This window comes from Kocuria massiliensis, assembly GCF_900169715.1.
Taxonomy (GTDB): Bacteria; Actinomycetota; Actinomycetes; order Actinomycetales; family Micrococcaceae; genus Rothia; species Rothia massiliensis.
Genome location: NZ_LT835161.1, coordinates 700,875 through 931,560, shown reverse-complemented (window position 1 = coordinate 931,560; position 230,686 = coordinate 700,875). Strand labels below are relative to the sequence as shown.

Below are 230,686 nucleotides of genomic sequence, written 5' to 3'. Positions count from 1 at the left end.
ACCGCTCGGAGAGAGATTGAGGTCCGGTGCAAGAAACTTCTCGATCAGTGCGCCAAGCGCATCCGCCTTGGTGAGACGTGTCAGCTGGTTGCGGAACTCGAAGTTGTCGATGATCTCCTGCACGTTGGGCGAGAACCCATCAAGGTAAGCCTCGAAGTTCTGCCGCAGCCGCATGGAATTAGAAACATGGCGCAGGTCCTGTAGCGCAAACCCAGACGTGTTGTAGAAGTCCTGCTTCGCCGCGTCCCGAAGCGGAGCATCCTGGTCTGCGATGCCAGCGTCGTCCAGCATCTTCTTCATCGACATGACTGCGTCACGGGTTGGACCGAGCACGCTGTCTAGACGGCGAAGGACTGTGAAGGGAAGGATCACGTCGCGGTACTTCCCACGGACGTAGAGGTCGCGGAGCACATCATCGGCGATGCCCCAGATGAGCGAAGCGATCCGTGCGTGATCGATGGCCATGTTCGGCAATGCGTCCATCCTTCTTGACGTGCTGACCTCAGCGGTCGCGGCTTAGATGAGTTTCGGCCCCTACTTGGATGAGTTTCGGCCCCTACTTGCCCATCGTACCGGCGGGCAGTGACACTTAGCTCAGACCGGCCACGCACAAGTAACCAACCCGCTAGCCACGCAACCTCCAACGTCGAGACGTGTAGGTCCGAGCGAGCAAGACGTGCTCCCACACGTGCAGCAAACACCTTCTGCATAGGCGGAATCATTCTCGCGGAGCGTCGATTCGCCTGGAGTGACACCGTGAGGAACGGCTCGCTCTGACGAGGACTCGGTTCATCCCAGCCGGCGGATGCTTACGACAGGCGTGGTGGCCCGAGTCGTCGACACGTACCCCACGTCGTCGCTGACGTTGCCGACGACGAGGTACGCCGGCCGTCCCACCTGAATCGGCGGCTCGATCAGCCCCAGCAGTGGCAGCACTTCCCCGTCACGACGCATCACCGTTCTCTCGTCAGCACGAGCATTCGCCCCGTCCGCGACCAACCGGACCACCGTGCGGACATCGCCGTCAAGCCGAAACAGATACCCGGAACCCGAGCGCGTCACAACCAGCCAAGAGCCTCCGTCAGAGAGATCAAGTTGATCCCGTTGCTCCGAGAGCGCGCAAGAGTCCTGCGCTGCCGGTTCAGTTTCAGGGACCTCGCCCATGATCCGCGCGATGACGTCGCGCTGCTGCGTGCGCAGCTGCGCCTGGTCGTAGCCATCGATCGTCACCGCCCACCAGACGGTGGCGGTCATCGGGCACTTGCCACAGGTCCGCGGACCGACTACTCCCCAAGACCCTGACCGCGGAGGGAAGTCCCAGCCTGCTCGGAACGCTTCCTCAGAGGTAAGCAGTTCCTCGATGCCGCAGACTTCGCACCAGTGCATGAAGGGCTCAGGTGGCTCGTTCACGATGCACTCCATTCTGCGCGACGGGATTGGCATACGTAAGGATTCCGGACGGAACAGTGCAAGCGCGGCTATCGTCTCCGCTGACAACTAGGACAGTAGTGACTCGAGCGGTTCATGAACTGATTGCGCACGATAGGCGTGCCGCAGCGCGGGCAGGGCTGACCGACGAGCCCATAGACGTTCAGGCTCCGGGCGAAGTAGCCGCTGGCCCCGGAGACGTCAACGTAGAGAGAATCAAACGACGTGCCTCCCTGGGCGAGCGCAGCGGCCATGACCTCCCTCGCAGCATCGATCACAGCCGAGATCCTCGTCTTGGACATCGACGACGCCGCCGTTTCGCCGTCCACCTTGGCGGCCCACAGCGCTTCGTCGGCGTAGATGTTCCCGATGCCGGACACGAGTGTCTGGTCCAGCTGGACACGTTTGATCCCAGTCCGTCTGGTCTTGATTCGCGTGACCGCAGCTGCCTGGTCAAACAACGGATCGAACGGGTCTCGCGCAATGTGAGCGATCGGCGACGGCAGCGCCGCTCCCCCGCCGTCGTACATCAAGTGACCGAACGGGCGCTGGTCGTCGAAGCGCAGATCACTGCCGCCATCGGTGAAGGAGAACCGTGCCCGCTCGTGTCGAAAGATCGTCACGCCGGGCGACGTGATGAGCATCTGCCCTCTCATCCCCAGATGCGTGAGCAGCGCATTCTGATCATCCAGGACCAACCTGAGGTACTTGCCGCGACGCGCGATCCTCGTGATCGTCGCACCGACCACCCGAGAGGCAAGATCCTCACTGCCGGCCGCATGTCGCCGCACGGCCCGCGGATGATGAACTGTCGCCGAGGCGATCCTTTTGCGGCCCCAGACTCCTCTTGCAGCACGCCACCCAGTCAGCGTTTCCGTTGGCAGACAGGGCAATAGTAGCTCGACCGATTCATAAACGGCTCCCGCACGATCGCTGCCCCACATCGTTTGCACGGCAACCCAGCGCGCCCATAAACATTCAACCCGCGCTCAAAATAGCCGGATTCCCCATTCACATTCACGTACAGCGCATCGAAGCTCGTCCCGCCTTGAGCCAGAGCCTCCGTCATCACCTCGGTAGCCGCATGGATGATGTCGCGGGTTTTCTGCGCCGACAGCGACCGCGCCGGCTTCGCGTAGTGAATCCGTGCGCGCCACAGCGCTTCATCCGCGTAAATATTTCCGATGCCGGAAATCACCGACTGATCCAGGAGGACGCGTTTGATGCCGCTGGTCGTCCGGAGAATGCGCCGTCGGAATTGCTGCGCGTCGAAATAGGGGTCTAGCGGGTCGCGGCCAATATGCGCGACAGTCTGGGGAATTTCGGGAAGGTCCAGCACACTGGTGGACGCGGCCGGCACGGGTCTCCCCTGCGCGTCAGCAACCGGAACGACGTCGTCGAGAAAGAGCCCTCCGAAAATCCGTTGATCAACGAACCGGAGTTCCACCGCCTCGCCGTCGGTGGTTTCCAGCGTGAACGTGATGCGGGTGTGTCGATGCGGAGGCATGTCCGCGGTCGCCAACAGTAGTTGTCCGCTCATCCCCAGGTGCACGACGACGCCGCGAGGGTCGAGTTGCTCGCCGTCGGAAGAGAACCGCAGCCACATGTATTTTCCCCGGCGGCACACATCCCGGATGACGGCTCGGTTCAGGGCAGAAGCGAACTGTTCCGGGGTTCCAGGATGGCGCCGCAGAGAGCGGGGATCGGCAACCTCGACGCCCACGATCCGGGCACCCATGATGTGCCTGGCGAGTCCGGACCGGACTACCTCAACCTCAGGTAGTTCAGGCACGATCCTGGCTGTTGTCTCGAAGCTGGGTGACGTCGGCCGACTCCTGCGAGGTCAGGTGGCGGTATGCCGCCTCGGCCGCAGCTCGCTCGGCATGCTTCTTGGCCGTACCGGTGCCGACGCCTTGAGTCGTATTTCCGACCTCGAGCCGCGCCTCAAAGACGCGAGCGTGATCCGGTCCGCTTCCGGTCACGTGGTATTGAATGTCGCCCAAATCCATGGCGGCGGCGAGTTCTTGAATTTCCGTCTTCCAATCCCGACCAGCGCCCAGAACGAAGTCATCGTCCAGAAGCGGTGTGGTCAAGCGAAGTACGAGGTCCCGGGCGGGAGCTCCACCGCACGATATGTACGCGGCACCAAAGAGGGCTTCCATGGTGTCGGCAAGGATCGAGTCCTTGTCCTCACCATGGGTCAACATCTCGCCCCTGCCCAACCGAATATGGGGGCCCACCTCGAGGGATCGAGCGATCGCCGCAAGGGACCGCTCGGAAACGACGGCTGCCCGACGCTTGGCTAATTCACCTTCCGGAAGGTCAGGGAATCGACCGTAAAGCTCCGAGGTGACCGCCAGGCCCAGCACTGAGTCGCCAAGAAACTCGAGGCGCTCGTTGTGTGGGATACCGCCATTTTCATAGGCGTAAGAACGGTGTGTGAGCGCAAGCTGAAGCGTCTCGGCGTCGATGTCGACGCCGAGACGCTTCAACAGGTCTCCGTGTTGCACGGTAGTCATAGGGACGCCGGTCTTAGGCGTCGGCCACCTTGCGACCCTTGTACTCAAGGTACAGGGGGGTGCCGGCGGTATCGGTGACGACCTTCGCCTGGTGGGGAAGGCTGTAGGTCACCTTGCCATTTTCAACAGTCTTGACCAGCTGAGGCGCGGAGGCCTTCCACTGGGAGCGACGTGCGCGCGTATTGGCACGGGACATTTTCCGCTTGGGAACAGCCACGGCTATCTCTCTTCTCTCGTCTCGGTTGTCTCGTTTGCGGTCTCCGCACCGAACAGCCCGGAAAGGGCCGACCAGCGAGGATCCAGGTTCTCGTGGTGATGATCGGGATTCTCGTCGAGGCGCACTCCACATTCGGAGCACAGGCCCTGACAATCCTCCCGGCACACGGGCTGGAACGGCAGTTGCGTGATGACCGCATCTCGCAGCACCGGTTCAAGATCGATTGAATCGTTCTCTACGCAGTACTGCTCGTCTGCTTCGTCTTGCGACTGGCCTTGGGGTTCACGTTCAAAAACATACAGCTCTTGAATGTCAGCCGTCACTGGATAGTCGATGGGATCCAAACACCGGCTGCACTCTCCGTGAACATTCACGGAGGCAACACCATTGACAAAGATACCATCATGCACGGATTCCAGGCGGAGATCGAGTGTGATGTCGGAACCCTCGGGCGCCCCAATTTGGGGATTCCCGAAGTCCTGAGGCACAGTCACGGTCTCATCGAGGTGTTCCGTGCTCCCCGGCCGCTTGGCCAGCTCCCTCACGGAAACCGTCAGGGATGAAGAACTGTCATTACTGATGATGAACTCCTGATACGACGTGATGACCGACTGTCTAGCCTACTCAGCCAATCGTGAGTAAACAACCCTCGACCCTCTGGGGCGCAGGGCTTATGACCAACATCATATGGCGGCCGGTTGAAGCAGGCTAGGGGAAACGTCCGTTTCCGGGTCCGTCTATCCCCCGAGACGACGTCCGACCGAGCGGGGAACAAAACTCCGAATGTCGCCCCCGAATGAGGACACCTCTTTGATGAGAGATGAGGACAAATGTCCGTTCTTCGGGTCGCCCGCCAGAAATACCGTTTCGACACCGCTGATATTGCGGTTCATAGTCGCCATGGGAGCCTCGTAGACGAAGTCTTTCGCGTCTCGAAGGCCTTTGACGATCGCCGTCGCCCCTCGCGACCGAGCGTATTCGGCAAGAAGCCCCTCAGCCATCGGCTCGACGGTCACGCCGTCGAGCCAGCCGAAGACCTCGGTCACCATCTCGAGGCGCTCCTCGAGGTTAAATCTGTACTTTTTGGCGGGATTATTAGACACGGCGACAATGACGCCACTGGAAAAAATCTTCGTGGCGCGGGTGATCACTTCGACATGTCCGTTATGAATCGGGTCGAAAGAACCCGGGCAAACGGCAAGACTCATGGGTCCAAGTTACCAGGGCTCGCCTCGCCGGGGCTTGTCGTGCCGGGGAATGACTCCGCACGTCGCAACTTTCGTCACCCGTTGTGACGGCCCTTACCATGTAGGAATGCAGGATGATTCCCAGGACACCGCAAACGTCACCGCGAAGGGTTCGAAGCCCGCTCCCCCGTGGGTTGGATTGGCCGAGTCTGCCGGCCTGTTAGACGCGCAGGGTTCGCTGTCCTCCACGATTTTTGAGGAAATGAGCGCGTTGGCCAACCGGCACGATGCCATCAACCTCGGTCAGGGCTTCCCGGACACGGACGGTCCCGCCGTCCTCGCGGATGCCCTGTCTCGAGCCGTGGCCCAAGGCCGGAATCAGTACGCCACCATTGCCGGCAACCCCACTCTACGTTCGGAAATCGCCATCCATGAGGAGATCGCTGGACGACGCCGACCTGATCCGGACACCGAAATCACTGTGACGGCCGGTGCCACGGAAGCCCTCACCGCCACCATGATGGCGTACCTTCGGCCTGGCGACGAGGTCATTCTCTTCGAACCGTTTTATGACCTGTATCCGGCCATCGCTGGACTGACGGGCGCCCGAATCGTCACAGTTCCGTTGCTTCCGCCGACCTTCGCCCCAGACCTCGAACGGTTGCGGGATGCCTTTTCGGATCGCACCAGAATGGTGCTCGTCAACGATCCGCACAATCCCACCGGCGCGGTGTTCGGCCAGGAGACCATGCAGCTGATCGCCGGTCTGGCCGAGCGTCACGACTCGATCATTCTGACCGATTCGGTGTACGAGCACGTGGTGTTCGACGGAAATCCGGTGGACCTCGGTTCACTCGAGTCGGCTCGCCACCGAACCGTCCGGGTTTCCTCCGCGTCAAAGACTTTTTCGATCACCGGATGGCGCGTCGGTTGGGCCATTGCGCCTCCGGAATTGACACGCGGTTTGCGTGCCACCAAGGGATATCTCTCGCACTCCGCGGCCGCACCCCTCCAAGTTGCGGTCTCGGAAGCCATGGCTTGGGCTCGCGAACAGAGCTTCTACACCGAGCTGAACGACCAATACCTCCAACAGCGAGAGGTTCTCCTGAACGGGCTCGACGGGGGCGCCTTCCGTGCGCGCCGACCCGAAGGAACCTTTTTCGCGGTGGCCTCCACGGAGGGTGTTCCCGAACCGTGGGGGCGGGACGGCCTGGAAATCTCCCGGTCCCTCGCGGAGCGGGCGGGTGTCGCGGTGGTGCCTCTTCAGGCCTTCGCGACTGCACCCCATCGAACCCTCTATGCCTCCTGGATCCGCTTTGCGTTCTGCAAGCGTCCCGACGTGCTCCAGCAATCGGCGGAACGCTTGCAGCGGGCGGGACTCTGATGGTCCGAGTTGTCACGCGGACCCGCAGCCTGGCCGAAGGTTAGTCCTCGCCGTCCACGGACCCGAGTTCCGGTTCCGCAAACCAAAGCGTCGTCTCCCCATAGGCCTTATGACCAAACCGGGATAGACCATCACCCCACGCAGGCTCGGGGCTGCGGGTCGACCTCTCCACCACGACGACGGCGCCCTCCGTCAATCGTCCGGAGAGGGACGCCAAGATCTCGGTGAGTTCGGCGTCGGTCATGGCATACGGAGGATCGACAAACACCACGTCCCAGCGGTTATCGCCACGTCCCAGGAAGGTTTCGGCCTGGGCGTTGACCACGGAGATCTCGGCGAAGAGACCCGTCTTGGCCACGACGTCCCGATTGGCCCGGCAAGCTTCCAGGGCCGCGCGGTCTCGATCGACCAGGGTCACGTGCGAGGCTCCACGGCTCGCCGCCTCTAACCCCAGGGCCCCGGATCCCGCGAAAAGGTCCAGCACGTGAGAGTCCGTGAGCACATCGTAGGTTTCTAAACGCGAGAACAGCGCCTCTTTAACGCGGTCCGTGGTGGGGCGGGTCTTGTCGCCGCGGACCGATGCCAACCGGGCGCCGCCTGCGGCACCGGCAATGATGCGTCCCATTGAGTGTCCGTCCTTGATTCGTATCTACCAGTGGCGTGCTCGAGGGCAGCATCCCTCAACCACGGTAGAGGTACTCCGTATTTTCTTGACTATCGGCTTCCACCACGGCGTGCCGCAGAGTCGGGAACCTCTCCAATTGGGGGTCGTTCCCTACGAGCTCTCTCGCGTCGGCCCTCGCCTGCTCGATGATCTTGGCGTGGCGGACCACCGACAGATTGCGAAGCGTCGAGCGTCGGCCCGACTGACTGTCGCCCAGAATATCGCCTTCTCGCCGTTGCTCCAGGTCGAGCGTGGACAATTCGAATCCATCCCGGGTGGAAGCGACGGCGTCGAGCCGGGGCATCGAGGCTCCCTCACTATCTTGTTCCGTCACCAGGAGGCAGGTTCCGGCGTGACCGCCACGGCCGATCCGCCCCCGCAGCTGGTGCAAGGTCGACATTCCGAGCCGGTCCGCATCCATGATGATCATCAACGTGGCGTTGGGAACGTCGACCCCCACCTCGATCACCGTCGTCGCGACCAGAAGATCGATGTCCCCCTGGGCCATGCCGTTCATGGTCTCGGCTTTGGTGGCACCGTCCATTTTTCCGTGAAGGGCCTCGATCCGGCACCCGGAGAGCACCGGCAATGACCTCAAGGTCGCGGTGAGGCCTTCTACCGACTGGAGGCGTTTGCCGGAACCGCCACGGCCGGATCCCTCCTGAGCGGTGGGAGAATCGTCCGCCACGTCGGCGTCGTCGGAACCGTCCCCGATCGTGGGTACCACCACAAAGACCTGATGTCCTCGGTCGATTTCCTCCCTGGCCCTTTGCCACAAGCGGGCCTCCCACGAGGGATGATTCGCCAAGGAGACCACATGTGTGGCGACCTCTTGGCGGCCGGCGGGGAGTTCATCGAGGACCGACACGGCGAGGTCTCCGAAGACCGTCATGGCCACGGATCGAGGTATCGGCGTCGCCGTCATGACGAGCCGATGCACGGGCGAACCGTCCGTCCCCATGAGCGCGTGACGTTGCCGCACGCCAAACCGATGTTGTTCGTCGACCACCACGAGACCCAGCTCGGCAAAACTCACGTGCTCTGCCAACACGGCGTGGGTGCCGATCACGATCGACGCCGCCCCAGACGCGATGTCGGTCATGACCCGGTGCTTCGTGGCAGCGGGCATGGACGCGGTCAGCACGACGACGCCGGCCTTCTCCGCTAGCTCGCCGAGTGCGGTCCGAATAGACCGTTCGTGCTGCCCGGCAAGGACTTCCGTGGGGGCCAAGAGAACGGACTGCCCGCCGCCGTCGGCCACTTGCAACATGGCTCGCAGGGCCACGAGGGTCTTCCCTGACCCGACGTCACCTTGCAAGAGCCGATTCGTGGGACGCTCCCCTGCAATATCGCTGCCGATCTCCTCACCGACCCGCTTCTGTCCGGACGTCAAGGTGAAGGGAAGGTTCGCGTTGAAAGCTTCGAGGAGGCCGCCCGCGATGGCTGGGTACGCCTTGGTGCGTTGCGCGTCCAACACGGCGGCGCGGCGGGCCAAGATCACCTGCAGCACGAGGGCCTCCCTGTACCGGAAATACCGCAACGCCCGGTGGGGATCACCGTCCTCCCGAGGCTGATGGATCAGCCGGTAGGCCTGGGCGATGCTCGGCAATCCATGTTTGCGATGCAGGTCGCCCGGCACAGGATCGTGACAGTCTCGCAGATCCACCTTGTCCAGGAGCGTCCGCACCGCGGCCTCGATGCGATCCGTTGGGTACTTTGCGGTGGCCGGATACACCGGCAATGGCGGCAGGGGCGCGTCCGGGTCGTGCGCTTCACCGTCCAATGCGCCGGGTTCGCTCAGCACCGCATAGTGGGGGTTCGTCAGGGTCAATTGCCCCTTGAACTCCGAGACCTTGCCGGAAAACATCACGTGGTCGCCGACCGCAAGCTCTTTGGACGCGGTCCAGGCGTTGAAGAACGAGAGGGACATCGTGTTGCCCTGCGGACCCGTGGGAACCGTGACCGAGGAGCCGGCCAGCGCGTCGAGCCGTCCGGCGTCGTCAACCCCCGGCGCGAAGGATTCCTCCGGGGCCAGTTGGTCCGTGACGAGGACTTCCGCAATGGACCCTCGACGGGAGTGCAGACGACGAGTGGTCACGGAGAGGACCCGGGAAATAATCGAGACTTCTTGACCCCAGACGAGGTCGGAGAATTGGGTGAGCTCGCCCCGTGGCAGGTAACGCCGAGGAAAATATTCGAGGAGATCGCCGACCGTGTTGAGGTCGAGATGACGAGCCAGAGCATCGGCAGTCTTAGGATGCAGGACCGACCGGAGGGGACGTTCCTCGAGAGCCTCGGGTGCCATGAATCAGGTGTCCTCGGCCGAAAGCGACTCTGTGGTGATGTCCAGAGGCTTACCGAAGTGGCTCAAAACGCTCATCGCGGTGGAGGCGTCCGGTACGTGAACGTGCACGCGCCACCGAATCTTGTCGTTCGGCTCTTGGGAGACGGCGGTCATGATCACAGAGTCTCCCACCTGCGACAGTTCGTGCCGGAGTTGAGCGGCGGCGAGAGCCTCGAGCTCGATGGCACACATCAACTCGACGCCGTCTTCCCCGACGGCCGGACCAGTTCCAGAAGAACCAGCGCCCCGCGTCACGGGCAAATGTTCCTCGCGTTCCGCTTCAAGCCACGCAGCATACGGACGCGCTTCGGCCCCGGGGTAGGTTTCTCCGCGAACGGTGTGGGCGAGCACGTCGAAGATGATCAACATTCCCAGCGCTCCCGCGTCCACCCGACCGCTGTCCCGAAGCACTTCCAGTTGGGTACTGGTGCGACCGACCGACTTATGACCGACATCCACTAGATGAGTCAGCATGAGGCAAAGATTCTTATTGGAATCGTCTGGATCCGTCCACTGACCGGCAGCCCGGGAGATGTCATTGACGAAGGACAAAATGGTGCCTTCCACGGGATCGTGCAAAGCGCCAAGAACTCGGGTTCGTGCATATTCCAAGGCCCGGGCAAAGCCAAAGGCCGTCATGCGCGTCTGATCGCGAAGAGGCTCGGCGCATCCCGCCAAAATCACCGCAAAGAGGGTTCCGGAGTTTCCCTTGGCTTCCTCAAGGCAGTGCCGCCCGCAGATCTCGAAAAGTTCCCCCACCAGCGTCGTATTGACCATGTCCGCGGCCTGCGCACCGGCCCGTACCGTGACGGCCAAATTCGTTCCGGTGTCGGCGTCGGCTACGGGAAAAATATTCAGGGAGTTCAGTTCGTCCTGGTGACGGTCCAGCACGTCCGCGGCGTCCGTCAGCCATCGCCTCATGACGGCGGCGCTAGAACCGGTCCTTTGCTGCAAAATGGTCCCATCCCCTATGAATCCGGGCTTTCCCGTCCACGAGGACGCAGGCTTCCCGGCCCGTTAATTGTCCACACGAGCCTATCGCACGTACCCCCTCGGGAAGGGGTTTCGACGAGGGAATGCAAGCCAAAAGTCCGTGGTCCTCTCCTCCAGACAACACCCACTCCAGAGGGTCGAGGCCCAGTTCCGAAGCAGCTGGGCGCAAGGGCTCGACCAGGGGTTCCAGCAATTCCGAGTCCAGCTCGATGCGGACGTTCGATGCCGTGGCGAGGCGTTCGGCGTCCCGCAGGAGCCCATCGGAAACGTCGATCATCGCGGTCGCGCCGTGCTCCGCGAGGATCGGCCCCTGGACGATCGGTGGTTGGGGACGCAGCTGGGATGCCATCAGGGCGCTCAGGTCGGACCTCGGATGGGCCCAGGACTCTGGTGCCGCGGTGTCGAGGTCCGGTACCGGACCCTGGCTGGCCCTCAAAAGATCAAGGCCTGCGGCGGCCCGCCCCACCGTGCCGGCCAAAACCACGACGTCGCCCGGTTGCGCGCCTGAGCGCTTCACTACGGGAGTGCCACAGTCTCCGGAAACCGCAGTAGAGGTTTTCGCCGGTATCAAGCCAAAGGCCGCTACGGTGAGTCCGATTTCCGTTCCCGACCCCACGTCACCGCCACCGACGGTGCAGCTCGTCGCGCCCAGGGATTGGAGGGCTGCGCAGTACCCACGGGCCATGTCCCGCACCATTTCCACCGATGTGTCGGGCGGGAGGACGAGGCTAATGACCAGACCCGTGGGAATCGCGCCCATAGCTGCGACATCCGCCACATTCTGAGCCGCCGATTTCCACCCCATGTCGAAGCCTGTGGTGCGGTATCCGTTGGGCCATTCGAGCAGGTAATCCTGATCCTGGGTTTGCGAGTCAATCGTGACGACGGTTCGCCCGGCGGAAAGGTCGTAGACGGCGCAGTCGTCACCCGGACCCAGCATCAGCTCGGTACCGTTATTCTGCCGAGTCACCCAGCGTCGATGTTCCTCAAATATGGCGAGGACGGGACGCAACACCTCTTCTTCGGACGTTTCTCCGACCGTCACACCGGCAGGGGCCACGGGTCAGCGGTCGTTCTGGTCTGCGGAGCGAGATTTGGACGTACGTGAAAGCACAGCCCAGATTCCGCCCAATGCCAAGATGGTGAAGGCAAGGATCGGCCATGGCCCACGCAGCGAGCTCAGATTGCGTTGGCTCGAGACGTCCTGCTGTTCCGCCCCGGCGTTAGACCGCTCGTCGATATTGCTCACGCCCGCGTTCGTGTCGGAATTCACGGAGTCCGAGTTGTCCGACTTCTTCGAATCGAGGTAGTGGCTCACCCAGCTCGAGATGCCGTTGACTTCGCCCAAAGACGATCCTCCGGCGGGGCCCGACCCGCCCGAATTGGATTCACCGTTCACGACGGCACCGGGACTCGGCGATGCGACCGAGGTCGGAGCGGATTGCGGAGTCTGAATCGTCGAGTTGGTGTCTTGAGGACCCTGTGCAGGTTGGGGCACCGAGTTCCCTGGCGTAGTTGGCTGAGGGGCCTCGACCTGTCCGCCGTTAGGGGCGGAGTCTCCATTCGGGGCCACGGGCTGTTGGGTCGGGGCCGGCTGTTGCGTCGGGGCCGGTGCCGGAGCAGGTTGATAGGAGGGTTCCGGTGTCGGGCGGACATCGGGCGTCTTCGTCGGTTCCGGCGTCGGTTCGGGGGTAGGTTCCGTAGTCGGCGTCGGTTCAGGAACCTTGGTGGGCTCCGGGGAATGGGTGGGCTCCGGCTCCAAAGTAGGCGTCGGGTCGGGCGGCGTCGTCGGTTCGCTCGTTGGCGTGGGAACCGAGGTTTGCGACGTTTGCGGGGTGGAATCGCCGGTGCTGGGCTGGCTCGTCGTGGACCCGTTGTGGGTGGGCTCCGCGGTGCTCGTGGTCCCTGGCGTGTTGGAGGGCGACTCAGCGTTCACGGCCATGGCCGCGCTCAAGGACGTCATTCCCACGACGCCGACCGCCGCCGTACACGCAACCCCGCGCACCGTGGCTATCCGCGCTTTCCTGAGAGTACGCCCCTGACTATGGCTGATGATAATGTCCGCTCCTTCCCCTGACTGAATACACAGACGGGTGCTACCTGCCCACTGGGAGGAGCCTGGACGGCACCTCCATAAGTTCATCTGAGGTATCCTCGAGGACGTGATTTCTGTACCTCAGGGTCCCTTCAAAGTCCTTAGTTTAGGGTCCAGCCCCCGGCCGTTACAAGGCAAAAAGTTCCCGGGCCGCGCCATGATTCCTCTGGCTGCCGCGCTCACGTTGGCGTTGAGCGGTTGCTCGCAGGCTGTGACGCTCGATCCGGCGCCCGACGCCGCCAACCCAGATTGTGCCAAGGCCATGGTCGCCATGCCGGACACCCTCGCCGGACAATCGAAACGGGAGACAACCGCACAGGCAACCACGGCGTACGGAGACCCGGCGACCATCATCGTCAAGTGCGGCGCTCGCGTGAAGGAACCGGTCATGGATCCGTGTGTCCGGGTCAACGACGTCGACTGGACCATCCGCAAGGATGACGATCACGATGCGACTGCTTCTAAAAGTTCCACTGGGTCCAGCGCATCAGCTTCGGGTACCGCTCAAGGCCAGAATTTTGACGGCACCGGAACGTGGACTGCGACCTCATTCGGCCGCACCCCTGCCGTTCAGGTGACGTTCGATGCGGGCAAGGTGAATTCCTCGACCATCCTCGTTGATCTGCAATCGTCGGTGAATCGTATCCACCAGTCGAAGCAGTGTTCCTCGGTCTCCGATAACTTGGATCTTTCCGACCAGGGGTGATCACGCACGCGACGGGCGGCGGCGTGATGCCCCGCCCGTCGTCGTTCTTAATCGACCGTCCGAGGACGGCGACACAGTGATCCCTTAGCGCAGGCCCACCGGACGCTCTAGCGCCAACCGGATGAGCCGATCCACGAGCTCACCGTAACCAATTCCCGATTCGGCCCACATCATGCCGTACATCGAGATGGGGGTAAATCCGGGCATGGTGTTGACCTCGTTGATGACCACGCGGCCGTCGTCCGTGTAAAAGAAATCGCAGCGTGACAGGCCTTCGCCGTCCAAAGAGAGGAACGCCTGGATCGCCTTGGCACGAATTTCCTCACGAACCTCCTGCGGAAGGTCCGCAGGGCAGCGAAGCTCCGAGGAGGAAGATTCCAGGTACTTCGCCTCGAAGTCATAGAAGGTGTGGGTGTCCCCCACGATTTCAATCTCTCCGGGGTGCGAAGCCTTCGGAAGTTCATGATTCGCACCATCCAACACGGCACACTCGATCTCACGACCGCTGATGCCTTCCTCGATCACGAGTTTAGGATCCAGTTCATGTGCCGTAGCGATCGCAGCCTCCAACTGGTCCCACGAATCGATGCAGGTGATGCCGCACGAGGAACCGGCCCTGGCAGGTTTAACGAATACGGGAAGAGCGAGTTCACGAATCCGGCGCGTGACATTCTCACGATCGTTCGCCCAATCGCGTGCCGTCACCACACGATACGGGCCGACCTCGAGCCCCGCCGCCTCGAAGGCTACCTTCATGAAGTGCTTGTCCATGCCCACGGCCGAAGCGGTGACCCCCGCCCCAACGTATGGGAGTCGAGCCATCTCGAGGAGCCCCTGGACGGTTCCGTCCTCGCCGAATGGCCCGTGCAAGAGGGGAAAGACGACGTCGAGCCGCGGTCCTTCCTCAAAGGATCCGTCCGCGTGGCGCAGGAATATACCTCCCTGCCCCTCGCCCATGGGCAAAGAAGCCTGCGGTCCTTCGCCACGAAATTCCGGGAGCTTGGATTCCGCCGCCAAACGGGACAGTTCGTCCTCGCTACTCAAGTGCCAGGTGCCTTCACGGGTAATGCCGATGAGCACCGGTTCGTATTGGTCGTGGTCGAGCACGCCCAGCACGCCTTGAGCGGTAATCAGCGAAATGGAATGCTCCGACGAGACCCCTCCAAAGAGAATTCCGACGGTGGTGCGTCCTGCAGTGGCATTGATGGTCATGGCGTTACTTTCTGACGACGTGTGGTGCAAAATTCAAGGGCCGCGGCGCAGAGTGCGTCAATGCCCGGGGGCGCTGGTTCCCTGTGGTCCCCCATGAGGAGTCTCGGCTTTGAGGGCACGGCCGAGGAGCATCGGCTGTAGCTGGTCGACGGTGATCTGCCCGTCCAAGACGGCGGAGACGGCCTCCACAATGGGCATTTCGACGCCGTGGCGTCGGGCCAGGTCGCGAACGACCGACGCTGACTTCATGCCCTCGGCGGTCTGTGTCATGCGCTGGCCGACCTCGACCTCACTCAACCCGAGAGCCAAGAGGCGCCCGGCCGTGTGATTGCGCGACAACGGAGACGAGCAGGTGGCCACGAGATCCCCCATGCCGGCGAGCCCAGCAAGAGTTTCGGCTCGCCCGCCCAGAGCGACCGCCAAACGCGTGGTCTCCGCCAGTCCACGGGTCATGATGGACGACTTCGAGTTGTCGCCGTAGTCCCGTCCTTCGCAGATGCCTACACACAATGCGATGACGTTCTTGACGAGACCGCCCAGCTCGACGCCAACGACGTCGCCCGAGGTGTAGGGCCGAAAATACGTCGTGGCGCAAACCCGAGACACCAGGGCGGCGGAACGCTCCGAAACGGAGGCAACGACCGAGGCCGTCGGTTGTTCTTGAATGATTTCCTTGGCCAAATTAGGGCCGGAGAGCACGGCGATTTGTTCCCCAAATCCGGGGAGCGTCTGTTCGATGACCTCCGACATGCGCAACCCGGTGCCACGCTCTAACCCTTTAGCCAGGGAGACGACCACCGCGTTGGGTTCGATGATCGATGCCATCGCTTCGAGCTGGGACCGCAGTGCCTGGGCCGGAATCGCGACGACGACGACGTCGGCTCCCCGCAAAGCTTCCTCCGGGTCAGACGTAAAGGCGAGGTTTTCCGGCAACCGGGTGTTGGGGAAATATCGCTCGTTGATGCCAGAGGTGCTGATCGATGCCATCGAGTCACGATTGCGACCCCACAGCACGACCTCCCACGAATCTCCGTCTGATGCGCCCAAGCGGGCGGCATCGGCCGCGACCTTGGCGAAGGCGGTGCCCCAACTTCCGGCACCTAAAACGGCGACACGGCGAGGTGTCGGTACGGATGGTGGAACGGTGGGTGCTTGCTCCTGAGCGTTCACGATTTTCCTTCCGTTCGCGGGTGTCCCGGCGGGTTGAGGGGCGCCCTCGGGGTTGGCTACCTAGCGGTTTTCCCGGGAGTTCGAGGAACCCTGCGGTTCAACCGAGGATCCCACCGCCCCTCAGGGGCCTCCTCACCTCGCAATTGCTCGACCAGGCCGGTCAGCGCGTCCATCATGCGCTCCGTAGCCTCAGCCAGCGCATCACGGCTCACGTGATCCGTCCGATTCTCCGCACGAACATCCGACAGGTCGATGGGGTCTCCCACCAAGACGTGAGCGGTTTTGCGCGGGAAAAATTGGGGCTTGGTGGCCTTGGGAGCCAAGAATTCTTGGTCGCCCCAGTGAGCAATCGGCACGACGGGTGCCCCAGTGGCCAAAGCAAGCCGCGCGGCACCAGACCTACCAGCCATGGGCCAGAGGTCGGGATCTTTGGTCAAGGTTCCTTCCGGATAGATCAGCACCGCGCCCCCGGCGTCGATGACCGCTCGAGCACTCTCCAACGACTTCCGCGCATCCATGGAACCGCGGAAAACGGGAATCTGTGCGGTGCGGTGAAGTATGGTGCCGACCACCGGAATGCGGAACAGGGACTCTTTGGCGAGGAAACGCGGGATCGTTCCGGACATGTACACGAGGTACGCGACCGTCAACGGATCCACCTCGGTCACGTGGTTTGCGACCACGATGTACCCCTGGTCGCGCGGCAATTTTTCCACGCCTTTCCAGGAACGCCTCATGGCCAGGTCCAACGCACGTCGCACGACCGCCGCGGTCGCCCGAAACAGCAGATCCCCGCCGCGGCTCGGTGCCACGGTCTCCAAGGGCCGCTTCTTCTTCGACGGCGCGGATTTCCGCACTCCCGCTTTTCCTTCGCCCGCCATGACTGCTAGGCCGCCAGGTCTTCGATGTCGAACTTTGCTCCGAGGCCTTCCAGCTTCGCAACGAATCGCTCGTAACCGCGATTGATGAGTTCGACTCCGGTCACCTTGGAGTCACCTTCGGCGGCCAAAGCCGCGATCAGGTGGCTGAACCCGCCGCGAAGATCCGGAATATTGATGTCGGTTCCGTGCAACGGCGTCGGTCCCGAAATGACCGCCGAGTGCAGGAAGTTGCGCTGCCCGAAACGGCATGGGACCGAGCCGAGGCATTCGCGATGAAGCTGAATGGTCGCGCCCATGCGGTTGAGAGCCCCGGTAAATCCGAAACGGTTTTCATACACGGTTTCGTGGACGATCGAGACGCCGTCGGCCTGTGTCAACGCCACCACCAAGGGCTGCTGCCAGTCGGTCATGAAGCCAGGGTGCACGTTGGTCTCGACGATAAGCGGGTTCAGTTTGCCACCAGGGTGGTAGAACCGGATGCCTTCGTCCGTGATGTCGAGGCCACCGCCGATTTTCCGGAATGTATTCAAGTAGGCCATCATGTCGGCCTGATGAGCTCCACGAACAAAGATGTCGCCGCCGGTGGCCAGCGCAGCGGAACCCCAGGATGCCGCCTCGATGCGGTCTGGCAGGGCCTTGTGGTTATATCCGCTGAGGCTCGGAACACCTTCGATGTGAATCACGCGATCGGTCTGAACCGTGATGATCGCGCCCATCTTCTGCAAGATCGCGATGAGATCCATGATTTCGGGCTCAGTGGCCGCACCGCGCAATTCGGTGTTGCCCTCAGCGCGCGTGGCCGTCAGCAGGACCTGCTCGGTTGCTCCCACAGAGGGGTACGGCAGGTCGATTTTTGCCCCGCGCAAACCCTTGGGTGCGGTCATCCGAATACCCGACGGAAGTTTATCGACCTCAGCACCGAAGTTCCGCAGAACCTCTAAGTGGTAATCGATCGGGCGGTCGCCGATTTTGCATCCGCCGAGGTCCGGAATGAAGGCCTCGCCAATGGCATGCAACAACGGGCCACACAGCAGGATCGGGATGCGGGAGTCACCCGCATGCGCGTCGATATCCGCGTGTCGGGCCACCGAGACGTTAGTGGGGTCCAGCTTGAGATCCCCGTTCTCGGGATCCTTGTTAACCGTGACGCCGTGCAAGGACAGCAAGTCGGTCACGACATTGACGTCCTTAATTTCCGGGACGCTACGCAAGACGGACGGGCTTGCACCGAGTAGGGCCGCGACCATGGCCTTCGGCACGAGATTTTTCGCGCCACGGACCGAGACTTCCCCTCGGAGGGGTTCCCCACCCTGTATGTGCAATGCGCCGATCATAGAGTTCCAATCCTCGTGTGTGCGGGCGAGAAAAGCCCGACGATTCGCGCGTGTCCGCAAGTGACACGCATTCTGGGACCATTTTACGGTACCAATGCGCCCGTCGAATGCGACTCACCCTTGCCGCGCCGTCGCGAGTCCGGAACAACCTTTTTCGGGAGTGTGCACGGTGCAGACCGGCCGCTCCTCACGCCGCGGGGCGGTTCAAGAGCGGCCGGGAATCTTTCATCACACTAGAACTTCGCCGGTAGCGTACGGGGTTTGAAGGAAGGACGCTCGGCCTCGAAAGCCTCAATCGCGTCCTCATGCTGGAGGGTCAGAGAAATATCGTCTAGCCCATTCATGAGGCGCCAGCGGGTGTATTCGTCGATCTGCAACGTCACGGTCAATGAGCCGCATGTCACTGTCCGTGATTCCAGATCGACCGTCACCTGGATTCCGGGGTTCTCCTCGATGGATTTCCAGATCAGCTCGATATCTTGCTGCTCCAGCTGGGCCGCGACGAGGCCCTGCTTACCGGAATTTCCTCGGAAGATATCCGCAAATCGCGACGAGAGGACCACGCGGAACCCGTAGTCTTTCAAGGCCCACACGGCATGCTCGCGAGAAGATCCTGTACCGAAATCTGGACCGGCCACCAAGACGCTCGCATGACGGAACGGCTGTTGATTGAGGACGAATTCCGGGTCCTTCCGCCACCCCGCAAACAAGGCATCGTCGAATCCCGTTTTAGTGATTCGCTTCAGGTACACGGCCGGAATGATTTGGTCGGTATCCACATTCGAGGCCCGCAAAGGTGCGGCGACGCCGGTGTGTTGAGTAATCGGTTCCATCGGTTCCTCCTAGGCTTCCTGCAAGTCGGACGGCGAGCTCAACGTGCCTCGCACTGCTGTCGCCGCTGCGACTAGGGGCGAGACGAGGTGGGTGCGGCCGCCTTTACCTTGCCGTCCCTCGAAATTTCGGTTGGAGGTTGATGCGCAACGCTCCCCCGGGGCCAACTGGTCTGGATTCATGCCAAGACACATCGAACATCCCGCGAACCGCCAGTCGGCGCCGAATTCCTGGAACACTCGGTCAAGGCCTTCCTCTTCCGCCTGAAGACGCACGCGTGCCGATCCCGGGACAACCATCATGCGGATGTTCGGGGCTTTCGTCCTCCCTCGGAGGATCTCCGCCGCCGCGCGAAGATCCTCGATGCGGGAATTGGTGCATGACCCTAGGAACACCGTGTCTACGGCAATATCCTTCATGGGCGTGCCTGCTTTAAGGTCCATGTACTCGAGGGCCTTGACCGCCGATGCCTTGGCATTCTCGTCACCCGCATCCTCTGGATCCGGGACACATTCGGAGAGAGCCACACCCTGGCCAGGGTTGGTTCCCCACGTCACGAATGGCTCCAGCTCGTTCGCATCGATGACAACCTCGGCGTCGAACGATGCGCCCTCATCGGTACGCAATGACGACCAGTACTCGACCGCACGATCCCAGTCTTCTCCTTGGGGCGCATGCGGCCGTTGTCGCACGTAGTCGAACGTCGTCTGGTCTGGGGCAACCATGCCGGCACGCGCACCTGCCTCGATCGACATGTTGCAGATGGTCATGCGGCCTTCGATCGACAATTCTTCGATCGCGGAGCCTCGGTATTCCAGCACGTAGCCTTGCCCGCCGCCGGTCCCAATTTTCGCGATAACGGCAAGAATGATGTCTTTGGCCGTCACGCCCGGCTTGAGGTGGCCGTTGACGGTAATGGCCATCGTCTTGAAGGGTGCCAAGGAAAGGGTCTGGGTTGCCATCACATGCTCAACCTCGCTGGTACCGATGCCGAAGGCCAAGGCGCCAAAGGCACCGTGAGTCGAGGTGTGCGAGTCTCCACAGACGACCGTCATGCCGGGTTGAGTCAAACCCAGCTGGGGCCCGACGACGTGCACGATGCCCTGTTCCGCGTCTCCCAGTGAATGAATTCGCACGCCGAATTCCTCGGCATTCGCACGCAAGGTTTCGATTTGTTGTCGCGATGTCTGGTCAGCGATGCGAGAAAAAATATCTTGCGTCGGAGTGTTGTGGTCTTCCGTCGCGATCGTCAGATCCGGGCGACGAAGTTTCCGACCCGCCAGGCGAAGGCCTTCAAAGGCCTGAGGAGAGGTCACCTCGTGGACGAGATGCAGATCGATGTAGATGAGGTCGGGACGGCCATCTTCGCCCGCGACGACGCGGTGATCCGACCAAACCTTCTCGGCCAAGGTCATTGGGCGATGCGCTGAGTCAACCAAGGTGTCCTCCGATGTCCTGTGTGTGTTGCTCTCATTGTGCCCGGCGATTTTTAGGCTTTCCACAACGTGGACTTGCATTCCAACATTTGAGACCTCACCATTAGCACCATGAGCCATTCTCCAGAATCAACAGACGACACCACGGCCGAGAGCATTGCCCCGCCCACAGGAACCGCCCGAGAGGGAATCCTGGGAGGCAAAGGAACGGCCAATCCCATGTCCGTTACCATTCACCCCAGCGGCGTCGGCGTTCTGGACAAGGCAACCCATATTCTCGATTGTCTTGAGGCGGGGCCCGCGAGCCTCTCCCAGCTCGTGGAAGCGACCGGACTCGCACGTCCCACCGCACATCGACTTGCGGTGGCCCTCACCCACCATCGTCTGGTCTCCAGGGACATCCAAGGCCGTTTCGTACTCGGTCCTCGCCTCGGAGAGCTGGCCTCGGCGGCCGGTGAAGACCGTTTGATTGCCGCGGCAGGCCCGGTGCTCAATCAGTTGCGCAACCTGACCGGGGAGTCCTCGCAGGTGTACCGACGTCAGGGAGAATGGCGAATCTGCGTGGCGTCTGCGGAACGGCCGATCGGATTACGAGACACGATCCCCGTGGGAACTCAGCTGTCCATGAAGGCCGGATCGGCTGCTCAGGTGCTCATCGCGTGGGAGGATCACAACCGACTCTTGGACGGCTTGCGTCAGGCTCGCTTCTCGGCAACGGTGCTCTCCGCGGTCCGACGCCGTGGCTGGGCGCAGTCTGTCGGGGAAAGAGAACGAGGTATCGCCTCAGTCTCGGCTCCCGTCCGTAATCCTTCGGGAAAGGTCATCGCAGCCGTCTCCATCTCTGGCCCGATCGAACGGCTCACGAGGCAACCTGGCCGCCTCCACGCCGACGTCGTATGTCAGGCGGCGCGGCAACTCACCGATGCGCTCCGCGCGCATCAGTAAATGTGATGGTCTCTGGCCTGGGATAACGACGAGAGCATCCGGTTCCGACGCTCTAATACCTCGCCCATCGGCGCCAAGACTTCTCGCTCGCCGACCTGCCGACACTGCTCATGGATGCGGGCTCGCAAGCGCTTGGCGTGCCGTCTCGCGCTGAAACCACGAATCCAGGCCGCCACCCCGCTCGTCACAAGGCCTAGCGCCACGCCACCAGCAAGGAGCACGGTGGGCACCGGAATACCCGTCCCCCGTACATCGGGGGGATCCGCGAGGGGCATCCTCACGTAATCGGCCGCAAAAAGCGCGGTCAGCCAGCCGAGGCCTACCACCAAAGTAGCCAGTGCCAGCCATTGCACGACGTTGAGGGGACCCCACCACCAACGACGACGCTCCGTCTCGAAGTCCGACGCCGTGACGGCGCGCTCCAGGGCGTCGGGAATCGCGGACATCCGAGAACGACCGGCGTCTCGCACGGCATGATGCCAAGGCTCCCCCACGCCACTCGCAGACTCCTCAGCGCACCGGCGAATGGCCGCAGACACGGTAGCTCGGGCGCCGGCGTCGAACTCTGGAAGAGCTTGCCTGCTCATGCCGGCGTGATCGCCGGTAGGCCGGGTGATTCCCACTCTCCGCAAGGGGTCTTGACCCACACGACGGACCCATCGCAACGGAGGCCACGCGGTGTGCCGGGCCGAGCGTCGTAGCTGGGAACGTCGGGAAGCTTCGACCAAGTCGTCGGCGCGAAGAGCCGAGGACAACCCCACGGCGAGGTCATCAGCGGCTCGCCCTCCGATCTCGATCTGTTCGGGGCCGCCGTCATAACGGGAGAGCCGCTCCGCTACGGCGTCGAGGTCCCCGGCGAGTCGACGGTTAAGGGCATTCTTGCCTCGGACGACGTCGTTGATAGCCTCGCCCAACTCATCAATACCCCTACCGTCCCGCGCCGACACGGCAAAGGGCGGACGCGCCAGGTGGGACGCCGCGCCATCTATGTCGAGGCGTTCGGCCAAGTGATCGAGCACCGGTGGCAACTCCGTGTCGTGGAGGGTATCGGCTTGATTGAGCACGGCGAGCATCAGGCCCCCGTGCCGCGAGAGCGGGGTGATGAATTCGGCATGGATCAGATGGTCCGCGTACTTCTGCGGATCGAAGACCCACACCATGACGTCGACTCGTTCGGCAAAACGTTCGACCACCTCACGGTTGAGACGTCGAATCGAATCGAAATCGGGCAGATCCACGAGGACCACGCCACCGGACGATTCGTTCCCGCCACCGCCCGGGAAGGCCTGACGCAACTTCTCCCAGAACGACTTTTCACCAACCGCCCCTGGTCGGTGCCCCGATCCCAGGCGATGAACGGTTTCAATGCCCAGCCATTGTGTGAGCGGCCGATGATCGCCCTCGCCCCAGACGGCCGCCATAGGCTCAGTGGTTGCCGGGCGTGTAACGGCCACTGTCGCAAAATTCTTGCCCGTGACGGCGTTGAACAGGCTGGACTTTCCGGAACCCGTGGCTCCGAAGAATCCCACGACCGTATCCTCGGCACAGACGCCGGCCCGCTCCAGGACCCGCCCCACCACGTCGTCGGCCTGAGTCACGACATCGTCCGGCACTATCCCCCGGCCCGCATCGAGGGCCTCCGAAAGGGCCGCGGCTCGCTGGTCGATGCTGAACAGCTCGTCGTTTTTCATTCCCGACCGCCCTTTTTCACGTGTCGCTCGCGTGAGCGGAGCTCCCGCCCGGCAGCCGCCATCCGTTGCCTCGTTTCGGCAATTACCCGCACAGCGTCTTCCGTTTCGGGCAGACGCGCCCGAAAAGCCTCCATTGCCTCGTCCAAGAGTCCGTCAATCCGATTCACGAGGTCGGAACGCGCTTGTTCGGCCATCCGGCGCACCGCGTCTTCTCCGAAAATGGCCTCCAGGAGCTTGAGCCCGACGACGCCGGTTCCCCCGGCGATGCCCACCTCGATTCCCGTGAGGCCACCTGTAGCCGAAAACACCACGATCATCAGGACGACCGCAGCAGTGTTCAGACCCATCGAGAGGAAGCGAGCACGCTGCCTCTTGCCGGCACCTTCCGTTGACATCATGGTCATAATGCCTTGTTGCCAGGCCCGGATTTCTTCTTGGGTACGGTCCGAAAAGTCCGAAGGCAGGTGACCGAGGTCGTCCCCGTCCAAAAGACCGCGTCCGGCCGGGTCTCGGTACCAGGCACGGTGGGCGTCCTCCACAGCCGTTGCCGTCTCCTCGACGATCACACGAAATAACCCCGATTCGAGCTCCGACTCGATGCGCTCGGCACGTCGCGGGTTTCCTCGCAGATAGTTCCCGAGCTTGTCCCTCACACGACCGACGCCGTTTTCCAGCCGGCGGAACCATTCGCCCGTCCCCACGAATTCCTGCCACCGGGTGAGCACCTCGCCCCGTAGCAAGGCGCCGTCGCTCATCGAATCCACGATATTTTTGCGGGCGGCTTCTTGGGCGGCAACGACGTCGTGCTCCAACTGTTCGAGAGCTTCGTGCTGTTCTCGGACCGTCTCTTGGAGGGCCGCGAGATCGGCATCGAGGGCGTCCACTGCACCCGCCAAGGAGCTCGCCGCGATATCCGCTCGGGCCTCTGCATCTCGACCCAAAGCATCGAGCCACGACCGGAGCCCTTCAACTGCCGACTCCGGAAGCATGCCGCGTTCGTCCCGCTCCTGTTCAGAAATCGACACCGTCAAGGTGGGGTGCAATCCCTTTTCGGCCAGTAGACGCCGCAGGTCTGCGAGGATTTCAGCTCCCCCACCGGCCGGCACACGGTTCAGGACGACCGCCACGGCGATCCGGCGCTCGGCCGCTCGTTCCAGGACGGCCCAAGGAACCGCGTCCGCATATCGATTGGCTGTGGTCACAAAGAGCCAGACGTCGGCGGCCTCGAGCAGCTGCCTGGATAATCGCCTGTTGTCGTCCGACACAGAATCAAGATCCGGTGCATCGATCAGTGCGATGCCGCCCGGCGCGGCGTCGCTCACGCACACTTCGAGTTCTTGATCATCGTTGCCGGACTTGGTCGATCCGTGTTCGACGCGCGGCATGTGAGGCAGTAGCCGGTCGGGTCCCATCCATGCCGTGTCTTCGGCCCGGTGTACTAAGACAGGACGACGAGTAGTTGGGCGCACCACGCCCGAGGCGCTGACAGTGGCCCGCATGAGGGAGTTGACCAAAGTGGACTTGCCTGCTCCGGTCGAGCCACCGACAACCATGGTGAGAGGCGACTCCAGATGCCGGGCTCGAGGCAAGAAATAGTCGCGCACCTGGCCTATCAAGCGATCTCGCATCAGGCGGCCTGATGCGACGTTCCGAGTTTCCACGGGGAAATCGACGCGGTTCAGGGCATATTCAAGCCCCTCACAGGCGGTGAGAAATGATGCGTGCTCGGGTGTATCCACGGTGCCATCTTGGCATACACAGGAGCGGCTCCGAAGAAAGAACCGTCAGATACGCAAAAAGTCCGGCACAATGTGCCGGACTTTTTGTAGCCGTGACCCCAACCGGATTCGAACCGGTGTTGCCGCCGTGAGAGGGCGGAGTACTAGGCCGCTATACGATGGGGCCAAATTGATTTCCTGTGAAAGATGTATTCTTTCCTCAGGAAGACTCGACTTAGTTTACACACTTTCAAGTGTGTTTCCAAATCGAAGAATGTTACTTCCATCACTGTTGAAAGTGATGATCCGTAACCGCTGGGATACCAGGACTCGAACCTAGAACGACGGTACCAGAAACCGCTGTGTTGCCAATTACACCATATCCCACTGTGCGTCTGCGCCCTGGCCGAAAGGCCCTGCGTCATCGCCGCAACGAATAAAGACTCTACCGCCCCATCCCAGGCCGTGCAAGCTGAGAGGACGTGGGGTACGACACTCGCAATTCACCCCGAGTTCGTTTGCGCCCCACGTCCACGACCGACGCCAGCGGCATGACCTCCCGACACACGACATAGCCACATGTGTCGAGAGGCCATGGACCCGTGTCGGCTAGGAGCTGGATGCCGCCAGGTCTTGCCGCAAGGCCTTGATTCTCGCCAGCGACGACTCCCGTCCCAAGATTTCGAGCGACTCAAAGAGGGGCGGGGAAATTCGAGCCCCGGAAACCGCGATACGCACCGGGCCGAAGGCCAAGCGCGGCTTGATCTCCAAGCCATCCACGATGGCTTCACGGAGTGCTTGTTCGATCGTTGATGCCTCCCAGGATTCAAGGTTCGTCAACGCTGCTTCCGCCGCTTCCAGGACCTGAGGCGCGGATTCCTTGAGTTGCTTCCGGGCGTCGTCGGCAATCTCGATGTCGGAATCGGCGCGGAAGAGGAATCCGAGGAGTCCAGGGGCCTCCCCCAGCAACTGCATACGCTCCTGGACCAGCGGAGCGGCCTCGCGGAGAATGGCGCGCTCCCGGTCACTGAGTTCCTCACCGACGATGCCTCCCTGCCGCAAATACGGCAACAGACGCTCTTCGAAGTCGGCCGGCTCGAGCATCCGAATGTGCTGCCCGTTAATCGCTTCCGCTTTTTTGACATCAAATCGTGCGGGATTCGCCAAAACATCATGAACGTCGAAATTCTCCACGAGCTGTTCCACGGTGAAGATATCTTCGTCCGCAGAAAGCGACCATCCCAGGAGCGAAAGGTAATTGAGAAGGCCTTCCTTGATGAAGCCTGATTCCCGCAACAAGAACAGATTGGACTCGGGATCGCGCTTGGAAAGCTTTTTATTTCCCTGACCCATGACGTAGGGAAGGTGCCCAAATTCAGGAATAAATTCCGCGACGCCCACCTGGACCAGCGCCCGGTACAAGGCGATTTGCCGCGGTGTCGAGGAGAGAAGGTCCTCGCCCCGAAGCACGTGGGTAATGCCCATCAGAGCGTCATCGACGGGGTTGACCAAGGTGTACAACGGCTTGCCATTGGCGCGAACCACGACGTAGTCGGGAACAGAACCGGCTTTGAAGGTGATCTCCCCTCGGACCACGTCGTTGAACGTGATGTCCTCATCCGGCATTCGCAAACGAAGCACCGGCTCCCGGCCCTCTTCACGGAACGCGGCCTTCTGTTCCTCCGTGAGATTTCGGTCGTAATTGTCGTATCCGAGCTTGGGGTCTTCGCCCTTGGCGCGGTGACGCTCCTCAACTTCCGCAGGAGTCGAGAAGTCCTCATAGAGGAAGCCGCCCTCTTGTAGTTTGCCGATGACCTCTTGATAGATCTCACCGCGCTGGGACTGACGATAGGGCTCATGGGGACCACCAACGTCCACGCCTTCGTCCCACTCAATCCCCAACCAGCGCAGAGATTCGAGAACCTGGTGGAACGACTCCTCCGAATCGCGTTGGGCGTCCGTGTCTTCGATGCGAAACACGAGCTTTCCACCCGTGTGACGGGCATGGGCCCAGTTAAATAATGCGGTACGGACCATGCCCACGTGCGGAGTTCCCGTGGGCGACGGGCAGAATCGAACGCGGACGGGGCGGTCCTCGCTCACGGTGGGCTGAATAGCTTCGGTCGTCATGATGATGAGTTACACGTCTCTTTCGTCGTCGGTGGGGCTCGGGACAAGAACCACCCAGTTCAGCGGTCTGTGGTCTTAGGCCCGACGCATGCGGTTGGTCAGCGCTCCAATGCCTTGGATTTCGATCTCGACTTCCTGGCCGTCGTCGACGAGGCCCACGCCCGCGGGCGTTCCCGTCAAAATCACGTCACCAGGCAAGAGTGTGAAGGCTTCGGAGATGTGGGAAATCAATTCGGCGACACCGAAGGTCATGTCCTTGGTCGAGCCATCTTGTTTGAGATCTCCGTCAACCCACGAGCGAATCGAAAGGTCTTCGGTTTCCAGCTCGGTCTCGATCCACGGGCCCAAGGGGCACGCGCCGTCGAAACCTTTGGCGCGCGTCCATTGCAGATCAGAACGCTGGAGGTCCCGGGCGGTGAGGTCATTACCGCAGGTGTACCCGAAAACGACCTCGGGCACGCGCTCCGGAGGAACCGACTTACACATGCGGCCGATGACGACCGCAAGTTCGGCCTCGTACGAGACTTCCTCGCTGTTGTCCGGCAACGTGACAGGGTCTCCGGGGCCAACCACAGACGTATTCGGTTTGAGGAAAAACTGGGGAGTCGTCGGCGCTTCGTTGCCTAATTCGCTGGCGTGGTCGTTCCAGTTGCGAGCCACCGCGACTACTTTAGAACGCGGGATGATCGGCGCAACGAGCCGAACGTCCTCCATTGAATAGGTTTTGTCCACGGGGTTAATTCCCGTGTAGAAGGGGTCTCCAGCGAGCACCGTCAGGGTTTCCTGACCTTCTTCTCCGTCGACCCGTCCGTAAAACAGCTGGTCCTCTGCGGTAAATCGAGCAATGCGCATGCCCCTAGGTTAGCGTGTACCGGAGCCCCGACGCCCGTCGAGCGCGTTGGGCGAACACGCCTCCGGGCCGTCGCAGGGCCGCCGCGCTCAGATCACCTGCTGCATCCAGCCAAATCGGTCCTCGACTCGTCCGGTCTGGATGCCTGTCAGCTGAGATCGCAACCACGTGGTGACTTCGCCGTTGGTCTGAGCCGCCGCTGGAATTTCGCCGTCCTCATAGACCAAGCGCCCCATGGGGGCGATCACCGCGGCCGTTCCGCAGGCGAAGACCTCGCTGATCTCTCCAGATTCAACGCCACGACGCCACTCGTCCACGGTGATCGTGCGCTCCTCCACCGTGTGGCCTCGCTCTTGGGCGAGCTCGATGATGGACATTCGGGTAATGCCTTCGAGGATCGTCCCCGTCAATGCGGGCGTGACGAGGGTCCCATCCCGAAGGACGAAGAACACGTTCATTCCCCCGAGCTCTTCGACCGCGTGATCCCGATTCTCGTCCGTAAACATCACTTGCTTGCAGCCGTGTGCTTCACCCTCCATTTGAGGCACCAGACTCGCGGCGTAGTTGCCTCCACATTTGGCTGCCCCGGTGCCGCCAACACCCGCGCGGGCGTACTGGCGAGACCACCAAATGTCGACAGGTTCAGGGGTGCCAAAGTAGTTGGCCGCCGGCGACGCGACCACCTCAAATAGCGCTTCCCGCGAGGGACGCACCCCCAGGAATTTCTCCGTCGCAATGATGAAAGGACGCAGATAGAGCGATGTGCCTTCGCCATCGGGAATCCACCGTGAATCCTGACGGACGAGCGACGTCACCGCCTCCAGAAACAGTTCGTCCGGCAACTCAGGCAGGGCCAGACGACGTGCCGAACGTCGCAACCGCTGAGCATTCGCCTCCGGACGGAATAACCACACCGACCCGTCCATATGGCGATACGCCTTGAGGCCTTCAAAGACCTCCTGGCCGTAGTGGAATACCGAGACGGCGGGGTCAAGAACCAACGGACCGTACGGCTCAATACGTGCGTTCTTCCACTCGCCGGAGCCTGCGCCGTCACCGGACCAATCAACCTTGGCGACGTAATCGGTCGTGTACTCGCCAAAGCCAGGGGCCGCGAGGATCTCATTCAGCCGCGCGGAGGAGGCCGGGTCGGGGTTTTCAGTGAAGGCGAATGATTGCTGAGTCATGGGAGCTCCATTTCGGCGATGGTGGGGTGATGCGCCGGAGTGGGTATCGCATCATTGCGACGTCGCACCCCGTCATTGTTCGTGGTTAGGCAAGTCGGCCGAGAATCGCCGATCCAACCTCTCGAGTTGACCGACGGCTGGATCCATGGGCCTCCATATCCGCCTCGACCGCTGCTTCGATCGTACTCGCTGCCGATTCCTCCCCCAGGTGCCGCAGCAAGAGGGCCCCCGCGAGGATCGCCGCACGTGGGTCGGCAATCCCTTGGCCGGCGATATCGGGCGCCGAGCCATGTACCGGCTCGAACATCGACGGCGCGGTGCCGGCGGCATTGATATTGCCGCATGCTGCGTAGCCGATACCACCGGAGATCGCGCCGGCCTGGTCCGTCAAGATGTCGCCGAAAAGATTGTCGGTGACGATCACGTCGAATCGGGACGGCTCGGTGGTCATGTAGATCGTGGCCGCGTCCACGTGAATATAGTCCGTGCTGACCTGCGGATATTCTGCGGCAACTCTTTCGAAGGTGCGACGATACAGCCCACCAGAATGCACCAGGACATTGTGTTTGTGCACCAAGGTCACGTGCTGTCGATCCCGTGAGTCTGCGAGCTCGAAAGCGTAGCGAATCAGGCGTTCAACACCATGAGCGGTGTTGACGGATACTTCCGTCGCGATTTCCTGTGGCGTGTCCTGCCGGACCGTGCCGCCATTGCCGACGTAAGGCCCCTCGGTGCCCTCACGAACGACGACGAAGTCGATGTCTCCCGGCTCGCGCAAGGGTGACACCGCACCCGGGTACAAACGCGACGGTCGGAGGTTGATGAAGTGGTCAAAGGTGAAGCGGAGCTTGAGCAGAATTTCCCGCTCGATCAAACCAGACGGCACTTCTGCCGACCGGGGATCCGCACCCACTGCGCCGAAAAGAATGGCATCGTGACTCCGCAAAGCATCAAGCTTTTCCGAGCTCAAGGTCTCGCCTGTTCGAAGCCACGCTTCCGCGCCGAGCTCGTACGGCGTCGGGTCTACGGTGGTGCCGTGAATTCGTGCCGCCTCGGTGACGATTTTCAGGGCTTGTTCGATGACCTCGGGGCCGATCCCGTCTCCGGGAATAACGGCGAGGTCGATGGTCCGGCTCATGGTGGTCTCGCTCATAGGGATAAATTAGCGGTCTCTCCGAGCGCGGGTCCACATAGTAGAACGCCTTCTCACATTGTGGCCGAACGTGGCGTCAATCTAAACCTTGTCGATCAAGAGCAATGCAACGCCCGCCCAGGCAGCGGCCCATAGAAATGAGGCGAAGGTGCCCAAAATGAACCTTTCGACGGCGTCCGCCCTCTTGAGTTCCGTGAATCGCCCGAGCGCTTTGATGGCGGCCAAGACGGTCAATCCCGTGGGCCATCCGACCAGTATGGTCACGCCCCCCCCTACTCGCTCGAGGACTCCGATCCATACCCCGCCATGAAGCGTGGACGTCCTTTCGGGGTCATCGATGTCGCCCAGCGGACCGTCCACCGACTCCCCATCCTCCGAGGAAAGATAATGGCGGTCACTCCGCTTTGAGAGTTCCAAGACCGCTGCCGTCACGGGGGAACCCGTCAAGGCGGCGGCCACCGTGGCGACAGCGGGGACTACCGCACCGACGAGCGGCGAGAGGCCCGAACTTTCCGTCCGGATCGAGCCGATGGCCGCGAGCACCGCAGCCGCCGCCAAAAGTACGGCAAATGCGCCCGCCCAGCCTTGCCGAGCCCTCACCGAAACTCCGGGGACGCGGAAACAACTGGCCATCCCGCCCAGGGCGGCCAAGGTCATGAGGATCAGTGCACTGTAGGCCACGCTATGACCTTGCCTCTCCGGGAAGAGTCGCCCGATCCAACGCCTCTGCCCAGTGCAGGGCCCCTGCCTTCAGATCTTCCAATTCACGGTACATACCTGAAGCTAGTCGGTCGGATACGGCCTGTTGGCTAATGCCTAGGCGCTCGGCGATGTGGGCCTGGGTGCCTCCTTCGAGCGCGAGGTCGTAGGCCTCTCGAGTGGTGTGTCGCTGTTTGGACCGAAGCGCGACGACGACGCGCAAGGCGGCCTGAATGCCGGCACCCAAGGGGTCATCTGACACAAAACCCAGGTGGTGCGACCCAGATTTCTTGGCCGCTTCTACCGCCGACCTGGCATTCACGAAGGCCGATCCTCGACCTTCCCTCGCCGTGTCAGGCAAGGGCAGATCGATCTGACCTTGGCCAATGCCACAGTGCCAGGTTCCCATGATGGCAAGACCGAGAGCGCACGTCAGTGCCGCGGCGGCGTCGTCGAAAACGGCTTGGGCCTCATCTCCCGCCGTGCGATCGAAGCCCACGAGGGCCCGGTTTGCACCGTCTACCTCGTCGAGACTCGGCACCGCGTCGCTTTCACATCGGGAACCCACTTGGTCAACGGTCAGAACGAACATAGAACGATCCTCTCACCCGGGACCACATCAAACAAGCCTTAAACCCGGTATATCAAATAACCGGGTTTAAGGCTTGTTTAATGAATTACCGGGATGCTGCATGCACCCGTTCTATTCAGCGGCCTCGAAGCGCGGGAAAATCCCCTCGGGCTTCGGCAAGGGCGTTCCAGGCTCGATTCGATCGCTTAAGGCTGCGAAGACCCGGCGGTTGCCCTCCGGTTGCCCCAACTGGCCCAGAAGTTTCTCCATAGACTCGGGCATGACCGGCTGGACCAAAATTCCGACGATGCGAAGACACTCGACCGTCACGTACAAGACGGTTGCCATACGCTCGGCGTCAGTCTTCCGAAGCTTCCAGGGCTCTTGCGCGGTGAAGTACCTATTAATATCCGCGATGGCTCGCCAAATGCGCTCCAGTGCCCTGTGGTAGTCGAGTTCCTCGAAGTCCGCGCGAACCGCCGGATAGAGGTTGTCAACGGTCTCCAAGATGGACTCATCTTCCGCGGTTAAGACGCCGGGAGTGGGAACGGTCCCCTCACAATTCTTGGCGATCATGGACAACGAACGTTGTGCCAAATTGCCGAGGTCGTTGGCAAGGTCGGAATTGATACGGGAAATGATGGCTTCGGCGCTATACGAACCATCCTGACCGAAGGTCACCTCGCGCAAAAGGAAAAAGCGCAGGGGGTCGACACCGAAGCTATCGACCAATTGCGCCGGATCGAGCACGTTGCCGACCGACTTGGACATCTTGGCACCATCCACCAGGAGGAACCCATGGGCGAAGACGCGGCGCGGAACGTCGAGGCCGGCGGACCATAGGAAGGCCGGCCAATAAATGGAGTGAAAGCGTGTGATGTCTTTGCCGATGACGTGGTAGTTGGCCGGCCAATAGGAGCGGTACATGTCGCTCTCCGTATCGGGGAAACCCACGCCGGTGAGGTAATTGGTGAGGGCATCGACCCACACGTACATGATGTGTTTGTCATTGCCCGGAACCGGAACTCCCCAATCGAAGGTCGTCCGCGAAATGGAGAGGTCCCGAAGACCGGACTTCACGAACGAGGCGACCTCATTGCGCCGATACTCCGGGTACACCAAACCTTCGGTGGAATAGAGCTCCAGGAGACGATCCTGATACTTCGACAACCGGAAGAAGTATGACTCCTCTTCGGTCCATTCCACCTCGGTGTCGGTCGGAATGGCGTACCGAATGCCGTCCGCACGAACTTCGGTCTCTTCCTCGGCGTAGTAGGCCTCATCACGAACGGAATACCATCCCTCGTACTTGTCGAGATAGATATCGCCATTGGCCTCCATACGACGCCACATTTCCTGGCTCGCGGCCATGTGGTCTTCGTCGGTGGTGCGAATGAACCGGTCATAGCTGATGCCGAGGAGGTCATCCATTTTCCGGATTTTCGCCGAGTTCGCGTCGGCGAGTTCCTTCGGAGTCACGCCCTGTTTGTGAGCCGAAGTCTGCATCTTCTGGCCATGCTCATCCGTGCCCGTCATAAAGCGGACGTCGAATCCGTCGAGGCGCTTGAAACGCGCCATGACGTCCGTCGCAATGTGCTCATACGCGTGACCAATGTGGGGATCCCCATTGGGATAAACGATCGCGGTGGTGATGTAAAACGGCTCGGCAGGCGTGGAAGTCATGGCTCCTACTCTAAAGCAGACTCGAGTTCAGACTGACTCGGTCTGAGGTCTGTGGACGACAAACTGGGGCATACAGACGCCGGCCAGGTCCCGTTCGGACGAGGCCGGCGTCTGCGTCGGCTCAAGGACGCTGCCCTATTCCGCCAAGGAGACGGAGGCCGCCAAGTCGGCGTCGATCGTCGTCTTGATCGATGCCAGCAGTTCTGGCGTGGCGGCCGAATCGAGGGCGAGGACCGAGAAAGCCCGCTGTTCCTTGGACGGGTCCGAGCTACTCGAGACCTGCATGCCCGCGATGTTGATGCTCGCGGTTCCCAGCAATGTTCCCATCGCCGCGATGACACCGGGACGATCGCGATAGTCCAAGAAGAGCATGTTCTCTGTCAGGGCGACCTCGAAATCGAAACCGTTGATCCCTGTGAGCTTTTCCACGAGTTTGGGCCCGGTCACGGTTCCCGAGACGCTGACCCGCGAACCATCCGCGAGGATTGCCGAGAGTGTGGTCTCGTTGCGGAATCCCTCGACCTCGTGCGTTGTGGTCAACGACGTTTCGACGCCTCGCTGTTCCGCGATCCCCGGCGCATTGACGTAGGAGACCTTCTCAGAAATGACATCGGTGAAGACGCCCTTGAGAGCGGCGAGCTTGAGTGACGACACATCGCGATCCGCGATCTCCCCCGCGATCTTGACCTCGACGCTGGCGAGGGCGGAATCTTGGGTCAATGACGTCAGCACGCGACCGAGCTTCTCCGCCAACGGGATACCGGGACGCACTTCGGCGTCGATTGGTCCACCGGCCACGTTGACCGCGTCGGGCACGAGTTCGCCTTCCAGGGCCAACTTCACCGACTTTGCGACGGAAATTCCGGCCTTCTCCTGGGCTTCCACCGTGGAAGCACCAAGGTGAGGCGTGGTCACCACGTTATCTAGCCCCACGAAGTCAACGTCCTCGGCAGGCTCGGACACGTAGACGTCAATGGCTGCCCCGGCAATGGTCTTGTTCTTCAAGGCCTGAGCCAGATCGTCCTCGTCAATGAGGCCTCCGCGGGCCACGTTGACCACCAAGGCCGAGGGCTTCATGAGCTCAAACGCCTTGGCATCGACCATTCCGACCGTCTCGGGGGTCTTGGGCATGTGAATCGTGATGATGTCCGACTCACGGAACAACGTCTCGAGGTCCACCATGCTGGCACCGAGCGAGGCCGCGCGCGAGCCACTCACGAACGGATCGTAGGCCAGGATCTCCGTGCCGAAGCTTTGCAGACGCTCAGCCACCAGGCCGCCAATCCGGCCCAAGCCGATGATGCCGACCTTCTTCTCGAAGAGCTCCACACCGGTGTACTTCGAGCGCTTCCACTCCCCTGCCCGCATCGAGGCATCGGCGGCAGAAATATTGCGGCACAGGCCAAGAATGTGTCCGACCGTCAATTCCGCGGCAGAAATGATATTCGACGTCGGCGCGTTGACGACCATCACACCGGAAGCGGTGGCCGCCGCGATATCAACGTTATCGAGGCCGACGCCGGCTCGGGCAACGACCTTGAGATTCTTCGCCGCGGCAAAGGCCTCGGCATCCAATCGGGTCGCGGAACGAATCATGATGGCGTCGACGTCGGCGATGTCGCGAAGCAACTCGTCACGGTTGGCGCCATGGGTGGAACGAATCTCGAAACCGGCGCCGAGCGCGTCCACGGTCGCGGGAGAAAGCTCTTCGGCGAGAAGAACCACGGGGGTCTGGGTCACTGGTAGTTCCCTTCGAACTATTGAGTGGGGTGGAAGTGGTGGAAGGAGCACTCACGACGGCGGCCGGCCATCCGTGATGTCGGATGACCGGCCGCGTCGGGTGTCACCGATCGATGGCGATCAGCGAGCCGCCGAACCGTCGGTGTAGTCAGCATCGCTGGACTTCCAGGAGAAGAGCTTCCTCAATTCCTGGCCGGTCTTCTCGATCGGGTGCGAAGCCCCCTTCTCCCGCAGCTCCTTGAACTCCTTGGCGCCATTGGCCTGGTCATCCATGAAGCGCTGAGCGAAGGTGCCATCCTGAATGTCCGAGAGGACCTCCTTCATGTGGTCCTTGACATCCGGGGTGACCACGCGGGGGCCGGAGACGTAGTCACCGTATTCGGCTGTATCGGAGCAGGACCAACGCTGCTTGGTGATTCCACCTTCGTTGATGAGGTCCACGATCAGCTTCAGCTCGTGGCACACCTCAAAGTAGGCGATCTCCGGCTGGTATCCGGCCTCGGTCAGCGTCTCGAAGCCATACTGGATCAACTGCGACACACCGCCGCAGAGAACGGCCTGCTCACCGAAGAGGTCCGATTCCGTCTCCTCGGTAAAGGTGGTCTTGATGACGCCGGCACGAGTCGCTCCCAGGCCCTTGGCATAGGCCAGAGCCAACTCGAAGGCCTTACCTGAGGCGTCAACTTCCACGGCAACGAGGGCCGGAACCGCACGGCCCGCTTCGAATTCACGGCGTACGGTGTGACCGGGGCCCTTCGGGGCGACCATGGCGACGTCCACGCCATCGAGCGGCTTGATGTACCCAAAACGGATGTTGAATCCGTGAGCGAAGAACAAGGCATCGCCCGGCTGAAGATTCGGCTCAATGGATTCCTTGTAGAGCTGCGCCTGAACCTGGTCCGGGGTCAGGATCATGATGACGTCGGCTTCCTCGACGGCCTCGGCGACCGTGAGCACCCGCAATCCCTCGGCTTCGGCCTTGGCACGCGAGGATGAACCCTCCGCGAGGCCGATGCGCACGTCGACGCCCGAATCGCGGAGGTTCAGAGCGTGTGCGTGCCCCTGGGAACCGTAGCCAATGATGGCGACGGAGCGATCCTGAATTGCCGCGAGGTTTGCGTCGTCGTCGTAAAAGATGTCAGCCATGAGATTGAGAACTCCTCTGATCTTCTCCGCGGGCCGGTGCCCGCAGTATCTGGTCGTTGTGGACCGAGCCACCAGTTTTCACCCTAGTAGGCCGGTCCCCCACGCAACGGTTGGACACCGTCACGTGACGAATATGTGAACTCTTCGCGGAAATATGTTTCGCGGAGACTTAGTAACGGAGGGCCTTCTCGCTCATGGACCGCGCGCCGCGGCCCATGCCGAGAGTCCCGGCGCGCACGATCTCGCGCACACCGAAGGGCTCCAAAATTTCCAAAAACGCCCGCAATTTTTCAGACGCTCCGGTGGCCTCGATAATGACGGACTCTGTGGAGACGTCGACAATCTGGGCGCGGAATAGGTCGGCGGCCTGCGTGACCTGTATGCGTGTTGCCGCATCGGCACGAACCTTGACCATGATGTGATCTCGCTGCACCGAAGTTTCCGATGGCAGCTCCACAATTTTCAACACGTGAATCAACTTGTTGAGTTGTTTGGTGACCTGCTCGAGCAGGACCCCGTCCGCGTCGACGACCACGGTGATCCGAGAGATTCCCGGGACCTCGGTGCCACCCACGGCGAGGGAGTCAATATTGAACTGGCGGCGGGCGAAGAGGCCCGAAACGCGGGCAAGGACTCCGGGGGTGTCCTCGACCAGAACAGACAGCGTATGACGTGACATGAATTATTCCTCCGTGTTCCAGTCGGGCGAGGTGTCCTTGGCGATTTGAATCGCGTCGTTCGAGACTCCCGCAGGCACCATGGGCCACACCATCGCGTCCGGGCTCACGGTGAAGTCAATCAAGACGGGACGATCGTTGATGTCGAGCGCCTTCCGGATGGTGGCATCGACGTCGTCGTCGCCTTCACAGCGGAATGCCGCGCATCCATAAGCCTCCGCGAGCTTGACAAAGTCGGGGATTCTGACGGTGTCGTGCCCGGTGTTCAAATGGGTGTTGGAATACCGACCGTCGTAGAACAAGGTCTGCCACTGCCGCACCATACCGAGCGAGGAATTGTTGATGACCGCGATTTTGATCGGGATGTTGTTGAGCACGCAGGTTGCGAGTTCCTGGTTCGTCATCTGGAAACAGCCGTCTCCGTCGATGGCCCACACCACTCGGTCCGGATTACCCACCTTGGCTCCCATAGCGGCCGGGATCGAATAGCCCATGGTGCCCAAGCCGGCAGAGTTCAGCCACTGATGCGGACGTTCATACTGAATGAACTGCGCCGACCACATCTGGTGTTGGCCGACGCCGGAAACATACACGGCCTCCGGTCCGGTGATCTGTCCGATTCGCTCGATCACGTACTGCGGCGAGCCCAGTCCGTCGTCGGTGGGCACGTACCCCAACGGGTACTCTTCCTTGATGCGGTTGAGCACCGCCCACCAGCCACCCAGATCGGGAGCACCTGCACTCTCAAAGACCTCGCCAATCGCTTCGGTCAATTCAGGGAGGACCACCTTGAGATCGCCAACGATCGGCACATCGGCGGCCCGGATCTTGGAGATTTCCGCAGGGTCAACGTCCACGTGCACCACCTTCGCCTTTTGGGCAAAGGAGTCCACGACGCCGGTCACGCGGTCATCGAAGCGCGCCCCTAGAGCCACGAGCACGTCGGCTTCCTGCATGGCCGAGACCGCCGGAACGGAACCATGCATCCCCGGCATGCCCAAATGATGAGGGTCGGAATCGGGGAACACGCCGCGGGCCGTCAAGGTCGTCACGACGGGTGCGTCTGTCAGCCGAACCAATTCGGCCAATTCTTCTGAGGCGTGGGCACGCATGGCGCCCCCACCGACATACAGAACGGGACGTTCCGCGGCCGCCATGAGCTTAGCGGCCTCGCGAACCTGTTTGTGGTGACCTCGGACGACGGGTCGGTACCCCCGCAATTGCATCTCCACGGGCCAGGTGAAATCCATGAGGCCTTGTTGCGCGTCCTTGGTGATATCGACCAGCACCGGCCCCGGTCGACCCGTCGACGCTAGGTGAAAGGCCTCGGTCAGCAAGCGCGGAATGTCCTGCGCGCTGGATGCCATGAAGGAATGCTTGGTAATGGGCATGGTCATGCCCACGATGTCCGCTTCTTGGAAGGCATCGGTGCCCAGAACCTTGGAGCCAACCTGGCCGGTGATCGCGACCATGGGAACCGAATCCATGTGGGCATCGGCCAAGGCTGTGACGAGGTTGGTCGCCCCGGGGCCACTCGTCGCAATGCAAACACCGACTTTTCCCGTGACGAGCGCATAGCCTTCGGCCGCGTGTCCGGCACCCTGCTCGTGGCGGACGAGAATGTGCCGAATGCTCTCCGAGTCCATCAAGGGGTCGTACGTTGGAAGAATGGCGCCGCCAGGCAACCCGAAGACGTCGGTGACACCGAGCTTCTCGAGCGTGCGAATGACCGCTTCCGAACCCGTGATTCGTGGGGCGCTGCTCGGCGATCCGGATGTCGAGGCAGCAACCGTGGCCGGCGTGACCGACGATTCGTTGCTCATGTGATGGTCCTTCTGCTCTGGTAATCGGTTCTGCTATTCGGGCTCGAGGCCACGTTTCGGCCCCTCCGTGCCCTACAGGTCCGGTGAGACCGTGCCTGACACGAAAAAACCCCTCAACCTAGGTGCTGGTGAGGGGTAGCGCGGTTCGAATTTCGACGAAGTCTAGGCCCGACGTCCCGCGCGACCCGCAATAATGAGCGAGACGCGTACGTCAGATAGAACGACGAAATTGTGCTGTGCCATGGATTCATAATCTGTGTCGGGCGCCGAGACGGTCAAAAACGTATCAAAATGTGAAACCGGTGACACTGACACCAGGCTCCGCATCGACACGGAGCGTCACGGCTCGTCATCATGCAAACAGGAGCCCATCGACGAAATGTGCCGATGATCGTCCACAGTTTGTACGCAACCGGCCAGTAGGACTATTCACGTCGTTAGAATCGGCACCATGCCCCGCGAAACGGAACCTACTACCGTCCTCTCCGAGCGATTGCGCGATGTCTTCGATCGACATGTCATGAATTACGGCGCGTACAACCTCGTGTACACCACCGGAATTGAGCATCGCGCCGAATCGCCCATGACTCCTACCCTCGCGGAGGATTCGGGGCACTTTATCGTGGGATACCGCCGGGCACCCTCGGAAATCGTCATCGTCCCCATGGACACCAACCGAATGCATGCCATCGGGGTCCCCGTCGCCATCGACAACACCAATCTCGTCCAGGCGGCGGCCTCATCCAGCGACTCTTTCTCCTTGGAAACGACATCTGGCGCCGTCTTCGATCTGAAGGTCTCGCCCCTGTCGGAGGTCGACACGCCCCACGGCACCGAGATACTCGAGCAAGAAGCTGATCGTGAGGACTTTCTCGACTACATTCGAGAGATTTCTGCTTTCTAACGTTCAGTGCATCACAATGCGGCACCTCAACTTGCACCGGCTTCTCGCCCTGCGTATAGTTTCAGTTCGTTGCCGAAGCGCCAGGCTGTGTGTCTGAGCGTGGAAAGGTAGGCGCCTCTAGCTCAATTGGCAGAGCAATTGACTCTTAATCAATGGGTTCCGGGTTCGAGTCCCGGGGGGCGCACGGAAGCACTCCGTGCTTCTCACCCAAATGCAACACGCGCCTCTAGCTCAATTGGCAGAGCAATTGACTCTTAATCAATGGGTTCCGGGTTCGAGTCCCGGGGGGCGCACCAGAAATAGCCCGATCCTTTCTCAAGGATCGGGCATTTTTGTCTTTGCTGGTCGATGCACCGTGCCTCGGGGCGTGCCCCTCTTACGACGCCGGAACGTCCGACGGCAGCGGCTCGGCCGACGGCGTCGGGTCATCCATACGACGAGAAGCGACGTCTTCGGCAACCCACCGCGACTCCAGGGGCAGGCTTTCCATGGTCTCGTTGACCACCGTGAGAGGCATGGTATCCGTATCCGAGAGGTCGCGGATCACCTGCTCCAAAGCCTCACGTAACTCTCCATGGTTCAGAACGCCGGTGCCGGCAAGCTCTTCCTCGATGGCCGTAGCTTTGGCCAAAGCGTCGCGCCCCTTGTCGGTCATCACGAGCAGATAGCTTCGACGGTCCATGGTGCTTCGCTGACGCGCGATGTGACCGTGGGCTTCCAATCGAGTGAGAGTCTTCCCCATTGTCTGCGCTTGGACACCGACTTTGTGGGCGGTCTGCGCCTGGGTCAAACTTCCCTCACGACTGATAACGTCCAAGGCCATGACGCCCGCGTGGGTGAGTCCCAGCGATTGAAGCTGGCGATTCCAATTGTGCTCCAGCATGCGCGCTGCGGTGGACATCAACCGGCTGATCGACCATTCCTGGATGTGAGGCATGCAGGCGATTATAGGCGGTCGTCACCGACCCAAAGCTCAGTAGCGACCACATATTACGGGTGAGCATCATTAGAATCAGGGAAACGAGGAGAAACCCCACCATCGATGGGAAGGACATCACATGAGCACGCCCCACCGCCTTACCCCCGGAGACACCGCCCCCGCTTTCAGCGCCGAAGATTCCCGCGGGGAAACGGTGTCCTTGAAAGACTTTGCCGGCTCCCGCGTGGTCGTCTACTTCTACCCCAAGGCCTCCACTCCGGGTTGCACCACGGAAGCCTGCGATTTTCGTGACAATCTGGAGTCGCTAGCGTCACACGGCTACACAGTCGTCGGCATCTCCCCGGATAAGCCGGCCGCGCTCGAGAAGTTCACGTCCGAACAGGAACTCAATTTTCCGTTGCTTTCCGACCCCGACCACGAGATCGCCGAAGCATACGGCGCTTGGGGCGAGAAGAAGAACTACGGCAAGGTCTCCGTCGGCCTCATCCGTTCGACCGTCGTCATCGATGAGGACGGCACGGTCGTGGCAGCGCAGTACAACGTCCGGGCAAAAGGCCACGTTGCCAAGTTACGCCGAGACCTAGGGATCGATTCCTAAGGTCCACGGAGGCCTTCCGGCGGTGCCGAGACATGCCCAGTTCGCCACGGTGGCTCATGTAGACTGTGGTGTCACCGAATTGGTCGGCCAGCGCGAGTGGTGAAATTGGCAGACACGCAGGATTTAGGTTCCTGTGCCGTAAGGCGTGCGGGTTCAAGTCCCGCCTCGCGCACCAACATGACGTTCCGGTTCCCCTCTGGGAAAGCGACCGCGGGAACGTTCCAGAAGAGAAGAGACATCGAGCAAACAGACCCCTGGGTTGCTTCGATCGACCGAGGAGATGACGAGTGGCCCCGACGCGACGAAGCCTTCTGACCGGTTCGCTGGGCGTCGCAGGCATTGCATTGGCGGGCTGTTCCTCGTCCCGAGAATCTTCCGCTCCCAGCTCAGGCGCTTCTGCCAGCGCGACGAAGCAGGCCGAAGTTCCCTTCACCTTTGGGAATGCGGCGGCCGCACCGACTCTGGACCCTTCCATTACCTCCAGTTTGGAGACGTCGCGGATTTCGGCGCAGGTTCTCGAGACGCTCGTTGCGGCAGACCCGGATACGGGCAAGCCCACTCCAGGTTTGGCGACCGAGTGGACCTCCTCAAAGGACGGTTTGACCTACACCTTCACCCTCCGGCGTAATGTCACTTTTCACGACGGCACCAAGTTGACGGCCGACGTCGTGCGCAAGAACTTTGACCGCTGGGCCAAGAACACCGACACCGAGCAGGTCAATCAAACCGCTTACCAGACAATCTTTCGCTCGACGGCCGCCGACGGCAAGGCTCAGCAGACGATCTACCGTTCCTGCACGGCGCTCGACGATCACACCGTCGAACTGAAGATCAGCACTCCATACCCCTCCATCGTGAAAGCCCTGACGCAACCTGCCTTTGGCATAGGCTCACCTCAGGCCTTTGCCGATCACGAGAAGTTCGGTTCGCACCCCGTGGGGACGGGGCCCTTCCTGATGGAATCGTGGGATGGCCACACGGCGAAACTTTCACGTTTTCCGGATTACTGGGGCACCTCTGCACACATCACCCAGCTGACATTCCTGACTGTACCGAGCTCCCAAAAGCGCTATTACGAATTATTGGCTCAGTCGGTCGATGCCTATGACCAGGTCGGCATCGACGATTTCGTCAATCTCGCGCGACGCGGCTACCAAATCCAACAACGGGACCCGTATTCGGTGGCCTTTGTGACCATGAATCAGAAGGCTGGCCCGTTGGCGGACGTCAACGTTCGACGGGCGGCGGCCCACGCCTTGGGGCGCTCCCAGATTGCGTCCACGCAGTACCCCAACGGCACCAACGTCGCCAACGATTTCGTGCCCGAACTTTTCAAGATGGGAGGGGAAGATACCTCGTCGGCCTACCGCCAGGACCAAGGGCTGTCTAAGAGGCTGCTGGCAGAGTCGGGTTACAAGGGCGAAGAACTCCAGTTCTACTACCCCACCAACGTCTCCCTGGCGTACATCCAGCAGCCAGAGGCGGTGTTCGCGAAGATCGCCGGTGACCTCACCTCGGTCGGCTTCACCATCAAGCCCATGCCCATTCGTTGGGACGACGACTATCTCAGCAAGATTAATTCCGCGAACTCTGACAGGGCTTTCGCGCTCACCGGGTACATGGGCGCCTACCGGGACCCTGATGACTTCATCTCCCCCCTCTTCCGTCAAGACAACCCGCAATTTGGCTTCACGGATCAGCAACTCTTCGATCACGTTCACCGCGCCGCGGGCCTACCGGACGGCGACGAACGCTCGGATCTGTACAAGAAGGTCAATGAGGACATCGCCGAGATCATGCCGGCCATTCCGATTGCGTACCCGGTGTCAGCGGTGGCTCTAAGCCCAAAGGTCATTTCCTATCCTCTGGCCGCGACCGGCGTCGAGAACCTTTCTCTCGTGGAACTCAGGAAAGACTCCTAAGTCACGCATCAGTGTTCCAAGCATCACACTAATTAGTTACGCCTTCGTTCGACCGCTCCCCCTCTGAGCGATAACCTGAAGTGAGTTTGCGTCACAAATACCCTTTGTTGACGCCGCTCCACCCGTTGCTTGATAACGGGGCACCGACCGCATCATCACGCGGAATCCACAGCACAGGAGAGATCCAGAGTGACACGAACTCACACGACCGACGTCGTCCTCGTTGGGGGCGGCATCATGAGCGCCACGCTCGGCGTCCTACTCAAGGAACTAGAACCGAATTGGGACATCACCGTGCTCGAGCGATTGGACCGAGTCGGAGCTGAGAGTTCCAACGCGTGGAACAACGCCGGTACCGGGCACTCTGCCTTGTGCGAGCTGAACTATTCCCCGATGGGCGCGGACGGGACCGTTGATCCCGCCAAGGCCCTGAACATCAACGAACAGTTCCAGACCAGCCGTCAGTTCTGGACGTCGTTGATCGAGCAAAACAAGTTGACGGACTCGTCGTTCATCAATTCGGTCCCGCATATGTCCCTGGTCTTTGGCCAAGACCACAGCGACTACCTCGCCAAGCGCTATAAGGCACTGAACTCCCAGAAGTTATTCGAGCGCATGCAATTCACGCGTGACCCCGAGAAGATCGCTGAGTGGGCTCCGCTCACCATGAAGGGGCGTTCGGACGACCAACCGATCGCGGCGAATTACTCCCCCGAGGGAACGGATGTCGATTTCGGCAACCTGACCCGACAGATGATCAGCCACCTCGAGGCCGAAGGTGCCGACGTTCGCTTCGGTTATCAGGTGGACGATCTCCGTCAGGAGTCGGATGGCTCGTGGAGCCTGATGGCACGCAACCGCCTCAATACGGAAGACAACGTTTTGGTGCGCGCCAAATTCGTCTTCCTCGGTGCAGGCGGCGGCGCGTTGCCCCTCTTGCAGAAGTCTGGCATCCCCGAAGGCAAGGGCTTCGGTGGTTTCCCGGTATCCGGCCTGTTCCTCCGCAATTCGCGCGAGGAGACCGCCGAACAGCACAACGCCAAGGTATACGGGCAAGCATCTGTGGGCGCCCCGCCCATGTCGGTCCCCCACCTGGACACCCGTTGGGTGGATGGAAAGCGCTCGTTGCTCTTTGGCCCGTACGCCGGATTCAAGACGAACTTCCTCAAACAGGGTTCCTATCTGGATCTCTTCAAGTCGGTCAAGTTCGACAACCTCTACCCGATGACGCGAGCCGGCCTGGACAACTTGGGTCTCGTCAAGTACCTCCTCACGGAACTGGCCAAGGGTGAAAAGTCACACGTCGAGGCGCTGCGGGAGTACTACCCCTCGGCCGACGGCTCGGAATGGGACCTCATCGAGGCGGGACAGCGCGTTCAGGTCATGCGCAAGGATGCCAAGCGCGGTGGCGTGTTGCAGTTCGGTACCGAGCTCATCACCAAGGGAGACGGCTCGATTGCCGCGTTGTTGGGAGCCTCCCCCGGCGCGTCGACCGCTGTTCCGATCATGCTGAACCTCGTCAAGAAGTGTTTCCCGGATCATGTGGACGGGTGGGCACCCCGCATCAAGGAATTGGTGCCGGCCTATGGCCACCGCCTCAACGACGAGCCTGAGCTCGCCGACGAAATCATGGCCCACACCGCCAAGGTCCTGGGTATCAAGAACTAGGTTTCGCCGACGACGAGTTGATGGACGGCGTCCGGTTTCCCTTCTGGGGAACCGGACGCCGTTGTTTTGGCACCGGATTTAATACCGGAAAGACACAAAGCCACAACATACGGTGGGTGTATCGCTTGACCGTTCAACCTTTCGGGTAGGTTGTAGGCAGGCTACTGACGTAGCATCACACTGCACCGCGCGAGCTGCTCGCCATCACGAAACCACGGGGTCGTTGATCGATGGACCTTTCCGAACAAACTATTCAGAAGTCAGACGGCGCACGTCGCGCCGGTCACCAAGACAAGGCCACGAGTCTGACACAAATTAGCAAGCCGGGTTGGGGATACGTCTTTAAGCGGTCTCTCAATTCCTTCTCCGGCAACGGCGTCACCGACCTTGCGGCGTCCCTGACGTACTTTGCCGTGCTCTCGCTTTTCCCTGGGCTATTGGCCGTCGTCTCACTGCTGGGCGTTTTTGGTCAGGGCGATACGACGACGCACGCCATTTTGGATTTCATTCGACCGTACGCTCCTGAAGAGCTCATGGCACTGATCAAGGAGCCGATCACTCAGTTGACCAGCTCCACCGGGGCGGGCATCGTCGCCTTGATCACCGGTGTGGTTGGCGCACTGTGGACGGCTTCCGGGTACGTCGGTGGTTTCGGACGAGCGTTAAACCGGATTTACGGCGTCGTCGAAGGTCGTCCGATCTGGAAGTTGCGCCCGATCAATCTTTTGGTCACCTTCGTCATGGTCGTGATTGTCGTGGTCATGATGCTCATGATTCTCCTGTCGGGCAACGTCCTGCACCTCATGGGTGACTGGATTGGGCTCGGTGATACCGCTGTGTCCGTCTGGAGCTGGGCACGCTGGGTGGTTTTGGTCGTCCTGACCATCGTCTTGATCGCTTTGCTGTACTACGCGACCCCCAACGTCAAACAGCCCAAGCTTCATTGGCTGAGCCCGGGCGCTATTCTCGCGCTGGTCGTCATGGGCGTCGCCGGCGTCGGTTTTGGCTTCTACGTGTCGAATTTCGGTAGCTACAACGCGACGTACGGCACGATCGGTGGCGTCATCGTGATGTTGCTCTTCATCTGGATCATGAACAACGTCTTGCTCTTCGGCGCGGTGCTCGACTCCGAGCTCGAGCGTGCTCGCGAACTCGAGGCGGGCATGCGTGCGGAGGACCAATTGCAGTTGCCTCCGCGGGACACCCGCCAGGCCCACAAGCAGCTCGAGGCCCGGCAGAAGTTCGTGGACGAAGGCCGCAAATTGCGCCTGCGCAACGACCGACTCGACTATTCCGAGGAGTAGATCGTGCCGAGTCTTCGGTGGACCCGCGTCCCCGCCCGGAAGGGTGGCGGCGCGGGTTTTCCGCCTCTGTTCCTTATCCATGGATTCGCGACGACGGCGTCCCAGTGCTGGGTATCCACCGGGTGGATTCGGCGTCTCGGCGCGGACCGGGACCTCATCCTGGGACAGCTTCCTTGGCATGATGACGAGTATCTGACTGAGGCCCTCCAGGATTTCGGCTCCCCGGAAGGCTTTGACTTCCACGACATTCCGCTCCAGGATTCCCCGGACGTGCATCTGACGGCCGACGACGTAGTCGACGCGCTCTCCGAAGCCATCCGGATGATCGTGTCCCAGCACGGCGATGACTCCACCGGGGTCGACCTCCTCGGGTACTCCCTCGGTGCCCGATTGGCCTGGGACCTTGCCGCAAACGAATCCCACCTTGTCCGTCGAGTGTGCCTCGGCGGGCTCCCGGCCACGGACCGTCTCGCGGAAGTATCCCGAGCCATCTCCCAGAGCAGAAGCAGCGCCATGGGGAATGGCCCGCGCGACCCCATACTCGAGCCGTCAGGGCCCGCCGCAGAGTCCCCTTCGCCACAGGTACGGGAGGTTCTCAACTTCGTAGAATCGTCTCCCCTGGACCGAGCACTCCTGGAGCGGTGCGCGGACCGGTTAAGCGTCCCCGCATTTTCCCCCGGCGAGGCCAATGTGCCAGGACAACCCACCCTTCTGGTCTCGGGAGAGGCCGATGCCGTCGCCGACGACGGATCGCTCGCTCGCTTATTGCCTGGTGGTAGCCGATACGTCAAACTGCCTCGTCGGACTCACGTCGACGCACTCACCTCGGGTCAATTCGCACGGGCGGTGCGCGCACACCTCGACGCAGATTAAGCCACAAACCGAACAGATCCTGACGCTCAGCGTCGATGTGATTGACTGGTCATGACTATGCGGCCCGATGTCGCAGCGACTATTCCCCCAAGTCGAGGAGGCACCATGCAGAAGGTCCAGGCCGTTATCTCCCGCGCCCAGGATGCGCCGGTCGAGGTGACCACCATCAACGTCCCCGACGCCGGCCCCGGCGAGGCGGTCGTCAAGATTCTGACCTGTGGCGTGTGTCAGACGGATCTCCACTACAAGCGTGGTGGGGTCGGTGATAACTTCCCGTACCTGCTGGGCCATGAGGCATCCGGAATCGTCGAATCGGTCGGCGATGACGTCACCTCGGTCGCTCCAGGGGACCACGTGATCCTCAATTGGCGAGCGGTATGCGGTCAGTGCCGCGCATGCCGCAAGGGTCAGCCCCAATATTGCTTCGACACCCACAATGCGCAGCAGAAGATGACGTTGGAGGACGGCACCGAATTGGAACCCGCATTAGGTATCGGCGCCTTCGCGGAGAAGACCCTGGTTGCCGCCGGGCAATGCACCAAAATTGAAGGCGAGCTGACGACGGATCAGTACGCCGCGGTTGGCTTGTTGGGGTGTGGAATCACCGCTGGTATTGGCGCGGCCATCAATACGGGCCAGGTGGCACGCGGCGAGTCGGTGGCCGTTATTGGTTGTGGCGGCGTCGGTACGGCTGCCATTGCCGGTGCCGCTCTGGCTGGTGCAACCACCATCATCGCGGTAGATATCGACGACGATAAACTCGACACCGCCCGCAGCCTCGGCGCAACGCACACCATCAATTCCAAGAACACCGATCCTGTGGAAGGCATCCGTGAGCTGACCGATGGAAACGGTGCCGATCTGGTGATCGATGCGGTGGGCATCGCTACCACCTTCAAGCAGGCTTTCGAGGCGCGCGATCTCGCGGGCCGCGTTGTTCTCGTGGGAGTTCCTGATCCGGGCACCACCTTGGAGATGCCGTTGGACGAAGTCTTTTCACGCGGAGGATCCATCAAATCTGCATGGTACGGCGACACTTTGCCGTCGCGCGACTTCCCGATGCTGGTGGATCAGTACCGGCTGGGGCGGTTGGACCTCGACGCTTTCGTGTCGGAGACCATCCAACTCGATCAGATTGAGCCTGCCTTCGAGAAGATGCAACAAGGCAAGGTCTTGCGTTCAGTCGTCGAAATCGCGGAGGCGTAATCATGGCGGAAACGACCATTGACCACACGGTCACCAGCGGAACCTTCAGTCTCGATGGCGGTACCTGGGACGTCGAGAATAATGCCTGGGTGGTTGGGGACGCATCTCGGTGCGTCGTCATCGACCCGGCTCATGATCTTGACGCCGTGGCCTCGCTGGTCGGTGACCGCACGGTGGATGCCATCCTCCTCACGCACGCTCACGACGATCATGCGGCCCTCGCTATCGAGGCGGCTCAGCGCTTCGACGCCTCGGTGCACCTGCACCCGGATGACCTACCGCTCTGGACTCTTACTCACGGTGACCCCGCCCCGTCCTTCGAACCATTGCGAGACGGCCACAGCATTTCCGTGGGTGACGCCGAGCTGACGGTGATCCACGTTCCCGGTCACTCCCCGGGGTCGGTGTGTTTCTTCTCCGAAGACCTAGCGTGGCAAGGCAGCTCCCCTGTGCTTTTCTCCGGTGACACGCTGTTTAACGGAGGGCCTGGTGCCACGGGTCGTTCCTACAGCGACTTTTCGACGATCATTGATTCGATCACGGATCGGCTCTTGACCCTCCCGAATGAGACCATCGTATTGACGGGTCACGGCGATTCAACGCGCATTGGCGACGAGGCTCCCCATCGCCAAGAATGGATTGACCGCGGAGAATAGCGCTGGACTGGCTCAGTACCGCTCGGCGTGGCGGCCACCCCAAATGCCCCGTTCAAAGTACTTTCTCCACAAGAGGCCGTACACGTGACTCAACAGCAGATAGGCGGCGGCGCTGAACATCGGGAGCAAAAGGGCAGTGTTGTAGCCCTGAGAATCGCCGAGCACCGCACCCCAGACCAGGCCCAGCCCGGTACCCGCTAAGAGTGCCGCGAAGGTCGAGGTCATCACGAGTTCCAGCGAATCCGCTGGTGTCACCCGAGTCGCCACAGAATCCGTCACGATGAGGCAGATTCCTACGACGACGCCGAGAAAGACGAGTGCGAGAGCCATCGTCGGAATCGAGCCGGGCATAGTGGCCGGCAGCGCGACCAGGGTCAAGGTACAGGCCCAAAAAAGCCATGCTCCCCAGTTGGAGGTTCGGGCCTGGAGAAGATTAATGGCGATGGCCGCCATCAACGAGCTCAGCCCCAGAACCGCGTATAAGAGGCCGACGCCTTCCACGGAATCGAAGTTTTGACTCAAGCTCACGAGCGATGACTGCATGGACCCCAGGAGTAACCCCAAGGTGCCCATTCCGATCACCGGGAACCACATGAGTTTTCGGCGAACACGGTCTCTCTCGAGGTCATCCTCGGTGGCGTTTCTAGGCCTGGGCATCGGTGCCGAACTGTGCCGGAGCCGGGTCAGGGCGAAAGCCGTCACTGTCAGGAGATTGATCGCTGCGACCAGAAGGAGTGTCGCGTGCGCGTGCCACAGCAGGGTCGCGACACCGGTCACTGCGGCTCCGAGGGCGGTTGCGACCACATCGGCCACAGATTCAAACGCCAACGACGAATTCAATAACGATCGGTCCGCGAGGCGGTGGGATTCGCCGGCCCATCGAATCCGGGCCAATGCGGCGACTGGAGCCGATGTGGCCCCGGTGACCAGGCACGACGCGAGAAGCGCGGGGATGGAACCTCCACCTGGCGCCTGAAGCTTCACCGCCTCACTGATCAGCCAGAAGATCGAGACGGCATTACTCAGCACGCAAAAAAGTAAGACGAGACGCTGCCCGAGTTTCTCCGCCACGACGCCGTAGATAGGCACCACGATGGCGATGCTGATGGCTACGACGCCCGCCGCAAACCCGCCGAGGATGATCTCGTTGGTCCATGTGACGATCATGATCAACGTTCCCAGCGGCAGCATGGCGACTGGCAGGCGAGCGAAGACGGAGATCGCCAGGTACCCCAGCCCTGCCAAGCCGGTCAGAAGCCGCAACCGGTCGATCGTGCTCTCGGGACTCCGCTGGGAATTTGTCCCAGTCTCGCCTGGTGCGGGGGGAACCGACGATGTGACAGATCCAGCAGCCACGGGTGGCTCGTTGGTCTTAGGGGTATTGCTCATGCGGTCGTCGACTCCACCGAGGACCCTTGAGGCGCCCTCTTGATCTTCACGTGCTCGGGAATTCTCGTCTTCATGTCGGCCACGTGGCTCACGAGTCCGATGACTCGTCCATTCTCTCGCAACCCGTCGATGGCGTCCATGACGCCCTCAAGAGTGTCTTCATCGAGGGATCCGAATCCTTCGTCCACAAAGAGCGTATCGATCTCGATCCCTCCAGACCGCGCCTGCACGACGTCGGCAAGACCGAGAGCCAGACACAAGGACGCCATAAAGGTTTCGCCCCCTGAGAGGGACGTCGTGGGCCGGGCTTCTGAGGTCCACGCATCAAAAACTTCAAGGCCCAGCCCGGATTTCCTATTGTTGCCGGCGGAAGCGTCGGTATGGCGCAAGCTATACCTGCCGTCCGTCATGGCCAGGAGCCGGACGGTCGCGGCATCGGCAATCTCTTCTAATTGTGCGGCCAAGATGAACGTGGTCAACGGCATCTTTTGAAGATTTTCGCTTCCCAAACCTGCAGCAACATCCGACAGGTCTTTGAGCAATTGAGCCTTGTTCAAGGCGTCCTCGGACTCGCGCCGAAGGATTCGGTCACGTTCTGCGACACGCAGCACGTTGTCCAGACCGTCTCGAAGTTTCGTCTCGCGAATCACGGATTCCTCGTGCCGTTCGGCGGCGGCCGTTGCCGCGCGACGGGACTCCTCCACAGTGTCAGCGTCAGGTCGCTCGTGATCCTCTTCTAGTCGTTCCAGGAAACGTTGGTGCCAGGATGCCGTCCATGCTTCGTCCCAACGCACGAACTCTTGTTCGTCACCGCGGATGGATTCTTCGAGGGCTTCCAACTCCTCGTGAGAAAGCTCGGACTCAGACACGTGCTCCTGATCCCGGAACGGGCTCTTCTCTAATGCTTTTCGGTAAGTGGATTCCAGGTCAGCGTCGAATGTGGCGGCCGTCTCGAGCTGTGCACGACGCATCGCCGCTTCCGCGCGCATGGACTTCAGCTGGTCAACGCGGCTCGACATCGAGTGGACTTTTTCTCGGTCCGGAGACTCCGCCAAGGTCGCGGTCAAGGCATCGCGACGGCGAGCCAATTCTTCGATACGCGAGACCAATCCGGACTTTTCCAGAGCGAGCCGGTGCGCATTGTCTTGTTCGGCCTGAAGTGTCCCCTGGAGATCAGCCTGCTTCTTCTCAAGGTCCCCCAGACGCTGCACCCGTTCCTGAACCGTCTCATAGGCGAGGTTTGCCTGACGGTACGATTCCTCGGCCGCGGAAACCTCCCCCAGGGCTCCCTGAGCCTGGAGCTCGTCCAAGCTCTTTCGGAGTCCCGCAAGAAGTTCGCCAACCTGACGGACGGACGCTTCGGCTCGCTCGCGTTGTTGAGAGGCTCGGTCGATCTCCTCCTGCCCAATCTCGACGGGCGACTCGCCCTGGGATTCCGTGGCTGGCCGTGGGTGCTCGAGTGAACCACAGACCGGACAAGGGCTCTCCTCTGTGAGGTCGTCCGCCAGTACCATCACCGCCTGCCGGAACCTCTGCTCCATCAACACGTTGACGCGCTCCGACGCCTCGCGGCGGTTCCGCTCGGCCCTCTCCAAATCCTTCTCGGCCTCATGACATTGGACCCGAACGTCGGCTGCACGGCGAGTGACCGTCAAAATCGCATCGGCCTCGGTGCGCGCCACGGATAAATCGGACAGCCGTTCAGCGTCTTTCCGAGCGTCGGCCGCCTCCTGATCTATGTGGAGCAACGAATTCTGAACCGATTCGATGCGCTGGGCAGTACGTTCCTCTTGCCGTCGGGCTTCCTCCAGCCGTCTCGTTGGGTCCTTAATCGCGAGCGCAAGCTCGTCGACCTCCGCGTACCGCTGTTCGATCTGGCGCAATGACTCCTTGCGGCGGTCCAATAGGGCGCCGTAGGCGTCGTCGTGCTCGGAGTTCAGACGGAAAGGGTCTTCCCAGTAGCGAGTCTCGATGGTGAGGTCTGATTCATTCTCGCCGCTCAGGCGCATGGGCTCGGCCGCTACCTCGCGCATGGAGCTCACGACGTGGCCCAGCTGGTCCCGCTTGTTGGCGGTCTCCGCGCAAGCTTTGCGCCATCGTTCGAACGATTCCGTGACGGGTTGCGCCGCCTGGGCGGCCCGAACGGTGGCCTTTCGGTTCGACAGAGTCTTGGCCGCTTCGTCGACGCGGCGCTTCCGCTCGAGGAGCCTGTCGTGTTCGGCCCATTCGTCGACCGATCGCTCGAGTCTCTCGGCCCGACGACGCGCATCGGTCACCGATTCACCAAGTTCCCGACGTCGCTCCGCGGCCTCTTGTCGCGCCGTCTCCAGCAGCTTGGCGGTCAGATCCAGGTTGATCGATTCGCTCGTAGCTTGTTGGCCCGCAGCGTCTTGGCCTACATCCAACCGTTCGAGGAGGGTGATCACTTCACGACGAGCGGATTCGGATTCCGATGCCAGAAGGTTGATGGCTTCCTCGGCCTCTCCTGCCCGGTCCTTAAGGACATCACGAAGGTCTCGGTACAGGTCTATGGGAAAGAGCTTGGCCAGGAGCTCTTCGCGGTCATTGGATGAGGCGGTGAGGAATCGGGCGAAGTCACCTTGGGGCAACATCACGACCTGGGAGAACTGTTGCAGAGTCAAGCCGAAGATCCCCAAGATCAAGGTGGCCGTCTCGTCGATGCGGTAGGACAAGACCTCCCAGGGCGATTCGTCCTCGCTCGACCACGCGTCCGTCGGGCATCGCGACAGGAGGACTGTTGCGTGCTGTTTGCTCCATCCCGCTTTCGCCCGGGTAGAGGGTTTCTGCCATTCGGGGGTCCGCCGGATGCGATACCGGTACCCGCCGACGCTGAATTCCATGGCGACATACGGTTCGTTTCCGGGCTGTGCAAAATCCGAGTGCATTCCCTTGGATCCAGAGCCCGACGACCGACTCGTGGAGCCGTAGAGAGCGAAACAGATCGCATCGAAAATGGTGGATTTGCCCGCACCGGTGGGACCGCTCAGCAGGAAGAGCCCAGCTTGGTTGAGGCGCTCAAAATCTATTCGTTCGGTTCCTGGGAACGGACCGATGGCGGAAAATTCCAGGCTGTGGATTCTCATGCGTGGTCCCCCTGCGCTTCGGTGGATGCGGACGAACCTGCTTCAGTTTGAGCTAGTCGTCGTTCCGCCTCTCGGATGCCCGATTCCAACAAGCCTCGTTCCGCACCGCTCAATTCACGCCCTCGAACTTGTTCATAGAAAGCACTGCAGGTCTCAAGCGGTGTTCGAACGGCCGCAAGCTTCGTCGCATATCGGGATTCTTCACGGTGGGATAAACCGGTGAAACCCAGTTCGAGGGTTTCCGGGAATCTGGTTCTGAGGCGTTCCATGGGATGAGCCGGCCTTTGCGTGTCTGTGAGTTTCACTTGGCACCAGCACGACTCAGCCCAGGCAAATTTTTCAGAGGCCAAGAGCTCTTCCAAGGTCCCACTGATCCTGGCCAATGGCACGGTATGCCGCCATTGCCCCGCCTCAACGGTGAGTTCGGTTCCAGCGGTGTCGATCAACCAATATCCCTTGGTATGCCGAGCCTCCGAGAAGGAAAACGCCAAGGGTGAGCCGCTGTATCGCACGTTGGGAAGTAGTTTCTGACGGCCGTGGAGATGCCCCAAGGCGGCGTAATCAAACCGTTCGAAAATTCGTGCGGAAACGACGCCGAGGTTGCCGGCCTCGAGGGTCCGTTCCGACTCGCTGCTGACGCCCCCGCTGGCGAAACAGTGCGCCATGATGATGGCGTGGGTCGCACTCCGCTCCTGGCGATCCGCCCAAGCGGCGTCCACCGCGGCCGTCAAGACCGAAGGGTGAGTAGGTTCGGCCCCCAGAGCCGGGGCGGAGGAGCGAGGATCTAGGTACGGCACTCCGTACACCAGGGTTCCATCGCTGAGGGTGACGGGCCGGTTGATGTCTTCCACCCTGGTACGGAGGTGCACCCCCACATCGCTCAAGAGCTCAGAGGCGAACCCCAGGCGTGCCGGGGAATCGTGATTACCGCTCGTGATGACGATCTCGATGCCGCGCCGTCGCAGATTGCCAAGGAACCGTGAGAATTGATCGATCACATCGGTGCGAGGGGACGCTTGGTCGTAGACATCTCCCGCGATGAGGACTGCCCCGACTCGGTGATCCTCGCACACCTCGATGATCTCTCGACACAGCGCTTCTTGGTCCTGAAAAAGGGACCGTCCGTGGAAGGAGCGACCCAGATGCAAGTCCGATGTGTGAAGGATTCTCATAACCTCAACCTAACCCGACCGACTGACAAGATAAGCTCCCGCCGCCCCTCGATGCGAAGTTTAGAATGATGGACATGCATATTCCCCCAGGAGAACTCCCCATACTCGACCCGCGGACACCCGGCTACGCGACTCTCCTGGATCGCCTCCTCGCACCGGCCGCAGCGGCGGATGCTCCCCTCGGATTAGGCCCCACAGCCACATTGGCGGGTTTGACCGAAGTTCTCCACTGGGCGATCCGGGGGCAGAGTGCCGATGAAACCGCGTCCGTCTGGCTCGAGTATCTCCGATGGGCCCGGGTCCTGGGTCTTCCCGTGGAATCCGAGGCCCCTGCTCCCCCGAGGTCTGATTGGGAGAACCTAGCCGCTGACGGCGCTTCCTGGAGCACCGATACCCTCGATGCCGCCACCGCCACGGCTCTTCCACTAGCACAGATGCAGTATCCCGCCCGACACGAACTTCCCTGGGCGGATTCGTCGGCTTTCCTCCCGAGGCTAGTGCCGATGGCGCTCTACCCCGTCGCCTCCGTCGCCCACCTGGGCCAATTGGCTGCCAACGTCACCGCATTGACTCACGGTTCCCCTGAGGCCTTGGCCACCGGCGTCGCCTGGGTGATCCTCCTCAGAAGCGTTCTGGGCGCCTCTGACACCGATCGACGCGCACCTGAGATCCTCCGGTCGGCCTGCGCCAGCGTCCTCCAGATGGCGCCTACCGAGCTCGACGACGGACCGGCCACTCAACGTGGTCTCCGCGACCAGTATGCGGCCATGGGAGGGTCGCTTCGCGGAATCGGGGCGCTTTTCGTCAAGGCACCCTGCACGGTGGAGATGTTGCGCGACATCACGCAAAAACACCCTTCATCGCCAACTCGATGGAACACCGACGACGCCCCCGAGTGCGTCCGTGACCTGCATGGAGCGCTGTCAGCGATCCTTGAACACGTGGTGGAGGACTCGATCTCCGCCAGAGCCACGGGCCTCAGCGACGTCGTGCGCGGCGCCCTGAACCAGGACCAGAGGACACGAGTCACCCTTCCCCGAAACATCGACGATCCACTACGCCTGGTCTGGGAACGATGGGTCACTCTGGCTGGGGATGAAGGCCTCCTCGGCTCGTCGACGCACGAGAATGGGTAGTCAGTAGCCGGCGGAGCGGCACGGCTTTCCTACCAGGGAAGCTCGGGTTTATGTTCTTCGAACCACGCGTCGGTGCGCTCGAGGGATTGCCGAACGATGGCCCCGCCTCCGCCGTTGACAATGGCATAACCCACTGATTGCAACGGCATGAGACGGTGAATGATCTTGGCGCGCGCTGCCCAATCCTTCCCCACACATTTGGTCAAAACGTCCCAGCCGTACCAGTTCGCCGCCGACGCAATATCCCACGCGGGATCCCCGATCGCCGTGTGATCCCAGTCGATGACGCCCGTCAATTTATCTTTGGTCCACAGCAGATTATGGCCCGAGAAATCGCCATGAATCACCCTCGGCTCCACGGGGTCCAGGTCTAATACGTCGTCAACAATGCGGTGGGCCATGCGTTGGTTGTCCGTGAAGAGGCGGGGAATCACGGTTTCGCGGAGCGTCGCTTCCCAGTCGTCGCCGCCCCAATGGAAGTGGGCCTTTTCCACGTATGGTCCCAGTTGAACCGCATCGATACGGCCAATCGCTCTGAGAGCTCGTCCCAAGGGTCGCGCGGGAGCCGGCCCAATGTCTCGAGCTTCGCCCGGAATCCACGTCAATCCCACGGCGGTATACCCGGCCCGTGAGATCACCCGGGTCAGGGGTCGCGGAACCTCGAACGGCAAATCACGCGGCAAAGCCCGCAAGATTCTGACACGGCTGTCCATTGCCTTGGCGGCATCGTGGGCTTTAGCTACGCGAACCGACAGGAGATGTCCGGCGTTGACGACGATGTGCGCCGAGCCGTTCGAATGCACCTCCCAATCGTCAGGTTCGACCCGCACACCGGCTTGGTCCAAAACAGCCTTGATGAGGGGGAAGTATCGCATCCGGGCGAACCGAGACATATGAGACACGGAGACTACCTTTGAGCGAGATCCTTGGACAACGCCGCCCGCACGTGAGGAATGATGGCGGTGAAGGCCTTGGCGCGGTGGCTGATGGCGTTCTTCCTCGCCGCCGAAATTTGTGCGGCCGACAATCCGGCTTCGTCACCCTCGAGTTCCGCGGGGGCAAAAATGGGGTCATATCCGAAACCGCCATCACCCGCGACCGCTCGAAGTAACTGACCAGGCATCTCACCGTGTTCAACAGCCTCGAAACCACTCTGGGTCGCCACACTGGCGGCACAGTGAAAATGTCCACCCCGGTGCTCGTCAGCGATATCGGAGAGCTGAGCCAGGAGAAGATCTATGTTTGCTCCGTCGTCTCCATGGCGACCCGACCACCGGGCCGAGAAGATCCCGGGGGCACCCTGCATCACGTCCACGCATAACCCGGAATCGTCCGCAATCGCGACGAGTCCGGTTTGGCGCGCCACGGAACGAGCCTTCAGCAGGGAGTTCTCTGCGAAGGTCACGCCAGTCTCGACGACGTCCTCCGCGCCCACGGTGCCCGCATCGACGACCTGAGTATCGACGTCGAGCCCTTCGATCTGGCCCCGGAGGAGTTCCCGAAGCTCCACGAGCTTCCCCGCATTGTGACTCGCCAAGACGACGCGTGGCGTCTGACTGGCGGCATTCATGCCGCATCTCCCAACGTCTGGCGCTGAATCGCGGCCAATTGCTCGGTCCCCGTGAGAGCCAGATCGAGGAGCGCGTTGAGCTCATCTCTCACGAACGGCGCACCTTCTGCCGTTCCCTGGACCTCGACGAAGGATCCTGAACCCGTGACCACGACGTTCATGTCAGTTTCCGCACGAACATCCTCCACGTAGGGAAGATCCAGCATCGGCACGCCGTCAATAATTCCCACCGACACGGCAGATACGGAATCGATCAGCGGTTGCTTGCGTCGGTCCACGAGGCCCTCTTTCTGGGACCAGGCGATCGCTTCCGCGAGCGCGACGTAGGCTCCGGTGATGGCTGCCGTGCGTGTTCCGCCATCGGCTTGCAGGACGTCACAGTCCAAGACAACGGTGTTTTCACCCAAGGCCTGGGTGTCGATGACGGCGCGGAGTGACCGCCCGATGAGCCTCGAAATCTCGTGGGTGCGTCCGCCGATTTTTCCTTTGACGGATTCTCGCGCAGACCGCGTACTCGTGGCGCGGGGCAACATGGCATATTCTGCGGTAACCCAGCCTTTGCCTTCACCCTTGAGCCATCGCGGCACTCCTTCGGTGAGCGAGGCCGTGCAGAGCACACGGGTGTTGCCAAATTCGATGAGGGCCGAACCCTCGGCGTTTTGGGACCAGCCTCTGGTGATGGAGATCGGCCGGAGCTCATCCACGGCACGACCGTCCGCTCGAGTGGTTGCTTCTGTCGCAGAGGTCTGTGAAGTCATAGTGTCAGCTTACCGCCGTCGTGTCACAGGTTCTCACCGTGTCGATCATGACTCTGGGCATGTCGGAACGGGGCCATCAGACCGTGTATGTGGCGAGCGGCGTGACGACGTCGACGGGGCCGTCGAAATGCTCCCGAGCTTCTGCCAGCGCCACGTCGGGTTCGTTCCAGATCGGAAGGTGCGTCAGGAGGAGTCGTCGCACCTGAGCATCCCGTGCTGTCTCGCCGGCCCGTGCACCGGTGAGGTGAATGCCTCGGATTGAGTCGTCCCGACCTTCCATGTAGGCGGCTTCGCATAAAAAGAGGTCCGCGTGCCAAGCCGCACGAGTGAGACCCTCGCATGCATCCGAATCCCCGGAATAGACCAAAACCTTCTCCCCCGAGGCGCCTCGTTCGGTGACTCGGAGCGCGTACGGTTCGTCGATGGGGTGAAGCACCAGGTACGGCTCGATCGTCAAGGGCCCAATCGTCACCGGGACCTCAGGCGACCAGTCATGAAAATCCATCTGGTCCTTGAGGATTTCGGCCGATGCCATGCTGTGCGTCTGTGCCAGGTAGGTGCTCATCCCGGATGGGGCCCATACGGAGATGCGTCCACCTTGCCAACCGCGGGGGTCCCAACGAGCGGCTATGTAGAAACCGGCCAGATCGACGCAATGGTCCGGGTGCAGGTGGCTGATCAACACGGCGTCGATCTCGCTCAAGTTGACGTGCTTCTGGATTTCCCCGAGGGATCCGCTACCCATGTCGAGGAGGACCCGCCACGTCCGGCCGTGTTCATCCTCGGAGGAGAGCAGATAGCAGGACGCGGGAGATTCGGGGCCGGCGAAGGAGCCGGTGCATCCGATGATCTTCAGTTCCATGGTGGTACCTCTTGATCCCTGCGGATCTCGTTGTTACCGGGAATCTCCCGGAAGGTGGCGTCCCGGCGACTCATCGGAGTGAGTTCGGGCGGTCTCTGTGGGGTTCAAAACGGTGCGGGTCGCTTCCTGTCGTCTCTCAGGGACAACGGCAAGTGACGCGGTGGGAAAGGATTCGGCAAAGTTCTTGGCCTGTGTCACCCGGGAGACTTCGGGGCCGAGGAATCGACGTGCGACCCGTTCGAAGGATTCGGGGTGTCCTGTCGCCACGAATTCGTGGTGGGGCGGCTCGCTCTCGTCCCGGAGCAAATTCAAGTTGGTGAGAGCTCGGAAGAGATCCTTGGCGGTTTCCTCGGATGAGGTCACCAGGGTCACGGATTCACCCATGACGTAGGAAATCGCGCCGGTCAGTAGCGGGTAGTGAGTGCAGCCCAGGATGACGGTGTCCGCACCCGACTCTTGAATGGGTGCCAGATGCCGCTCAACAATTTCCAAGAGTTCCGGTCCTGAGGTCACGCCCCGCTCGACGAACTCCACGAACTCCGGGCAGGCCTCGGAACGAATCGCCAGGTGGGGTGCCGCAGCAAAGGTGTCTTCATAGGCCCTCGAGGCGATGGTTGCGGCAGTACCCAGAACACCGATCTGGCCATTGCGAGTCGCGGCAACGGCTCGCCGGACGGCAGGCTGAATGACTTCGACGACGGGAATGCCGTATTTCCGGGTGTATCGTTCGCGGGCGTCACGCAACACCGCGGCCGATGCCGTATTACAGGCAATGACGAGCGCTTTCACCCCGGAATCCACCAGGTCGTCCATGACGCGCAACGCGTTAGCTCGAACCTGCGCAATCGGCAGGGGCCCGTAGGGTCCATTCGCGGTATCCCCAACGTAAATGATCTTCTCTTGGGGCAACTGATCCATGATGGCCCTGGCGACGGTGAGTCCGCCGACGCCGGAGTCGAACACTCCGATGGGCGCTCCGGGCGTCGGCCTCGCCGGAGCGGCACTACCCCACACCGTCATCTGCGGTGCATCGTCGATTGGATTCAGGCTATTCATAGTGCTTTCGAGGGTAACGGTAAGTGCCCTGATCAGGGGCATCGATGACGGTCATTCTTCCCCAATGCGTCCAAGTTCACCCTGGTCAGGCCATCATCCTTGAGGACATGAAGAATTAATCGAGGTCGGCGAGCATCGCCTCAACGAGGGAGTCCTGTAGCCAGGAGACGAACTGATAAACCAGCGACATATAGGATTCAACGTCGCGAGCTTGTGACCAGTCCGTATATTCCGCGACACGCTGTGCATCTTCTTCCGACTCGATGCCCAGACGTGTGGCGACTACCAATCGGACGTCGTTGAGTGCCGAGGCGAAAGCCATCGCATGTTCGGGGTTCAGCACCAACTTCGGTGCCTCGCAGTCCATGGCGGCCATACGCAGGTGCGCTATTTTGCTCTCCCGAACTCCACGCTCGGTGTAACGGCGAAATTCCGTGGCTGCCTCGTCGTCGTCGCTGGCCTGGGGCAACAGACGCCTCAAGGCCGGGTCCTCCGGAATTTCCGGATCGTCGGTGATCCCGACCAAGGCCTCCAACGGATCCTCATTTTCTCCACGCGATTCCGGTTCCAGGGTGGTGATGACGTCGTGGAAGAGCTTGATGAGCAACTCGCGTTCGGGGCCTTCGAGGCCGCCGACAATTCCCTTTCGTCCATTCTTAAATTCTTTGGCCATGCTTATTCTCCGGAGTCCTTCTCGAAGGTTGCCCACAGCCCGTAGCCGTGTAATGCGCTCGTGTGCCGTTCGGCTTCTTCCCGGCCCCCTGTAAAGACGATGGCTTTGCCTTCCTGATGAACCGCCATCATCAAGGTGCGCGCCTTGGATTCGGAAAACCCAAAGTGCGCCCGGAACACGTAGGTCACGTAGCTCATGAGGTTGACGGGATCATTCCACACGATGACCTTCCAAGGGGTCTCAGGTTCAACTCGTTCGAGCAACCCGACCCCGCCTTCGGGCGATAACTCGGCGGACGATTCACTGGACAGGGTGACGTGACGAGAAGAGTGACTGACCATAGTGTGACGAGTCTACCCGTTCCTGTCCTTCCATCGTTGGCGAGGTACCGCCGGATGAGTACCCTTGGAGGGTGACTCACCACTCCCCCGCGCTTCTCACGGACCATTACGAACTCACGATGTTGCAGGCGGCCATCGGCGCCGGCACGCATCAACGTCGATGCGTCTTCGAAACGTTCACCCGCCGGCTCCCAGCGGGGCGCCGGTATGGGATCCTCGCCGGAACCGGTCGTTTCCTGGACTTATTGGAAAAGTTTCGATTCGACGATGCCCAGCTCGCGTACCTGGAGGAAGCTCGAGTCGTCGACCAGGCGACCCTCAACTACCTCGCAGATTTTCAATTCACGGGCACGATCCGAGGGTACGGCGAGGGTGAAGCGTTTTTCCCCCATTCACCGGTTCTTCAGGTTGATGCTCCGTTTGCGGAAGCCTGCGTCCTTGAGACCTTGATCTTGTCCATCCTGAACTTCGATTCCGCGGTGGCTTCCGCGGCGTCCCGCATGACCGGGGCCGCCGGGAATCGGCCTTGCCTAGAAATGGGTTCGCGCCGCGCCCACGAAGAAGCGGCCGTAGCTGCCGCTCGCGCCGCGGCCATCGCCGGCTTCGTCGGCACCTCAAACCTCGAAGCCGGGCGTCGCTACGGCCTTCACACGATTGGAACGTCGGCCCACGCCTTCACCCTCCTCTTTGACGAAGAGGACGACGCCTTCCGCGCGCAGCTCCAATCTCTGGGAATCGACACGACATTGCTCGTGGACACTTACGACGTCGAGCGGGCCGTCCGTAGCGCCGTCGAGCTGGCCGGCCCACGGCTGGGTGCAGTACGCCTGGACTCTGGCGATCTTGCGGCCCAAGCGGTGGCGCTCCGGGAGCTCCTCGACCGGCTCGGTAATCCCAACACGAAAATTACGGTCACCTCTGACCTCGACGAATACGCCATTGCGGGCCTCGCCGCCGCGCCGGTCGACTCGTATGGCGTCGGCACCCGTTTGGTCACTGGGTCCGGCGCGCCGACCTCGTCCATGGTGTACAAGCTCGTCTCGCGGGAAAACTCCGCGGGCGAGATGGTCTCGGTCGCGAAGAAGTCTCAGGGCAAGGGGTCCATCGGCGGCGAGAAACATGCCGCGAGACGGCTGGATTCACGCGGCGTCGCAGTAGCAGAGTCCATTGCCCTCGATCCTGCCTGCTTGGAATCCGAAGGCTACCGCCCGCTCATGCACACCCTCGTCGACAATGGGAGAGTCTTGCCAGGCGCCACCGGCGCCGAAGGCGTCCACGCAGCCACCCAGCGGCACGCTGCGGCGGTTGCGGAATTGCCCCGGGCGATTCGGCGCCTCTCCGAGGGGGAACCGGCGATTCCCACCGAATTCGTGGACCACTAATCCCCGCTCACCTGACGCACTCCCATCGCGTCTTCCCCACCCCACAGTGAAAGGTATTTCATGGCTCGAGCATTGCTGATCGTCGACGTCCAAAATGATTTCTGCCGAGGAGGAGCCCTGGCCACCGACCGAGGAGACGACGTCGCCGCGGAGATTTCCGCCTATTTGCTGACGCATCACGCGGCCTACGACGTCGTGGTGACAACCCAGGATTGGCACATCGATCCGGGCACCCATTTCAGCGAAAACCCGGACTTCACGAATTCCTGGCCCGTGCATTGTGTCGCCAATTCATCGGGAGCGGCATTCCATCCAGACCTCGATATGGACTACGTCGACGCGATGTTCCGCAAAGGCGAGTACGAGGCTGCCTACTCTGGTTTCGAGGGCCTCCTGGCCCCCGAGGATTCCGTGATGACGGGCGAGCATGAGCCCGGGCACATGCCCGAAGACACGCTCAAGGTGTCTCTCGACGACTGGCTCCAGGAGCAGGATGTCACAGACGTCGACGTCGTCGGAATCGCGACCGACTACTGCGTCAGGGCCACCGCGCTCGATGCCGCGGATGCCGGCTACGAAACACGGGTGCTGGTTGACCTCACCTCAGCCGTCGCCGAAGAGACGGCAGAGACCGCCGTGGCCGAACTGGAAGACGCAGGCATCCAGGTCATCGAGTCGACTAGCGTCGGCCGATAAACCACCGCTGCAACGTCGAGATACGCGCTTCGATCTGTTCCGCAGTGGCCTGAGCAACTGGCGGGCCTCCGCATTCTCGACGCAGAGCATTGTGGACGGCACCATGCGGTTCACCTGTACGAGCGGCCCAAGCCGACACGTTCTTGGCGAGTTTTTGACGCAAGTTCTTCAGCTGGCGATGGTCCGGAACCGAAGGGGCCGAGGTCGCGCGAGGGGCCTGCTGGCGTGACTGCTCATGGCGTTGCTTCAGGAGCGTTCCCACCTGGTCGGCATCGAGCAAACCAGGAATCCCCAGGAAATCTTGGTCGTCCGAGCCCACCTCGTATCCTTGGTAGTCCTCCCCGTCGTACATCACGCCGTGGAAGGACGCTTGAGAGCCAATGGCCTCGAATTTTCCGGATGCCAACCTGGAGCTGGCTTGCTCTTCCTGGTTCGCCTCGTCGATGAGGTGATCGTCCAGACCTTCGTCGGCGGCGACGATGTCCACTTCGTCTGGGTTGTCCTTGAGATCGAGAGCGTGGTCCCGTTCGGCCTCCATCTCTTGAGCCAGGTACATCAGGATCGGCACGGAGGGAAGAAAGACGGAGGCGGTTTCTCCCCTCTTGCGGGCACGTACAAAACGTCCGATGGCTTGGGCAAAGAACAACGGCGTCGACGTTGACGTCGCATAAACGCCAACGGCCAGCCGGGGAACGTCCACCCCTTCAGACACCATTCGGACCGCGACCATCCAGCGATCCTCCGACTCGGAGAAGCGGTCGATCTGTGCGGACGCCGTTTTGTCGTCCGAAAGGACCAGTGTTGGCTTGGTGCCGGAAATTTTCTCCAGCCGCGCCGCGTAGGCCCGAGCATCCTCGTGATTTGAGGCGATCACGAGGCCTCCGGCGTCGGGAACCGTTCTGCGCACCTCGCTGAGCCTGGAATCCGCCGCGGCCAAGACCGACGGGATCCACTCGCCCCGAGGGTCCAACGCCGTGCGCCAAGCTTGAGCGGTGATGTCCTTGGTAAACCCTTCGCCGAGATCGGCCGCCATTTCCTCGCCCGAACTCGTGCGCCATCGCATCTGGCCGGAATACGCCATGAAAATGACGGGGCGGACCACGTGGTCGGCCAGCGCCGGTCCGTATCCATAGGAGTAGTCGGACTGCGAGCGCAGCAGGCCCTCTTGATCACGTTCATAACGTACAAATGGGATTTGCGACGAGTCGGAACGGAACGGCGTGCCGGTCAGCGCGAGCCGTCGGTAGGCCGGTTCGAAGGCTTCCTGAAGGCCGTCGCCCCATGAAAGGGCGTCTCCGGCGTGGTGGATTTCGTCGAGTATCACCAAAGTGCGGGCATTTTCCGTGCGGGCCCGGTGTAGGAGCGGCTTATTGGCCACCTGGGCGTACGTCAGGGCGACACCCGAATAACCCTGGGCGTGATGTCCGTCGGAATTCTTAAAATTGGGGTCGATCGCTATACCGACTCGCGCCGCGGCGTCGGCCCACTGTGACTTCAGGTGGTCCGTGGGGGCGACGACGGTGAGGCGGGACACGCTTCCCCGGTCCATGAGTTCTTTGGCCACCCGGAGCGCGAAGGTCGTCTTGCCCGCACCCGGCGTCGCCACGGTCATGAAATCGCGAGGTTCGGTTTCGAAGTATTTTTCGAGGGCCTCCGCCTGCCACGCACGGAGCTTCGGCGCGGTTCCCCAAGCTGCGCGATCCGGGTACGCGGGCGGTAGGTCTGCACCGGCACCGCCGAAGAGGGATGGCTGGGACATGTCGTCGGACACGAGGGGCTATTCACTCCTGTAAAGGGGACGGGGGTATGGGACTCGAGAGGAAGCGCGCGACCTACTGGTCGCCGTCGTTGCCCTCGTCATCGCCGCCACGCATCATTTCGTAGATTTCCTTGCATTCGGGGCACACCGGAAAACGCTCGGGATCGCGGCCGGGGGTCCAGACCTTGCCGCACAGGGCGATGACCGGCTCGCCCGAGAGCGCGGATTCCATGATCTTTTCCTTTCGCACGTAATGCGCAAAACGTTCGTGGTCACCAGGCTCCGAGAGCTGGCGTGTTTCTTCCCGTTCAATGGTTGCGGTTCCGCCGGGAGTCGACCCGTATCCGGTGTCGTCCAGCGGTTCGGTGGAGTTCAAGGCGTCTACGGTTCGGTCAAACATCATGCGGTCATTCTACGCTGGTGAACGGATGCCGGAGAATCACCCGCGTGATTCTCCGGCATCCGTCGACGTCGTTCACTGGGGCATCAGCGCATGCGAACGAGATCCTGGTACAGTTCCGGTGCCTTGCGTTCGTACCAGGCGCCGCCCATTCGGACGCCGAGCCACACGATGAGGGCACCGTACACCGGGCCGGCAATCAAAATGATCCAGTCAAATATCGGCACATGTGTGATTGACGCCGCGAGCATGAGGATCAGGATGGGAAGCGTGAAGGCCCACATCGCGATGCTGCTCACGAACTGAATCAGGGCGTTAGCTAAACCAGCGTTATTCTTTCGGGACTTCCATGGGCTTTCACCGGGAGCCGGTACTGGTAACGCGTATCGGACCGACAACACCGCGCCTACGCCGAGCCCGGCAAGCAAGACCGCCCATGAGAGGCCGAGGTTCGCCGGAATGCTTCCAGGCTCGCCTTGGATGATCTCGGCCGCGACGGAAACGAACGCCACGAGTGGCACAAAGATCACCATCATGCCGAGGGTGCGCCCCCAACGCTCCGATATGCCACGGACGGGTGAAGTGAGGTGGAGGGCAAAAGCTGTGTTGTCGTACGAGACGACGTAGGTACTTTGCCAGGCGAGCATCCACCCGACGATCGGCCCCACCATGTGCAGGAGGAAGCCTCCGGACCCCGTGGAGTTCATAAAACCGAAGAGGATCAGGAACCCGGGCGCCATCAACAAATTCAGGTTGAGTCGTGGATCTTTGAGGTAGTACGTCGTGGTCCGGGCCGCGATTGCACCGGAAGGGGTCGCCGGGAAGCGAGTAAAGAGGCCCAACCAGCGTCCGGACTTTGCGGCGCCGCCTTTCCTCGCGGGTGCCGAACCCACGTGGCTGATTTGGTACGCGATGACACTCTGCCAGACCCACAATCCCACGGCTAGGTAGGCCACGGTCAGCACCGAGCGCAGGATCAGGAGACCCCACGCGCCGGATGCGAGATCCCCGGGCAACGCCCAGGCGATACCCAACGGCGTCCACCCGGTGACGTTGGCCACCGACCGGACCCATTCTTCGGACATCAAACTGGAGGTGAGCGTCGAAACAATCGGCCCCGCGCACAGCAACGCTAAGAAGAAAATCGCCCCGATGGTCTCGGCAAGAAAGCGTTTATGGCGAATCGCCATCCCCAGGCAACTCATCAGCCGCGAGCACACCATCAGCAGGACGAACCCCACTATTCCCGCGGGAAGAGCGAGGAGTGCGGGGCCCGGAGAGGTCCATGCCAGGACGGGCATGAGGGAACCGATCAGCGTGACCAAGCCGAAGATGCCCACTACAGAACCCAAGAGCTGGCCGCCGAGGATGTCACGAGGTTTCAACGGATAGGGCGCCAAGAGGTCGGGATCGAGGGTGGAATCCTGTCCAGAGAGCACCAGCGGCACGATGCACCACACCGCAGTGGCCAGGGTGCCCACGACGACGGCGACACCTTGCGCGAGCGCGGGGTCTCCCTCACGAAGGGCCATCATTCCGGCCACCACGCCAACCAACGCCATGAGGGCATAGATTCCGCCGATGATGGTTCCCGCCACGGACCAGCCGCTTCTCCGCAGAGACGCGCAAAAATGCGCCCATTTGAGGCTTACGAGGTTCCCAACCATGAGATCCCTTCCGACTCGACCCGTCCACCGACGAGCCGGACAAACGTTTCTTCCAGGCTGGATTCACCGCGAACCTGATCCACGGTTCCCTCGGACAGAATCACTCCGTCATTCATGATGGCCACGTGGTCACACATGCGTTGCACGAGATCCATCACGTGACTCGAGACGACCACGGTGCCGCCGTGGCGTACAAAACCAGCCAGAATGTCGCGGATATTCGTCGCAGACACGGGGTCCACGGACTCGAAAGGTTCATCGAGCACGAGCACCTTGGGCGCGTGCACCATCGCGGCCGCGAGCGCTACCTTCTTCTTCATGCCCGCCGAGTAGTCGGTCACGGTCTGATTGGCGGAGCCCTGCAGGTCCATGGCGTTGAGCAGATCGTCGGTGCGTTCCGCGACGGTTTCCTTGTCCAGGCCGTGGAGTAGGCCGGCGTACGTGATCAGTTGACGTCCGGTGAGCCGGTCGAAGAGGTGCACGCCGTCGGGAAGGACGCCCACCAGACTTTTGGCTTCTTGGGGCCTCTCCCAGACGTCAATGCCTCGGATGAACACCTGGCCGTGGGTGGGCCTCAAGAGCCCGGTGGCCATGGACAGCGTGGTGGTCTTGCCCGCTCCATTGCGTCCGACCAGGCCATACATCGATCCCGAGGGAATATCGAGGTTGATGTTCTGGACGACGGCGCGATCCCCGAAAACGCGCGTCAATCCGCGAATCGCGATGGCTTCATGACCCGTCGTGGCCGACGTCGTTGTCGATGATCCGAAAGTGGGGAGGTGAGGTTGTTGCCGCTCGTCCGGGGCGGACCAGGCTGGCGGTTCGGCCGTCGTTGCCTGCTGGTTCGTGTCCGACGTTGGGTCCTCGCCTTCGGAACCCTGCTCGGTGTGGTCCGGTGAAGTAGTCATGCCTTGATCTCATCACACGGCTCCCTAACCGGTCATCCACCCTGAGGCGGATTCTTCCCGCCCTGAACACGACGACGGCCCCACGGCGTATGCACCGTGGGGCCGATATCGAGCACTGAGCATTCGCAGCCGTCGGCCTCAGAAAAGGGCCCGCATCAGTGCGGCACGCGCGGAAATCACCCGTGGGTCTTCGGCGCCGACGACGTCGAATAATTCGAGAAGTCGTTCTCGCACCGTGTTTTTGGTCTGTGCATCAGACCGCTGGATGAGGCGAATGAGACGCTGGAAGGCATCTTCGACGTGACCGCCGGAGACGTCCAGGTCCGCTACGGTCAGCTGAGCTTGCACGTCGTCGGGGTTCTGCGCTGCCGCGGCCCGGGCTTCTTCCAGGTTTTCGTCTTTGACCCGCGACAGAAGCCCAACGCGTGCTAGACCGACTTTGGCGTCACGATCACCCGGCTTCTCGGCGATGGCCTTCCGGTACGCCTCGGCGGCAACGTCATAATCGCCGGCTTCGAGAGCGTCCTGTGCTTTCTGGTGGAGGGGCGACAAGGGTTCCGGCTCGGCCTCACCCTGGGTGGCCACGGGCTCAAAGGTACCGGTGAGCTGCGCCTGCTGAGCGAGCTGAAGTACTTGGCCCAACAACGCCTGCGCCTGTTCGGCGGGCACCGGGGCGTCGTACATGGGCGCCGGGCGTCCCCCCAACATGGCGACGACGGTGAGCGAACTTTGAGCCTGGAACGCTTGAGCGATCTCGGGCGAGCGTTCGATGTCGACGGCCGCCAAGAGGAGACGTCCGCCGGCCTGGTCGATGAAGGATTCTAGATCCTTGACCCCGTTCGACGCTTCTTGATCGCTACCCCGATACAGGGCGAAAATGACCGGTCCCTGACCGGAGAGTTGAGCGACTTCCTGGAATTGTTGCGTGTCAGTAATGTCTCGCCGGTAGCTCGGACGTCCACCTTGTTGCGCCGCAGGGCCGTCACCGGCGACAGTTCCGCCACCCATCTGGGAGAGATCGGGGGCGGACCGCACCGATGCGGGGATGTGTTCTTGAGCCGTAGGCTCTTGGGGCTCTGCTGATCCGAAAGATCCTGTGGTCATATCGACCGTCCTTTCATCGCTGGGGCGCTGAGGCCGCATCTCGTTGACACTCATCTTCTCAAATTGCGGTGATAGTGCCCAAGCAGGTCCGCCCTCCGGGTAATCTCGAGTGAGGCAGGCACAGGATTCGGCGAGAGGACCTTCATGACTGGAACCGACCGTCCCCGGGGAAAGGGGCTGTCTCGCGTTCTCGAAAGGCTCCGCGCTCTCGGTTCGTCGCGTACCGCCGCGCCCCCGATCCCTGGCGCCAAACCCCGCCCCCGCTTCGAGATCCCTGACGTCCAGCCCCTCCATGAAGTCAAGGGGCTGTCGGCGGCCGGGAAAGACATAGACAGTGGACGCTTGGGAGCAACAGCCTCATCCGAGGACATTCCTTCGGACTCCCCGGGTGAAACAGCCCCTGCCTCGCCTGACGCCGAGCAGTCAGACGCCGGCGTCCCGCCCATCACGCTGGTGCGCCATCCCGTCCAGTTCGGGTTCCTCGCTACCGTTGGTGTGGGACTCGCCTTGATGTGCTATTACCTAGCGGTCAATGTCGGCGCCCTCGGCGGCTGGATTACTGGCGCCATGTTCATTGCCCTGGGCCTGGATCCCATCGTGCGGTGGTTCGAACGCCGGGGTCTCCCTCGGCTCGCCGGCGTCATTGTGGTCCTGCTGTGTTTTGTGGGCTTGATCGTGCTCATGGCTACCGTCGTGATCCCGACGATCGCCCGACAGGCTCTCGGATTCATCAACGGTTTCCCGGATACGTTCAATGATTTCCTGAATTCCGACTTCATGACCGACATCAACCAGCAATTCGGTATTCGGGACCGGATCAATTCCGAGGCTGGTAATTTCCTGAGCCATATTTTCAGCGATTCGGGCCTCGTGGGGAACTTCCTCAATAGCCTCATCAACGCCGGATCGACCGTGGCACAAGTGGTCACGGGCATCCTGATCGTGATGTTCTTGGCCCTTTATTTCGTGACATCACTACCGGCCATCAAAGCCTGGGGCGTCCGGCTCGCGCCTCGGTCTAAGCGGCCGAGGGTAGCCGAGCTAACCGAAAAAATCACGAGCTCAGTGGGTAACTACGTCATGGGGCAAGGGATCGTCGCCATCCTCAACGCCCTGTTTTCGCTCATCCTGATGAGCATCATTGGGGTACCGTTCCCGCTGCTTTGCGCCTTCGTGGTTCTCCTCTTGGCTTTTATCCCTCTCGTCGGCGGAGTCGTCGCCGGGATTCTGGTGACCTTCATTGCGTTGGTGCAAGGGTGGCAGACGGCGCTCATCTACGCGATCTTTTACTTCGGCTATTTGCAGGTCGAGGCGTACTTTATCTCCCCGCGCATCATGAAACGCGCAGTTGCGGTTCCCGGCGCCGTCGCGGTGATCGCGGTCGCCGCAGGCGGTGCTCTGTGGGGCGTACTGGGTGCCATTATCGCCATCCCCGTGGCCGCGTCCGCCCTGATGCTGATTCGCGAAGTATTTATCACGCGACAAGATCAGCGCTAATTCGCGGGGCCTACGGCTCTAAGCCGATCAATTACCGAGGCTCGGTGCCGATGCTCCCGTCCCAGGTGGTCTTGAGACGGACAGGGCGTCCCGCTACGGCTGAGACGATTTCATCGTGCGCGCGGCGAACAAATTTCTCCCCAACCCACAGGTGCTTGGCTCCATCGACACCAATCACCGATGCACTGGGAACGAGCCCGAACCGTTCGTGAGCCTCCTTAGGCCGGAGATAGTCGTCTTTCTCCGGGACCAGCACGGTCAACGGCAGTCCACTCTCCTCCCACCGGATCAGATCTGAATCATCCGCGCGGTGCAGAGGCGGCGACAGCAGAATGGCCCCCTTAATCGCAGAGGCTACGGGCTCGAGCGACCCATACTTCAAAACAAGTTCCGTGCCGAAAGACCAACCCACGAGCCAAATATTGGAGGCACCGCGTTCTTGCAGGAATCGAATCGCGGCGGCGACGTCGTGCGCCTCACCGATGCCTTCCTCGAATTGACCTTCGCTCGTGCCCCTCGGAGACGAGGTGCCTCGCGTATTGAATCGAAGAACCGAGACGTGTGCCAGGGCCGGAAGACGATAGGAGGCCTTCTTGAACACGTGCGAGTCCATGAAGCCCCCGTGGGTCGGCAACGGGTGCAAGAACAAAAGTGTGGCCGATGATTTCGCGCCTTCGGGTTCGGCCCATTCCCCCACCAGGACATGACCGTCGTCGGTATGTAGCTCGATATTTTCTCGAACCGCCGGTAACACCGTCGTGGGGCCGAGTTCCTCGGGGCCGTCGGTCACGCGATTCACGGTAGCGGGAGTAGAGATAGCCATGCCGCCCATTCTAAGGGGAGATGAATCCGACGAGATTCGGGCCGAGCACTAACGGCTACCGGATATCCCAGCACTTCAGGTGCCAATGCCGACGTTCCTCAATGGCTCGCTGCTTTCCAAAGAGGTGATCGTTCTTCCAGACGACGTAGTGAGCGGACCCGACGGCCACGTTGCGCCGACACCCCGGGCACACATAGGTCTTACGGGCCGACGTCGCGGAGATATATTGCACGAACCATTGCCCCGACACATCGGTGTCGATGCGGGGCGCAGGATCCAGCACCCGGGAAATATCGCCGCCGCCGAGTACGGCGTTCCTCTGCCATTTGCTCGGCCCGGCCTTCCCATGGCCGGTTTGCGGCCGGTGCGAAGATTTCCGAGAACGTGCCATGCCACTCATTGTGGCACATGCGAATGCGGACCTTGCTGCTAGCTCCTTGTAGAGTGAGGCGGGTGCGACTTGTGATAGCTGACTGTTCTGTAGATTATGAAGGCCGCCTCAAAGCCCACCTTCCCATGGCCACTCGGTTGCTCATGGTCAAGGCCGACGGCTCGGTGCTCATTCATTCCGACGGTGGGTCCTATAAGCCCCTCAACTGGATGTCTCCCCCGGCAACCTTGCACATCGAAACGGCCGACGACGCAGAATTCGACGACGACGCCGTCGAGCGATGGATCGTCCAGGCCACCAAATCGGACGACAAGCTGCTCATCAGAATTTACGCCAAGCACCATGAATCGAATCACCAGCTCGGCATCGACCCTGGTCTCATCAAGGACGGCGTCGAGGCGGATCTTCAACGCCTCCTTGCCGAACACATCGAGACACTCGGTGAAGGCTATCGCCTGATCCGTCGCGAATATCCGACATCGATCGGACCCGTGGACATCCTGGCGAGAGACGCGACGGGTCACACCGTTGCGGTCGAGCTCAAACGACGCGGCGACATCGATGGCGTGGAGCAACTGACCCGATACGTTGAACAGCTCAACCGGGATCCCCAACTTGCTCCCGTTCGAGGAATTTTCGCCGCTCAACTCATCAAGCCCCAGGCAAAAACGCTCGCCGCGCGGCGGAGAACTTCCGGTTTTTCGCGGACCTGATCGTTGCCCAGCACGACGACGCGTTCAAGGTCCCCGGCCGCCAGGCGAATTACGTCAACCGCAAGCCCATCGGCGTCGCGGGTCTNGACGCGGCGACATCGATGGCGTGGAGCAACTGACCCGATACGTTGAACAGCTCAACCGGGATCCCCAACTTGCTCCCGTTCGAGGAATTTTCGCCGCTCAACTCATCAAGCCCCAGGCAAAAACGCTCGCCGCCGACCGTGGCATCGCCTGCGTGACCCTCGATTACGATGCCTTGCGCGGCATCGACGACACCAGCGACAAACTCTTCTAAAACTCGCTCCTTAGCCTCGCGTACCTCCACGCCCCCCCCCCCCCCGGGATACACGAAGGCCCGGCACCGAAACCGGTGCCGGGCCTTCGTCATCGGGCTAAAGCCGAGGAGCTCGGAACTCTTTAGATGTCCGCGCTCTTGGCGGCGATGACGACTCGGTTGTTGGAGACCGTGAGGAATCCTTCGTGAAGCCTCGCGGTCTTACGCTCTCCGTCGACGGGATCGATCACGAGTTCACCGTCTTCGGACAGGAGCGCCAACGTGGGCTGATGCCCCGCCATCACGCCGATATCGCCGGCGGCGGTGCGTGCACGCACGTACTTTGCCTCGCCCTGCCACACCACAGACTCGCGGGAGACCACTTCTACGTTGAGAACCGCTGCCATGTTTAGTTTCCGCCCTGTTCCTTGAGCTCCGCCCACTGGCGCTCGACGTCGTCCAGGCCGCCGACGTTGTAGAACGCCTGCTCCGGAACGTGGTCGAGGTCGCCGTCGCAAATGGCGGTGAAGCCCTCGATGGTGTCCTTGATGCTAACGGTCGAGCCCTCGACACCGGTGAACTGCTTCGCGGTGTAGGTGTTCTGCGAGAGGAACTGCTCGATGCGGCGCGCACGCGACACCACAACCTTCTGCTCCTCCGACAGTTCGTCCACACCGAGAATCGCGATGATGTCCTGAAGCTCCTTGTTTTCCTGAAGGATGGACTTCACGCGAATTGCGGTGTCGTAGTGCTTCTGACCGATGTACTGCGGATCCAAGATGCGCGAGGTCGAGGTCAACGGATCCACGGCCGGGTACAAACCACGCGAGGCGATGTCACGGGACAGCTCAGTCGTCGCATCGAGGTGCGCGAACGTCGTGGCCGGTGCCGGGTCAGTGTAGTCATCGGCGGGCACGTAAATGGCCTGCATCGAGGTAATCGAGTGACCCCGGGTCGAGGTGATGCGCTCCTGCAGGATGCCCATCTCATCGGCCAGGTTAGGCTGGTAGCCCACGGCCGACGGCATGCGGCCGAGCAGAGTCGAGACCTCGGAACCCGCCTGAGTGAACCGGAAGATGTTGTCGATAAACAACAGCACGTCCTGGTTCTGAACATCGCGGAAGTACTCCGCCATGGTCAGGCCGGTCAGGGCCACGCGGAGACGCGTTCCCGGGGGCTCATCCATCTGGCCGAACACCAAGGCGGTGTCCTTCAGAACTCCGGACTCTTCCATTTCAACCCAGAGATCGTTGCCCTCACGGGTACGCTCGCCGACGCCGGCGAACACCGAGGTACCGCCGAAGTTGCGGGCCACACGGGTGATCATTTCCTGGATCAACACGGTCTTGCCGACGCCCGCGCCGCCGAACAAACCGATCTTGCCGCCGGAGATGTAGGGGGTCAAGAGGTCCAAGACCTTGATGCCGGTTTCCAGCATCTCGGTCGAGCCCTCGAGCTGGGCAAAGTTCGGAGCCTTGCGGTGGATCGGCCAGAAGTCACTGGCCTGGATCTGGTCGTCGTCGACGTCCAGGGAATTTCCCAACACGTTGAAGATGTGGCCCTTGACGCCGTCACCCACGGGAACGGCGATCGCGTCGCCGGTGTCCTGAACCGGCGTGCCACGGACCAAACCATCGGTCTGCTGCAGCGAGATCGCACGCACCAGGTTGTCGCCCAGGTGCTGTGCCGTTTCGAAGGTAATCTTCTTCGTTTGTCCACCGATGGTCAGCTCGGTGGTCAGGGCGTTGTAGATGTCAGGGATCTGGCCGGCGGGGAACTCGACGTCAACGACGGGGCCGTTAACTCGGGAAACACGTCCGACGCCGCCCTGGACCGACGTTGACGTCGATTCGTTCATGGTGGCTGTCATATTTTTCACTTACCTCTTCGCAGAAAGTGTCCGTACGGGGGAATGGATTTTAGGAGGCGAGAGAATCGGCGCCCGCGACGATCTCGCTGAGCTCCTGGGTAATCTCCGCCTGGCGCGCATTGTTCATCAATCGGGTGTACTTCTTGACGAGCTCGTCGGCGTTGTCGCCTGCAGACTTCATCGCCCGCTGGCGTGAAGCCAACTCACTCGCCGCCGCTTCGAGGAGGCACGAGAAGATCCTGGTCGCGACGTATCGCGGCAGCAACTCATCGAGCACCTCTTCGGCGCTCGGCTCGAAGTCGAAGGACGCCGAGGTTTCAAACTCGTCGTCGGCCAGCTCTTCACCCGGCACGATGTCTTCGCCCATCTCCTTGGCATCCACAACGACCAGCGGCAGGAGGCGGAGAATCCGCGGTTCCTGTCTGACCATGGAATGGAACTGGGTGTACACAATGTGCAGGTCGTCCACGCCGCCCTGCTCGTACGGCGTCGAGAATCGCTGAAGTAGCTCATCTCGAATTGCAGACGCCGTCTCTACATCGGGATTATCCGTGTTACCGGACCACACCTTTTCGTAGGGACGTTCACGGAAATCGAAGTACTGCTTGGCCTTGCGGCCCACGAGGAAGAGTTCTACCTCGCGGCCTTCGCGGCGCAACTTCTCGATGAGCCCCTCGGCCTTCTTGAGCACGTTGGCCGAGTATGAACCGGCAAGTCCGCGATCGCTGGTCATGACCAGAACGGCCGCACGCCGGGACTCGGAACCATCGTGGATCAAGGGGTGCGAGACCGACGATTGAGTCGCAACGGCGCTGACGGCCCGGGTCAGTGCGTTCGCGTAGGGCCCTGCGGCATTCGAGCGATTGCGGGCTCGGTTGATGCGGGAGGTCGCGATCATCTCCATCGCCTTGAAGATCTTCTTCATGGACGACGTCGAAGCAATCTTTTGGCGGTAAACCCGAATTTGGGCTCCCATAGAGCTTCCTTTCAGCCCAGACGGTGTGCGGCCCGTGAGGACCGCACACCCTCAGGTCTTATCGCTTGACGATCTGTTCCTGATCAACATCCGACTCGGCCACTGGAGCGTGCTCCTCGTTGCCGGCACGGACGGCTCCACCCGATGCCTGGTGACCAGCCTTGAAGTCCTGCTTGACGTGATCCACGGCGGACTTCAGCTCGGTCAACGTGTCATCTTCGAGCTTTCCGCTGGTGCGAATCGCGTCGAGGACACTCGTGTTGCGGCGCAAGTGGTCGATGTAGCGCTCTTCGAAGTCCAGCACCTCGGAGACCTCAAGGTCGTCCAAGTGGCCCTTGGTTCCGAGCCAGATCGAAGCAACCTGCTCTTCCACGGGGTACGGGGTGTACTGGGGCTGACGGAGCAGCTCCATCAAACGTGCACCGCGCACCAGCTGGCGACGAGATGTCTCGTCCAGGTCAGAGGCGAACATTGCGAAGGCCTGCATCGAACGGTACTGAGCAAGATCGAGCTTGAGGGTACCGGAGACCTTCTTCATCGCCTTGATCTGTGCAGCGCCACCCACGCGGGACACCGAGACACCCACGTCGACCGCGGGGCGCTGGTTTGCGTTGAACAAATCGGACTGCAGGAAGATCTGACCGTCGGTAATCGAAATGACGTTGGTCGGGATGAACGCCGAGACGTCATTGGCCTTGGTCTCGATGATCGGCAGACCGGTCATCGAACCGGCGCCCAATTCGTCCGAGAGCTTGGCACAACGCTCCAGCAGACGGGAGTGCAGGTAGAAGACGTCACCGGGGTATGCCTCGCGTCCCGGCGGACGGCGAAGCAACAGCGAGACGGCACGGTAGGCCTCGGCCTGCTTGGAGAGGTCATCAAACACGATCAGGACGTGCTTGCCGCCGTACATCCAGTGCTGGCCAATGGCCGAACCCGCGTAGGGAGCAAGGTACTTGAAGCCCGCGGCGTCGGACGCAGGCGAAGCAACGATCGTCGTGTACTCGAGCGCGCCGTTCTCTTCCAGAGTCTGACGAACCGAGGCGATGGTGGACGCCTTCTGACCCACAGCAACGTAGATGCAACGAACCTGCTTGTTGACGTCGCCGGATTCCCAGTTGGCCTTTTGGTTCAAGATGGCGTCGACGCCGATGGCCGTCTTACCGGTCTGGCGGTCGCCAATGATGAGCTGACGCTGTCCGCGACCGATCGGAATCATCGCGTCGATCGCCTTCAAGCCGGTCTGCAACGGTTCGCCGACCGACTGGCGCTGCGTCACGCCGGGAGCCTGAAGCTCCAAGGCACGTCGCCCTTCGGATTCAACCGGTCCCAGGTCGTCAATGGGCTGGCCCAACGGGTCGACGACGCGGCCCAAGAAGGCATCGCCCACGGGAACCGACAAGACCTCGCCAGTCCGGTGGACTTCCTGGCCTTCTTCAACGCCCGTAAAGTCGCCCAGGACGATGGCGCCAATGTCGCGCGTGTCCAGGGTCTGGGCAAGGCCGAGGGTTCCGTCTTCGAAACGAATCAATTCGTTCGCCATGACCGAGGGCAGTCCCTCGATTCGAGCGATGCCGTCGGCGGCGCTGCTGACGCGGCCCACCTCTACGCGCTGCGCGTCGCCGGGTTCGTACGATGCCGCAAAGTCATCCAGCGCGCTGCGGACATCATCGGCATTGATGGTCAAATCCGCCATCTTGTGTCCCTGCTCTCCTAAGTTGGTGGTCCCGATTGCCTCTGGGACCGAGTGTACGTGTATGGGTTGATCGCACCGTGAATTCTTGGAGCCTCACGAGCGATCCAACTGAGTATCAGACTGAATCGTCGGGTGAGACGGTCAGGAGGAATGTACCGTGCGATCGAGTTCCGCAACGCGGGAAGCAACGGTGCCGTCGATGATTTCGTCACCGACCTGCACCTTGATGCCGCCCATGACCTCCGGGTCCACGGTGACGTCGAGCGTCATGTCTCGTCCGTAAATCGCCGAAACGGCACGAACGAGTCGTTGCTGATGCGCTTCCTGCAACGGGGCACCGACGGTCACCTTCGCGATGAATCGTTGTGACATCCCCACGAGGACGTTCGCAAACTTTTCAGCCAACTCAGCGGGCAACATGCCTCGTGGGTGTTCAACACACTGGTTGATCAACAGCGAACCCTCATCGGACGATGCGGGGCTGATGCGCGCGGCGAGCTTCTTCTTCGCCTCTGCATCCGCCCGCTGATCCGTGAGAGCCGTCTGCACCCGGGGCTCCGCCTGAACCGCCTTGGAAAAGCGCAGGAGATCGTCGATGACCGTCGACAAAGCATCCTGGCCGCTCGTGTTTTCGGCGGAGAATGCCGCAGCCACCACACCAAGGTTTTCCACGGCGTCGGCGAGGTCACGTTCTTCCGACCAACGAGACTCCGCGGCACGGGCCACGATGTCTCGAACAGCCGGATACACCTTGCCGTTGAGCACCGAGGAGGCGATTTTGCCGCGCTGTTCCGGCTCGCGTGACGGATCCGTCAACCCACGGCGCAAGGCCCCGTTGTGATCGATCGTGTCCGCGACGGCGAACAACTCGTCGCTCATCGACAGGTTGGCCTCGCTACCGAAGCGCTGCTCGAACTGCTGGTTCAGCTTCCTGAGAGATTCAGTCGATACTCCTGCCATTACTTGGTCGCACCTGCATTTCGCTGCTGGTCCGCCTCGAGGTCAGCCAGGAAGCGATCCACCACACGGTTGGAGCGCTCGTCGTCGTTCAGGGATTCGCCAACGATCTTGCTGGCGAGTTGGGTTGCCAGGGTGCCCACCTCGGTACGCAAGGAAACCAGGGCGGCCGAACGCTCGGCCTGAATGGTTTTCTGTGCGTTTTCGGTGACCCGGGCAGCCTCGGCTGCGGCACGCTCCTTGTGCTCGGCGACGATTTTCTCGCCTTCCACACGAGCGTCCTCGCGGATCTTCTGCGCTTCGAGTCGCGCCGACTCGAGCTGCTGGTTGTACTCCTCACGAGCTGCAGCAGCCTCGGCCTGGGCCTTTTCAGCCTTAGCCAAACCACCCTCGATGGCCTCCTTACGATCTTGGTAGATCTTTTCGAAGGTCGGGGCGATGAACTTGACGACGAGGTACAGAAGGATCAGGAACCCGAGGCCGGTGATGAGGATTTCCCACCAGTCAGGGGCCAGAGGGCTTGCACCCTCTTCCGCTGCCATCATGAGTGACATAAAGGAGATTCCTGTTCTCTAGTTCTGTGAAGGGATGGAGTAGCCAGAAGCTACTTGATGAACGCCAGAACCAGACCCAGAATCGCGAGAGCCTCAACCACGGCGAAGCCCAGGAACAGCATCGGCTGCAGGACACGCTGGGATTCGGGCTGACGGGCAACCGAGGTCATGTAGGCCGCGAAGATGAGACCGACGCCGATGCCGCCGCCGATAGCTGCGAGTCCGTAACCGATGGCGCTGAGCGAACCTGAAATTTCCATTTGGCTATTTCCTTTCGTGATGCCCGTATCTGGGCTTTATCTGCCTCGAAGGCATGTCTATTGCGGTGGATTCAACCGGATGGTGTGCGGTCAAACCCCGATCCAGGTTTCCCCGGAATTCTAGTGAGCCTCCGCGACGGCACCTTGGAGGTACACCGCGAAGAGAAGCGTAAAGACGTAGGCCTGAATTGCCTGGATCAAGAGCTCCAAGAAGAAGAGGAAGATTCCGAAAACGCCGGAGAAGAGCGAGGCTACAATCCCGATACCGCCGACCTGGGTGACCAGGAAGGCCGTCAAGCTGGCGGCGACCATGATGGCCATGTGACCAGCGAACATCGTGGCGAACAGACGCAACGAGTGGGTAATCGGACGAATGATCAAGTTCGAGAGGAACTCGATGGGAATCAGAATGATGTAGAAGACCGGGGGAACTCCGGAAGGCATCGTCATCGCCTTGAAGAAGCCCACGAAACCCTTGGACTTGATGCCGACGGCTACCCAGCAAAGGTACGCAAAGGCTGCCATGAAATAGGCGCTACCTGCGTGGGAAAAGGTCGGCAGCTGAAGGAACGGGATGGAACCCCAGAGGTTGTTGACCAGTACGAAGAAGAAGGAGGCGAAGAGCAGCGGCACGAACGGCTTGAAGTGGTGGACGCCGATGATGTCTTTGCCAATGGAATTGCGAACGAAGCCGTATCCCATTTCGCCCGCGAACTGCATTTTACCGGGGACCATGGCCCGACGGCGGCCTGCGATCATGAAGAACGCCGCCACAACCACGACCGCAAGAAGCATGAGGAGCATCTGCTTGCCGAAGCCGAAGCTACCGACATTGAACAGGTCCGGCAGATGCATGTCCTCGATCGTGGGGGCCTGATAGGCCGCGACGACGTGCCCGGTTTCTCGCAAGGCGTGTCCTTTCCTCAGGAAGGTTGCGTCTTCGAAGCCAGAAGAAAGTTCACGGCCTCGATCAAGTAATCAGTTTATGTGCTTGAGGGAGGTCTAGTGGAACGACGAGTCGTCATCCCGCGGCCGCATATGGAGGTACACCAGGTAAAAACCGGCGAAGGCCCCTATGCCAGCGCCGAGCCACACAATCCAATGTGTCCCCAGCAAGCGATCCAGCCCATAGCCTACCAAACTCCAGAACCCGATTCCGATCACTATGTATAGCAAAATCATGATCGAGCCGGAGAGTCCACCTTGTTGGACGAGATCTCCCGCGTTTCGGAGATCACCCCGGTCGGGTTGTTCTTCGGCTCGGCCAGCTTGATCTGGCCCCTGTTCGGAGGTCACGGGCTGCCCTCTCTCGTTCGTGGCGATGGTCTCCGCCTCTCCTGGTCCGTCTCGAGAGGCTGCAAAAAATAGGGTATCCGGAGTCTCCAGATGACCCACACCTGCGTCCCTAGTGCCGCGACCACACAGGCAACGACGCCGATCAAGGCCCAAGTTCCGCTCCAAGACTCAGGGAATGGGACGACCGTGATGGCCACCAACCCAACGAGCGCTTTGACCACATAGGCGACCAGGAGATAGAACGCCGGATCCGAATTGAGCCTGTGGATCAGTCGCGTCACAATCCAGGTGACACACGTGGACCCCAGCATGAGGCCTGCACCAAAGGCAGCTCCCGGCGTCGCCGAACCCGGCCCCCACGGCAAGGAAATTATGAGGATTATCACCGTGACCACGGCGAGGTTTCCGAGCGTCGCGTCGCACAAGGCGATGACCGGCCGAGTCGTTTGCCGGGGGTGACGCAGCCACACGGGGCGTCTCATGCGGGACGCCTCTTGACGGCCGCGATCAGGCTCGGCAAGGAGAGGTACAACACCACAATGCAGATGACCAAGAACCCCATCCACAAGGTTCCGTCCACCTCAAAGGGAAGCGCCATGACCGTCAGAACCGTCACGGCCACCGTTGCGGCCGTCACCGTCAAGGCAGAGCCGAGGTGGCTCATCCCCAAGTCCGTGAGACGTTGATAAACGTGTTGGCGGTGCGGCTGATACCAGGCTTCTCCCCTATAGATCCGTTTGAGCAAGGTGAAGCCCGAATCCGCCAAGTAAATGACCACCGGCGAGAGAATGTATTCGATGTAGATATTCGACAGGAACGCCCCCACCGCACAGCAGGCAATGGCCCCGCCCAAGAAGTAGGAGCCGGTGTCTCCGAGAAATACCCGTTTGCCCAAGAGGTTCCACGGTAGAAATGCTAAGAATGCCGCGGCGATGGCGGCCCCACAGACCGTGAGCCAGGAAATATTGGTAGCCCAGCCGGCGTAGGAGTACGCCAAGCCCACCACGAGGCCGTGCAGCCCCGAAATTCCGTTGACGCCGTCGATGAAGTTCGCAACGTTGATGTAGCCGGCGATGGCCACGGTTCCGACAGGAATCCACCAAGCGGGTGTCGCCAGGGTGAAGGTGATTCCGGACGACACCGCCAATCCGATGAGCAGTTGGTAGCCGGCCCGCCAGCGAACCGGAAGCCCTCGGTAATCCTCGGCCCACCCCAAAGCCGCACAGAGCGTCATGCCGATCATGACCACCAAGAGTACGGAACGGTCGACCTCGACCAAGCCGCTCGCCCCGGAAATTCCTATGGCTACAAGGGCAGCGATCGCCGTGGCCAGGCCCATCCCTCGAATCGTCGGTGTCGTGTGCGACGACCGATGCCCGGGTATGTCGACGACGCCCCAGCGCGTCAACAACGGTCGGATAACGAGGGGCAAGATCGCGCCAAGGAATAGCGCGATCAGGGCGGGAATGAGGAATTGAGGCCAACCGGGGCCGCTGGATTCGATCATGCGGACTTGTCCCGACGCTCTTGGTCGTCCGTCGCCTCGTGACCCTTGTTCAAGACGACGCTCGGACCTCCGGAACCGTCTGGCGGCGAGACAACCGGAATTTCTTCAGTGGTCGGCATGTTGCCCCGGAGTTTCCATTCGTGACGGTCGAGATTCTCGGGGTCGAGCATGGTCGATTCGGTATGGGAGATCTGAGGGTGCCCCCTGTGCACACCGTGTTCGTCTACGCCAACGAGGTCCTCATGGAGCTTCTCCCCCGGCCGCAAGCCAGTAATCTCAATCTCGATATCCTCGCGACCACTCATGTGGATCAATTGCTGCGCGATGTCATAAATGCGGACCGGCTGACCCATATCCAGGATGAGCACCTCACCGGGCGCACCGATCGCACCCGCCTGAATGACGAGCTGACACGCCTCGGGAATCGTCATGAAGTACCGAGTCGCCTCTCGATCCGTCACGGTGATCGGGCCCCCGCGGCGAATTTGCTCCGTGAATAGCGGCAACATCGAACCTCGGGATCCAAAGACGTTACCGAAACGCACCGATGCGTAGCGCCCGTCGGTGTGATGGCCCATCCACGCCGTCATTTTCTCTGCCATGCGCTTCGAGTGGCCCAGCACCGTCGTCGGATTGGCTGCCTTGTCCGTGGAGACGTTCACGAAAACTTCGACGTCCACCGAAGCGGCCGCTTGCAGAACATTCCTCGAACCCAAGACGTTGGTTTGCCACGCTTCGTTGGGGTATTGCTCCAGAAGCGATACGTGTTTGAGGGCCGCCGCGTGGAAGACGACGTGCGGCCGCCGATGCGCGAAGATGCTCGCCAGAGCCTCAGGGTCTCGGATGTCTGCCAAGACCGTGTCGGGACCATCGAGCAGCCCCCGGCCGGTCATGGAGATTTGAGTCGCCTGAAGGGCGGATTCGTCGCGATCGAGCATGATGAGTTCGGAGGGCGAAAAGTGCTGAATCTGACGGCACAACTCGGAGCCGATCGATCCGCCGGCCCCAGTCACGAGCACGCGCTTGCCCGTGAGGTACTTGGCGATGCCCTCGACGTTGATGTCGACGGCTCGCTGCCCAATGATGTCTTCGAGCCGGATATCCCGGAGGTCCAACCCGTTGCCGGTGGTATTTCCGAACATGTCTTTGAGGGGTGGCGCCGTCAGAATACGCACGTCCATGCCGTCCAACTCTTCATGGACCTGATCCATGAGCGTGGACTTGACGTTGGCCATCGCGATGATCAGGACCCTGGCATTGGATCGACGCATCACGGTTCGCAGTTGGGAGACATTTCCCGCGACGGGCACGGAATTAATGCGCAGATGCTTCTTCGCGGGGTCGTCGTCGATCAGCGCAATCGGCAGATACGGCGAGTCCTTGTCTTGCACCATCTGCGTAATGAGGGTGTTCGCCAAGAAACCGGCGCCGTAGACGACCGCGTGCGGAGCGTGCGCGCTGGGTTTTGATTTTGACTCGACGTACATCCGCTTCAGATACCGCACCGCCGCCATGAAGAGCAGGGCAAAGGGGAACGCGATCATCGGAATCGATCGCGGCATATGCAGCGAGACCCCGAGGAAAAGGAGCATGATCTGCACAATGGCCGTCACGAGGACGGTCACCAGCATGAGGGCCTTGGCCTCGTCAAAACTGCCAAAGCTATAGCGTCCCCGATACAACGCAAAGACGCTGCCCACGAGGAGCTGCGCCACCACGGCAACGACACAAACCAGCACGAGTCCCGGAACATGGACCAGCTTGTAATCCATTTCGTACCGAAGGAAGAGGCTGAGGAGAACGGCGACAACCCAGGAAATGGAGTCCAGGAAAATCTGGGTCCAGATCCATGTGCGGGGCCGCTCGTACCCGGCGTTCGGCTTCGCATCCGACGTCGTACCAATGCTCATGCCTGGTGGAGTCCTTCCTCTGACCCTGCGATATCCGTCTGGCGATCCGCCGCCCCCAAGTCGATCGATGAATCTTTCGAACCACGCCGGGAAATTAATGCACGATACGCACCGATTCGCCAGGCCCTCGGGACGAGACGGTATCCGCCGCGTACCACCACATTACGCGCCCACTGGCCCATTCCGATGAAACCCGAAGCGCGAAGGTGGCTCTGCAATTCGTATTCGCGACGCACGGCGGCGACCCCTCCCCGCCGCTTCCACGTCGGTATCCCGGCTCGATATTTCACCAGAGCCTCATCGAGATTTCCGACGACGGCTCCGTCCCGCATCATTCTGGTCCACAGCCCGTAATCTTCCGCTCCGGGAATGGGCTCGTAACCGCCGGCCGCGCGAACCTGATCGACATCAAAAACCACTGTGGGGTGACAGATGGGGTTTCGAAGGGACGCGACGCGGCGAATGGCGGCCTGGTCAGTTTCAACATGACGTACAGATTGAACCTCAAGCAAGTCTCCGCTCATTTCGAGCATCGCCGAGCCGACGACGTCGTAGGCCCCGGAAGAGACCAGAGGAACCTGACGTTCGAACCGTTGCGGCAAGGAAGCGTCGTCGGCATCGACTCGCGCAACGACCCGGTACGAACAACTCCGAAGCCCAACGTTGAGAGCATTGGCCAGGCCGCCGTTTTCGGCCAAGCGTTGAATGACCACCTCGATGCCGCGGGATCCAGCCTCGGCTTCCAGGGCGTGAAGCTCCTGATCGAGGGCGGGAGCGATGGGACCGTCCACGACCACCACAACCTCGTGAGGGCGGAGGGTTTGTTCCCATGTAGCGGAGGCGAAAGCCGTTCGGAGCGCCTGAGGTTCGTCGCCGTGATAGACCGGCATCAAGACCGAGAAGGCGTCTTCATCTTCAGCTTTAGGTTGAAGTGGTGCCGCGCTTCCTGGAACCGCATGAGACCTCAAACTGTAGATTCCTCGCAGCGCTTGGTCATTCGTGCGAGGAGCCCGCAGGGCGTCACGGATTCCCCGGCCCAAGAGAGCCGCGACGTCCGCCCGCGCGGTCGCTTTCTGAAGGGTCCTGAACCACAGTCGCCCTGTGGCGCCCGCGTAGAGAATTTTCTCCCAAGGAGCCAGGGACTGACTGCGCGTAAAGACCCACAACTTATTGCGGACATCGTTATAAAAGCGTGGCCCGGGATTCGCGTCGGTGGTCCCGAAAGTCTTCGTATGATGCGCCACCACCGAGGTGGGCAACGAGATGGCGTCCCGGAATCGCGCGAGCCGTGTGGAGTACTCGAAATCGTCGTTCCAAATGAAATAGTCGACGATCGGTAGCCCCACCCGGCGCATCGCGGCCGCGTCCATGAGCAGGGATACGAAGGAGCCCGACCGAATGGTTTTGGCGCCTACCGCCGCAGCTCGAGCTTTACGGGCACGAGACGCACCAATTCGCTGAATCATGGAGTTCATCGGATGCTCGCGACCATCAGTCCACACGACGTGGCTAGCAACAAACGCGGGCCTTTCCTCTGGTGCGTCCGCGTAACGTTGCCAGGCCTCCACGGATTCCTCGAGGGTCCCTTCCAATGGCTCGGTGTCGTCGTCCATGACCCACACCAGATCGGCGTCGTGCACGGAGAGCGCACGGTCAATTCCCACGGTGAATCCCCCAGCCCCGCCCGTATTCTGGGGTAGAGCAACCACGTCGAGGGGCAGTGGATAATCGAGGCTCTCCACATAGGAGAGGGTCTGATCCGTCGAGGCGTTGTCGACGAGCACCACCTGGTCGGGGACCTTGCGGCCACCGGCGATTCCCGAAAGGGTCTTCGGCAAGAGATGCACCCGGTTAAAGGTCACGACGACGGCCACAACCTTGGGACTCGGCTGGCTCCCCTGCTCGGGCGTGAGGCTCTGGTGCACAGTTTCCTTTCCCTCGCGCAGGTTGCGCGGCGGTGCTGTTCGTCCATACGTGCCGGATCCTCGAATCGGGAATGGACCGATTCTCTGGTTTTGGTCGGTAAAGTGGACCGGTAGAGTCACGAACTCCGTGACTCAGGAACGGCACCTGACAGTGTACCGGTAGGAGTGCCCCATACGTGGGCCACATGCCGCGTCACCGTCGAGTGGATGAAAGCGAGGAAATATGAGCCAGAGCACGTGGCGAGTACTCGGTGCCACCGGATTTGCCGGATCGGCCATCATGACGCGGCTTCAGCAAGAGGGCATCAACGCTTCCCCCGTGGCCGCGCCTCGACTCGCGACCTCCGCCGAGTCGGCGGGTCAGATCATCTCCGAAGCCCGTCGGTTGGAATCCGTCATCGATTACCTCGCAGATTCCTTTGCGGGAGCCGATGTGGTGGTCAATGCAGCGGGCCTGTCGGCTCCCGATCAGCAGGACCTTACGTCCCTGGTGGGTGCCAACGCTCTGCTTCCTACGGTCGTCGTGGTCGCGGCACAGCGCACGGGTGTGAAGCGCGTCGTCCACCTGAGCTCCGCGGCGGTTCAAGGTTCTCGACCGGTATTGGACGCGAGCGAGTCGACATCCCCCTTCTCCGCGTACTCTTTCTCTAAGGCTTTGGGAGAAGATTGCATCCTCCGTTTGAGAGAATTCATCAATGCCACCGCTCAGGCCGGTGCCGCACCCGGTTCCGCAGCATCAGATTTTCCCCCGGCACCGAGCGCCGCTCCGGCCGTAGTAGGCCCTCATCACGCCGCAGAACTTTGCATTGTTCGCGCGACATCCGTCCAGGGATCCGGCCGTAAAACCACGTCGAATCTGGCTCGCGTATCCGCCTCTCCCCTGGCCATGGTCGCCGGCAGTGGGGATCGCCCCACCCCCGTCACCTCGGTCCATGCTCTAGCGGAGTACGTCGTCTCCGTCGGGTCCTTCGCCGGTGACCTTCCCTCGATCGTCCTCCAACCGTGGGAAGGCGCCACCACGGGATCAGTGGTTCGCGACGCCGGCCGCAAGAACCCACGGCACGTTCCGTCCTTCGCGCTTCGCCTGGGAGTCAAGATGGGCCACCTGATTTCTTCGGCGATGAATGAGAAGCTTCAAGGAGCTGTGCGTCGTGCCGAACTCATGTGGTTTGGCCAAGATCAGGACGACACGTGGGCGACCGAAAATGGGCTCCTCCCCGAACGACGGATCGGCTCCGTCCTCCGTGAAGCCCACACGGCTTCCGGCTCGCGTCGATAGGCGGCGCCCCCCCCCGTGTAGAGGGGCACGTCCCACCAAGAAGGGCCTCTCCGGCACGCGGAGAGGCCCTTCTTTTCTCCCGGAGTCACCGGGCTCAAGCGAAAGGTTGACTTACGATCGTTCGTCGCCGGAGTTAGGGAAAAGCAACGAACGCGCCTCCTCCACGCCCAGCGGGCGAATGTCTTCCTGGCGAGACCGACGTCGGTGATTCTCGGCGGATTCACGGGTGCGCAGTTGATCCACGGAACGGGCTTGATCCACGGAGCCGGAACGATGCGACGTGACCAGACCTTCCTCAACCGAACCTGGCGTGGCGGGTGCCGCATGAGGTCCATTCCCCGGTCCGTCCGCGATCGACTCGGTACGGTCCGGGGACTCCTCTGCAGCTTCCTGCTCCCGTTCCAACTCGTCACGGGTGATCAGGCGCGGCGCAACCTTCCTCAGCGAATCGAGGTCGAGGGCACCTTCTCTCACGACGACCGGACGTTCCCCAGTGAGATCGATGATGGTCGAGGGGACGGCCTCGGCCTCCGTGGCGACCTCAGCGCGTCCGATCGGACGGACGCCGTCGTCGACAATGAGCTCCACCCGATCGCCGAGTTGCGCCACTGCCTCGTCTGCGTTCGTAGCCGCGGCCTGGCCCGTGCGGTTGGCCGAAGAAACGGCCAAGGGGCCGGTTCGACGCAGGATCTCACGGGTTAGATCGTCGTCGGGGACACGCAATGCGACGGTCCCGTGGGTCTCCCCGAGGTCCCAGTTCAATGACGGCTGCGAATACACGATGAGCGTCAGGGCACCCGGCCAAAAGGCTTCGGCGAGGGCCTCGGTATCCGCATTGAGTTCATCGGCCAGCCCTGGCAGCACACTCGCATCGGAGATCAAGACGGGAGGAGGCATCTGCCGGGACCTACCCTTGGCATTGAGCAGTTGTTGCACTCCCCCTCGCGAAAAGGCATCTGCCGCTATGCCATACACGGTGTCCGTGGGTATCACCGCGGTTCGACCGTCCAAGACGGCCTTCTCGACGGCGCTTACGGCGGTCTCGCGCTCCTCGTCGGTCTCTACGGTGTACACGGTTGCGTTCACAGTCGATGCGTCTTTCGTTGCGTTGCGGATAGTGCGTGGGCCCTGTGGCGATGTCATGTCCCAGCGTAGCCCTTGGTAGCCCGAGGCCGCCCGGTCAGGTCTGGAATCGTCTCGATGGATTCGAAACCGGCGGCGGCCAGAACCTCGCTGGCGGATTCCTTTTGTACCTCGGCGTGTTCCATCACGAGCAGTCCGCCCGGTTTCAGCAATTGCGCGGCTCGACGGACAAAAGTCTCGGGAATGGCCATGCCGTCCTCCGAGCCGCCATAGAGCGCCATCTCCGGGTCATGCTCTGCGACCTCGGGGTCTTTCGGTGTCGCGGAGGTCGGGATGTACGGCGGATTGGTGATGACGGCATCGACGCGGCACTCCCACCCGGGCAGTGCTTGGGCAGCATCTCCATGGAGGATCTCCACGCGCTCGGCTGCCTCCGGAGTACCGGCCTCCGTGAATGCCGTCGTCGCGTTGCGACGGGCCCACGCGAGGGCCGTTTCCGAAAGCTCCACTCCGAAAACCTTACATCCCGGATTTTCGAACGCGGCCGACAGCGCCAGCGCGCCCGATCCCGTTCCAAGGTCCACGACGACGGCCTCCTGGTCCGGGCTGAGGGAACCGAGATAGCCGTTGAGGTGCTCGATCAGCAGCTCTGTTTCGGGCCGAGGGATGAAAACCCCCGGGCCCACAGACAGCGTCAGATGACGAAAAGGTGCTTTTCCGGTCAGATGCTGAAGAGGAACTCGCCCCTCCCGTTCACGGACCAGATCCTCAAAAAAGCTTGGAGCGCTGGTTCGTCCCGTCAAGGCACGGGTGGCGACTTCACCCCGAGTGAGTTCGGGACCCGACGGCTCTCTGAGAGCATGGGCCGCCAAGAGTTCCGCCTCGGCTCGGGCAGATGCGATTCCCGCCTCTTCCAACCGGCGGGTCGCCATCCGGATCGCTTGGTCCAGGGGCAAACCTGCCACCTGACGGCCCGGCTCCGTGCCCGAAGCAACTGCTGGACGATTCCTCGACACGGGCTACTCAGAGTCGTCGCCCAGCGCGGCGAGACGGTGTTCTTCATCCATGTGGATCGCGGATTGAACCACGGCCTCGAGGTCGCCGCCCATCACCGTTTCGAGGTTATAAGCCTTGTACCCAGTACGGTGATCGGCAATCCGATTTTCGGGGAAATTATAGGTACGGATGCGCTCAGAGCGATCCATTGTCTTGACCTGCGACTTACGGTGTTCCGCGGCCTCAGCATCCAACTGCTCTTGCTGATGCGCCAGGAGTCGGGCACGCAGCACGCGCATTGCTGCCTCGCGGTTCTGCAGCTGCGACTTTTCGTTCTGCATGGCCACAACAATTCCGGTCGGCAAGTGGGTAATGCGCACGGCGGAGTCGGTGGTATTGACCGACTGTCCTCCCGGTCCGGAGGAACGATAGACATCGATTTTCAGGTCGTTCTGGCTGATCTCGATCTCTTCCGGCTCATCGACCTCGGGGAAAACCAAGACGCCGGCAGCCGACGTGTGAATGCGGCCTTGAGACTCCGTGACCGGAACGCGCTGCACGCGGTGCACGCCGCCTTCGTATTTGAGGTGAGCCCAAACACCCTCGGCCGGATCATTCGAATTACCCTTAACCGCCATCTGGACGTCTTTATAGCCACCCAAATCAGACTCGGTGGAGGAGATAATCTCTGTCTTCCATCCTTTGTGCTCGGCGTAGCGCGCGTACATCCGCAACAGATCGCCAGCGAAGAGGGCAGACTCATCACCGCCCTCACCGGCCTTAACTTCCAAGATGACGTTACGTCCGTCGTCGGGATCACGGGGAATCAGCAGACGACGCAGTCGCTCTTCGGCCGCCGAGAGGGACTCTTCCAGGCCGGGAATTTCGGCGGCGAAGTCGCTGTCTTCTTCGGCCATTTCCCGGGCCGCTTCCAAATCGCCTTCCAAGCCCCGGACCCGACGATAGGCTTCAACGATGCCATTGAGCTCCGAATAGCGGCGACCGAGCTTGCGGGCCTTCGCCTGGTCGGCGTGTACCGCGGGATCGGCGAGTTGCTCTTGCAATGCTTGATGCTCGTCGAGCAGGGAATGGATGGAATCGAACATGAGGTCCTCGGTGATCGTCAGTTGCGGGGTGTGGCCTCCAGTATTTCATCCTCCAGCGCGGCCACGGCACTCGGACGACAAAAGCCGGCGCCCGGTCCACCGGGGTGGAACGGGCGCCGGCTCAAGCCTGCTAGTCGTCAGACTTGGAGCCCAACGTGGTCTTCTGAACCTGCAACAGGAACTGCACGTTGGTCGGGGTGTCACGCAACTTGCTGGTGAGCACCTCGAGAGCCTGCTGCTGGTCGAGACCGGCGAGCACGCGACGCAGTCGCCACATGATCTTGATCTCGTCCTGTGACAACAAGTTCTCTTCGCGGCGGGTGCCGGACTCGTTGACGTCCACGGCCGGGAAAATCCGCTTGTCGGCAAGCTGACGGGACAGACGCAACTCCATGTTGCCGGTTCCCTTGAACTCTTCGAAGATCACTTCGTCCATCTTCGAGCCAGTCTCCACCAGAGCCGTCGCGAGGATCGTCAAGGAGCCGCCCTCTTCGATATTGCGAGCGGCACCGAAGAATCGCTTGGGCGGGTAGAGAGCCGCAGAGTCCACGCCACCGCTCAGAATGCGGCCGGAAGCGGGAGCAGCCAAGTTGTACGCACGACCCAGGCGAGTCATCGAGTCCAAGAGGACGACGACGTCGTGCCCCATTTCGACGAGTCGCTTGGCACGCTCGATCGCCAATTCCGCGACGGTCGTGTGGTCGTCTGCCGGGCGATCGAAGGTCGAGGCAATAACCTCGCCGTTGACCGTGCGCTGCATGTCGGTCACTTCTTCGGGACGCTCGTCCACCAAAACCATCATGAGGTGAACTTCAGGGTTGTTCGTGGTGATCGCGTTGGCGATGGACTGAAGCATCAGCGTCTTACCCGCCTTGGGCGGCGAGACGATGAGACCACGCTGTCCCTTACCGATCGGGGCCACGAGGTCGACCACGCGAGGTCCGATGCGCTTCTGTTCCGTCTCGAGGCGAAGACGCTCGTTCGGGTAAAGCGGCGTGAGTTTGTTGAACTCCACGCGGTCGTTGAGCTCTTCGACCTTCTTACCGTTAACGCTGGTCAGCTGGACCAGTGCGTTGAACTTCTGGCGGGAGTTGTTCTGGTTCTCTCCCTCACGCGGCGCCCGGATGGCACCGACGACGGCGTCACCCTTACGCAGATGATTCTTCTTGACCTGCGCCAGCGAAACGTAAACATCATTGGGGCCGGGAAGGTAACCGGAGGTCCGGACGAACGCGTAGTTGTCCAGCACATCCAAGATGCCGGCGACGGGCAGCAGAACGTCGTCCTCGGTGACCTCGGTGTCGTCGACCTCTGGGCCATTATTGCGGCCGCGGCGACGGTCACGACGATCGTTCCGGTTGCGGTTGCGGCGATTGCGGCCACCCTTGCGGTTGTCGTCATCGTCCGGGCCGTTGTTATTGCCCTTATTCCGGTTATTACGACGGTCGTTATTCTTGCCGTCGTTATTCTTACCGTCGTTGGAATTCTTGCCGTCGTTATTCTGACGGGAATCGTTCTGACGGTTGCCATCCTCAGACTGGTGGTCTTTCGACTTATTCCGTCCGCGACGATTGCGGTCGTTCGAACCTTTCTCCTCACCATTGGAGGAGTCTTGGTCTTGCCCGCCCTGTTTGGAGCCGCGCTGATCATTGCGCTTGCCGCGCTCCTGATCCTGCTGATTTCCGTCAGTCTGGCCTTGGTTCGAGGAGGACTGCTCCTCATGGTTCTGGGAGTTCCCCGCGTTCTGAGGGGCGTCCTTCTCCGGTGCAGAATCCGAGGTCACACGACGTGAACGCGAGCGCTTCGGGCGTTCGGACGAAGTATTGTCGGACGAGTTCTTGCTCTCCGCCGAAGCTTCCTGCGGAGAAGAATCTTGGTTCTTCTGCTCCGAGTTCTTCTTGTCACGGTCGGCGACGGACGAACCACGCTGGTGAGCCGAAATGGCTTCCACCAGGGCAGATTTACGCATCCGACGAGCACCGACGATCCCCAATTGCGAAGCGAGCGATTGAAGCTGCGCAAGCTTGAGCGCGCTCAGGCCGCTTTTGCCCTTATTGTCGCTCTGAGTCGCCTGATCATTATTGCTGGTGTTCTGAGTTTCTTGAGACTCGGCACGATGGCGAGTCTGTTCAGCCGAATCGTTGGCCGGCTGGTCCGCACCCGATAGGTCGGTCGATACGGTCACGAAGGATCCTTCCCCCTCGACATGGCTTGGCCTTCTGAAGCACAAGCCGAATATTAATGGTCTGCACACACCGCCAGAATTGACGCGATGCGCACGCAATTCACGCGCCAGATAGCACGCAAATCAACGACGCGGCTCTGCCCTCATTACCCGGAAAACTTCTCTACGTCAGTTCACCGTGGCATTTCTTTGTCGTGAGCACACCCGGTCCGCGACCGAGACACGCTCATGGCGACAACATCAAAACTGAGGGGCGTGATGTGAACGCGTCCACCCGCCAGAGCGGCGGGCTTTCTTCATCCGATCTGATGAACTCAGCCATCACATGACGGGGAGTTCGATCGGCAAACCTCGCAACCTCAAAAGTCAGACGGGTTTGTTGTGCTCAACTATAACACCGTTCCGGTCAACGGTCAGCCTTTCGACATTCCACGTGATGTCTTGGTCGTCGGCCTGATCAAGATCGCCGGAGTTCAACGCCTCTATGGCAGCCACGATGCGCTTCGATTCCTCCTCGCTTCCGGCCAACGCCAAAACCGTAGGACCGGCTCCCGAAATGATGGCGGCATGTCCACGCCCACGGAGATGAGCCACGAGTGATGCACTCGGCACCATCGCGCTGGCACGATACTGCTGGTGGAGGTGGTCCTCGGTACCGGCAAAGAGCTCTTCCGGAGCGTCCTTCATCGCGTGGACTAGCAGCGCGGCCCGGCCGGAATTGATAGATGCTTCCCGGTGAGGGACGGTCTCGGGGATGAGCCCCCGGGCGATGCGCGTGGGAACCTCGTAGTCGGGCACGGCGACGACGGGGATGATCTTCTCGTTGACCGTCACCGGCACCGAATGGAATCCGTCAGCGCTCGAGTATGAGATGACCAATCCCCCATACAACGACGGGGCGACATTGTCCGGGTGACCTTCCATCTGTGAGCACACCTGCAATACCGCGTTGTCCGAGAGGCGAACCTCTTCCGGAACCATTGCGTTCGCCGCCACGACCCCGGCGACAATGGCCGAAGCGGACGATCCCATGCCTCGCGAATGAGGGATGCGCTGGTGGGCCGTGATGCGGAGGCCAGGCAATTCCAACAATCCGATGGCCCGCCACGCAGTTCGCATGGCACGAACAACCAGGTGATCTTCGGTTCGCGGAACGTCGTCGCTACCTTCACCGCTGAGGTCAAAGCTCAACGGTTCCTCGGTGCGTTCAACCGTGATTTCGTCATAACGGCCCAACGCCAATCCGAGGCTGTCGTACCCGGGTCCCACGTTCCCCGTCGACGCGGGGACCCGAACACTCACGGTAGTTCCGATCGGAATTAAATCTGGCCCGTAGGAGGCGGCAGATTCTCCATCGATCAGGCGTGTATTGCTCATACAGGCCGCCTTACTCGAGGCCTAGGGCGTCGGCGACCGAAACGACGTCGAAGTCCACCGTCTTCGGTTCCACGTCTGCGCCGTCGGCACCCTTGAGAGCCCACTGCGGGTCCTTCAGGCCATGGCCGGTCACCGTAATCACGATTGTCTTACCTTGAGGCGCTTCACCTGCTCGGTGCTTTTTCAACAGGCCGGCCACGCCAGCGGCGGAGGCGGGCTCCACGAAGACCCCCTCTTGCGAGGAGAGCCAACGGTGAGCTTCAAGGATTTCCTCATCAGTGACGGACTCGATCAGTCCGCCCGACTCGTCTCTGGCAGCAACGGCCTGGTCCCACGACGCAGGATTTCCGATCCGAATCGCGGTCGCGATCGTGTCCGGCTCAGACACCGGATGCCCTTGAACGATGGGTGCGGCACCGGCGGCCTGGAATCCCCACATAGCCGGCGTCGTGGTCGAGACGGCGGGCAGCGTCTCTCCGGCATCGTTCACGTACGGCGCCGAATATTCCTGATAGCCCTTCCAGTAGGCCGTGATATTTCCGGCGTTTCCGACCGGCAAGAGGTGATAGTCGGGCGCATCTCCCAAGACATCGACGACCTCGAAGGCCCCGGTCTTCTGGCCCTCGATGCGTGCCGGATTCACGGAATTGACGAGGAACACCGGGTAATTCTCGGCGAGCTTGCGGGCCACCTCGAGGCAATTGTCAAAGTTGCCGTTGACCTGGAGGAGCTCGGCGCCATGAGCGATGGCCTGGGATAGCTTGCCCATGGCGATCTTGCCTTCGGGCACCAAAACGGCACACGTGAGCCCGGCCTGAGTCGCGTAAGCTGCCGCCGACGCAGAGGTATTGCCCGTGGATGCGCACACGACAGCCTTCGCGCCTTGCTCCTTGGCCGCGGTGATCGCCATCGTCATCCCGCGGTCCTTGAAGGAGCCGGTGGGGTTCATGCCTTCGAACTTGATGTAGACCTCGTTGCCGGTGTGCTCCGAGAGTTTGGGGGCATGGATCAGCGGGGTTCCGCCCTCCCCCAGGGTCACAATGTTCTTCGCGTCCGAGACCGGCAAACGGTCGATGTACTCGTTGATGACGCCTCGCCAGACGTGTGCCATGGGTTTCCTCACGTTCGGGTGGCCGGAAGGATTGCCGGCCGGTAATTGATGGTGTACTTAGCCTTCGACCTGGATGACCGATGCGACGTCGAAAACAGCAGACAAGCTGCTCAGCTCGTCGATGGTGGACTTCAGCTTTTGGTCGCTGGTCTTGTGGGTCACAATTCGGATCGTTGCATCGGCGCCCTCGACGTCTTCTCGCTCCCGATGCTTGGTTTGGTGCATCGTTTCGATCGAGACGCCGTTCTCAGCAAACTTGTTGGCGATGCCCGCGAGCACACCGAGCTGGTCTTTAACGAGCAGGCCAACCGTGTAACGGGACACCACGTTGGACAACGATGTGGCCTGAAGTCCGCGATAGGAGTAGTCCGGAACTCCCGGACCGCCCAGGACGCCGCGCCGTGCGAGGGATACGAAGTCGCCCATGACGGCCGACGCCGTGGGTGCTCCACCCGCGCCCGGTCCGTAAAACATGAGTTCACCGGCATCGCGCGACTCCACGAAAACCGCGTTGTAGGCATCTCGGACGCTCGCGAGAGGGTGTGTGCGCGGAATCAGAGTCGGGTTCACCCTGATGTTGACGCCCTCGCCGTCGCGCTCACACACGGAGAGCAACTTGATCACGTAACCGTCGTTCTTGGCCGCTGCGACGTCGTCGGCCGTGATCTCAGAAATGCCCGTGCAGTGCACGTCATCGATGTGGAATTCCGAGTGAAAGGCCAGCGATGCGACGATCGCGGCCTTGGCAGCGGCATCGTGCCCCTCGATATCCGCGGTCGGGTCGGCTTCGGCATAACCGAGCTTCTGGGCTTCGGCGAGGACCTCATCGAAGGCGGCACCGTGGGAGTCCATCGCGTCGAGCATGAAGTTGGTGGTGCCATTCATGATTCCCAAGACCCGGGTGACGTGGTCGCCCGCCAGCGAATCGCGCAAAGGGCGCAGGATCGGAATGGCGCCGGCCACGGCGGCCTCAAAGGAGAATTGCGCTCCGGACTCTCGCGCCGCGGCCATTAATTCTGCGCCGTGCGCGGCAATCAACGCCTTATTCCCAGAAACAACGTGTTTACCGGCGTTCAATGCTCGGAGGATGCGGGTACGAGCCGGCTCCATGCCACCCGTCAATTCGATGACGACGTCGGCCCGGTCGATCAAGGAGTCAGCATCCGTGGTGTACAGGGAAGTGTCGGCCTGATAATCCCGGGGCGCGTCCAGAGACCGTACGGCGATGCCGATGAGCTCTGGCACTCCACCAATCCGCTCGGTGAGGTCGTTGCGGTCTTCCGTGAGGATCCGCGCCACCTGCGAGCCCACGGTTCCAGCGCCCAGGAGGGCAACCTTAAGGGTCGGTTTGGTCATGAATTCTCCTTGATGTTTCCGGTACCGGATTTATAAACCGGCGTCCCGTGCGAAAAGATCTGCCTCGGTCTCGCCACGAACGATCACCCGAGGATCGCTCTGCGCAGACGTAGCCACGACTCCCGGTCGCGGCAGATAGTTGTAGTTGCTGGATAACGCCCAGCAATATGCTCCAGTGGCCGCCACGGCAAGGATGTCGCCGGAGCGGAGGTCGGCCGGGAGGTAGCAATATCGAACGACGATGTCCCCGGATTCACAGTGCTTACCCACGACCCGGGACAATACCTGGGGTCCGTCAGGAGCCCGATTCGCCAAGGTCACGGTGTAATCCGCGTCGTAGAGAACCGGTCGGGCGTTATCCGACATTCCGCCGTCCACCGAGACGTAACGTCGCACCTGAGTTTGACCGTCCGGTGAATCGACGGCGACGTCCTTGAGGGTGCCCACGGTGTATAGCGTCGCCCCGGCCGGTCCGGTGAGGGCTCGTCCGGGTTCGATGGATACGTGCGGTATCTTCAGGTCGAGTTCTGCGCACACCGTTGAGATGACGCGCGCAAGGTCAGAGGCGATCTCTCCCGGAGGGCGCGGTGTGTCACCGGCGATGTATCCAATGCCGTAGCCGCCCCCGATGTCCAGTTCCGGGATGCTCTGGCCGATGCGGCGGCTGACATCGGCGATGAAACGCAAGACGCGTTCGGCCGCCACACCGAATCCTTCGGCCTCAAAGATCTGAGAACCAATGTGGCAGTGGAATCCGCGCAGGCTGATGCCATCGAGTGACCCGGAGAGCACTGCCGCCAGCATGGCTGCCGAATCCGAGCCGGAGAGCTGCAACCGTGTCCACAGTTCCTCCCCGACCGCGTCGCGGGCGAGTTCCGCGGTACCAGCGGCTAGCGAGACCCCAAATTTTTGGTCTTCATGGGCCGTAGCAATGAAATCGTGCGTTTCCGCGTGCACGCCAGGCGTCACACGGATCATCACCGGAGCTGTGACACCGAGGGCGCGAGCTTCACGGTCGATGAGGAACAATTCGGGGACGGAATCGGCGACGATGCGGCCGACTCCTTCCGCGAGAGCCCGGCGGATTTCTGCGGACGATTTATTGTTCCCGTGGAGAGCGATTCGTTCGGCCGGCATACCGGCGGCCAAACCCAAGGCAAGTTCACCGCCCGACGCCGTATCCAAGTTGAGCCCTTCTTCTCGGGCCCATCGAGCGACCGATGCACAGAGGAACGCTTTGCCGGCGTAATACACCGAAACTTCGGCGTCGTGCTGGCCAAAGGCCTCTTCGAAGGCCTCACGGTATTCACGGGACCGGCTCCGGAAGGTGTCCTCCGAATACACATACGTCGGCGTGCCAAAGTCTCGAACCAAGTCAGAGACCAGGTGACCGTCGATGGACAGTTCCCCCGAGTCTTCGCGCTGGTAAGAGGGTGTCCAGATGGCGGGGTCAAGGGCCGCGGATTCCGAAGGCACGGTCAGCCAATCCGGAATAAGAGTCCCCTCCGTGTTGCCCATCTACATCCTCTCCGGGGCGCTGACGCCCAGCAGGTCGAGCCCGTTGGCCAGGACCTGGGTCGTGGCATCGTTGAGGGCCAGGCGGGTTCGGTGCGTGTCGGTGATCTCTTCATCGCCCTTCGGTGCCACACGGCACGAGTCGTACCAGCGATGGTAAGCGCCAGCGAGGCGCTCCAAGTACCGGGCAACGCGATGCGGCTCGCGCAGCTCGGCGGACTCGAGCACGACGCCCGGGAATTGCCCCAAAACCGCAAGGAGGTCCTCGTCCGCGGCCGAGTCAAGGAACGCGGCAGCGAAGGATTCTGCGGTACGCTCCACTCCGGCGTCTGCGGCGTTGCGAGCCACGGCACAGGTTCGCGCATGGGCATATTGCACGTAAAAGACTGGGTTCTCGTTGGACCTCTTGGTGAGCACATCCAGGTCGATGTCGATATTGGAATCCACCGAGAACCTGGTCAGTGAGTACCGGGCCGCGTCGACGCCAACGATGTCCACGAGGTCCTCGAGGGTGACCACGGTCCCGGCACGCTTGGACATACGGACGGCCTGTCCGTCACGCACCAGATTAACCATTTGCCCGATCATGACCTCGACGGCGTCAGGGTCGTCACCAATGGCCGCGGCCGCAGCCTTGAGGCGAGCGATGTAGCCGTGGTGGTCGGCGCCCAACATATAAATGGCAAGGTCCGCACCTCGGCGGCGCTTATCCGCGATGTACGCGATGTCTCCGGCGATGTAGGCCGCATTGCCGTCGGACTTGATGACCACGCGGTCCTTGTCATCGCCGTAGTCGGTCGAGCGCAACCACCAGGCGCCGTCGGCAAAGTACAAACGGTCGCTGCCCTTGAGCTCCTCAAGAACCTGCTCGACTGCTCCAGACTCGAACAGCGAGTTCTCATGGAAGTACACGTCGAAGTCCACGCCGAATTCGTGGAGAGACGTCTTGATCTCTTCGAACATCATCTCGACGCCGAGAGAGCGGAAAACTTCCTGCGGATCATCGGATTCGAGAGCGTCCGGCCGTTGGCTTAAGACGCGACGCGCGATCTCCCCAATGTATGCGCCGCCATAACCGTCCTCCGGGGTTCCTTCGCCGCGGGCGTCCGCCAGCAAAGACTTGGAGAACCTATCGATCTGGGTGCCATGATCGTTGAAGTAGTACTCCCGTGTCACCTGGGCACCATTCGCGGAAAGGATCCGAGCCAAGGAGTCGCCCACGGCCGCCCAACGCGTCCCGCCCAAGTGAATCGGGCCGGTCGGGTTGGCCGAGACAAACTCCAGGTTGATGTGTCTTCCGGCCAGTTTCTCGGAACGGCCGTATGCGGCTCCAGCCTCAAGAATGGCCTGGGCCAGAATTCCCGCGGCCGCGGCGTCGAGGACAATATTGAGGAACCCTGGTCCAGCAATGTCCACCGCGGAGACGCCGTCGATGGCCTCAATCCGCGCGGCGAGGGCCTGCGCTACCTCCCGGGGGTTTTTGCCGACCTTTTTGCCGAGTTGAAGTGCAATGTTGGTCGCCCAATCACCGTGTTGCCGGTTTTTAGGTCGCTCAACTTTCACCTCGGGCATCGACTGACCGTCAGCGAGAACGAGTTCGCCTTCTGCTATCGCCTGATCGAGGCATTCGGAAATTGCTGTGGAAAGTTCTTCGGGAGTCACCGGGCCAGTCTACAAGGAGTCGACCGATGACTCCGCTCATGACATCCTCGGTAACGGGCGCTACACGCGCCGTCACGTGAATCCTCAGGCCAGTCCTTGCCTCGTGATTCGAGACGGATGACGCATCGAGCTCGTTTGGGATCGCGCGGCACTTTCCTGCTACGCTATGAGGCGTTGCCCTCGTAGCTCAGTGGATAGAGCGCTTGCCTCCGGAGCAAGAAGTCGTAGGTTCGAATCCTATCGAGGGCACTTTTCGACCCCGCTTCGCCACTTGGGCGGCGGGGTCTTCTGCTATCCATTAGCCTCGCGAAGGACGGTGTCATGATCAGCGGTTACTACGGCGACCTCGCCGACCCGGACCGTTCCTTCGACCTCTATCCGCCCGCGAAGCGCACTTCCGATCTCGCTCCCCTCCTCATCCATGTGCACGGAGGCGCCTGGAGGTTCGGAGACAAGTCGTCTCTCCGCTTTTCGGAAAACGGCCAACACAAGATTCGCGAGCGATTTCAAGCGGCAGGATTTGCGGTGGCTTCTATCAACTACCGACTCACGGGCAGAGCTCGATTCCCGGAACCGCTCCATGACCTCAAACAAGCGATACGGCATTTTCGAGGACATGCCACTGACTACGGAATCGATCCTCGAAGTATTGCCCTTTCTGGAGCCTCGGCGGGCGGGCATCTCGTCCAACTCGCTGCTGCAACGGGTGACTCCGGCCAAACGTACCTCGAAGGCCCGGGTGACAGTAGCGCCTCGTCCATGGTTAATTGCGCCGTCAGCTTTTATGGCGTGAGCGATTTGAGGACCATATTCGACGATCGTGTGGCCTGCGGTCTTCCCTTCCATCATCCCGACGACGACGGCGCCGAGCGTCGCCTACTCGGGTCAACTTTTCCACCGCCATCGGACACCGCCGCGGAGATCGCTTGGTCACGGGCGCACCCGGTGGATTACGCCCGTTCGGCGACGCTGTCTCCTTCTCACCGTCCCGTCTTCTACCTTCATGGCGATGCCGACGGCTGCGTTCCCTGGAACCAATCGACCACTCCCCACGCGGCCCTGCGTTCCCGAGGGATCTCCACGGCGTTGGAGATCGTTCCCGAAGCGGACCACTCCGATGCCACCATTTATGGCGACGCGGCGCGCCTGGCCCGCGTCCTTTCCTGGGTCGAGCGACAGCTGTCTGGTCCCTCACCCTCGTGACCCGACCGTGGCGTCTGGCCGGTGCCCCGTAGAATAGGCCGCAGTATGTCTGAGCAGCCCGCATCTCCCCAGCCCACCCGCCAGATCGTCTACCCCGAGTCGCTACCCGTCTCCGCCCGACGAGCGGACATTATGGATGCCATCCAGCAGCATCAGGTGGTCGTTGTCGCGGGTGAGACCGGCTCTGGCAAGACCACGCAGATCCCCAAGATGTGTTTGGAATTGGGCCTGGGTGAAGCCGGCACGATCGGGCATACACAGCCGCGCCGTTTGGCGGCACGATCGGTTGCCGAACGCATCGCGGAAGAATTGGGCGAAGACGTCGGCCAAACGGTCGGTTACCAGGTGCGTTTCACCTCTGAGGTCGGCCAGGATACGTCGATCAAGCTCATGACCGATGGCATTTTGCTCGCGGAGATCCCTCACGACCCTCTCCTGAAACGCTATTCGGCCATCATTATCGATGAGGCCCACGAACGTTCGCTGAACATCGATTTCATCCTCGGCTATCTCAAACGGATTCTGCCGCAGCGGCCGGATTTGAAGGTCATCATCACGTCCGCGACCATCGACCCGGAACGATTCTCGCGTCATTTCGCACCAAGTTTTGATCCGGTGGCCGAGCACGATCCCGAAGAGCCCATGCCCGACGACGCCGCGCCGGTGATCGAGGTTTCCGGACGAACCTATCCTGTGGAGATTCGCTACCGACCCCTGACCGATGTCGGGATGTCGGACGACGAGACAACGGACGGTTTGGAGGCCAGCGACGTCGACCCCCTGGATGCCGTGTGCGATGCGGTGCTCGAGTTGCGTTCAGAGGCTCCCGGCGACATTCTGATCTTCTTCTCCGGTGAGCGAGAGATCCGCGACGCCGCGGAGGCCCTCGAAGATCTCGCCCGCCGAGAACGTTCCCTCGCGGGCACAGAGATCCTGCCCCTCTTTGCCCGGCTTTCCATGGCCGAACAGCACAAGGTCTTTCGCCCGTCCGGCAAGCCCAGGATCGTTCTGGCCACCAACGTAGCCGAGACGTCCCTGACCGTTCCCGGCATCAAATACGTCATCGATCCCGGCACGGCCCGAATTTCTCGCTATTCATCGCGGACTAAAGTTCAACGGCTACCCATCGAACGCATTTCCCAAGCGAGCGCGCGGCAACGGTCCGGCCGATGTGGCCGTGTGTCGGACGGTATCGCGATCCGGTTGTATTCGGAGGAAGATTTTTCCTCGCGTCCGGAGTTCACCGACCCGGAAATTCTGCGGACCAATCTGGCGTCGGTCATTTTGCACACCATGTCGATTGGCGTCGTGGAATCCCCTAGTGACATGGAGCGATTCCCTTTTGTTCAGCCGCCTGCGCGCCGCGCGATTACCGATGGAATCAACGTCTTGCGAGAGCTGGGTGCCCTCAAGGAAAAAGGCGCAGCCGGAAACTCGACTCGAACGTCGAACTCGCGATCGAAGCGGTCGCAGGGCGCCCAAAAAACGCAACGTGATCAAGGCGTCGCATCTCCACTAACCCAGGTCGGCCGCCAACTTGCGGCGTTTCCCGTTGATCCTCGCCTCGGACGCATGATCGTTGCGGCGGAAAGCCACGGCGTCGCCAAGGAGCTCATGGTGTTAGCGGCCGCCCTCACCATCCAGGATCCCCGCGAGCGCCCCACCGAAAAACGCGCGCAGGCCGACGAATTCCACTCTCGTTTTACCGACGACACCTCGGATTTTTCGAGCTATCTTTTGCTCTGGCAATACCTCCAAGACAAGCAAGAAGAACTCTCCTCATCCCAATTCCGAAAGCTCTGCGGTCGGGAATTCATTAATTATCTGAGGGTCAGGGAATGGCAAGACCTTTACGAGCAACTGCGCCGTTTGGGATCCCGAGCGAATATTAGTGTTCCGCGGGGTCGGCAAATTACCGTGGGCGGCACGGAAGAGGCGGTGCATCGCAGCCTGCTGACCGGTCTTTTGAGCCATATCGGCGTTAAGGACGAACGCAAGCACGAGTACCACGGCGCCCGAGGAAGCCGCTTTTCAATCTTTCCCGGGTCGGGCCTCTTCAAGAAAAATCCGGATTGGATCGTCTCGGCCGAATTGGTCGAGACCTCAAAATTGTGGGCCCGGGTCAATGCGTCGGTCAATCCTCAATGGATCGAAGACGCCGCCGGGAATCTTCTGAAACGCACGTATTCGGAACCTCATTGGTCCGCAAAGCGTGGCTCCGTGATGGCCTACGAAAAGGCCACATTATTCGGCGTGCCGGTGGTGACGGATCGACCGGTCAATTATTGGCGCATCGACCCGGAACTCTCCCGGGAACTCTTCATCCGTCGTGCACTCGTCGAAGGCGATTGGCGAACCCGTCACCGCTTCTTCCACCGAAATCGACGGCGTCTGGAAGAGATCGACCAGCTCGAGGCTCGCCTACGACGTCGAGACCTTAAGGTGGATGACGACGCCATTTACGCGTTCTACGACGCGCGCATTCCTCAGGACATCGTCTCCGAACGCCACTTCGACCGGTGGTGGAAGAGGGAACGTCCCCGGAACGAGCACCTCCTGGACTTCGACCGTGAACACTTGATCGACGATGACGCCCGCGACTACGACGAATCCCAATTCCCGCGCACGTGGGTGTTGCCCACCAGCGACGGCGAATTGCGATTGGACCTGACCTACGAGTTCGCCCCTGCCGCTCCGGGAAGCACTCCTGAGGCCGACGGCGTCTTTGTCCAAGTTCCGATCGTGTTCCTGAATCAGATGTCGCCCGAGCCCTTCGAATGGCACATACCCGGACTTCGTCGTGACCTCATCACCGCGCTCATCAAGTCCCTCCCCAAAGCATCGCGCAAGAATTTTGTGCCGGCGCCCGACGTCGCGCGAGAGGCCTTGAACGCACTGGAGGCCGACGCCGACCCCACTCGGGACGAGCTCCTGCCGGCATTGGAACTCGCCTTGCGGCGCCTCAAAGGGTTCGTGATTCCCCCGAATTCTTGGAATTGGAATGCCGTGCCCGACCATCTTCGGGTGACGTTCCAGGTGCGCGACCATCGGAACCACCTTCTGGGCGAAGGGAAGGACCTGGCCGAGTTACAAGACAAGCTACGCCCCCACATTCGTGCCGCATTGGCAGCTTCGCTCGGGGCTTCGCCGGAGGCGCTGGCGCGGCTCACGTCGACGGGCGGCCAGAAGAACCCCGGTACGGGGCACGCACCCGGGCCTGCTTCCCCGCGAGACCGGAAGCAGAACGATGCGGCACCGGCACAGGCTGGAAGCACGTCGACCGGTGTGAAAGAGCGCAGCGGCCTGACGGAATGGCCCGACGTGGATATTCCCCGGAAAATCACGCGCACCATTTCGGGACACTCGGTTCAGGGATATCCGGCGCTAGTCGACGAGGGAAAGTCTGTGGCCCTCAGAATACTGACGTCCCCGGCGGAACAGGAACGAGCCCAGCGCGGCGGCGTTATTCGGCTTTTGGCGTTACGAGTCCCCTCACCCCAAAAATACGTTTCTGACCATCTGAAAAATCAGGAAAAAATAGTCTTCACGCAAAACCCACACGGATCCGTGGAGTCGCTCATCGCCGACTGCACCGTCGCGGCCCTAGATAAACTCACGCCGTCAGAAGCTCCGACAACGCGGGAAGAATTCGATCGCCTGTTCCACGAAGTTCGAGCCGAACTCATCGACACGGTCTTCACGGTCACCAGCCTGGTCGCCGACATTCTCAAACGCGCTAATGGGGTGCGAAAGAAGTTAAAGTCCGCGGCATCTCTGTCGCTCATCAATAACGTCAATGACGTTAAAGCTCAGTTAGAGAATCTGGTCTTTCCAGGTTTCGTGGCGGCAACGGGATATGAACGGCTCGTCCATCTTCCTCGGTATCTCGATGCCATGGAGCGCCGAATCGAAAAAATGGGCGAAAAAGTTCGTCAGGACACCACGCTCATGCTGGAAGTTCAAGCACTGGAAGATCGGTACGACGGAGCGGTCGAAAAACATTGCCCCAACGGAGCTACCCCACCCGTCTTGGCCGACGTCGGCTGGCAGATCGAAGAGCTACGCGTCAGCTATTTTGCTCAAGAATTGGGAACGGCCAGGCCCGTCTCGGCACAACGTATTACCAAGGCCCTAAACCAGGCGATCGAGGAACTCGGCCGTTAAGATAGCGAAGCACGGCAGTGACACGGCGATGCACGTTGTCGTCGGCCGCAAGCTCAAGCTTGGCGAAAATGCGCTGAGTGTGTTTTTCTACCCCGCCTAGGCTGATGACCAACTGATCCGCGATACCCGCGTTCGTGTGTCCCGCCGCCATGAGCTCGAGAACTTCCGTCTCACGCGGGGTGAGAACTTCCCAAGGGGCTCGGTCTCGCACCAACAGTTGTCGGACGACCTCGGGGTCCAGGACGGTTCCGCCATCCGCCACGCGATCCGCGGTCGCCAAAAACGCGTCAATGTCGGACACCCGGTCTTTGAGAAGGTAGCCCATGGAACCAGCCCCTGAGGCCACCAAGTCCTCGGCGTAGTCCACGATGACGTATTGGCTCAAAAGCAGGATGGGTGCTTCCGGCCAAGAACGTCGCAATTCGATGCTAGCGGTCAGGCCTTCGTCTGTATGACTCGGTGGCATACGAATATCACTAATGACCAGATCTGGACGCGCATCCAGTGCGGCCTCGATCATGGATGGCCCATCCCCCACACCGGCCACGACCTTATGCCCAGCGTCCTCGAGGATCAGGCGTAGCCCCTCGCGGATGAGGGCTGAGTCATCGGCGATCACGGTTCGCATGGGATCTCACATTCTATGGTCGTCGGTCCTCCATGCGGCGAATAAACGGTGAACTGGCCGTCTGCGCCCTTGACGCGATCCGTCAGCCCTGCCAACCCGTGGCCTTTTGCGGCGGCTGCGCCTCCCACGCCGTCGTCACGCACTTCTATGTTCAAGACGGCGTCATCGAGATGTACTGAAATCTGTGCATGTTGCGCGGCGGAATGCTTGTTGGCATTGACGAGACATTCCGAAATCACGAAATAAGCTGTGGTCTCCACATGGGGAGGAAGGCTTCCCCGAACATCCCAAAGTATCTGGACGGGAATCTGTGAACGCGATGCCGTTTCCGTAACAGCGGCGTGCAGGCCGCGATCAACGAGAATCGCCGGTGCGATTCCTCTCGCTAGCTGACGCAATTCCATGAGTGTCTCTCGACTCTGCGTTTTAGCCCCCCGAAGTATCTCCATGGCCCGACGAGGGTCGTTCTCGGCGATGCGTTCCGCTCGGGCCAGGTCCATCTCCAGACGAACCAGCCGTTGCTGTGGACCATCGTGGATATCTCGTTCAAGACGACGCATTGCATCAATTTCTGCTCGACGCGAAGCGGCCCGAGATCCCTTCAGGTCTTCAATGCGGTGCCGCGACGGCACGGGCAAACACAACATTAATTCAGATACGACAGCCCTGAGAATTGATAGACCGTGAACGAGCGGCATAAGAGTGAGCGCAAAGGCCGCTCCAACCACGGCATAAGCAATTCCTTCTGCGAGATATGGGTGGTCGGTAATCCAGGGAATATGTTCCACCGAGAGAAGATCGACAAGCCGACCGTCGCCGTCCTCATGGATCAGGCCGATGCTGAAAAGCCACATCATGATCGGCCCGGCCACCAGCATTAAGGCCAACATCCACCAGGTAAAGGTCAGCCAAAAGACCACGGTGGAAATGACAAAGTCCACCAAGATCCAGGCAAGGTTCATCCAGGACTGTCCGTGAGACGCGTCTGCCCTTAGACGATCTAAAGCCCCTACGGATTTCCTCGGCGGATAGGGTGTCGACACGTCACGACTTCGTACCCAACCTACGAGGTGACGCTCCCAGCTACTGGCTCCACGACCGTAATACAACGTTCCCCACAGCACGGGGACTCCCAAAAGGAGGAGAGGAACGAGGCCTGCCCCAAGACTCACAAGGGTGCATACCACGATGAACGAACACAAGGCGACCGGGAAACTCGAGGCGAGGTACAGATTTTCGCGGACAAACCGCTTCCACCGGGGAATGTGGCGAGCACGCCTCAGTTCTCTGGTGTCGAGGCGCTCCTCAAAAGCTGACCAGTTGGTCCTCCTCTGGTTCTTCCGGTGTGCAGTATTGGTCTCGTACTCTGATGCGGTGCTCATATATTTATCGTCTCGAAAGAGACCTGGCTGGCCCATCCGGCTAGTCGGCGTCTTGCCGTCGGGTTACCCCGACCACCAGACACCCCCGTTTTGCGAGGATCAGTCGATCTCTGCTTCCGGATGCCCTGCCCGGGCTAGGGCTGCCCGGATCGAAGCGGCCGCGTCGTCCATGAGCGCGTCATCGGGGTCGTTATCCACCTGGTCGAAGCTGAACTCTTCAATGGAATTCGTGGGCCATACGTGCAGGTGAGTGTGCGGGACCTCGAAGCCCTGGATCATCAGGCCAACACGCACCGGCTCATAAACTTCGTTGATGGCCTGCCCGATCAGGCGTGACACCTCCATAAGGTGCGCTGCCAGGTCCTGAGGTAGATCGACCCAGTGGTCTATCTCTTGCCGGGGTACCACGAGGACATGCCCCATGGATAGCGGTTGGATCGACAAAAACGCGACGGCGCGCTCATCCTTCCAGACGAATCGTCCAGGCAATTCGCCGTCAATAATTTTGGTGAAAACCGAGCTCATGATGTCTCCTCAAGGTTCAGTGAATCGCCGGGACGGAGCCGCACGTATTCGCTTCCATATTTAGTTCCGAAGTTTTCCAAATGCTTGGTCAACATGGCGTGCCCATTCTCGGCCATCAGACCGTCGTGAATGGGGAAGGCACGTTGAGGTCGCACGGAGGCCAAGAAATCCACGACTTCTTGAAGCTTATTCCACGGCGCGTGGATCGGTAGGAGCAGATGCTTGACCGTGATGTGGTGCGGAACGATCAAGCTATCTCCGGGATGGTACACGTCGTCATCGATCATGAACCCGACGTTCTGGATTGTCGGAATCAGAGGGTGAATCAACGCATGCTGACCACCAAAGGTTCTGATGCCGAATGGGCCCACATCGAACTCTTCCTCCCCCTGCACGGAGTGAATACGCTCGGGGTTCTTGACCGATTCCCGCAACTCGTCGGCCGCCGACTGTGTCGCGTAGACCTGGATGTCAGTGTGGTCATTGAGGACCTCGTGAACCGGCTCGCGAAAGTAATGATCAGGGTGTTCGTGCGTGACCATCAAATACTCGGCGCCCTCGAGGGCCTCACGAATCTCTTCCGGCGATGAGAAGTTGCCGGGGTCCAGGACCAGCACCGAGCCGTGCTTCTCGACTCGGACACAGGAGTGCGTAAATTTCGTGATTCTCATAGCCCCCAGCGTATCCCTGTCTCGTTGTCGGGGCGATAGATTCCCTCGTGGCCTAGAATGGAACGAACCGCAATAAGGCCCGGTCAGGCGTGGGTTTTGCATCGCCCTGCGCCACCTAGGGGAAGGAGAGCCTCCGTGGTTTCCCAGAATTTGCCGACATCTCGAGGGACAACTATCACCGATAGTGGCACCCAACAAGAATTTCGGAATACCCGGCAACGGCGAACCGTACTCGAGGTGCTCGCGACTCTTGACGATTTTCATTCCGCGCAGGATTTTCACCGGATCATCGTGGATCGCGGAGGCAGGGTATCGCTGGCAACGGTGTACCGGATTTTGCAGTCCTTGGCCGATTCCGGCGACGTCGATTCGGTGCAAGATCAAGAGGGCCAAGCTCTGTACCGCAAGTGCGCCGCCCAGGAACATCATCATCATCTGTTGTGCCGCAATTGCGGAGCCGCCGAAGACATCGAAGCCGACGTTGTTGAAGAATGGGCGTCGAGCATTGGCGCGGCCTTGGGCTATTCCGACATTGAACACACCGTGGAACTCACCGGCATCTGCTCACAGTGTGCTCGCGATAAGTCCCCGGAGACTTCTCTACCGGGAAGGTAATTCCGCCGAGCTGAGGGCCGACCGTCCCCGGTCGGTGTCATGCACTCGTCGTCCCGAGCCCGTGGTGCGACGTCGAATTCCGCCAATAACCCGGCACACCAGGTAGATCACGAAAGAAATGGTGGTCACATAGGGGCTGATCGGTAACGATCCCGCCAAGGCCAGGAGAATGCCTCCGACCGTGGAAATCTCGGCGAAGATCACGGACAAAATCAGCGCTTTAACCGGCGACGCCGTGATCTGAACCGCCGCGGCGGCCGGGGTAATCAGGAGCGCCAACACCAACAGCGAGCCAACCACCTGGACCGACAACGCCACGGAAATGCCGAGCAGCAACATGAACACCATCGACAGGGTGCGCATCGGCACGCCTTTAGCCGCGGCCACATCGGGGTCCAAGCTGGCAAAGGTCAAGGGGCGCCACACGAGGAACAACAATCCGATGACGACCACCGCGCCCACGGCCATTTCCGTGGTTTGCGCGCCGTCCACCGAGACAATTTGTCCGGTCAGCAAGGAAAACTTATTCGCCGAACGCCCCTGATATAGGGAGAGGAAAAGGATTCCCAGTCCCAACCCAAAAGGCATCAGAACGCCGATGAGCGATCCGTTGTGTTTGGCCCTTGCTCCCAGCGCACCGATGATCGCGGCCGCCGCGATGGAACCCACGAGAGATCCGGTGATGACGTCGAAGCCCATCAGCAGGAAGAATGCCGCGCCGGCAAATGAGAGTTCGGCGATGCCGTGCACCGCGAAGGCTCCATCTCGCATTGCTACGAAAGTTCCGATGAAACCACCAATCAGCGCCAAGATGGCGCCGGCAACGATGGACTGACTCAGCAAGCTCAGCAGTTCGCCATAACCGTCGAAGACGAAGATGCGGCTCCATAGGCCCTCCGCCGCCAATGGCAGGTGCATTAACTGATCCGGAATCATGAGACTTTCCCTTCGACGTCGTGGGCGTGGCAGTCGTCGCCGGGGGTATGGGAGAGAGAATTCGCGCCCACCACGATGTACCGACCGTCAACCTTCATCACGGTCACCGGAGCGCCGTATACGCGAGAGAGCGTCTCGGTGGACATGACGTCCTCGACGCTTCCCACGGTGAATCTTCCGTTGGCTAGATAGAGGACCCGGTCAACGTCATCGATGATCGGGTTAATTTCATGCGTCACGAAGATCACGGTGGCTCCCGATTCGCGCCGGTAGTCCTCGATCAACTGGCTCACGGCGCTCTGGTGTCGAAGATCCAAGGACAAGAGCGCTTCATCACAGAGCAGCAGACGGGGCCGAGAGGCCAGCGCTTGCGCCACCCGGAGACGCTGCTGCTCGCCGCCCGAGAGCAGACCCACGGGAACGGAGGCGTAATCGGTAGCGCCCACGCGTTCCAGCAGCTCGTCGATGCGAGCCCGGCGCTTTCGAGACCATAGACCGGGCCCCCAGCGGTGTCCATCGACTCCCAATCCCACGAGATCCCGAGCCCGAAGCGGTGTTTCGGGGGAAAAATCTCGTTGCTGGGGCACGTAACCAATGTGCGGATTGCCTCGGCGTACGCTTTCCCCTAAAACGGAAACCTCTCCCGAGCTGAGTGGCAATAGACCCAACAGTGCCTTCAGAAAAGTGGATTTTCCCGAACCGTTGGGGCCAAGAACCGCAAAATACTCCCCCGGCTGGATATCCAAGCTGAGGTCTTCCCACAGCACTCGGTCCCCGAAGGAGAGCGCGGCCTGATGAAGGCTAACGCTGGGGGCTGACGATGAGGACACACAGGCTCCTGTTCGCGATGGGGCTGGGTACGGCGAAGCGCCGACCGTCAGGTCGACGCCTCGCCAGGGTCAGGTGGACATTCAGATTAGGCGTGATCCTTCAGAGCCTTGGACACGGAATCCAGGTTGTCATCCATCCAGCCGATGTAATCCTTACCTTCCGGCAGGGTCTCGGTGAAGGACACGGTTGGCACATGATGCTCTTCCGCGTACTTCTTGAGCTCTCCGGTCTGCGCGGATTCAGTCTGCTGGTTGAAGCCTAGCAATGAGATGGAACCCGAGCTGAGCGCGTCCCTCATGGACTTCAGCACGGAGGCGGGAACGTCAGTATCGCCCTCGATTGCCTCGTAGAAATCCGTGGGCGTCTTGTCTTCGAGTCCGGTCGCCTGCAGCAAGTATCCCGGCACCGGTTCGGTCGCGACATAGCCCTTGCCCTTGGCGTTCACGTCCTCAGCTCGATGCTGGAGAGAGTCCAGCTTTCCGCCGAGGTCCTTGGCCTTCGTGGAGTAGTCGTCCTTGTGGCTAGAATCGACGGAACCGAGGTCCTCACCAATCTTTTCGGCGACCTTCTTCATGACCGACGGGCTGTACCAGACGTGTTCATTGAACGAACCGTGGTCGTGCTTATGCTCATGTTCCTCGCTTCCGGAGGACTCATGATCGTGATCATGTTCTTCGTGGTTGGCCTCATCTGCGCCGGGAAGCCCAGAAAGTTCAACGGCGTTGATCTTTTCGGCCTTGGAGTTTTTCGCCAGATCGTCCATGAAGGCGTCGTATCCGCCACCGTTTTCCACGATCACGTCGGCCTTCTCAACCTTGAGACGGTCTTGGGCGGTGGCTTCATAGGAGTGAGGATCTTGGCTCGAGGAATTGATGATCGACTCGACATTGACGTGATCCCCGCCAATCGACTTCACGATATCGCCGTAAACATTGGTCGAGGCAACCACCGTGATCTTCTTGTCGTCGCCCTTGGAGGCGTTGCCGTCCTGCGACGAGCAACCAGCCAACGCCAATGAACCGACCGCGCCCAGGGCGGCGATCGTCATCCAACGAGTTCCCCTCATAAAAATTCTCTTTTCTCCTGCACCAGTGATGATCATGCGACAAAGTCAGCATTCAGTGCGAACCATCGCTTAAAATGAACGATTCGCATCTGGGGCAAGCTTACTCAGATGCGAATCATTCACAATTTAGAGGATGGTTATACGTTGAGGTCCGGCTTCTCATCCCTCGACGACGGACCGATCTTTGAGGCCGCCGTGGACCCTCTGCCAGAGGCCCTCTTATTAGCGCCACTGAGATGGTCCTGAGCAAAAGGCTCCAACCGACGTCGGTGGCCCTCAGATCGGGTGGGATCTTTGACCTCACCGATCAGCTCTTCCAAAACATCTTCAAGGAACAACACCCCCACCGTCGCCCCTCCCGGGGAGACCACACGTGCCACGTGGCCATGCGTCCTTTGCATGGTCGCTAAGGCGTCTTCGACCGTGGTCTCGGGACGAAGGTTGATCAACGAGCGGACTCTGGTCAAGGGCGTGGGCAAGCGATATCGCTCCTCCGGAATGGAGAGAACGTCTTTAACGTGGAGGTAGCCCAGGTAGCTACCGTCCTCCGATTCCAGGACAAACCGTGAGAATCCCGTCCGCCCGACCGCTTTCTCCAGGGAATGGGGCGAGCAATCAGAGGGCAAGGTCACCAGCTTGTCGACCGGGACCATGACGTCACCCACCGACTTTTCCGAGAATTCCAGCGCGCCGGTCAGCATGCCGTCCTCATCGGTCACCAAGCCTTCGGCTGTGGATTCCTCCACGATCGTCTGGAGCTCTTCCAGAGTGAAGGTCGACGAGACCTCATCTTTGGGCTCGACCTTCATCAATCGAAGAGCCGAGTTGGCAATCCAGTTGAGGAAGACGATCACCGGTTTGACCGCGTGGGCCGTCATGACAAGGGGCGGTGCGAGCCACAAAGCCGCCTTGTCAGCAACCGACACGGAGATATTCTTCGGAACCATCTCTCCGAAGATCACATGCAGGAAGGTCACGACGAGCAATGCCAGCAAGAAACCGATCACATCAGCGGCCGAAGCCGGCACGCCGATATGCATCAGCGGCTCCGCGACGAGGTGATGTAACGCCGGTTCGGCGACGTTCAAGATCAACAACGAACACACCGTGATGCCCAACTGACAGCACGCCAACATCAGCGAAACGTGTTCCATGGCGCGCAAGGCCGTGATAGCTCGCTTGTTCCCAGCCTCCGCGAGGGGTTCAATCTGAGAACGGCGAGCGGACATGATCGCGAATTCGCCACCCACGAAGAAGGCGTTTCCAGCGAGCAGAACGATCAGCAGCATCAGGGATACCCAGTCGTTCATCGCGAGCCTCCCTTCGTAGCGGGTTTCGCATTGACATCGTGGTCCACGGCCCTCACGGGGCCAAGGTCCTCGGAGAAGGTTTCATCGGATTCGCGAACCGCCGGAGTGAACAAAATACGGTCCACTCGTCGATGGTCCATGCGTTCTACTTCCAGGATTCCGGTTTCGATCGGCACCGTGTCCCCTACTTCGGGAATGCGTCCCAATCGATCCATCATGAAGCCGCCCATAGTTTCGAAGGCGGGATCGTCGTCGATATCGAGGGGTGTCACTTTATCCGTCACCTCGTCAGGCCTCATGAGGCCCGGGAAATGCCAGCGACCGTCGGCGGTCTCGAGCACGCCCGGAACCGCCCGGTCATGTTCGTCGGCGACCTCACCGACGATCTCTTCGACCAAGTCTTCCAAGGTAGCGATGCCAGCCGTTCCCCCGTATTCGTCGAGCACCACGGCAACCTGTAGAGCGGACTCTCGAAGCTCACGCAGCAGCGCATCCAGATGAATGGTCTCCGGAACTCTGAGGACTTCGTCCATGAGTGCACCAGCTTGAACGGTTTCGCGACGCTCAGGCGGAACGCCGACTGCGCGTTTGATGTGCACGACACCTTTGACGTCGTCCTGATCCTCTTCATACAGCGGAAAGCGTGAGTGTCCGGTCTTTCGAGCCTCACTGATGATCTCGGTCACGCTGGCGCTCGTGGGCAACATGACAACCTGGCGTCGCGCGGTCATGACGTCGGAGGCGGTGTGTTCTGCGAAATTGAGGGTTCGAGCCACAAAGTTCGCGGTACCGACGTCCAAGGTTCCCAAGTCTGCGGATCGGCGCACCATGGATGAGAGCTCCTCGGGCGACCGTGCGCCGGAAAGCTCTTCCTTTGCTTCGAGTCCCAAGAGGTGCAAAACCTTATTCGCCGCACCGTTCATCACGACGACAAAGGGTTTCATCACGGCGGTGAAGGCAAGTTGATAACGTGCCAGCGCCCGTCCAATTCTGAACGAGTCTGAGATCGAGAGATTTTTGGGGATCAGTTCGCCCAGCGCCATCGACAGCAACGTTGCGATCAGCATAGAGACGATGAGGCTCAGCGCGGAGCCGATCGAATCCGGGACCGGAAGCATCTCAACAGTTCCGGAAAGTAATCCCTGGATTCCGACATCGAGCGTATAACCCGTCAACAGGGTGGTGATGGTGATGCCCAGCTGGCAGCTGGACAGCTGCGTAGACAACGACTTCAGGCACCTCAGGAGAGGTTCCGCGCCGCGGTCACCATCGTGGATTTGGCGAATAACCGTCGGTTGATCGAGGGCAACAAGGGAAAACTCAACGGCCACAAAGAACCCCGTTCCCAGAATGAGAAGGAGTCCGGCCAGAACGAGTAACCATTCCATGGCGCTACTTCACCGTCTCAGCGAAACGGCGGCACACCAGAGGCGGCCCAGGGCAGATTTTCTTACAACTAAAAGGGTCGTCCATAAGGATTATGAGTCTACCGTGGCCGCTCAGCATCGGGAGATACTGTTCGTCCTTTTCCTCACGGTTTCGACCTTGGCGAACAGGAAAGGGCCGCGCCGAGTCGACGCGGCCCTCCACAAATTCGTGACAGTTTATGCCAACCAGGATCGGGTACGAGCCCGGCCTTCGTCGTAACCCGAGGCCGCCTGGACCCCTACGATCGCACGCTCATGGAACTCGCTGAGGTCATTGGCTCCGGCGTAGGTCATGGACGAGCGAACTCCCGCCGTGATCTTGTCGACGATATCTTCGGCACTCGGGCTTGACGGGTCCAAGTACATCGTCGAATTCGAGATGCCTTCCTCGAACATTGCTTTGCGAGCGCGCGTGAAAGCGTCTTCCGACCGGGTGCGGTGTTTGACGGCTCGCGTGGATGCCATGCCAAAGCTCTCCTTGTAGGGCCGGCCGTCGGAATCCAAATGAAGCTCGCCCGGGGCTTCGTACGTGCCGGCAAGCCAGGAGCCCACCATCACCATGCTGGCACCCGCGGCGAGCGCGAGGGCGACGTCGCGAGGGTGCTTGACCCCGCCGTCGGCCCACACATGTTTACCCAATTTGCGAGCAGCTGCGGCACACTCCACGACGGCGGAGAACTGAGGCCGGCCGACCGCGGTCATCATTCGCGTCGTACACATCGCGCCGGGGCCCACGCCGACCTTGACGATGTCCGCGCCCGCCTCGATAAGGTCTCGGGTTCCGGCCGCGCTCACGACGTTGCCGGCCACGATCGGAACCGTGGGGTTCAACGAACGCACTGCCGTCAACGCGTCGAACATCTTTTGTTGGTGACCGTGAGCTGTGTCCACGACCAGCACGTCCACGCCTGCCTCGAGTAAGGTTTGTGCCTTGCCGCGAACGTCCCCGTTGATTCCCACGGCGGCGCCGACGATCAGCCGCCCCGATGAGTCGAGGGCGGGCTTGTGAATCGTCGAACGGATCGCCCCGGAGTGCGAAAGGACCCCACGATAGAGGCCATCGCGGACGATGACGGCCATTTCGATACCTAGCTCTTCGCAACGATCGAAGACGCTACGGAGCGCCGCGTCGCGCTGGGGGCTTCCCCATGCGTCACCGAGGGCCAGGTCCGCCTCTTCGATCACCAACGGCATGGGATGGAGAATCGTTTCGACGGCGGCAGCCGGGTCTTCGCCTCGACCCTCTTCGCGTCGTACCAGTCCGATGGGTCGTGAATCTTCGTCGACCACCACGGCCTCCGTAAAGCGTCGATCGCCCAATCGCCGTAGAGCGTGTTCGATCGAGGTGTCCGGAGCGACGATGACGGCAGACTCCACAACGGGATCCGCCGTCTTGACCGACTCGATGATCCTGACGGCCGCATCTAGCGGAACATCTTGAGGCAAGATCGCCAACCCACCGCGACGGGCCAGGGTCTCCATCATTCGAGCGCCGGAAACGGCCGTCATATTGGCGGCAACGATCGGCGAGGTTGCACCCGTATGATCGCTCGTCGACAGATCAACGCCGAAGCGTGAGGTGACCTCGGAGCGCGACGGCACGAGGAAAACGTCGTTATAGGTCAGGTCTGTGGTGGGGCTATTCAAGAATTGCACTTGCCCTATGGTACCCAGATAGATCGAAAACCGATATGGCGACGGTGACTTTCGTCGTCACGGACCGGTCGATGGGCATCGGCTGAGATGCGATGCACAGGTCTTCCGGCAACTTGGGGCCGTGGCGGCTGGATAACGTCTGGCCAACCCTAATAGACTCGCCATTAGAAGGTTGCGCCATCCCGCATCGTCGCGGGGTACACGGCGGCTCGTAGCAGAACAGTGAAATCTGCCCTGCCCACCGCGCTTCGGCAGCATCCACAATTAGGTGTGGGCCAGTCTAGGATCCAATGGCCCAGACAGAACCAGCAAATGGAAGAGGCGTGAAGCTAGTGCCAGATCAGCCACAGCACCAGATCCCTGAGGAATTCGCCGGTAACGAATGGCTCGTCGACGAGCTCTTCGAGCAGTACCAGCAGGACAAGAACTCGGTGGACAAGAAGTGGTGGCCCATCTTTGAATCCATGGAGGAGAAGGAAGGCGGCAAGACGGCATCGACTCCCACGAAGTCATCGGCTCCGGCCGCCGCCTCCCAGTCTTCGGCTCCGCAGGCCGCTCCGGCGAAGAAGTCGGCCCCTGAGAAGAAATCTGCTCCCGCCGATCAGCCCACGCAGAAGGCCCCGGCAGAGCGCAAGGCACCCGCCAAGCAGGAGACGGACGCTCCTCAGCAGTCCGAGACGAAGAGCGCTTCCAGCTCGAAACTCCCGATCCCCGCTCAGCTCCCGGAAGCCGGCAAGAACGACGTCGAAGCCGAAGAAGACAAGGTCGAGACTCTCCGCGGGCCTGCCAAGGCTGTCGCCGCCAACATGGACGAATCGTTGACGGTTCCCACCGCCACCACGGTCCGCGCCGTTCCGGCCAAGGTTTTGATCGACAACCGGACCCAGATCAACGACTATCTCAAGCGCACGCGCGGCGGTAAGGTCTCCTTCACCCACATCATCGGGTACGCAGTGGTCAAGGCGTTGAAGGCCTTCCCGTCCCAGAACGTCGTCTACGGCGAGAATGAGAAGGGCCGTCCCGCCGCGATTCACCCGGCACACATCAATTTCGGTTTGGCCATCGACATGCCCAAGCCGGATGGCTCTCGCAACCTCGTCGTTCCCAACATCAAGAAGGCCGAGACCCTCAATTTTGCCGAGTTTTGGGCCGCATACGACGACATGGTCAAGCGGGCCCGTGACAACAAGCTCACAGTCGAGGATTTCAAGGGCACGACCGCTTCGCTGACCAACCCGGGCGGAATCGGCACCGTTCACTCGGTCCCGCGTTTGTCGAAGGGTCAGGCGTGCATCATCGGCGTCGGCGCCCTCGACTACCCCGCCGAACGCCGCGGCACCTCCCCCAAGACCTTGGCGCGAGAGGGCGTGTCGAAGATCCTCACCCTGACCTCAACCTACGATCACCGAGTGATCCAGGGCGCGGGCTCAGGCGAATTCTTGAAGCTGATCGACCAGTATCTGCTCGGTGAACATGGCTTCTACGACGAAATCTTCGAGGTCCTGCGCATCCCGTACGAGCCCGTGCGTTGGGCCGTGGATAACCAGGTCAATCCCGAGGAAGAGATCAACAAGGTTGCTCGAATCCAGCAGCTGATCCACTCGTATCGAGTTCGCGGCCACCTGATTGCCGAGGTCAACCCGCTCGAATACGTGATGCGTAAGCATCCCGATCTCAACATCGCCACGTACGGCTTGACGTTGTGGGATCTGGACCGCGAGTGGCCCACCGGCGGGTTCGGCGATGCTCCCAAGCTCACGCTTCGGACCATCCTCGACCTCCTTCGCGAGGCCTACTGCCGCACGCTCGCGGTGGAGTACATGCACATTGAGTCCCCGAGCGAGCGCCAATGGTTCCAGCAGCAGCTCGAACATGGCTACACCAAGCCGGGCCGCGATGAGCAGCTGCGCATCCTGGGCAAGCTCAACGCTGCGGAGGCCTTCGAGACCTTCCTCCAGACCAAGTACATCGGTCAGAAACGGTTCTCTCTCGAGGGCGGCGAGTCGCTCATTCCGCTCCTTGATTCCATCATCTCGGGCGCAGCCGATCAGGGTCTGGCCGGTGTGGGCATTGGAATGGCACACCGTGGCCGCCTCAACGTGTTGACGAACATCGCCGGCAAGTCCTATGCACAGGTCTTCCGGGAATTCGAAGGTGAACAGGATCCCCGCCTCGTGGGCGGATCCGGTGACGTCAAGTACCACCTCGGTACCGAAGGCGTGTTCACCTCGGACGCCGGAAACGAGACCCAGGTCTACCTTGCGGCCAACCCCTCGCATCTCGAGGCGGTCAACCCCGTACTCGAGGGCATCGTGCGCGCCAAGCAGGACCTCCTCGACGAGGGCGGCGAGTCCGACAACGCCTATGGTGTTCTGCCGATCCTGGTACATGGCGACGCCGCGTTTGCCGGCCAGGGCATCGTCGCGGAAATTATGCAGATGTCGCAATTGCGCGGTTTCAAGGTGGGCGGCACGGTGCACATCGTGGTCAACAACCAGGTGGGCTTCACGACGACGCCGGGCGAGGGACGTTCCTCGACCTACGCGACCGATATCGCTCGCATGATTCAGGCGCCGGTGTTCCACGTGAATGCGGACGACCCCGAAGCGGTCGTGCGTGTCGGCCAGCTAGCCTTCGAATACCGTCAGCGGTTCAAGAAGGACGTCGTCGTCGACATGGTCTGCTACCGCCGCCGTGGACACAACGAGGCCGATGATCCCTCGATGACTCAGCCGTTGATGTACCAGCTGATCGAGGCCAAGCGCTCGACCCGCAAGCTCTACACCGAGTCTCTGATCGGTCGTGGAGATATTTCACCGGAAGAGGCCGACCGGGCGCTCAAGGATTACCAGGAGCGGCTCGAACGGGTCTTCACCGAAACCCACGAGGCTCAGACGTCTTCGGCGCCTCTGGTCACCGGCGACGCCGCGGCTGTGTCGAATATCGAACGCCCGGCCGCTCAGCAGATCGAGGACTCGGTCTACTCCCCCGAGACCACCGCGGTCTCGCAGGAGGTCGTTGCCCGCGTGGGCGAGGTCCACAACGAAATGCCCGAAGGCTTCACGATTCACAAGAAGCTCGGACAACTCGTCAAGAAGCGCCACGAAATGGCCCAGAACGGAAAAATCGACTGGGGCTTTGGCGAGCTGATCGCTTTCGGTTCGTTGCTCATGGAGGGCGTTCAGGTCCGCATGTCCGGCCAGGACGTTCAGCGTGGCACGTTCGTTCAACGCCACTCGGTCTTGCACGATCACGAAACCAATGCCGAATGGGTTCCGTTGCGTCACCTGGCCGATGACCAGGCGAAGTTCATGATCTACAACTCGCTGTTGTCGGAATATGGCGTCATGGGCTTCGAATATGGATACTCGGTTGAGCGTCCGGATTCGCTGGTGATTTGGGAAGCGCAGTTCGGCGACTTCTTCAATGGTGCCCAGATGATCATCGACGAGTTCATCTCGTCGGCCGAGCAGAAGTGGGCCCAGCGTTCCTCGCTCGTGTTGATGTTGCCGCATGGTTACGAAGGCATGGGCCCGGACCACTCCTCCGCCCGCATGGAACGCTTCCTGCAGCTCTGCGCGGAGAACAACATGACCGTGGCTGTACCCACGACGCCGGCCAACCACTTCCACTTGTTGCGCCGTCACGTTTACAGCCGTCCTCATCGTCCGCTGGTCATCATGACGCCGAAGCAGCTCTTGCGCCTGAAGGCGGCGACCTCCGAGGTTTCCGACTTCACGCAGGGCGATTTCCAGGCGGTCATTCCGGATCAGGGTGGGCTCGACGACTCCAGCGTCAAGCGCGTCATCATGGTCTCGGGTCGTCTGTACTACGATCTCGCGGCCCGACGGGAAAAGAAGGGGCTCAACAACACGGCCATCATCCGTGTGGAGCAGCTCTACCCGTTGCCGCTGGACGAGATCAAGGAGCAGCTGGCTCGCTACCCCGAAGCGGATGTGGTGTGGGCTCAGGACGAGCCGGCCAACCAGGGCCAGTGGCCCTACCTGTCCGTGTCGATGCTTCCGCTGTTGGACCGCGAGGTTCGCCTGGTGTCCCGCCCGGCTTCGGCTTCCCCCGCCACCGGCACGGGCAAGCGTCACCAAGCTGAGTTGGAACACCTGGTTCAGCAGTCCTTCGACTAATCTGAATCGCGTGAGCCTCTGGCCGCGTATTCGTCGGTTTTCGGCCAACGAATACGCGGCCAGAACATGCGGGCAAGGACTAGAACGTTTATCGTTACGTTAGATGCACTCTTCCTCGGGTAGCCGAGGTCAGGGACGACGTGACGCCGTAGACAACAGAAAGAATCTCGTGGAGCAACGCAACATTCGGATCGTGGCAGTCGGAGACGACCTGCTTGCTGGCATTGGGGACCCGCGCGCCCTCGGTTGGTTCGGGCGTGTCATGGCACGTACACCTCAGCACGTGGCCCCCGTGGTCTCCTACAACCTCGCCGCTCCCGGCGAAGGAAGCGAGACCCTCAACGATCGGTGGTTCGAGGAAGCCAGCCGTCGTTTCGCGACGGGCGCTGATAACCGCCTGGTGATCGCGCCGTCGACCTTCGACATCGACACGGGTTTGACCAATGCCCGCAGTCGCCTCAACCTCGCCAACATGGTGGACCTGGCTTCACAGAACAACATGAAGGTTTTGGTCGTCGGTCCCCCGCCCACCTTGGACGCCGAGCGCAACCGCCGGATCGCGGATCTCTCCGCCGCCTATGCGGATGTGACCACGCGCCGTCGCCACGTCTATGTGGATACTTTCAACCCGTTGCAGCATCACGAACAGTGGCGTCAGGACCTTGCGGCCAACGACGGACGCCCCGGACAGGCCGGCTACGGCCTCATGGCCTGGCTTGTGCTGCACCGCGGTTGGTACTCCTGGTTGCAGCTCCCGGAGCCCAACTAACTCGCTTTGGTGGAACCAAGCTCACCACCCTGAGCCTCGCTTCGGGGGTGCGGGCTTCTGGTTTCGTCTGGCACAATAGATCACAATGCCTAGTATTCGGGGTACTACCGCCTTGCGCGGAGTACCGTCATCACTGGGCTGACCATATTAGGGCCGCTCCCCGTGCCAAGCACCGGGTAGCGCGGAAGGAGGCTCACATGAGCAAGCGTGGACGTAAGCGCAAGGATCGCCGCAAGAACGCAGCTAACCACGGCAAGCGCCCCAACTCCTAAAGAGTTGGACATGCCATGACGCGCGTGGACTACGGTCCGCCGCGAGCGCGTCGACGAAAGGGCTGGGATGCATCAAGCATCCCAGCCCTTTCGTTGTTTCCAACTTGCCCCGTTAGGAAGCCATCGGCCGGCGATTTTCCTCGTGTTGGCCGAGACCCGTGTGATCGTGTGCGGAGGTATCGGGGCTATCCCGCAATACATCGATTTTGGCCAGAATCGACTGTTTGAGTTCTTCTGGGGCCGGCTCGCTACAGGATCTCTTGACCGAAGAACGAATCAGGCATTCCAGGTCATATTCCCTCGCGCAAAGTTCGCATTCATTGAGATGCGCACAGATGTCTTCAATGTCTGCCGGCGAGAGTGCGCCGTCCAGATATTCGTACATGCTCTGAATCTTGTCCTCGCGGCATCCGCCGTTTTCGTGGCAGTCTGTCATTTTCAAATTCCTTCCTTTCCTCGATGGCGGGCTTACCGCTGCTCGACGCTCTCGGCGTCTGATGAATTCTGAGTGGTGTGCTTGGACTTCTGTCCGGATTTTGCCTTTTCGGTCGAGAATCCAAGCTCCGACGCATAATCGGCTAGCTGCCCTCGCAACATTCGCCGTCCTCGGTGCAACCTGGACATCACCGTTCCGATGGGGATATCGAGAATTTCGGCGATCTCCTTGTAGGCGAACCCTTCAACGTCCGAGTAATACACGGCCATACGGAAATCTTCCGGAAGGTTTTGGAGTGCATTTTTGACGTCGCTGTCCGGCAGATGATCCAGCGCTTCGGATTCCGCCGATTTCAGGCCTGACGAGGTGTGAGCCGAGGCTTGGACCAGCTGCCAGTCCTCGACCGAATCGGTGTTTGCCTGGTGGGGCTCGCGCTGACGTTTACGGTACAAATTGATGTACGTATTCGTCAGAATTCGATACAGCCAGGCTTTGAGGTTCGTTCCCGGCTTGTATTGCTGAAATGCCGAGAATGCTTTGGTGTACGCCTCTTGAACAAGGTCCTGCGCATCCGCCTGATTACGCGCCATTCGCAACGCAGCCGCATAGAGCTGGTCGATATATTGCATGGCCTCCCGTTCGAATCGAGCTTTGCGCTCTTGATTCGATTCGTGGGATACGTCGACTGTCTCCACGGATTCCTTCCGGCGGGTCGTGATGGTGCTTTCGGACCAGTCTAGAAGGTTCGTCTCCTCGGTGCCCCGCTCGGACTCCCCGACCCGCGTCATAGGACGCGATAAAGTCGTGGTCATCTCGACAATTCACCCCTCATGATTCGCCTCATCCTTGTCGTGCATGTCAACGAGGTAAACGGAGCAAATATTCCGCAGGGCAGGTTCGGTGTTCGCAGGGCACGAAACCTTTCTAAGCCTTGTCTTCTTGTAGCTTCGATCCCCTAGGATAAAGATGAACCCACGGGTTTTTGTCACGGTGCCCATCCGGCACCTATCGCGAAAGCCCACGTTGAGGAGGAACTATGACCATCGTTCGCAAACTCGCCCGCCCCCTGTTGGCGACGTCGTTCATCTACAACGGTGTTAACCGGTTGCGTAGCCCGGAATCCGCCAAGCACCTGAAGCCGATCATCGACGCCGCTGCAAAAGCCTCTCCTCAGCTCGCCCCGTTGCGCGGCCAGGAGCGCCTCATCGGCCAGTCGCTGTCGGCAACCCAGATTGCGGCGGGCGCACTCTTTGCGCTGGGACGTTTCCCCCGCTTGTCGTCGACTCTGCTCCTCGTGACCGGCACCATCGATGCTTACGTTGAGTACGCCACCGCTGAAAAGGAAACCAAGGAACAGAAGAACGTTCGGTTGGCACAGGGCGTCAAGAGCGCTTCTCTGATCGGTGCTGTGGCCCTGACATCCGTCGACACCGAGGGCAATCCCTCACTCGCGTGGCGAGCCAACAAGCTCGGCGCGGACGTCAAGAAGAAGTCCTCCAAGATCAGCGACGACCTCAAGAAGAAGTCTGAGGACGTCTTCAGCAATTAATGCAGGCCGTCGATGAAGTTCAGGCCTCATCCACATGCCGGGGGTCCGCTTTCGTGGCGGGCCCCCGGTGGCGCTTAAAATGAGCCGTACCTACCGAAACTCGCCACTGCATACTTCCAGAGGACTTGCTTGAATCACTCCCCAGCCCCAGATTGGCCCGCGCCAACCCTCTCCCCCGACGACGAATGGAGCGCAACGGTCCGTGTTCCCGGCTCAAAGTCGTTAACCAATCGTTATCTCATCTTGGCGGCAGTGGCCGATGCCCCCAGCGAAATCCGCGGAGCACTCGATTCACGCGATTCTCGTCTCATGATGGCCGCGCTGGAATCGCTCGGCGCACGTTTCGACAGCACGGCACACGGACTATTGGTCACGCCCCTGTCCAGAGGGCGGGATTTCACCAAGGTTGATCCCAATTATCCTGAGGTCTCCATTGACACGGGCCCAGCAGGAACCGTCATGCGGTTCGTTCCTCCCTTGGCCGCAGTACTGGGCATCGATACGCATTTTGATGGGGACCCCGGCGCCCGACTACGACCCATGGCCCCAGTGATCGAGGCCGTACGCCAGCTGGGATCTACCGTCGATGATTCCGACACGGGACACCTACCGTTTTCCCTGAAAACAACACGGCGTCCCGATTCCGAACCTCATCGCAGCGGTTCACCTCAACACGTCGTCATCGACGCCTCCGCCTCAAGCCAATTTCTTTCGGCGTTGCTTTTAGTGGGTGCGTTGCTTCCCCACGGACTCCACGTCGAACACCGAGGTCAAGGCATTCCCTCGATGCCTCACATCGACATGACGATCGCGACCCTCCAAGAATTCGATATTCAGGTTGAGCAAACGGGGCCGTCGTCGTGGTTCGTTTGGCCTGGGACGCCACGAGCTCACGACGTCGTCGTCGAACCCGATCTCTCCAATGCGGGACCCTTCTTAGCGGCGGCGGTCGTAACGGGCCAGAAAGTCACGATCCCCGATTGGCCTGCAGAGACGACTCAGGGTGGAGATGAATGGCGGACCATCCTCCCCCAGTTCGGTGCCGAAGTTCGCCGCTCCGGAGCCGACCTTATAGTGCGAGGGCCCCAAGGGGGCGCGTGGGCAGACGCCATACCGGGCATCGATATCGATCTTCAGGGTGCCGGCGAATTGGCTCCGACCGTCGCCGCCATCGCCGCTCTGTCTTCGAAGCCTTCTCGCCTGCGAGGCATCGCTCATCTGCGGGGGCACGAAACCGACCGGCTCAAGGCCCTCGTCACGGAAATTCGACGCCTCGGCGGAATGGCCGAGGAAACGGAAGATGGCGTGACCATCGATGCACCCGTCCGCAATGGTGCACTCTTCGAGACGTACGCCGACCATCGAATGGCAACCGCCGGAGCGGTCATCGGGCTCATACTCCCCGACGTCGTGGTCCGCGATGTCGAGACGACGTCCAAAACGCTTCCTGGGTTTACGGAAATGTGGGACGAAATGCTCGCGAGCCGGGAGGTTTGATGGCTCGTCAACCCTCCAGGTCCTGGGACGAATCGGACGTTCGGGTCCGTGCCAATAAGCGCGGTTCGCGTCCACGGACCAAAGAACGTCCAGCCCATCGAGACGCCGTCATCGGCCGTATCGTGACCGTGGACCGAGGCCGCTACACCGTGGACTTGGGCGAGGACGGCCCCGGCCGCCTCATTACCGCCGTCCGTGCGAAGGACCTGCGCCGTACCCCCGTGGTCGTGGGCGACCTTGTCGGATTGGTAGGTGACGTCAGTGGGGCCGAAGGGTCCCTAGCCCGTTTGGTTAAAGTGCTGGAACGTTCCACGGTTCTCCGACGAAGCGCGGATGACACCGACCCCGTCGAAAGGGTCGTCGTCGCAAATGCCGATCAGCTGATCATTGTGGTCGCTGCCGCCAATCCGACGCCACGAACGGGATTCATCGATCGATCCATCGTGGCGGCTACAAATGCCGGCATCGAGCCCGTACTCTGTATCACCAAAACAGACCTCGGCGACGCAACAGACTTGAAAGAGTACTACTCCCACACGTCTCTCAAGATCCTGACCAGTTCCCCGATGGGCTCCGCGGAAGAATTCACTCGAGTTGGAACCCACGAAACACTTCGCCTCGATCCGAGTCTTCTGGCCACCTTGAAGTCCGAATTGAACGGCCAGGTCAGCGTCTTTTTGGGCCATTCTGGCGTAGGAAAATCGACTCTCGTCAATGCGCTGTCTGGGGCATCGCGCTCCACCGGTGGCGTGAATCTCGTGACGGGGCGTGGGCGGCACACGTCATCGTCGGCGCTGGCGATTTCCCCCGAGTGGGGTCTTTCCGGCACGTGGGTCGTCGACACCCCCGGCATTCGGTCCTTTGGCCTGGCACATGTGGAAAAGGATGACATCGTCGCCGCATTCGATGACCTCGCCCCCGGATCGGCCCAGTGCCCCAAAGGGTGCACTCACGCAACAGACGCTTCGGACTGCGGAATCGCGGCACTCGTCCGATCCGGCGCACCCGGACCACGAGGCGAAGAACGTCTGGAATCGCTGCGCCGGCTCCTCGGAGTTGCCGAGGAAACCGGACTCGCCGAGACTAAGGAGCTCGGCGGTGCCTGAGACCCAGACCGCACTCATGGGTTAACCTGGAAGGCATGACTTCGATGAGCCCGTATAACGATGACCTCCGTTTGGCACACGTCATCGCCGACGCCGTGGACCGATACACACTCGGAAGGTTTCAGGCTCAGGACTTCACCGTTGACACCAAACCGGACCTGACGCCCGTCACAGACGCCGACCGCGAAGCCGAACAGCTGGTCCGTTCACACTTGAATCGCGCCCGAACCCGGGACTCCGTTTCTGGGGAGGAATTCGAATCCACGGGTTCCTCGCCACGTGAATGGGTGATCGACCCCATCGACGGAACCAAGAATTTCGTTCGCGGCGTGCCGGTCTGGGCGACACTCATCGCACTGCTGGATCGAGGCAAGCCGGTCGTGGGTCTCGTCTCGGCACCGGCCCTACAACGGCGCTGGTGGGCCGCCGAAGGTACGGGCGCATTCACCGGTCGGTCGCTCGCCAAGGCGACACGCATCGAAGTCTCTGACGTCGCATCCCTTCCAGATGCTTCACTTTCTTTCTCGTCTCTGTCGGGCTGGAAATCCGCTGGCCTACGCGATCAATTCCTTGACCTCACAGACGAGGTTTGGCGAGTCCGCGGGTTTGGAGACTTCTGGTCCTATTGTCTTCTTGCGGAGGGAGCCGTAGATATCGCCTGTGAGCCAGAACTTGCGCTCCACGATATGGCAGCTCTCGTGCCCATCGTGACGGAAGCCGGAGGGCGATTTACGTCTCTGGCTGGGGAAGACGGTCCACACGGAGGCAACGCGTTGGCAACCAACGGGGCTCTTCACCCTGCGGTTCTGCAGAAACTCAACACCAGCGATGCCACGGCCGAGGAAGCGAACGTATCTGAAGCTTTTCGGGGCCGGCACGTCGCAGAATCTCCGTAAAACCAGGCGCGTCCTGGGCAGGGCCACTTCGCTCGTGGCCTGCCGCACGAACCCCCGAAAAATGGCCATAATAAAACCCCCGTCGCCCTCAGGCGACGGGGGTTTGCTGAACTCAGCGAACGCTAATTTCCTGCTTGATTGGCGATGTAGTCATCAATACATTGCTGATACGAGGATGAGTTAGCGTTCCCATATCCGCCACAATTCTGAGCGGCTTCGTTCGCGATGGAGAACGAGAAGATCCAGAAGATCAAGAAGATCACCGACACGATCGCGCCGATGGCGCCCAATATAATGCCGACGATCGGCATGGCCTTACCGGCACCTGGCGTCTTACCGAGTTTCTTGATGGCTACGATGCCGAGAATAATCGCGACGATACCCGCCAACGCCGGGAACACCAGCCAGCACAAAACGAGGCTGCCGATACCGCAGATCATGGCCGCCAGCCCCATTCCCCACCCGTTGGGGCGCTGCGGCTGGCTCGTGGGGTACTGCTGCTGATACTGGGGCTGCCCGTAGCCGTTGCCCGAATACTGAGCCTGCTGGCCCTGATAGGAGTCATAAGGCCGGGGGCTACCCCCGTAGTAACCGGGGGTGCCGTTGGCATTGGACTGGTTTCCGTAAGAGTCCGCACCCGTGCCATAAGCACCAGGCTGGGCATACTGCGGCGCTCCGCCGTCGTGCTGTTGGCCGTTCTGCGGGGACGTGCTGCCGTAGCCCCCGTAGGAACCATCCTGGGCGGAAGAGTCGCCGTAAGAGCCGTAGGTACCCGCCTGGTAGCTCTGTTGTGACGAGTCATTGTGGCCGTATCGAGGCTGATCCGACTGGTAAGCACCGCTCTGGCCATACTGTTGTTGGCCAAAGCTCGACGTTCCCTCGGCTTGACCCTCCCGTTCTGCATCCCACGGCTTGGAGTCATGGCTCCGTTCTCCGTAGCGGGGAACCGAGCTGCCTCCCCCGTTCTCGGCGTCGAGATTTTCGTTGTCGGACGAAGGATCCTTGGTCATCGGTGACACTTCCTCGCTTCAGCTCTAGATGGTGGTTCGCGCGCTGCGGTGCCGCGCGTTTACTCATTTCATCACATTCTTGGATACCCTCGCGAGCACGGGGCTCACGGGCTCGAGCTCTGTGGCTCGAGGCACCACCGATGTGATTCACGTTTGTACCTAGTGGGCATCTCTTCACTGCTCTTTAAATGCAACAGGCCCGGGCCTCATACATGAGACCCGGGCCTGTTGAACGTGGCCAAAAACGGTCACCATATGTGGAGATGCGGGGAATCGAACCCCGGTCCGATGCAGCATTGCCAGGGTTTCTCCGGGCGCAGTTTGTATATCGGTGTTTTCGGCTCCGGCACTTCCACAAACACATTGCCGCCGAACCTATCCGTATAAAAGTCCCCTAGTTCCCTACGGAGAAGAACTAGAGCAGTGGCCTTCTAAACTGATACTAGGATCCGGGTCGAAAGCGAACCCGGGCTAGCAGACTGCTCTGGCTACTTACGCAGCGAGAGCGAAGTCAGTGCGCTTTTCAGATTTGGCACTTATTGTTTTGCAGAGAACGTTTACGAGATGACTCTGCGTTCTCGGCCCGCTTCACCTGCCGCAACTGGCATCGTCGAAACCGATCATCCCCATATGTGGTTTTCAATCAACCGACTGGAGCACCGAAAACTACGACGCTTTGCTCCAGACCTGTTAAATATACTCCTTGCGGTCCATGTTGGGAAGCCAAGCGCCCATCACCACCTAAGCCCGGCGGCCTGCGGTGCCACATCATCGACTAGACTTGCGAGATATGGCTTCCACTGACTTTCCCGCAGAAATCAAAGACCTCCGTGCGACGTACTCGTCCATTGCTCAGGTCAGCGACATCGAGGGCATCCGTGCAAGCATCGCGGAGCTCTCGGAAGCGGCGGCCGCGCCGAATCTGTGGGACGATCCCGACGCTGCACAGCAGGTGACATCCAAGTTGTCTCACCGTCAGTCAGAGTTGGAACGCTTGGAACGTTTGCAGGAACGCATCGACGACCTCGAAACCATGGTCGAGTTGGGTCAAGAGGAAGACGATTCTGCACTCATGGCCGATGCCGAGGACGAACTCGTGTCCATCCGGCGGGCCTTGGCAGACCTCGAAATCGTGACCCTCTTGTCTGGTGAATACGATCCTCGAGAGGCCGTGGTGACCATTCGCTCCGGAGCCGGCGGCATTGACGCCGCAGACTTCGCGGAAATGCTGATGCGCATGTACCTGCGGTGGGCGGAAAAGAACGGATACGCCACCAAAGTTTTGGATACGTCGTACGCCGAAGAGGCCGGCCTTAAATCGACGACGTTCGAAGTCAAGGCCCCCTACTCCTTCGGACGGCTCTCCGTTGAGGCCGGGACCCACCGTCTCGTGCGCATTTCCCCTTTCGATAACCAAGGTCGTCGACAGACCTCCTTCGCCGCCGTGGAAGTTATCCCTCTCATCGAGCAGACCGATAGCATCGAGATCCCAGAGAGCGAGATTAAGGTCGATGTATTCCGCTCCTCTGGCCCAGGCGGCCAGTCGGTGAATACCACCGACTCGGCGGTCCGTATGACGCACCTCCCAACCGGAATCGTCGTCTCCATGCAGAATGAAAAATCGCAGATCCAGAACAGGGCGGCCGCACTGCGCGTCTTGCAGTCTCGGCTACTCCTTCAACGGCGTGAAGAAGAAAACGCCAAGAAGAAGGAACTAGCCGGCGATGTAAAAGCGTCGTGGGGAGATCAAATGCGGTCGTATGTTTTGAACCCTTATCAAATGGTCAAGGACCTTCGAACCAATCACGAAGAAGGCAACCCCAGCGCGGTTTTTGACGGCTCGATCGACGAGTTCATCGATGCAGGCATTCGGTGGCGCGCGGGACAACGCCAGGCGGATCAGGCCTAATACCTCAAACTGCCCCATCGCGGGCGAAAGAATACGATAGACAATCCATGGCACAGAAGAACAAGAAGTCAACAAAGAATGAGGACGGGCGCAAGGTCATCGCGACCAATCGCAAGGCCCGCCACGACTACAACCTCCTCAGCACGTATGAGGCAGGTATCGCTCTCCTAGGCACCGAGGTGAAATCCTTACGTGATGGCGGAGCTTCGATCGTCGATGGATTCTGCCAAATGACACGCGGCGAGCTGTATTTGGAGAATATCCACATCGCCGAGTATGGACATGGTTCCTGGACTAACCACGAGGCCCGCCGGCGACGCAAGCTGCTCCTCCACAGGATGGAGCTGCGGAAGCTGGAGCAAAAGACCAAAGAAACCGGTTACACCATCGTGCCGATCCAACTGTATTTCCGGGATGGCAAAGCGAAAGTGGAAATCGCTTTGGCCCAGGGTAAACGCGAATACGATAAGCGGCACGCCCTGAAGGAAGCTCAGGACAAACGTGAGGCCCAACGGGCGATGCGCTACCGGAACCTCGGATAAGGCGATCCCTCTTCCCCATCGGTGATGGGATGCACTTTCCACGCTCTCGCGGGGCTACGAGGTGGACTCCTCGACTTCGGTTTCCGGCTGTTGCGTGTAGGCCCGCTGACGTTCTCGCATACCCATGGTGATATGTCGCATGTCGACCTGGTCGTCGAAGCCTGACCCCAAAGCGCCGGCGACGACGCCCATCGAAGCGCTGAGCCACGCAATGGATGCGTAGTTATTGATCCCCACGTCTTCATTCAGCACAGAAGCCATGAACGATGGATCAATCACGATGAGTCCCGAGACAAAGATGAAGACCCACAAGGCTGCATAGAGCCATATCACGCAGATGAGCAACGTCATCACGGTCGAGAGATTATAGAGCAACACCACTTTGGAGAGACGGGCATATCTGGGTCGGTCCCACAGCTTGTTGCTCACCAGGAGCCAAACGACCATCGAACACACCGCCAGAACGGATATGACCAAGAGTCGTCCCGTGGACAACGCATCCGACATCTGCCAGATGGAGTTGTAGAAAACGCCAAAGGCTCCGGTGGCCGCCGCCGTGGCGAGAGCTCTCGACAGCTTGGGAGCGGTCCTCCAGGGCTCATTGCCCAAGATGACGCCGAGGACCGTTCGCGCAAATCCCGTTCTCGGGTTCGCTAGCATGATCAGGCTCTTACGTTCGTCGCGTGAAACCCATTGCCCCCACCCGTCGTCGGTATACGTTTCTGCGACGTCGTCCATCGTCATCAGTCGATACGCGCAGTCCACGATGATGCGCAGGAGCTTCGATTTGGTTGCCCAAGCACCAACGGTAGGACAGGAAACGATAGCAACGCGCTCGTCGGGGTAGGCTTCGGCAATCAGCGGCCGGCGCTTGAGGTACCTGGGGATTTCGGTCAGTAGAATAACGAGATCGACTCGTCCTTCGGAGAGATTCTCGACGGCCCGCGCCTCTAGGGTGTGATCCGGGCGAATACGAAGTAACTCGCTCCGAGACTCAACCTCGAGCGGCCGCCGAGACAGGACCTGCAACCTGCCTTGAAGAGAATCCCGGATCGCGGCCAATCTCCGGCTGGGCAGGCCGGGATCCGCGATAACATGCACCACCATTACAGGGCTGGCATCCACTGTCGTCATTGTAAAAATGTTACCCGTCGCTGGCTTAAACAAGAAAAGGTCCACCGAAAATTTTCGGTGGACCTTTCTTCCGCCCGTGGAATTACTGGCGTAGATAACGGACAGCGTCTCGGATATCGCCGTCCTCGACGATCTTGCCGTGCTCCAAGACGACGCCACGCTCACAGAGGCGCTTGACCATATCGAGATCGTGGCTCACCACGACCAACGTCTTTCCGCGCTGCGAGAGCTCCTTGATCTTCTTGATGCACTTCTTCTGGAAAGGCTCATCGCCCACGGCCAGAATCTCATCGACCAAGAAAATTTCAGGATCCGTATGCACGGCGACGGCGAAGGCAAGTCGCAGGTACATACCCGAGGAGTAGAACTTAACCTCGGTATCGATGAACTGCTCGATCTCGGAGAATTCGACGATGGAGTCGAAATTCTCGTCGATCTCTTGCTTGGTCATGCCCAGAATCGCACCGTTGAGGTAGACGTTGTCTCGGCCCGTGAGATCCGGGTGAAAACCTGCGCCCACCTCAATCAGACCGGCGATTCGTCCCCTCGTCATCAACTCACCAGAATCCCCGTGCATCACGCCGGAGATGAGCTTCAATAGGGTCGACTTTCCGGAACCGTTCAAGCCCAGGAGAGCGACTCGTTCACCCTCGTGGATATCCAATGACACCCCATCGAGTGCATTGAATTTCTGGGAGAGATCGCCTTTTCGGCCCTTGATGAGCCACACAAATGCTTCCTTCATGGAACGCGTGTGCCTCAGGACAAACCGTTTCACCAGGTTGTCGATCTTAATAACCACCGGTTCCGACGAAGGAACATAGGGCGGCATCGGCTTCGAGAGCTCGGGATCGTTATCAAGCCACGACACGATAAATCAGAGCTCCTGTGCGAAGTTGCCTTCGAACTTGCGGAAAAGCAAGTCACCAATGAAGACAACGACAAGCGAAATAATGACGGCCAACGGAGCCATCTGGGTGATCAGGTGGGGCGGTACGTGCCATTCCATGTCGATGGTCGGGTACCAAAACGCGTAGTGGAAAAGCTCTACAGCAACCGTGATGGGATTCAAGAAATAAATGTGAACCAACCAGTCTGGCGCTTTATCAGCCACACGCTCCCACGGGTACATGATGGGTGACATCCAGGTGAGCATCATGACCAGGAGATCGACCAGGTTCTCCGAATCACGGAAAAACACATTGGCGACGCCAAAAATCAGGCCCAGCCCGTAGGCGAAGACCATCAGAATCGCCATACCCAATACGGCACAAGCCAGTTGCATGACGTTCGGATGCCATCCGACCACAAAGTCGGCTATGAGCAGCACCAACAGTTGTGGCGCGAAGTGAATCAGTCCAACCCAAATAGTCGACACCGAGAACAATTCCCGGGGAAGATAGATCTTCTTGATCAGTGCCCCATTGCCCACAAAACATCGCGCACCGTTGCCAAAGGCCTCACCGAAGAAGTTGATCAGGATGATGCCGGAGAACAGATAGACCGCATAATTTTGCAGTCCTTTGTTCAGTTCAAGGAACACGCCCAACGCCAGATAAAAGACGATGAACTGTACGCCCGGCTTGACGTAGGACCACAGGATACCCAGGACGGATCCTCGGTATCTCACCTGAAGTTCCTTGTCGACCAGGAGCCGCAGCAGGAAGGTGTGTTTAGGAACGTCAAGCAAGCCCCGACCACGGCCGGGGCGCTTGAACTCTCGATTGATAATTTCTGTCATCGCGTCAGTTCGGAATCCGTATGCTGATCGAAGGTTTTTTTCCAGGCCTCGAAGGACGTGATTCGAGACGCAGCCTCACGATACTGCTTCCGCAAGGAAGGCCAGTTCCGCAAGATCTGGGCATGCAGACGGGTCGCTTCGACGAGCTTGTCCCGCAACTGCTCCGGCTGGCGACGGTACCACGAGATTGCGGTCCCCTCCGCGTTGGAAACCAGCGCAGAGTCGTATTGAGACATTCGCCACCACCGGTTGTCTTGGTGGGCGATGTGCGCCTGAGGATGATCTTGAGCGGTCTCCTTGACTGGCTTAACCAGCTGCTTGGTAAGGGTCTTCACCGCCCACGGGACCAAGGACTTATACGAAGGCGCGTGGAATCCCCGGCCATTGCGCGGTGGCTTATCCATGTGCGGTTCTGGGAAGTCCTCGATGTCTTCCTTGAACTGGGCATCCGAGTACTTCTTCATCAAGGCCCGAATTTCCGGAAGCCGCTTCGGCTGAATTTCGTGCAGTTGATCCGGTCCCCCGAGAACATCTCGTAACGCCATGATCCGACCGTGCTCCGTGAAGTACTGCATAGAAATCAGATGCTTCACGTCGGCGTACGACGACTCGCGAAGGAGCCTTCCGCCTCGCTCGTACGGCGAATGCAACAAGGCCGCAATGATGCGGTTACGAATATGGAAATACGCTTGCCAGCCGACCAGGTCGTCCTTGTCGATCCACGAGACATGCCACACCGCGGCACCGGGTAGTGAGACCGTGTGATATCCGGCCCTCTTGGCACGCAAACCATACTCGGCGTCGTCCCACTTGATAAAGACAGGAAGTGAGAGTCCGATTTCCTTGATGACCTTGGTGGGGATGAGGTCCATCCACCAACCGTTGTAGTCGACGTCGACCCGACGATGTAGCCAAGAGGTCGAACGCAGGTTGGAGCTCAAGAAATCGTGTCCCAGGGACTGCTCTTCGTGCGGCTGATCCGGCTGGAAGCGATACGTATTCACGATTTCGCCAAAGGTGTGCAGAACGGTCCGGTTGTAGAGATCGAACATGTGTCCGCCCACAATGGTGGGTTTCCGGCACAGATCGGCGAATGTCAGCAGGCGGGAAATGGATTCCGGCTCAACCACGACGTCGTCGTCCAACAACAACGCGTAGTCGCTACCGTTCTCGACGGCTTCGTACATTCCTCGGGAAAAGCCACCCGAACCGCCCAGGTTGCCCTGGTTGATAATCCGAAGCTTGCCCTGGAGAGTCGCAGCGACTTCTTCAAATTCATCCTGATCTTGAACCTTTTTGGTTCCCTGGTCCACGATGAGGATCTCTTGCAGATTCTCGAGAACCTCGGGGTTCTCCCCTAGTGACCGCAGGTTGTTCAGGCAGAAGTCGGGCTTGTTGAGCGTCGTAATCTCGAGGGTGATTTGACCCGGCTTGCTGTCTGCATCCGAATAGCCCATCCAGTCAGCGGTTTCCAAAACTAGCGACTCATTGCCGGCTACCAGGTCAAACCAGTACCAGCCGCCGTCGCCGAAAGGCTTCAACGGAAGGTCAAAAGTAGTGTGCATCTTTCCAGAGACGCGCTTTGAGGCCACCCGCTGAAGCGATCCACGAGCGTTCGACTTATAGACGATGACCGTGCCCTCACCGTGAGTATGCAGGGAGAGGCAGACGTCTTCGATGCTAGTCCAGCGCTTCCAGTACGACGCCGCGAATGCGTTGAAGTAGGTAGCGAAGGAAAGTCGAGCTCCTGCACGGATCAACGTGGAGCGACGATCGATGAAGTCCTCGACGTGAGTGTCAGAGCCGGCGGGGGTTGTCGCGGACTCCTGTTCCGAAGAAGACTGACCTTTCTTGGCGCCGCTTGAGCCCTGGCTTCCCAGGGATCCATTCATCGTCGACAGCTGAACGCCGGTTGCTTGACCGGAGTCGACGTAGAGCGCCACCGTGTCCATCTGTTCCGCGGGCGGAAAGATCACACGCTGAAGGGTTTTGAGCCCCTGAGTCTGAGATTCTTTTACCTGAGTGGTCATGCGTCGACTCCTCCACTCTCGAGCTTCTGGCCGCCTTCAAAATGGGGCCGAATCTTGTTGTCAAACATGGAAAGCGCTGAACCGATGGCCATGTGCATATCGAGATACTTGTAGGTTCCCAGTCGTCCACCGAAGAGGACGGAATCTTCACCGCGGGCAAGGTCGCGGTACTTGAGAAGCATCTGACGATCGGCGTCGGTGTTCACGGGGTAATAGGGTTCATCGCCCTTTTCCGCAAATCGTGAGAATTCACGCATGATCACGGTGGCGTCCTTGGTGTAATCCCGTTCCGGGTGGAAATGCCGGAACTCGTGAATGCGTGTGAACGGGACGTCTTCGTCGGGGTAGTTCATGACCGAGCAACCCTGGAAGTCCTGAATCGGCAAGACTTCTTCCTCAAGGTCGATGGTGCGCCATGAAAGGTCACCCTCGGCAAAATCGAAGTAACGATCCACCGGACCGGTGTAGATCACCGGCACCTGTCCTCGAACCTTCGAGCGAGCAAATTCGTGTGAATCGTCAAAGAAATCGGTGTCCAAATGGACCTCGATATTGGGGTGGTCCGCCATACGCTCAAGCCAGGCGGTGTACCCGTCAACAGGCAGACCCTCATGGGTGTCGTTGAAGTAGCGATTGTCGTAGGTGTACCGAACCGGTAGGCGATTGATGATCGAAGCGGGCAAGTTCTTCGGATCCGTCTGCCACTGCTTGCCGGTGTAGTGCTTGATGAACGCCTCATACAAGGGACGCCCGATGAGCTGGATGCCCTTGTCATTCAGGTTCTGCGGATCCGTGCCGGCAAGCTCACCAGCTTGTTCCTTGATCAAGTCACGAGCTTCCTGGGGGCTGTAGGCCGCCCGGAAGAACTGGTTGATGGTTCCCAGGTTGATCGGCATCGGGAAGACCTCGTCCTGATGACGCGTGTAAACACGATGAACGTAGTTGGTGAATTCAGTGAATCGGTTAACGTATTCCCACACGCGCTCATTCGAGGTGTGGAACAAGTGCGCACCATAGCGGTGGACCTCGATGCCGGTCTTCTCTTCCTTCTCGCTGTAGGCGTTTCCGCCGATGTGCGAGCGCCGGTCGATCAGGGCAACCTTGAGTCCCAATTCCTTGGCCGCCTGCTCTGCGACAGTCAGGCCAAAGAGACCAGACCCTACGACCACTAGATCTGCGTTCACGCAAAAACTCCTGTTGCTCTTACGCCGGGACGCCGGGCGCCCACGGCTTGACGTGTCCGCCTCCCGACTCAACGTCAGGTGCGAATATCTCAGTTCGATCCTAATAGAAAGCTCGCTTGGACCAGCCAGCACACGACGAGAGCCCCTGATTCTTCGTGATGGATCCACCATCCGAGGGTCTCATTTTCCCGACGCGCACTCTATCGTCCGCTCCGATCCTCCAAAAGGTTCGGGCTCTACCTTCCCACGAGGGCAAACGGTATTCACCGTCCACGGACCCGCAATTTCCGAAAATATCTGGCGATTCTTCCACAACTGGACGTCAGAACGTTGTCGTGCGTGGCGGTGGACCACCTGATGTGGACTCAAATGATCGTATGAAACTACGGATCGCCGTCATCGACCCGGCGCTCAGCCTTCGACATGAGATTTCTGTCTCCGCGAGGCACGGGCTTTCGGGACGTGCACTTGCAGAATTCCTGAATCATGAATTGGGGCGAAAGGTCCAACTTCACCTCGCCGGGCGCCCCCTGGCCTCGTGCCGTTGGGGCGAGGCTCCGCTCACTGATGGTGCGACGCTTACTATATCGTCCAGTTCCGCATCCGAAGCCGCTGGCCCCTACCTGGTATGTGTCGAAGGAGCAGGCTGCGGAACCTTCTGGAGCGTTCGGCGTGGGACCACCTCCGTCGGACGAGATGTCACGGGCATCCGTATCGATAACGGTTCTTTAGCTCCGGAGGTCGGAGCGTTCGTGATTGACAACTCGGGAATATCTTTCATCAGCCGGTCAAGACCGAGCGCGGCACGGAAAATCCCGGGTGAGGGTTGGAATATTGCGGGCTCTATTCTCCGAGTCATTCATGATCTGCGTCAGGCCCACCCGAAACCATCGGACCGTGCGATACCACGGGCTCACGTTCAGCTGCGATCTAGTGCATCAGGGTGGAAAACGCTGTTGGCCACCATGCTGATTCCCGTTGCAGCAGGCTTATTCATGGCATGGATGTGGAATTTCTGGGCAATGGCAATCTTTAGCGCCGTCAGTGCCCTAACCAGCCTTTCCCTCTGGTGGGCACGCAGCAGTGGTCCCGGGAAAAATCGCCGGGTGCTCCGAGCGGCCCGTCAACGCGAAATCGCCCAGCTCGATGCGGTGTGTCCGCCTCTTGGCCTTCGCCTGGCAAAGAGGATGCTCTTGCTCTACGGTGCGCGAACGTTCACGAGTTTGTCCTCTGCCTCGCCCGATTCCTTACCCGTTGCCGGATCGGGTCTTTGGATTCGATGGGGTCGAGGAACACGCTCCCTTCACATCACTTCCTCGCCAGAGAACTCGGCACCTCGGTTCTCAGGGATGCCGATCCTGACCTGTATCAATTCGCCACACCTCATCAGGATTTCCTCTGACGGAGGTCCTGACGGTCTCGACATCTTGCGAGCGCATCTCGTCGCCGCGGGAATACCGATGACCTGGCTGTCGTGTGGTCGCGATTGCAAACTATGTCGTGTCGTCTCCGAACGATGTGATTTCACCTCCACCGTTCCCAGCCAGATTCATGGCTCTGTGGATTTGTCCTGCGCACGGAGAATTGAGGCGGCCAACGGCCCCAGACCACAGATTGTTATCACCTTCGACGAAGATCCTGTCATTCCGCCTCCCGACTGGGACGGCATCATCGTTCGACCAACGGTCGAAGGGCTGAGGTTGTCCGTGCAGGGGAACGCGGGAGATTCGTTAGTCGGCTTCTGCGAAGGGTACGACGTCGTCTGTCTTCAGCCGGACTTTCCTGATACTGAGGTCGTGAGAAGCCTGACGCCCTTCGTCCCCAAAGAAATGCGCGACGACGTATGGCAACCCTTTCTTTCTGCTCGCGAGGACCTCGCGGTAGAACGTCTTCGGGAACGATGGGTAGCACATCGCCTCGATTCCCGACTGTTTTTGGACATCGGCATCTCTCCCCATCACGGGAAGATGATTCGCATTGACCTCAATCAACACGGTCCGCACGCCCTGGTGGCTGGCACCACGGGGTCAGGAAAGTCGGAATTTCTGCGTGGCGCACTCTACTGCCTTGCGTTGACCTACCCTCCGGACAGAGTGGGACTCGTCCTCATCGACTTTAAGGGCGGGACCAGCTTCGGTCCGGCAATCCGTTTACCGCATGTGCATGCATGCATCACCGATCTCGACGGAGGCGCGGTCGATCGAGCTCTGTCATTTCTGGAGGCGGAAGTTCGTCGACGCGAATCTCTGTTCCAGGCGGCCGGTTGCCTGCATTGGCGGGAATTCACACGGGCGAAACCCCACGCACCAGGCCACTGCCGTCTCCCCGAGATCATGATCGTGATCGACGAGTTTCGACATCTCGTCGATTCATTTCCTGCCAGCCTTCAGAGGTTTCTGCGGATTGCTGCGGCCGGCCGGTCCTTGGGAATGCATCTGATTCTCTCTACCCAACGACCACAGGGTGCCATTTCTCAGGACATCCGTGCCAATACATCTATGGAGGTTTGCTTCCGGGTCACGGCCGATCAGGAATCCATGAGTGTCTTAGGCGATACCTCCGCCGCCAAAATTTCCGCTACCTCACCGGGACGCGGCATCCTCCGATTCGACGGAAAGATGCAGGAATTTCAGTCGGTCTTGGTCGACAGCTTGCCCCGACTACCACCGCCCGAGCCCATGCTGGTCGCCGACGACGGTAACCCCCACGCCGTCTCTGAACTCGATGATCGCAACCTCAACATGGATACCGGTCGTGTAGCCGCCGAAGCTTCGCGGCACGGAGCACGTATTCGACCAGTCATACCACCACCTTGCGGCACGCCGACATTGGATTTTTGGGAAGCTTGGAACTCGAGTTCTTGGAACGAAGGAACGGAACGCCCTCTGGTCCTTGGCCCGGCGGAATGCCCCCACAGAGCTTGGCAGGACACGTTGTTGTGGAGGCCCCACCAACAAGGCGGGATCAGTTTTGAAGGTGCCGCTCCCGATCAGTCTCGTTTGCTCGCTGCGCTCCTGGCCACGGCCTCTATCGATCACCACCCGGTGTATCTGATCATCTTCGACCGGGCTATTCGACATGCTCTTGACTCGTGGGTTGCTCGAGGCATGCCAATATTTGGCTTAGGCGATTCTTCATCGCCCGAATACTGCCTGGAGATGCTGAGGGAGCTCACGAGGATGCGATGTCCGCCCTCTCAGGGGCGTCCTCTCGTCGTCATTCAAGGGCTGGATCGATGGTGCGAAGAGTTACTGAAACATGGAACCGATTTCTCCCCTGCCGTCGAGGATCTCCTTAACACACGGGGAAATTCATGGGCCATGGCGATTCTTTCAGGATCACGTGTGCCTTCCCGGCTTTCGAGTTGCCTCCCGAACCGGTTGTCGATGAAGTCTCCGGCAGCACCCGCTAGGTCAATGTCGCTTCCTCTCGAGGACAGCACACGTCAAAGCACTGGATGTCAGGTCGAGGGACCCATCACCGACGATCGTGGCGTCGTCGAGTTAACGTTGCCTGCAGTGACGTCGTTATCAGACTTTCCGCGACGAGCTCTTCCCCAACCCGACACACCCGTATCCCGAAAAATTCTGGCCTCGTTCCCGCAATTCAGGGACCTCCCCGAAAATCTGCGCTGGGATGAAGTCCGCGCGAGCACGCACATCGAGAAGACAGACAACCACCAACATCTACGTGCGGTGAGCCCTTCACCGACCACCGATGGCGGGACAATTCTGCTCGGGATTTCGGCACCTCAAGGACAAGAGCTTGCCCTACCGTGGCGCTGTGGCGAAGTCATCGGAGTTCTCGTTGGCGGATCCGAATCTCACGAGCTATTCATCCAGGTCATCAGCACTTTTCACGACGCCGCCGAGCTAAACGTATTCACACCGGATCGTGGCTCCCAATGTCCATACACCGTCATGCCCACGGCCTCTTGGACCGGGCGAAAGACCAAGCTGGCGGTCGTCGCCAGTTTCATGGACTGGCGGCACACAGAGCGAGAGAAGCTGCAGGCCGTGGTGTCACAGCATGACGCCGCAGTGGTTCTCATCCCGTCATCCACACTAGCCTTACCGCCGTGGTGGTCCGACCGGGTGAGCGCCGCCAGCTGTTCGCTCCTCATAGGTTCAGGGCCACCTAGCCCACCATTTGGACACGGAAGGCCTTCCGAGCGTGAATACGGGAAGAGACGATTCGATGAGGGAGCCTTATTCAAGGCCGACGAACGAATCCGATTTAAGCTGCCACAACTTCGAAAAACGTCGACATCCACGAAGTCTCAGAGGCGGGCACCGCACTCGCCAGTCATGGAGTCAGTTGCTACCGGCGTTCAGCAAGGCCATTGGCCCGAAGCAGATGTGACTGAACGGGTTGACTAAACAGCAACACTGCAACCAATGCGCCGTACACGATGGGCCATGCGGCCATTCCCCATCCCCAGGATCCAGCAAGCTGAACCGAAATAACGACGAGGAAAATTTGCGTCAACAGAATCAGCGCACGTGGCCACAGGCTGCCCCGAATGAGGTTTCGAGCCGAGCCCAACAACCACGCCCCATAGCCCACGTACAGCAGGGACATGATCATGATGGCACCGACCGGCATCGCATGATCCTCAACAAACGCCCCGATCGTTTGCACGATTCCGGCAATGACGAGACCAAGTCCTTCCAAGCCGACCATGCCAGAAAGGATCCATACGGCCCGTGGAGCTCGCCCCTGGACGCGTGGGGAATCGGTGGCTTCTTCATCGTGAGGGACAGTCATATTCACCAGTCTATCGATGACCTGCACACGCCCTCGGAATGGGCCCTCCTCGCCTCAACGGCTGCGCCTGTCCGGAGATATCGCCATGTCTCCATGTGACATAAAACATGGCGAGAAGTAGACTTGACGCTTCAAACCCTCTTGTTCACGAGAAGTTTACGTGGGAACCTTTTAACAGTTCTCAAAAGCCCCCGCATTTGGGGGCTCTTTATTTGTATACCCCACAATTTCGGCCACTCAGACCGGCTTTGGTGGGCTTCATGTGTGAAACAAGGAGCGTGCATCGATGGATTGGCGCAGTCGCGCAGCCTGTCTCGAAAAGGACCCTGAACTTTTCTTCCCGGTGGGAAACACCGGCCCGGCACTCCTTCAGATCGAAGAGGCGAAAGCCGTCTGCCGCAGCTGCAACGTCATGGACACTTGCCTCAAGTGGGCCATGGAAACCGGGCAGGACTCCGGAGTTTGGGGCGGTATGAGCGAGGATGAGCGACGCGCCCTCAAGCGCCGCGCCGCTCGCGCTCGGCGCGCTTCTTAACGAAACGTTCCTTCACCCGCTGCCTCCACCAGTGCTTCGCCACTGATTGTGGAGGCAGCGGTTTTTAATATCCTCTTTGGCTAACCTCGTCGTGCGATTCAGGTCTGCTCCATCAATGACCAGGCCCTTTCGGAATCACCTCATGGCCGCTCCGCAGCCCCTTCAGGAATCTTGGCCGTAATGACGACCTCGGTGCCACCACCAGCACGGGGTTTCCACACGATCGACCCCTTTAACTCACTCGCCACCAGGGTGCGCACGATCTGCATGCCGAGCCCCTCTCCCTGGGACGGAGGACGATACGAGGAGACTCCAGACTCCTCGATATAGCTATCTCCCATGCCGACACCATCGTCGCCGATTGTCACGATCAGCTCCGGGCCACTCTCAGCTTCTTCACGTCGCCCATCCAAACTCACGGTTCCTGAATTTCCTTCCAGCCCGTGTTCCACCGCGTTGGCGACGATCTCATTAATGATCAGCGCCAACGGAGTGGCCAGCTCGCTCGGAAGCTTGCCGAATTCACCGGTCATCGACGTGGAAACTGCTTGCCCGGGAGAAGCGACCTCGGCTGCCAAGTGAAATTGGCGATTGATGAGTTCGTCGAAATCCACACTCTGAGTCAGCCCTTGCGACAAGGCTTCATGCACCATGGCAATCGTGGCGACTCGCCTCATCGCTTGCTCCAACCCCTGCTTGCCCTCGCGGGATGTCATACGCCGCGCCTGCAGGCGGAGCAGGGCCGAAACAGTCTGAAGGTTGTTTTTCACCCGATGATGAATTTCACGAATCGTGGCATCCTTCGTCATGAGTTCCAGTTCACGACGACGCAATTCAGTGACGTCCCGGCACAGCAATAAAGCGCCAAAGCGCTCTTCCCCACGCCGTGTTTGTCTCCTTAACGGCACCGCGCGGAAGGTTACGCTACCCCGATCCGTTCCGACCTCCCCTCTCCACGGCATGCGACCGGTGAGCACGAGAGGCAGCGTCTCATCCGCTTTTTCGGCTATCGGTAAGAGATCACGAGTTAGATCGGCCAAGGAACGACCGGTGAGTGCTTCAGGAAACCCAAGCCGGCGATACACGGAAACCGCATTGGGGCTCGCGAAGGTGACCCGCCCCTCTGCATCGAGCCGAATCACGCCGTCGCTGACGCGGGGGTTTCCTCGCGACGTCTCGCTTGAGGCACTGAAGTCAGGCCACGCGCCTCGGGCGACCATGCTCAAAATCTCCCGCGCCGTCTCTCGAAAGACGGTGTCTAAACGACCCTGCATCCGACCCGATTGATCGCCGTGGTGCAACGACAGAATGGCGATGGTTCGTCCATTACGTACCAACGGATACAGGACGACGCGCATAGCGGACTCGGCATTCCAATCCACATGGTCAAGAAATTGCGTCGCCTGATCGAACCAACAATGGTGGGCCGATGTTTGCACCTGTGAGCTCATGCGGAGACCCACCATGTCTCGGTGGAAAACTGTTTGCGCCGTCGATGGGCGGACGTGTGCCATGCCCAGGAAACCCGTGTTGAGCGCAGGGCCTCCATGGGCCCGACCATTGATATCCCCCGACTGAAAGTCTTCCGGGAACCACAAAACGAGGTCTCCCTGCGCCAAATCGGCGATCAACTGCCAGTCCCCCACGAGGAGGTGTAGCCATTCCGAGTCTCCGGGGCCGAATTCACCGGTCTTCAGTAAGGGTTCCGCGAGAGTCATGTCGTCCTCGGAGGTCGGGGCATAGTTTCGAATCCATTTTAGGTCCCCGTTCCACCAACAACCTCCCCGGCTAGACTTCCGTGAGCGCCGCTGAGGGAGGCCCGCGGCGTCTGCCTCCTCGCGTCTTACCGAATCGGCACACGATCGGAGGACTCGATCCACGCCCTTCTCACGGGAAGCAGAACGGCTAACGACGAAACGAGAAGCTCCTACGCCGAAATGAACGAGCGACTCACGTGACAGTTGAGGCGATGTCATGAGCATTCGTCTACCTTCCAACGAACATTCTGGAGAATTTCCGACATCTTAACCCCGGTTGCGCCCCGTTCAGATTGTGCCTGTGGACAAACCCGAGCTATACACGAAAGAAGGATCCTGGCCTGATAGTTCCAGCACCAGAAGGAGACCCTGACGTGAATGCGATCCGTTTTCTCACCCTCTCCGATGTCGCTGACATCCTGAACGTCTCGTTGGCTCAGGCTAGATCCATGGTTCGCTCCGGAGAGCTTCCTGCCATCCAGATAGGCGGCCGGGGCCAGTGGCGCGTGGAACGATCGGTCCTCGAGGAGTACATCGCCGAACGGTATCGAGCCACTCGGAAGATGGTCCGTGCGCATGGGAGCATTCCGCTCGAGGCTCCCAAGCAGACCATCGACCACACGAGCATCTCTGGGTTATCCACAGCCCAAGATTGAGGAACAAACGGTCGTGACGACGTTTGCCCTTGTCCCACCGGATGTACCAGATTCGTCGCCACCATTGCACCATTAAATTTTTTCTTCAGATCTTTACCAGAGCGCGATCCGCTGTCATCATATGGGTTATCAAAAGTGATCAAACGGCATCAAAGGATCGGCTCATGGCCATCGAAGGTCAAACACGTCGTAACGCACCCACGTGCTTCTCCTGCATCCCGTACCCCAGGTGGTTCGCGGTGCTGGTCATCTCGATGCCCGGACTAGGCTGCTTGATCATCGCGACTGTATGCATCGTGATCGTCAATCACCACCCCGCTCATGCATGGAGCACCGCTCCCGCCTTGATCGGAGTGGTCCTCGGAATGGCGGCAAGCGCGGTCCTCTTCTCAGCTTGGTGGTGCATCGGCTGTGTCGTGGTGACTCGACGTTTGACGGCTGGAGCCGCTAGCCACTCTCTGAATCACGACCCGAAATTTGTTCCGCGCTTTCTCCTTCGCTGTATCGGAGCGCTCCTGGGCGTCCCCCTCACGGTGGCTCCCCCACCCGCACATGCGGTGACCTGGCAACCCGAAGCGACACCGACGAATGTCGAGAAAGCCCAGCCGTCACGTCAGTCCACTGTGCCTTCCCCGTCACCGCTCTTCAAAGCACCATCGGCACAGGCCGAGCCGACGACGCCTCGCACGCCTTTGTTCACGCTTCAGGTACATGGGAACGCCCAACAACCTGCGCCATCGGCACAACCCACGGCCGTACAAGCTACCGGTGGGGCAGAACCTGCCACCCCACGTCACCCAGCAAGGGCGAGACCACAGAATGTCGTCACCGTTGAACGCGGAGAGTCCGTGTGGTCCATATCCAAAGATCTCCTTGGCGCAGCCGCTTCGCCCTCAAAAGTTCGCGACCTGACAGACCGCATCATCGCGCTCAACCAACCAATACTCCACGACCACCCAGACCTCATCTACGCGGGGACGCGTCTTCACATTCCGGCAGACTCCGGTCACCATGGTCATTCTGCCGAGGCTCCAACGACGTCGTCCTCGTCATCCTCAATACAACGATTCCATTAGGAGGAAATCATGCCTCAACGTAGACGACGTTGCCCGCGCACCATGCTTCACGGCACCGTGTTGACTCCAGCAGGTCTGCCCGCAACGCTTCGAGCGCACCCCGAGGGACCACCGTCCATGTACAAATGGCGTCATCACCACGTCGACTCCGGGGAGGAATTGCGCCGGGTACATTCGATTGCTGGTGCCATGAGCGTCGCGATTATGGAAGTAATTACCGGGGCCCGATCCTCTCATCAGCTCGCGAGGTGGGTGCATCGAGACGTGATGGCCAAGGTCGAACTCCGAGCCTTCATCGAATCCGCCAAAAAGAAAACCCCTCCGAGACCCGTCGAAGAGTCGGGCCGATTCGACCCGAAGGGATTTAGGCCGCGGAGAGTCCGGGCCATTCCCGTGGGCCGAGGAGAGTACGAGGCTGGCGTCGTCGTGGATAACGGCGACCGAAGCCGCGCGTTGGCCCTCCGGATCCACAAGACCAAAGGCCAGTGGCAGATCATGGACGCCGAAATAGGCTAGCTCATCGAGCTTCTTCTAACAGGCCAGTCTGACCAAAGAAGGGGCCAGCACGATCGAATGATACGTGCTGGCCCCTTGGCCTAGACGAGGTTCAAACCCCTTGCGTCAGGTGCAACTACTTCCGCTTCTTGCGTCCCTTTTTGGTGCTCTTCTTCGGAGCCGAAGTTTTTGCCTTGGCTGAGGCGGACTCTTCCTGAACGGACGAGGATTCTGACGTCGTGTCCGTCTTCTCGGCAGCAGAATCCGCCCGAGCGGTGGACTCGACATGCGATTCTTCGCCGCCATCTTCATTTGGAGCGGTGAAGCGGAGGAATTTCGGCTGCTGAGGGATCGTCAACGCTTGGGAGGACATCTGGGTCCGCTGTTTCGTCAGGTCCAAATTGAACAAGTACGAGACGGTTTCTTCCCGAATCGCGTCCATCATCGCCTGGAACATCGCGAAACCCTCACGCTGGTATTCAACCAACGGATCTCGCTGCGCCATCGCACGAAGGCCGATGCCTTCCTTGAGGTAATCCATCTCGTACAGGTGTTCGGGCCAGTGACGACCGATGACCGACAAAATAACGCGACGCTCAATGTTCCGCATCGCCTCGGAGCCAACTTCTTCCTCACGGCTCTCGTACAAGACCTTGGCATCAGAGAGGACCTCGTCGATCAGCATCTTCTGCGTGATCTTTGAACGACCACCTGCCGAGTCTTCGAGTTCGTCGATCGTGATACTGATCGGATAAATCGTGGCGAGGGATTCCCAGAGACGATCCAGATCCCAGTCTTCGGCGTGTCCCTGGTTGGTCTTGTCTTCGATCGCCGACGTCAGGACTTCGGTGATGAACTTCTGGATTTGATCGGCGATATCGTCGCCCTCCAGAATTTTCGCGCGATCCGAATAGATGGCCTCACGCTGACGATTCAAGACGTCGTCGTACTTCAGGATGTTCTTGCGTTGTTCCGCGTTTCTCGATTCCACCTGATTCTGGGCGGAAGCGATCACGCGAGAAACGATGCGGTGCTCCAAGGCGGTGTCGTCGGGAGCTCCCGCCATGAGGCGAGCAGCTGCAGCACCGTTGAAGAGGCGCATCAGGTCGTCAGCCAAGGACAGGTAGAAACGCGACTCTCCCGGGTCGCCCTGACGACCGGAACGGCCACGCAACTGATTATCAATACGGCGCGATTCGTGGCGCTCGGTGCCTAGGACGTACAAACCGCCCAGTTCCTTGACCTCGTCGTGCTCCTTCTTGGTATTGGCCTCGCACTCGGCGAGCACCTCGGGCCACTTGGCCTCGTACTCTTCCGGCTTCTCGTTCGGGTCCAACCCCAGCTCATGCATGCGGTCCACCGCGTTAAATTCGGCGTTACCACCCAGCATGATGTCGGTGCCTCGACCAGCCATGTTGGTTGCAACCGTCACGGCACCCTTGCGGCCAGCCTGCGCAACGATGGCGGCCTCACGTGCGTGGTTCTTGGCGTTCAGAACCTCGTGCGGGATACCTTCCTTGGACAACAGCTTGGAAAGATATTCGGACTTCTCGACGCTGGTGGTGCCCACCAGGACCGGTTGTCCCTTAGCATGCCGTTTCGCGATGTCCTGAACGACGGCGGCAAATTTAGCCACCTCGTTCTTGTAGACCAGATCGGGCTGGTCTTTACGTGCCAGCGGCTTGTTGGGATCGATCACGGCGATGCCCAATTCGTACGTATTGACGAACTCGGCAGCTTCGGTCTCAGCAGTACCGGTCATACCGGACAGTTTGTCGTAAAGACGGAAGTAGTTCTGCAAAGTCACGGTCGCAAGAGTCTGGTTTTCGGCCTTGACCTCGACCTGCTCCTTAGCCTCGATCGACTGGTGCACGCCTTCGTTGTAACGGCGGCCAGGCAGAATACGTCCCGTATGTTCGTCAACGATCAGGACCTCGCCCTTGAGGACGACGTAGTCCTTGTTGTTGGTGAACAGTTCCTTCGCCTTGATCGCGTTATTCAGGAAGCCGATCAACGGGGTGTTCTCGGACTCGTAGAGATTGTCGATTCCGAGGTGGTCCTCGACCTTCTCGATGCCGCTTTCCAGAACACCGACGGTCTTCTTCTTTTCGTCGACTTCATAATCTTCGTCGCGGACCAGGCTCTTAGCAACACGGGCAAATTCGCCGTACCAGCGGTTGGCCTCCCCGGACGCGGGGCCCGAAATGATGAGTGGCGTTCTCGCCTCGTCGATCAAGATCGAGTCAACCTCATCGACGATGGCAAAGTTATGGCCGCGCTGCACGCGCTCATCGATGCTCCAGGCCATATTGTCGCGGAGATAGTCGAAACCGAACTCGTTGTTCGTGCCGTAGGTGATATCGGCTTCATACTGCTTGCGGCGGACTTCCGGGGTCTGCTGTGAGACGATCACGCCAGTCTCTAGCCCGAGGAACCGGAAAACGCGGCCCATGAGATTAGCTTGATACTCCGCCAGATAGTCGTTCACGGTCACGATGTGAACGCCTTTACCCGTCAGCGCATTGAGATACGCGGGAGCCGTTGCCACCAGGGTCTTGCCTTCACCGGTCTTCATCTCGGCGATATTGCCTAAGTGCAAAGCCGCTCCACCCATGAGCTGCACGTCGTAGTGCCTTTGCCCCAGGGTGCGGCCGGCCGCTTCACGGACGACGGCGAAAGCTTCGGGAAGGAGAACATCGAGGGATTCGCCGTCTTCGATGCGCTGCTTGAAGGAGTCTGTTTCAGCCCGCAGCTCCGCGTCGGTGTACTCCTTGAAATCATCTTCCAACGAGTTAATGGCATCTGCGTAGACTCTCAATTTCTTGAGCAGTCTTTTGTCTCCGGTTCGAAGAACCTTTTCCAAGAAGGATGCCACGAGCGATTACTCCTAGTAGCTGACGAGATTCCAGGTACATTGGTCCAGTCCGGGACCACATGTGGGGAGCGTCGAGACGTTCTCCACTGGCCTATCCTACGTGACTCTAGGCATGGGACCTGAGTTTTCCCTCAGTATGCAGGGATTTCTCAGCGTGAGACGGGACTCGCTCGGTTCTCATCGAGCGAGTCCCGTCTCGGGTTGTTCACAACCTATGCCTCGGAATGCGAGTGATACGCCCGCGTTTCCTTGATACCTTCCGCAGGAACATCGTCACCCAAGACGATCACGCCGTAGGTCCACCCTTTGCGCCGGTACACCGCCGCAGGACGGTCTAATTCGGAATCCACAAAGAGGTAGAAATCGTGGCCGACGAGCTCCATGCGGTCCACGGCCTGATCGATCGTGATCTTTTCGGTTGGGAACGTTTTCCGACGGATTTCCACGGGTGGCACATCGTCCGTGAGCGGGTACTCGGAGTCGTAGGCCGAATCCGCCGAGTTGTCCTGATTCAAGACAATCTGCTCAATAGGTACCTGGCCGCCCGAATCGCCATCGATTACGGGGATGGAACCTGTGGCTTCGGAGACCGAGACGGGGCGATGATTTCCGCGATGAATTTTGCGGCGGTCCCTAGCCCTGCGCAGGCGCTCTAGAAGTTTGGTGAATGCGTCGTCGAATACGGCGAATTTGTCCGTGCCTTGGGCTTCGGCTCGGAGAACCGGCCCTCTTCCCTTGACGGTTATTTCAACGGTCATAGATTGGGGCCCGTTGCCCACCTTGCTGACCTTGACGTCGATCTCGTCCACTCGATCGTTGAGCTTCTCGAACTTCTCGACTTTCTCCTCGGCATAATCCCGAAAACGATCCGGGACCTTGACGTTGCGACCGTATACGTTGAGTTCCACGATGGCCTCCCGTGGCTTGGCGAGGGTGAGGTCTCGCTGGCTTGCGACCCACCGAAGGGCCTTCGAGCCTCACGGGGAGAGGATCTGACCGTCTCCTTGACTCAACGTTAATTCACACTGAACCTTTCGTCATCCTGCCTTCACCCAATTCTTCAAGATTTTTGAGCGGTTTCTCTGTTGGCGCACTCACGCTAGCGACCACCGCAGCCCCGAGTACTCGACCGCCCGCTGCGTGTATGGCTCGCCGCATCTCCCTCAACGTAGACCCTGTGGTCGCCACATCATCGATCAAGAGGCAATCACGCCCCGACATTTCTGGCCAGAACCATCGGCTCGGAAGCCATGAGGGGCCGAGAATGTGCATGGAGTCGCGGAGCCGCTCAGATCGCCGATGAGCGTTGAGGCCCTTTTGTCCCGATGAAGAAGGATCGAGAAGGGTTCCAAGGCGGGCCACCAGAGGTTCGCGTATTTTCAGCACCGGTGCCACGCGGACGTCTGGCACCGATTCCCCGCGTGTGGTCTTGTCCATTTCATTCAGGGCCCTGCGTGCGAGGATCTCACCGGGCACGAACCCTCGACGCCGATACGCCAGTGCTCGGGAAGGCGCCGGCACCAGAAGCACAGGCGCTTCTCGGTCAGTGCCCCTCCCGCCGTATCGGCCCGAGAACTCGGGCTGTAGGGATCTCAGCGCCTCAGAGATGGCGCGGGCTAAAGCGCGTGCGAGAAATGGGACAAGATCCAACCGTTGCTGGCCTTTAAAGGCCAGAATCGCCCGTGCGACTTCGTGCCCGTAGAGGCCCGCGGCGATGCACGGCGTCTGAGGGGACCATTGAGGGAGGGCCGTTGCGACATCTCGCGGTCTGGCCGTGAGACGGTACACGAATGCGCGGCACACGGGGCATAAGGCTCGATTTCCACCACCACATACGGCGCACGGTTGAGGAAAAAGCAGCTCGACGACGTCCGCCGCCGCTCCCACACATGAACTCGCCCACCGATCCGCGCGCCGCGCATCGATCCACACCATGATTGCCCCCTTCGTCGTCGATGGGTTGATCATGACGAATCAGGACACGTATGAAGAGTGGTCCGCAAAATTGTGGATAACGGTTCTACCCAGCGTAGGAGAGGTCTCGAACCTTCGTATCGACTCGGGTCCAGCTCGACCCGGTCAGCTGATAGGTATCCGTGCCGGTCTGAGCGTAGATGGATTCCTTACCGTTGCCCGCAGAAATATTCTGAATATCGGAGAGGCCGTTGACGTCCTGTGTATCCCCCGCGAGAGAAACCACCTGGACGCTGCCGTCCTGTTCGTTGGCCACCACCACCTGGCTGTCCGAGATCCAGGCGGCTTGCGTGACGTTTCGGGTCGCACCCACCTGGAGAGGCTCACCCAAGCTTCGGGGCGTACCGTCATTATCGCGGTTTATGCCAGAGACCCATACCCTCGAGCCATTGCCTTCCTTCGTGACGACGAGCGCACGAGTTCCGTCGCGTGAAATCTGCAGCGAACGGATATTTTGTCCCTTGAGCCAATCCGCAGTGACCGTTTCGGGAGCGTCGTTCGAGCCCTGGGCGTTGAGGGCCAATACGCTACCGTCTTGGCCGCCACCCCAGACCCAGCTCCTGGGGTCGAAGCTTGGTTTCGAAATATTCTCCGGAAGGTCCACGTCCTTCGCCTCGCCACCGGTGCTTCGAATCGCCAGGTGGCTTCCGTCGTCGTCGGTGTACGCATAGGTTTGGCGTTTCGTGTCCATGGCAGGATGAGATGGATGAACGGTCGCCGGTGCCAATCCCGCAACCTTGCGAGATTGTCCATCGGAATAGGTCACCAAGTCTCCATCCAGGACGCCGACCTGAGGATTCGGTACCTGCGGGTCAATGGCGGCTTCCTCGTAATCGGCCAACTTTCCGGTTTCCACGGATTTGTCGTCAACCGACAATTGCACGGAGTTTGCCGAATGTCCTGACTTGAGGGTCTGTTCCAATTGAGTGTGGATTCGTTCCAACGTCAGCTGATCCGCATTGGCCACGCCTGTTCCCGTTAGACCGACTTCAGCGGAAGAATCGCTGATCGGGACCGACTGACGAACCAAGTTGGTACCACCAGGAATGGCGCTTGAAACGGACCCCTCCAAATACGGCGCAGGACCCCGAAGCAGGACACGAACAATCGACGTCGCGACGGTCGACCGGTTAGCGAACCACCGGATATCCGGTACCGCGTAGGTAAAGGTGGGATCGTAGAAATACAGAGTGAACGAATGAAAGAGTTGCTCGAATTCTGACCTAGAGAGCATGGTTCCATTGGGAATCGCAGAGATCCGCCATTGGCCATTGACCTGCTCGAACTTCGCCGTCACGGTTTGCGAGTCGGCCTTACGGAACGACGTCGCGATGCCTCGATCGTCAATTGACGTCGTGACACTCAACCCTGCCGTATATTCGTCAGAGCTCTTTCCAGAATCGACATTGACGTTGTCTTGATAGACCAACGTCCGGTCCTCAGGCTTCCAACTGCTCGCTAGATCGGTGGTCAGATATTGCCGCGCGACGGCGTAGTCATTTTCCACGCCCGTTCCAGCGTTGATAAAGCCCTCCAGGATGTCGGAAGGCGAGGCACCCTCGCTTGGGCCCGAAGGAGAATATGCCGGGGATGACTTCGTCGCGGACTCGGTCGGCTCGTTGTAGTGATACACGGGACCGCTCGTGGGGATTTTTCCGCACCCTGCAACCAACAATCCGATGACGCCAACCCAAGCTGCGGTGCGAACCACGCGGGCACGGGCACCGACGTGGCCTGTGTGTTTTCCTTTGTACGTCATCACGAATCCTCTTCCGAGCGGGGTGCTTGTCGCTGGTTCGGTTGTTCCTCGTGCGGTTCCGTCGAACCGGGCCAGTCGTCAGACCCCGGCGCGGAACCGGTATTGTCGGGAAGCTCTTGATCTGTCGATAACGCATCATCTTCGGAGATAGTGGACGCGACCGTCATATCGGCATTCGTGCTGTCTGCGTCTTCCGGAAGCTCTGTATCCGTTCCTGTGGCGACGGCGGGAATAGACGAGGGCGTATCGGGAACGCCCTCGGGCGGAAGGCCCAGAGGCGAATCCCCCGACGGGCGCCCCTGATCCAGCGGAAGGGTCAAGCGGAAGCAGGCGCCTTGCCCAGGCTCGCCCCATGCTTCGAGTCGTCCTTGGTGTAAGCGCGTATCTTCCGCGGCGATAGACAGGCCCAAACCCGTTCCCCCCCAGGGTGCGCTTGCGGGAAGGGTCCGCACGCCAGAACCGATTGAATACTTCGCGGGTCTGTTCCATGGTCATGCCAACTCCGTGGTCTCGTACAGCTACCGCCGCATCAATACCGTTGGAGGCCAAGTAAACGTCGATGGGACGACCCTCAGAGTGCTCGATGGCGTTGACCAAAAGGTTCCTCACGACACGTTCGATGCGGCGAGAATCCATCTGAACGGGGCATCGTTCCTCAAGGCCATGAAACCTGACCTCGAGACGTTGCTTGTCCAGATGAGGACGAACGGATTCGACGGTGTCTTCGACAAGATCGCCGAGATCCGCGGTCCCGACGTCCAAGGTGGCCGATCCGGCATCGAAACGGGATATCTCCAAGAGGTCAGCCAGGAGGGATTCGAAGCGATCGACTTGGTGGTACAGCAACTCGGTCGAACGTTGGAACGAGACGTCCAGGTTCTCCCGGCCGCTATACAGCAGCTCCGCGGCCATCTTGACGGTTGTCAATGGCGTCCGAAGCTCATGCGAAACATCCGAGACAAATCTCTGCTGCATTTTCGACAAAGTTTCCAGCTGGACGATTTGTTCCTGGATATTGTCGGCCATGTGGTTGAAGGAGGTCCCCAACACCGCGGCCTCATTCTCGCCGCGAACGGCAACGCGTTCACCGAGATGACCGCGGGATAGACGCTCCGCGGACCTCGCTGTCTGGGAAATCGGCCGAATTACGGATCGTGTGACCCACCAGACAATGGTGGCGACGAATACCAACAGGATCGCAAAGCCCGCGACAATGACCAGCTGAATGTAATTCAGTGTCGCCTGCGACGACGAAAAATCGTAGACAAGGTACAGCGCGTAATCGTTGCCTTGATTGAGGTGAACTTTCGTGCCGACAAAGATCACCGGGACCTCAGGCCCATTACCGTTGGAGCGCACCTGAGATGACTGCCAGAACACGCCGTCTTCGGAGGCGACCTGATCCTGCAGCTGCTTCGGCACGGAAGACGAGGTCATCCAATCGTTTTGACTGATCGGTCCGACGTATCCCTGACCGTGTTTGTAATCGACGGGGATGAGGATCCATTGCCTCTTGGCGTCAGCACCGTGGTTCTCCAAGATCGTAAGCGTCTCGCGCATGAGCGACTGAACCTCGGTCTGATCCGAAGCCACGGCATTATCGAAGATCTTCTGGACATCCGAAAATCCGCTCGAGGATTCCTCTAACGCCTGTTCTTGCCTCTCTTTGAACAGGCTGTTGGCGATCTGACTCGAGAGAAAATTGCCGGCGAAAATGAAGGCGACCAAAGACAGCGACGTCGCGACGATGATCGCGGAGAATTGCAGAGACTCCCGCCATCGTCGGCGAATGTCTCGGAAAATCGCGGGGACGATTCCAAGAATCCTCCGCCCCCTGCCTTCAGGTGTGTGCCGTGCCATAGAAACCTAGCGACGCACTTGGCTCGCGTTGGCCTTGTACCCCACGCCGCGCACGGTTTGAATGAGATCCGGCTTTTCGGGGTCTTTTTCAATCTTGGCTCGAAGCCGCTGCACGTGCACGTTGACCAGCCGACGGTCCGCATCCGAGTCGTAGCCCCAAATTCGATCCAAGAGGAGATCCCTGGAGAGCACCTGCCCCGGCTCCTGCGCGAGATTCACCAGCAAGTCGTACTCCAACGGCGTCAACCGAACGGTGGCCTCGCCGCGAGTCACGGCCCGACCGGCGAGATCGATGCTGAGGTCGCCGATCTCGATACGTTCCGCCGAACGTGACTCACCCGTGCGTAGGCGGGTACGGATGCGGGCCAAAAGTTCCGCAGGCTTGAAGGGCTTCGCGATGTAGTCATCCGCACCGGCTTCCAAACCACGGACGACGTCTTCGGTATCAGACTTGGCAGTGAGCATGATGACGGGAACGTCGGATACTTCGCGAATTCGTTCACACACGTCGATTCCGCTCATGCCGGGCAGCATCAAGTCGAGAAGGATGAGGTCAGGATCGTAGCTTTCGAAGGCGCTGACGGCGCGGTCCCCCGCGTCACAGAAAGTGGGCTCATAGCCCTCATTGGACAGGACGATGCCGACCATTTCCGACAGGGCTTCGTCGTCGTCCACTACAAGAATTCGCGCCTTCACTCGCGCTCCTTTCAAATCTTCGGACGACGTCGTCTGGCCACACACTCGTCCGATCTGGAGGATGCTTTCCCGCCCAACATTACGCGAGACCGTGACGCATTTCCGCCCCGTCCACCGTGTGGAGGGGATCCGCGCCCATCAAGGGAATTGTGGAGTCACTCGAGGGAAAGGTCGGTGATTCCTTCCGCGACCTCGGCAATACGGCTCAGCACCGTGACCGCTTGAGCTGGCGAAACGGAATTCAAGCTCTCGCGCTCCTCAATACGCATATGGCCGATCTCCGCACTTCCCAAACCAAGATCCCGCCACGTCGACCACAGAGACTTCACGGTTTCGACCGTAGTTTCTCGGAGCCCGATAGGGACGATTCCCAGCCAGACGTCCTGACCGCGGTCGACCGCACCAGCAATGGCTTCCCATTCTCCGGCGCCCCGCCCGACGGGACGGCTGGTCACGGCATCGAAGCTTCGTCCAAAATCTACGTCCGGTACCGCTCCCCCGATATCCAGAACGGCTCCAACGCCGACGTCCTGCGTGCAACGAGCCACGGCAGCGAGCGCATCTCGAGCTTCGGCTCGGGGAATGGCCCGCAACGTTCGATAGCCACTTGATGTGGGAACCTTCCCCTCGAGCGCATCCCGCATTCGGGGCTCGCACCAGCGAATCGTCAAGTCTTCGCCATCGACGGCCGTCCTCAGGGAAGCGACGATATCGGCAATGCCTTCCGAAAGGGACGCAGTAATGTCTCGACGGGCTCCATGGTCGCTTATCGACGATTCACCGTTCGCAAGCTTGAGCTCGGTCGCCAAGGTGATGGGGCCGGTCAACGACAGGACGGTGTGGCCTCGGTGCCCTCGGCCGGCTGCCCCTATGGCGTCGGCCATGACGTTGATGTCGCTCCGCATGGCGGATTCGGCCGCTACGGATTCACGGCTGGGAGTTTCACGCACTCGCCACCCGAACGGCTGGCCGTCTGCCGACAGGTCGGCCATGACGGAAATCGTTCTGGCCGTTCGGGTCGCGGCGAATCCGCGCTCTTCGAGGGTCGGAAAGGGCGTGAGATGAGGAGCCCCAAGTTCACCGCGTGCCGCTTGAAAAGCTTCCGGAAAGTCGGTTCCGGAAAAGTACCCAGCAGAGACGCCCAACGCACCTGAATGGTGCGACGAGTGGTGTTGGTTCATGCGTCGAGACCAGACTCGTCCGGAACCCGCGACTGCCGGTGGTCCTCCGCAATTCGTTCGTGGTGACGAATGACCTCGCTAATGATGAAGTTGAGAAATTTTTCCGCAAATTCCGGATCGAGGTGAGCTTCCTCGGCCAACTTTCGAAGGCGGTCAATCTGTGTGGCTTCGCGGTCGGGGTCGCCCGCGGGCAGGTGGTACTTGGCCTTCAGGTGGCCGACCCTCTGCGTCGCTTTGAAGCGTTCCGCCAGCACATGAACGAGAGCCGCGTCGATATTGTCGATCGTGCTCCGGATTCGATAGAGGTCTTCCAATACTTCGGGACTAACGCCGTCGCTGAGAGGTTCTCGATCTTCGTCGGGTGTGTGCTGTTCGGAAGGTGACATCATGGCATGTCATTCTACGGATTGACTGGCCGTGGACACACTCGGACCCAGTGGACGACATTCTCCGCTCACTTAGCCGAGGGCTGAGAGATTAGCTCACGACGTCGGGGCGGGACAGCGAATACGCACGGTTGATGGTGGCCTGCCCCAAGACGCGAGTTCCTTGGTAGAGCACGACCGTCTGGCCGGGCGCCACACCCTTGAGCGGTTCCCCCAGACGAATCACGATTTCCCGCGCGGTCTCGCCGTCGACCTCGCCGATGTTCACGTGAGCGGTGGCTGGCACGGGATCTGCATGGGCTCGCACCTGAGCCATGACGTCGAAAGACGCAGACGAATCCCCCAATCCGGGACCGGAGGCGTCAAATGCCTGGATTTCGGAGATGGGAAGACCGGCCCAGCTCTCCCGTATGCCTCGTATTTCGTCGACCGCCAGCATTTCCTTGGGGCCAACGACTACTTCATTGGTCTTGGGGCGGATTTCGAGCACGAAGCGAGGCTTGCCGTCAGCTGCCGGACGACCAATCGAGAGACCCTTCCGCTGGCCGACGGTGAAAGCACGTGCGCCGCGGTGCGTGCCTAAAACTTCCCCCGAGGTGTCTTTGATGTCCCCTTCTTCAAGATCAATGCGTTCTTCAAGCCACCCACGGGTGTTGCCGTCGGGGATGAAGCAGATGTCGTGAGAATCGGGTTTCTTCGCGACGGAGAACCCTCGTTCCTCGGCCTCGGCGCGGACCTCCGCTTTAGTGGGTGTCTCGGCGAGCGGAAACATGGAGTGCTTGAGCTGTTCATGGGTCAGAACGCCCAAAACGTAGGACTGATCTTTCGCCCAATCGGCGGCGCGGTGAAGCTCGCGGTTTCCCTCGGCGTCCTCGATGACCTTGGCGTAGTGCCCCGTGCACACGGCATCAAAACCTAAAGCGACCGCCTTTTCCAGAAGGGCGGCAAATTTGATCTTTTCGTTGCACCGCATGCAGGGATTAGGGGTCCGCCCCTGAGAATATTCATCGATGAAGTTATCGACCACATCTTCTTTGAATCGCTCCGAGAAATCCCACACGTAGAAAGGAATTCCGAGGGCGTCACAGACTCGGCGGGCGTCCATCGAGTCTTCAATGGTGCAGCATCCACGGGAGCCGGTGCGCAAAGTACCGGGCATGCGGGAAAGCGCCAGGTGCACACCGACGACGTCGTGCCCCGCGTCGACCGCGCGCGCCGCCGCAACGGCGGAATCGACGCCGCCGCTCATCGCTGCCAATACCCTCATGTGCCTACTTCCCTAGCGTGGTGTGCGGACCAGACTCGCCACGGTATAACGAATTGAGCTCCCTCGCTATTCCCCGAGTCACCCGTGTGGATTGATCCGTTTCACGCCCACGATCCGGTCGGCGCGTGATCGGCCATGCCTGCCGCGGCGGCTTGACGATACGCTCCAGGTAACGTTTCAACGAGTCGCTCTACGTCTTCTGCCGTGGTGTCGTGGCCAAGGGTGAACCGTTGGGCTCCCCGGGCTTCCATCTCGCTGAGGCCCATGGCAAGCAATACTTCTGATGGTCGAGGGACGCCCGCGTTACACGCGGATCCCGTTGAGGATAGGACGCCGGCCATGTCCAACAAGAACAGCAACGAATCCCCTTCGCATCCGGGAAAGGTGAAGTGTGCATTCCCGGGAAGACGCCGTATCGGCGAGAGGTCGTGGGGACCGCGAAGTACTGCTTCTGGCACGGCTTCCCGCACGCCAGCCACCAACTGATCACGAAGGCCTGCAATGCGCTGCGCCTCACGAGGTATGTGGCGACACACGTGGTCGGCCGCAACGCCGAAACCCACGATCGCGGGTGCGTCGATGGTCCCGGAGCGGACATCTCGTTCTTGCCCGCCCCCGTGGATCACGGCCGTCAGCGGTGCTTGACGAGTAGCGATCAACGCACCGATGCCCATAGGAGCCCCGATCTTGTGGCCTGAGATAGCCATTGAGGTGCACCCCAAGGCATGAAAATCTACGTCAATCGCACCGAAGGCCTGGACCGCATCCGTGTGGAACGGCACCTCATGGTGCCGACAGATTTCCGCAAGCTCCGAGATTGGCTGGATGGTTCCGACCTCGTTGTTGGCCATCATGACAGTCACGAGCGCGACGTCGGATGAATCGGTCAGTAGAGCGGCGAGTTCCTTCGGGTTAACCCGGCCGTCTTCGTCAACGGTGAGCCACTCGAGAATCGCATCTTGCCGCGCCTCCAGCCAGAGGGCGGCGTCTTTGACAGCGTGGTGCTCGATGGGGCTGAGGATGATTCTGCGTCGATGGGGCGCACCTTCCCGTCGTTTCCAGTACATGCCTTTGACCGCAAGGTTGTCCGCCTCTGTGCCGCCGGCCGTGAAGATGACTTCGGCGGGGTCGGCGCCCACCGCTCGGGCGATGTTTTCCCGCGCGGTCTCGACCGCCATACGAGCTCGTCGCCCGGAGGCATGGAGCGACGACGGATTCCCTCCGTCGCGCATTTGCTGAACCATGGCCTCCAACGCGACGTCGAGAACCGGCGCCGTCGCGGCATGGTCGAGGTAAATGCCTTTCATGGGGTTCCTGGCCTCTCGAGTGGTCGTGACGCATTCGCCCCGGTCCGCACATAGACCGAGGTGATGGCCATAAGTCTAATCTTGGGGCCCAAATTGCGAAGAACCCTTGGCAATAACGGGGCTAGAATGGGCCGTCGTGTTCAACATCCTTTTCTACACGCCCGAAATTCCCGGAAATACGGGTAACGCCATTCGGCTCGCGGCCGTCACTGGAGCGCATCTTCACCTGGTGGAACCACTAGGTTTCTCCTTCGAAGACGCGCATCTTCGCCGCGCGGGATTGGACTACCACGACCTCGCGGTCATGACGGTGCATCCTTCCTTCGACGCGGCGACCCAAGCTCTCGGGGATTCCCGATTGATCGCTTTTAGCACCACTGGGACACGTAATTTCGGCGAAGTCGACTATAAACCTGGGGACACCCTCGTTTTCGGCCCGGAATCCGTGGGGCTGCCGGACGAAATACAACACGACGATCGCATTGACGAACTGGTCCGCATTCCGATGCTTCCGGGCCGACGTTCGCTCAACCTCGCCAATTCCGCCTCCATCGCCGTCTATGAGGCTTGGCGCCAAAACGACTTTGGCGGCGTGCTGTAAAGAAAGTCCACCGAGAGATGACTTGGGGCGTGGTCCACATCGAGTGCACCACGCCCCACATCATTGTCGAGACTATTTGCTGGACGCGCTAGCGGCGTCTCCCAAGGTGACCTTGGCATCGGTCGAATTGCCACCACGCGTATAGGTCACGTCGACCTCCTGGTTTGCCGCGGCCTCGCGAACCGCCGCCGTCAATGACTCGGCATCGGAAATTGCATGGCCATTGAGCTTGGTGACGACGTCCCCACTCTTCAGGCCAGCCTTGGCAGCGGGAGAACCGGAGGAGACATCCTTGATCACGGCGCCGTTCGTAAAGGCGCTATCGGAAGAGTTCGAGCCACCAGCTGGGCTCGACGAAACGGTAGCGCCGAGGAGTCCGTGGGAAGCCGAACCGTTGTCGATAATTTCCTGACCAATGCGCTTGGCGTAATTGATCGGGATGGAAAATCCGACGCCGATATTGCCTGAAGTGCTTGAGCTGGAATCGCTTTGTCCGCCCGCCGAAGCGATGGCCACATTAATTCCGATGACCTCACCCTTGGAATTCACGAGGGCACCGCCAGAATTTCCGGGGTTAATGGCGGCATCGGTCTGCAGCACATTCAGTGCGATGGACTTCTTGGACTGGCTATTTTGAGTCCCGCCATTCTTGTCCGGGAACTCAAATTGGAAGGGCGATGACCCGCCTTGGCCCGAGTCGGACGATCCTCCGTCGTCCGGAGCGGCCGAAGACGCGACGGAAATGGTGCGGTTCAGATTCGAGACGATTCCATCCGTAACCGTGCCATCAAGGCCCAACGGAGCCCCGATTGCGACCGCGATATCACCGACGTTCAGCGAGCTCGAGTCCGCCATGGTGGCAGGGGTCAGGCTCAGACCGCTCGGATCCACCTTGATGACCGCGAGGTCCGACGTCGGGTCGGTACCCACCACCTTGGCGTCTTTAACGGCGCCGTTGGCTAGTTTGACCTGGATGCTCGAGTTGCTGCTTGTACCGTCCAGGGTGACCACGTGCGTATTGGTCAGGATGTGTCCCTGGTCGTCCAAGACGACGCCAGATCCGGAACCGCTCTGCTGGCCTCCGGTCACGGAGATGGTGGCGACGGAAGGCGATGCCTTTTGGGCCGCTGCGGTCACCGCGTTAACCGAGTCTTTGTTATTGACGATCGTCGTCTCCGGTCCGGCCGCTGCTGCGGTCGAGCCGCCGCCGTCGTTCAGGAGCGCGCCGGCTCCAACAGCGACGCCGCCGCCCAAGAGGGCCGCCAAGAACATGCCACCGATCAAGGTTCCTGTGCCAAAGCGGTGGCCACGCCGTGCTGACCCCTCAGGCGCATATGGGTTACCCGATCCCTGCCCACAGGCTGGTGCCTGGCCGTAATCCGGGCCCTGTCCGGCTTGGCCGTAATTCGCGTACTGATAGCCCGACCCATCAGAAGCGGCACCGTATCCTGATGGGTCCGAGGCGTAACCGTAAGAGCCATCGGTTCCATACTGCGGAAGGGGTTCGGTGTGCTGTCCGTTCGGGGACGACTGCGCGTGCGGGTACGGTTCGGTGAAATCTTCGTGGCCATCGTGCGGATTCGGCTCGTAACCCCCAGCGGACCCTGATCCGCTCGCTCTTTCAGGGCCCCCTTCCATAGAATTGCGCCGGTTATCCTCGGGGTTTTGAGACATGTCTCGCCTTTCATCTCACGGGCCGTGCCGCATGTCCTGACGCGGCAGAATTCCATCTCACATGATCTGGTTCTGGGTCCACTATGTCGGATGGGACTGTGGGGGCGTTGTACGATTTCTGGAAATTTCCTGGAGCCATCTGGACCGTCCAGGACCGCGGTTCTGCGCACCGAGGTTCAGGGGAAAACTCAGGTATCCCCAGGATTCTGGCTCTAGACTGGTCTCCAAGAGTTATCCACGGAGCAATCGAGGTCCGAGCATGCCAACCTCTCGTCAACACGGACGCACCGTTGTGCTGGGCGCGCTGCTGGCTTGCGGCGCGGCCGCTCTCACTCCGTCAGCTTGGGCGGCCCAACCCGCTACTGCCTCAGCTGTGCCCGTCGCGGCATCCGGCTCAGGGTTCATCACGGGACTTGGCCTCCTGCTCCTCGTCGTCATCGTGGTGGCCGTCGGATGGTGGTTTTTTCTCGGCCGCGCCCAGCGAAGCCGTCAAAGGGAGCGATTTTCCCAGACCGCGACAAAATATTCATCGGCAGGTTCCGCCCCGTCCGCTTCCATCGCAGACCTTCGGTCTCAGGCGGGGAGCCTCCTCATCAGTACGGATGACGTGATTACCCATGCCGAGCAGGAACTCGCTTTCGCCCAGGCACAGTTCGGTGAAGATCAAATCCGTCCGTTTCACGTTGCCATCGGGGAAGCGAAGGCCCACATGCGCCGAAGCTTCCAATTGCAGAATCAATTAGACGATGACATTCCCGATACTGAAGAGGACCAGCGATCCTGGTTGAATGAGATTATTGCCGGTTGCCGTTCCGCCCAAGAATCTCTCAAGCATCACGAGGACAATTTCTCCTCACTTCGACAATTGGAACGCCGAGCCCCCGAGGCCTTAGAGAGTCTGCGGCAGGCCGTCGACGACGTGCGCGGGTCTCTCCCCGAGGCACGCGAAAACTACGCCTCCCTGAACCAAGATTTCGCCCCCACAGCAATCGAGTCCGTGTCAGACAATCCGAACGAAGCCGAAGACCGGCTCGAATTTGCCGGGCATATGGCAGACCAGGCCGCCGATTTGTTGCACGCCCGTGAATCTTCAGAGGCCGTGGTGAAAATCCGCTCTGGCGAGGAAGCCGTTGGCCAAGCCCGCGAGCTGATTGCGGCCATCCTGCATGCGCGAGAAGACCTCGAACGAGCAGACAGGGCTTTGGCTGAAGCCACAGCGCAGACCAAGACCGACCTTGCGGAAACGTCGTCCCTGCTAGAACGCGGAACCTTTGCCGATCTCGCAGGCAGTTCCGCAAGCGTCGCTTCCGTCGTTGAGGAGATAGAGAAAGCCCGGAGCCTCGGTCCGATCGATCCCCTAGAACTCTCACGTCGACTTGCCGAATCTCGCCAGGAGCTGGACAAGGGATTAGAGAGTATCCGCAGTCAGAACGAACGTGATCGCGCAGCCAGAGAGACTCTTGCCCATACGATGCTGTCGGCACAGGCTAGGTTGACCTCGGCGGCCGACTACGTACGGGTCAGACGAGGCGGAATTCAATCTGAGGCCCGCACTCGTTTACACGAAGCCGAACGTCACCTGGATGAAGCGGAAGCGTTAAGAACCTCCGATCCGAGCGGCGCTCTCAATCATGCGAACCAATCCATCCGACTCGCCGAGGACGCACAAAGAATCGCTCTCGGTGACGTCCAAAATTTTTCCCGTGACAGCTACGCTCACCACGGTGGCTATGGCTCGGCGGCTTTGGGTGGCATTTTCTTAGGCCTGCCCGGTCAGCGAGCCTTCCCGGGTAACCCGAACAACTCGGCCGGCTTCGGAGGCGCCACGCCTCCAGGCTTCGGAGGAGGTATCACCGGCCAAGGTTTCTAACCGCACCTCCCGCTCCCGATTTAACCCTTATTTTTCCGTCTCACCCTGTGAATCAAGGTGGCCCCAGAACGGGCCACAGAAATGAGGACAGCAATGGTCAAACAATCGATTTTCGGACGCATCGCCCAGCTGGCCAAGGCCAATATCAATGCCTTGATCGACTCCGCAGAAGATCCGCAGAAAATGCTCGATCAGATGGTGCGTGATTACAAGAACAACATTGTCGAAGCCGAGCAGGCCGTGGCGCAGACGATCGGCAACTTGCGCATGCTGGAGCAGGACCACGCGGAAGACCTCAAAGAAGCCGAAGAATGGGGCCAGAAAGCTTTGGCTGCCTCTCAAACGGGAGACCGATACCGTGCCGAGGGCGACACCGCCAACGCCGATAAATTCGACAACCTCGCTAAAGTTGCTCTTCAACGGCAAATGAGCTCTGAGAAAGAGGCACAAGACGCCGAGCCGCAAATTGCGGCCCAAACCCAGACGGTCGAAAAGCTCAAAGACGGCCTCAATAAGATGCGGTCGAAGCTCGACGACCTTTCTCGGAAGCGCGATGAGCTGAACGCACGACAGAAGACAGTTCAAGCGCAGAGCCAGGTCAACGACTCTCTCAAAGCCTTCGACCTCATGGATGCGACCAGCGAGGTCAGCCGATTCGAGGAGAAGGTTCGTCGCGAAGAAGCAAGGGTCCGGGGACAGGAAGAGCTGGCCGCGTCATCCCTTGATGCCCAATTCGAGTCCCTCGAAAATCTCTCGGAGCAGTCCGAGGTCGAGAATCGCTTGGCGGCCCTCAAACAGAAAAACAACGGCTAAGCGGCTATCGCGCCGGCCATGGAATGCCGGCGTTCGCCCTCATGTCACGGCGGGCGCCGGCAACACATCACTGAGAGAAGCAGGAGACACTACATGTTGGATGAACCCCTTGACCTCGAGGCGTACGACGGGGTTTGCAGTCTCTTTTCGGCGCTTTCGTCTCCTGCACGAGCGGCAACCATTCACCTGCTGAGTGAGGGTGAAAAGACGGTCGGAGAACTTGTCGATTGTTTGGAAATCTCTCAACCGTTGATGTCGCAGCACCTGAAAATTTTGCGGAACTCGAGGTTGGTCCGCTCGCGTCGAGCTGGCCGTTCCATCTATTACAGCTTGGCCGACGATCACGTCGCACACGTCTTTTTGGATGCTTGGAATCACAGCCGACACCCCGAAACCGCGGAAACCAACCCGGAATCCGCGCGCTAGAAGCCCACGTCTCACAAAAGATTCCGCGGACTTCCCGGACATAGCAAAAGCCCCTGGCCTGCAATCATGCAAGCCAGGGGCTTTATTCGTTGCGGGGGCAAGATTTGAACTTGCGACCTCCGGGTTATGAGCCCGGCGAGCTACCGAACTGCTCCACCCCGCGGCGACCTGTTCTACTATACGCACCGCAGAAGGGCTCCGCAAACGCAGAAGGCCATTTGTGCCTGACATCACCACAACTACCCGCTTGGGCGGGCGTTCGCCCCGACCGGGCTGGCCTTAGCCCCTCCCCTGCGCCCGACAGTTCGGGCGGCGAACCGTCAGGCGCAGAGGCCCCACTCTGTGGCCAACGAGAGCCCTACTCCTTCGATGAGGCACTGGGGCTCGGCGAGGCACTGGCGCTGGCACCTTCGGCCTTGATCGCTTCGTCCAGAGCCTTGTTGAGACGATCCTGCGCCTGTCCGTAGGCGGACCAGTCGCCGTCCTTCATGGCCTTTGACGAATCTTGCATCGCCTTGTTGGCGTCTTCCAGGGCCTTCTTCAGATCCGGCGACTTATCACCGGAGGAGCTCTGGCCTCCTTGGTCCGACTTGCCGGAGTCAGCCTGCGATGCGTCCACACCGGCATCCTTGCTGGTTTGCGCTCCCGAGTTCCCGTCGAAGAGCTCATTCAGAGCTTCATCGAGGGTCGGTGCAAACCCAACCTTCTCACCGAATCCAACCAGGACACGGCGAAGAGTGGGATACGAGGCGTCACCACTGGACTGCACGTAGACCGGCTGGACGTAGAGTATGCCTCCGCCGACGGGAAGGGTCAGCAGGTTACCGTTGACGACTCGAGAGGCACCCTGCCGAAGCAGGTTCAATTCCGTCGACACGTTGGTATCGGAATCGAAGAGGTTTTGTGCTTGTCCAGGGCCGGGCACCACGGAATTTCGGGGAAGTTCCAGCAGGTTCATCTTGCCGTACTCGGGATCCTTGACGCCGTCCTTGCCCGTGCCCGCGTCACCGTTGGCCGAAACGAATCCGTACATGACGTTTCGGGTATTCGAATCGGACTGCTGCGGGATAAATGAACTGGTCAAGGAGAAGCGGGTGCGCTTGTCTCCCGGCATCTGCAAGGACATGTAATACGGCGGCAGGTCCGTGGCTTTGTCCTGTGTCGGATCCTTCGGCGTCTGCCAGACGTCGTCGTTCGCGTAGAAGCTATTCGCGTCCGTGACGTGATAGCGGTTCAGCAATTCACGCTGCACCTTGAAGAAATCCTCCGGATAACGCACGTGATCCATGAGGTCTGCGCTCATCTCGGAGTACGGCTTGACCGTAGTGGGAAAGACCTTCTGCCACGCCTTCAACACGGGATCCTTGTCATCCCACGCGTAGAGATCCACGGAGCCATCGTAGGCATTCACGGTTGCCTTGACCGAGTTCCGGATGTAATTGACCTTCTCGTTGGGAAGAGCCTTCGATCCCCCGGCTTGGGTCTGAGAATCCTGGGTCGCGTCGCCCAGAGAGGTCGGTGTCGAATATGGGTAGTTGCTCGACGTCGTGTAGGCATCCACCATCCATACGACCTTGTTATCCACGATGGCGGGATACGGGTTTCCGTCCACCTTGAGGTAGGGAGCTACCTTTTTGACGCGATCCGCGGGGTCCCGATTGTAAAGAATCTGTGAGTCGGGCCGGACGGCGTTGGAAAGCAGAAGGTCGGAGGACTGGTATTTAATGGCGTAGGCCAGGCGGTTGAACCAATTGCCGATCTTCGGTCCGCCCTCGCCCGTATAGGTGTACTTGGCGTCACCAGCGCCCTTGTCATCTGTGGTCTGGGGACGGTCCAGCTCGAGGTCATCATCTCCGTCAGATCCGCCAACAATCGAATAATTCGGTGAGGACTGGCCAAAGTAGATCCGAGGCTCGTAGTCCTGCGAAATCACGCCCTTGGCAGAGATGCCTTCCTGCATGAACTTGGGCTTGCCGTCTGCTTCCACCTGATTGCCGTACGCCGCCACGACACCATAACCATGCGTATAGACGACGTGCTGGTTATACCAGCCCTCATTCTGGTCCGGATTTAGCTCGCGAGCAGAAATCACGGTGTCCTGGTTCTTGCCGTCGACGTTATAACGGTCCACGGAAAGCGACTTGCCGAACTGATAGTACGGCCGGAATTGTTGCAGCTGGGCAAAGGAATTGGAGACGACGTTCGGATCGAGCAAGCGAATATTCGACACCGTCGAGGAGTCGCCGTCGAGAGCCCCGCGGCCCGTTTCCACGGTAGCGTCGTAATTTTGAGCCTGGATATCGCTCAGCCCATAGGCGCTTCGAGTCATATCGATATTGCGTTGGATGTATTCCTTCTCCATGGCCTGCTCCGTGGGAGTGACCTGGAAACGCTGTACGGCCCAGGGATAGAGCCCGCCGGCCACGAGTGAAACCACCAACAACATTGCGGTTCCGATGAGGGGCAACCGCCACCGTCCCGCAAAGGCCGAATAGATGAAGAGGATGGCCACGATGAAGGCAGCCACCGCCAGAATTGCATTGGTCGGCATGACCGCGTTGATATCTGTGTACAACGCGCCCGTCCAGGACCCTTTATTCGACAGCAAGGTCGAGTATCGGCCCAACCAGAAATTGCCCGCCAAAACCACCAACAAGAGTGCCGCAAGAATACCGAGCTGAACTTTAACGGCTTTGGTGGTCCCCAAGCCTCTCTCGTGAACGACGATCCCACCGTAAAGATAGTGAGTCACCAAAGCCGCGATGCCGGCCAGTACGAGGACCGTGATCGCATATCCGGCGATCAGCCGGAGGAATGGGAGGGTAAACATGAAGAAGGAAAGATCAAACCCGAACTGGGGGTCGGTCTGCCCAAAAGGCTCCCGAGCGAAGAACAAGGCGATCGTGTCCCACTGCGCCAATAAGGTCAGCCCGCCAAAGAGGCCCACAACGATCGGAATCGCGATCATCAACACCTTGCGCATGGGCTCGAGGGCCTGTTGATACCGTTCCATGTTCTGGTTGAAGACGGCTTGAAGGTCTCGCATGGGGTCGGATCCCGGACCGTTGTGCTGCCCCTCAGCGGATTTGGGGCGTTGTTTCACGGGGCGCTCGGCGGGACGATGCTTCCACGCGAACCGAAGGCTCCCCCACATGACGAGGGCCATAAGGAGGAATCCCGCGAGGAATGAGCCGATCTTGATGAGGTTCTCCCGAAGGAAAACCCCGACGTAACCGAGCTGGTTAAACCAGAGAACCTCGGTATAGACCTGGGAGACGTACACGAAGGCAATCACCAGGGCGACGACGATGATGAACGTCGTCAACAGGGGGCGGCCACGCTTCTTCGGACGCGAGCCCGACGACGAAGTGGATGAATGGGGAGACGTTGGTCCTGTGGCCACGGGATTCCTCAACTAGCAGTGCGAAATAAAGACGAGGAGAGACTGCCTTGGCGAGTCTCACGTCACGGCGTGATCGATGTCCACCGTTCAATCGCCGTGACCATCTATTTTGCCTGTTTATGGTGTGCAACTCCACTCATGACGGAGCCCAATCTGCCGCCAGCGCAGGTTTCAGCCGGTGCACTGAGGCAGGCTCGACGGGTCCTCGCCCTGCCCGATCGACTCCACCGCATGCACGGAATCTTTCAAATTACTGACCTTGACAACTTTCATCCCGTCGGGAATATGACCAACGACTTCGTCGCAGTTATCCGCAGGTGCCAAGAACACGGTGGCCCCATCGTCCTTAGCACCAATCATCTTTTGCCGGATTCCCCCGATCGGTCCAACCTTTCCGGAAGTATCGATGGTTCCCGTGCCGGCAAAATGATGCCCGCCGGTCATGTCGCCTTTGGTGAGCTCGTCGATGATCCCGAGCGTGAACATCATTCCGGCGCTCGGCCCACCAACTTGCTCCAGGCCATACTTGACCTGGAATGGGAAGGAATAGTCGGTCTTGAGATACAGGCCGAGTCGATATTGTCCGGAGGAAGAATCGCGCTTCGGTTCAACCGTGACCGTCTGCTCTGCACCTCCGCGAGGTTTATACCCAAGTTTCAAGGGCGCACCCTTGCCATCAGCCAGAGTCTTCTTCAGCTGATCGTAATTTTTGAGGGGGGTTCCATTCACGGAGGTCAAGACGTCGCCGTGATCCAGACGGGCCGCGGCATCATCGGTAGCGCCCATCACGGTCAACGTCGTGGTGTAGTCAATTCCCAGATAGCTCGACGCCGCGGCCTGTGCCGACGACTGGGAGTCCGTCATGTCCGAGGTGTTTTGGGAGCTGACCTGCTTTTGCGTCAATTTGGGATCGTAGAGCGCATCGGACGGCAGAGCCGTACGATCGTGGTCGAGCCAGGCACTCAACACGTTCAAGGCACTGGTCGGACCGTTGGGGCCTCCCGAAACGTACACCGTCGTCATGTCCAGATTGCCGCTGGGTCGATACGTCGGCATCCCCGTAATGGAGATCAGCTGCTGACCCTGATGTTCCCCTATGGTGTTGAACGTCGGCCCCGCCGATTCGGTAACGAACCGCGGAGGCAAGAGAGCGCCCGCCGCCACTAACACGAACGTCACGACCCCTGCGACTGCTCCCCATGTGGGACGTCGCGAACGCCGGGTACGGAGGCGAAGGGTCTGGGGTTTGGGCATGCGCTGGCTCTCTGAACTGGACGGTGAACTGCCCCGCCATCTTAACCCACGGTGGTACCTCTTTCCTGACCTTCCCGTGTTCCTTCCGCGCGACGACACGCTGTGCCATCAGCTGAAATTCAGGCCACTCCCTGACGAGACCCCGATTCGTCCTCTTTAATGGACCCAGAGTAAGAATGCCGTGAGGCGAAGGCAGCCTCGCGGCGACCCATCGACCGCGAGGTGTCATGAGCCCCAACGACCCCTACAACAACGGCAGCAACGATGACCACGAGGAAAACCCCTTCGAGGAGCTGTTCCGCAAGCTGTCCTCGGGTCAAAACATCAATCCGGAAGACTTACAGGGCATGGGTGTACCCATGGACCCGGCCATGATGTCGGGCATGTTTTCCCAAATCCAGGCCATGATGTCCGGAATGAATTCCGACGGTTCCGCAAACTGGGATCAGGCCAGGGCCCACGCCCGGCGACTGGCCACCGCAGAGAATGGTGATCCCGCCGTGTCGAGCACGCAGAAATCTGCGGTTAAAGACGCGGCGCAACTCGCTCAGCTCTGGCTCGACCCCGTCATTGACTTCGACCGTGCCGCCATATCCGACGAGGCATGGTCTCGGAGCGAATGGATCGAAAATTGTTTTGACACGTTCCGCGAAATTTCGGAGCCGGTGGCAAATTCGATCACCGAAGCTATGAGCAACGCCCTGACTCAGCAAATGCCGGAAGAGCTGTCCTCGATGCTCGGCCAGGGCGCGTCCATGATCGGCGGCATGAGCGGAATGATGTTTGCCATGCAGTTGGGGCAGGCTGTCGGCGAACTATCTCAGGAAGTCGTGTCCTCAACCGACATCGGCCTGCCGCTCTCTCCAGGGCGCTCCGCCTTATTGCCGGCTAATGTTGCCGACTTCGGCGAGGGCTTGGACCTTCCGGCCCAGGAAGTCATGCTGTTCCTGGCCGTCCGGGAATCCGCGCATATCCGCCTGTTCCGGGCGAACCCGTGGTTGCGAGAGAACATCCTCGAGCTCATCCAGCGCTACTCGCACGGCATTCACGTGGATACCGACCGTATCGAAGACGCGACGCGCGACATGGATCCTTCGAACCCAGAATCATTGCAGGAAGCATTGAGCGGCGACATCTTCAAACCGACTCTGACCGAGGATCAAAAGGTGACCTTGCGTCGCCTGGAAACCCTCCTGGCCCTGGTTGAAGGGTGGGTCGACCACGTGAGCACCGAAGCCACGAAGAATCTTCCAAGCGCTGCGGCTTTGACGGAGACCCTCCGACGTCGGCGCGCAGGGGGCGGCCCGGCGGAGAAGACTTTTGGTTCCCTGATTGGCCTCGAGTTGCGGCCCCGTCGTCTGCGAGAAGCTTCGCAGTTCTGGAAGGGTTACGAGGAGAATCACGGAATCGTCAAGAGGGACGCTCTGTGGGAGGCCCCGGAGAATCTGCCGACCGATGAGGACCTCGATAATCCGGAGAATTTCGGGACCGAACGCGGTCTTTTGAACGCATCCGACGAGGAGATGGACGCCGCCCTGGAGAAGCTCCTGTCTGGCGGATACGATGACCCAGATTCTTCGGCGGAGGACGACTCAGACGGCCAGGGTCCGAACTCTTCCGGGCCGGCCCCGACCTCCTAAGGCGCCGGCGACGTCGTGGCGCCGCATTCACCCGATGTGACCGGTCGGTTCCTCGCCCCGAGGAGTCGACCGGTCATTATTGCTCGGACCGGGCAAAAATCATCCCGTCCAAAAAGCTTTTCGCCCGTTCCACCTCCGGATATTGCGCCTCGAGTCGTTTAAAACGTGCATCGTGAGATGACTCGATCAGGTGACACAATTCATGATGAATCACGTAATCGAGGACGTATTCCGGAACGCCCTGGAGGTGGTGTGAGATTCGGATGGTTCCCGTGGATGGTGTCGTCGAACCCCATCGAGTGTTCTGATTGGTGACCCACCGAATTTCCCGCGGTTTTACCCTACGATTCAGGTGGGCCGCGGCCAGATGCTCCGCGCGCTCGGCGAGATACGCATCGGTGCGGCTTGGGTCATTCTCGGACCGACGCCTATCCTCCATAAGCCTCGGCAGGAGTCGACTCACATACTGTTCCGCCAAGTCCCGCGAGAGCGTACGAGGCGCCAGCAAGACTATATGTTCGCCTTCCCAACGAGCGGCAACCGTTTTCTTCCGGCGTCCTGAACGTCGAATTTCGACGTCGGGTCGCGACGGGTCTGTGGGGAGCCACTCACGCGGTGTTTCGGCAGGCATTCCCCGAAGTTTACCGGCATGACGTCGACGTCGTCGTGGATACTCACGGCCACCTCGCGTTGTCGTCGCGTGCCCCGCCGGGCGGGGTCGGCATCGACAGATTTCCCGATGCACCACACACATTTCTTCCAAGACCGCTCCGAGAAGGAGACTTCGGCGCACGGTAGATCTATGCACACTCATCGGTTGCCTCATGGTCAAGGTCCGCGTCGACCCACCGTGCGTGGTGGCGCGACGTTACGCGCTCGGATGCCAGGACAACGTCTGAGAGTTCCGCAGACGCTCTTTATCGGGCTCCCCGGGCGAATCGCCGACGCCGTCACGTCCTTAGCGGTGAACGGTGAAGGATTGCCCTGGCTGTTGGACCGAAGCGCCGTGAATTCGACCGATCTCTTGGCCGAGAGCTATCGTCCCTTTCACCGCGAGCGCCCCCGGTCCTTGTGCTTGGAGCAGTCGCTCGTTGCGCTCGTGCCGGAGGTCTTATCCAGTTCAGGCGTGCGGCCGGAGGACCGGTATCTCTCGGACCTATGCCGCGACGAGACCGCCAACGATCTGCGTCAGAGACTGCACGGCCTGGTTATGCGGCCCGACGTCGTCGTGTGGACCGCGTGGGCCGGTCAACGGGAAGAGTGGAACGTTCCGGTGGCGCCGGATGTGCGGTGCCTTCAGCTCTATCACGACGCCGCTGCGAGGGTGACGTCGTGGGGCGTCGTTCCGTGGGCCAAACGCCGTTGCGGTGATTGCCTTGAGGCACTCGCCTCCACTGCATCACGACAAGAATTCCTCTCGGTTGAGGAGATCGTGACGCGAATAATCAGTGCTTCCACGCGACAAACTGAGGCACTGAACTATGCGGCTACCGGAGAGCACCCCGTCCTCGACGGCTGCTCGTGCTGGTGGGGCGGCTTCTAACGTTCCCTCCCCTACTTCTTAGTTCGAGGAACGATGTCGTCCACGAATCGCGAGCGCTTTCGGTGGGCTCGGCCGCCCGGCGTTCGAGCCAACGACCAGCTCAAGGAGAGCCGTTCTCGAGCGCGAGTAATTCCGACGTATAAGAGCCGGCGCTCTTCGTCGACTTCGTCTGCCGATTGCGCGAAGCTGATCGGCATGAGGCCTTCGCTGAGGCCACAAAGGAATACCGCATCCCACTCGAGCCCCTTGGCCGAATGGAGGGAAGCTAAGGTCACCCCGTTCATCACCGGTGCGTCCTGGTGAGTGATCCGTCGGGCCAGATCTTCCACGAGCATATCCAGTGTGAAGGGGCCCTCTTCTTCGCCGTGTTCGGCACGGTGTGCCGCCTGAAGTCTGTCCGCCAAGGAAACGAGCGCGGACAAGGACTCCCATTTGGCACGTACCGACCCTGTAGAGGCCGGGGGCTGATCCTTATAGCCCAAGGAGGCGAGGCAGTCTCGCACCACTTTCGGTGCCGGCTCGTCTCCGGCGGCCCGGGCCGCCGAACGGATCTGCAAGATCCCCTGCTTTACCTCAGGACGGTTGAAGAATTTCTCAGTCCCCCTCACCTGATATCCGATCCCTGCGTCCGTCAGAGCTTGCTCAATCGCTTGCGACTGGCCGTTGGTGCGGAAGAGAACCGCGATGTCCGCCGGGGCGACGCCATCCTTGGTGATGAGATCCGAGATGTCTTCGGCAATTCCCGTCGCCTCTTGTTCGTCGTCTGGATATTCAAACCAGTCGGGTTCGGGTCCAGCGGGACGTTGCGCTCGTAGTTCAAGGGGCGGCGCCCATGCTCCGGGTGTTGAATCCCGGCCTGGACGACGCGCGGTCAACAGCTTATTGGCGAGATGTACGACTTGAGGGGTGGAGCGGTAGTCCCTCACCAACGAGATGACTTTTCCGTCAGGATGTTTCCGTGGAAAATCCAAGAGGTGTCGAGAGGTTGCACCTGTGAACGAATAAATGGTCTGAGAAGCATCTCCAACCACGCACAATTCCTCACGCCCTCCCAGCCAGCAGTCCAGGAGTCGCTGCTGGAGGGGCGAGACGTCCTGATATTCGTCGACGACGAAGTGTCGGTATTGTTGCCGCACCGAAGCCGCGACGGCGTCATCTTCTTCTAAGATCGCGACGGTCGCCAAGAGGACGTCTTCAAAATCGATCGCGTTGCGTTCCGTCTTAAGATCTTCGTATCCGCGCATGATTCGGGCCATGCTCGACGGGGTGAATCCACTCGGAAGTTCCCGGCCTCCAAAGTGCTCTTCGGCGGTATCCGGCGTCAGCATGGAGACCTTGGCCCATTCAATGTGGGACGCGAGGTCTCGCACCACGGCGCGATCCGTGGAAAAGCGTAGACGGCTAGCGGCTTCCGAAATGTATTGGGCCTTGCCCGACAGCAGTTGTGGCGGGGTCCCTCCGACCGCTTGGGGCCAGAAGTATTGCAATTGCCGCAATGCCGCCGCGTGAAACGTACGTGTTTGCACCCCGACGGCGCCAAGAGCACGAAGCCGCTGTCGCATCTCATTGGCAGCTCTTGCCGTGAAGGTCAGCGCCAGAACACGTTGGCCAACATAAGCGCCAGAGGCGATTCCGTAGGCGATGCGGTGAGTAATGGCGCGAGTCTTACCGGTTCCCGCACCCGCGAGGACGCACACCGGACCCTGCAGACTTGTGGCCACTTCTCGTTGCTCTGGGTCCAAACCCTCGAGGATCTGATCCGGGTCCGGCGCATTGGCGGACGGCATCGTCATGCCTTCAGTTCTCAGTTTTCGCTTCCTTTCTCGGTCCCGGCTCGTCCCAAGACGGTCTTCTTTGTTGGTAATGACTCGCCAAACCAAGCAGCAATGAGGTGGTGCGCGATGGAGGTTTCGTCCGGGAGAGTCACCTCACCTCGATGTAGCGCCTCCGTGAGCTCGTCCCTGGTGAACCATCGGACCCGTCGGATTTCCGTTCCATCGGCGGCCGCAGTATTCAGACTCGCTGCATGTGCCATGAACCCGACCATGAGCGATCTCGGAAAGGGCCACGGTTGCGACCCCAGGTATTCGGCGTGGTCGATGTCTACCGATGACTCTTCGTAGACTTCTCGACCGATCGCGGCTTCGAGAGACTCTCCCGCTTCGACGAAACCCGCAAAGGTTGAATATCTATCCTCCGGCCAAGCCGCTGAATTCCCCAGAAGCAAACGGTCGACGGATTCTTCGTCTGTGTGAACGACGGCGCAGATCACCGCCGGATCCGTTCGGGGGAAAATTTCCCGTCCCTCAGCATCACACGTTTGCGACCATCCGCCCGGATCTGGGGTCGTCGTTGACCCGCACGCCGGGCAAAAGGCATTGGCGTCATGCCAGTTCATCAAGGCCAAGCCGACGCTCAACCAGGTGCTGTCGTGCCGACTCAAAACGGGAGCGGCTTCGCGTAATCCCAGCCACGATGATTCGCTGTCCTTCTCCGCGTCACCGGCATCCGACGCTTCCGGCCAAGGGTCACCCGCTTGGAGATCTTCCGTTGCATGTCGCGCCGGCCGGGCAAGGAGCAGGTGACATGCGTCGTCGTCCAGTCCAAGATAGGCGACGACGTCGTGGTTCTCGTTGATGGTTCCCCATACCAGCTCAGCGTGATCGGTGGAATCCCACCGAACCCGAGCACGGCCCCCATCAATCAGAAGGACACGCGTCGCCTGATCGCTCAGGGCTGAATCCATGGTGACTCGGCGGGGCGCCTCGTCTCCCATGCGGCGAATCGGATAGGTTCCCAACAGATCTTCACCGAGAGGAGGTATGGGCTGTGTTACTAAACGAGGTGGCACGTGATCAGCTTGCTTCCATGTCTCTCTTGTACTCTGAACAGGTGAAATTAACACCGTTAACGTTAGCCGCTATGGCCTCGGCTGGAGTGCCGGGCCTCTTCCCCGTGGCCGCGTCCCCGTACGAGGAAGACAATCCGGACTATGCGTCCGCTGTGGTCCTCGACTCTGCGCGTCAGCGGTGGATTGTTCGGGCCCCTCAGAATCACGAGGCCAGTGTGCGCCTCGAGTCTGAGCATGTGATTTTGCATTCTTTTTCGCCCGGGCTCCGTGCACGCCTGCCCTTCCAGCTTCCCACCGTGGTTGGTTCAGCCTCGAGCCAAGGGCTTCAAACTTTCGTGTACCCCGAGGTCCCCGGGGAAGTTCTCGATATTGAAGAACTCGCCCGACGGTCCCACGTGGTGACGCCGGAACGAGATCCGCTCTCCACCCAGCTGGGCAAAGTCATTGCGACGATCCATACACTTCCTGCGGAGCTGGTCCAAGAGGCCGACCTGCCCATGTACTCCCATGAGCAATGTCGTAAGCGCATGCTCTCCGAGCTGGACCGTGCCGCCAGCACCCGGAAAGTGCCTTCCGCTCTCCTGCGGCGGTGGGAAGCCTGGCTCGAAGACGAAAACATGTGGCAGTTCCGCCCGACGGTGGTCCATGGTGACCTCTCCGAGGACAACATCGTCTTGGATGGAACGCGGCTTTCCGCGGTTCGAGGTTGGCACGACCTTCACGTGGGCGACCCCGCACTGGATTTCTCATGGTTGATGAGTTGCCCCGACCAAGAATTTGCCGACGCGATCATTGAGGTCTATTCGGTACAGCTTCCGCACGCTCCCGACCGGTATTTATTGCGTCGTGCATACCTTCACGCTGAATTCGCCATAGCTCAGTGGCTGATTCGTGCCACGGAGCAGCGCGATCAGGACACGATCCGGGAAGCCGTCTCGATGTTGGAGGATTTGGAAAGCGACCTTCGTGCCTCGGGTGCCCTGGACTCCCCCACGACGCGCCCGACGACGGATGGAACGAGCACCCACAGCGAGTCGTCGCCCGACAAAACATCGACAAGGTCTGACCGAGGTAACGATCAGCCGACCTCATCGGTGGGAGTGCTCGTGGGGGCCGTCGCTTCGGGCAGCGGGTCCTCAAGGGCTCGGGTCGTCGACACGCCCTCTGAGGAGCCCAGGTCTGTTCCGACCTCGGGTCATTACCGCAATCGCGAGGGACGGTCGTAGTTACTGCTCCGACCCCTTCAATCGATCCAAGATCCTGACCAAGTCGTCTTCCCCGGAGATCTCCGGTGGCACCACCGTTTTCCCGTGTGCCACGTAAAAGAAGGATGCGGAGACGTGATCCAGATCGATGTCGTGAAGCTTGGAAAACCCTAGCCGATACACGGCAAGCTGAACCGACTTGTGCTCCAGCTCGACGCCGTGGGGCACCTTGCCGGTCTTCCAGTCCACGAGTTCCCAGCGGGTTTCTCCCAGCTCGTCGTCGTACCGAAAAACAGCATCGATTCGTCCTCGCACCGTGAACCCGCCGACCGGCGTCTCTAAGGGATACTCCACAGCCCACGGTTGCCTGTCGTGCCACGGGCTTTCCCGGAAGCGTGCCTTCAGCTCTTCGACATCCGAATCGACGGGATCCAGTTCCTCAGATTCGACCTCACCGAGGTCCAACATTCCCGTAGACCCGTAGTGTTCCTCAACCCATTCGTGAAACCTTGTCCCCGATCGAGCCGTTGCTTCTGGACGACGAGGCATGGGGCGTTCCAGCTGTTCCAAGACCCTATCCGGGTCCTGGGACAATCCGACCAGAAGAGAGGCACTCACGTGTTTCGGCACGACCAGTTCGGGCTGCTGCTGCTCTCGCGCCCGGTACATGGCCAGCAAAAGATTGGTTTCTTCCTCCCAGTCTTCCGCCTGTTTCGTATCCTCTGATGTCGCTTCGTCTGGGAGCGCTTTGGCCTCGCCCGTGCCGGTTAGGTGCTCGAGCACGCGATCCGCGGCCCGTTGTACTTCGTCACGCCGTGATGCAACCGGCCCTGGGTCGAGGATGTTCTCTCCGTGGTCGGCGGTCATTGTCAGTGCGTTGAGGTCTTCCTCAGATTCCCACTCGCTGACATACGGCCGTGTTAGCGGGTCCCATGGCCAGAGGGCCGCGAATATTCGGCCGCTCTGAGGGTTAGCGTCCCCGCCTTCTGGCTTCGGCGCCTCGGACAACCATTCGGCGCGAATTCCTGGAGACGCCGGCTCCTCCGTGATCTCTACGAGGAAGCGAGACGTCTCAAAGGGCTTGGCTTTGGCCCGCCCCCACCAGCTCGAGCTCAACATGACGACGTTTCGAGCCCGGGTGACGGCCACATATGCCAAGCGTCTCTCTTCTCCGATCGTCCGCTCGAGATTCTGTTCCGAGAAGGTGAGTCCCGATGTTTCTAGCTCCTGAGTTGAACGTGCTCGAAGGTCCAAGACGGGAAGGTGCTCCGAGTCGCCCCGCAGTTCCCAGGGCAAGGCTCCCGGGTCGGAGTACCAGGCGTCCGCGGTGTGCGATGGAAAGCCGCCTTCGACCATCCCTTGGAGATACACTTCATCCCATTCCAAGCCCTTAGAACCGTGAACGGTCACGATGTTCACCGCCGTGGGATCTGCCACGCCGACGGGCAACGGAAGCCCGCCTTCTTCAGCGATTGCGGCCTCTAGCCACGCCAGAAAGGCGGTAACTCCCGTGGCCGAAGACGTCACCGTATAACGGTGCTCCTGAGTGTCCGGCATGACGAGTTCGTCGCTACCACTCTCTACCCTCGCTTGGGCACTCGCATCGATACTTGCCGCCAGTCGCGGCGCCGTCGAACAGTATTCGGCCACCGCTTCGTAGAAGGCGTCGAGGTTGGCGCGGGCCTCGTGGTGGTCGGCCCCCGGCTTTGAGGTGAGCTCGAGATCGAGCATGGTGACCCGCTCTATGTGGTGCAGGAGAGAAGTGAGGTCTTCTCCGAGAAAACCTCTCAATTCCTCCAACTCTCGGTGGAGGCGACCGAGCCGCTCCCGAGCCTCCGACGAAAGGCTTCGACCTGCGCGGGATGTCCACCCCTCGGCTGGGAGTGTTTCAAGGGCTTCGATCAGGCTCGACCCATCGCTGGCCTCCCGCCCGGCCTTGAGCAGTTCTTCCAACCGCTCCTTGGCTTCCGTGGAAGCGCTTTTGCTGACGTCCGGTCCAGCGAGGTCCTCCTCGCCGTCGACCAAACCTTCGGGTGTGGAGAGGTCTTCCTGTATGCCGAGACGAACGGCACGCTCCCGGCGTCGTGCCAAAAACCTCGCCCAGTCATGGAGTGCCATGGCGTCCTGAGGACCAATGCGCCATCGTGCCCCGGCGAGCAATCGCATCAAGGCATCGGATCGACTTGGGTCTGAGAGTACTCTCAAGATGGCCAGCATGTCGGTGATTTCCGGGGTTTCCACGAGGCCCCCGAGACCCACGACGTGATAGGGGATGCCTTGCCGTTCGCATTCCAACCGAACCGTTTCCATGTGCCGACGGGCGCGGCACAAAACCGCCACTGTAGGAAGGCCCTCCCCCACGCGCACCGCGTCATCACGGTGTTCTTTGATCTTGGAGACGATGGCCTCAGCTTCTGCTTGATCGGTCTCCCATACACCCGCGAGAACCCTGCCGTCTGGTGCATCCGGTCGAGGCCTGAGACGGGGCACCGCAGGACCTTGGGCAGACCGCACCCATTCGGGCCGTTCGGAAAGCGGCTGAGCGATGTCGTTCGCGGCCTCAAGGATCCGGGCCCCGTTGCGCCAGGCAACGGACAAATAGGACGGATCGGGAGTATCTGAGGGAAAATATCGATAAAAATCGAAGAGTTGGCCTTCAGAGGCGCCTCGGAAACCATAGATGGATTGCTTGGGGTCTCCGACGGCCATCACGCTGTGGCCGCCCCCAAAGATGCTGGAAAACAGCACCATTTGCGCGTGCGACGTATCTTGGAATTCGTCCAAGAGAACAACGCGGTACATGTCGCGCTGTTCTTCGCCGAGCTTGTCGACGCCACGCGCCATGGTCGCGGCGTACGCGAGCAAGTCCCCAAAATCCATCACTTGCATGGCCTCTTTGACGCGACGATATCGTTCGGTGAGACGTGCCACGAGCAATTTCTGCTCGAGTTTTTCGACGAGGGTCCCGCGGAGTTTCTCTTCTTTTTTCAGTTGCTTGGGATGAGTGTTCGGCATCTCCCGAAGAACGGTCAGCGATTCCTCACAGTATGCCTCGACTTCTGCCGGGGTCTTGAGATGCTCCGCGCACTCCCCGGAAAGCTTAATGACGGCTTTGACGAGGGTCGATGCCGCGGGGATGGTCGTGGGCAGTTCCCCTTCCCAATGCTCGACAATTTGAGCAGCCAGTTGGAAGCACTGGGATGGGCCGAGTTGCGCCGCGTCCTTTTCTATCCCGATGCGGAGACCGTAGTCAGAAACGATCGATTTTGCGTACGAGTGGTACGTACTGATTGTGGGGTCCAGAGTGGGCTCGTCGGCATCGGCAACGGGTTCGTACAGTCCCGCCTCCCGCAATGCCGCTAATCGGTGGATCATTCGGTGACGTAGCTCGGCCGCCGCCTTCTTGGTAAAGGTCACGCCCAGCACTTCGTCCGGGCGAACGACGCCGTTGACGACGAGCCACACGACGCGATCCACCATGGTTGCGGTTTTCCCAGAGCCGGCACCCGCGATGACCAGTCGCGGTGAGAGATCGGCACTGATGATCTCTGACTGCTCGGGGGTTGGTAGAGGCTGTTGGAGCGCGCGAGCGATATCTTCCGGGCTATAACGCGGTGAACTTGTGAGCATCTGGTCGTTCACGGTTGGGTGACCTGCCTTCCTGCAGAACACAACGGGCAAATTTCGGGGAGCCGACATCCGCGGGAAAAAGGACCCGAGGCGGCGTCGTCGTGACGTGCTTGGAATCGCGAATGCGCAATGAGTTCCGCGCAGCGCTGCACGAGCTCAACGGCCCAGGAATCTTCCGCAACGAGCGGCGCTTGCTCCTGCACGCCGTATCCCTTGGTTCCGGTGCCTAGCTGGACCAAGGCGGCCCCACCCGAAAGGTGTGTCAACGACGCACCTTTCAAGGTCAAGGTCTCCGGTTCCGAGGATGCGTCCGCCATGTGGGGCCCGACTCCGGCGTCGAGAGCCACCTGATATGCCGCCAATTGCGGGTGGCGTTCCAAATCTTTGCGGGATGGAGCAGATTTACCGGTCTTGAGATCGATCACGACAAATCGGCCAAGCTCGTCGACCTCCAGCCGGTCCACACGTCCCGTCAGGATCGCGTCTCGTGCCGGGCCCGGCACGAGAACGCTAAAGGATCCCTCAACGCCCGCAAGCCGTCTACCGAATTTCAGTCGAACGTCGACCGCATACGCGGCAAATTTCTCCAGCATCCGAACGGCCCGTTGATAAAGAATGTCTGTTTCCCACGTATCCGGTAATCCCAGGGTGGCGAATCTCCGGTCGAGTTCCGCGCGTAATTCATGACTTGGTGCCTCCGGAAAATCCTGGGCTATTTCGTGAATGAGCGTTCCCAAGGAACGAGAGCTGTCGGTGGCCGCCTCCGCCCCTGAGGCGCTGACGAACCAATCCAACGGAGACGATGCAATGGATTCGAGTCTCGATGGGGATAGAGTGACCGGTTCATCGGGATTCAAAGCCTCTGCCTGTGACGACAGGGGCAACAGCCCCCACCAATCCCTGGGATGGGCCCCAGATATGGCGGGCTCCCCCGATTCTGTCGATTCCCGCGCGATGCGAGCCAGCTGCCGTGCAGCTTGCTCGGCCTGGATGGGGTTCTCTGTGGTCTGCGCCGACCGACGCAATTCAGCGATCAGCCCCCTCAGTGTCATGGGCCGGCGTACCCGAACAGGCTCAAGATCGATCATGCGTAGCGGGTCGACGATATCGAGGAATTCGCTCGGTTCTTCTTCCTCATCAGTGACCGCGCTGACGATCAGCCGTGATCGGCTGCGGCTGATGGCCGTTGCGAACATTCTGAGTTCGTCGTAGCGGGTCTCGCGCAGACGCACGCGTCGAGTCATGCGTTGGGCCTGTTCGATGCCGAGAAGCACGACGTCGGACAGTTCCGGCGTGCTCAAGAGCCCGCCGCGAAGAGTGGTGTTCGGCCACGAACCCTGCTGAACTTTGGCAACGTGCACCCAATCCCATTCGCGCCCCGCTGCAGAAGCGGGAGTCGTCAGTGAAACCGCGGCTCGGCCAGGTGTACGAGGCGCCAGCGTATCCATGGGGAGATCTTGGCTATCGATGTACTCCAAAAATTCCCGAGCGCCAGCCCCCGGCTGCTGATCGACAAATCGTTCGGCTGCTTCAAACAAGCCCAGCATCGCATCGAGATCTCGGTTGGCTCGCTGGGCCGCCGGGCCTGATCCTTGGGCCGCACGTCGCCATACCGAGGCAAGCCCGCTAGCTTCCCATAATGCCCACAACACCGAGTCGGCGGTGGCCCCGGGCTCGCTCATCGCGCGTCGTCCGGCGCTGAGCACACGACGTATCCGTTCCAGAGGATCCTCACCATGACGCAGAGTTCCCCGAGGCTCCCGTTGATCCACTCCCAGCGCCGAATCGGTGCCCCTTTCGGGTTCACGATTCAGCGCTTCCACCATCAATTCATCGCTCGAACGATGGCCGCCCCGGCGGAGTTCATCGGACCGAAGGGCTTGCCGAATGCGACGAATACGGTTGGGACTCGCTCCTCCCAGCCTCGAGGTCAGGAGACTCAGCGCCTGGGTAATTCCGGTATCTCCTGGCTCGCCACTGGCAAGCCACAAGGCATCCAGAAAGGGCCGTACGGCGGGTTCTTCCCGGACTGGCGTCTCGGCCACGGGAACCGTCACGGGAATTCCGTCCGATTCCAGGTGCCGTTTGACGGCTGCCAAGGATGATCCGTCACGAACGATGACGGCCATGTCGGCCAGGGGGCGGCCTCCCCGAATATGTTCTTCGAGGATCCCCTGCGAAATGAGCCGAAGTTCGTGCTGAGTACTCGGTGTCAACACGATATTCAGCGACGCTTCGGATTCGCGGGCCACGGCCTCTGGAACGGCAGGCAACTCGCGTTCGTGACGGGCGTGAGCGACCACCGGAACTCGTTCGCCGATGCGCCGCACCGCCGCCGCAATCACCGGAGGGAGTCGGTATTGTGCAGATGCCTGTCGGACTTCCAACCGTGAATAGGCAGGCAATCGCTCGTCGAGCTCCGAGAGCAATTCGGGCCGCGCCCCACGGAAACCTTGGACCACGGTATCGGTGCAGGCCGTCATCAGGATTTCCGGCGGCGTCGTGGCAGCCGCCGGTGCGAGAGCCGAGAGCAGGCGGAGGATGGCTGGCGTGGCTTCTTGGAGGTCATCCACCAGGACCAACCGAATCCTCTCGTGCTCCCGCCGCACAAAATCGGGGTGGCTTTCGACGAAGGAAGCTGCCTCGTGGATCAAAGCGGAGGGGTCAAAAGCCTGAGGCATTCGGAGACGCCGCAATTGGTCGTATTCGGCCCGAAAGTCTGCCGCAGCGACCCACTCGGGATGGTTCAGTGAGAGCCCTAGCTCGCGTACGTGATCCGACGACAGATCGAATTCGGCGCACCGATCCAAAAATTCTCGAATTTCCCGCCGGAAACCCCTCGTACCGATGGCCTCGTGGAGGTCAGCGGGCCAATCAGGAGCCGACCCTAGGCCCCGCGCGTGCGCTTCGAGCATCTCGCCGATCAGGACATCTTGTTCCGGACCAGCCAGAAGCCGCGGTTCCGTAGAGACCCCGGGAAGCAACCCTTCGGCATGTGCCCGGCGAAGGATGTCGAATGCGTACGAATGCCACGCCCGTGCAGGGGGCGTCGAAACGGCAGCTCCAATAGCCTCGGAGAATCTGTCTCGGAGTCCGTCGGCCGAAGCCCGAGTTGGCGCCAGCATGAGGATTTCCTCGGCGGCACCCGCCGATCCAGCATGCATGACATATTCACGGGCGCGCTGGATCAAAGTCTCGGTTCGGCCGCTACCGGGAGGACCAACGACCAGAACCGCTCCGGCGGCCGACGGCGCAGAATGCATGCGCTCGGGTGCTGATGGCTGCTGATTCTGAGGGCTCATAGAACCATCACACCACGCGGGACTGACAAGTTAAGGACTTCGACGCGGGGTGAGCCGCGTGCCTGCCGCCCGTTCTCCCTTCCGACGGATTCATGGGCTTCCACGTCCCAGTTCCGGGTACGGTGGACCCATGACGATCCACAACACCAGCGCCGCACGCCCGTGGACCCAAGGGCCACGCGCGACCTTCGACTTGGAAACCACCGGGCCCAATCCGAGAACTGCTCGGATCGTCACCGCTTCGTTGATTCTGGTTGGGCCGGATGGAACGGTGCTACGGCACGGGGAATGGCTCGCGGACCCGGGGGTTCCCATTCCTGAAGAGGCCGCGGCCGTTCACGGCATCTCCACCGAATACGCCCAGGAACACGGGGCGCCCCTGAAACAGGTCGTTTACGAGTTGGCGTCGGCCATCGGGGGCTTATTCTCCGACGGAGTCCCGATTTTCGCGTTCAATGCCGTCTATGACTTCACGGTCCTGGACCGTGAACTCCGCCGCTTCGAGCTTCCGGAATTGGCCCCTTTCCCCGTACTCGACCCGTTGGTGTTCAACAAGAAGGTCGACAAGTATCACAAAGGAAAACGCACGCTGACCAACCTCTGCGAGGAATACGGCGTCGTCTTGGACAACGCACACACGTCAGCCGCGGATTGCCTGGCCACGGAGCGATTGGCGACCGCCATGACCCAAAAATACCCCAAACTCGATCTGCCCGCCGGCGAGCTCCACGAACACCAAATCTCGTGGGCTAAGGAACAGGCCGCGGACCTGCAGGCCTATTTCGACAAGATCGGCAAGCAGACCACGGTCAATGGCGACTGGCCTGTCCAGCCCGAGCGCGAACGGCACACATAGCTAAACACTTCGGTCTACCGGCTTCACGAGTCATGCTGGCCAGAAACAGAGAAGCCCAGGTCACCGTCCGGAATAAGACGGTGCCCTGGGTCCTCCACACCTACTGATTTAACGGTTTGCACCGGCGGCCGCTCGAGCCGCGGCCGGAAGCGCCGAAACGATGCGATCCATCGCGGCGTCGTCGTGGGCTGACGAGAGGAACCACGCTTCGAACGGCGACGGCGCCAGGTAAACGCCCGCGTCCAACATCGAGTGGAAGAACGCCGAGTATCGATATGACTCGGACGCCTTAATGTCGTCGTAATTGTGGACGCCATTGCGGCCCGTACCAAAAGCCAGCGAGAAAATGTTGCCAGCGGTCTGAATCGAGTAGTCGACTCCTTCAGCTTCCAGGGCAGCCCCGATTTCCCGACGAAGCTCATGTGAGGCCCGGTCAATAGTGGCGTAGGTCTGGCCCGTCGCGTGACGGAGCGTCGCGATGCCTGCCGCCACGGACAGCGGATTTCCTGACAGAGTGCCCGCCTGATACACGGGGCCGGTGGGTGCCAAGTACTCCATGATTTCGCGTCGTCCGCCCAGAGCAGCAATGGGCATGCCGCCGCCGATCACTTTGCCGAAGGTGAAAATGTCCGGGGCCCATCCGCCTTCGTCTCCCGAGGTGAGACCCCAATATCCGGCCGAGGAAGCACGGAATCCGGTCAGGACCTCGTCGAAAATCATGAGGGCACCGTGTTCTTGGGTCAGGCTCCGCAGGCCTGCGTTGAAGCCCTCGTTCGGGGTCACCACACCCATGTTGCAAGGAGCCGCTTCGGTGATCACCGCCGCGATCTCGCCCGGGAACTTCTCGAAAGCGGTCCGCACGGCGTCGAGATCGTTATAGGGCAGAACGATGGTTTCCGCCGTCGTCGCCGCCGTAACCCCAGCCGATCCGGGCAGAGACAGTGTGGCAACACCCGACCCTGCTTCCGACAAGAGGGCATCGACATGGCCGTGATAGCAACCAGCGAATTTGATGACTTTGTCGCGACCCGTGTAGCCGCGTGCCAAACGGATCGAGGTCATCGTGGCCTCGGTACCAGTAGAGACCAGCCGGAGCTGATCGATCGCGTTGCCGTCTCCGGCGGCACGATTGATCCGGTCGACGACCGTCTCGGCAAGTTCGGCCTCCCCCACCGTACTGGCGCCAAAGGACAAGCCGTGATCGACCGCCGCATGAACCGCTTCGATGACCGGCTCGTATTTGTGGCCCAGCAATGCCGGCCCCCAAGAACCCACCAGGTCCACGTATTCACGACCATCCGCATCCCGGACATACGGGCCATCCGCATCGACAATGAACGGTGGCACCCCACCGACCGAGTTGAACGCGCGCACCGGCGAGTTCACTCCACCGGGAATCACCCGGCGCGAACGATCAAATAATTCTTCTGAGACGGTCACGTCGTCCTCCTGCAATTGGTTTGTTTAGTTTCGGGCGGTCGGTGCTTAGCGCTGTCCCGCAGCAAGCCAGCCCGCGACTTCGGTTGCGTAATACGTGAAGATCACATCAGCGCCGGCCCGACGAATGCCGGTCAGAATCTCAAGGATGAGCCGTTGACGGTCGACCCATCCATTGGCGGCCGCGGCCTCAATCGTCGCGTACTCGCCCGAGACTTGGTAAGCGGCAACGGGCACGGGGGAAAAATCCGCAACTTCCCGCACGATATCCAGGTAGGACATGGCGGGCTTGACCATGACCATGTCCGCGCCCTCGTCCAGGTCGAGCTGAGTCTCCAAAAGGGACTCACGCCGATTGGCAGGGTCTTGTTGGTAAGTCTTTCGGTCGCCTTGCAATGAGGAGCCGACGGCGTCACGGAAAGGCCCGAAGAAGGCAGAGGCATATTTGGCGGAGTACGCCATGATGGAAACGTCCTCGAAGCCTTGCGAGTCCAGTGCCGACCGGATGCCCGCGATCTGACCATCCATCATTCCTGAAGGGCTGACGACATGGGCACCCGCCTGCGCTTGGGCCACGGCCATGCGCTCGTACAGTTCCACGCTGCGGTCGTTGTCCACCACGACGTCGCCAGTCGGGCTCTTCACGATCGGACCGCAATGGCCATGATCGGTAAATTCGTCGAGGCACGTGTCAGCCATGACGATCACTCGGTCACCGAATTCTTCACGCACGGCGCGGATAGCCCGGTTCAGAATCCCCTGAGGATCCCATGCCACCGATCCTTCGGCGTCTTTGTCCTCGTCACGCGGGACGCCAAAGAGGTCAACGCACTTCACCCCAGCATCTACGGCCTCGTGAACCGCATTGACCAGGGACTCGAGCGTGTGCTGGTACTGGCCCGGCATGGAGGTGATCTCGACTGGCTCATCGATGCCGTCCCGCACGAACAGAACCTGGATCAAGTCCTCAGCGTGCAGGCGGGTTTCCGCGACGATATCTCGCATGGCGGCCGAGTTTCTGAGCCTCCGCGGTCGGCGGGTGAGGTCAAGTCCTTGTCGCGTTGCGTCATACTTCACGTTCATCACTACTTTCTCTCCTACTACGTTCGTTGTGCTCAAGGCTCAAGATCTCGGCGACGGATCGTGCCAAGTCCTCAGGTTTCGTGCCCTGGGACGTCACAAAATTCACTCCACGTTTTTTCGCGACGGCGGCGGTCGTGGCTCCTATACACACCACCGGAACCGTCAGGTTTCCTAAGGAGCACAGGGCCTCCAAGAGTTTGGGAGATGTCGCAATCACCGCAGAAATCATTCCGTTGGCCACGTAATCTGCCGTTTCGGAGCGGCCCACAACAATGGGGCTTTCTGCCGTCGGTTCAGGGCGCGGGATCAGCGGTGTGTCTACGGGATACGGCCGCCTCTCATAAACAACGGCGTCGGTCACGTGGTGTCCAGCCGCTCGCAATCCGTCGCCCAGCTCCGGACGGGCTGGACGCCCTTGAACGCACAGAATGGACCTCCCCGGTTCCTCTCCCAAGAACTGTTTGAGTTCGGCGACCATTCCCTGGCCACGGTGTGTGGACGCGGTCCGGGGCTCACCCAAGCCTGCCTCGATGGCTGCGGTTCGAGTCGCGGGGCCCACGCACCACACGGATCCAGCAATTTCTCGAAAATCCGTGCCCCCGGGGGCCCTCCGGCAGACATCCACCAAACCCCAAACGCCATTGGCGCTAGTCAGGGTGAGGACGTCATAGGGACCACCGGTGATGGATTCGAGTGCGATCTTGAAACCATCACCACTAACGGGGCGGGCCTCATGGAGCGGGGACAAGACCGGTTCCACGCCGTATTCACGCAAGAGATCGACGAGCGGCCCGGCCCGCTCAGGCCCACGGGTGACCAGCACCCGTGGGGTTCCCGTGCGCCCGGCGTTTCGGCTCCCGACGCCGCTCAATCCAGGGTCAACTCCGTGAATCGTCCGGCGCCGCGCTCCAGGAGAAGTTCGGCGACCTCCGTGCCGAGCTGAACGGCGGATTCGACCGAGGCATTCGCGGCCTGACCGCGCTCCCTCAAAGATTCGGTTCCCCGAGGATGCGCAACCACGGCATCGAGGATGAGCTCGTTATCGTGGATTTCCGCATGCGCTCCAATCGGTGCGGCACAACCAGCTTCGAGCCTCAGCAGCAACGAGCGCTCCGCGATCACGGCGATCTTGGTCGAGGCATCCTCGATGACGGACATTGCTTGGAGAACGTCGTCAGGAGTATCCCCGGTGCGGTACTCAATCGCGAGGCATCCCTGACCGGCGGCCGGCAGAACTCGATCGACGTCGAGGAACTCGGTCGCGACGTCGGCCAAACCAAGACGTCGAAGGCCCGCCGCGGCAAGTACCACGGCATCGAGGTCGCCGTGGGTTCCCCGGCCAACTCCCGAATCTCGCGAGGCGAAATGTTCCAGGCCTCGAACTCGGGACAGCCGCGTACCGACGTTGCCGCGAATATCAGTTACGGTGCAGTCCGGACGTATCGCGCGAATCTGCGCGGCACGGCGGGGCGATCCGGTACCGATGGTCGCGCCTTCCGGCAGGTCGTCAAGGTTGAGCCTGTCGCGGCCCACCAAAGCGTCCCGAGGATCCTCTCGGGGCGGATATGCCAACGATAGTTTCCCGTCGAAGAGGTCTTTCGTCGGCAGGTCCTTCAACGAGTGCACGGCCAGATCAACATCACCCTCCAGCAGCTGCTGGCGGAGCGCTGCCGCGAAGACCCCGGTGCCCCCGAGCTGCGCCAGCGGACCTGAGGTGACGTCACCGGTGGTAGTCACCGTCACGAGCTCCGCGGGAACTCCGGCTGCGGTCAGCAGGTCTGCAACGTGCTGTGACTGCGTCGTGGCCAGAGTCGAGGCTCGTGTGCCGACCAAAACGGGACTCATACGGTGGTGGTTTCCTCTCGAACGGATCCGTCGTATTCGGCGATGACAGGCTTTCGCGCGGCCGCCCGCGCGGGAAGGCAACAGTCAGGATCGCACCGGTCAAACCAGCCTTTGCCACCGCACGCGGAGGGCCTGGCCTCCTCGAGAATTCGAGGATCCCGCGAGGTGGCGGTTTCCGTGTGGCGTTCCGCGATGAGATCTCTCAAGGAACGCACGTACGCAGGGTGCGTCCCTGGCGTCGGAACGCGGACGGCCTGGATACCGAGCTCGTCGCAGGTCTCCATCGCTTCGGTATCCAAGTCCCATTTGACCTCCATATGGTCGGAGACGAATCCGAGCGGAACCATGACGACGCCGTCGACCGTGCCCTTTAATGCCTCGAGAGCATCGTTGATATCGGGCTCCAGCCATGGAGTGGACGGCGAGCCCGACCGGGACTGATAGGCCAATTCCCAGTCGCAGTTATCGAGCAAATGTGAATCCTCTGCCTCGACTCCGCGCAAGATTGCCCGCGCAGCTTCGAGGTGTTTCTCAACGTAGGCCGAACCACCCTCATACTCCACGCCTCGCGGGCCGGCCTCGTTGGCAGCCGTCGTCGGGATCGAGTGGGTACAAAAGACGATGCGGATCCGGTCATGACCTGCGGCAACCTTCGACGCCTCAGCGATCTTGGTGCGGACCTCCCGCAGCCCCGATGTGAGCCCGTCGACGAAAGACTCGATGAAGCCGGGTGCATCGTAATGCTGCCGGAGCTTGTCGATCTGCATCTCTCCCGTGAGTCCCAGTTCTTCGAGGGCAACGCCATAGTCCTCCCGATACTGACGGCAACTCGAATAGCCTGGATACGCGCTCGTCGCCAAGACCAGCAACTTGCGGTAACCCCGCTCGTGAGCATCTTTCACCACGTCAGCGACGTACGGCGACCAGTTTCTGTTGGCCCACAAGACCGGCACATGTGGGCCGTGCTCGTCCAGCTCTGCTCGGAGTGCCTCGAGAAGACGACGGTTCTGCTCGTTAATCGGGCTCACGCCTCCGTTGGCCCGGTAGTGGGTGGCCACTTCTTCGAGTCGTTCGTCCGGAATGCCACGACCGGCAGTCACATTACGCAAGAACGGGATGACATCGTCCTGTCCCTCGGGCCCGCCGAAGGAGGACAGAATGATGGCGTCGTAGTCCTCGGGAGCCTGTGCCCGGGGGCGGTCGATGCTCCGCTCGGAGACCATGTCGGTGGTCGCGTCCAGGGTGCTCGGACCATTGGTCGCCGTATTTTCCGGATCTGTCCGATTGGGAATCGGGGCGGTGTCGAATTGGCTCATCGAAGGACCTCGATAGCTTCGGCAGCATCGATACGACGACCCGTGTAGAACGGCGTCTCCTCCCGCACGTGAAGCCTCGCCTCGGTGTTCCGGAAATGCCTCATCAAGTCCACGAGATCCACGAGTTCCGGGGCCTCCAGGGCCAAAACCCACTCATAATCGTTGAGGGCGAACGTTGCGATGGTGTTCGCCAAAACCTGTGGGTAGTCGCGGCCCTTCATCCCGTGATTCTTGAGCATTTCGGACCGGTGCTTCTCGTCCATGTAATACCAGTCCCAGGACCGAACGAACGGGTACACGCAGACCCACGCCTCGGGGTCGATGCCCTTTGCGAAGGATGGTGCGTGGTTACGAGTGAACTCCGCGTCGCGGTGCACGCCCATGGTGGACCAGACGATGTCGGTACGTGAAAGCGCTCGGGTGCGACGCAGCTGACGCACGGCTGCTTGGAGATCCTCAGGATTCTCGCCGTGTGTCCATACCATCACGTCGGCGTTCGCCCGCATGCCGGAAACGTCGTAGAGGCCTCGGACGGTTACGCCCTGGGCCTCGAGGTCCTGCAAGGTCTGGTTCAGTTCGTCGACGTCGGCCTGGCTCTCTGAGACGTCAGCTTCTGAACCGCGACGAGCGAAAACGGTGTAGAGAGCATAGTAGAGACGATCATCGCCGGTAGCGGCCCTGGAGTTTCCGGAGACGCTTTCCGTCTTGTGCTCAGTCATTGCTGATGTGTCCTTTCAGTCACGGCGCCCCAGCCTCGGGACGCATTCAGTATCAAACGGTGCGGGTCCTGGCGAACCCGAGGCGTTTAGCGGTGGTGTCCCGACGTTTCGACGTCGCCGGGCTCAAGATCGAGCTCTTCGATGGCGGCACGCGTATCGGGGACCAGCGAGGCGAGGCCCGTACCAGACAGCCAGGCCCCCACCGCAGCGACCCGGTTGAGCGTCGAAAGACTCTTCCGAAAAGACGTGACCTTTTCTTTGTGGCCGATCGAAACCTTGGGCATCGCCGACTTCCAGCGGACGACGTCGGCATCGATGAGATGCTTCCGTCCCAAGCTGGTGCCCATAATGCGCGAGGCATCGTGCAGGGCCAGGCTCATGAGTTGTTCGTCGGAAAGAGTGAGTTCCGTAATGGACTGTCCCTCGGAGGTGTGACCTCGTCCGTAGGAGAGCCGCAAGACATGACGGTTCTCGCCAACTCTCTCGGCGATCCAACGCCACTTGGCGGAGGCATGAGTCAACGCCTTGGCCCGCACATTGCGCACCTGGTCGCTGACCAAGACACCTGTCCCCCGAGGCGGGGTATTCAACACGGGAGCGTCCACCACGAGTGTGACCAGGGCAATTTCCGGTCCGCGACGCACGTCAGGGAGGAGGTCACTATCCAAATGGGGTCCCAGCAATCGCACTGCCGTTGGGCCGTCCGTCGCGAGGACCAAGACATCGGCCGTCAGGCCGGCGCGTTTGCCCGCAGACCCTTCTTGACGTCGGATCGCGATCCAACTCTGTGTCACCTCGTCGCGGTCGATGGCGATCACATCGCACCCCGCGAAGAGGCGCACGCCTCTCTTCGTGAGGTCTTGCACCAAAGCCTCCGACAACTGATTCATGCCACCGACCAGACTGCCGACCTGGGTTCCGGCAGGTGCGTTTGACCGCAGCACCGCCGCAGAGGCTCCGAGGGACCCATACGTCTTGATACCTTCTCGGAGACCAGGCGCCACCGTGTCGACGTCGAGCTCATCCGGATGCGTCGAGTGGATGCCCATCGTCACGGGCGCAACCAACCGGTCCACGATTTGTTGTCCCATGCGGGCTCGGACGAGTCCGCCGAGGGTACGTTGATGCGTGCCTACGGTCGGCGGTAGGTGACGGTCCATGCTCGCGCGACGGCGGCCCATGGTCGTCAGCGTCCCTCGAAGTTCGGGATCCTGAGGGTTGGCGGGGATACCGAGAATGCCCGAGGAAGGCATGCGGGTAGGACCATTCGGGAGGTACAACCACGAGCCGTATTCGTCCGGGGTGGTTCGCAAGTCGGTGAGGCCAAGGTCAGAAATCAGGTTCTCGACGGAGCCATTTCGGGTCGCGTACGACTCAGCTCCGGAGTCCAGAACAATTCCGGCAACCTGATGGGCACCCACGGCACCCCCGAAATGGTCGCGGGCTTCGGTGACCACCACGCGCAAGCCCCGTTCTGCCAGCTCCCTCGCCGCCAGCAAACCAGAGACGCCACCCCCAACAACCAACGCGGTACGAGCCGTACGCAAAGGTTGATGCACCTTATGTTCCGGCTCCGGGGAAGATCCGCTCATCGACGCCCGCGGGCCATGATTCATGGTCCGGGCGCCGGCCTGGGTGCTGTTGTCGGGTGATGATGCCATGGGCGCTAACTTTCGTGAATGAATTCGACGAGTCGTGTCAGCACGGTCGGGTCCGTGCTCGGTGGTACTCCGTGGCCAAGATTGACGATATGCGCCGCGGCGTCCCTCCCCTTCGAGAGTACGTCCACAGTGTGCTTTTGGAGAACCTCCCACCCGGCGTCGAGCATGGCCGGATCGATGTTTCCCTGGACGGGTGTCTCGGGCCCGAGGCGCCGCGTGGCTTCGTCCAGATCGAGTCGGTAGTCAATGCCCACCACGTCCCCGCCCGCTTCTTTCATGGCCACCAAAAGTTCGCTACTTCCGGTGCCAAAGTGGACGCGCGGAACCCCGTACGCTTCCACGGCCTCAAGGGCCAACGCAGAATGGTGCATGACGTGCGCACGATAGTCGCGCTCCGAGAGAGAACCGGCCCAGGAATCAAAGAGCTGAACCGCACTGGCACCAGCTTCCACCTGCGCGGCGAGGAACTGTCCGGAAACACGGGCCACCCAGGAGGCCAGCGCATTCCAAGCCTCGGGGTCCCGATGCATCATGGTGCGCGGCCCCAGATGATCACGAGATGATCCGCCTTCAGCCATGTATGCGGCCACGGTGAAGGGAGCTCCCGCGAATCCGATGAGCGGGGTGCTCCCCAATTGATCGACGGCTCTGCCCACAGCCTCGCGAATCGGATCGAATGCTTCATCTGGGATCTCAGGAAGAGACTCAATGTCGCGAAGCTCACGGTACGGTGACCCCATGACCGGCCCCCGGCCAGGGACGATGTCGACATCCACGCCGGCAATCTTCAACGGGACCACAATGTCCGAGAAGAAAATGGCCGCGTCCACGCCGTGTCGTCGCACGGGTTGCACCGTGATCTCGGCAGCGAGCTCAGGATCGAGACAGGCCTCCAACATATTGGTCCCCTCGCGTGCTGCCCGATATTCGGGGAGGGAACGACCGGCTTGTCTCATGAACCACACGGGAGGGTGTTCCGGTCGATCGCCGGCCATCGCACGAATCATCGGGGAATGCGCCGTCCCGGCCGCACGCAAAGGATGGGAGGGGGCCAATCGGGAGAGTTGCGCATCTGTCAGCAACGCGCGTCGCTGAGGGGTTGAGATCGTCATAATGCCTCCATTGTGCCAACTCATGGGCATGTTTTTGTGGACAGGTTGTCAGCACGAGACTCCGCCACAATCGTGCTCCACATTCATTTCACAGGACCATATTGCGTGGCTATTATGAGTAAGTCGTGGTTTTGTTTTCGCTCGTTTCGTCGCACAAGAATGTCGACCTGAACACCGTCGCTCAAGTGACAACTGGTGTTGGGGCCCTCCCCTCTACCCTCGTGCCCCAAGGTGGACTCGAGGGACTCGTGGTCCTCTCGACATGCAACCGCCTGGAACTTTATGCCGAAGCTCCCGGATCCCGCGATGCCCTGCAGCCGAAAATAGACGCCATAGTGGAACGCATCGCCGTCGATGCGAACCTCGATCCCACCTTTGTCGGCGGTGCATTCGACGTCTTCTACGACGACGACGCCGCTTCCCATCTATTCACTGTGGTCTCGGGCCTTGAATCTGCAGTGGTCGGCGAGCGTGAAATCACTGGGCAGGTTCGGCGCGCGCTCGTCAACGCCCGCGAGGAAGGCTCCGCCTCCAACGAGCTAGTTCGACTCTTTGAAACCGCCGCTCGTACAGCGCGGTCCGTGGGAACGCAAACCTCGCTCGGTGAACGCGGCCGATCCATCGTTTCCGTGGCGTTAGACCTCGCGAGCGAAGTGGCCGCCCGCCCTCTCGAGAAATCCGAGGTTTTGGTCTTCGGCACCGGCGCCTATGCGGGAGCCACCATGGCCGCCCTCCAGTCGCGAGGTTGTCACTCAATTTCCGTATATTCGGCGTCCGGCCGGTCGGCAGAGTTCACGGCCAAACGCGGGGGAACCCCGGTCTCCGATGCAAGCCTGGATCAGGCAATGCATTCGGCCGACATCATCATCGGTTGCAGTGGCGGCTCGGCCCCCATGGATTCGGGGTCCTTCCCTGAAGGCTCGAGGGTCGTCGTCGATTTGGCCCTCACACGAGACTTTGACCCGTCGATCGCCGACCTGGACGGCGTCGAACTCATCACCCTGGAGTCGGTTCGACTCGCGGCACCTGCGGAGACCGACGAATCAGTTTCTGCCGCTCGGGCGATCGTTGAGAAGGCCGCTCGTGAATTCCGGTCCCGCCGCAACCAGCAAAACGTCGACTCCGCGATCGTCGCTCTCCGAAAGCACACCATGTCGGTGCTCGACGCCGAGATGAAGAAGGTTCGCCACCAATACGGTTGTGGTGCACAGGCGGAACAGGTCGAGTTCGCCATGCGTCGCATGATGCACTCCCTGCTCCACACGCCTATGGTCAAGGCCCGAAAACTGGCCGCAGAGGGCCGGGAACAAGAATTCATGGATGCAATCGAGGCACTATACGACATCACGCTCGACGCACCCGAAGACACGGCGTCTGAAAGCGTGCTCCCCGGGGCGGATCCGACGGACTTCGACGGAGTACGGTCCCCAAAAGCCTCCTGACTAGGCAAAACGCCCTATAGTGGTAACTCGCACGAACCACGGACGAGGGCGCCCAACCATCCCATGGCGCGCTCGTCGTCGCCATGAACGAAGGACAATCCGATGTCAGGAACAACGGAACCCCGATTATCTGCCAATACCCACCGTCGACTACCCGGACCGGCACGTCGACGCCAACTCCTCAGCGTGGCACGGCGCCACTTCGCGAACCATGGATTTCATCGCAGCACGATGGAAGACATTGCCACAGCCGCGGACATCACCAAGCCCGTGCTGTACCAGCACTTTTCCAGCAAGACTGAACTCTACGAAGCGGTGCTCGATTCCTGCATCGAACTCTTCGAACATCAAGTCATCACACCGTTGCTCCTCGACTTGGACGGGAGGGAACGCACGCGGAGGATGATTTCCAATTTCATGTCCGTGGTCATCGACGACCCGGCAGCCTACCGGCTGATCTTCCTCTCAGATATGCGAGGGCAAGAGCAATGTAGGTCCAAGATTGACGGACTTGTGGAGCGGGTTTCTGGGCGCCTCAGCACAACGATGCAAGAAACGTCTGCGATCCCCGCGCCCGAGAGTGACTTTCTGGCACACTCGCTCGTCATGCTCGCCATCGGCGCGGCCGAAACCATTTCTGCTAATCCCAGCCCCTCGGTGCAGAAGCGCCAAGAGTTTCTCCTGTTCCAACCCGTATGGGGCGGCGTCGATGGCTTAGATGGCGCATGAGATTCTCCCGCGCTGAGCGAAATCATCGACGACGCGGCGCGGGCAAGCCTCCAGGCTGAGTAGGCTGGGGCCAACGCAATGTCCGCCAGATTGTTCAGGAGGCACAACCCATGGAAATCAAGATCGGTGTTAAAGACGTCGCCCGCGAGGTCGCTGTCGAATCCGACGAAAGCCCCGAGGAGATCCGCAAACAGGTCGCCGAAGCCATCGACCAGGGAACCCTCCTGCGCCTTGCCGATTCCAAGGGCAATGTCACCTTGGTTCCGGGAGCTTCCATTGGCTACGTCGAGATCGCCGCTGAAACCCGGCGTCATATCGGATTCGGCCCGTTCAGCGAGAACTAAACTCCGCCCGGACCCTCGTTTTTTGTGGGGAGGACCCGCCCAACGTGGCGCAGGTCCTCCCCACGATGTGTTCCAGGGGCTAGAATGGTGGAATCTGGATGCCCGGTCGTTATCCGTTGAATTGACCTGATGCATGTGATGCGACGAATGAGCTCACGGCTCGCGGACCGCCTCACCCGATGACTTTTGCGATCGGCTTCCTACCGATCCTTGTGACCCCAGCTCAAGAAAGCCTTGCGGATGCGGTTCGTGACCGCGCCGTCGGCATTCTCACCACGAGCCCGAGCGGTCACCCCATCGACTAACGGAGCTTTTGCACGTGAACGAAACCAGCAACACCGAGACCGCCATCTCCGAGGAATCTTCGGAAGGCATTCAAGACCTCATCGAGGCCGAAGCCACCACCACGGACGAAGTCCGTCCCGAGGAAGATAAAACCTTTGCCGATTTCGGCGTTCGCCAAGACATCTGTGATGCCCTGGCCGCCCAAGGAATCACTCACCCCTTCCCCATCCAGTCCCTGACGTTGCCCGTCGCCCTCTCTGGTCAAGACATCATTGGTCAGGCAAAAACCGGAACGGGTAAGACCCTCGGTTTTGGCTTACCCGTGTTGCAGCGTGTGGCCGGCCGGGACGACGACGCATGGAAGAAGCTCAAGTCCCCGGGTGCGCCTCAGGCGTTGATCGTGGTACCGACCCGCGAACTCGCGGTCCAGGTTGGTAGCGATCTCTCCACGGCCGCAAAGCAGCGCAATGCCCGTGTGGCCACCATTTACGGCGGCCGCGCCTATGAACCTCAGATCGCCGAGTTGGAGAAGGGCGTCGAGGTCATCGTCGGCACTCCCGGTCGCTTGATCGACCTGCACCGACAGAAGATTTTGAACCTCTCCCAGGTACGCGCCGTCGTGCTGGACGAGGCCGACGAAATGCTGGATCTCGGGTTCTTGCCCGACGTGGAGCGTCTGCTCTCCGCCGTGCCGGAAGTTCGCCAGACCATGCTCTTCTCCGCGACCATGCCTGGCCCGGTCATCTCCATGGCACGCCGTTATATGTCCCACCCGATGCACATCCGGGCTAACGCTCCGGACGACGAGGGCGCGACCAAGAAGGACATCCGCCAGGTCATTTACCGTGCGCACCCGATGGACAAAGACGAGCTCATCGCTCGGGCGCTTCAGGCCGAAGGCCGAGGCCGCTCGATCATCTTCACGAAAACCAAACGTGCCGCGGCCCGGCTCTCGGATGAACTGGTTAAGCGGGGTTTCGCGGCCGCCTCGATCCACGGAGACCTCGGTCAGGGCGCGCGTGAGCAAGCGCTTCGTGCGTTCCGTAACGACAAGGTCGATGTCTTGGTGGCAACCGACGTCGCAGCGCGTGGAATCGACGTCACGGACGTCACGCACGTGGTGAATTTCCAGTGCCCCGAAGACGAAAAGATCTATCTGCACCGCATTGGACGCACCGGCCGCGCGGGGAATAAAGGCACGGCCATCACGCTCGTCGATTGGGAAGACGTCCCCCGATGGTCGCTGATTAACAAGGCTTTGGACCTCGGAGTCCCGGAGCCTGTGGAAACTTACTCCTCCTCGCCGCACCTGTATGCGGACCTCGACATCCCCAAGGGCACCAAGGGAAAGCTCCCGAAGGAGAACCGCAGCCACGCTGGCCTAGCCGCCGAAGAGGTCGAAGATATCGACGGCGACTCGAGCCGTTCCCGCTCCGGCAAAGGCCAGAACAACGGAGGCTCACAATCCGGACGCGGGCGCTCCCGCGGTGGCTCAGGACAGGGCAACCGATCGAGAACTCGATCGGGTGGACGGCGTCGTCAGGACGGCGATTCCGGCAAAGCCCAAGAATCCCATCAGAGTTCCCAGGCCCAGGAATCTTCGGAAGCCGGGGAGGCCTCCTCACAGAAGCGCCGCCGGCGTCGCCGTCGTCGTGGCGGCAACGGCCAATCCGCACCCCAGCAGTAGGGCCTGAGGTGGGGGAATTCAATCTCGCCGGACCGGACCTCATCGTCCATGGTGACAATCGGGAGGTCCTCTCTCAGCTTCCCGCTGGAGCATTCTCCATGATCTATGTCGATCCACCCTTCAACACGGGCCGGGCGCAGGTGCGGCGGAGTTTGAAGAATCGACGGGTCGAACCGGATGAGGCGGATCGGCGCGGCTTCAAAGGCCAGAGCTACGCCAGCGTCGTAGAGTCTTTGGCCCGTTACGACGACGCCTTCGAGGATTACTGGACGTTCCTGCTTCCCCGGTTGGAGGCGGCACGCGATCTCCTCGCCGAGCACGGGACTCTGTATTTGCACCTGGATTACCGCGAGGTGCACTACGCGAAGGTCATGTGCGACATGGTCTTTGGCCGGGATTGTTTCCTCAATGAAATCATTTGGGCGTACGACTACGGCGCCCGTGCCAAGAGCCGGTGGCCGGCCAAACACGACAACATCCTGGTCTATGTGAAGAATCGCTCCGCGTATCACTTCGATGCAGAAGAAGTTGACCGGGAGCCGTATATGGCTCCCGGTTTGGTCACGGCGGAAAAAGCGGCCCGCGGAAAATTGCCGACGGACGTGTGGTGGCACACGATCGTCTCCCCCACCGGCAAGGAAAAGACGGGTTACCCCACTCAAAAGCCGCTAGGACTCCTCCGACGCATGGTTGCGGCGTCCTCGCGGCCGCACGAATGGTGTTTGGACTTTTTCGCAGGGTCTGGGACCTTGGGTGCCGCTGCGCAAGCTCTGGGCCGACGGTTTGTGTGTGTGGATGCTAATGAGCAGGCCATCGACATCATGCGTCGCAGACTACCCGAGGCTCACTGCTGCACGGCGCAGGACTTAAACCCGGAAGCGACCGACGCCACCAAATCGTAGGGGCCGCAGACTCTAGCCGCGGGCCTGACTCTTGATCTCCGCCAAGACTTCCGGAGCGGTGGTGTTCTCTCCCAAACGGTTAGGTTTGCCGGCGCCGTGATAATCGCTGGAACCCGTCACGAGAATCCCTCGAGACGTCGCAAATTTCAGGAGCATCTCCCGCTCGGCAGGCCCGTTGTCCCGGTGATATACCTCTATACCCGCTAATCCGGCGTCGACCATGTCTTCCATGACGGAACGATCGACCACCCTCCCCCGCGAAAACGCCATTGGGTGGGCAAAGACCGGAACGCCCCCGGCCGCGCGCACCAATTCGACGGCGACGGCCGGGTCCGGTGCGTAGTGCGGGACGTAGTAGCGGGACGAGCCCGAAAGAATGTCTCCGAAGGCCTCAGACCGATCAGCGCAGACACCTGCCGCAATGAGAGCATCGGCGATGTGCGGACGTCCGACGGTTGCTCCCTCCGCCGTCTGTGCCACCACATCGTCCCAGCCGATCGGAAAATCTTCGGAGAGTTTCTCGACCATTCGGCGCGCGCGAGACTTCCGGGCCTCACGTGATCTCGCCATCTCGCGCGTCAGCCCGGGGTGCTCCGGGTCGTGGAGGTACGAAAGCAGATGCACTGAGATCCCGTTATTCGTGGAGCACGAGATCTCCATCCCTGGCACGAATTCCAGGCCCACCTCGGATGCTCGGCTCGCTGCCTCCGCCCAACCGGCCGTCGAGTCGTGATCGGTGAGGGCTAGGACATCGAGGCCCGCTGCGACGGCCTGCTCGACGACGACGGCGGGAGCCTCGGTCCCGTCCGAAACGGATGAATGGGTATGTAGATCAATGCGCACACCTGCCAATCTACTCGTGTACCCTCCGCCCGGCTCGTTGTGCCTCGGACGATGTCCGGCGATATCGTGGAGGAATGACTGAGAATACTTCTTCAGACCACCAGGACCCCTCCGAGTCCCAACCGCTCGCCGAGCGCGTGGGCAACCGCTCCCAGCCGCCCCGTTCCTCGGCCTTCAAGGAATTCATCGGGTCGCAGTGGGCCCCCGCGAACGCGCCTCTTCCTCAGCGTTCCCCCGTCGCCGATTTCGCCGCGAAACGCCGAGCCGCGCTCTCCGCACAATTTCCGGGAGAACGCCTGGTCATTCCGGCCGGTCCGCTCAAGACCCGCTCCAATGACACGGATTACCGCTTCCGCCCCCATTCCGGTTTCGCCCATCTGACCGGCCTGGGCGTGGACCACGAGCCCGACGCCGTCTTGATCTTCGAGCCGTTGGACGAACCCGCCGACGACGGTTCTCAGCACCAAGCCACCCTCTACTTCCGCCCACTGGCCGGCCGAGACACGGACCAGTTCTATGCGGATCCCCGCTATGGCGAATTCTGGGTGGGGCCTCAGCCCACGCTGGCCGAAATCGAGTCTGCATACGGGATTAAGTGTCAGGACCTGGCCGACGTCGAGGTCGCCATCACCAAGAACGCAGGACCTCAGGCCTTGGGCGGCGTCCGTATTCGCCTGCTACGCGAGGTAGATCTGAACGTCGATGCCCTCGTTGATACGTCCCGCATGAACACGAGTGTCGATCTGGAACAGTCGGATGCTTTGGACGGTGAGCTCACCGAGGCCCTGTCCGAATTGCGCTTGATCAAGGACGATCAGGAGATCGAAAATCTGCGCCGCTCGATCGCCTCCACCAAGATGGGGTTCGAGAACATCATTCGAGCACTTCCCCAGGCCCGCGAGCACCACCGTGGCGAGCGCATCGTTGAGGGTGCTTTCTTCGCGGCGGCCCGCGCCGAGGGCAACGACGTCGGCTACGAGACCATCGCGGCGTGCGGCAATAACGCCACGATTCTGCATTGGATCCGGAATAACGGAACCGTAGATCCCGGGAAGTTGATCCTGGTAGACGCCGGCGTCGAGGACGACACCCTCTACACAGCAGACATCACCCGCACCTTGCCCGTTGACGGGACCTTCACCGACATCCAGAAGAAGATTTACGACGCCGTCCTCACGGCCTCGGATGCAGCCTTCCGCGCCGCCGTTCCCGGAAATAAATTCCGCGACGTCCACGCCGCCGCCATGCGGTCTCTCGCAGAGACGCTGGACTCGTGGGGCATTTTGCCGTGCTCGGTCGAAGAAGCGGTCTCCGATGAGGGAGGTCAGCACCGCCGCTGGATGCCTCATGGCACGAGCCACCACTTGGGATTGGACGTCCATGATTGTGCCCAAGCCAAGCGAGAGCTGTACCTCGACGGCGAGATCGAACCTGGCATGGTCTTCACGATCGAGCCGGGCCTCTACTTCAAGGAAGATGACCTCGCCGTGCCGGAAGAATATCGCGGCATCGGAATTCGACTGGAGGATGACGTCCTGATCACGAACGACGGTCCCATCAACCTGAGCGCCGATTTCCCGCGGACGACGCAGGACATCGAGGCCTGGATCGCGGAGCTGTCCAAGTAGAGCTGACCCGCCCACGAAAAAGCCCCGGACGGATGTGTCCGGGGCTTTTTCGTGTCACGGGCTAGGAGGCGTGCGGCCTGTCATCAGGTCCGGGGGCGTTTCCGTCCGACGTTGGGGAATCGCCGTGCGTGCCGTCCGGCCTCGGTCTGCTGGCGTGTTCGTCGCGGATACCGAACCTCGGGCGGCCGTCGGGAAGATCCTTGAAGTCTCGTGCTTGAGTGTTCCCCTCCGGTGCCCCTGTTCCGGGAACCTTTGGGTCATTCCCCTGGGTAGAGGAGCCTTGCTGACCCCATGGTTCGCGTCCGCTATGTTCGGATGGACCGGAGCCCTGCTGATGTGGTGCGCCTTGAGCGTGCGGCGGGCGCTGTTGAGGAGCCTGGCCAAACCGTCCGTCGGGACCGTTTCGCGGCTCTCCAGCCTGCTCGGGAAAATACGGCTGTTCCGGTGCCGTGGGGCGCAAAGGAGAACGTTGGGTATTGCCGCCCAAGAGTCGGCGGGCTTCGGCCGCTTCTTGAGGTGCGCACACGAGGTCATAACTTCCGGCGACCATCTGTCCGACGGCAGTGAAGCTCCGATGTCCGCCCCGACGGGAGAAACCGATGATGGCGAGAATCATCCAAAAGGCCACGCCCAGTGGTACCGAGGTGAGGAACGCCGCCATCGGGTTTTCGTGGCCGAAAAGCATGAGCAACAAGCCCAAGAACACTCCGTAGAACAACCCCTGCATGGCGCCGGAGGCCGCGACGCGCGCGTAGGAAAGCGTTCCAACCACGTGTTCGACCTGACGGAGGTCGGTTCCGACGATCGCCAAGTTTTGAACGGGAAACCCCCGTTCCGCCAATAGATCCACGGCGCCTTGGGCGTCGTTGTACTTGGAGAATTTCCCCACCGTCACCGAGCTTGCAAGGTGCTCAGTACGCAGTGCAGCGAGTCTGGACTTTCCGGATTGTGCCATAGGGATCATTTTTCCTTGCCTGCGCCGAGACTGCCAACCGCGCGCCTGGGTATCGCCACAGGTGAACCCCAAAGATGTTCCAGAGGAAAACATGTGAGTAACCTGTTTAAGTGAGCAACGTACCGAGCAGAATTTTTATCGCCCGCCTCCTTGGCCTCGACGTTTTCGACCCCGTCGGTGACCGTTTGGGCCGACTGCGTGATGTCGTCGTGCTCAATAGAGACTCTCAGCGAAAACACTTGCAACCACTCGTGGTGGGCATCGTCGTCGAGGTCCTGGGAAAGAAGCGCGTGTTCGTGCCGATGACTCGAGTCAACAGCATGGATGCAACCCAAATCATCGTCACCGGTTTGGTCAACCTTCGCCGTTTCGAGCAGCGAGGCGCCGAAGCGCTCGTCATCGGCGAGTTGTTCGACCGCACGGTTCATTTCACGGATGGCACCGGAGCCGCCACGATCGAGGACTGCGCGATGGAGCAGACCAAGAACGGCGACTGGAAGATCACGGAACTCTTCGTCCGACGTTCCGAAAGCACCGGTCGCCTCATGCGGCGCAAGAACGAGACGCTCGTCGTGGACTGGGAGGACGTCGTCTACGGCACCGCCATGGAGCCGCAAGGAGCATCCCACTTCCTCGCGACGCACGAAGAAACTCAGCCCGCTGACTTGGCGGACGCCCTTCACGACCTCAACGACAAGCGCATGCTCGAAGTCGCGGAGGAACTCCAAGACGAGCGATTGGCCGACGTCCTTCAGGAACTTCCGGTCGAAGACCAGGTACAGATTCTTTCCAACTTGGACCTTAAACGCGCCGCAGACATCCTCGAAGAGATGGAACCCGACGACGCGGCCGACCTCCTCAATATGTTCACCGACACCCAGAGAGAAACTCTGCTGGGCAAAATGGAGCCCGACGACGCAGAAGACGTCCGCCGTTTGCTCGAATATGAAGAAGGCACCGCGGGCTCCCTCATGACTCCCGTCCCGATCATCCTCCCGCCGGAGGCCACCGTCGCGGAGGCCCTGGCGCACATCAGGCAAGAAGAAATCAGCCCCGCCGTGGCCGCTGCTGTGTTTGTGTGCCGCCCTCCGCTCGAGGCACCCACGGGACGCTACATCGGCATGGTGCATATGCAGCAATTGTTGCGGTACGCGCCGCCCGAATCCGTCGGCAACATTATCGACCGCAGCATCGAACCGATTTCCGATATGGCCTCTCTGGAGGATCTCTCCCGAGTTTTGGCCACCTATGACCTCACCATCATTCCCGTCACCAATGATCATGATCGACTCGTAGGTGCCGTGACCATCGACGACGTCCTCGACGCATTGCTTCCCGAGGACTGGCGCACGAATGATGACGGAACTCCCGTACGAAAGGTGGGACGCAAGTTTGAGTGATTCGAACCGCAACCGCCGGGCCCGCACATCGCACCATCAGGGGCTCGATACACCACTCGCCAGCAAACCGAAGTGGTACCAGCGCTATCAGCCCAACCCGGAGTCCTTCGGTGTGATGACCGAGTCCTTCGCTCGGTGGATGGGAACCCCGCAGTTCCTCCTCTGGATGACGGTCTTCGTGAGCATCTGGCTCATCTGGAACACGCTGATGCCCGAAGAGTTACAGTTCGACCCTCGATCCTTGAACTTCACCCTGCTGACGCTCATGTTGTCGCTCCAGGCCTCCTATGCCGCTCCCCTGTTGCTCTTGGCGCAGAACCGCCAGGATGACCGCGACCGCGTCGTCGCCGAGGAGGACCGGCAACGTGCGCAACAGAACTTGGCCGACACGGAATACCTCACCCGGGAGATTGCCGCATTGCGCATTGCACTGCGTGAGGTGGCCACGCGCGACTTCGTTCGCTCCGAGATTCGGGACTTGATCGAAGAAGTCGTTCGAACCGATGCCGAGTCCGACGACGTCGACGATTCCTCAGAATCGACGAAACGCCGCAAAAAGGATTCCTCAAAGCTCACCGGCGAGCCGGAGCCCAAAACGTCCATCCTCGACCTCGAGGAAGCCCAAACGCAGAATTCACCCAAGAATTCGTCGAAATCCGGCTCCCGAGCCGCTCGGAACCCCGATGAATGAGAGCTTGCTCGCGGCCCTCGGCGAGGTCATCGATCCTGAATTACGCCGGCCCATCACGGAAATGGGGATGGTCAGCCGGGCCGAACTCGTCGACGGCGTAGCTCACGTGGGCATCCGGCTCACCATCGAGGGCTGCCCGCTGAAGAACACCATTCAAGATGATGTCCGACAGGCCGTGGGCCGTGTGGAAGACGTCCAAGAAGTCCGCATTGACTTGGACTATATGAACGCCGAACAGCGTCGATCCCTCAAGGATGCGCTGGGGCACACCAAGGTCAACCCGTTCGCCTCGCCAGACAACCTGACGCAGGTCTACGCCATCGCGTCGGGCAAGGGTGGCGTGGGCAAGTCGACCGTGACCGCGAACCTGGCGGCGTCGCTCGCCTCCTCGGGCCTAGCCGTAGGGATCGTCGACGCCGATGTGCACGGCTTCTCGATCCCCGGTCTCCTGGGCGTTCAGCAGCCTCCCACCAAATTGGACGACATGATCCTGCCGCCCGTGGTTGAGGTTCCGCAGGAGCTTCGCCATCAGCCGGAGGGACGGCAACCCGGGTCGATCCGTGTGATCTCCATCGGAATGTTCGTCGAAGGCAATCAGCCGATCGCTTGGAGAGGCCCCATGCTTCACCGTGCGTTGGAGCAATTTCTGACCGACGTTCACTTCGGCGATCTCGATGTATTGCTCCTCGACTTGCCGCCCGGCACGGGTGACATCGCCATTTCCATGTCGCAGCTCGTGCCGAAGGCCAACCTGGTGGTGGTCTCGACACCGCAAGCGGCGGCCGTGGACGTGGCCGAGCGCGCCGGAACCATCTCCCTACAGACGGGCCAAACCGTCCTCGGCGTCGTCGAGAATATGGCCGCCATGGTCATGCCCGATGGAAGCACGATGGAAATGTTCGGGTCTGGGGGCGGACAACTCCTCGCCGACCGCCTCACCAAAGCGCTGGATGCTGACGTCCCGCTGTTGGGCTCTGTGCCTCTTGACATGTCGCTCAGGAGTGGCGGAGACTGCGGAGTACCGGTGGTGTGGTCCGCTCCGGAGTCGCCCTCGGGAAGCGCATTGCGCGACGTCGCACAGAGTATCCGCGGTCAACGGCGGGGGCTGGCGGGGAAGAGCCTGCCCCTCAACCTTCTCTAACTCGGCTTCCGCCCCTGATGAGTACCAAAAAGGCCGTGGCGAACAGTGATCAAATGATCCGTTCGCCACGGCCTTGAGGTTAATTCTCTGGTGTCTCAGGTGGCTTCCGTGTCGTAAGGGGCCAGCTCCCCCGGCGAGAGCCTGCTACGAGCGGCTGCCGGAGGCGTGGATGCCCTCGCGCGCTCTTGCTCGAGTTCCTCGTCGTCTTCCAGCAATGCCTCGCGGACAATCCGACGAGGATCGTACTGACGGGGGTCGTAGGCGCGCCAATTGATGTCGTTGAGCTCGGGACCCAACGAGTCCTTAAGGTCGTCCTTGGCACCCATCGCGGTACGTCGCAGAGTCTTGATGAGATCTTTGAGCTGTCGGGCATACTCCGGCATGCGCTCCGGGCCGATCACGAAAAAGGCGATGACGACCAAGACAATGAACTCGGCACCGTTGATTCCAAACACACCAGCACATTACCAGCAATCCTCGCTCGTCGACCGTGTGTTGGAACGCACCGTGGCACGTGGAGTGCCGCGTCCCGACGTCGTCCTAGGACTGGGTAATGGGGTCCAGGCATTCTTTCAGGGCGTGCGCTTCGTCTTTAGTGATCTCCAGGACCAAACGGCCCCCTCCTTCGAGAGGGATGCGCATGATGAGAGACCGGCCTTCCTTGGCTACCTCCATGGGACCTTCACCGGTTCTCGGCTTCATCGCAGCCATTGATGCTCCTTGTCGGATCGACGGTAGTGATGGGCAACGACCGTTCCCCAATAGTCCAATGATAGCGCGATCACATTAAACAGCAGGTCAGGGCGTCTGCCACGGCATCACGGAGGGTAATCACCGCCGCTGGGGAGCTCCTTCCAATGCCACAACCAGCCCACCCAAATCAGCTGCCCGATGGCCGCTCCCAGGAGAATCACCGTGCGATAGGCCTTGGAATCCGAAACGGCCATTAGGGGTGCCGCCAGGGGGAACATTGGTAGAAGCAAGCGGAAGGTCGAGGACTGGGGAAAAAGAAAAACTAGCAAATAGGCGACGTAGGCATAGCACCAGAACCTTAGACGGAGCGGAATCGTCGTCAAAACGACCCGCGAATGCATCAGCGCCACGAAGCCGACCACGAGAGCCAAAAGGATGACCGGTCCTGGATCGGCAAAGTACGTCAAGGACTGTTGAATCCACGGCTGAACGGGCAAGAGGTGCTCGCCGCGCCACGCCGTCTCGGTGGCCGTATAGGCGTCCACGCGGCCCGTCACCGCCCAGGCAATGGCTGGCCAGGCGAAAGCGAACACACACGCGAGGAGCCCGACACCAAGGAACGGTGCCGTCTCTCGGAGGGCCCTGAAGATTCGGGGGCTCCCGGACCTCTCAGTGTCCGCCCGGTACGCCAGAATGAATCGCGTCAACCACCACAGGCCCAAGGCCGCGGCCAACGGCACACCCACCGGCCGGCTGAGGCAGGTGGGGACCAGCAGGATCGCACACAGCAGCAAATTTCCGCGGACCAGCGCCAGCGCGCAACCGGCCAAGAACATGAGGTTCAGCGATTCCGCGTAGGGAGTCTGAAGGATCGGAGCGACGGGGTTGAACAACACCAAGGCGGTGCTCCACAACGCAAAATGGTCAACGCCTCGGGCCGGCTGACGCAACCCAAGCCCGTGCAGAATGCGGCGCGGAGAGACGAATTGTTCCCCGCCCGCTTTCTCGGAGCCCAGCGCCAACGTTCGGGACGAGGTGAAAATCCCGTACAAGAGAATGGCCGTGACGGCACCGCAGACCAGAGATACGGTTCCCCCAGCCATCGCCCAGCTCCACCCGGTCGCCTTCATCAGGCCGGAGGCCGCATATGGGAAGAGCGGGTAAAACGCCCAAGGATTTTGGTCGACGGTGCCCCCGGCGCCCATGGGAAGAGTGGTCGGATAGCCGGACTCGGCGATCTGGCGATACCAATCGCTGTCCCAAATGCCGATGTACTGAAGGTAGCCCATGGGGCCATCGCTCCACGGGCTCGCTTGTTGTTGCTTGCCAACGAGCGAGAAGACGATCCAACCCCAGAGGCGGGATACACCATAGATTCCGAGAATCCATGACCAGATGGGAAGGTTCGTGGCCCACCGCCGAACACCGGACTGTGCGTGGGCCACCAGCTGTTGGGCGGGCGTCACCGCTCGTCGACGGAATCGGCGGTTCGGTGGTTCGCTTCGTGATGGCGCCCTCGTGGACTCTCCAACGGGCTCCTTTCGGGCCCGGGAGTCTCCAGGCCATCCCGCGAGACATATTCGGCCCCAGCCAATCTGTCCGCCCCCAAGACGGCACACGCTATGAGAACGGCCGCCAAAATCACGAAGGTCAGTCCCACCAGGATAAAGTTCATGCCCCCATTGTGGACCATGACCCAAGATCTGGCGTATTCAGAAACATGTCAGTACCCGGTGATTCCCTGGGAAGTCACTGATGCGCTGAACTACTCGTCAACCAGGTCCGAAGGGATTCGTAGCAGTCCTGAATCTCCGACGCGAAGACGTGCTCGTCGTCGGAATGGGCCAACAAGGCATCGCCGGGGCCAAAGTTCACGGCAGGAATTCCGAGCGCAGAGAATCGGGCGACGTCGGTCCACCCGTATTTGGGCTTGGGCTCCGAGCCCACCGATCGGACCAGCTCTTGTGCCAACGGGGCGTCGAGACCCGGCCGGGCCGCTGCGGAGGTATCGACGAAATCCAACTCATATCCCCCGAACACGTCACGAACGTGATCCATGGCCTGTTCGAGGCTCTGATCTGGCGCAAAGCGATAGTTGATGTGCACCTTGCAGGAATCCGGTATGACGTTTCCCGCCACACCGCCGTGAATCTGCACCGCGTTCAGGCCCTCTCGATATTCCAGCCCATCCACGAGGACGCTTCTTGGTTCGTACTGATCGAGGATCCGCAGGATATCGCTCATCCCGTGAATCGCATTGCGTCCCATCCAGGCCCGGCCAGAGTGAGCGGCGACGCCGTCGGTCGCAATCCAAAACCGCAGGGTTCCGTTGCAGCCGCCTTCAATGTGCCCGTCGGTGGGTTCCAGTAAGACCGCGAAGTCCGCGTCCGTGACCAACTCCGGCGCGGCGTCGATCAAGGCACCCAGCCCCGAAGCGTCGCTGGAGACTTCCTCGTGGTCATAGAACACGTAGGTGACGTCGCGCAGTGGCTCGACGAGGGTGGCGGCTAGCTTGAGTTGAACCGCCACGCCACCCTTCATATCGGTCGCGCCCCGTCCGTACAGCACGTCGCGTCCGTCGAGCTTGTCCCATGCCGAGGGGACGGTTCCCTTGGCCCCTTGGGTCGTGGGCAACGGCACCGTGTCCAGGTGACCGGCCAATACGATGCGTTCGGAACGACCCAAGCTCGTCCGTGCCACGACGGTATCTCCGTGCCGGTGCACGGTCAGATGGTCTACCCCCTCCAAGGCCGACTCCACGGCGTCGGCCAGAGGTGTTTCGGCGTCAGAGACCGAATAGATGTCGAGAAGGTCCGCCGTAAGGTCGGCGACGCTCTTCTCTACGTCGAGTTTGGGGGTGGGCTGCGCGGCCGTTGGGGAATCGTGAGTCATGTGAATACCTTAGGCCCCCGGCAGCCTGTGTCCCACGATGTGTCATGCCGAGGACTTTCCGTGCGGATTGACCGGTGGGCTTCGTAGAATGGCAGACATGACTAACAGCACGACCCCTGAACACGCATCCGGTCTCGGCCTGGCAACCGTGGTTGCCTCCGGCCCGAACGAAGGCACGATCCTGGAGGTCTGGTACCCAACGCCGACGTTGACCAGCGACCCCGACGATTCGGTGCGCTCGGCACTCGAAGAGGCTCAGGCCGACGACCCGGCACGCAACGTGACTCAAACCGTCGTTGAGACCTCAACGATCCTGGCGGAAGCTCCCGTGGACACGGCGGATGCCTACCTCCGGCTCCATCTCCTCTCACACCGCCTCGTCACGCCCAACTCCATTAACCTCGACGGCATTTTCGGGGCGTTGACCAACGTCGCATGGACCAACTTCGGGCCCGTGCTTGCCAGCGAATTCGAACAGGCCCGCCTCGCGCTCAGGGCCCGAGGGCACGTGACGGTCTACCAGGTCGACAAATTCCCACGCATGGTCGACTACGTGGTGCCGAGCGGCGTCCGGATCGGCGACGCCGACAGGGTGCGCCTCGGCGCGTACCTCGCCGAAGGAACCACCGTGATGCATGAAGGGTTTGTCAATTACAACGCCGGCACCCTTGGACACGCGATGGTGGAAGGCCGCATTAGCCAGGGCGTCGTCGTCGGCGATCACACCGATATTGGCGGCGGTGCTTCGATCATGGGCACCCTCTCCGGCGGCGGCAAGGAGCGCGTCAGCCTCGGTGAACGCGTGTTGCTCGGTGCGGAAGCCGGCGTGGGGATTTCCCTCGGTGACGACTGCGTGGTCGAGGCCGGCCTGTACATCACGTCCGGCACGCGTGTCACCGTAGCTACCGGCAACGACACCACCGTGGTCAAGGCATCCGAACTTTCCGGAGTGAACAACCTTCTCTTCCGCCGCAATTCGCAATCCGGCACCGTCGAAGCCATCGAGCGGGCCAGCGGTTCCGTCGAATTGAACTCCATTCTTCACGCCAACTAGGCACAAAACTTCAAGGACACACATATGAAAATCATGGTGACTGGCGGAGCCGGTTACATCGGAAGCCACACTGTCCTGGCCCTCCTCGAGGCGGGTCACGACGTCGTGGTGATGGATAACCTCTCCAATTCTTCCCGCACCTCTTTGGACAGAGTGAGTGAGCTCGCTGGCGGCAAGACCATCGAGTTCCACCAGGTGGATCTCCTCGATGCCCCGGCGATGAATGACGTGTTCGCCCAGACCCGGCCAGATGCCGTCATTCACTTCGCGGGTCTCAAAGCAGTCGGTGAATCCGCGGAAAAGCCCCTGTGGTACTACAACACCAACGTCGCGGGGACCATCAACCTGTTGTACGCGATGGAACAGGTGGAATGCCGCACCATGGTGTTCTCCTCCTCGGCCACGGTTTACGGTGCCCCCGAAGAGATGCCGCTGACCGAGAAGCTGCCAATGGATGCCCAGTCGTGCTACGGCCGGACGAAGGAACATATTGAGGATATGTTGATCGACCTCGCCGCCTCTGACGCGTCGTGGAATGTGGCGCTCTTGCGGTACTTCAACCCTGTTGGCGCGCACGAGTCTGGTCGGATCGGTGAGGACCCCACGGGAGTTCCCAATAACCTTCTGCCGTTCATTGCCCAGGTGGCCGTGGGACGTCGAGAGAAATTGAAGATCTTCGGCGCCGACTACCCCACCCCTGATGGAACCGGGGTTCGTGACTACATCCACGTGGTTGACCTGGCCGAGGGACACCTTAAGGCCCTGGACTTCATTTCCAACCATGGTGGGTTGCGCACCTGGAACCTCGGAACCGGTAATGGGTATTCGGTCCTCGAGGTACGAGATGCCTTTGAGAAGGCCTCCGGTCGGGCAATCCCCTACGAGCTCGTCGACCGGCGACCGGGCGACGTCGCCGTCTCCTACGCCGACCCCTCTTCTGCCCTCGCCGACTTGGGGTGGTCAGCAACTCGCGACATCGACACGATGTGCCGTGACCACTGGCGTTGGCAACACGAGAATCCCAACGGTTACGAGGCATAACCGACGACGCCGGCCCCGGGGTCCAACGCCGGGGCCCGGTGCCGGCATTTAATGACCAAACGCCGCCGCTTTCGTGTCGACCTCCCCTGGAGGTTCGCACGAATGCGGCGGCGTTTGGTCTAAGGCCACAGGCCCCGGTGGGTGCTAGGAATCGAGCCCGGGGTAGCGACGTTCCGGATGACCGGTGTAGACCTGACGCGGGCGGCCGATCTTGGTCGACGGGTCCTGCATCATCTCGCGCCACTGGGCGATCCAGCCGGGGAGGCGACCGATCGCGAAGAGGACCGTGAACATCTGCTCCGGGAACCCCATGGCCTTGTAAATGAGGCCCGTGTAGAAATCGACGTTCGGGTACAGCTTGCGTTCCACGAAGTAGTCGTCGGCGAGGGCCTTGTCTTCCAGACGCTTAGCGATGTCGAGCAATTCGTCGTCGCCGCCAAGCTTCTCCAGGATCGAGTCCGCGGTGGACTTCACGATGCGAGCCCGCGGATCGTAGTTCTTGTAGACGCGGTGTCCGAAGCCCATCAGGCGGACGCCGTCCTCCTTATTTTTGACCTTCTCCATGTAGTCCTCAGGCGAGATGCCTTCCGACTGAATACGACGCAACATATTCAAGACCGCTTCGTTCGCGCCGCCGTGCTTGGGGCCGTACAAAGCGTTAATCCCGGCGGAGACCGAAGCGAACATGTTGGCGTCGGACGAGCCAACCAGACGAACCGTCGACGTTGAGCAGTTCTGCTCGTGATCTGCGTGCAAGATCAGCAGGAGGTCGAGGGCCTTCGCGATCTCGGGATCGATCTCGTAATGATCCGCGGGCACCCCAAAGCACAAACGCAAGAAATTCTCGGTGTAGTTCAGGTCGTTCTGCGGGTAGAGCATCGGCTCACCCTTGGACTTCTTGAAGGCATAAGCCGCCAAGGTGGGGACCTTCGACAACAGGCGAATCGTCGAGATTTCGACTTCGCGCTCGTCGTGCGGGTCCAAAGAGTCGTTATAGAACGTCGAGAGCGCCGAAACCGCGGAGGCCAAGACGGGCATTGGGTGCGCGGTCCGGGGGAAACCCGAGTAGAAGATTTTCAGGTCTTCGTGGACCATCGTGTGAGTCCGGATCAAATGATCGAACTCGGCCATCTGATCCTCGGTCGGCAGCTCCCCGTAAATCAACAGGTACGCGACCTCGACGAAGCTCGATTTTTGGGCAAGGTCCTCAATCGGATAGCCCCGGTAGCGCAGAATGCCTGCGTCGCCGTCGATGTAGGTGATGTCCGACTTGGTGTTTGCCGTATTCATAAACCCGGGGTCGTACGTCACGTAACCGCCGGTTTCAGAACGTAACTTCGCAATGTCGAAGGCACCGGTTCCGTCGGTGGGTTCGACGGCCGGGCAGTCGACACTGGTTCCAGCGAATGTAAACGTCGCTTTTTCGGTCATTTTTCCTCCCGTGTGAACGCATCCCTCGACCAGCCGAGGCTCCGGGGTTGCCCGGGCCCTGGCATAAAATCGCCGCCCGACAAACGCGGCCAGGGGCCGTGGCGTGGGCGGGGACACAGAATCTCTCCACACACCCTACCCTTTGACGACACACCGTCACGAATTAGGGTTCGGAAACGAGACGGATTTCATCCAGACGTGACCTGAAGCTACATCCGATGTCATCTTGAGCGGCCCCAGAGCCACCCCGAGAGTCAAAGGGCAGGTCACAGAGAGGACAAGCGTTCCACGGCCGCCGCGATGCGCTCATCCGTTGCGGTCAACGAAATGCGGACCATTCCCTCACCGAGCTCTCCATAGAAAACACCAGGGCCCACCACGATTCCGAGGTCGGCAAACCTCCCGACCGTCGTCCAGGTGTCCTCCCCCATGGTTCCCCACAGGTACAGCCCCGCTTCGGAACCCGAGATCTTTAGGCCGTACTGCTCGACGACGGGCTTGAGAGCCTCCCGCCGGCGACGGTACGCATCCTTCTGAGCCACGACGTGAGCGTCATCCCGAAGAGCCACGGCCATGGCGTCTTGTATCGGGCGAGGCACGATCATGCCCGCGTGTTTGCGGGAATTGACGAGGTTGGCCATGATCTCGGGGTCGCCTGCCACGAAAGCGGCCCGGTATCCGGCAAGGTTGGACTGCTTAGACAGCGAGTACACGGAGAGGAGATGCTCCAAGGATCCTTCTGAGACCGCCGGATCCAAGATCGATGGAACGCGCCGGCCACCCCGGGCTTCGTCCCAATCGCCCCAACCGAGTTCGGCGTAGCATTCGTCGGAAGCCACAACGGCGCCCACCTCGCGGGCCTCGCGCACGAGTCGTCTGAGCGATTCCTCGTCGCGTACCTGACCTGTGGGGTTGCCCGGGGAATTCACCCACACGAGTCGGACCCTTGAGCGAGTCCGCTCATCCAATACGCTGAGTTCGTCCGCTACCACGGCCTCTGCTCCCGCGAGGGTCGCCCCGATGTCGTAGGTCGGATACGCAACGCGAGGACGAACGACGACGTCGCCCTCCCCCAACCCCAGAAGGAAGGGCAACCAGGCCACGAGCTCTTTGGAACCTACAGTCGGCATGACGCAGTTTTCGTCCAGGCCGGTTACGCCGCGTCGTCGGGCATACCATTCCGCCACGGCAAGCCGGACGTCCGTGGTTCCCTGAGTCGTAGGGTATCCGTGCGCGTCTGCTGCTTGAGCCAAGGCCTCGCGGACGAGCTGCGGCGTCGGATCCACGGGCGTTCCGATCGACACATCGACGGTTCCGCCAGGATGCTTCGCGGCACGTTCGCGGTACGGCGCGAGAGAGTTCCAAGGGTAGTCAGGAAGCGACAAGCCGAACGACGTCATGCTCTTAGACCCCTTCAGTCTTGGTTCTGCGGGGGTAACGCGGCGATAAAGGGGTGATCGTGATCGATCGCGCCCGTGCGCGCGGCACCGCCTGGCGAGCCCAAATCATCGAAAAAGTCGGCGTTGGCCGTGGTGTATTCGTCCCACTCTTCGGGGACGTCGTCCTCGTAGTAGATGGCTTCCACGGGGCACACCGGCTCACAAGCGCCACAATCCACGCACTCGTCGGGGTGGATGTACAGCGTGCGTTCCCCCTCGTAGATGCAGTCGACCGGGCATTCCTCGACGCACGCGCGGTCCTTCACATCGACGCAGGGTTGGGCAATTACATATGTCATGAAAACCTCTCATCGGCACCGGGCCGATCTCGTTGCGGTGTCTGTCGAAGGGCCCTGAGAATCCGTTGATTCACCAGTCTAGTGGTCCGTGAGGCTCCGTTCTCACGGCCGGTCCCACCACTCTAGGCCCAGGGGCTCGACGTTTGCTCGGCAATTAAGCCAGGTGACTTCGGACGACGTCGTTACCGGCGGGTGCGCAAAATATGTCGGTTCGCAATCCACTCGCCGAGCACCGTCATGGCGACAATCCCCAAAACCCACGCAATGCCCACCTGCCCGATGGCGACTGATGGGTTGGGAATGACCAACAGCGAATCCGAGCGGGCGTATACGAAGAAGCCCACCAAGATGAACGCCGATAAGCCCGGGAGCACCGTCGCCCACGCGCGGCGGGTCACGTGTGCGGTCCACACCGTGGCCGAGAGCACCAAGATCAAGGCCAAAACAAGGCCCCACGGGAGATACCAACCAGAGAAATATCCAATGGAAGCATGAAACAGGGTTCCGATGAATCCTACGATGAGGCCCAAGCTCAGACCGGTCACCGAGGAGCTCACAGGACCCGCCGGTTCGCGTTCGCTGGGGTCTTCGTCATCGTGCGGAACACGCGCGAGCAGTCGGTAGGTCTCGCGCCCCGAAATCTTTTGTTCCACGCCATTGGAATAGTGGAACGTCATGTCTTCGCCCACCGTGACCTGCGTCTGATGCGCGGCCATGGCCAGCTTCTTGGTCGCGGCGTCTCCGTCCACCACGGCCTGCTGCCGTTCGTCGTCGGGGTCCGCCTCACCTTCCACACCCCACACCAATACGGGTAGAGCGTGCGCCGGAAGCATGTGAAGAGCCTTGATCGTGGCTTCGTGAGTGCGCCGATGATCCGGGTGTCCGTAACCGCCGTCGACGTCGTAGCTCACCACCACTTCGGGGCGTAATTCCTCGATGACCTCGGCAATCGCGGCCGCGGATTCTTTCAAGCGTGCACGGGAAAGGCAGTCGTCGGCCGCGTTCGACGCGGACTCCGCGCGACCGTGTTTGCCCCACGACATTCCAGAGTCGCGGAAGAAGCCCGCGGCCCCATTTCGTCGGGCAAAACGATGCCCGCGGACGCCCAATGCTCGACAAGCATCGTTCAGCTCGCCCTCGCGGACGTGCCCGAGCTCATCGCCAGTATCGTGACTCGGTCGCGTCCTCACATCTAACCGAGCATGCTCATCGCCGATGACCTCCCCCATTTCACCTCTGGACATGGTGAGCAATTCGACGCGGGCACCGGCCCGCGCGTAATGGCTCATCGTCGCCCCGGTCGAGGTGGATTCGTCGTCCGGGTGAGCGTGGATGAATAACATCGTCGTCCCGGCCGCCTCCGCCCCTACCGGGAGTAGGGTGCGGACGGCGTCGGGCGCAATGTATTCGCCCTGCTCAGGGTAGAACGGCTCCGGGTGGGAGCCGTGCGTCGTGGGGGTGGTCATCGGCGGGAAAGCGTGCTCGTTCTTTGGTGGTTAGTTTGCGCGGTTGCGGGCTCGGAAGGCCTTAACGCGCTCGTTGGCGTCGAGGACGACCTTGCGGATGCGGAACGCCTCGGGGGTGATCTCCACGCACTCGTCCTCGCGGGCGAATTCGAGGCATTCCTCGAGGGTCATCTTGCGCGGCGGCGTCAAGTTCTCGAAGGAATCCGCGGAAGCCGAACGCATGTTGGTCAGCTTCTTTTCCTTCGTGATGTTGACCTCCATGTCGTCCGCACGAGAGTTCTCGCCCACGATCATGCCTTCGTACACCTCGGAGGTGGGCTCCACGAAGAACGTGCCACGCTCCTGGAGGTTAATCATGGCGTACGGAGTCACCACACCGGCACGGTCGGCGATCATGGAGCCGTTGGTGCGGTACTCGATGTCACCGGCCCAGGGCTCAAAGCCGTCGGCATACGAGTTGGAGATACCAGCTCCACGGGTTTCCGTCAGGAACTGCGTGCGGAAGCCGATGAGGCCACGGGCAGGAATTCGGAATTCCATGCGCACCCAGCCGGTGCCGTTGTTAGTCATGGTTTCCATGCGGCCCTTACGTGCCGCCATGAGCTGGGTCACCGCGCCCATGAACTCGTCCGGGACGTCAATGGTCATGTACTCGATCGGCTCGTGTACCTTGCCGTCGATGATCTTGGTGACAACCTGCGGCTTACCGGCGGTCAGCTCGAAACCTTCGCGACGCATCTGCTCGACCAGAATCGCCAGGGCGAGTTCACCACGGCCCTGAACCTCCCACGCATCGGGGCGCTGGGTCGGCAAGACGCGGATCGAGACGTTACCAATCAGCTCCTTGTCGAGGCGGTCCTTCACCTGGCGCGCCGTGACCTTGGCTCCCTTAACACGGCCAGCCATGGGCGAGGTGTTGATACCGATGGTCATCGAGATCGCCGGCTCATCGACCGTAATCAACGGGAGGGGCTGCGGGTTCTCGACGTCGGTCAGGGTTTCACCAATGGTGATGTCCTCGATGCCGGCCACGGCGACGATGTCTCCGGGGTTGGCTTCCTCGGCGGGAACACGGTCCAAAGCTTTCGTCTTGAGCAACTCGGAAATACGGACATTCTTGATCTGTCCATCTTGGCGGGCCCAGGCCACCGTCTGGCCCTTCTTCAGGGTTCCGTTGAAGACGCGCAACAAAGCGAGGCGGCCCAGGAACGGCGAGGAGTCCAAGTTGGTCACGTGGGCCTGAAGCACGCCGTTGGGATCGTACGTCGGCGCCGGAACGTGATCGACGATGGTCTTGAAGAGCGGCTCCAGATCCTCGTTTTCGGGAAGTTCGCCGTCGGCCGGCTGTTCGGTCGACGCACGGCCGGCCTTACCCGAGGCGTAGACCACGGGAACGTCCAGCACGGAGTCCAGATCGAGATCCGGCACTTCCTCGGCCAAGTCGGAAGCTAGCCCCAAGAGCAGGTCCATGGACTCGGACACGACCTCGTCGATGCGGGCATCCGGGCGGTCGACCTTATTCACCACGAGGATGACGGGCAATTTGGCAGCGAGGGCCTTGCGCAACACGAATCGGGTCTGCGGGAGCGGGCCCTCGGACGCGTCCACCAAGAGGACGACGCCGTCGACCATCGACAAACCGCGTTCGACCTCGCCGCCAAAGTCGGCGTGGCCGGGCGTATCGATGACGTTAATGGTGATTGATTCACCGTTGGCGGCCGGGCCGGAGTACTCAACGGTGGTGTTCTTCGCGAGAATGGTGATTCCCTTTTCGCGCTCCAAGTCACCGGAGTCCATCACGCGATCTTCGACGTCCCCGTGCTCGGCGAACGAGTGGGTTTGTTTCAACATGGCGTCCACGATGGTGGTTTTGCCATGGTCAACGTGCGCGACGATGGCGACGTTGCGGATGTCGGAACGAGTGGCGGTGTTGGACGTTTCAGTCATACGATAAGGCTCACTTTGCTGGTGGATGGCTGGTGTGACGTGATGATGGGCCACACCACTACGCCTTTCAGGCGCGTTCAGGCGCGACCGCATAGGGCCGTTGTTAATCATAGCCACCTCGTCAAACGGAACGTGCCCGCACCGCCCATCGCTATGGATGGAGGGAGCGGGCACGTCGAGTCGCGAAGGGTGTTATGCGGCTTCCGGCGGGATCATCAGACCCGCGCCGGGAATAGCTGCCAATAGCTTCCGCGTGTACTCGGTCTTCGGATCTTCGAAGACGGAATCCGTGGATCCGGTCTCCACCATCTTTCCCTTCTCCATGACACACACGTTGTCCGCGATTTGCCGGACCACGGCGAGGTCGTGGGTGATGAAGAGGTAGGTCAAGCCCAGTTCGGTCTGAAGTTCGGCCAGCAGGTTCAATATTTGCGCCTGCACCAGAACGTCGAGAGCGGAAACCGCCTCGTCACACACCACGAGGTCCGGATTCAACGCGAGGGCGCGCGCGATGGCGACTCGCTGGCGTTGACCACCCGAGAGTTCATTCGGATACCTCGCCATCATGGATTGCGGCAACGAGACCTGGTCCAGGAGTTCTTTGACTTTCTTTTCCCGGGAGGCCTTATTACCCACCTTGTGGACGCGAAGAGGCTCCTCGATCGTCCGAAAGATGTTGTACATGGGATCGAGCGAACCATAGGGATCCTGGAAGATCGGCTGGACGCGACGCCGGAAATCGAACATTTGCCGTCCCCGCAGGCTTGCCACGTCCTTCCCATCAAAGGAAATGGTTCCACTCGTGATCTTCTCCAGACCCAAGAGCATCCGCGCCACCGTCGACTTACCGGAGCCAGACTCCCCTACCACCGCCGTCGTCGTGCCCCGTGGAATCGAGAAGGACACACCGTCCACTGCCGTGAAATCTTCGGATTTGCCCCAGGCACCCCGCAGTTTGAAGACCTTGGTGAGGTCTTTCACCTCGACGAAATCCTGCTGCAATTTCTGCTGGATTTCCGTCTTGGGATGCTCGGCCAACAGATCCTCGGCCTCGACGCCCGTTTCCTTGGCCACCTGGATACGACGCGACGCTAGGGACGGCGCCGACGCCACGAGCTTTTGGGTGTACGGGTGCTGCGGATCCCGCAGTAGTTCCAAGGCGGGACCGGCTTCGACCACACGCCCCTTGTACATCACGACGACTTTGCGAGCACGCTCGGCGGCGAGGCCCAGGTCGTGAGTGATAAGAAGCACTGCGGTTCCGAGATCTGCCGTCATCGATTCGAGGTGATCCAAGATGGTCCGCTGAACCGTCACATCGAGGGCCGAGGTCGGTTCGTCGGCGATCAACAAACGCGGCTGGCAGGACAGGCCAATTGCGATCAGCGCACGTTGCCGCATGCCGCCAGAAAACTCGTGCGGGTACTGGCGCGCACGCTTTTCGGCGTCGGGCAAACCCGCCTGTTCGAGCACCTTCGCGACGTCTTTCGCCTCGGACGGCAAGCCGTTGGCTTTGAGCGTCTCTTTCACCTGGAAGCCAATGCGCCATACGGGGTTGAGGTTCGACATCGGATCCTGCGGGACCATGCCGATCTGATTACCGCGAAGTTTGACCTTTTCCGGTTCGCTGAGGTGGGTGATGTCCTTGCCATCAAAAAGGATCTGCCCACTGGAGACTCGTCCATTGCTCGGAAGCAGACCGATCGCGGCAAGGGCCGACGTCGATTTGCCCGACCCGGACTCCCCCACGATGGCCACGGTTTCACCCGGCATCACGGTGAAGTTGGAATCTTTAACCGCCTCGACATCGCCCGTGCTGGTCGTAAAGGTAATTCCCAGATCTTTGACCTCGAGCAAAGGTTGCTGTGGTTGTTCTGTCATCGTTTACTTCTTCCGAGATTTGGGATCGAGCGCATCTCGCAGGGCATCGCCCAACATGATGAAGCTCAGGACCGTCAGGGACAAGGCCAAACCGGGCCAGAAGACCGGCAACGGATTGGAGCGGAAAGCGTCCTTTCCGTCGGAGATGTCATTTCCCCAGCTCGTGATCTCGGGCGGAAGGCCAATGCCCAGGTAGGACAGGGTCGACTCCGCGACGATGAACGTACCGAGCGAGATCGTCGCGATCACGATCACCGGAGCCATCGCGTTCGGGATGATGTGCCGAAGCAAGATCCCAAATGACGAGACGCCCAATGACCGCGCGCTCGTCACGTAGTCCGCATTCCGCACCTCGACCACGGCTCCGCGCATGATGCGCGCAACCTGAGGCCATCCCAGCAGCACCAGGATCACCACCAGAGTCCATACCCCGCGGTGCTCGCGGAACACCGGAAGCTGCATGATCACCAAGGCGCCCAGAATGAGCGGCAGAGCAAAGAAGATATCTCCGAGGCGGGCGAGGATCGCGTCCAACCAACCGCCAAAATATCCGGCGATGGCACCGATGATTCCGCCGATGACCACGACGCCGAGGGTCGAGAACAGGCCAACCGTCAGCGATGCTCTGGTACCGGCGATCACCCGCGAATACACGTCACAGCCTTGCGCGGTGAATCCCATAAGGTGCCCTGCGGAGCCCCGAGCGTTCGAGTGTTCCAAGAGGCACTGAGCGTTGGCAGGATTTTCGGTCCAGAAAATCTGCGGGAAGAACGCAACTAGCACCGCGAGGATGATGAGGAGCATCGACACGATGAAGGTCGGTTTCTTCCGCAGTTGCCTCCAGGCATCGCGCCATAGGCTCAATGGGGCTTGCTCTTGGGTGGTCGAGTCGGTCGCCGCGACCGGGGTTTCCTCAAGGTCGGCGACGTATCTCTCGGACGCGATCGCCGAGGCCCCGAGATCCTTTTGATTTCCGGCCACCGAGTGCTCGGACATCTCCGGAGTTGCACGATGACGCGCGGTCGATTTCGGAGCCTGCTGCTCGGCCGCGTCTACTTCTGTGGGGTCAAATTTATGCATAGCGAATCCTCGGGTCGAGCCAGGCGTACAGCAAATCCACCAGGAGGTTTGCCACGCAGAAGACCAAAACCATGATCGACACGATGGAAACCACACTTGGTGCGTCGCCCAATGTGAGGGCCTTGTACAACTGAGAGCCGATGCCAGGAACGTTGAAGATGCCTTCCGTGACCACGGCTCCGCCCATGAGCGCACCGAGGTCGGCTCCCAGGAACGTCACCACAGGAATCATCGAATTGCGCAGGATATGCACGCCAACGACGCGACGACGACTCAACCCTTTGGCGGTCGCGGTGCGAACATAATCGGCGTTCGCGTTCTCGGCAACGGCGGTTCGGGTCAGTCGAAGGACGTAGGCGAAGGATACGAGGCCCAACACGATGGCCGGCAAAATCAACTCGCCCCATCCGGCCGTGCCGGAAACCGTCGGCTTAACGATTCCCCACTTCACGCCCACGACAAACTGGAGCACGAAAGCCAAAACGAAGATCGGAACCGAAATGACGATCAGGGAAACGACCAGCACGGTCGAGTCAAAGAGTTTGCCCTTCTTCAATCCCGCGTAAAGCCCAAAAATCACGCCAAAAAATGCTTCGAAAATCAATGCTTCGATGGCCAATCGCGCGGTCACGGGGAATGCGCTAGCTACGATCGAGCTGACTTCGCGACCAGAGAAGTTGACTCCCAGATCACCGGTGAATAGGCCACCGAGGTAATGGAAATACTGCACAAAGAAGGGGTCATTGAGGTGGTACTTTTCGGTCAGCGCCGCGGCGACACCGGGGCTACAGCCTTTGTCGCCGCACAAAGCAGCCAGAGGGTCTCCCGGCAACATGAAGACCAAGAAATATACGAGAAGAGTTGCACCGATAAATACCGGAATTAATTGGAGGAGTCTTTTGACGAGATACCACAGCACGGCCTATCCCCTCCCCGACGTCGAAACGCCCACCTGTGGGCGCGATGGAAGACTGCAGAAAATCATGGTGTACAACCTTTGAAGAATGCCGCGATGGAGGGCCGGTGTGGCGGCCCTCCATCGCGTATTTGATGTGCCAGCGTAGGAAATCCCTTAGGAGGTCTTCTCCACGTTGTAGTACATGGGAGTTCCGTTCCAGGACGCCTTGACGTTCTGAACGTTCTCTGACCAACCAACGTTGGCCTGGCTGTACCACAGCGGGATTGCCGGGAGGTCTTCGAGCAACATCGAGTCGGCCTCTTGGAACTTCTTCTGAGCCTCGGACTGATCTTTCGCTTTGAGGCCTTCACTCAGCGTGGCTTCAAACTCGGGGTTGTCGTACCGCGAGTCGTTGGAGTCAGCGCCCTTGGTATAGATCGGCCCCATGAAGTTGTACATGGATGGGTAATCAGCCAGCCATCCTGAACGCACAGCACCAGTCAATTTTCCGGCAGTGGTCTCGGTGCGCAGCTCCTTGAAAGTCGCATACGACTTTCCTTCGACCTCAATACCGAGATTGTTCTTCAATTGGTTCGTCACGGCGTCGACCCACTTCTTGTGTCCGCCGGCGTCAGCGTTGTAGCCGATCGTGAATTTCTCAGACTTGTCGTACGGCTGAATCTTTTCGGCCTCGTCCCAGAGCTTCTTGGCCTCGTCCTTATTGAACTTGGTGTTCTCTGAATTCTTGAGGTTGTCCTTATAGCCCTCGAGCACCGGTGCCGTCATGTCGGTCGCCGGCTTCCGGGTGTTATTGAGAATCACCTTGGTGATCTCGTCGCGGTCGATGGCCTTAGACAGTGCCTGACGCCGCAGTTTTCCAGCCTCTCCGCTCCAATTCTTCAGATACTCCGGGATCGCGATGGTTTGGTTGCCAGCGTAGGGTTTATCCAAATTACGGTCCGGGAGGTCGTCTTTATAGGTACCCAAGTCGGTCGCGGGGATCTGCTGGAGCACATCGAGATTATTGGCGAGAAGGTCCTGATACGCGGTATCGGGATTCTGGTACAGCTTGAAGGTGATTCCACCGTTTTTGGCCTTCTCGGGACCGTCGTAGTCGTCGTTCTTGACCAGATCGATTTGGGTGTTGTGTTGCCATGCACCTTGCTTGGCCATCTTGTACGGGCCATATCCCACGGGGTTTTCACCAAATGCCTTGATGTCCTTAAAAGCAGACTCTGGCAACGGGGCGTAGGCGGTGTACCCGAGGCGCTGTGCGAAGTCCGACTCGGGCGAGGAAAGCTTCACGGTGAACGTCGTATCGTCCACGACCTTCAGGCCGGACATTTTGTCCTCGGTGGCGCCTTCGGCGGAAACGGCGTCATAACCTTCGATGGGGCTAAAGAAGGACGAGGAAGCCTGTGCATTCTTGGCGGCCGCTCCAAAGTTCCAGGAATCCACAAAGCTCTTGGCCGTGACGGGCTCGCCGTTGGTGAACTTCTTGTCCTTCTTGATCTTGATGGTCCAGTTTTGCTGATCCGTGGAGTCAATGGACTCGGCGAGATCATTTTCGACCTTGCCGTTCTCGTCGTAGGAGATCAGTCCGTTGAAGATGTTTTCGACGACGACGCCGCCGCCGTTTTCGTTGGTATCGGTGGGAACCAATGGGTGCTGCGGTTCCACGCTATCCGCGGTGATGATGGCGGATGCGTCGGCCTGTCCACCGGACGAGCCGGTGCCGCCGCCACATGCGGAAAGAGCCAAGGCGGAGATAACGCCAAGGCTCGCGATCGATGAAATGCGGGAGAAGCGCATTTCGCCTCCTAGGTGATTTTTGATGGGATTCGACGAGTCGCGGCCCGACTCTCCGCAAACCTCGATACCGAGGGGTACGGATTGTGAAGCACAACACGCTTGTTGTGTAGTGTAGACCACATTTTGAAATCTCAGTTCTTTGCCTAGTCACCCAGGTATCGCCAACCATCGTGACGAGCGCCACCCCTCCGCGGGATTCCGCTCGAGTGCGCCACTCCGACACCCGGAAAAAATCTTGCGAGATCCCGACACGCCTCACCTTCACCAACAGAAGTGGCCCACCTTCCACTCGGAAGATGGGCCACTTCTCTCACGTCATTCACACGACGGCGTCACCGAATTTACTGCGAACGGTGACGTCCTCGCCGGAACCGCCGCGACGCTTGCTTACGGCTTCCAGTCGGGGCTTCCGTGGGCAACGACCCTCCCTCGGGAGTGGAAGCCGCCAATTCCGCTTCTAGGCGTTCATTCCGCCGCGCCTCCCATTCGCTGAAGCTGGCTTCAACCTGGCTATTGACGTCTTCGGCGATTTCCTCCACCAACTCGTTTCGAGCCTGACGTCGCTGCGCCCGGACCAACAGCTCGTGCTCCGCTTGGAGGGATTTGAACAGCGAAACGCACATCAAAACGATCACCACAGAGAACGGCAAAGCGGTCAGGATGGAAATCGTTTGGATCGCATTCAGTGAATTCTCTCCGCCGGCCCAAAGGAGCGACAGCGCGGCACCTCCAGCAACCAAGACCCAGAACACTCGAACCCAGGTTTTCGGATCTGGAGATCCCGAGGATGAAATCATGCCGAGCACGAGCGCTCCCGAATCGGCCGAGGTCACGAAGAACACGATGATCAGAATCACCGATCCCACGATCAGCGCGCCCGAGGCAGGCAGATCCTGAAGCATCGTGAAGAGGACACCATCCGAGGACAATTTCCCCAGTCCCCCCTCGCCGAAGAGCTCCCGGTTGAGGGCGGTGCCTCCCATTACGGCAAACCAGAAGAAGGACATCACGGCGGGCACCAACAGGACCGCAACCACAAATTCACGAACCGTACGGCCGCGGGAAACACGGGCAATGAACATACCGACGAAGGCCGACCAGGAAATCCACCATCCCCAGTAGAAGGTCGTCCATGTTCCGGCAAACTCTTGGCCTTCAGAACCGTTGAAGGCGAACGTCGAAAAGGTCATCTGGATGACGTTCTGTAGGTAGTTGCCGATGGACTGAACAAACTCCCGCAGCAGGAAAATAGTCGGTCCCATAATCAGCACGAACAGCACGATCACTGCTGCCAAGATCAGGTTGCCGTTGGACAACCACTTCATCCCCTTTTCGAGGCCCGTCACCACGGAAAAGAGCGTGACGGCGGACAACAAGACGATGATCAGCGTGTAGCCGAGGTTATTTGACGCATCAATGTCCAGGAACCCGAGGCCCGAGGCGATCTGCATGACGCCTAGCCCCATGGAGGTCGCGACGCCAAAGAGGACCCCCACCAGAGCGACGATGTCGATGAGGTCGCCCCACACGCCGCTGATTCTCTTTCCCAGGAGCGGCTTCAGCGAGAAGCGGATAGACAATGGGAGCTTTTTACGATGCGTCGCGTAGGCGATGGCCATTCCCACGATCACGTAAATCGCCCATGGGTGAAGACCCCAGTGCAGGAAGGAACGTGACATCGCCTGTTGGGCTACCTGCTCGGGCGCACCAGAGACCTCCGGCGGAGGGGACGCAAAGTGGGAGATCGGTTCGGACGCGCCGTAAAAAACCAGCCCGATTCCCATGCCTGCCGCAAACAGAAAGGCCAGCCAGGTCCGGAACGAGTAGTCGGGCGTGGAGTCATCGGGCCCCAACTTGATGTCCCCCAGTCGACTGAAACCAAGGTACAAGGCAAAGATGACGAAAATGGCAACAATCGCCGTGTAGTACCAGCCGAAGTATCCAATGACGTCTTCCTGAAGGGCAGTAAACACGTTATTGGCCTGCTCCGGAAACATCATAGTGATGCTAATGAATATCGCCATGATGATGGCAGCAGGAACAAAAACACGAGGGTCGATGGCACCTCGCTTCATTTTTCGTTGGAGCCTGTCAGAGACGTCTCCGACCCCCAAATCCGGCTTATCCGTCAGAAAATTCGCCATACACCACTCACTTCTTCACTCACATCCACGGGTCTCGACTAAAAGATTGGTTTACTATCTAATTTCTGGTCGACAGATTTTCGGATGACCGCCGTACAAATTAACAGCTAAATGCCACCTGATTAAACACTAAACAAAATATCGACGCCGAAGCTAACTCACACCGAACATTGCCGGTCGGTGCGAGAGCAGGCGAGGCGAACCATCCCTTATACACGTGTGGAATCTCTTGCACGCACGGAGCACAATGGAGACATGAGTGTTACAGAGCTGTCCGACGTCACGTCCTTCGAGTCTTGGAAGGCCCTCGCGAATCATCATTCCGGGCTGACCCCCGATCTACGGTCCTGGTTCGAACAGGACCCCCAACGAGCCGAAAACTTCACCGTGACGGCCGGAGACCTGGTTGCCGATCTATCGAAGAACCTGGTCACGGAGGAAACCCGAAGCCTCCTTCTCAAGCTTGCGGAAGATGCGGGCGTCGAAAAGCGCCGCGATGCCATGTTCGCTGGCGAACACATCAACGTCACCGAAGACCGTGCCGTGCTCCACACTGCATTGCGCCGCCCCCGCGGGGCGTCCCCGGAACTTGTGGTGGATGGCCAAAACATCGACGAAGACGTCCACGAAGTTCTCGCCAAGATTTATGACTTTGCCGACCGTGTGCGTTCTGGCGAGTGGACGGGAGTCACTCAACGCCCGATTGAAACCGTGGTCAACATCGGCATCGGCGGTTCCGATCTGGGTCCCGTCATGGCCTATGAGGCCCTGAAGCCTTACGCCCAGGACGGCCTGTCGGCGCGCTTCATCTCGAACATCGATCCGACCGACTCCGCCGAAACCATCGCAGACCTCGACCCGGAAACCACGCTCTTCATCGTGGCGTCCAAGACCTTCGGAACCTTGGAGACCCTGACCAACGCGCGGGTGTGCCGCACATGGCTCCTGGATTCACTGCGCGAATCGGGTGCGTTAGAGAATTCGTCGGAGGCCGAAGCGGTCAAGCGCCACTTCGTCGCCGTCTCCACCGCATTGGACAAGGTCGAAGACTTCGGAATCGACCCCGAGAATGCGTTTGGATTCTGGAACTGGGTCGGCGGACGCTATTCCGTCGACTCAGCTATTGGCACGTCCTTGGCAGTCGTCTTAGGCCCGGACGTCTTCGAAGAATTCCTGGCCGGCTTCCACACCATGGACGAGCACTTCCGCACGGCCCCAGCCGAGCAGAACCTCCCCTTGCTCATGGGATTGCTCAATATCTGGTACGTGAACTTCTTCGAGGCAGCCTCGCACGCCGTTCTGCCTTACGACCAGTTCCTGCACCGATTCCCCGCGTATCTCCAGCAGCTCACCATGGAATCCAACGGCAAGTCGGTCCGATGGGACGGATCCCCCGTCACCACGCAAACCGGGGAAATCTTCTGGGGCGAACCCGGAACCAACGGACAGCACGCCTTCTACCAGTTGATTCACCAGGGCACGCGGACCATCCCAGCGGACTTCATCGCCTTCGCCAATCCGGTTCATCCCACCCGCGATGGCGAGAACGATGTTCACGAGCTCTTCTTGGCCAACTTCTTCGCCCAGACCAAAGCCTTGGCTTTCGGAAAGACGGTCGACGAGGTCCGTGCGGAAGGCACGGATGAGTCCGTGGTGCCCGCACGCGTATTCTCCGGAAACCGCCCGACGACGTCCATCATGGCCCCGGCTCTGACTCCGTCGGTGTTGGGCCAGCTCATCGCGCTTTACGAACACATCACCTTCGTCGAAGGAACCATTTGGGGCATCGACTCCTTCGACCAGTGGGGCGTGGAATTGGGTAAGCAACTCGCTCAGGCACTCGCGCCGGCGGTCGGCGGCGACCAGGACGCCGTCGCCCGTGAGGATTCCTCGACGCGCTCACTGATCTCCTACTACTTGAAGCAGCGCAACAAGTAGTCTCATCGTGGTGCGTTCCCTCAGCCGGTTGTCCCGGCGAGGGAACGCACCACTTCTCGGAGTGCCACGTCCACGCCACGGTTAATCAGCTGCTGATCCATCACGGGCTGACTCTCTGTAGTAGCCGTTTCAGGCGTGAGCGGCACATGGATGAACCCTCCTCGTAAGATGCCGCGCCCTTCAGCGGTATGCAGGGTCTCGTACAAGATGCGGTTGCACACGTACGTTCCGGCCGAATTCGAGATCCTCCCCGATAATCCTTCCGATTCCCACGCCGCGACAATGCGATGGATCGGGAGGGTGCTGAAATACGCATTCGGGCCGCCCGCGACCACGGGCTCATCGACGGGTCGTCTACCACTGTTATCGGGGATCCTGGCGTCGATGCAGTTAATCGCTACTCTTTCCACACACAGGTGAGACCTCCCGATGGCCACACCGATATTGATCACGACCTCCGGCCGATGTTTCGCACAAGACGTCGCCAAATATCGGGGAGCCTCATCGAAGTCCACGGGTAAACGTTCGGCGACGACGTCGTGGTTCGAGTCGTCCCAAAGTTCAGCGGCCCGAAGCGCGGCCTCCCACGATGGATTGGACTCGAGCCCGTCGAAGGGCTCGAAGCCGGTCAGGAGAATACGCGTCACGGTCAAGGCCTCCAGAAGGGTTGAGGGAACGAAGAATACTTCGCCCGCGAATCTATGACGCGATTCTAGAGGCGGTCCCGATCTCTCCATACTGATTCACCGTTCGTGACGGCCGGTTGCTGAACAACCACGTAATTCTGGGTCTTGACGCCGGCGGCCTGCGCTTCGGTCGACGTCATGACGCCGAAGCCGGCAACGGCCAACATGGTGGTGGCTCCGACGCTCGCGAGCATGCGGCGTAGTCGCGGCCGGCGACGGGAAGCCCCCGAGCGAGGCGTTTCCCCCGGACCGGGCAGTGAGGATGAGGCGGGCTTGAAGTTCTTGGTGTGTGTCGTCATGGTTTAGATGCTGCGCGCCCTGGCTATGTTGCGGCTGTGTTCCTCACAGCGCCTTGCTGTGGATTACCATCACCGTTTTCCCCTCATTCTCCCCGTGAGATCAATTCTGGAAACACGCAGTCCCGAGTCAACGGCGCAAGATCGTCCATGCCGAGTCCGTCCCGGGGCACGATCCATCGCAATTCTTCGATTTCCGCTTGGGGATGGACTAAGCGCTGACGCAAGGCCACGGTCGATTCGGTCCACCGGTACACGTAGCCGGTCAGCCCAAATCCCGATTCGTTGGCCGCCGTGGTATCCCAGGTACCCAGAAAATCCAGATCCTCCGCCGACACCTGAAGTCCCAGTTCTTCGCCCACCTCGCGGACAGCGGCCTCCCGTGGCTCCTCCCCCGGCTCAGGCTTACCTCCGGGGAACATGAAGAAGCGGGTATCGCGTTTGCGAACGGTCAAAACCCTCCCCTCGGCGTCGGCAAGGACTACGGCGGCAACGGTGAGATGAGGCATGAGTCGACCCTATTCGGTTTCCCGAATGCTCTGCCATCGTGACGCGTAATAGCCGCCCACACCCAGGGATGAGACAGGCTCGTCCGGTATATTGACGAGAGGAAATAACCCTCGAGATGAAGCAGGGAGCACGCCTAAGCGTATGTCCAAGATTATTTACACCCAGACCGACGAAGCACCGTTGCTGGCCACCTATTCGTTTAAGCCCATCGTGGAGGCCTACGCCAAAACGGCCGGCGTCGACGTCGAGACGCGCGATATCTCGTTGGCGGGACGCATCATCTCGCAGTTCAACGATGTACTGCCTGAGGAACAGCGCGTCGCCGATGCGTTGAAGGAACTCGGCGAGTTGGCGAAGACTCCCGAGGCCAACATCATCAAATTGCCGAATATCTCGGCCTCGGTGCCGCAGCTCAAGGCCGCCATTAAGGAACTTCAGGCCGCCGGGTACGACCTTCCGGACTACCCCGACGAGGTCAAGAACGACCAGGACGCCGACGTCCGCGAGCGTTACGACCGAGTGAAGGGCTCCGCCGTCAACCCCGTGCTTCGTGAGGGCAATTCGGACCGTCGTGCGCCGCAGTCGGTCAAGAATTACGCCCGGAAGAACCCGCACACCATGGGCGCCTGGTCCTCGGATTCGAAGACCAACGTGGCCACCATGTCGGACCACGACTTCAAGTCGAACGAGCAGTCCGTGATTCTGCCCGCCGACGATTCCTTGACGATCCGCTTCACCGCTGCCGACGGTAGCCAGAAGATCCTCAAGGACGGCCTCAAGGTTCTCCAGAACGAAATCGTCGACGCGACCGTCATGAGTGCCGCAGCGTTGGACAAGTTCTTGGCGGAACAGGTCGAGCGGGCTCGCAAGGAAGGTGTGCTGTTCTCGGTGCACCTGAAGGCGACCATGATGAAGGTCTCTGACCCGGTGCTGTTCGGCCACGCGGTCAAGGCGTACTTCTCCGACGTCTTCGAAACCTATGGGGACAAGCTGGCTGAGGCTGGTCTTTCCCCCAATAATGGCCTCGCTTCGATCTTGAACGGGTTGGATCTGCTGGACGAGGAAACCGCCAACGGTGTCAAGGAAGGCATCGAGCGCGGTCTCGAAAACGGCCCCTCCCTCGCCATGGTCGACTCCCGCAAGGGCATCACCAATTTGCACGTCCCCTCCGACGTCATCGTGGACGCCTCGATGCCCGCCATGATCCGGACCTCCGGTCACATGTGGGGCGCGGACGACGAAGAACACGACACCCTCGCGGTTCTTCCCGACTCCTCCTATGCCGGGGTCTACCAGGCCGTGATCGAGGATTGCCGGGCCCACGGCGCCTTCGATCCGACGACCATGGGTTCGGTTCCGAACGTCGGACTCATGGCTCAGAAGGCCGAGGAATACGGATCGCACGACAAAACCTTCGAGATCGAGGGCCAAGGCGTCGTCGAGGTTCTGAACTCGGCCGGCGACGTCCTCATGTCCCACGACGTCGAGCAGGGCGATATCTGGCGCGCTTGCCAGACCAAAGATGTCCCGGTTCGCGACTGGGTGAAGTTGGCGGTACGTCGAGCCCGCGAATCCGGCACTCCGACCGTTTTCTGGTTGGATCCGGAGCGTGCCCACGACACCAACTTGATCGCCAAGGTCGAGGAATACCTGAAGGACGAGGATACCGAGGGGCTTGACCTCCGAATCCTCTCCCCCATTGAGGCCACTCAGTTCTCACTCGATCGGATTCGTCAGGGCCTGGACACCATCTCGGTGACCGGTAACGTGTTGCGCGATTACCTGACCGATCTGTTCCCCATCCTGGAACTGGGCACCTCGGCGAAGATGCTCTCGATCGTTCCGCTCATCAATGGTGGCGGGCTGTTCGAGACCGGTGCCGGCGGTTCGGCGCCGAAGCACGTTCAGCAGCTCGTCGAAGAGAACCACCTGCGGTGGGATTCGCTCGGTGAGTTCCTGGCGCTTTCGGCTTCCTTCGAGCACCTGGCGAACACCACCAAGAATGATCGCGCGCAGATTCTTGCGGATACGCTCGACGCCGCGACGGGCAAGTTCTTGGAAGAGAACAAGTCCCCGTCCCGAAAGGTCGGCGAGATCGACAACCGTGGCAGCCACTTCTACTTGGCTAGCTACTGGGCCGAAGAACTCGCGCATCAGACTCGTGACGAAGAGCTGGCGAAACTCTTCGCCGGAATCGCTGAGGAATTGGCCTCGAACGAGAACACCATCGCCGAAGAGCTTCTGGCGGTTCAGGGATCGTCGGTGGACCTGGGTGGTTACTACCGTCCGCGCGATGAAAAGGCTGAGCCGGTCATGCGGCCGTCGGAAACCTTCAATGGAATCCTGGCGTCGTTGACCCGGTAATTCTTCGCTTCGGCGATTTTTCACAGACAGAGGGCCTCGGATCATTTGATCCGAGGCCCTCTGCTCTGTCCGGAGATGACAACGTTGGGTGTACGTGCCGTGCTGCTCCGATATGCCCATAAAAAAGTGCCCCGGCCGCCGCATTGATGCAGTGGCCGGGGCACGAGGCTTCATCGAGCCATGATCGAATTAGCGGCGGTTGCCGTTCTCGTCGATCTCGATTTCTTCCTTACGGACCTCGCCGGAAACGCTTTCGGTTTCCTGGCGGGCTTCCTTGTTCAAGGAAACGCGCTCGGTGGCGACGGTCTCGGTGGTGACGACGGGACGCTCTTCGTAGGCGGTCACGGTGACGTCTTCGTCCTGACCGATGAAATTTATGAACACCTCACGTACGACGACGCCCCTTTCACCTCGATCGCTACCGCTGCGCCTGAGCTTGGAGAGAACGTCATCGTCCTCAACGGCGTGGCCAAAACCTACGCCATGACCGGCTGGAGGGTGGGCTGGATGATCGGCGCCCC

At 60.5% G+C, this 230,686-nt stretch carries 194 protein-coding genes, 7 tRNA genes, 1 other RNA gene and 4 pseudogenes (1 of these 206 running past the window's edge); 62 read left to right on the top strand and 144 right to left on the bottom strand.

Features of this window, described 5'->3' with window-relative positions; translation table 11 throughout:
- The 8 genes from B9Y51_RS08520 to coaD form a co-directional block, all read right to left on the bottom strand.
- Window positions 1-465, bottom strand: partial view of a type I restriction-modification system subunit M gene (locus B9Y51_RS08520; protein ID WP_085529728.1) — the 5' portion only. Its footprint begins 1,497 nt before the window's first position; 465 of the gene's 1,962 nt are visible here — the first part of the coding sequence; its start codon is at window positions 463-465; the stop codon falls past the left edge of the window.
- 324 nt (window positions 466-789) lie between these two features.
- Complete coding sequence (locus tag B9Y51_RS11240) at window positions 790-1,410, bottom strand: hypothetical protein (protein WP_177345060.1); 621 nt, start codon at window positions 1,408-1,410, stop codon at window positions 790-792.
- A 68-nt stretch (window positions 1,411-1,478) separates the two neighbouring features.
- A complete protein-coding gene (gene mutM / locus B9Y51_RS08510; RefSeq protein WP_245826120.1) occupies window positions 1,479-2,321 on the bottom strand; it encodes a bifunctional DNA-formamidopyrimidine glycosylase/DNA-(apurinic or apyrimidinic site) lyase in 843 nt (280 codons plus the stop codon).
- The gene (gene mutM, locus B9Y51_RS08505; protein ID WP_085529406.1) at window positions 2,294-3,220 is read right to left on the bottom strand and encodes a bifunctional DNA-formamidopyrimidine glycosylase/DNA-(apurinic or apyrimidinic site) lyase; all 927 of its coding nucleotides are present in this window, start codon (window positions 3,218-3,220) and stop codon (window positions 2,294-2,296) included. Before mutM (B9Y51_RS08505) ends, mutM (B9Y51_RS08510) begins: the two co-directional genes overlap by 28 nt.
- Complete coding sequence (gene rnc / locus B9Y51_RS08500; RefSeq protein ID WP_048678091.1) at window positions 3,213-3,947, bottom strand: ribonuclease III; 735 nt, start codon at window positions 3,945-3,947, stop codon at window positions 3,213-3,215. Before rnc ends, mutM (B9Y51_RS08505) begins: the two co-directional genes overlap by 8 nt.
- 13 nt (window positions 3,948-3,960) lie before the next feature.
- Window positions 3,961-4,164, bottom strand: coding sequence for a 50S ribosomal protein L32 (gene rpmF, locus B9Y51_RS08495; protein ID WP_030014584.1), 204 nt, complete (start codon window positions 4,162-4,164; stop codon window positions 3,961-3,963).
- A 2-nt stretch (window positions 4,165-4,166) separates the two neighbouring features.
- Window positions 4,167-4,745, bottom strand: coding sequence for a YceD family protein (locus tag B9Y51_RS08490; RefSeq protein WP_048678089.1), 579 nt, complete (start codon window positions 4,743-4,745; stop codon window positions 4,167-4,169).
- 156 nt (window positions 4,746-4,901) lie between these two features.
- Window positions 4,902-5,372: a pantetheine-phosphate adenylyltransferase gene (gene coaD / locus B9Y51_RS08485; RefSeq protein ID WP_085529405.1), complete on the bottom strand. Its 471-nt coding sequence runs from the start codon at window positions 5,370-5,372 to the stop codon at window positions 4,902-4,904.
- Between the two features lie 106 nt (window positions 5,373-5,478).
- Between coaD and B9Y51_RS08480 the strand changes: the two genes are divergently transcribed.
- Entirely contained in the window at window positions 5,479-6,735 is a 1,257-nt protein-coding gene (locus B9Y51_RS08480) for an aminotransferase class I/II-fold pyridoxal phosphate-dependent enzyme (RefSeq protein WP_085529404.1), read from the top strand.
- Window positions 6,736-6,775: 40 nt separating this feature from the next.
- On the opposite strand, the gene rsmD is transcribed toward B9Y51_RS08480, so the two are convergent.
- The 5 genes from rsmD to B9Y51_RS08455 are packed head-to-tail and all read right to left on the bottom strand — an operon-like array spanning window position 6,776 to window position 12,234.
- A complete protein-coding gene (rsmD, locus tag B9Y51_RS08475; RefSeq protein WP_085529403.1) occupies window positions 6,776-7,360 on the bottom strand; it encodes a 16S rRNA (guanine(966)-N(2))-methyltransferase RsmD in 585 nt (194 codons plus the stop codon).
- 55 nt (window positions 7,361-7,415) lie between these two features.
- The gene (locus B9Y51_RS08470) at window positions 7,416-9,704 is read right to left on the bottom strand and encodes an ATP-dependent DNA helicase RecG (RefSeq protein ID WP_085529402.1); all 2,289 of its coding nucleotides are present in this window, start codon (window positions 9,702-9,704) and stop codon (window positions 7,416-7,418) included.
- A 3-nt stretch (window positions 9,705-9,707) separates the two neighbouring features.
- A complete protein-coding gene (locus tag B9Y51_RS08465) occupies window positions 9,708-10,664 on the bottom strand; it encodes a DAK2 domain-containing protein (RefSeq protein WP_085529401.1) in 957 nt (318 codons plus the stop codon).
- Window positions 10,665-10,674: 10 nt separating this feature from the next.
- Window positions 10,675-11,796, bottom strand: coding sequence for a thiamine-phosphate kinase (thiL, locus tag B9Y51_RS08460; RefSeq protein ID WP_085529400.1), 1,122 nt, complete (start codon window positions 11,794-11,796; stop codon window positions 10,675-10,677).
- A 3-nt stretch (window positions 11,797-11,799) separates the two neighbouring features.
- Window positions 11,800-12,234: a hypothetical protein gene (locus B9Y51_RS08455; protein WP_085529399.1), complete on the bottom strand. Its 435-nt coding sequence runs from the start codon at window positions 12,232-12,234 to the stop codon at window positions 11,800-11,802.
- A gap of 229 nt (window positions 12,235-12,463) precedes the next feature.
- Here B9Y51_RS08455 and B9Y51_RS11090 point away from each other — a divergent pair, with 229 nt between their 5' ends.
- Window positions 12,464-12,778, top strand: coding sequence for a hypothetical protein (locus B9Y51_RS11090; protein WP_143468036.1), 315 nt, complete (start codon window positions 12,464-12,466; stop codon window positions 12,776-12,778).
- Between the two features lie 210 nt (window positions 12,779-12,988).
- On the top strand, window positions 12,989-13,537 hold the full coding sequence (locus B9Y51_RS08445; protein ID WP_085529398.1) for a DUF3515 family protein: 549 nt from the start codon (window positions 12,989-12,991) through the stop codon (window positions 13,535-13,537).
- Window positions 13,538-13,621: 84 nt separating this feature from the next.
- On the opposite strand, the gene B9Y51_RS08440 is transcribed toward B9Y51_RS08445, so the two are convergent.
- The 6 genes from B9Y51_RS08440 to leuC all read right to left on the bottom strand — a co-directional run bounded on the left by B9Y51_RS08440 (window position 13,622) and on the right by leuC (window position 20,380).
- Window positions 13,622-14,749 carry a D-alanine--D-alanine ligase family protein gene (locus B9Y51_RS08440; protein WP_085529397.1) on the bottom strand — a complete coding sequence of 376 codons (1,128 nt, stop codon included), beginning with the start codon at window positions 14,747-14,749 and terminating at the stop codon, window positions 13,622-13,624.
- A 57-nt stretch (window positions 14,750-14,806) separates the two neighbouring features.
- Entirely contained in the window at window positions 14,807-15,919 is a 1,113-nt protein-coding gene (locus tag B9Y51_RS08435) for an NAD(P)H-dependent glycerol-3-phosphate dehydrogenase (RefSeq protein ID WP_173834746.1), read from the bottom strand.
- Window positions 15,920-15,975: 56 nt separating this feature from the next.
- Window positions 15,976-16,776, bottom strand: a complete 801-nt coding sequence (locus tag B9Y51_RS08430) for a lysophospholipid acyltransferase family protein (protein WP_245826119.1) — start codon at window positions 16,774-16,776, stop codon at window positions 15,976-15,978.
- 29 nt (window positions 16,777-16,805) lie between these two features.
- A complete protein-coding gene (gene murA, locus B9Y51_RS08425; RefSeq protein WP_048678070.1) occupies window positions 16,806-18,134 on the bottom strand; it encodes a UDP-N-acetylglucosamine 1-carboxyvinyltransferase in 1,329 nt (442 codons plus the stop codon).
- A gap of 233 nt (window positions 18,135-18,367) precedes the next feature.
- Window positions 18,368-18,967, bottom strand: coding sequence for a 3-isopropylmalate dehydratase small subunit (leuD, locus tag B9Y51_RS08420; protein WP_048678069.1), 600 nt, complete (start codon window positions 18,965-18,967; stop codon window positions 18,368-18,370).
- Window positions 18,968-18,976: 9 nt separating this feature from the next.
- Entirely contained in the window at window positions 18,977-20,380 is a 1,404-nt protein-coding gene (gene leuC / locus B9Y51_RS08415; RefSeq protein ID WP_048678068.1) for a 3-isopropylmalate dehydratase large subunit, read from the bottom strand.
- 240 nt (window positions 20,381-20,620) lie between these two features.
- On the opposite strand from leuC, the gene B9Y51_RS08410 reads away from it, so the two are divergent.
- Window positions 20,621-21,346, top strand: a complete 726-nt coding sequence (locus B9Y51_RS08410; RefSeq protein WP_143468063.1) for an IclR family transcriptional regulator — start codon at window positions 20,621-20,623, stop codon at window positions 21,344-21,346.
- Here B9Y51_RS08410 and B9Y51_RS08405 read toward each other — a convergent pair.
- From B9Y51_RS08405 to B9Y51_RS08335, 15 genes are all read right to left on the bottom strand, one after another.
- Window positions 21,340-23,037, bottom strand: a complete 1,698-nt coding sequence (locus B9Y51_RS08405; protein ID WP_085529393.1) for a GTPase — start codon at window positions 23,035-23,037, stop codon at window positions 21,340-21,342. The two genes, B9Y51_RS08410 and B9Y51_RS08405, sit on opposite strands and share 7 nt — an antisense overlap.
- Window positions 23,034-24,776: a dynamin family protein gene (locus B9Y51_RS08400; protein WP_085529392.1), complete on the bottom strand. Its 1,743-nt coding sequence runs from the start codon at window positions 24,774-24,776 to the stop codon at window positions 23,034-23,036. Before B9Y51_RS08400 ends, B9Y51_RS08405 begins: the two co-directional genes overlap by 4 nt.
- A gap of 93 nt (window positions 24,777-24,869) precedes the next feature.
- Window positions 24,870-24,942, bottom strand: a tRNA-Glu gene (locus B9Y51_RS08395).
- A gap of 128 nt (window positions 24,943-25,070) precedes the next feature.
- Window positions 25,071-25,142, bottom strand: a tRNA-Gln gene (locus B9Y51_RS08390).
- Window positions 25,143-25,364: 222 nt separating this feature from the next.
- The gene (gene gltX, locus B9Y51_RS08385; protein WP_085529391.1) at window positions 25,365-26,885 is read right to left on the bottom strand and encodes a glutamate--tRNA ligase; all 1,521 of its coding nucleotides are present in this window, start codon (window positions 26,883-26,885) and stop codon (window positions 25,365-25,367) included.
- A gap of 75 nt (window positions 26,886-26,960) precedes the next feature.
- Window positions 26,961-27,737, bottom strand: a complete 777-nt coding sequence (locus B9Y51_RS08380; protein WP_048678064.1) for a fumarylacetoacetate hydrolase family protein — start codon at window positions 27,735-27,737, stop codon at window positions 26,961-26,963.
- Window positions 27,738-27,824: 87 nt separating this feature from the next.
- The gene (locus tag B9Y51_RS08375) at window positions 27,825-28,922 is read right to left on the bottom strand and encodes a branched-chain amino acid aminotransferase (RefSeq protein WP_085529390.1); all 1,098 of its coding nucleotides are present in this window, start codon (window positions 28,920-28,922) and stop codon (window positions 27,825-27,827) included.
- An 85-nt stretch (window positions 28,923-29,007) separates the two neighbouring features.
- The gene (locus tag B9Y51_RS08370; RefSeq protein WP_085529389.1) at window positions 29,008-30,075 is read right to left on the bottom strand and encodes a 3-isopropylmalate dehydrogenase; all 1,068 of its coding nucleotides are present in this window, start codon (window positions 30,073-30,075) and stop codon (window positions 29,008-29,010) included.
- 81 nt (window positions 30,076-30,156) lie between these two features.
- Window positions 30,157-30,756: a hypothetical protein gene (locus B9Y51_RS08365; protein WP_085529388.1), complete on the bottom strand. Its 600-nt coding sequence runs from the start codon at window positions 30,754-30,756 to the stop codon at window positions 30,157-30,159.
- Window position 30,757: 1 nt separating this feature from the next.
- Window positions 30,758-31,366 (bottom strand): hypothetical protein, encoded by a 609-nt coding sequence (locus B9Y51_RS08360; RefSeq protein WP_085529387.1) that lies wholly within the window; start codon window positions 31,364-31,366, stop codon window positions 30,758-30,760.
- A 111-nt stretch (window positions 31,367-31,477) separates the two neighbouring features.
- Window positions 31,478-33,028: a methionine--tRNA ligase gene (gene metG, locus B9Y51_RS08355; protein WP_048678055.1), complete on the bottom strand. Its 1,551-nt coding sequence runs from the start codon at window positions 33,026-33,028 to the stop codon at window positions 31,478-31,480.
- 135 nt (window positions 33,029-33,163) lie between these two features.
- Window positions 33,164-34,768 (bottom strand): phosphoglycerate dehydrogenase, encoded by a 1,605-nt coding sequence (serA, locus tag B9Y51_RS08350; RefSeq protein WP_085529386.1) that lies wholly within the window; start codon window positions 34,766-34,768, stop codon window positions 33,164-33,166.
- Window positions 34,769-34,888: 120 nt separating this feature from the next.
- Entirely contained in the window at window positions 34,889-35,914 is a 1,026-nt protein-coding gene (gene ilvC / locus B9Y51_RS08345) for a ketol-acid reductoisomerase (RefSeq protein ID WP_048678051.1), read from the bottom strand.
- Between the two features lie 169 nt (window positions 35,915-36,083).
- The gene (ilvN, locus tag B9Y51_RS08340) at window positions 36,084-36,593 is read right to left on the bottom strand and encodes an acetolactate synthase small subunit (RefSeq protein ID WP_048678049.1); all 510 of its coding nucleotides are present in this window, start codon (window positions 36,591-36,593) and stop codon (window positions 36,084-36,086) included.
- 3 nt (window positions 36,594-36,596) lie between these two features.
- Window positions 36,597-38,414, bottom strand: a complete 1,818-nt coding sequence (locus tag B9Y51_RS08335) for an acetolactate synthase large subunit (protein ID WP_048678048.1) — start codon at window positions 38,412-38,414, stop codon at window positions 36,597-36,599.
- Window positions 38,415-38,865: 451 nt separating this feature from the next.
- Here B9Y51_RS08335 and B9Y51_RS08330 point away from each other — a divergent pair, with 451 nt between their 5' ends.
- The 3 genes from B9Y51_RS08330 to B9Y51_RS08320 all read left to right on the top strand — a co-directional run bounded on the left by B9Y51_RS08330 (window position 38,866) and on the right by B9Y51_RS08320 (window position 39,614).
- The gene (locus B9Y51_RS08330) at window positions 38,866-39,318 is read left to right on the top strand and encodes a hypothetical protein (protein WP_085529385.1); all 453 of its coding nucleotides are present in this window, start codon (window positions 38,866-38,868) and stop codon (window positions 39,316-39,318) included.
- Between the two features lie 111 nt (window positions 39,319-39,429).
- A tRNA-Lys gene (locus B9Y51_RS08325) sits at window positions 39,430-39,502 on the top strand.
- 36 nt (window positions 39,503-39,538) lie between these two features.
- Window positions 39,539-39,614: transfer RNA gene (locus B9Y51_RS08320), tRNA-Lys, on the top strand.
- An 80-nt stretch (window positions 39,615-39,694) separates the two neighbouring features.
- Here B9Y51_RS08320 and B9Y51_RS08315 read toward each other — a convergent pair.
- Window positions 39,695-40,255 carry a MarR family winged helix-turn-helix transcriptional regulator gene (locus B9Y51_RS08315; protein WP_245826118.1) on the bottom strand — a complete coding sequence of 187 codons (561 nt, stop codon included), beginning with the start codon at window positions 40,253-40,255 and terminating at the stop codon, window positions 39,695-39,697.
- A 121-nt stretch (window positions 40,256-40,376) separates the two neighbouring features.
- Here B9Y51_RS08315 and bcp point away from each other — a divergent pair, with 121 nt between their 5' ends.
- From bcp to B9Y51_RS08275, 8 genes are all read left to right on the top strand, one after another.
- Window positions 40,377-40,856, top strand: a complete 480-nt coding sequence (gene bcp, locus B9Y51_RS08310; RefSeq protein ID WP_085529383.1) for a thioredoxin-dependent thiol peroxidase — start codon at window positions 40,377-40,379, stop codon at window positions 40,854-40,856.
- A 90-nt stretch (window positions 40,857-40,946) separates the two neighbouring features.
- Window positions 40,947-41,031, top strand: a tRNA-Leu gene (locus B9Y51_RS08305).
- Window positions 41,032-41,143: 112 nt separating this feature from the next.
- Window positions 41,144-42,778, top strand: coding sequence for an ABC transporter substrate-binding protein (locus B9Y51_RS08300; RefSeq protein WP_085529382.1), 1,635 nt, complete (start codon window positions 41,144-41,146; stop codon window positions 42,776-42,778).
- Window positions 42,779-42,907: 129 nt separating this feature from the next.
- Window positions 42,908-44,446, top strand: a complete 1,539-nt coding sequence (locus B9Y51_RS08295; protein WP_425432067.1) for a malate:quinone oxidoreductase — start codon at window positions 42,908-42,910, stop codon at window positions 44,444-44,446.
- Window positions 44,447-44,676: 230 nt separating this feature from the next.
- Window positions 44,677-45,750, top strand: a complete 1,074-nt coding sequence (locus B9Y51_RS08290) for a YihY/virulence factor BrkB family protein (protein ID WP_053089966.1) — start codon at window positions 44,677-44,679, stop codon at window positions 45,748-45,750.
- A 3-nt stretch (window positions 45,751-45,753) separates the two neighbouring features.
- Window positions 45,754-46,623 carry an alpha/beta fold hydrolase gene (locus B9Y51_RS08285; protein ID WP_158088279.1) on the top strand — a complete coding sequence of 290 codons (870 nt, stop codon included), beginning with the start codon at window positions 45,754-45,756 and terminating at the stop codon, window positions 46,621-46,623.
- Between the two features lie 105 nt (window positions 46,624-46,728).
- On the top strand, window positions 46,729-47,829 hold the full coding sequence (locus B9Y51_RS08280; protein WP_048680133.1) for an S-(hydroxymethyl)mycothiol dehydrogenase: 1,101 nt from the start codon (window positions 46,729-46,731) through the stop codon (window positions 47,827-47,829).
- 2 nt (window positions 47,830-47,831) lie between these two features.
- The gene (locus B9Y51_RS08275) at window positions 47,832-48,485 is read left to right on the top strand and encodes an MBL fold metallo-hydrolase (RefSeq protein ID WP_085529380.1); all 654 of its coding nucleotides are present in this window, start codon (window positions 47,832-47,834) and stop codon (window positions 48,483-48,485) included.
- A 12-nt stretch (window positions 48,486-48,497) separates the two neighbouring features.
- Here B9Y51_RS08275 and B9Y51_RS08270 read toward each other — a convergent pair whose 3' ends face one another.
- The 3 genes from B9Y51_RS08270 to B9Y51_RS08260 are packed head-to-tail and all read right to left on the bottom strand — an operon-like array spanning window position 48,498 to window position 54,150.
- Window positions 48,498-49,874 (bottom strand): MFS transporter, encoded by a 1,377-nt coding sequence (locus B9Y51_RS08270; RefSeq protein WP_048680138.1) that lies wholly within the window; start codon window positions 49,872-49,874, stop codon window positions 48,498-48,500.
- Window positions 49,871-52,978 (bottom strand): AAA family ATPase, encoded by a 3,108-nt coding sequence (locus B9Y51_RS08265; RefSeq protein WP_085529379.1) that lies wholly within the window; start codon window positions 52,976-52,978, stop codon window positions 49,871-49,873. The genes B9Y51_RS08270 and B9Y51_RS08265 overlap by 4 nt, the downstream gene beginning before the upstream one ends.
- Complete coding sequence (locus tag B9Y51_RS08260) at window positions 52,975-54,150, bottom strand: exonuclease SbcCD subunit D (protein ID WP_085529378.1); 1,176 nt, start codon at window positions 54,148-54,150, stop codon at window positions 52,975-52,977. Before B9Y51_RS08260 ends, B9Y51_RS08265 begins: the two co-directional genes overlap by 4 nt.
- 74 nt (window positions 54,151-54,224) lie before the next feature.
- Between B9Y51_RS08260 and B9Y51_RS08255 the strand changes: the two genes are divergently transcribed.
- Window positions 54,225-55,286, top strand: coding sequence for an ADP-ribosylglycohydrolase family protein (locus tag B9Y51_RS08255; RefSeq protein ID WP_158088278.1), 1,062 nt, complete (start codon window positions 54,225-54,227; stop codon window positions 55,284-55,286).
- 29 nt (window positions 55,287-55,315) lie between these two features.
- Here the strand turns inward: B9Y51_RS08255 and B9Y51_RS08250 are convergent, their stop codons facing one another.
- From B9Y51_RS08250 to clpS, 7 genes are all read right to left on the bottom strand, one after another.
- The gene (locus B9Y51_RS08250) at window positions 55,316-56,179 is read right to left on the bottom strand and encodes a phosphotransferase (protein WP_048680150.1); all 864 of its coding nucleotides are present in this window, start codon (window positions 56,177-56,179) and stop codon (window positions 55,316-55,318) included.
- A 14-nt stretch (window positions 56,180-56,193) separates the two neighbouring features.
- Window positions 56,194-56,856 (bottom strand): non-canonical purine NTP pyrophosphatase, encoded by a 663-nt coding sequence (locus tag B9Y51_RS08245; RefSeq protein ID WP_085529376.1) that lies wholly within the window; start codon window positions 56,854-56,856, stop codon window positions 56,194-56,196.
- Window positions 56,853-57,614, bottom strand: coding sequence for a ribonuclease PH (gene rph / locus B9Y51_RS08240; protein ID WP_048680154.1), 762 nt, complete (start codon window positions 57,612-57,614; stop codon window positions 56,853-56,855). Before rph ends, B9Y51_RS08245 begins: the two co-directional genes overlap by 4 nt.
- A 76-nt stretch (window positions 57,615-57,690) precedes the next feature.
- Complete coding sequence (locus B9Y51_RS08235) at window positions 57,691-58,476, bottom strand: MBL fold metallo-hydrolase (RefSeq protein WP_048680157.1); 786 nt, start codon at window positions 58,474-58,476, stop codon at window positions 57,691-57,693.
- Window positions 58,477-58,509: 33 nt separating this feature from the next.
- Window positions 58,510-59,496, bottom strand: a complete 987-nt coding sequence (gene murI, locus B9Y51_RS08230) for a glutamate racemase (RefSeq protein WP_085529727.1) — start codon at window positions 59,494-59,496, stop codon at window positions 58,510-58,512.
- A 151-nt stretch (window positions 59,497-59,647) separates the two neighbouring features.
- Window positions 59,648-60,205, bottom strand: a complete 558-nt coding sequence (locus tag B9Y51_RS08225) for a DUF2017 domain-containing protein (RefSeq protein ID WP_048680160.1) — start codon at window positions 60,203-60,205, stop codon at window positions 59,648-59,650.
- Window positions 60,206-60,207: 2 nt separating this feature from the next.
- Complete coding sequence (gene clpS / locus B9Y51_RS08220) at window positions 60,208-60,546, bottom strand: ATP-dependent Clp protease adapter ClpS (RefSeq protein ID WP_048680163.1); 339 nt, start codon at window positions 60,544-60,546, stop codon at window positions 60,208-60,210.
- A 119-nt stretch (window positions 60,547-60,665) separates the two neighbouring features.
- Between clpS and B9Y51_RS08215 the strand changes: the two genes are divergently transcribed.
- Both B9Y51_RS08215 and B9Y51_RS08210 read left to right on the top strand, forming a co-directional pair.
- Window positions 60,666-61,928 carry a nicotinate phosphoribosyltransferase gene (locus B9Y51_RS08215; RefSeq protein WP_048680560.1) on the top strand — a complete coding sequence of 421 codons (1,263 nt, stop codon included), beginning with the start codon at window positions 60,666-60,668 and terminating at the stop codon, window positions 61,926-61,928.
- A gap of 60 nt (window positions 61,929-61,988) precedes the next feature.
- Entirely contained in the window at window positions 61,989-62,624 is a 636-nt protein-coding gene (locus tag B9Y51_RS08210; RefSeq protein ID WP_085529375.1) for an isochorismatase family protein, read from the top strand.
- On the opposite strand, the gene B9Y51_RS08205 is transcribed toward B9Y51_RS08210, so the two are convergent.
- The 5 genes from B9Y51_RS08205 to B9Y51_RS08185 all read right to left on the bottom strand — a co-directional run bounded on the left by B9Y51_RS08205 (window position 62,608) and on the right by B9Y51_RS08185 (window position 68,462).
- The gene (locus tag B9Y51_RS08205) at window positions 62,608-64,383 is read right to left on the bottom strand and encodes a DEAD/DEAH box helicase (RefSeq protein ID WP_085529726.1); all 1,776 of its coding nucleotides are present in this window, start codon (window positions 64,381-64,383) and stop codon (window positions 62,608-62,610) included. The two genes, B9Y51_RS08210 and B9Y51_RS08205, sit on opposite strands and share 17 nt — an antisense overlap.
- Window positions 64,384-64,456: 73 nt before the next feature.
- Window positions 64,457-64,783, bottom strand: a complete 327-nt coding sequence (locus tag B9Y51_RS08200; RefSeq protein WP_085529725.1) for a DUF3039 domain-containing protein — start codon at window positions 64,781-64,783, stop codon at window positions 64,457-64,459.
- 86 nt (window positions 64,784-64,869) lie between these two features.
- The gene (locus B9Y51_RS08195) at window positions 64,870-66,381 is read right to left on the bottom strand and encodes a hypothetical protein (RefSeq protein ID WP_085529374.1); all 1,512 of its coding nucleotides are present in this window, start codon (window positions 66,379-66,381) and stop codon (window positions 64,870-64,872) included.
- Between the two features lie 50 nt (window positions 66,382-66,431).
- On the bottom strand, window positions 66,432-67,358 hold the full coding sequence (locus B9Y51_RS08190; protein WP_082156708.1) for an ABC transporter ATP-binding protein: 927 nt from the start codon (window positions 67,356-67,358) through the stop codon (window positions 66,432-66,434).
- Window positions 67,359-67,496: 138 nt separating this feature from the next.
- Window positions 67,497-68,462, bottom strand: coding sequence for a tetratricopeptide repeat protein (locus B9Y51_RS08185; RefSeq protein WP_143468034.1), 966 nt, complete (start codon window positions 68,460-68,462; stop codon window positions 67,497-67,499).
- A 144-nt stretch (window positions 68,463-68,606) separates the two neighbouring features.
- On the opposite strand from B9Y51_RS08185, the gene B9Y51_RS08180 reads away from it, so the two are divergent.
- Window positions 68,607-69,959, top strand: coding sequence for an AI-2E family transporter (locus B9Y51_RS08180; protein WP_085529372.1), 1,353 nt, complete (start codon window positions 68,607-68,609; stop codon window positions 69,957-69,959).
- Window positions 69,960-69,990: 31 nt separating this feature from the next.
- Here the strand turns inward: B9Y51_RS08180 and B9Y51_RS08175 are convergent, their stop codons facing one another.
- Together B9Y51_RS08175 and B9Y51_RS08170 are read right to left on the bottom strand one after the other, a co-directional pair.
- Complete coding sequence (locus B9Y51_RS08175) at window positions 69,991-70,782, bottom strand: alpha/beta hydrolase (RefSeq protein ID WP_085529724.1); 792 nt, start codon at window positions 70,780-70,782, stop codon at window positions 69,991-69,993.
- A 55-nt stretch (window positions 70,783-70,837) separates the two neighbouring features.
- Window positions 70,838-71,173 (bottom strand): hypothetical protein, encoded by a 336-nt coding sequence (locus B9Y51_RS08170; RefSeq protein WP_048680174.1) that lies wholly within the window; start codon window positions 71,171-71,173, stop codon window positions 70,838-70,840.
- Window positions 71,174-71,235: 62 nt separating this feature from the next.
- Here B9Y51_RS08170 and nucS point away from each other — a divergent pair.
- Window positions 71,236-71,859 (top strand): annotated as a pseudogene (nucS, locus tag B9Y51_RS08165) (endonuclease NucS); the annotation flags it as partial.
- Window positions 71,860-71,974: 115 nt separating this feature from the next.
- Window positions 71,975-72,184: pseudogene (locus B9Y51_RS11085) on the top strand (endonuclease NucS domain-containing protein); the annotation flags it as partial.
- A gap of 122 nt (window positions 72,185-72,306) precedes the next feature.
- Here the strand turns inward: B9Y51_RS11085 and B9Y51_RS08155 are convergent.
- The 13 genes from B9Y51_RS08155 to B9Y51_RS08095 all read right to left on the bottom strand — a co-directional run bounded on the left by B9Y51_RS08155 (window position 72,307) and on the right by B9Y51_RS08095 (window position 85,114).
- Complete coding sequence (locus tag B9Y51_RS08155) at window positions 72,307-72,570, bottom strand: F0F1 ATP synthase subunit epsilon (RefSeq protein ID WP_048680182.1); 264 nt, start codon at window positions 72,568-72,570, stop codon at window positions 72,307-72,309.
- A gap of 2 nt (window positions 72,571-72,572) precedes the next feature.
- A complete protein-coding gene (gene atpD, locus B9Y51_RS08150; RefSeq protein ID WP_048680185.1) occupies window positions 72,573-74,033 on the bottom strand; it encodes a F0F1 ATP synthase subunit beta in 1,461 nt (486 codons plus the stop codon).
- 49 nt (window positions 74,034-74,082) lie between these two features.
- Window positions 74,083-75,009: a F0F1 ATP synthase subunit gamma gene (locus B9Y51_RS08145; RefSeq protein WP_048680189.1), complete on the bottom strand. Its 927-nt coding sequence runs from the start codon at window positions 75,007-75,009 to the stop codon at window positions 74,083-74,085.
- A gap of 58 nt (window positions 75,010-75,067) precedes the next feature.
- Entirely contained in the window at window positions 75,068-76,705 is a 1,638-nt protein-coding gene (gene atpA, locus B9Y51_RS08140; protein WP_048680198.1) for a F0F1 ATP synthase subunit alpha, read from the bottom strand.
- Window positions 76,706-76,846: 141 nt separating this feature from the next.
- Window positions 76,847-77,665, bottom strand: coding sequence for a F0F1 ATP synthase subunit delta (locus tag B9Y51_RS08135; protein WP_048680201.1), 819 nt, complete (start codon window positions 77,663-77,665; stop codon window positions 76,847-76,849).
- Window positions 77,665-78,207 carry a F0F1 ATP synthase subunit B gene (locus B9Y51_RS08130; RefSeq protein WP_126855688.1) on the bottom strand — a complete coding sequence of 181 codons (543 nt, stop codon included), beginning with the start codon at window positions 78,205-78,207 and terminating at the stop codon, window positions 77,665-77,667. Before B9Y51_RS08130 ends, B9Y51_RS08135 begins: the two co-directional genes overlap by 1 nt.
- Before the next feature lie 59 nt (window positions 78,208-78,266).
- Window positions 78,267-78,476: an ATP synthase F0 subunit C gene (gene atpE, locus B9Y51_RS08125; RefSeq protein ID WP_048680206.1), complete on the bottom strand. Its 210-nt coding sequence runs from the start codon at window positions 78,474-78,476 to the stop codon at window positions 78,267-78,269.
- Between the two features lie 120 nt (window positions 78,477-78,596).
- A complete protein-coding gene (gene atpB, locus B9Y51_RS08120; RefSeq protein WP_085529722.1) occupies window positions 78,597-79,331 on the bottom strand; it encodes a F0F1 ATP synthase subunit A in 735 nt (244 codons plus the stop codon).
- Window positions 79,332-79,478: 147 nt separating this feature from the next.
- Entirely contained in the window at window positions 79,479-79,772 is a 294-nt protein-coding gene (locus B9Y51_RS08115) for an AtpZ/AtpI family protein (protein WP_048680210.1), read from the bottom strand.
- On the bottom strand, window positions 79,769-80,254 hold the full coding sequence (locus tag B9Y51_RS08110) for a hypothetical protein (RefSeq protein WP_126855646.1): 486 nt from the start codon (window positions 80,252-80,254) through the stop codon (window positions 79,769-79,771). Before B9Y51_RS08110 ends, B9Y51_RS08115 begins: the two co-directional genes overlap by 4 nt.
- Window positions 80,251-81,279 carry an MraY family glycosyltransferase gene (locus B9Y51_RS08105; RefSeq protein WP_048680216.1) on the bottom strand — a complete coding sequence of 343 codons (1,029 nt, stop codon included), beginning with the start codon at window positions 81,277-81,279 and terminating at the stop codon, window positions 80,251-80,253. Before B9Y51_RS08105 ends, B9Y51_RS08110 begins: the two co-directional genes overlap by 4 nt.
- Window positions 81,276-83,189 (bottom strand): polysaccharide biosynthesis protein, encoded by a 1,914-nt coding sequence (locus tag B9Y51_RS08100; protein WP_065424255.1) that lies wholly within the window; start codon window positions 83,187-83,189, stop codon window positions 81,276-81,278. Before B9Y51_RS08100 ends, B9Y51_RS08105 begins: the two co-directional genes overlap by 4 nt.
- Complete coding sequence (locus tag B9Y51_RS08095) at window positions 83,186-85,114, bottom strand: glycosyltransferase (protein ID WP_085529370.1); 1,929 nt, start codon at window positions 85,112-85,114, stop codon at window positions 83,186-83,188. Before B9Y51_RS08095 ends, B9Y51_RS08100 begins: the two co-directional genes overlap by 4 nt.
- Window positions 85,115-85,337: 223 nt before the next feature.
- Here B9Y51_RS08095 and B9Y51_RS08090 point away from each other — a divergent pair, with 223 nt between their 5' ends.
- The gene (locus B9Y51_RS08090) at window positions 85,338-86,393 is read left to right on the top strand and encodes an NAD-dependent epimerase/dehydratase family protein (protein WP_085529369.1); all 1,056 of its coding nucleotides are present in this window, start codon (window positions 85,338-85,340) and stop codon (window positions 86,391-86,393) included.
- Window positions 86,394-86,504: 111 nt separating this feature from the next.
- On the opposite strand, the gene B9Y51_RS08085 is transcribed toward B9Y51_RS08090, so the two are convergent.
- From B9Y51_RS08085 to argS, 9 genes are all read right to left on the bottom strand, one after another.
- Window positions 86,505-87,479 carry an L-threonylcarbamoyladenylate synthase gene (locus B9Y51_RS08085; RefSeq protein WP_245826117.1) on the bottom strand — a complete coding sequence of 325 codons (975 nt, stop codon included), beginning with the start codon at window positions 87,477-87,479 and terminating at the stop codon, window positions 86,505-86,507.
- 53 nt (window positions 87,480-87,532) lie between these two features.
- Entirely contained in the window at window positions 87,533-88,492 is a 960-nt protein-coding gene (prmC, locus tag B9Y51_RS08080) for a peptide chain release factor N(5)-glutamine methyltransferase (protein ID WP_245826115.1), read from the bottom strand.
- A gap of 3 nt (window positions 88,493-88,495) precedes the next feature.
- The gene (prfA, locus tag B9Y51_RS08075; protein ID WP_085529367.1) at window positions 88,496-89,578 is read right to left on the bottom strand and encodes a peptide chain release factor 1; all 1,083 of its coding nucleotides are present in this window, start codon (window positions 89,576-89,578) and stop codon (window positions 88,496-88,498) included.
- Between the two features lie 130 nt (window positions 89,579-89,708).
- The gene (rho, locus tag B9Y51_RS08070; protein ID WP_085529366.1) at window positions 89,709-91,763 is read right to left on the bottom strand and encodes a transcription termination factor Rho; all 2,055 of its coding nucleotides are present in this window, start codon (window positions 91,761-91,763) and stop codon (window positions 89,709-89,711) included.
- A gap of 366 nt (window positions 91,764-92,129) precedes the next feature.
- Window positions 92,130-93,140: a homoserine kinase gene (gene thrB, locus B9Y51_RS08065; protein ID WP_048680226.1), complete on the bottom strand. Its 1,011-nt coding sequence runs from the start codon at window positions 93,138-93,140 to the stop codon at window positions 92,130-92,132.
- A 10-nt stretch (window positions 93,141-93,150) separates the two neighbouring features.
- Complete coding sequence (thrC, locus tag B9Y51_RS08060) at window positions 93,151-94,251, bottom strand: threonine synthase (RefSeq protein WP_048680229.1); 1,101 nt, start codon at window positions 94,249-94,251, stop codon at window positions 93,151-93,153.
- A gap of 57 nt (window positions 94,252-94,308) precedes the next feature.
- Window positions 94,309-95,607 carry a homoserine dehydrogenase gene (locus tag B9Y51_RS08055; protein WP_085529365.1) on the bottom strand — a complete coding sequence of 433 codons (1,299 nt, stop codon included), beginning with the start codon at window positions 95,605-95,607 and terminating at the stop codon, window positions 94,309-94,311.
- Window positions 95,608-95,637: 30 nt separating this feature from the next.
- Window positions 95,638-97,125: a diaminopimelate decarboxylase family protein gene (locus tag B9Y51_RS08050; RefSeq protein ID WP_085529364.1), complete on the bottom strand. Its 1,488-nt coding sequence runs from the start codon at window positions 97,123-97,125 to the stop codon at window positions 95,638-95,640.
- Entirely contained in the window at window positions 97,126-98,784 is a 1,659-nt protein-coding gene (gene argS, locus B9Y51_RS08045; protein WP_085529363.1) for an arginine--tRNA ligase, read from the bottom strand.
- A 176-nt stretch (window positions 98,785-98,960) separates the two neighbouring features.
- Here argS and B9Y51_RS08040 point away from each other — a divergent pair.
- From B9Y51_RS08040 to hrpA, 3 genes are all read left to right on the top strand, one after another.
- A tRNA-Arg gene (locus B9Y51_RS08040) sits at window positions 98,961-99,033 on the top strand.
- A gap of 72 nt (window positions 99,034-99,105) precedes the next feature.
- Window positions 99,106-99,987 carry an alpha/beta hydrolase gene (locus B9Y51_RS08035; protein ID WP_085529362.1) on the top strand — a complete coding sequence of 294 codons (882 nt, stop codon included), beginning with the start codon at window positions 99,106-99,108 and terminating at the stop codon, window positions 99,985-99,987.
- 45 nt (window positions 99,988-100,032) lie between these two features.
- Complete coding sequence (gene hrpA / locus B9Y51_RS08030; protein ID WP_085529361.1) at window positions 100,033-104,151, top strand: ATP-dependent RNA helicase HrpA; 4,119 nt, start codon at window positions 100,033-100,035, stop codon at window positions 104,149-104,151.
- Here the strand turns inward: hrpA and B9Y51_RS08025 are convergent.
- From B9Y51_RS08025 to B9Y51_RS08010, 4 genes are all read right to left on the bottom strand, one after another.
- Window positions 104,108-104,779 carry a response regulator gene (locus tag B9Y51_RS08025; protein WP_048680244.1) on the bottom strand — a complete coding sequence of 224 codons (672 nt, stop codon included), beginning with the start codon at window positions 104,777-104,779 and terminating at the stop codon, window positions 104,108-104,110. The two genes, hrpA and B9Y51_RS08025, sit on opposite strands and share 44 nt — an antisense overlap.
- A complete protein-coding gene (locus B9Y51_RS08020) occupies window positions 104,767-106,161 on the bottom strand; it encodes a sensor histidine kinase (RefSeq protein ID WP_158088277.1) in 1,395 nt (464 codons plus the stop codon). The genes B9Y51_RS08025 and B9Y51_RS08020 overlap by 13 nt, the downstream gene beginning before the upstream one ends.
- A 99-nt stretch (window positions 106,162-106,260) precedes the next feature.
- Complete coding sequence (locus B9Y51_RS08015) at window positions 106,261-106,686, bottom strand: HIT family protein (RefSeq protein WP_048680248.1); 426 nt, start codon at window positions 106,684-106,686, stop codon at window positions 106,261-106,263.
- Window positions 106,683-107,357, bottom strand: a complete 675-nt coding sequence (locus B9Y51_RS08010) for an MBL fold metallo-hydrolase (protein WP_085529359.1) — start codon at window positions 107,355-107,357, stop codon at window positions 106,683-106,685. Before B9Y51_RS08010 ends, B9Y51_RS08015 begins: the two co-directional genes overlap by 4 nt.
- A 135-nt stretch (window positions 107,358-107,492) precedes the next feature.
- On the opposite strand from B9Y51_RS08010, the gene B9Y51_RS08005 reads away from it, so the two are divergent.
- Window positions 107,493-107,972, top strand: a complete 480-nt coding sequence (locus tag B9Y51_RS08005; protein WP_238650994.1) for a Fur family transcriptional regulator — start codon at window positions 107,493-107,495, stop codon at window positions 107,970-107,972.
- On the opposite strand, the gene B9Y51_RS08000 is transcribed toward B9Y51_RS08005, so the two are convergent.
- From B9Y51_RS08000 to B9Y51_RS07975, 6 genes are all read right to left on the bottom strand, one after another.
- Window positions 107,958-108,908, bottom strand: coding sequence for a metal ABC transporter permease (locus tag B9Y51_RS08000; RefSeq protein WP_048680254.1), 951 nt, complete (start codon window positions 108,906-108,908; stop codon window positions 107,958-107,960). The two genes, B9Y51_RS08005 and B9Y51_RS08000, sit on opposite strands and share 15 nt — an antisense overlap.
- On the bottom strand, window positions 108,905-109,738 hold the full coding sequence (locus B9Y51_RS07995; RefSeq protein ID WP_065424256.1) for a metal ABC transporter ATP-binding protein: 834 nt from the start codon (window positions 109,736-109,738) through the stop codon (window positions 108,905-108,907). The genes B9Y51_RS08000 and B9Y51_RS07995 overlap by 4 nt, the downstream gene beginning before the upstream one ends.
- 86 nt (window positions 109,739-109,824) lie before the next feature.
- Window positions 109,825-110,787 carry a metal ABC transporter solute-binding protein, Zn/Mn family gene (locus B9Y51_RS07990; protein WP_048680255.1) on the bottom strand — a complete coding sequence of 321 codons (963 nt, stop codon included), beginning with the start codon at window positions 110,785-110,787 and terminating at the stop codon, window positions 109,825-109,827.
- Between the two features lie 155 nt (window positions 110,788-110,942).
- Window positions 110,943-112,115 (bottom strand): hemolysin family protein, encoded by a 1,173-nt coding sequence (locus B9Y51_RS07985; protein ID WP_085529357.1) that lies wholly within the window; start codon window positions 112,113-112,115, stop codon window positions 110,943-110,945.
- On the bottom strand, window positions 112,112-113,503 hold the full coding sequence (locus tag B9Y51_RS07980) for a hemolysin family protein (RefSeq protein WP_085529356.1): 1,392 nt from the start codon (window positions 113,501-113,503) through the stop codon (window positions 112,112-112,114). The genes B9Y51_RS07985 and B9Y51_RS07980 overlap by 4 nt, the downstream gene beginning before the upstream one ends.
- Before the next feature lie 216 nt (window positions 113,504-113,719).
- Window positions 113,720-115,198, bottom strand: coding sequence for a GuaB1 family IMP dehydrogenase-related protein (locus B9Y51_RS07975; protein ID WP_085529355.1), 1,479 nt, complete (start codon window positions 115,196-115,198; stop codon window positions 113,720-113,722).
- A 332-nt stretch (window positions 115,199-115,530) separates the two neighbouring features.
- Here B9Y51_RS07975 and B9Y51_RS07970 point away from each other — a divergent pair, with 332 nt between their 5' ends.
- From B9Y51_RS07970 to B9Y51_RS11495, 3 genes are all read left to right on the top strand, one after another.
- Complete coding sequence (locus B9Y51_RS07970) at window positions 115,531-119,340, top strand: multifunctional oxoglutarate decarboxylase/oxoglutarate dehydrogenase thiamine pyrophosphate-binding subunit/dihydrolipoyllysine-residue succinyltransferase subunit (RefSeq protein WP_048680597.1); 3,810 nt, start codon at window positions 115,531-115,533, stop codon at window positions 119,338-119,340.
- Between the two features lie 169 nt (window positions 119,341-119,509).
- Window positions 119,510-120,109, top strand: a complete 600-nt coding sequence (locus tag B9Y51_RS07965) for a GDSL-type esterase/lipase family protein (protein ID WP_048680261.1) — start codon at window positions 119,510-119,512, stop codon at window positions 120,107-120,109.
- Between the two features lie 197 nt (window positions 120,110-120,306).
- Window positions 120,307-120,381, top strand: a complete 75-nt coding sequence (locus tag B9Y51_RS11495) for a 50S ribosomal protein bL37 (RefSeq protein ID WP_371811975.1) — start codon at window positions 120,307-120,309, stop codon at window positions 120,379-120,381.
- Window positions 120,382-120,493: 112 nt separating this feature from the next.
- Here B9Y51_RS11495 and rsrA read toward each other — a convergent pair whose 3' ends face one another.
- Both rsrA and B9Y51_RS07950 read right to left on the bottom strand, forming a co-directional pair.
- On the bottom strand, window positions 120,494-120,817 hold the full coding sequence (gene rsrA / locus B9Y51_RS07955; RefSeq protein ID WP_065424260.1) for a mycothiol system anti-sigma-R factor: 324 nt from the start codon (window positions 120,815-120,817) through the stop codon (window positions 120,494-120,496).
- Between the two features lie 32 nt (window positions 120,818-120,849).
- A complete protein-coding gene (locus B9Y51_RS07950; RefSeq protein WP_425432066.1) occupies window positions 120,850-121,629 on the bottom strand; it encodes a sigma-70 family RNA polymerase sigma factor in 780 nt (259 codons plus the stop codon).
- Window positions 121,630-121,853: 224 nt separating this feature from the next.
- Here B9Y51_RS07950 and B9Y51_RS07945 point away from each other — a divergent pair, with 224 nt between their 5' ends.
- The 4 genes from B9Y51_RS07945 (at window position 121,854) to hisN (ending at window position 125,865) form a co-directional block, all read left to right on the top strand.
- Complete coding sequence (locus B9Y51_RS07945; RefSeq protein WP_085529352.1) at window positions 121,854-122,366, top strand: DoxX family membrane protein; 513 nt, start codon at window positions 121,854-121,856, stop codon at window positions 122,364-122,366.
- Window positions 122,367-122,495: 129 nt separating this feature from the next.
- Window positions 122,496-123,863, top strand: coding sequence for a 3-phosphoshikimate 1-carboxyvinyltransferase (gene aroA, locus B9Y51_RS07940; protein WP_085529351.1), 1,368 nt, complete (start codon window positions 122,496-122,498; stop codon window positions 123,861-123,863).
- Window positions 123,863-124,969 (top strand): ribosome small subunit-dependent GTPase A, encoded by a 1,107-nt coding sequence (gene rsgA / locus B9Y51_RS07935; protein WP_085529350.1) that lies wholly within the window; start codon window positions 123,863-123,865, stop codon window positions 124,967-124,969. Before aroA ends, rsgA begins: the two co-directional genes overlap by 1 nt.
- 35 nt (window positions 124,970-125,004) lie before the next feature.
- Window positions 125,005-125,865, top strand: coding sequence for a histidinol-phosphatase (gene hisN, locus B9Y51_RS07930; protein WP_048680273.1), 861 nt, complete (start codon window positions 125,005-125,007; stop codon window positions 125,863-125,865).
- A gap of 122 nt (window positions 125,866-125,987) precedes the next feature.
- Here hisN and B9Y51_RS07925 read toward each other — a convergent pair whose 3' ends face one another.
- Entirely contained in the window at window positions 125,988-126,875 is an 888-nt protein-coding gene (locus tag B9Y51_RS07925; protein WP_085529349.1) for a DUF4190 domain-containing protein, read from the bottom strand.
- Between the two features lie 255 nt (window positions 126,876-127,130).
- Window positions 127,131-127,503, bottom strand: a transfer-messenger RNA (tmRNA) gene (ssrA, locus tag B9Y51_RS07920).
- Window positions 127,504-127,665: 162 nt separating this feature from the next.
- Between ssrA and prfB the strand changes: the two genes are divergently transcribed.
- Entirely contained in the window at window positions 127,666-128,784 is a 1,119-nt protein-coding gene (gene prfB, locus B9Y51_RS07915) for a peptide chain release factor 2 (RefSeq protein ID WP_048680277.1), read from the top strand.
- A 47-nt stretch (window positions 128,785-128,831) separates the two neighbouring features.
- On the top strand, window positions 128,832-129,326 hold the full coding sequence (gene smpB / locus B9Y51_RS07910; protein ID WP_048680279.1) for an SsrA-binding protein SmpB: 495 nt from the start codon (window positions 128,832-128,834) through the stop codon (window positions 129,324-129,326).
- 54 nt (window positions 129,327-129,380) lie between these two features.
- Here smpB and B9Y51_RS07905 read toward each other — a convergent pair whose 3' ends face one another.
- The 5 genes from B9Y51_RS07905 to glf form a co-directional block, all read right to left on the bottom strand.
- Entirely contained in the window at window positions 129,381-130,460 is a 1,080-nt protein-coding gene (locus tag B9Y51_RS07905; protein WP_048680286.1) for a hypothetical protein, read from the bottom strand.
- An 82-nt stretch (window positions 130,461-130,542) separates the two neighbouring features.
- Window positions 130,543-131,292, bottom strand: a complete 750-nt coding sequence (locus B9Y51_RS07900; protein ID WP_048680605.1) for an ABC transporter ATP-binding protein — start codon at window positions 131,290-131,292, stop codon at window positions 130,543-130,545.
- 45 nt (window positions 131,293-131,337) lie between these two features.
- Window positions 131,338-132,201 carry an ABC transporter permease gene (locus tag B9Y51_RS07895; protein ID WP_048680288.1) on the bottom strand — a complete coding sequence of 288 codons (864 nt, stop codon included), beginning with the start codon at window positions 132,199-132,201 and terminating at the stop codon, window positions 131,338-131,340.
- Window positions 132,198-134,231 carry a glycosyltransferase gene (locus tag B9Y51_RS07890; protein ID WP_085529348.1) on the bottom strand — a complete coding sequence of 678 codons (2,034 nt, stop codon included), beginning with the start codon at window positions 134,229-134,231 and terminating at the stop codon, window positions 132,198-132,200. Before B9Y51_RS07890 ends, B9Y51_RS07895 begins: the two co-directional genes overlap by 4 nt.
- A complete protein-coding gene (glf, locus tag B9Y51_RS07885) occupies window positions 134,228-135,415 on the bottom strand; it encodes a UDP-galactopyranose mutase (protein WP_048680292.1) in 1,188 nt (395 codons plus the stop codon). The genes B9Y51_RS07890 and glf overlap by 4 nt, the downstream gene beginning before the upstream one ends.
- A gap of 1,796 nt (window positions 135,416-137,211) precedes the next feature.
- Here glf and B9Y51_RS11165 point away from each other — a divergent pair.
- Window positions 137,212-139,794, top strand: coding sequence for an FtsK/SpoIIIE domain-containing protein (locus B9Y51_RS11165; protein ID WP_158088276.1), 2,583 nt, complete (start codon window positions 137,212-137,214; stop codon window positions 139,792-139,794).
- Here the strand turns inward: B9Y51_RS11165 and B9Y51_RS07875 are convergent.
- On the bottom strand, window positions 139,736-140,182 hold the full coding sequence (locus B9Y51_RS07875) for a hypothetical protein (RefSeq protein WP_143468032.1): 447 nt from the start codon (window positions 140,180-140,182) through the stop codon (window positions 139,736-139,738). The genes B9Y51_RS11165 and B9Y51_RS07875 overlap by 59 nt on opposite strands.
- Window positions 140,183-140,468: 286 nt before the next feature.
- Between B9Y51_RS07875 and B9Y51_RS07870 the strand changes: the two genes are divergently transcribed.
- Window positions 140,469-140,717 carry a WhiB family transcriptional regulator gene (locus B9Y51_RS07870; protein WP_085529345.1) on the top strand — a complete coding sequence of 83 codons (249 nt, stop codon included), beginning with the start codon at window positions 140,469-140,471 and terminating at the stop codon, window positions 140,715-140,717.
- A gap of 140 nt (window positions 140,718-140,857) precedes the next feature.
- On the opposite strand, the gene B9Y51_RS07865 is transcribed toward B9Y51_RS07870, so the two are convergent.
- Complete coding sequence (locus tag B9Y51_RS07865; RefSeq protein WP_085529344.1) at window positions 140,858-142,435, bottom strand: sensor histidine kinase; 1,578 nt, start codon at window positions 142,433-142,435, stop codon at window positions 140,858-140,860.
- A 413-nt stretch (window positions 142,436-142,848) separates the two neighbouring features.
- On the opposite strand from B9Y51_RS07865, the gene B9Y51_RS07860 reads away from it, so the two are divergent.
- The gene (locus B9Y51_RS07860) at window positions 142,849-143,130 is read left to right on the top strand and encodes a helix-turn-helix domain-containing protein (RefSeq protein ID WP_085529343.1); all 282 of its coding nucleotides are present in this window, start codon (window positions 142,849-142,851) and stop codon (window positions 143,128-143,130) included.
- Between the two features lie 1,085 nt (window positions 143,131-144,215).
- Complete coding sequence (locus B9Y51_RS07855; RefSeq protein ID WP_143468031.1) at window positions 144,216-144,722, top strand: Rv3235 family protein; 507 nt, start codon at window positions 144,216-144,218, stop codon at window positions 144,720-144,722.
- A gap of 115 nt (window positions 144,723-144,837) precedes the next feature.
- Here B9Y51_RS07855 and secA read toward each other — a convergent pair whose 3' ends face one another.
- The 11 genes and pseudogenes from secA to B9Y51_RS07805 form a co-directional block, all read right to left on the bottom strand.
- Window positions 144,838-147,576 (bottom strand): preprotein translocase subunit SecA, encoded by a 2,739-nt coding sequence (secA, locus tag B9Y51_RS07850; protein ID WP_085529341.1) that lies wholly within the window; start codon window positions 147,574-147,576, stop codon window positions 144,838-144,840.
- 212 nt (window positions 147,577-147,788) lie between these two features.
- The gene (gene hpf, locus B9Y51_RS07845) at window positions 147,789-148,484 is read right to left on the bottom strand and encodes a ribosome hibernation-promoting factor, HPF/YfiA family (RefSeq protein WP_048680317.1); all 696 of its coding nucleotides are present in this window, start codon (window positions 148,482-148,484) and stop codon (window positions 147,789-147,791) included.
- A gap of 112 nt (window positions 148,485-148,596) precedes the next feature.
- Window positions 148,597-148,797: a ComF family protein gene (locus B9Y51_RS11490; protein WP_425432078.1), complete on the bottom strand. Its 201-nt coding sequence runs from the start codon at window positions 148,795-148,797 to the stop codon at window positions 148,597-148,599.
- Window positions 148,798-149,596: 799 nt separating this feature from the next.
- Window positions 149,597-151,309 (bottom strand): LpqB family beta-propeller domain-containing protein, encoded by a 1,713-nt coding sequence (locus B9Y51_RS07835; RefSeq protein WP_085529339.1) that lies wholly within the window; start codon window positions 151,307-151,309, stop codon window positions 149,597-149,599.
- Window positions 151,309-151,761 carry an ATP-binding protein gene (locus B9Y51_RS11485; RefSeq protein ID WP_425432077.1) on the bottom strand — a complete coding sequence of 151 codons (453 nt, stop codon included), beginning with the start codon at window positions 151,759-151,761 and terminating at the stop codon, window positions 151,309-151,311. The genes B9Y51_RS07835 and B9Y51_RS11485 overlap by 1 nt, the downstream gene beginning before the upstream one ends.
- A 13-nt stretch (window positions 151,762-151,774) precedes the next feature.
- Window positions 151,775-153,169, bottom strand: a pseudogene (gene mtrB, locus B9Y51_RS07830) (MtrAB system histidine kinase MtrB); the annotation flags it as partial.
- Window positions 153,170-153,175: 6 nt separating this feature from the next.
- Window positions 153,176-153,865, bottom strand: coding sequence for an MtrAB system response regulator MtrA (gene mtrA / locus B9Y51_RS07825; protein WP_048680325.1), 690 nt, complete (start codon window positions 153,863-153,865; stop codon window positions 153,176-153,178).
- Between the two features lie 155 nt (window positions 153,866-154,020).
- Window positions 154,021-155,046, bottom strand: a complete 1,026-nt coding sequence (locus B9Y51_RS07820) for a hypothetical protein (protein ID WP_085529337.1) — start codon at window positions 155,044-155,046, stop codon at window positions 154,021-154,023.
- Window positions 155,043-155,435 (bottom strand): chorismate mutase, encoded by a 393-nt coding sequence (locus tag B9Y51_RS07815; RefSeq protein ID WP_425432065.1) that lies wholly within the window; start codon window positions 155,433-155,435, stop codon window positions 155,043-155,045. Before B9Y51_RS07815 ends, B9Y51_RS07820 begins: the two co-directional genes overlap by 4 nt.
- 88 nt (window positions 155,436-155,523) lie before the next feature.
- Window positions 155,524-156,699, bottom strand: a complete 1,176-nt coding sequence (gene mnmA / locus B9Y51_RS07810) for a tRNA 2-thiouridine(34) synthase MnmA (protein WP_048680336.1) — start codon at window positions 156,697-156,699, stop codon at window positions 155,524-155,526.
- 101 nt (window positions 156,700-156,800) lie between these two features.
- On the bottom strand, window positions 156,801-158,006 hold the full coding sequence (locus B9Y51_RS07805; protein ID WP_085529336.1) for a cysteine desulfurase family protein: 1,206 nt from the start codon (window positions 158,004-158,006) through the stop codon (window positions 156,801-156,803).
- A 136-nt stretch (window positions 158,007-158,142) separates the two neighbouring features.
- Here B9Y51_RS07805 and B9Y51_RS07800 point away from each other — a divergent pair, with 136 nt between their 5' ends.
- Window positions 158,143-158,607 (top strand): tRNA (cytidine(34)-2'-O)-methyltransferase, encoded by a 465-nt coding sequence (locus B9Y51_RS07800; RefSeq protein WP_048680340.1) that lies wholly within the window; start codon window positions 158,143-158,145, stop codon window positions 158,605-158,607.
- A 72-nt stretch (window positions 158,608-158,679) separates the two neighbouring features.
- On the opposite strand, the gene B9Y51_RS07795 is transcribed toward B9Y51_RS07800, so the two are convergent.
- Window positions 158,680-160,281: a S1C family serine protease gene (locus B9Y51_RS07795; protein ID WP_085529335.1), complete on the bottom strand. Its 1,602-nt coding sequence runs from the start codon at window positions 160,279-160,281 to the stop codon at window positions 158,680-158,682.
- 259 nt (window positions 160,282-160,540) lie between these two features.
- On the opposite strand from B9Y51_RS07795, the gene B9Y51_RS07790 reads away from it, so the two are divergent.
- The 3 genes from B9Y51_RS07790 (at window position 160,541) to B9Y51_RS07780 (ending at window position 163,390) form a co-directional block, all read left to right on the top strand.
- Entirely contained in the window at window positions 160,541-162,151 is a 1,611-nt protein-coding gene (locus B9Y51_RS07790) for a coiled-coil domain-containing protein (RefSeq protein WP_085529334.1), read from the top strand.
- Window positions 162,152-162,244: 93 nt separating this feature from the next.
- Window positions 162,245-162,964, top strand: a complete 720-nt coding sequence (locus B9Y51_RS07785) for a PspA/IM30 family protein (RefSeq protein WP_048680345.1) — start codon at window positions 162,245-162,247, stop codon at window positions 162,962-162,964.
- Window positions 162,965-163,057: 93 nt separating this feature from the next.
- The gene (locus B9Y51_RS07780) at window positions 163,058-163,390 is read left to right on the top strand and encodes an ArsR/SmtB family transcription factor (RefSeq protein WP_048680347.1); all 333 of its coding nucleotides are present in this window, start codon (window positions 163,058-163,060) and stop codon (window positions 163,388-163,390) included.
- A gap of 89 nt (window positions 163,391-163,479) precedes the next feature.
- Here the strand turns inward: B9Y51_RS07780 and B9Y51_RS07775 are convergent.
- The 3 genes from B9Y51_RS07775 to B9Y51_RS07765 form a co-directional block, all read right to left on the bottom strand.
- Window positions 163,480-163,553 (bottom strand) — tRNA-Met (locus B9Y51_RS07775).
- 195 nt (window positions 163,554-163,748) lie between these two features.
- Window positions 163,749-166,793, bottom strand: coding sequence for a UPF0182 family membrane protein (locus tag B9Y51_RS07770; RefSeq protein ID WP_143468030.1), 3,045 nt, complete (start codon window positions 166,791-166,793; stop codon window positions 163,749-163,751).
- 171 nt (window positions 166,794-166,964) lie between these two features.
- On the bottom strand, window positions 166,965-168,047 hold the full coding sequence (locus tag B9Y51_RS07765) for a YlbL family protein (RefSeq protein WP_085529333.1): 1,083 nt from the start codon (window positions 168,045-168,047) through the stop codon (window positions 166,965-166,967).
- Between the two features lie 227 nt (window positions 168,048-168,274).
- On the opposite strand from B9Y51_RS07765, the gene B9Y51_RS07760 reads away from it, so the two are divergent.
- A complete protein-coding gene (locus B9Y51_RS07760; protein WP_048680360.1) occupies window positions 168,275-169,687 on the top strand; it encodes a zinc-dependent metalloprotease in 1,413 nt (470 codons plus the stop codon).
- A gap of 76 nt (window positions 169,688-169,763) precedes the next feature.
- Here the strand turns inward: B9Y51_RS07760 and B9Y51_RS07755 are convergent, their stop codons facing one another.
- Window positions 169,764-170,318 (bottom strand): M48 metallopeptidase family protein, encoded by a 555-nt coding sequence (locus B9Y51_RS07755; RefSeq protein WP_085529332.1) that lies wholly within the window; start codon window positions 170,316-170,318, stop codon window positions 169,764-169,766.
- A gap of 171 nt (window positions 170,319-170,489) precedes the next feature.
- Between B9Y51_RS07755 and B9Y51_RS07750 the strand changes: the two genes are divergently transcribed.
- Window positions 170,490-171,230, top strand: coding sequence for a hypothetical protein (locus tag B9Y51_RS07750; RefSeq protein ID WP_085529331.1), 741 nt, complete (start codon window positions 170,490-170,492; stop codon window positions 171,228-171,230).
- 11 nt (window positions 171,231-171,241) lie between these two features.
- Here the strand turns inward: B9Y51_RS07750 and B9Y51_RS07745 are convergent, their stop codons facing one another.
- On the bottom strand, window positions 171,242-173,023 hold the full coding sequence (locus B9Y51_RS07745; RefSeq protein ID WP_126855633.1) for an ATP-dependent helicase: 1,782 nt from the start codon (window positions 173,021-173,023) through the stop codon (window positions 171,242-171,244).
- 11 nt (window positions 173,024-173,034) lie between these two features.
- Entirely contained in the window at window positions 173,035-174,006 is a 972-nt protein-coding gene (gene nudC / locus B9Y51_RS07740) for an NAD(+) diphosphatase (protein WP_143468029.1), read from the bottom strand.
- A gap of 146 nt (window positions 174,007-174,152) precedes the next feature.
- Between nudC and B9Y51_RS07735 the strand changes: the two genes are divergently transcribed.
- Window positions 174,153-175,307, top strand: a complete 1,155-nt coding sequence (locus B9Y51_RS07735) for a phosphotransferase (protein ID WP_245826113.1) — start codon at window positions 174,153-174,155, stop codon at window positions 175,305-175,307.
- On the opposite strand, the gene B9Y51_RS07730 is transcribed toward B9Y51_RS07735, so the two are convergent.
- Together B9Y51_RS07730 and B9Y51_RS07725 are read right to left on the bottom strand one after the other, a co-directional pair.
- Window positions 175,308-178,928, bottom strand: coding sequence for an ATP-dependent helicase (locus B9Y51_RS07730; RefSeq protein ID WP_158088273.1), 3,621 nt, complete (start codon window positions 178,926-178,928; stop codon window positions 175,308-175,310).
- On the bottom strand, window positions 178,925-182,218 hold the full coding sequence (locus B9Y51_RS07725) for an ATP-dependent DNA helicase (protein ID WP_245826111.1): 3,294 nt from the start codon (window positions 182,216-182,218) through the stop codon (window positions 178,925-178,927). Before B9Y51_RS07725 ends, B9Y51_RS07730 begins: the two co-directional genes overlap by 4 nt.
- Window positions 182,219-182,348: 130 nt before the next feature.
- Between B9Y51_RS07725 and B9Y51_RS07720 the strand changes: the two genes are divergently transcribed.
- Window positions 182,349-183,074, top strand: coding sequence for a 3'-5' exonuclease (locus B9Y51_RS07720; protein ID WP_048680370.1), 726 nt, complete (start codon window positions 182,349-182,351; stop codon window positions 183,072-183,074).
- Window positions 183,075-183,182: 108 nt separating this feature from the next.
- On the opposite strand, the gene hemL is transcribed toward B9Y51_RS07720, so the two are convergent.
- From hemL to hemE, 8 genes are all read right to left on the bottom strand, one after another.
- Window positions 183,183-184,514, bottom strand: coding sequence for a glutamate-1-semialdehyde 2,1-aminomutase (gene hemL, locus B9Y51_RS07715; RefSeq protein ID WP_085529327.1), 1,332 nt, complete (start codon window positions 184,512-184,514; stop codon window positions 183,183-183,185).
- Between the two features lie 45 nt (window positions 184,515-184,559).
- Window positions 184,560-185,594, bottom strand: coding sequence for a porphobilinogen synthase (gene hemB, locus B9Y51_RS07710; RefSeq protein WP_085529326.1), 1,035 nt, complete (start codon window positions 185,592-185,594; stop codon window positions 184,560-184,562).
- Window positions 185,578-186,417: a uroporphyrinogen-III synthase gene (locus tag B9Y51_RS07705; RefSeq protein ID WP_048680380.1), complete on the bottom strand. Its 840-nt coding sequence runs from the start codon at window positions 186,415-186,417 to the stop codon at window positions 185,578-185,580. Before B9Y51_RS07705 ends, hemB begins: the two co-directional genes overlap by 17 nt.
- 44 nt (window positions 186,418-186,461) lie before the next feature.
- Window positions 186,462-187,439 (bottom strand): hydroxymethylbilane synthase, encoded by a 978-nt coding sequence (gene hemC, locus B9Y51_RS07700; RefSeq protein ID WP_085529324.1) that lies wholly within the window; start codon window positions 187,437-187,439, stop codon window positions 186,462-186,464.
- The gene (locus B9Y51_RS07695) at window positions 187,436-188,755 is read right to left on the bottom strand and encodes a ferrochelatase (protein WP_245826107.1); all 1,320 of its coding nucleotides are present in this window, start codon (window positions 188,753-188,755) and stop codon (window positions 187,436-187,438) included. The genes hemC and B9Y51_RS07695 overlap by 4 nt, the downstream gene beginning before the upstream one ends.
- A complete protein-coding gene (gene hemQ / locus B9Y51_RS07690) occupies window positions 188,752-189,474 on the bottom strand; it encodes a hydrogen peroxide-dependent heme synthase (protein WP_085529323.1) in 723 nt (240 codons plus the stop codon). The genes B9Y51_RS07695 and hemQ overlap by 4 nt, the downstream gene beginning before the upstream one ends.
- 86 nt (window positions 189,475-189,560) lie before the next feature.
- The gene (hemG, locus tag B9Y51_RS07685; RefSeq protein ID WP_245826105.1) at window positions 189,561-191,135 is read right to left on the bottom strand and encodes a protoporphyrinogen oxidase; all 1,575 of its coding nucleotides are present in this window, start codon (window positions 191,133-191,135) and stop codon (window positions 189,561-189,563) included.
- Window positions 191,136-191,140: 5 nt separating this feature from the next.
- Entirely contained in the window at window positions 191,141-192,247 is a 1,107-nt protein-coding gene (hemE, locus tag B9Y51_RS07680) for a uroporphyrinogen decarboxylase (RefSeq protein WP_085529322.1), read from the bottom strand.
- Between the two features lie 125 nt (window positions 192,248-192,372).
- Between hemE and B9Y51_RS07675 the strand changes: the two genes are divergently transcribed.
- From B9Y51_RS07675 to B9Y51_RS07655, 6 genes are all read left to right on the top strand, one after another.
- A complete protein-coding gene (locus B9Y51_RS07675) occupies window positions 192,373-193,689 on the top strand; it encodes a glutamyl-tRNA reductase (RefSeq protein ID WP_085529321.1) in 1,317 nt (438 codons plus the stop codon).
- A 102-nt stretch (window positions 193,690-193,791) separates the two neighbouring features.
- Window positions 193,792-194,418: a TetR/AcrR family transcriptional regulator gene (locus B9Y51_RS07670; protein WP_085529320.1), complete on the top strand. Its 627-nt coding sequence runs from the start codon at window positions 193,792-193,794 to the stop codon at window positions 194,416-194,418.
- 110 nt (window positions 194,419-194,528) lie between these two features.
- The gene (locus tag B9Y51_RS07665) at window positions 194,529-194,762 is read left to right on the top strand and encodes a DUF3107 domain-containing protein (protein ID WP_048680406.1); all 234 of its coding nucleotides are present in this window, start codon (window positions 194,529-194,531) and stop codon (window positions 194,760-194,762) included.
- 179 nt (window positions 194,763-194,941) lie between these two features.
- Window positions 194,942-195,067 carry a hypothetical protein gene (locus tag B9Y51_RS11420; RefSeq protein WP_281252088.1) on the top strand — a complete coding sequence of 42 codons (126 nt, stop codon included), beginning with the start codon at window positions 194,942-194,944 and terminating at the stop codon, window positions 195,065-195,067.
- A 14-nt stretch (window positions 195,068-195,081) separates the two neighbouring features.
- The gene (locus tag B9Y51_RS07660) at window positions 195,082-196,734 is read left to right on the top strand and encodes a DEAD/DEAH box helicase (RefSeq protein ID WP_085529319.1); all 1,653 of its coding nucleotides are present in this window, start codon (window positions 195,082-195,084) and stop codon (window positions 196,732-196,734) included.
- 8 nt (window positions 196,735-196,742) lie between these two features.
- Window positions 196,743-197,636, top strand: coding sequence for a DNA-methyltransferase (locus B9Y51_RS07655; protein ID WP_245826104.1), 894 nt, complete (start codon window positions 196,743-196,745; stop codon window positions 197,634-197,636).
- Between the two features lie 12 nt (window positions 197,637-197,648).
- Here B9Y51_RS07655 and B9Y51_RS07650 read toward each other — a convergent pair whose 3' ends face one another.
- Window positions 197,649-198,479, bottom strand: a complete 831-nt coding sequence (locus B9Y51_RS07650) for a PHP domain-containing protein (RefSeq protein ID WP_085529318.1) — start codon at window positions 198,477-198,479, stop codon at window positions 197,649-197,651.
- A 74-nt stretch (window positions 198,480-198,553) separates the two neighbouring features.
- Here B9Y51_RS07650 and B9Y51_RS07645 point away from each other — a divergent pair, with 74 nt between their 5' ends.
- Window positions 198,554-200,107 carry an aminopeptidase P family protein gene (locus B9Y51_RS07645; RefSeq protein WP_085529317.1) on the top strand — a complete coding sequence of 518 codons (1,554 nt, stop codon included), beginning with the start codon at window positions 198,554-198,556 and terminating at the stop codon, window positions 200,105-200,107.
- A 61-nt stretch (window positions 200,108-200,168) separates the two neighbouring features.
- Here B9Y51_RS07645 and B9Y51_RS07640 read toward each other — a convergent pair whose 3' ends face one another.
- Window positions 200,169-201,062, bottom strand: coding sequence for a YflT domain-containing protein (locus B9Y51_RS07640; protein WP_085529316.1), 894 nt, complete (start codon window positions 201,060-201,062; stop codon window positions 200,169-200,171).
- 110 nt (window positions 201,063-201,172) lie between these two features.
- On the opposite strand from B9Y51_RS07640, the gene B9Y51_RS07635 reads away from it, so the two are divergent.
- The 3 genes from B9Y51_RS07635 to B9Y51_RS07625 are packed head-to-tail and all read left to right on the top strand — an operon-like array spanning window position 201,173 to window position 204,294.
- Window positions 201,173-202,462, top strand: coding sequence for a magnesium transporter MgtE N-terminal domain-containing protein (locus B9Y51_RS07635; RefSeq protein WP_048680420.1), 1,290 nt, complete (start codon window positions 201,173-201,175; stop codon window positions 202,460-202,462).
- Complete coding sequence (locus B9Y51_RS07630) at window positions 202,455-203,153, top strand: DUF1003 domain-containing protein (RefSeq protein ID WP_245826102.1); 699 nt, start codon at window positions 202,455-202,457, stop codon at window positions 203,151-203,153. The genes B9Y51_RS07635 and B9Y51_RS07630 overlap by 8 nt, the downstream gene beginning before the upstream one ends.
- Entirely contained in the window at window positions 203,146-204,294 is a 1,149-nt protein-coding gene (locus tag B9Y51_RS07625; protein WP_085529314.1) for an Mrp/NBP35 family ATP-binding protein, read from the top strand. The genes B9Y51_RS07630 and B9Y51_RS07625 overlap by 8 nt, the downstream gene beginning before the upstream one ends.
- A gap of 95 nt (window positions 204,295-204,389) precedes the next feature.
- Here B9Y51_RS07625 and B9Y51_RS07620 read toward each other — a convergent pair whose 3' ends face one another.
- From B9Y51_RS07620 to dapE, 5 genes are all read right to left on the bottom strand, one after another.
- A complete protein-coding gene (locus tag B9Y51_RS07620; RefSeq protein ID WP_048680431.1) occupies window positions 204,390-204,749 on the bottom strand; it encodes a twin-arginine translocase TatA/TatE family subunit in 360 nt (119 codons plus the stop codon).
- Window positions 204,750-204,834: 85 nt separating this feature from the next.
- Entirely contained in the window at window positions 204,835-205,005 is a 171-nt protein-coding gene (locus tag B9Y51_RS07615; RefSeq protein ID WP_065424263.1) for a DUF3117 domain-containing protein, read from the bottom strand.
- Between the two features lie 107 nt (window positions 205,006-205,112).
- Complete coding sequence (locus B9Y51_RS07610; protein ID WP_245826100.1) at window positions 205,113-206,453, bottom strand: hypothetical protein; 1,341 nt, start codon at window positions 206,451-206,453, stop codon at window positions 205,113-205,115.
- On the bottom strand, window positions 206,450-206,662 hold the full coding sequence (locus tag B9Y51_RS07605) for a hypothetical protein (RefSeq protein ID WP_143468026.1): 213 nt from the start codon (window positions 206,660-206,662) through the stop codon (window positions 206,450-206,452). Before B9Y51_RS07605 ends, B9Y51_RS07610 begins: the two co-directional genes overlap by 4 nt.
- Window positions 206,663-206,736: 74 nt before the next feature.
- Window positions 206,737-207,879, bottom strand: a complete 1,143-nt coding sequence (gene dapE, locus B9Y51_RS07600; RefSeq protein WP_085529312.1) for a succinyl-diaminopimelate desuccinylase — start codon at window positions 207,877-207,879, stop codon at window positions 206,737-206,739.
- Between the two features lie 88 nt (window positions 207,880-207,967).
- On the opposite strand from dapE, the gene dapD reads away from it, so the two are divergent.
- Both dapD and galE read left to right on the top strand, forming a co-directional pair.
- A complete protein-coding gene (gene dapD, locus B9Y51_RS07595) occupies window positions 207,968-208,933 on the top strand; it encodes a 2,3,4,5-tetrahydropyridine-2,6-dicarboxylate N-succinyltransferase (protein WP_085529311.1) in 966 nt (321 codons plus the stop codon).
- A gap of 24 nt (window positions 208,934-208,957) precedes the next feature.
- The gene (galE, locus tag B9Y51_RS07590; protein WP_085529310.1) at window positions 208,958-209,974 is read left to right on the top strand and encodes a UDP-glucose 4-epimerase GalE; all 1,017 of its coding nucleotides are present in this window, start codon (window positions 208,958-208,960) and stop codon (window positions 209,972-209,974) included.
- A gap of 144 nt (window positions 209,975-210,118) precedes the next feature.
- On the opposite strand, the gene B9Y51_RS07585 is transcribed toward galE, so the two are convergent.
- The 10 genes from B9Y51_RS07585 to B9Y51_RS07540 form a co-directional block, all read right to left on the bottom strand.
- Complete coding sequence (locus tag B9Y51_RS07585) at window positions 210,119-211,405, bottom strand: citrate synthase (RefSeq protein WP_048680454.1); 1,287 nt, start codon at window positions 211,403-211,405, stop codon at window positions 210,119-210,121.
- A 266-nt stretch (window positions 211,406-211,671) separates the two neighbouring features.
- The gene (gene dapC, locus B9Y51_RS07580) at window positions 211,672-212,805 is read right to left on the bottom strand and encodes a succinyldiaminopimelate transaminase (RefSeq protein WP_085529309.1); all 1,134 of its coding nucleotides are present in this window, start codon (window positions 212,803-212,805) and stop codon (window positions 211,672-211,674) included.
- A 14-nt stretch (window positions 212,806-212,819) separates the two neighbouring features.
- Complete coding sequence (gene fdxA, locus B9Y51_RS07575) at window positions 212,820-213,143, bottom strand: ferredoxin (protein ID WP_048680458.1); 324 nt, start codon at window positions 213,141-213,143, stop codon at window positions 212,820-212,822.
- Between the two features lie 182 nt (window positions 213,144-213,325).
- The gene (locus B9Y51_RS07570; RefSeq protein WP_085529308.1) at window positions 213,326-214,609 is read right to left on the bottom strand and encodes a PIG-L family deacetylase; all 1,284 of its coding nucleotides are present in this window, start codon (window positions 214,607-214,609) and stop codon (window positions 213,326-213,328) included.
- Between the two features lie 30 nt (window positions 214,610-214,639).
- On the bottom strand, window positions 214,640-216,556 hold the full coding sequence (typA, locus tag B9Y51_RS07565; protein WP_048680464.1) for a translational GTPase TypA: 1,917 nt from the start codon (window positions 216,554-216,556) through the stop codon (window positions 214,640-214,642).
- A gap of 192 nt (window positions 216,557-216,748) precedes the next feature.
- Window positions 216,749-218,437, bottom strand: a complete 1,689-nt coding sequence (locus B9Y51_RS07560; RefSeq protein WP_048680467.1) for a dipeptide ABC transporter ATP-binding protein — start codon at window positions 218,435-218,437, stop codon at window positions 216,749-216,751.
- A 3-nt stretch (window positions 218,438-218,440) separates the two neighbouring features.
- Window positions 218,441-219,433, bottom strand: a complete 993-nt coding sequence (locus tag B9Y51_RS07555) for an ABC transporter permease (RefSeq protein ID WP_173834756.1) — start codon at window positions 219,431-219,433, stop codon at window positions 218,441-218,443.
- 76 nt (window positions 219,434-219,509) lie between these two features.
- A complete protein-coding gene (locus B9Y51_RS07550) occupies window positions 219,510-220,436 on the bottom strand; it encodes an ABC transporter permease (protein ID WP_048680471.1) in 927 nt (308 codons plus the stop codon).
- Between the two features lie 153 nt (window positions 220,437-220,589).
- The gene (locus B9Y51_RS07545) at window positions 220,590-222,227 is read right to left on the bottom strand and encodes a peptide ABC transporter substrate-binding protein (RefSeq protein WP_085529306.1); all 1,638 of its coding nucleotides are present in this window, start codon (window positions 222,225-222,227) and stop codon (window positions 220,590-220,592) included.
- A 341-nt stretch (window positions 222,228-222,568) separates the two neighbouring features.
- A complete protein-coding gene (locus B9Y51_RS07540; RefSeq protein WP_085529305.1) occupies window positions 222,569-224,371 on the bottom strand; it encodes a BCCT family transporter in 1,803 nt (600 codons plus the stop codon).
- A 255-nt stretch (window positions 224,372-224,626) separates the two neighbouring features.
- Between B9Y51_RS07540 and pgi the strand changes: the two genes are divergently transcribed.
- The gene (gene pgi, locus B9Y51_RS07535) at window positions 224,627-226,309 is read left to right on the top strand and encodes a glucose-6-phosphate isomerase (protein ID WP_085529304.1); all 1,683 of its coding nucleotides are present in this window, start codon (window positions 224,627-224,629) and stop codon (window positions 226,307-226,309) included.
- A 20-nt stretch (window positions 226,310-226,329) separates the two neighbouring features.
- Here the strand turns inward: pgi and pcp are convergent, their stop codons facing one another.
- The 3 genes from pcp to B9Y51_RS07525 form a co-directional block, all read right to left on the bottom strand.
- Window positions 226,330-226,956, bottom strand: a complete 627-nt coding sequence (gene pcp / locus B9Y51_RS07530; protein WP_218189208.1) for a pyroglutamyl-peptidase I — start codon at window positions 226,954-226,956, stop codon at window positions 226,330-226,332.
- A gap of 65 nt (window positions 226,957-227,021) precedes the next feature.
- A complete protein-coding gene (locus tag B9Y51_RS11080) occupies window positions 227,022-227,294 on the bottom strand; it encodes a hypothetical protein (RefSeq protein ID WP_143468024.1) in 273 nt (90 codons plus the stop codon).
- An 83-nt stretch (window positions 227,295-227,377) separates the two neighbouring features.
- Entirely contained in the window at window positions 227,378-227,800 is a 423-nt protein-coding gene (locus B9Y51_RS07525) for an NUDIX hydrolase (protein WP_085529302.1), read from the bottom strand.
- A 142-nt stretch (window positions 227,801-227,942) separates the two neighbouring features.
- Here B9Y51_RS07525 and B9Y51_RS07520 point away from each other — a divergent pair, with 142 nt between their 5' ends.
- Window positions 227,943-230,165, top strand: a complete 2,223-nt coding sequence (locus tag B9Y51_RS07520; RefSeq protein WP_085529301.1) for an NADP-dependent isocitrate dehydrogenase — start codon at window positions 227,943-227,945, stop codon at window positions 230,163-230,165.
- Between the two features lie 189 nt (window positions 230,166-230,354).
- Here the strand turns inward: B9Y51_RS07520 and B9Y51_RS11480 are convergent, their stop codons facing one another.
- Window positions 230,355-230,510, bottom strand: a complete 156-nt coding sequence (locus B9Y51_RS11480; protein WP_425432076.1) for a DUF2382 domain-containing protein — start codon at window positions 230,508-230,510, stop codon at window positions 230,355-230,357.
- A gap of 6 nt (window positions 230,511-230,516) precedes the next feature.
- Between B9Y51_RS11480 and B9Y51_RS11435 the strand changes: the two are divergent.
- A pseudogene (locus B9Y51_RS11435) lies at window positions 230,517-230,686 on the top strand (aminotransferase class I/II-fold pyridoxal phosphate-dependent enzyme); the annotation flags it as partial.

Excerpts from the sequence above, each read along its gene's own strand:
- rnc (WP_048678091.1), bottom strand. The coding sequence starts at position 3,947 with ATGACTACCGTGCAACACGGAGACCTGTTGAAGCGTCTCGGCGTCGAC.
- coaD (WP_085529405.1), bottom strand. The coding sequence starts at position 5,372 with ATGAGTCTTGCCGTTTGCCCGGGTTCTTTCGACCCGATTCATAACGGA.
- B9Y51_RS08480 (WP_085529404.1), top strand. The coding sequence starts at position 5,479 with ATGCAGGATGATTCCCAGGACACCGCAAACGTCACCGCGAAGGGTTCG.
- rsmD (WP_085529403.1), bottom strand. The coding sequence starts at position 7,360 with ATGGGACGCATCATTGCCGGTGCCGCAGGCGGCGCCCGGTTGGCATCG.
- B9Y51_RS08470 (WP_085529402.1), bottom strand. The coding sequence starts at position 9,704 with ATGGCACCCGAGGCTCTCGAGGAACGTCCCCTCCGGTCGGTCCTGCAT.
- B9Y51_RS08465 (WP_085529401.1), bottom strand. The coding sequence starts at position 10,664 with ATGAGGCGATGGCTGACGGACGCCGCGGACGTGCTGGACCGTCACCAG.
- B9Y51_RS08445 (WP_085529398.1), top strand. The coding sequence starts at position 12,989 with ATGATTCCTCTGGCTGCCGCGCTCACGTTGGCGTTGAGCGGTTGCTCG.
- B9Y51_RS08440 (WP_085529397.1), bottom strand. The coding sequence starts at position 14,749 with ATGACCATCAATGCCACTGCAGGACGCACCACCGTCGGAATTCTCTTT.
- murA (WP_048678070.1), bottom strand. The coding sequence starts at position 18,134 with ATGATCGGCGCATTGCACATACAGGGTGGGGAACCCCTCCGAGGGGAA.
- leuD (WP_048678069.1), bottom strand. The coding sequence starts at position 18,967 with ATGGAACCGATTACTCAACACACCGGCGTCGCCGCACCTTTGCGGGCC.
- leuC (WP_048678068.1), bottom strand. The coding sequence starts at position 20,380 with ATGACCTTGGCCGAGAAGGTTTGGTCGGATCACCGCGTCGTCGCGGGC.
- B9Y51_RS08410 (WP_143468063.1), top strand. The coding sequence starts at position 20,621 with ATGTCCGTTACCATTCACCCCAGCGGCGTCGGCGTTCTGGACAAGGCA.
- B9Y51_RS08405 (WP_085529393.1), bottom strand. The coding sequence starts at position 23,037 with ATGAAAAACGACGAGCTGTTCAGCATCGACCAGCGAGCCGCGGCCCTT.
- gltX (WP_085529391.1), bottom strand. The coding sequence starts at position 26,885 with ATGACGACCGAAGCTATTCAGCCCACCGTGAGCGAGGACCGCCCCGTC.
- B9Y51_RS08380 (WP_048678064.1), bottom strand. The coding sequence starts at position 27,737 with ATGCGCATTGCTCGATTTACCGCAGAGGACCAGCTGTTTTACGGACGG.
- B9Y51_RS08375 (WP_085529390.1), bottom strand. The coding sequence starts at position 28,922 with ATGACTCAGCAATCATTCGCCTTCACTGAAAACCCCGACCCGGCCTCC.
- B9Y51_RS08370 (WP_085529389.1), bottom strand. The coding sequence starts at position 30,075 with ATGAGCGAGACCACCATGAGCCGGACCATCGACCTCGCCGTTATTCCC.
- B9Y51_RS08360 (WP_085529387.1), bottom strand. The coding sequence starts at position 31,366 with ATGTTCGTTCTGACCGTTGACCAAGTGGGTTCCCGATGTGAAAGCGAC.
- metG (WP_048678055.1), bottom strand. The coding sequence starts at position 33,028 with ATGACTTCCACGCCTGCCGAGCCGTTTTACATCACCACCGCGATCGTT.
- ilvC (WP_048678051.1), bottom strand. The coding sequence starts at position 35,914 with ATGGCTGACATCTTTTACGACGACGACGCAAACCTCGCGGCAATTCAG.
- ilvN (WP_048678049.1), bottom strand. The coding sequence starts at position 36,593 with ATGTCACGTCATACGCTGTCTGTTCTGGTCGAGGACACCCCCGGAGTC.
- B9Y51_RS08335 (WP_048678048.1), bottom strand. The coding sequence starts at position 38,414 with ATGAGCAACGAATCGTCGGTCACGCCGGCCACGGTTGCTGCCTCGACA.
- B9Y51_RS08330 (WP_085529385.1), top strand. The coding sequence starts at position 38,866 with ATGCCCCGCGAAACGGAACCTACTACCGTCCTCTCCGAGCGATTGCGC.
- B9Y51_RS08315 (WP_245826118.1), bottom strand. The coding sequence starts at position 40,255 with ATGCCTCACATCCAGGAATGGTCGATCAGCCGGTTGATGTCCACCGCA.
- bcp (WP_085529383.1), top strand. The coding sequence starts at position 40,377 with ATGAGCACGCCCCACCGCCTTACCCCCGGAGACACCGCCCCCGCTTTC.
- B9Y51_RS08290 (WP_053089966.1), top strand. The coding sequence starts at position 44,677 with ATGGACCTTTCCGAACAAACTATTCAGAAGTCAGACGGCGCACGTCGC.
- B9Y51_RS08280 (WP_048680133.1), top strand. The coding sequence starts at position 46,729 with ATGCAGAAGGTCCAGGCCGTTATCTCCCGCGCCCAGGATGCGCCGGTC.
- B9Y51_RS08275 (WP_085529380.1), top strand. The coding sequence starts at position 47,832 with ATGGCGGAAACGACCATTGACCACACGGTCACCAGCGGAACCTTCAGT.
- B9Y51_RS08270 (WP_048680138.1), bottom strand. The coding sequence starts at position 49,874 with ATGAGCAATACCCCTAAGACCAACGAGCCACCCGTGGCTGCTGGATCT.
- B9Y51_RS08265 (WP_085529379.1), bottom strand. The coding sequence starts at position 52,978 with ATGAGAATCCACAGCCTGGAATTTTCCGCCATCGGTCCGTTCCCAGGA.
- B9Y51_RS08260 (WP_085529378.1), bottom strand. The coding sequence starts at position 54,150 with ATGAGAATCCTTCACACATCGGACTTGCATCTGGGTCGCTCCTTCCAC.
- B9Y51_RS08255 (WP_158088278.1), top strand. The coding sequence starts at position 54,225 with ATGCATATTCCCCCAGGAGAACTCCCCATACTCGACCCGCGGACACCC.
- B9Y51_RS08250 (WP_048680150.1), bottom strand. The coding sequence starts at position 56,179 with ATGTCTCGGTTCGCCCGGATGCGATACTTCCCCCTCATCAAGGCTGTT.
- B9Y51_RS08245 (WP_085529376.1), bottom strand. The coding sequence starts at position 56,856 with ATGAATGCCGCCAGTCAGACGCCACGCGTCGTCTTGGCGAGTCACAAT.
- rph (WP_048680154.1), bottom strand. The coding sequence starts at position 57,614 with ATGACTTCACAGACCTCTGCGACAGAAGCAACCACTCGAGCGGACGGT.
- B9Y51_RS08235 (WP_048680157.1), bottom strand. The coding sequence starts at position 58,476 with ATGGAACTGAAGATCATCGGATGCACCGGCTCCTTCGCCGGCCCCGAA.
- murI (WP_085529727.1), bottom strand. The coding sequence starts at position 59,496 with ATGACGGTGTGGGGTAGTGCCGCTCCGGCGAGGCCGACGCCCGGAGCG.
- B9Y51_RS08225 (WP_048680160.1), bottom strand. The coding sequence starts at position 60,205 with ATGGCCAAAGAATTTAAGAATGGACGAAAGGGAATTGTCGGCGGCCTC.
- clpS (WP_048680163.1), bottom strand. The coding sequence starts at position 60,546 with ATGGTCAGTCACTCTTCTCGTCACGTCACCCTGTCCAGTGAATCGTCC.
- B9Y51_RS08215 (WP_048680560.1), top strand. The coding sequence starts at position 60,666 with ATGTTGCAGGCGGCCATCGGCGCCGGCACGCATCAACGTCGATGCGTC.
- B9Y51_RS08210 (WP_085529375.1), top strand. The coding sequence starts at position 61,989 with ATGGCTCGAGCATTGCTGATCGTCGACGTCCAAAATGATTTCTGCCGA.
- B9Y51_RS08205 (WP_085529726.1), bottom strand. The coding sequence starts at position 64,383 with ATGTCCCAGCCATCCCTCTTCGGCGGTGCCGGTGCAGACCTACCGCCC.
- B9Y51_RS08200 (WP_085529725.1), bottom strand. The coding sequence starts at position 64,783 with ATGTTTGACCGAACCGTAGACGCCTTGAACTCCACCGAACCGCTGGAC.
- B9Y51_RS08190 (WP_082156708.1), bottom strand. The coding sequence starts at position 67,358 with ATGACTACTTCACCGGACCACACCGAGCAGGGTTCCGAAGGCGAGGAC.
- B9Y51_RS08185 (WP_143468034.1), bottom strand. The coding sequence starts at position 68,462 with ATGACCACAGGATCTTTCGGATCAGCAGAGCCCCAAGAGCCTACGGCT.
- B9Y51_RS08180 (WP_085529372.1), top strand. The coding sequence starts at position 68,607 with ATGACTGGAACCGACCGTCCCCGGGGAAAGGGGCTGTCTCGCGTTCTC.
- B9Y51_RS08175 (WP_085529724.1), bottom strand. The coding sequence starts at position 70,782 with ATGGCTATCTCTACTCCCGCTACCGTGAATCGCGTGACCGACGGCCCC.
- B9Y51_RS08170 (WP_048680174.1), bottom strand. The coding sequence starts at position 71,173 with ATGGCACGTTCTCGGAAATCTTCGCACCGGCCGCAAACCGGCCATGGG.
- B9Y51_RS08155 (WP_048680182.1), bottom strand. The coding sequence starts at position 72,570 with ATGGCAGCGGTTCTCAACGTAGAAGTGGTCTCCCGCGAGTCTGTGGTG.
- atpD (WP_048680185.1), bottom strand. The coding sequence starts at position 74,033 with ATGACAGCCACCATGAACGAATCGACGTCAACGTCGGTCCAGGGCGGC.
- B9Y51_RS08145 (WP_048680189.1), bottom strand. The coding sequence starts at position 75,009 with ATGGGAGCCCAAATTCGGGTTTACCGCCAAAAGATTGCTTCGACGTCG.
- atpA (WP_048680198.1), bottom strand. The coding sequence starts at position 76,705 with ATGGCGGATTTGACCATCAATGCCGATGATGTCCGCAGCGCGCTGGAT.
- B9Y51_RS08135 (WP_048680201.1), bottom strand. The coding sequence starts at position 77,665 with ATGGCAGGAGTATCGACTGAATCTCTCAGGAAGCTGAACCAGCAGTTC.
- B9Y51_RS08130 (WP_126855688.1), bottom strand. The coding sequence starts at position 78,207 with ATGATGGCAGCGGAAGAGGGTGCAAGCCCTCTGGCCCCTGACTGGTGG.
- atpE (WP_048680206.1), bottom strand. The coding sequence starts at position 78,476 with ATGGAAATTTCAGGTTCGCTCAGCGCCATCGGTTACGGACTCGCAGCT.
- atpB (WP_085529722.1), bottom strand. The coding sequence starts at position 79,331 with ATGCATCTGCCGGACCTGTTCAATGTCGGTAGCTTCGGCTTCGGCAAG.
- B9Y51_RS08110 (WP_126855646.1), bottom strand. The coding sequence starts at position 80,254 with ATGAGACGCCCCGTGTGGCTGCGTCACCCCCGGCAAACGACTCGGCCG.
- B9Y51_RS08105 (WP_048680216.1), bottom strand. The coding sequence starts at position 81,279 with ATGATCGAATCCAGCGGCCCCGGTTGGCCTCAATTCCTCATTCCCGCC.
- B9Y51_RS08100 (WP_065424255.1), bottom strand. The coding sequence starts at position 83,189 with ATGAGCATTGGTACGACGTCGGATGCGAAGCCGAACGCCGGGTACGAG.
- B9Y51_RS08090 (WP_085529369.1), top strand. The coding sequence starts at position 85,338 with ATGAGCCAGAGCACGTGGCGAGTACTCGGTGCCACCGGATTTGCCGGA.
- prfA (WP_085529367.1), bottom strand. The coding sequence starts at position 89,578 with ATGTTCGATTCCATCCATTCCCTGCTCGACGAGCATCAAGCATTGCAA.
- thrB (WP_048680226.1), bottom strand. The coding sequence starts at position 93,140 with ATGAGCAATACACGCCTGATCGATGGAGAATCTGCCGCCTCCTACGGG.
- thrC (WP_048680229.1), bottom strand. The coding sequence starts at position 94,251 with ATGGCACACGTCTGGCGAGGCGTCATCAACGAGTACATCGACCGTTTG.
- B9Y51_RS08055 (WP_085529365.1), bottom strand. The coding sequence starts at position 95,607 with ATGACCAAACCGACCCTTAAGGTTGCCCTCCTGGGCGCTGGAACCGTG.
- B9Y51_RS08050 (WP_085529364.1), bottom strand. The coding sequence starts at position 97,125 with ATGGGCAACACGGAGGGGACTCTTATTCCGGATTGGCTGACCGTGCCT.
- B9Y51_RS08035 (WP_085529362.1), top strand. The coding sequence starts at position 99,106 with ATGATCAGCGGTTACTACGGCGACCTCGCCGACCCGGACCGTTCCTTC.
- hrpA (WP_085529361.1), top strand. The coding sequence starts at position 100,033 with ATGTCTGAGCAGCCCGCATCTCCCCAGCCCACCCGCCAGATCGTCTAC.
- B9Y51_RS08025 (WP_048680244.1), bottom strand. The coding sequence starts at position 104,779 with ATGCGAACCGTGATCGCCGATGACTCAGCCCTCATCCGCGAGGGGCTA.
- B9Y51_RS08020 (WP_158088277.1), bottom strand. The coding sequence starts at position 106,161 with ATGAGCACCGCATCAGAGTACGAGACCAATACTGCACACCGGAAGAAC.
- B9Y51_RS08015 (WP_048680248.1), bottom strand. The coding sequence starts at position 106,686 with ATGAGCTCGGTTTTCACCAAAATTATTGACGGCGAATTGCCTGGACGA.
- B9Y51_RS08010 (WP_085529359.1), bottom strand. The coding sequence starts at position 107,357 with ATGAGAATCACGAAATTTACGCACTCCTGTGTCCGAGTCGAGAAGCAC.
- B9Y51_RS08000 (WP_048680254.1), bottom strand. The coding sequence starts at position 108,908 with ATGATTCCGGATCAGTTAATGCACCTGCCATTGGCGGCGGAGGGCCTA.
- B9Y51_RS07990 (WP_048680255.1), bottom strand. The coding sequence starts at position 110,787 with ATGACGATCGCCGCCCTGGGCGCGGTCGGTTCATTGGCGTTGGCTGGT.
- B9Y51_RS07985 (WP_085529357.1), bottom strand. The coding sequence starts at position 112,115 with ATGAACGACTGGGTATCCCTGATGCTGCTGATCGTTCTGCTCGCTGGA.
- B9Y51_RS07980 (WP_085529356.1), bottom strand. The coding sequence starts at position 113,503 with ATGGAATGGTTACTCGTTCTGGCCGGACTCCTTCTCATTCTGGGAACG.
- rsrA (WP_065424260.1), bottom strand. The coding sequence starts at position 120,817 with ATGACAGACTGCCACGAAAACGGCGGATGCCGCGAGGACAAGATTCAG.
- B9Y51_RS07950 (WP_425432066.1), bottom strand. The coding sequence starts at position 121,629 with ATGACCACGACTTTATCGCGTCCTATGACGCGGGTCGGGGAGTCCGAG.
- B9Y51_RS07945 (WP_085529352.1), top strand. The coding sequence starts at position 121,854 with ATGACCATCGTTCGCAAACTCGCCCGCCCCCTGTTGGCGACGTCGTTC.
- rsgA (WP_085529350.1), top strand. The coding sequence starts at position 123,863 with ATGGCTCGTCAACCCTCCAGGTCCTGGGACGAATCGGACGTTCGGGTC.
- hisN (WP_048680273.1), top strand. The coding sequence starts at position 125,005 with ATGACTTCGATGAGCCCGTATAACGATGACCTCCGTTTGGCACACGTC.
- B9Y51_RS07925 (WP_085529349.1), bottom strand. The coding sequence starts at position 126,875 with ATGACCAAGGATCCTTCGTCCGACAACGAAAATCTCGACGCCGAGAAC.
- prfB (WP_048680277.1), top strand. The coding sequence starts at position 127,666 with ATGGCTTCCACTGACTTTCCCGCAGAAATCAAAGACCTCCGTGCGACG.
- smpB (WP_048680279.1), top strand. The coding sequence starts at position 128,832 with ATGGCACAGAAGAACAAGAAGTCAACAAAGAATGAGGACGGGCGCAAG.
- B9Y51_RS07905 (WP_048680286.1), bottom strand. The coding sequence starts at position 130,460 with ATGACGACAGTGGATGCCAGCCCTGTAATGGTGGTGCATGTTATCGCG.
- B9Y51_RS07900 (WP_048680605.1), bottom strand. The coding sequence starts at position 131,292 with ATGCCGCCCTATGTTCCTTCGTCGGAACCGGTGGTTATTAAGATCGAC.
- B9Y51_RS07895 (WP_048680288.1), bottom strand. The coding sequence starts at position 132,201 with ATGACAGAAATTATCAATCGAGAGTTCAAGCGCCCCGGCCGTGGTCGG.
- B9Y51_RS07890 (WP_085529348.1), bottom strand. The coding sequence starts at position 134,231 with ATGACCACTCAGGTAAAAGAATCTCAGACTCAGGGGCTCAAAACCCTT.
- B9Y51_RS07875 (WP_143468032.1), bottom strand. The coding sequence starts at position 140,182 with ATGACTGTCCCTCACGATGAAGAAGCCACCGATTCCCCACGCGTCCAG.
- B9Y51_RS07870 (WP_085529345.1), top strand. The coding sequence starts at position 140,469 with ATGGATTGGCGCAGTCGCGCAGCCTGTCTCGAAAAGGACCCTGAACTT.
- B9Y51_RS07865 (WP_085529344.1), bottom strand. The coding sequence starts at position 142,435 with ATGACTCTCGCGGAACCCTTACTGAAGACCGGTGAATTCGGCCCCGGA.
- B9Y51_RS07855 (WP_143468031.1), top strand. The coding sequence starts at position 144,216 with ATGCCTCAACGTAGACGACGTTGCCCGCGCACCATGCTTCACGGCACC.
- B9Y51_RS11490 (WP_425432078.1), bottom strand. The coding sequence starts at position 148,797 with ATGTCGGGGCGTGATTGCCTCTTGATCGATGATGTGGCGACCACAGGG.
- B9Y51_RS07835 (WP_085529339.1), bottom strand. The coding sequence starts at position 151,309 with ATGACGTACAAAGGAAAACACACAGGCCACGTCGGTGCCCGTGCCCGC.
- B9Y51_RS07820 (WP_085529337.1), bottom strand. The coding sequence starts at position 155,046 with ATGAACCAACACCACTCGTCGCACCATTCAGGTGCGTTGGGCGTCTCT.
- B9Y51_RS07815 (WP_425432065.1), bottom strand. The coding sequence starts at position 155,435 with ATGATGTCACCTTCCGAACAGCACACACCCGACGAAGATCGAGAACCT.
- mnmA (WP_048680336.1), bottom strand. The coding sequence starts at position 156,699 with ATGAGGGTATTGGCAGCGATGAGCGGCGGCGTCGATTCCGCCGTTGCG.
- B9Y51_RS07805 (WP_085529336.1), bottom strand. The coding sequence starts at position 158,006 with ATGAAAGGCATTTACCTCGACCATGCCGCGACGGCGCCGGTTCTCGAC.
- B9Y51_RS07795 (WP_085529335.1), bottom strand. The coding sequence starts at position 160,281 with ATGTCTCAAAACCCCGAGGATAACCGGCGCAATTCTATGGAAGGGGGC.
- B9Y51_RS07790 (WP_085529334.1), top strand. The coding sequence starts at position 160,541 with ATGCCAACCTCTCGTCAACACGGACGCACCGTTGTGCTGGGCGCGCTG.
- B9Y51_RS07785 (WP_048680345.1), top strand. The coding sequence starts at position 162,245 with ATGGTCAAACAATCGATTTTCGGACGCATCGCCCAGCTGGCCAAGGCC.
- B9Y51_RS07780 (WP_048680347.1), top strand. The coding sequence starts at position 163,058 with ATGTTGGATGAACCCCTTGACCTCGAGGCGTACGACGGGGTTTGCAGT.
- B9Y51_RS07765 (WP_085529333.1), bottom strand. The coding sequence starts at position 168,047 with ATGCCCAAACCCCAGACCCTTCGCCTCCGTACCCGGCGTTCGCGACGT.
- B9Y51_RS07760 (WP_048680360.1), top strand. The coding sequence starts at position 168,275 with ATGAGCCCCAACGACCCCTACAACAACGGCAGCAACGATGACCACGAG.
- B9Y51_RS07755 (WP_085529332.1), bottom strand. The coding sequence starts at position 170,318 with ATGCCTGCCGAAACACCGCGTGAGTGGCTCCCCACAGACCCGTCGCGA.
- B9Y51_RS07750 (WP_085529331.1), top strand. The coding sequence starts at position 170,490 with ATGCACACTCATCGGTTGCCTCATGGTCAAGGTCCGCGTCGACCCACC.
- B9Y51_RS07745 (WP_126855633.1), bottom strand. The coding sequence starts at position 173,023 with ATGACGATGCCGTCCGCCAATGCGCCGGACCCGGATCAGATCCTCGAG.
- nudC (WP_143468029.1), bottom strand. The coding sequence starts at position 174,006 with ATGGGAGACGAGGCGCCCCGCCGAGTCACCATGGATTCAGCCCTGAGC.
- B9Y51_RS07735 (WP_245826113.1), top strand. The coding sequence starts at position 174,153 with ATGGCCTCGGCTGGAGTGCCGGGCCTCTTCCCCGTGGCCGCGTCCCCG.
- B9Y51_RS07725 (WP_245826111.1), bottom strand. The coding sequence starts at position 182,218 with ATGAGCCCTCAGAATCAGCAGCCATCAGCACCCGAGCGCATGCATTCT.
- B9Y51_RS07720 (WP_048680370.1), top strand. The coding sequence starts at position 182,349 with ATGACGATCCACAACACCAGCGCCGCACGCCCGTGGACCCAAGGGCCA.
- hemB (WP_085529326.1), bottom strand. The coding sequence starts at position 185,594 with ATGAACGTGAAGTATGACGCAACGCGACAAGGACTTGACCTCACCCGC.
- hemC (WP_085529324.1), bottom strand. The coding sequence starts at position 187,439 with ATGAGTCCCGTTTTGGTCGGCACACGAGCCTCGACTCTGGCCACGACG.
- B9Y51_RS07695 (WP_245826107.1), bottom strand. The coding sequence starts at position 188,755 with ATGAGCCAATTCGACACCGCCCCGATTCCCAATCGGACAGATCCGGAA.
- hemQ (WP_085529323.1), bottom strand. The coding sequence starts at position 189,474 with ATGACTGAGCACAAGACGGAAAGCGTCTCCGGAAACTCCAGGGCCGCT.
- hemG (WP_245826105.1), bottom strand. The coding sequence starts at position 191,135 with ATGGCATCATCACCCGACAACAGCACCCAGGCCGGCGCCCGGACCATG.
- hemE (WP_085529322.1), bottom strand. The coding sequence starts at position 192,247 with ATGACGATCTCAACCCCTCAGCGACGCGCGTTGCTGACAGATGCGCAA.
- B9Y51_RS07670 (WP_085529320.1), top strand. The coding sequence starts at position 193,792 with ATGTCAGGAACAACGGAACCCCGATTATCTGCCAATACCCACCGTCGA.
- B9Y51_RS07665 (WP_048680406.1), top strand. The coding sequence starts at position 194,529 with ATGGAAATCAAGATCGGTGTTAAAGACGTCGCCCGCGAGGTCGCTGTC.
- B9Y51_RS11420 (WP_281252088.1), top strand. The coding sequence starts at position 194,942 with ATGACTTTTGCGATCGGCTTCCTACCGATCCTTGTGACCCCAGCTCAA.
- B9Y51_RS07645 (WP_085529317.1), top strand. The coding sequence starts at position 198,554 with ATGACTGAGAATACTTCTTCAGACCACCAGGACCCCTCCGAGTCCCAA.
- B9Y51_RS07640 (WP_085529316.1), bottom strand. The coding sequence starts at position 201,062 with ATGGCACAATCCGGAAAGTCCAGACTCGCTGCACTGCGTACTGAGCAC.
- B9Y51_RS07625 (WP_085529314.1), top strand. The coding sequence starts at position 203,146 with ATGAATGAGAGCTTGCTCGCGGCCCTCGGCGAGGTCATCGATCCTGAA.
- B9Y51_RS07615 (WP_065424263.1), bottom strand. The coding sequence starts at position 205,005 with ATGGCTGCGATGAAGCCGAGAACCGGTGAAGGTCCCATGGAGGTAGCC.
- B9Y51_RS07605 (WP_143468026.1), bottom strand. The coding sequence starts at position 206,662 with ATGAACTTTATCCTGGTGGGACTGACCTTCGTGATTTTGGCGGCCGTT.
- dapE (WP_085529312.1), bottom strand. The coding sequence starts at position 207,879 with ATGACTCACGATTCCCCAACGGCCGCGCAGCCCACCCCCAAACTCGAC.
- dapD (WP_085529311.1), top strand. The coding sequence starts at position 207,968 with ATGGCAGACATGACTAACAGCACGACCCCTGAACACGCATCCGGTCTC.
- galE (WP_085529310.1), top strand. The coding sequence starts at position 208,958 with ATGAAAATCATGGTGACTGGCGGAGCCGGTTACATCGGAAGCCACACT.
- B9Y51_RS07585 (WP_048680454.1), bottom strand. The coding sequence starts at position 211,405 with ATGACCGAAAAAGCGACGTTTACATTCGCTGGAACCAGTGTCGACTGC.
- dapC (WP_085529309.1), bottom strand. The coding sequence starts at position 212,805 with ATGACGTCGTTCGGCTTGTCGCTTCCTGACTACCCTTGGAACTCTCTC.
- fdxA (WP_048680458.1), bottom strand. The coding sequence starts at position 213,143 with ATGACATATGTAATTGCCCAACCCTGCGTCGATGTGAAGGACCGCGCG.
- B9Y51_RS07570 (WP_085529308.1), bottom strand. The coding sequence starts at position 214,609 with ATGACCACCCCCACGACGCACGGCTCCCACCCGGAGCCGTTCTACCCT.
- typA (WP_048680464.1), bottom strand. The coding sequence starts at position 216,556 with ATGACTGAAACGTCCAACACCGCCACTCGTTCCGACATCCGCAACGTC.
- B9Y51_RS07560 (WP_048680467.1), bottom strand. The coding sequence starts at position 218,437 with ATGACAGAACAACCACAGCAACCTTTGCTCGAGGTCAAAGATCTGGGA.
- B9Y51_RS07555 (WP_173834756.1), bottom strand. The coding sequence starts at position 219,433 with ATGTCCGAGCACTCGGTGGCCGGAAATCAAAAGGATCTCGGGGCCTCG.
- B9Y51_RS07545 (WP_085529306.1), bottom strand. The coding sequence starts at position 222,227 with ATGCGCTTCTCCCGCATTTCATCGATCGCGAGCCTTGGCGTTATCTCC.
- B9Y51_RS07540 (WP_085529305.1), bottom strand. The coding sequence starts at position 224,371 with ATGGCGAATTTTCTGACGGATAAGCCGGATTTGGGGGTCGGAGACGTC.
- pgi (WP_085529304.1), top strand. The coding sequence starts at position 224,627 with ATGAGTGTTACAGAGCTGTCCGACGTCACGTCCTTCGAGTCTTGGAAG.
- B9Y51_RS11080 (WP_143468024.1), bottom strand. The coding sequence starts at position 227,294 with ATGACGACACACACCAAGAACTTCAAGCCCGCCTCATCCTCACTGCCC.
- B9Y51_RS07525 (WP_085529302.1), bottom strand. The coding sequence starts at position 227,800 with ATGCCTCATCTCACCGTTGCCGCCGTAGTCCTTGCCGACGCCGAGGGG.
- B9Y51_RS07520 (WP_085529301.1), top strand. The coding sequence starts at position 227,943 with ATGTCCAAGATTATTTACACCCAGACCGACGAAGCACCGTTGCTGGCC.